161 protein-coding genes, 11 tRNA genes, 1 other RNA gene, 1 pseudogene and 1 riboswitch are annotated in these 194,267 nt (G+C 70.8%); of the genes and pseudogenes, 97 read left to right on the forward strand and 77 right to left on the reverse strand.

The features are described 5' to 3' along the window. The first annotated feature begins 170 nt into the window (after positions 1-170). A complete protein-coding gene (locus ACIQTP_RS33225) occupies positions 171-605 on the forward strand; it encodes a DUF2267 domain-containing protein (RefSeq protein WP_403407024.1) in 435 nt (144 codons plus the stop codon). Positions 606-762: 157 nt separating this feature from the next. Here the strand turns inward: ACIQTP_RS33225 and ACIQTP_RS33230 are convergent, their stop codons facing one another. Both ACIQTP_RS33230 and ACIQTP_RS33235 read right to left on the reverse strand, forming a co-directional pair. After that, positions 763-999 (reverse strand): hypothetical protein, encoded by a 237-nt coding sequence (locus ACIQTP_RS33230; protein WP_403407261.1) that lies wholly within the window; start codon positions 997-999, stop codon positions 763-765. Between the two features lie 349 nt (positions 1,000-1,348). Beyond that, entirely contained in the window at positions 1,349-2,332 is a 984-nt protein-coding gene (locus ACIQTP_RS33235) for a helix-turn-helix domain-containing protein (RefSeq protein ID WP_403407026.1), read from the reverse strand. Between the two features lie 213 nt (positions 2,333-2,545). On the opposite strand from ACIQTP_RS33235, the gene ACIQTP_RS33240 reads away from it, so the two are divergent. Further along, positions 2,546-3,490: an NADP-dependent oxidoreductase gene (locus tag ACIQTP_RS33240; RefSeq protein ID WP_403407028.1), complete on the forward strand. Its 945-nt coding sequence runs from the start codon at positions 2,546-2,548 to the stop codon at positions 3,488-3,490. A gap of 36 nt (positions 3,491-3,526) precedes the next feature. Further along, on the forward strand, positions 3,527-4,027 hold the full coding sequence (locus tag ACIQTP_RS33245) for a cupin domain-containing protein (RefSeq protein ID WP_403407030.1): 501 nt from the start codon (positions 3,527-3,529) through the stop codon (positions 4,025-4,027). A 118-nt stretch (positions 4,028-4,145) separates the two neighbouring features. On the opposite strand, the gene ACIQTP_RS33250 is transcribed toward ACIQTP_RS33245, so the two are convergent. Then, positions 4,146-4,346 (reverse strand): ferredoxin, encoded by a 201-nt coding sequence (locus ACIQTP_RS33250; RefSeq protein ID WP_403407032.1) that lies wholly within the window; start codon positions 4,344-4,346, stop codon positions 4,146-4,148. A gap of 288 nt (positions 4,347-4,634) precedes the next feature. Between ACIQTP_RS33250 and ACIQTP_RS33255 the strand changes: the two genes are divergently transcribed. Then, positions 4,635-5,900, forward strand: a complete 1,266-nt coding sequence (locus ACIQTP_RS33255) for a PP2C family protein-serine/threonine phosphatase (RefSeq protein ID WP_403407034.1) — start codon at positions 4,635-4,637, stop codon at positions 5,898-5,900. Between the two features lie 895 nt (positions 5,901-6,795). Here ACIQTP_RS33255 and ACIQTP_RS33260 read toward each other — a convergent pair. Beyond that, positions 6,796-9,102, reverse strand: a complete 2,307-nt coding sequence (locus ACIQTP_RS33260) for a SpoIIE family protein phosphatase (protein WP_403407036.1) — start codon at positions 9,100-9,102, stop codon at positions 6,796-6,798. A gap of 181 nt (positions 9,103-9,283) precedes the next feature. Between ACIQTP_RS33260 and ACIQTP_RS33265 the strand changes: the two are divergent. Further along, a pseudogene (locus ACIQTP_RS33265) lies at positions 9,284-9,448 on the forward strand (DUF2267 domain-containing protein); the annotation flags it as partial. Positions 9,449-9,706: 258 nt separating this feature from the next. Here the strand turns inward: ACIQTP_RS33265 and ACIQTP_RS33270 are convergent. The 3 genes from ACIQTP_RS33270 to ACIQTP_RS33280 form a co-directional block, all read right to left on the reverse strand. Next, complete coding sequence (locus ACIQTP_RS33270; protein ID WP_403407038.1) at positions 9,707-11,881, reverse strand: FUSC family protein; 2,175 nt, start codon at positions 11,879-11,881, stop codon at positions 9,707-9,709. A gap of 289 nt (positions 11,882-12,170) precedes the next feature. Further along, positions 12,171-13,346 (reverse strand): glutathione-independent formaldehyde dehydrogenase, encoded by a 1,176-nt coding sequence (locus ACIQTP_RS33275; protein ID WP_403407040.1) that lies wholly within the window; start codon positions 13,344-13,346, stop codon positions 12,171-12,173. 348 nt (positions 13,347-13,694) lie between these two features. Next, entirely contained in the window at positions 13,695-14,816 is a 1,122-nt protein-coding gene (locus ACIQTP_RS33280; RefSeq protein WP_403407042.1) for a hypothetical protein, read from the reverse strand. Between the two features lie 232 nt (positions 14,817-15,048). Between ACIQTP_RS33280 and uvrA the strand changes: the two genes are divergently transcribed. Continuing rightward, a complete protein-coding gene (gene uvrA, locus ACIQTP_RS33285) occupies positions 15,049-17,517 on the forward strand; it encodes an excinuclease ABC subunit UvrA (RefSeq protein WP_403407043.1) in 2,469 nt (822 codons plus the stop codon). A gap of 128 nt (positions 17,518-17,645) precedes the next feature. Here uvrA and ACIQTP_RS33290 read toward each other — a convergent pair whose 3' ends face one another. The 4 genes from ACIQTP_RS33290 to ACIQTP_RS33305 form a co-directional block, all read right to left on the reverse strand. Next, complete coding sequence (locus ACIQTP_RS33290; RefSeq protein ID WP_403407045.1) at positions 17,646-18,209, reverse strand: type 1 glutamine amidotransferase domain-containing protein; 564 nt, start codon at positions 18,207-18,209, stop codon at positions 17,646-17,648. 373 nt (positions 18,210-18,582) lie between these two features. Then, positions 18,583-19,032 (reverse strand): DUF1931 family protein, encoded by a 450-nt coding sequence (locus tag ACIQTP_RS33295; RefSeq protein WP_097288756.1) that lies wholly within the window; start codon positions 19,030-19,032, stop codon positions 18,583-18,585. A gap of 624 nt (positions 19,033-19,656) precedes the next feature. Beyond that, positions 19,657-20,502, reverse strand: a complete 846-nt coding sequence (locus ACIQTP_RS33300) for an aldo/keto reductase (RefSeq protein ID WP_403407047.1) — start codon at positions 20,500-20,502, stop codon at positions 19,657-19,659. A gap of 102 nt (positions 20,503-20,604) precedes the next feature. Continuing rightward, on the reverse strand, positions 20,605-21,978 hold the full coding sequence (locus ACIQTP_RS33305) for an MFS transporter (RefSeq protein ID WP_403407049.1): 1,374 nt from the start codon (positions 21,976-21,978) through the stop codon (positions 20,605-20,607). A gap of 80 nt (positions 21,979-22,058) precedes the next feature. On the opposite strand from ACIQTP_RS33305, the gene ACIQTP_RS33310 reads away from it, so the two are divergent. After that, complete coding sequence (locus tag ACIQTP_RS33310) at positions 22,059-22,949, forward strand: LysR family transcriptional regulator (RefSeq protein WP_403407051.1); 891 nt, start codon at positions 22,059-22,061, stop codon at positions 22,947-22,949. A 344-nt stretch (positions 22,950-23,293) separates the two neighbouring features. Here the strand turns inward: ACIQTP_RS33310 and ACIQTP_RS33315 are convergent, their stop codons facing one another. After that, a complete protein-coding gene (locus ACIQTP_RS33315; protein WP_403407053.1) occupies positions 23,294-25,075 on the reverse strand; it encodes a PucR family transcriptional regulator in 1,782 nt (593 codons plus the stop codon). Positions 25,076-25,387: 312 nt separating this feature from the next. On the opposite strand from ACIQTP_RS33315, the gene dnaK reads away from it, so the two are divergent. Genes dnaK through ACIQTP_RS33355 form a run of 8 tightly spaced genes read left to right on the forward strand, consistent with a single transcriptional unit; the run spans position 25,388 to position 34,402 of the window. Continuing rightward, the gene (dnaK, locus tag ACIQTP_RS33320) at positions 25,388-27,289 is read left to right on the forward strand and encodes a molecular chaperone DnaK (protein WP_403407055.1); all 1,902 of its coding nucleotides are present in this window, start codon (positions 25,388-25,390) and stop codon (positions 27,287-27,289) included. Between the two features lie 8 nt (positions 27,290-27,297). Beyond that, entirely contained in the window at positions 27,298-27,909 is a 612-nt protein-coding gene (gene grpE, locus ACIQTP_RS33325) for a nucleotide exchange factor GrpE (protein WP_403407057.1), read from the forward strand. Positions 27,910-27,915: 6 nt separating this feature from the next. Beyond that, complete coding sequence (locus ACIQTP_RS33330; RefSeq protein WP_403407059.1) at positions 27,916-28,869, forward strand: DnaJ C-terminal domain-containing protein; 954 nt, start codon at positions 27,916-27,918, stop codon at positions 28,867-28,869. Further along, on the forward strand, positions 28,866-29,273 hold the full coding sequence (locus ACIQTP_RS33335; RefSeq protein ID WP_403407061.1) for a chaperone modulator CbpM: 408 nt from the start codon (positions 28,866-28,868) through the stop codon (positions 29,271-29,273). The genes ACIQTP_RS33330 and ACIQTP_RS33335 overlap by 4 nt, the downstream gene beginning before the upstream one ends. Continuing rightward, positions 29,264-31,903 carry an ATP-dependent chaperone ClpB gene (gene clpB, locus ACIQTP_RS33340; protein ID WP_403407063.1) on the forward strand — a complete coding sequence of 880 codons (2,640 nt, stop codon included), beginning with the start codon at positions 29,264-29,266 and terminating at the stop codon, positions 31,901-31,903. Before ACIQTP_RS33335 ends, clpB begins: the two co-directional genes overlap by 10 nt. Continuing rightward, the gene (trxA, locus tag ACIQTP_RS33345) at positions 31,900-32,346 is read left to right on the forward strand and encodes a thioredoxin (protein ID WP_403407065.1); all 447 of its coding nucleotides are present in this window, start codon (positions 31,900-31,902) and stop codon (positions 32,344-32,346) included. The genes clpB and trxA overlap by 4 nt, the downstream gene beginning before the upstream one ends. Before the next feature lie 5 nt (positions 32,347-32,351). Beyond that, the gene (locus ACIQTP_RS33350; protein ID WP_067378125.1) at positions 32,352-32,615 is read left to right on the forward strand and encodes a UBP-type zinc finger domain-containing protein; all 264 of its coding nucleotides are present in this window, start codon (positions 32,352-32,354) and stop codon (positions 32,613-32,615) included. Continuing rightward, positions 32,615-34,402, forward strand: a complete 1,788-nt coding sequence (locus tag ACIQTP_RS33355) for an FAD-dependent oxidoreductase (protein WP_403407067.1) — start codon at positions 32,615-32,617, stop codon at positions 34,400-34,402. Before ACIQTP_RS33350 ends, ACIQTP_RS33355 begins: the two co-directional genes overlap by 1 nt. Before the next feature lie 368 nt (positions 34,403-34,770). Here ACIQTP_RS33355 and ACIQTP_RS33360 read toward each other — a convergent pair whose 3' ends face one another. Both ACIQTP_RS33360 and ACIQTP_RS33365 read right to left on the reverse strand, forming a co-directional pair. Further along, a complete protein-coding gene (locus tag ACIQTP_RS33360) occupies positions 34,771-35,127 on the reverse strand; it encodes an STAS domain-containing protein (protein ID WP_403407069.1) in 357 nt (118 codons plus the stop codon). Next, entirely contained in the window at positions 35,124-35,246 is a 123-nt protein-coding gene (locus ACIQTP_RS33365) for a hypothetical protein (protein ID WP_403407071.1), read from the reverse strand. The genes ACIQTP_RS33360 and ACIQTP_RS33365 overlap by 4 nt, the downstream gene beginning before the upstream one ends. Positions 35,247-35,516: 270 nt before the next feature. Between ACIQTP_RS33365 and ACIQTP_RS33370 the strand changes: the two genes are divergently transcribed. From ACIQTP_RS33370 to ACIQTP_RS33385, 4 genes are all read left to right on the forward strand, one after another. Then, positions 35,517-35,879: a helix-turn-helix transcriptional regulator gene (locus tag ACIQTP_RS33370; RefSeq protein ID WP_403407073.1), complete on the forward strand. Its 363-nt coding sequence runs from the start codon at positions 35,517-35,519 to the stop codon at positions 35,877-35,879. A 142-nt stretch (positions 35,880-36,021) separates the two neighbouring features. Further along, entirely contained in the window at positions 36,022-36,357 is a 336-nt protein-coding gene (locus ACIQTP_RS33375; RefSeq protein WP_403407075.1) for an ANTAR domain-containing protein, read from the forward strand. Positions 36,358-37,397: 1,040 nt separating this feature from the next. Continuing rightward, on the forward strand, positions 37,398-39,458 hold the full coding sequence (locus tag ACIQTP_RS33380; protein WP_403407077.1) for a SpoIIE family protein phosphatase: 2,061 nt from the start codon (positions 37,398-37,400) through the stop codon (positions 39,456-39,458). 339 nt (positions 39,459-39,797) lie between these two features. Further along, positions 39,798-40,796, forward strand: coding sequence for a helix-turn-helix domain-containing protein (locus ACIQTP_RS33385; protein ID WP_403407079.1), 999 nt, complete (start codon positions 39,798-39,800; stop codon positions 40,794-40,796). A gap of 93 nt (positions 40,797-40,889) precedes the next feature. On the opposite strand, the gene ACIQTP_RS33390 is transcribed toward ACIQTP_RS33385, so the two are convergent. Beyond that, positions 40,890-44,267, reverse strand: coding sequence for a S8 family peptidase (locus tag ACIQTP_RS33390; RefSeq protein WP_403407081.1), 3,378 nt, complete (start codon positions 44,265-44,267; stop codon positions 40,890-40,892). 632 nt (positions 44,268-44,899) lie between these two features. After that, positions 44,900-45,154 carry a Smr/MutS family protein gene (locus ACIQTP_RS33395; RefSeq protein WP_403407083.1) on the reverse strand — a complete coding sequence of 85 codons (255 nt, stop codon included), beginning with the start codon at positions 45,152-45,154 and terminating at the stop codon, positions 44,900-44,902. A gap of 149 nt (positions 45,155-45,303) precedes the next feature. On the opposite strand from ACIQTP_RS33395, the gene ACIQTP_RS33400 reads away from it, so the two are divergent. The 4 genes from ACIQTP_RS33400 to ACIQTP_RS33415 all read left to right on the forward strand — a co-directional run bounded on the left by ACIQTP_RS33400 (position 45,304) and on the right by ACIQTP_RS33415 (position 49,466). Continuing rightward, positions 45,304-45,543: a hypothetical protein gene (locus ACIQTP_RS33400; RefSeq protein WP_403407085.1), complete on the forward strand. Its 240-nt coding sequence runs from the start codon at positions 45,304-45,306 to the stop codon at positions 45,541-45,543. A gap of 308 nt (positions 45,544-45,851) precedes the next feature. After that, positions 45,852-47,810, forward strand: a complete 1,959-nt coding sequence (locus ACIQTP_RS33405; protein ID WP_403407263.1) for an SMI1/KNR4 family protein — start codon at positions 45,852-45,854, stop codon at positions 47,808-47,810. A gap of 73 nt (positions 47,811-47,883) precedes the next feature. After that, the gene (locus tag ACIQTP_RS33410) at positions 47,884-48,090 is read left to right on the forward strand and encodes a beta-propeller fold lactonase family protein (protein ID WP_403407265.1); all 207 of its coding nucleotides are present in this window, start codon (positions 47,884-47,886) and stop codon (positions 48,088-48,090) included. A gap of 155 nt (positions 48,091-48,245) precedes the next feature. Then, the gene (locus tag ACIQTP_RS33415; RefSeq protein WP_403407087.1) at positions 48,246-49,466 is read left to right on the forward strand and encodes a metallophosphoesterase; all 1,221 of its coding nucleotides are present in this window, start codon (positions 48,246-48,248) and stop codon (positions 49,464-49,466) included. A 335-nt stretch (positions 49,467-49,801) separates the two neighbouring features. Here the strand turns inward: ACIQTP_RS33415 and ACIQTP_RS33420 are convergent, their stop codons facing one another. Both ACIQTP_RS33420 and ACIQTP_RS33425 read right to left on the reverse strand, forming a co-directional pair. Then, entirely contained in the window at positions 49,802-51,859 is a 2,058-nt protein-coding gene (locus ACIQTP_RS33420) for a WD40 repeat domain-containing protein (protein ID WP_403407089.1), read from the reverse strand. 163 nt (positions 51,860-52,022) lie between these two features. Then, the gene (locus tag ACIQTP_RS33425) at positions 52,023-52,670 is read right to left on the reverse strand and encodes a hypothetical protein (RefSeq protein WP_403407091.1); all 648 of its coding nucleotides are present in this window, start codon (positions 52,668-52,670) and stop codon (positions 52,023-52,025) included. Positions 52,671-53,299: 629 nt separating this feature from the next. Here ACIQTP_RS33425 and ACIQTP_RS33430 point away from each other — a divergent pair. The 8 genes from ACIQTP_RS33430 to ACIQTP_RS33465 all read left to right on the forward strand — a co-directional run bounded on the left by ACIQTP_RS33430 (position 53,300) and on the right by ACIQTP_RS33465 (position 62,285). Then, positions 53,300-54,532 carry a Dyp-type peroxidase gene (locus ACIQTP_RS33430; protein ID WP_403407093.1) on the forward strand — a complete coding sequence of 411 codons (1,233 nt, stop codon included), beginning with the start codon at positions 53,300-53,302 and terminating at the stop codon, positions 54,530-54,532. A gap of 88 nt (positions 54,533-54,620) precedes the next feature. Further along, positions 54,621-55,670, forward strand: coding sequence for a cytochrome D1 domain-containing protein (locus ACIQTP_RS33435; RefSeq protein ID WP_403407095.1), 1,050 nt, complete (start codon positions 54,621-54,623; stop codon positions 55,668-55,670). Between the two features lie 618 nt (positions 55,671-56,288). Beyond that, complete coding sequence (locus ACIQTP_RS33440; RefSeq protein ID WP_403407097.1) at positions 56,289-56,897, forward strand: SigE family RNA polymerase sigma factor; 609 nt, start codon at positions 56,289-56,291, stop codon at positions 56,895-56,897. Then, the gene (locus ACIQTP_RS33445) at positions 56,894-57,595 is read left to right on the forward strand and encodes a hypothetical protein (protein ID WP_403407099.1); all 702 of its coding nucleotides are present in this window, start codon (positions 56,894-56,896) and stop codon (positions 57,593-57,595) included. Before ACIQTP_RS33440 ends, ACIQTP_RS33445 begins: the two co-directional genes overlap by 4 nt. Beyond that, on the forward strand, positions 57,592-59,487 hold the full coding sequence (locus ACIQTP_RS33450) for a transglycosylase domain-containing protein (protein ID WP_403407101.1): 1,896 nt from the start codon (positions 57,592-57,594) through the stop codon (positions 59,485-59,487). Before ACIQTP_RS33445 ends, ACIQTP_RS33450 begins: the two co-directional genes overlap by 4 nt. Beyond that, a complete protein-coding gene (locus ACIQTP_RS33455; RefSeq protein WP_101399314.1) occupies positions 59,484-59,705 on the forward strand; it encodes a hypothetical protein in 222 nt (73 codons plus the stop codon). Before ACIQTP_RS33450 ends, ACIQTP_RS33455 begins: the two co-directional genes overlap by 4 nt. A gap of 91 nt (positions 59,706-59,796) precedes the next feature. Continuing rightward, complete coding sequence (locus ACIQTP_RS33460; protein WP_403407103.1) at positions 59,797-61,635, forward strand: alkyl/aryl-sulfatase; 1,839 nt, start codon at positions 59,797-59,799, stop codon at positions 61,633-61,635. A 167-nt stretch (positions 61,636-61,802) separates the two neighbouring features. After that, complete coding sequence (locus ACIQTP_RS33465) at positions 61,803-62,285, forward strand: GNAT family N-acetyltransferase (RefSeq protein WP_403407267.1); 483 nt, start codon at positions 61,803-61,805, stop codon at positions 62,283-62,285. A 114-nt stretch (positions 62,286-62,399) separates the two neighbouring features. Here ACIQTP_RS33465 and ACIQTP_RS33470 read toward each other — a convergent pair whose 3' ends face one another. Next, positions 62,400-63,743: a helix-turn-helix domain-containing protein gene (locus ACIQTP_RS33470; protein WP_402039049.1), complete on the reverse strand. Its 1,344-nt coding sequence runs from the start codon at positions 63,741-63,743 to the stop codon at positions 62,400-62,402. Between the two features lie 152 nt (positions 63,744-63,895). On the opposite strand from ACIQTP_RS33470, the gene ACIQTP_RS33475 reads away from it, so the two are divergent. Beyond that, positions 63,896-64,054 (forward strand): hypothetical protein, encoded by a 159-nt coding sequence (locus tag ACIQTP_RS33475; RefSeq protein ID WP_403407105.1) that lies wholly within the window; start codon positions 63,896-63,898, stop codon positions 64,052-64,054. A 54-nt stretch (positions 64,055-64,108) separates the two neighbouring features. Then, complete coding sequence (locus ACIQTP_RS33480; RefSeq protein ID WP_403407107.1) at positions 64,109-65,362, forward strand: amidohydrolase; 1,254 nt, start codon at positions 64,109-64,111, stop codon at positions 65,360-65,362. Here the strand turns inward: ACIQTP_RS33480 and ACIQTP_RS33485 are convergent. Genes ACIQTP_RS33485 through ACIQTP_RS33495 form a run of 3 tightly spaced genes read right to left on the reverse strand, consistent with a single transcriptional unit; the run spans position 65,340 to position 69,854 of the window. Then, positions 65,340-66,797, reverse strand: coding sequence for an extracellular solute-binding protein (locus ACIQTP_RS33485; RefSeq protein ID WP_403407109.1), 1,458 nt, complete (start codon positions 66,795-66,797; stop codon positions 65,340-65,342). The genes ACIQTP_RS33480 and ACIQTP_RS33485 overlap by 23 nt on opposite strands. Further along, the gene (locus ACIQTP_RS33490; RefSeq protein WP_403407111.1) at positions 66,797-69,484 is read right to left on the reverse strand and encodes a caspase family protein; all 2,688 of its coding nucleotides are present in this window, start codon (positions 69,482-69,484) and stop codon (positions 66,797-66,799) included. Before ACIQTP_RS33490 ends, ACIQTP_RS33485 begins: the two co-directional genes overlap by 1 nt. A 4-nt stretch (positions 69,485-69,488) precedes the next feature. Continuing rightward, on the reverse strand, positions 69,489-69,854 hold the full coding sequence (locus tag ACIQTP_RS33495) for a hypothetical protein (RefSeq protein WP_403407113.1): 366 nt from the start codon (positions 69,852-69,854) through the stop codon (positions 69,489-69,491). A 239-nt stretch (positions 69,855-70,093) separates the two neighbouring features. Between ACIQTP_RS33495 and ACIQTP_RS33500 the strand changes: the two genes are divergently transcribed. Then, positions 70,094-72,061: an Ig-like domain repeat protein gene (locus tag ACIQTP_RS33500; protein WP_403407115.1), complete on the forward strand. Its 1,968-nt coding sequence runs from the start codon at positions 70,094-70,096 to the stop codon at positions 72,059-72,061. Between the two features lie 166 nt (positions 72,062-72,227). On the opposite strand, the gene ACIQTP_RS33505 is transcribed toward ACIQTP_RS33500, so the two are convergent. The 3 genes from ACIQTP_RS33505 to ACIQTP_RS33515 all read right to left on the reverse strand — a co-directional run bounded on the left by ACIQTP_RS33505 (position 72,228) and on the right by ACIQTP_RS33515 (position 75,285). Then, a complete protein-coding gene (locus ACIQTP_RS33505) occupies positions 72,228-73,295 on the reverse strand; it encodes a hypothetical protein (RefSeq protein ID WP_403407117.1) in 1,068 nt (355 codons plus the stop codon). Between the two features lie 86 nt (positions 73,296-73,381). After that, on the reverse strand, positions 73,382-74,536 hold the full coding sequence (locus ACIQTP_RS33510; RefSeq protein ID WP_403407269.1) for a PP2C family protein-serine/threonine phosphatase: 1,155 nt from the start codon (positions 74,534-74,536) through the stop codon (positions 73,382-73,384). Positions 74,537-74,649: 113 nt separating this feature from the next. Continuing rightward, positions 74,650-75,285, reverse strand: coding sequence for an NAD(P)-dependent oxidoreductase (locus tag ACIQTP_RS33515; RefSeq protein ID WP_403407119.1), 636 nt, complete (start codon positions 75,283-75,285; stop codon positions 74,650-74,652). A 154-nt stretch (positions 75,286-75,439) separates the two neighbouring features. On the opposite strand from ACIQTP_RS33515, the gene ACIQTP_RS33520 reads away from it, so the two are divergent. Together ACIQTP_RS33520 and ACIQTP_RS33525 are read left to right on the forward strand one after the other, a co-directional pair. Next, positions 75,440-75,913, forward strand: coding sequence for a hypothetical protein (locus ACIQTP_RS33520; protein ID WP_403407121.1), 474 nt, complete (start codon positions 75,440-75,442; stop codon positions 75,911-75,913). A 225-nt stretch (positions 75,914-76,138) separates the two neighbouring features. Continuing rightward, positions 76,139-77,038 (forward strand): hypothetical protein, encoded by a 900-nt coding sequence (locus ACIQTP_RS33525; protein WP_403407123.1) that lies wholly within the window; start codon positions 76,139-76,141, stop codon positions 77,036-77,038. Here the strand turns inward: ACIQTP_RS33525 and ACIQTP_RS33530 are convergent. The 3 genes from ACIQTP_RS33530 to ACIQTP_RS33540 all read right to left on the reverse strand — a co-directional run bounded on the left by ACIQTP_RS33530 (position 76,953) and on the right by ACIQTP_RS33540 (position 80,353). Beyond that, a complete protein-coding gene (locus ACIQTP_RS33530; protein ID WP_403407271.1) occupies positions 76,953-78,293 on the reverse strand; it encodes a PLP-dependent aminotransferase family protein in 1,341 nt (446 codons plus the stop codon). The two genes, ACIQTP_RS33525 and ACIQTP_RS33530, sit on opposite strands and share 86 nt — an antisense overlap. Before the next feature lie 192 nt (positions 78,294-78,485). After that, a complete protein-coding gene (locus ACIQTP_RS33535) occupies positions 78,486-79,136 on the reverse strand; it encodes a response regulator (RefSeq protein ID WP_403407125.1) in 651 nt (216 codons plus the stop codon). After that, the gene (locus tag ACIQTP_RS33540; RefSeq protein ID WP_403407126.1) at positions 79,124-80,353 is read right to left on the reverse strand and encodes a histidine kinase; all 1,230 of its coding nucleotides are present in this window, start codon (positions 80,351-80,353) and stop codon (positions 79,124-79,126) included. Before ACIQTP_RS33540 ends, ACIQTP_RS33535 begins: the two co-directional genes overlap by 13 nt. A 134-nt stretch (positions 80,354-80,487) precedes the next feature. Here ACIQTP_RS33540 and ACIQTP_RS33545 point away from each other — a divergent pair, with 134 nt between their 5' ends. The 4 genes from ACIQTP_RS33545 (at position 80,488) to ACIQTP_RS33560 (ending at position 83,837) form a co-directional block, all read left to right on the forward strand. After that, a complete protein-coding gene (locus ACIQTP_RS33545) occupies positions 80,488-80,976 on the forward strand; it encodes a hypothetical protein (protein WP_403407128.1) in 489 nt (162 codons plus the stop codon). A gap of 56 nt (positions 80,977-81,032) precedes the next feature. Continuing rightward, a complete protein-coding gene (locus tag ACIQTP_RS33550; RefSeq protein ID WP_403407130.1) occupies positions 81,033-81,695 on the forward strand; it encodes a class I SAM-dependent methyltransferase in 663 nt (220 codons plus the stop codon). 277 nt (positions 81,696-81,972) lie between these two features. After that, the gene (locus ACIQTP_RS33555) at positions 81,973-82,758 is read left to right on the forward strand and encodes an alpha/beta fold hydrolase (RefSeq protein ID WP_403407132.1); all 786 of its coding nucleotides are present in this window, start codon (positions 81,973-81,975) and stop codon (positions 82,756-82,758) included. Positions 82,759-82,829: 71 nt separating this feature from the next. Next, on the forward strand, positions 82,830-83,837 hold the full coding sequence (locus ACIQTP_RS33560) for an endonuclease/exonuclease/phosphatase family protein (protein ID WP_403407134.1): 1,008 nt from the start codon (positions 82,830-82,832) through the stop codon (positions 83,835-83,837). A 152-nt stretch (positions 83,838-83,989) separates the two neighbouring features. Here the strand turns inward: ACIQTP_RS33560 and snpA are convergent, their stop codons facing one another. Then, positions 83,990-84,652: a snapalysin gene (gene snpA / locus ACIQTP_RS33565; RefSeq protein ID WP_403407136.1), complete on the reverse strand. Its 663-nt coding sequence runs from the start codon at positions 84,650-84,652 to the stop codon at positions 83,990-83,992. A gap of 199 nt (positions 84,653-84,851) precedes the next feature. On the opposite strand from snpA, the gene ACIQTP_RS33570 reads away from it, so the two are divergent. Beyond that, positions 84,852-85,793: a LysR family transcriptional regulator gene (locus ACIQTP_RS33570; protein ID WP_403407138.1), complete on the forward strand. Its 942-nt coding sequence runs from the start codon at positions 84,852-84,854 to the stop codon at positions 85,791-85,793. A 132-nt stretch (positions 85,794-85,925) separates the two neighbouring features. Here the strand turns inward: ACIQTP_RS33570 and ACIQTP_RS33575 are convergent, their stop codons facing one another. The 10 genes from ACIQTP_RS33575 to ACIQTP_RS33620 all read right to left on the reverse strand — a co-directional run bounded on the left by ACIQTP_RS33575 (position 85,926) and on the right by ACIQTP_RS33620 (position 94,290). Then, positions 85,926-88,010, reverse strand: a complete 2,085-nt coding sequence (locus ACIQTP_RS33575; RefSeq protein WP_403407140.1) for a PhoX family protein — start codon at positions 88,008-88,010, stop codon at positions 85,926-85,928. A gap of 217 nt (positions 88,011-88,227) precedes the next feature. Beyond that, the gene (locus ACIQTP_RS33580; RefSeq protein WP_403407142.1) at positions 88,228-89,013 is read right to left on the reverse strand and encodes a hypothetical protein; all 786 of its coding nucleotides are present in this window, start codon (positions 89,011-89,013) and stop codon (positions 88,228-88,230) included. Between the two features lie 396 nt (positions 89,014-89,409). Then, the gene (locus tag ACIQTP_RS33585) at positions 89,410-90,318 is read right to left on the reverse strand and encodes an RNA polymerase sigma factor SigF (protein WP_054235068.1); all 909 of its coding nucleotides are present in this window, start codon (positions 90,316-90,318) and stop codon (positions 89,410-89,412) included. 244 nt (positions 90,319-90,562) lie between these two features. Further along, positions 90,563-91,492, reverse strand: coding sequence for an RNA polymerase sigma factor SigF (locus tag ACIQTP_RS33590; protein WP_403407273.1), 930 nt, complete (start codon positions 91,490-91,492; stop codon positions 90,563-90,565). 196 nt (positions 91,493-91,688) lie between these two features. After that, complete coding sequence (locus tag ACIQTP_RS33595; RefSeq protein ID WP_403407144.1) at positions 91,689-91,982, reverse strand: Dabb family protein; 294 nt, start codon at positions 91,980-91,982, stop codon at positions 91,689-91,691. A 40-nt stretch (positions 91,983-92,022) separates the two neighbouring features. Continuing rightward, a complete protein-coding gene (locus ACIQTP_RS33600; RefSeq protein ID WP_402051432.1) occupies positions 92,023-92,202 on the reverse strand; it encodes a hypothetical protein in 180 nt (59 codons plus the stop codon). 152 nt (positions 92,203-92,354) lie between these two features. Beyond that, positions 92,355-92,439: transfer RNA gene (locus tag ACIQTP_RS33605), tRNA-Ser, on the reverse strand. A 73-nt stretch (positions 92,440-92,512) separates the two neighbouring features. Next, positions 92,513-92,944: a tRNA adenosine(34) deaminase TadA gene (tadA, locus tag ACIQTP_RS33610; protein WP_079174395.1), complete on the reverse strand. Its 432-nt coding sequence runs from the start codon at positions 92,942-92,944 to the stop codon at positions 92,513-92,515. 175 nt (positions 92,945-93,119) lie between these two features. Beyond that, positions 93,120-93,665, reverse strand: a complete 546-nt coding sequence (locus ACIQTP_RS33615) for a hypothetical protein (protein WP_403407275.1) — start codon at positions 93,663-93,665, stop codon at positions 93,120-93,122. A 289-nt stretch (positions 93,666-93,954) separates the two neighbouring features. Next, positions 93,955-94,290 (reverse strand): hypothetical protein, encoded by a 336-nt coding sequence (locus tag ACIQTP_RS33620; protein WP_403407146.1) that lies wholly within the window; start codon positions 94,288-94,290, stop codon positions 93,955-93,957. A gap of 96 nt (positions 94,291-94,386) precedes the next feature. Between ACIQTP_RS33620 and upp the strand changes: the two genes are divergently transcribed. After that, a complete protein-coding gene (gene upp, locus ACIQTP_RS33625; protein ID WP_101403573.1) occupies positions 94,387-95,022 on the forward strand; it encodes a uracil phosphoribosyltransferase in 636 nt (211 codons plus the stop codon). Between the two features lie 218 nt (positions 95,023-95,240). Here upp and ACIQTP_RS33630 read toward each other — a convergent pair whose 3' ends face one another. Both ACIQTP_RS33630 and ACIQTP_RS33635 read right to left on the reverse strand, forming a co-directional pair. Then, on the reverse strand, positions 95,241-95,894 hold the full coding sequence (locus ACIQTP_RS33630) for a LytR C-terminal domain-containing protein (protein ID WP_403407277.1): 654 nt from the start codon (positions 95,892-95,894) through the stop codon (positions 95,241-95,243). Between the two features lie 199 nt (positions 95,895-96,093). Beyond that, positions 96,094-96,390 (reverse strand): type II toxin-antitoxin system VapB family antitoxin, encoded by a 297-nt coding sequence (locus ACIQTP_RS33635; RefSeq protein ID WP_003999914.1) that lies wholly within the window; start codon positions 96,388-96,390, stop codon positions 96,094-96,096. Between the two features lie 105 nt (positions 96,391-96,495). Between ACIQTP_RS33635 and ACIQTP_RS33640 the strand changes: the two genes are divergently transcribed. After that, positions 96,496-98,100 carry a helicase HerA-like domain-containing protein gene (locus ACIQTP_RS33640; protein WP_403407148.1) on the forward strand — a complete coding sequence of 535 codons (1,605 nt, stop codon included), beginning with the start codon at positions 96,496-96,498 and terminating at the stop codon, positions 98,098-98,100. A gap of 154 nt (positions 98,101-98,254) precedes the next feature. Here ACIQTP_RS33640 and ACIQTP_RS33645 read toward each other — a convergent pair whose 3' ends face one another. The 4 genes from ACIQTP_RS33645 to ACIQTP_RS33660 all read right to left on the reverse strand — a co-directional run bounded on the left by ACIQTP_RS33645 (position 98,255) and on the right by ACIQTP_RS33660 (position 100,339). After that, complete coding sequence (locus ACIQTP_RS33645; RefSeq protein WP_402051424.1) at positions 98,255-98,401, reverse strand: hypothetical protein; 147 nt, start codon at positions 98,399-98,401, stop codon at positions 98,255-98,257. Between the two features lie 71 nt (positions 98,402-98,472). Further along, positions 98,473-98,763 (reverse strand): hypothetical protein, encoded by a 291-nt coding sequence (locus tag ACIQTP_RS33650; RefSeq protein ID WP_403407151.1) that lies wholly within the window; start codon positions 98,761-98,763, stop codon positions 98,473-98,475. Between the two features lie 165 nt (positions 98,764-98,928). Further along, positions 98,929-99,573: an HdeD family acid-resistance protein gene (locus ACIQTP_RS33655; RefSeq protein ID WP_403407153.1), complete on the reverse strand. Its 645-nt coding sequence runs from the start codon at positions 99,571-99,573 to the stop codon at positions 98,929-98,931. Between the two features lie 181 nt (positions 99,574-99,754). Then, entirely contained in the window at positions 99,755-100,339 is a 585-nt protein-coding gene (locus ACIQTP_RS33660) for an HhH-GPD-type base excision DNA repair protein (RefSeq protein WP_403407155.1), read from the reverse strand. Between the two features lie 169 nt (positions 100,340-100,508). Here ACIQTP_RS33660 and ACIQTP_RS33665 point away from each other — a divergent pair, with 169 nt between their 5' ends. The 3 genes from ACIQTP_RS33665 to ACIQTP_RS33675 all read left to right on the forward strand — a co-directional run bounded on the left by ACIQTP_RS33665 (position 100,509) and on the right by ACIQTP_RS33675 (position 105,378). Then, positions 100,509-102,665: a penicillin acylase family protein gene (locus ACIQTP_RS33665; RefSeq protein WP_403407157.1), complete on the forward strand. Its 2,157-nt coding sequence runs from the start codon at positions 100,509-100,511 to the stop codon at positions 102,663-102,665. Further along, the gene (locus tag ACIQTP_RS33670; protein WP_403407159.1) at positions 102,655-103,284 is read left to right on the forward strand and encodes a GNAT family N-acetyltransferase; all 630 of its coding nucleotides are present in this window, start codon (positions 102,655-102,657) and stop codon (positions 103,282-103,284) included. Before ACIQTP_RS33665 ends, ACIQTP_RS33670 begins: the two co-directional genes overlap by 11 nt. A gap of 99 nt (positions 103,285-103,383) precedes the next feature. Then, positions 103,384-105,378, forward strand: a complete 1,995-nt coding sequence (locus tag ACIQTP_RS33675; RefSeq protein WP_403407161.1) for a copper resistance CopC/CopD family protein — start codon at positions 103,384-103,386, stop codon at positions 105,376-105,378. Positions 105,379-105,396: 18 nt separating this feature from the next. On the opposite strand, the gene ACIQTP_RS33680 is transcribed toward ACIQTP_RS33675, so the two are convergent. Further along, positions 105,397-106,500 (reverse strand): CU044_5270 family protein, encoded by a 1,104-nt coding sequence (locus tag ACIQTP_RS33680; protein WP_403407163.1) that lies wholly within the window; start codon positions 106,498-106,500, stop codon positions 105,397-105,399. After that, on the reverse strand, positions 106,497-107,153 hold the full coding sequence (locus ACIQTP_RS33685) for an RNA polymerase sigma factor (RefSeq protein WP_403407164.1): 657 nt from the start codon (positions 107,151-107,153) through the stop codon (positions 106,497-106,499). The genes ACIQTP_RS33680 and ACIQTP_RS33685 overlap by 4 nt, the downstream gene beginning before the upstream one ends. Positions 107,154-107,845: 692 nt before the next feature. On the opposite strand from ACIQTP_RS33685, the gene ACIQTP_RS33690 reads away from it, so the two are divergent. Continuing rightward, the gene (locus ACIQTP_RS33690; protein WP_403407166.1) at positions 107,846-108,700 is read left to right on the forward strand and encodes a DUF3800 domain-containing protein; all 855 of its coding nucleotides are present in this window, start codon (positions 107,846-107,848) and stop codon (positions 108,698-108,700) included. A 274-nt stretch (positions 108,701-108,974) separates the two neighbouring features. On the opposite strand, the gene ACIQTP_RS33695 is transcribed toward ACIQTP_RS33690, so the two are convergent. Continuing rightward, positions 108,975-110,222: an XRE family transcriptional regulator gene (locus ACIQTP_RS33695; RefSeq protein WP_403407168.1), complete on the reverse strand. Its 1,248-nt coding sequence runs from the start codon at positions 110,220-110,222 to the stop codon at positions 108,975-108,977. 158 nt (positions 110,223-110,380) lie between these two features. Continuing rightward, entirely contained in the window at positions 110,381-110,716 is a 336-nt protein-coding gene (locus ACIQTP_RS33700; RefSeq protein WP_403407170.1) for a winged helix-turn-helix domain-containing protein, read from the reverse strand. 357 nt (positions 110,717-111,073) lie between these two features. Between ACIQTP_RS33700 and ACIQTP_RS33705 the strand changes: the two genes are divergently transcribed. From ACIQTP_RS33705 to ACIQTP_RS33780, 16 genes are all read left to right on the forward strand, one after another. Continuing rightward, the gene (locus ACIQTP_RS33705) at positions 111,074-111,238 is read left to right on the forward strand and encodes a hypothetical protein (protein ID WP_403407172.1); all 165 of its coding nucleotides are present in this window, start codon (positions 111,074-111,076) and stop codon (positions 111,236-111,238) included. Positions 111,239-111,323: 85 nt separating this feature from the next. Then, entirely contained in the window at positions 111,324-111,554 is a 231-nt protein-coding gene (locus ACIQTP_RS33710) for a hypothetical protein (RefSeq protein ID WP_101404181.1), read from the forward strand. A 139-nt stretch (positions 111,555-111,693) separates the two neighbouring features. Continuing rightward, on the forward strand, positions 111,694-111,984 hold the full coding sequence (locus ACIQTP_RS33715) for a hypothetical protein (RefSeq protein ID WP_403407279.1): 291 nt from the start codon (positions 111,694-111,696) through the stop codon (positions 111,982-111,984). Continuing rightward, positions 111,981-112,646, forward strand: coding sequence for a GGDEF domain-containing protein (locus tag ACIQTP_RS33720; protein WP_403407174.1), 666 nt, complete (start codon positions 111,981-111,983; stop codon positions 112,644-112,646). Before ACIQTP_RS33715 ends, ACIQTP_RS33720 begins: the two co-directional genes overlap by 4 nt. Then, the gene (locus ACIQTP_RS33725) at positions 112,646-113,752 is read left to right on the forward strand and encodes a conjugal transfer protein (protein WP_403407176.1); all 1,107 of its coding nucleotides are present in this window, start codon (positions 112,646-112,648) and stop codon (positions 113,750-113,752) included. The genes ACIQTP_RS33720 and ACIQTP_RS33725 overlap by 1 nt, the downstream gene beginning before the upstream one ends. Next, positions 113,749-114,132, forward strand: coding sequence for an RRQRL motif-containing zinc-binding protein (locus tag ACIQTP_RS33730; protein WP_403407178.1), 384 nt, complete (start codon positions 113,749-113,751; stop codon positions 114,130-114,132). The genes ACIQTP_RS33725 and ACIQTP_RS33730 overlap by 4 nt, the downstream gene beginning before the upstream one ends. A 181-nt stretch (positions 114,133-114,313) precedes the next feature. Further along, the gene (locus ACIQTP_RS33735) at positions 114,314-116,539 is read left to right on the forward strand and encodes a cell division protein FtsK (protein ID WP_403407180.1); all 2,226 of its coding nucleotides are present in this window, start codon (positions 114,314-114,316) and stop codon (positions 116,537-116,539) included. A gap of 141 nt (positions 116,540-116,680) precedes the next feature. Further along, on the forward strand, positions 116,681-116,932 hold the full coding sequence (locus ACIQTP_RS33740; RefSeq protein WP_403407182.1) for a hypothetical protein: 252 nt from the start codon (positions 116,681-116,683) through the stop codon (positions 116,930-116,932). 17 nt (positions 116,933-116,949) lie between these two features. Continuing rightward, positions 116,950-117,144 (forward strand): hypothetical protein, encoded by a 195-nt coding sequence (locus ACIQTP_RS33745; RefSeq protein ID WP_358545634.1) that lies wholly within the window; start codon positions 116,950-116,952, stop codon positions 117,142-117,144. A gap of 15 nt (positions 117,145-117,159) precedes the next feature. Continuing rightward, positions 117,160-117,645, forward strand: coding sequence for a hypothetical protein (locus tag ACIQTP_RS33750; protein ID WP_403407184.1), 486 nt, complete (start codon positions 117,160-117,162; stop codon positions 117,643-117,645). A gap of 19 nt (positions 117,646-117,664) precedes the next feature. After that, the gene (locus ACIQTP_RS33755; RefSeq protein WP_403407186.1) at positions 117,665-118,174 is read left to right on the forward strand and encodes a hypothetical protein; all 510 of its coding nucleotides are present in this window, start codon (positions 117,665-117,667) and stop codon (positions 118,172-118,174) included. Between the two features lie 91 nt (positions 118,175-118,265). Next, positions 118,266-119,183, forward strand: a complete 918-nt coding sequence (locus ACIQTP_RS33760; protein ID WP_403407188.1) for a DNA primase — start codon at positions 118,266-118,268, stop codon at positions 119,181-119,183. Next, complete coding sequence (locus ACIQTP_RS33765; protein WP_403407190.1) at positions 119,180-119,503, forward strand: hypothetical protein; 324 nt, start codon at positions 119,180-119,182, stop codon at positions 119,501-119,503. Before ACIQTP_RS33760 ends, ACIQTP_RS33765 begins: the two co-directional genes overlap by 4 nt. Further along, positions 119,500-121,074, forward strand: a complete 1,575-nt coding sequence (locus ACIQTP_RS33770; protein WP_403407192.1) for a YfjI family protein — start codon at positions 119,500-119,502, stop codon at positions 121,072-121,074. The genes ACIQTP_RS33765 and ACIQTP_RS33770 overlap by 4 nt, the downstream gene beginning before the upstream one ends. Positions 121,075-121,413: 339 nt before the next feature. Beyond that, on the forward strand, positions 121,414-121,641 hold the full coding sequence (locus tag ACIQTP_RS33775) for an excisionase family DNA-binding protein (RefSeq protein WP_403407194.1): 228 nt from the start codon (positions 121,414-121,416) through the stop codon (positions 121,639-121,641). A gap of 84 nt (positions 121,642-121,725) precedes the next feature. Further along, positions 121,726-123,006: a site-specific integrase gene (locus tag ACIQTP_RS33780; protein ID WP_316733964.1), complete on the forward strand. Its 1,281-nt coding sequence runs from the start codon at positions 121,726-121,728 to the stop codon at positions 123,004-123,006. 62 nt (positions 123,007-123,068) lie between these two features. Here ACIQTP_RS33780 and ACIQTP_RS33785 read toward each other — a convergent pair. Next, positions 123,069-123,156 (reverse strand) — tRNA-Ser (locus tag ACIQTP_RS33785). Positions 123,157-123,227: 71 nt separating this feature from the next. Here ACIQTP_RS33785 and ffs point away from each other — a divergent pair. The 6 genes from ffs (at position 123,228) to ACIQTP_RS33815 (ending at position 132,091) form a co-directional block, all read left to right on the forward strand. Beyond that, an RNA gene (gene ffs, locus ACIQTP_RS33790) (signal recognition particle sRNA small type) lies at positions 123,228-123,326 on the forward strand. Between the two features lie 96 nt (positions 123,327-123,422). Then, positions 123,423-125,765 carry a DNA polymerase III subunit gamma and tau gene (locus ACIQTP_RS33795; RefSeq protein WP_403407196.1) on the forward strand — a complete coding sequence of 781 codons (2,343 nt, stop codon included), beginning with the start codon at positions 123,423-123,425 and terminating at the stop codon, positions 125,763-125,765. Between the two features lie 94 nt (positions 125,766-125,859). After that, a complete protein-coding gene (gene purD, locus ACIQTP_RS33800) occupies positions 125,860-127,137 on the forward strand; it encodes a phosphoribosylamine--glycine ligase (RefSeq protein ID WP_403407198.1) in 1,278 nt (425 codons plus the stop codon). Between the two features lie 329 nt (positions 127,138-127,466). Continuing rightward, a complete protein-coding gene (locus ACIQTP_RS33805) occupies positions 127,467-129,323 on the forward strand; it encodes a hypothetical protein (protein ID WP_403407281.1) in 1,857 nt (618 codons plus the stop codon). Positions 129,324-129,511: 188 nt separating this feature from the next. Next, positions 129,512-131,065 carry a N,N-dimethylformamidase beta subunit family domain-containing protein gene (locus ACIQTP_RS33810; RefSeq protein WP_403407200.1) on the forward strand — a complete coding sequence of 518 codons (1,554 nt, stop codon included), beginning with the start codon at positions 129,512-129,514 and terminating at the stop codon, positions 131,063-131,065. 126 nt (positions 131,066-131,191) lie between these two features. Then, complete coding sequence (locus ACIQTP_RS33815) at positions 131,192-132,091, forward strand: phosphoribosylaminoimidazolesuccinocarboxamide synthase (protein WP_403407202.1); 900 nt, start codon at positions 131,192-131,194, stop codon at positions 132,089-132,091. A 61-nt stretch (positions 132,092-132,152) separates the two neighbouring features. Here the strand turns inward: ACIQTP_RS33815 and ACIQTP_RS33820 are convergent. From ACIQTP_RS33820 to ACIQTP_RS33855, 8 genes are all read right to left on the reverse strand, one after another. After that, positions 132,153-132,225 (reverse strand) — tRNA-Gly (locus ACIQTP_RS33820). A 22-nt stretch (positions 132,226-132,247) separates the two neighbouring features. Next, positions 132,248-132,904: a response regulator gene (locus ACIQTP_RS33825; RefSeq protein WP_403407204.1), complete on the reverse strand. Its 657-nt coding sequence runs from the start codon at positions 132,902-132,904 to the stop codon at positions 132,248-132,250. Next, complete coding sequence (locus ACIQTP_RS33830; RefSeq protein ID WP_403407283.1) at positions 132,901-134,223, reverse strand: sensor histidine kinase; 1,323 nt, start codon at positions 134,221-134,223, stop codon at positions 132,901-132,903. The genes ACIQTP_RS33825 and ACIQTP_RS33830 overlap by 4 nt, the downstream gene beginning before the upstream one ends. A gap of 20 nt (positions 134,224-134,243) precedes the next feature. Then, complete coding sequence (locus ACIQTP_RS33835) at positions 134,244-135,068, reverse strand: ABC transporter permease (RefSeq protein WP_403407206.1); 825 nt, start codon at positions 135,066-135,068, stop codon at positions 134,244-134,246. Beyond that, complete coding sequence (locus ACIQTP_RS33840; protein WP_403407208.1) at positions 135,065-136,057, reverse strand: ABC transporter ATP-binding protein; 993 nt, start codon at positions 136,055-136,057, stop codon at positions 135,065-135,067. Before ACIQTP_RS33840 ends, ACIQTP_RS33835 begins: the two co-directional genes overlap by 4 nt. 130 nt (positions 136,058-136,187) lie before the next feature. Continuing rightward, a tRNA-Gly gene (locus ACIQTP_RS33845) sits at positions 136,188-136,263 on the reverse strand. A 79-nt stretch (positions 136,264-136,342) separates the two neighbouring features. Next, positions 136,343-136,414: transfer RNA gene (locus ACIQTP_RS33850), tRNA-Gly, on the reverse strand. A 153-nt stretch (positions 136,415-136,567) separates the two neighbouring features. Further along, complete coding sequence (locus tag ACIQTP_RS33855) at positions 136,568-136,885, reverse strand: Lsr2 family protein (protein ID WP_101404193.1); 318 nt, start codon at positions 136,883-136,885, stop codon at positions 136,568-136,570. A gap of 361 nt (positions 136,886-137,246) precedes the next feature. Here ACIQTP_RS33855 and purS point away from each other — a divergent pair, with 361 nt between their 5' ends. The 8 genes from purS to purM all read left to right on the forward strand — a co-directional run bounded on the left by purS (position 137,247) and on the right by purM (position 145,414). Continuing rightward, positions 137,247-137,510, forward strand: a complete 264-nt coding sequence (gene purS / locus ACIQTP_RS33860) for a phosphoribosylformylglycinamidine synthase subunit PurS (RefSeq protein WP_005482678.1) — start codon at positions 137,247-137,249, stop codon at positions 137,508-137,510. Beyond that, a complete protein-coding gene (purQ, locus tag ACIQTP_RS33865) occupies positions 137,507-138,211 on the forward strand; it encodes a phosphoribosylformylglycinamidine synthase subunit PurQ (protein ID WP_403407210.1) in 705 nt (234 codons plus the stop codon). Before purS ends, purQ begins: the two co-directional genes overlap by 4 nt. Next, positions 138,208-140,466, forward strand: a complete 2,259-nt coding sequence (gene purL, locus ACIQTP_RS33870; RefSeq protein WP_403407212.1) for a phosphoribosylformylglycinamidine synthase subunit PurL — start codon at positions 138,208-138,210, stop codon at positions 140,464-140,466. The genes purQ and purL overlap by 4 nt, the downstream gene beginning before the upstream one ends. Before the next feature lie 193 nt (positions 140,467-140,659). Then, on the forward strand, positions 140,660-140,923 hold the full coding sequence (locus tag ACIQTP_RS33875) for a hypothetical protein (protein ID WP_403407214.1): 264 nt from the start codon (positions 140,660-140,662) through the stop codon (positions 140,921-140,923). Positions 140,924-141,018: 95 nt separating this feature from the next. Continuing rightward, positions 141,019-141,813, forward strand: coding sequence for a sterol carrier family protein (locus ACIQTP_RS33880; protein ID WP_403407216.1), 795 nt, complete (start codon positions 141,019-141,021; stop codon positions 141,811-141,813). A gap of 82 nt (positions 141,814-141,895) precedes the next feature. Beyond that, positions 141,896-142,687: an META domain-containing protein gene (locus tag ACIQTP_RS33885; protein ID WP_403407218.1), complete on the forward strand. Its 792-nt coding sequence runs from the start codon at positions 141,896-141,898 to the stop codon at positions 142,685-142,687. Positions 142,688-142,748: 61 nt separating this feature from the next. After that, positions 142,749-144,275, forward strand: coding sequence for an amidophosphoribosyltransferase (gene purF, locus ACIQTP_RS33890; RefSeq protein ID WP_075031373.1), 1,527 nt, complete (start codon positions 142,749-142,751; stop codon positions 144,273-144,275). A 44-nt stretch (positions 144,276-144,319) separates the two neighbouring features. Continuing rightward, entirely contained in the window at positions 144,320-145,414 is a 1,095-nt protein-coding gene (purM, locus tag ACIQTP_RS33895; RefSeq protein WP_403407220.1) for a phosphoribosylformylglycinamidine cyclo-ligase, read from the forward strand. A 144-nt stretch (positions 145,415-145,558) separates the two neighbouring features. On the opposite strand, the gene ACIQTP_RS33900 is transcribed toward purM, so the two are convergent. Together ACIQTP_RS33900 and ACIQTP_RS33905 are read right to left on the reverse strand one after the other, a co-directional pair. After that, positions 145,559-145,813: a DUF3073 domain-containing protein gene (locus tag ACIQTP_RS33900; RefSeq protein ID WP_328450774.1), complete on the reverse strand. Its 255-nt coding sequence runs from the start codon at positions 145,811-145,813 to the stop codon at positions 145,559-145,561. A 321-nt stretch (positions 145,814-146,134) separates the two neighbouring features. Next, positions 146,135-147,223: a Leu/Phe/Val dehydrogenase gene (locus tag ACIQTP_RS33905; protein WP_403407222.1), complete on the reverse strand. Its 1,089-nt coding sequence runs from the start codon at positions 147,221-147,223 to the stop codon at positions 146,135-146,137. Positions 147,224-147,468: 245 nt separating this feature from the next. Here ACIQTP_RS33905 and ACIQTP_RS33910 point away from each other — a divergent pair, with 245 nt between their 5' ends. Further along, a complete protein-coding gene (locus tag ACIQTP_RS33910) occupies positions 147,469-148,317 on the forward strand; it encodes a hypothetical protein (RefSeq protein WP_402051363.1) in 849 nt (282 codons plus the stop codon). 705 nt (positions 148,318-149,022) lie between these two features. Beyond that, entirely contained in the window at positions 149,023-149,229 is a 207-nt protein-coding gene (gene bldC / locus ACIQTP_RS33915) for a developmental transcriptional regulator BldC (protein ID WP_003949541.1), read from the forward strand. A 449-nt stretch (positions 149,230-149,678) separates the two neighbouring features. Here bldC and ACIQTP_RS33920 read toward each other — a convergent pair whose 3' ends face one another. The 8 genes from ACIQTP_RS33920 to ACIQTP_RS33955 all read right to left on the reverse strand — a co-directional run bounded on the left by ACIQTP_RS33920 (position 149,679) and on the right by ACIQTP_RS33955 (position 157,136). Beyond that, positions 149,679-149,867: a DUF6274 family protein gene (locus ACIQTP_RS33920; protein ID WP_402051360.1), complete on the reverse strand. Its 189-nt coding sequence runs from the start codon at positions 149,865-149,867 to the stop codon at positions 149,679-149,681. Between the two features lie 389 nt (positions 149,868-150,256). Further along, a tRNA-Asp gene (locus tag ACIQTP_RS33925) sits at positions 150,257-150,331 on the reverse strand. A 93-nt stretch (positions 150,332-150,424) separates the two neighbouring features. After that, positions 150,425-154,405, reverse strand: a complete 3,981-nt coding sequence (gene hrpA / locus ACIQTP_RS33930; protein WP_403407225.1) for an ATP-dependent RNA helicase HrpA — start codon at positions 154,403-154,405, stop codon at positions 150,425-150,427. A 247-nt stretch (positions 154,406-154,652) separates the two neighbouring features. Beyond that, on the reverse strand, positions 154,653-155,024 hold the full coding sequence (locus tag ACIQTP_RS33935) for a hypothetical protein (protein ID WP_403407227.1): 372 nt from the start codon (positions 155,022-155,024) through the stop codon (positions 154,653-154,655). A gap of 146 nt (positions 155,025-155,170) precedes the next feature. After that, positions 155,171-155,244: transfer RNA gene (locus tag ACIQTP_RS33940), tRNA-Phe, on the reverse strand. Positions 155,245-155,268: 24 nt separating this feature from the next. Next, positions 155,269-155,343, reverse strand: a tRNA-Asp gene (locus ACIQTP_RS33945). A gap of 47 nt (positions 155,344-155,390) precedes the next feature. Then, positions 155,391-155,463, reverse strand: a tRNA-Glu gene (locus ACIQTP_RS33950). Positions 155,464-155,543: 80 nt separating this feature from the next. Beyond that, the gene (locus ACIQTP_RS33955; protein ID WP_403407229.1) at positions 155,544-157,136 is read right to left on the reverse strand and encodes a metallophosphoesterase; all 1,593 of its coding nucleotides are present in this window, start codon (positions 157,134-157,136) and stop codon (positions 155,544-155,546) included. Positions 157,137-157,230: 94 nt separating this feature from the next. Between ACIQTP_RS33955 and ACIQTP_RS33960 the strand changes: the two genes are divergently transcribed. The 7 genes from ACIQTP_RS33960 to ACIQTP_RS33990 all read left to right on the forward strand — a co-directional run bounded on the left by ACIQTP_RS33960 (position 157,231) and on the right by ACIQTP_RS33990 (position 166,011). Further along, positions 157,231-157,581, forward strand: a complete 351-nt coding sequence (locus ACIQTP_RS33960; RefSeq protein WP_067377126.1) for a metallopeptidase family protein — start codon at positions 157,231-157,233, stop codon at positions 157,579-157,581. A gap of 170 nt (positions 157,582-157,751) precedes the next feature. After that, on the forward strand, positions 157,752-158,273 hold the full coding sequence (locus tag ACIQTP_RS33965; protein WP_403407231.1) for a hypothetical protein: 522 nt from the start codon (positions 157,752-157,754) through the stop codon (positions 158,271-158,273). A gap of 357 nt (positions 158,274-158,630) precedes the next feature. Further along, the gene (locus ACIQTP_RS33970; protein WP_403407233.1) at positions 158,631-160,889 is read left to right on the forward strand and encodes a DEAD/DEAH box helicase; all 2,259 of its coding nucleotides are present in this window, start codon (positions 158,631-158,633) and stop codon (positions 160,887-160,889) included. A gap of 232 nt (positions 160,890-161,121) precedes the next feature. After that, the gene (locus ACIQTP_RS33975) at positions 161,122-161,430 is read left to right on the forward strand and encodes a hypothetical protein (protein ID WP_403407235.1); all 309 of its coding nucleotides are present in this window, start codon (positions 161,122-161,124) and stop codon (positions 161,428-161,430) included. A gap of 90 nt (positions 161,431-161,520) precedes the next feature. After that, on the forward strand, positions 161,521-164,235 hold the full coding sequence (locus ACIQTP_RS33980) for an FG-GAP-like repeat-containing protein (RefSeq protein WP_403407237.1): 2,715 nt from the start codon (positions 161,521-161,523) through the stop codon (positions 164,233-164,235). A gap of 58 nt (positions 164,236-164,293) precedes the next feature. Next, a complete protein-coding gene (locus tag ACIQTP_RS33985; protein ID WP_403407239.1) occupies positions 164,294-165,829 on the forward strand; it encodes an amino acid permease in 1,536 nt (511 codons plus the stop codon). Between the two features lie 109 nt (positions 165,830-165,938). Continuing rightward, a tRNA-Lys gene (locus ACIQTP_RS33990) sits at positions 165,939-166,011 on the forward strand. 72 nt (positions 166,012-166,083) lie between these two features. Here ACIQTP_RS33990 and ribA read toward each other — a convergent pair. Both ribA and ACIQTP_RS34000 read right to left on the reverse strand, forming a co-directional pair. Next, positions 166,084-166,710 (reverse strand): GTP cyclohydrolase II, encoded by a 627-nt coding sequence (ribA, locus tag ACIQTP_RS33995; protein ID WP_054230267.1) that lies wholly within the window; start codon positions 166,708-166,710, stop codon positions 166,084-166,086. 234 nt (positions 166,711-166,944) lie between these two features. Continuing rightward, positions 166,945-167,448: a MarR family winged helix-turn-helix transcriptional regulator gene (locus tag ACIQTP_RS34000; protein WP_402051335.1), complete on the reverse strand. Its 504-nt coding sequence runs from the start codon at positions 167,446-167,448 to the stop codon at positions 166,945-166,947. A gap of 73 nt (positions 167,449-167,521) precedes the next feature. Between ACIQTP_RS34000 and ACIQTP_RS34005 the strand changes: the two genes are divergently transcribed. From ACIQTP_RS34005 to ACIQTP_RS34030, 6 genes are all read left to right on the forward strand, one after another. Then, entirely contained in the window at positions 167,522-168,664 is a 1,143-nt protein-coding gene (locus ACIQTP_RS34005) for a dihydrofolate reductase family protein (protein WP_403407240.1), read from the forward strand. Positions 168,665-168,737: 73 nt separating this feature from the next. After that, positions 168,738-168,811, forward strand: a tRNA-Met gene (locus ACIQTP_RS34010). Positions 168,812-168,990: 179 nt separating this feature from the next. Beyond that, the gene (locus ACIQTP_RS34015) at positions 168,991-169,185 is read left to right on the forward strand and encodes a hypothetical protein (protein WP_403407241.1); all 195 of its coding nucleotides are present in this window, start codon (positions 168,991-168,993) and stop codon (positions 169,183-169,185) included. Between the two features lie 194 nt (positions 169,186-169,379). Continuing rightward, complete coding sequence (locus ACIQTP_RS34020; protein ID WP_403407285.1) at positions 169,380-170,477, forward strand: PP2C family protein-serine/threonine phosphatase; 1,098 nt, start codon at positions 169,380-169,382, stop codon at positions 170,475-170,477. A 174-nt stretch (positions 170,478-170,651) separates the two neighbouring features. Next, positions 170,652-170,809: riboswitch (cyclic di-AMP (ydaO/yuaA leader) on the forward strand. An 11-nt stretch (positions 170,810-170,820) separates the two neighbouring features. Next, positions 170,821-171,858 (forward strand): M23 family metallopeptidase, encoded by a 1,038-nt coding sequence (locus ACIQTP_RS34025; RefSeq protein ID WP_382123196.1) that lies wholly within the window; start codon positions 170,821-170,823, stop codon positions 171,856-171,858. A gap of 59 nt (positions 171,859-171,917) precedes the next feature. Next, positions 171,918-172,862, forward strand: coding sequence for an aldo/keto reductase (locus ACIQTP_RS34030; protein WP_403407242.1), 945 nt, complete (start codon positions 171,918-171,920; stop codon positions 172,860-172,862). Positions 172,863-172,865: 3 nt separating this feature from the next. On the opposite strand, the gene ACIQTP_RS34035 is transcribed toward ACIQTP_RS34030, so the two are convergent. The 4 genes from ACIQTP_RS34035 to ACIQTP_RS34050 all read right to left on the reverse strand — a co-directional run bounded on the left by ACIQTP_RS34035 (position 172,866) and on the right by ACIQTP_RS34050 (position 178,220). After that, on the reverse strand, positions 172,866-174,260 hold the full coding sequence (locus ACIQTP_RS34035) for a PrsW family intramembrane metalloprotease (protein WP_403407244.1): 1,395 nt from the start codon (positions 174,258-174,260) through the stop codon (positions 172,866-172,868). Positions 174,261-174,327: 67 nt separating this feature from the next. After that, the gene (gene trmB, locus ACIQTP_RS34040) at positions 174,328-175,167 is read right to left on the reverse strand and encodes a tRNA (guanosine(46)-N7)-methyltransferase TrmB (protein ID WP_403407246.1); all 840 of its coding nucleotides are present in this window, start codon (positions 175,165-175,167) and stop codon (positions 174,328-174,330) included. Positions 175,168-175,398: 231 nt separating this feature from the next. Next, positions 175,399-176,604, reverse strand: coding sequence for an L-2-hydroxyglutarate oxidase (lhgO, locus tag ACIQTP_RS34045; RefSeq protein WP_403407247.1), 1,206 nt, complete (start codon positions 176,602-176,604; stop codon positions 175,399-175,401). A gap of 191 nt (positions 176,605-176,795) precedes the next feature. Further along, positions 176,796-178,220, reverse strand: coding sequence for an MFS transporter (locus ACIQTP_RS34050; protein WP_352053434.1), 1,425 nt, complete (start codon positions 178,218-178,220; stop codon positions 176,796-176,798). Between the two features lie 747 nt (positions 178,221-178,967). On the opposite strand from ACIQTP_RS34050, the gene ACIQTP_RS34055 reads away from it, so the two are divergent. Together ACIQTP_RS34055 and ACIQTP_RS34060 are read left to right on the forward strand one after the other, a co-directional pair. Further along, entirely contained in the window at positions 178,968-181,067 is a 2,100-nt protein-coding gene (locus ACIQTP_RS34055) for an asparagine synthase-related protein (RefSeq protein ID WP_403407249.1), read from the forward strand. A 465-nt stretch (positions 181,068-181,532) separates the two neighbouring features. Continuing rightward, on the forward strand, positions 181,533-185,066 hold the full coding sequence (locus ACIQTP_RS34060) for an AfsR/SARP family transcriptional regulator (RefSeq protein ID WP_403407251.1): 3,534 nt from the start codon (positions 181,533-181,535) through the stop codon (positions 185,064-185,066). Positions 185,067-185,077: 11 nt separating this feature from the next. Here the strand turns inward: ACIQTP_RS34060 and ACIQTP_RS34065 are convergent, their stop codons facing one another. Then, positions 185,078-187,060, reverse strand: coding sequence for a sigma-70 family RNA polymerase sigma factor (locus tag ACIQTP_RS34065; RefSeq protein ID WP_403407253.1), 1,983 nt, complete (start codon positions 187,058-187,060; stop codon positions 185,078-185,080). 241 nt (positions 187,061-187,301) lie between these two features. After that, positions 187,302-188,081, reverse strand: a complete 780-nt coding sequence (locus ACIQTP_RS34070; RefSeq protein ID WP_402051303.1) for a TetR/AcrR family transcriptional regulator — start codon at positions 188,079-188,081, stop codon at positions 187,302-187,304. Between the two features lie 375 nt (positions 188,082-188,456). Between ACIQTP_RS34070 and ACIQTP_RS34075 the strand changes: the two genes are divergently transcribed. Together ACIQTP_RS34075 and ACIQTP_RS34080 are read left to right on the forward strand one after the other, a co-directional pair. Further along, positions 188,457-189,836, forward strand: a complete 1,380-nt coding sequence (locus ACIQTP_RS34075; RefSeq protein WP_403407255.1) for an NAD(P)/FAD-dependent oxidoreductase — start codon at positions 188,457-188,459, stop codon at positions 189,834-189,836. Between the two features lie 240 nt (positions 189,837-190,076). Beyond that, entirely contained in the window at positions 190,077-191,732 is a 1,656-nt protein-coding gene (locus ACIQTP_RS34080; protein ID WP_403407257.1) for a SpoIIE family protein phosphatase, read from the forward strand. A 169-nt stretch (positions 191,733-191,901) separates the two neighbouring features. Here ACIQTP_RS34080 and ACIQTP_RS34085 read toward each other — a convergent pair whose 3' ends face one another. After that, complete coding sequence (locus ACIQTP_RS34085) at positions 191,902-193,179, reverse strand: MFS transporter (protein WP_402051293.1); 1,278 nt, start codon at positions 193,177-193,179, stop codon at positions 191,902-191,904. A gap of 144 nt (positions 193,180-193,323) precedes the next feature. Here ACIQTP_RS34085 and ACIQTP_RS34090 point away from each other — a divergent pair, with 144 nt between their 5' ends. After that, entirely contained in the window at positions 193,324-193,884 is a 561-nt protein-coding gene (locus ACIQTP_RS34090) for a MarR family winged helix-turn-helix transcriptional regulator (RefSeq protein WP_403407259.1), read from the forward strand. The last annotated feature ends 383 nt before the right edge of the window (positions 193,885-194,267 follow it).

Raw genomic sequence — 194,267 nt, forward strand, 5'->3', positions numbered from 1 at the left:
TCACCCGCCGCATCCTGCTCCAGCTCCCCCCGGGCTACGACCTCCTCTTCGGCCGTCCCGAGCACGCCTGAACCCAGGCACGCGTGACCCGCTCATCAATTCGGCAGGGCCGGCCGGCACTCACCCCCACCGGCGCAAACACCCTTGTACGAGAAAGGCAACCACTCCCGATGCTTCCGCTGCGTGAACCGGCGACTGCCCGACCCGGCATGACGTTTCACCAGATGCTGGAAAGAATCCGGTACGAAGGCGCGTATCCGACCCGGGAGCGCGCCGAGGACGTCACACGCGCCGTGCTGGGGGCCCTCGGCCGTCAGCTCACCGGAGACGAACGCGTCGACCTCGCCGCCTGCCTCCCCTCCGAGGCCGCCCTCGTGTTCACCAGCCAGATCCCCGACCTTCAACCGCTCACCGGCTGGGGCTTCGTCAAGGACCTGGCCACCCGCACGGGTGCCACCCCCGCGGTCGCGCGCTGGGACACCGGCGCCGTCCTCGCCGTCGTCGGCCGCCTGACCGGCCCCGGCCTCCTGGACCGCATCCTCACCCAGCTCCCGTCCGGATACGCGCTCCTGTTCGGCCGCGCCGAACTCACCCAGGCCGCCTGACCGTTCCGGGTGGGAACAAGCGGGGACAGCAGCCGTGGCTGAGGGCGTGGCTTACGGCGGAAGGGCTCCGGCGATGTCGCCGCCGGAGCCCTGTGCGGGCGCCAACAGCCGTGTGAAGTCATGGGAAAACCTGCCGCCAGCTGCCATGGCCTGCGGGTCAGGCGTCCGCCGTGCGGCGCGGTTCAACACCGGCCCGGTGTTCTTCGTTGATGCGCCGGGCCTCTTCGAGCTGGTCTTCGAGGATGACGATGCGGCAGGCAGCCTCGACCGGAGTGCCCTGGTCGACGAGCTCCCGGGCGCGAGCGGCGATCTTCAACTGGTAGCGGGAGTAGCGGCGGTGGCCACCCTCCGAGCGCAGGGGCGTGATGAGGCGGGCTTCACCGATCGCCCGCAGGAAGGCGGGTGTGGTGCCGAGTCCGGGGCCCGCGGTACCCGGGCCGACTACGTCCCTGCCCGGGCGATCCTGATGGCGTCTGCCTCCTTCTCCTCTTTCTGATCCATCTCTTGTACCTACGTACTGCCGGCGGCCCCTGTGAGCCGCCCAGCCCGGCAGTCAGCGAGAGGACCCCGCTACCAGTGAGGCGGTGATCCGCTGGTAGATGATCACGCGGATGAGCCGGCGTCTGACACGGCCACGGGCCGCCGGCCGGCACTGATGGATAGCCGCGTGGTCACACCGGGGCACGTGGTGGATAGCATCGTGGCCTTCCCGGCGCTGCACCGCGCGGCGGCCGGGTGAGGCGCTACGTCAGGCGGCGTGCGAATTGCGCTGGTGTCGCATGGTATTGCTTCTTGAAAGCGCGGATGAAGTGGCTGCTGTCGGTGAAATGCCAGAGTGCGGCAGCCTCGGAGACGCTGAGCCGTGATCCGGAGGCGGTGAGCGCCTCGGCCGCTTCCTCCAGGCGTCGGCGGCGGATATAGGCGCTGAACGACTCGTCCAGACTCGCGAAGGCCCGCTGCAAGGTGCGTACGGAGACGTGCAGTTGCGCGGCTATCGCGGCCGGCGATAACTCGGCGTCGGTGAGTCGGGCATCGGCGAGGTCCTTGGCCGCTTGTGCCAGCGCCGGGGTGAAGGTGGGTTCGCGGTCGTCGAAATGGTCGAGGATCAGCCCTTTGGTGAGTTCGAGCAGGGCGTTGCGGGACGCGTGCGCCCCCGCCGGGCTGAGGTCGCTCACGGTCCGCTGCACCATGCTGGTGTGTGCCATGAGGATCTGCGCCGCGGGCGAGGTGGCCTGGCCGGTGCGCGGTTTCCCGGCGACCAGGGGCCGCAGGGCGTCACCGGGAAAGATGAAGATGCGCGTGCCGATCACGGGGGTGGTGTGGAAGTGATTCTCCGTCACGACGTGGTGCATGAAGTAGGTGCCGGCCGAAACGTACGCGTCACCGCCCTGATCGTGCGGATCTTGCAGGGCCACAGCGCCGCGCAGCCCGACGTACAACCTGATCTGATCGTGCTCGTACGTCCCGACTGCCCGGGTGCTCACGGATGAGGATGCCCAGAGCTCGTTGACGGCGGTGTCTTCCAAGGCCACCGAGCGCATCGTTCCCTGGAAGCCGTCGACCGTGGAAGCGCTGAATTCCGGCAGCGGGTACAGATCTCCCATACGGTCGTTCCAGGTGTCGATGAACGGCTCCCACGTTCCCCGACCGGTGCCTGTGGAGTCGGCGTCGACGACGAACGTGCCCACCTTGCTGCCCGGGCCACGGAAACGCGGCCTGCTCTTCATGTGCCCCCCGCCTCGATGAGGATGTCGCCGGAATCCCATTCCGTGTCGCGAAAGTACACCCGTTCTACGTACGCCTGTTCCTACGCTTGGTGGCGCTTCGACCTCCACAACGATCTACCGCCTGCCGGCCGCGCCCGGCGCCGCAGCCACCGTGTCTTGCTGCGCGCGCGGCGCAAGGTGACCGCGACCCCGCGGGCGAAAGTGAGAAGAACTATGAAGGCAGTGCGCTTCCACCAGTACGGCGACCCCGACGTCCTGCGTTACGAGGATGCCGAGCAGCCGGTTCCGAGCGCCGGGCAGGTGCGGGTCCGTGTTGCGGCGACGTCGTTCAACCCGGTCGACGCCAACATCCGCGCCGGTTTCATGCAGGGGCCGATCCCTGTGACGCTGCCGCACACACCCGGCATCGACGTCGCCGGCACGGTCGACGCGCTCGGCGAGGGCGTGACCGGCATCCAGGTCGGGGACCAGGTCATCGGCTTCCTGCCGATGGCGGGACCCGGCGCCGCCGCGGAGTATGTCCTGGCACCGGCCGAGGTCCTGACGCCGGCGCCCAAGAACGTCGCGCTGTCCGACGCGGCCGCGCTGCCGTTGGTGGGCCTGACCGCGTGGCAGGCGCTGTTCGAACACGCCAAGCTGACCGCCGGGCAGCGCGTGCTGATCAACGGCGCGGGCGGAGCGGTCGGCGGCTACGCCGTGCAGTTGGCCAAGCAGGCCGGCGCCCACGTGATCGCCACGGCCGGCCCGCACAGCAACCGGCGCGTCACGGCCGCGGGTGCGGACGAGGTCATCGACCACACGACCGCCGACGTCGTCGCGGCGGTGAGCCGGCCGGTCGACGTCGTACTCAACCTCGCGCCGGTCGAACCGGCACAACTGGATGCGCTCCCCGGTCTGATCCGCCCCGGCGGTGTCCTGGTGAACACCACCGTGTGGATGCCCGCGCCCACCGACGAGGAACGCGGCGTACGCGGCGTCGACCTGTTCGTCCGCAGCGACGCGGAGCAGCTGTCGCACCTGGTGGAGCTGATCGACGGCGGCGAGCTGCGCGTCGAGGTCGCCCGGCGGGTGCCGCTGGCCGAGCTGCCGGCCCTGCACGCCGACGCCGCCGCGGGCGCACTGCCCAGCGGCAAGGTCGTCGTCACACCCGGCGCCTGACGCCCACCCGACTCACCCGTCAAGGAGACGACCACGATGATCCCCGACGACGATCCCTCCCGCTCGCTGACCGTGGCGAACCCCGACGACCCCGGCACGACGTACATCTCACTGGTGGGCAACACCTACGGCATGCTGGTCACCGGCGAGCAGACCAACGGCCGGTACTGCCTGATCGACATGCACGTCCCCGACGGCGGCGGCCCGCCGCCGCACCGGCACGACTTCGAGGAGATGTTCACCATCCTCGAAGGCGAGATCGAGTTCACCTTCCGCGGCGAGAAGCACACCGTACAGGCCGGGTCCACGATCAACATCCCGGCCAACGCACCGCACAACTTCCGCAACGCTTCGGGCGCGCCGGCCCGCATGCTGTGCATGTGCACCCCCGCCGGCCAGGACGAGTACTTCACGCGCATCGGCGATATCGTCGCGGGCAAGGACGCCCCGCCGCCGCAGCTGTCGGAGAACGAGCTCGCGGAACGCCGCCGCCGTGCGGCCGAGTTGGCCTCGACCTACCGAAGCGAGTTCCTGTAGCTCGCAGCCCCGGCAAGCCCGGCACCGGTCCGCCGTGGGCAAACTCGCCCTGGCCTTGGAGATCGTCAAGCGCACCGACGACATGACCGGGTTCGTGGTGCTCCCCAGACGCTGGGTGTCAGCGGACACGGGGCTCAACCCCCTTCTTCGGCTCGTCGGAGTAGTCGACGAGGATGGCCTGGACCGGGCATGCCGCCGCAGCCTGTTCCACCTGGTCACGCTGTGCCTCGTCGAAACGGGAACAGAACATCAGCGCCTCATCGCCGTGCAAGGTGAAGACGTCCGGGGCGAGAAAAGCGCACTGCGCGGACCGCGGCAACCGCGGGCTCTGCGGCCCTGCGCGCTCGGTTCACACGATCGGATCGGCATGCTTCTCCCTCAGAGTCCCGGCTGCTAAGCCGCCCAAAGCGGGAGCAAACCGCGAAGCCGCGCACTCAAGGCCGCCGCTACGGCGAGCGCTCAAGCGGCGGCCGCGGCCGGTGGGGTTACGGAAGCACAGGAGGACAGCCGCGCCGGGCCCCCTGGCCAGGGGCCTGGCCTGGTGTGCACCGATGACGGATGCTGCGCCCGGTGAGCGAGACCCGTATGGCCCTCATACAGTGAAGAGGTGGGCAGTTCGGCGGCTGGAACAGTGCGGGCGGCCACAGCGGAGGTCGACTACGCCGCGCTTTTCGCTGCCACCCCCAGCCCGTGCCTGGTGCTCCTTCCGAATTTGAAGATCACCGCCGTGAACAGGGCGTACTGCCAGGCAACGGGGCGCACCCGCGAGGATCTGATCGGGAAGCCCTTCTTCGACGCCCTCTTGGTGAACCCCGCGGACCCCGAGGCGGATCACGTGCGCGCCCTGGTGGCGGCCTCGCTGGAGCGGGCGCTCTCCACCCGGGAGCCGGACACGACGGCGTTGCTGAGGTACGACATCCCTGTCGCGGACCCACCTGGCGAGTTCGAGGAGCGGTGGTGGTCCCTGATCAACACGCCGGTATTGGGACCAGAGGGGCAGGTGAGCTGGATTCTCCTCCATGTGGAAGACGTAACCGCCTTCACCCGCGAAGGGCGCCTCCCCGACGAGCCCGGGGCCGGGCAGCGGACGGAGGCCGAACTGTACGAGCGCGCCCGGAAAGTGCAGCGTCTCAACGAAGATCTGCGCCGGGCCAACACCCGCGAGCGGCAGGTCGCCATCACCTTGCAGGAGGCGATGCTCCAGTCGCCCGACCTGGCCCGGCACCAGGATGTCGCGGTGCGCTACCTGCCCGCGGTCGGCTCTTTGAATGTGTGCGGCGACTGGTACGACGCTGTGGATCTGCCGGACGGCCGGTTCTGGGTGGCCGTCGGGGACGTGGTCGGTCATGGGCTGCAGGCCGCGACCGTCATGGGCAGGCTGCGCAGCGCACTGTCCGCCGCCAGCCGGGCCGCGGCCGGGCCCGCCCAGGCTCTGGAGCTCCTGGGCGTGTATGCGCGCTCGATCGAAGGGGCCCTGGCAACCACGGTCGTCACCGCGCTGATCGACCCGCGCTCCCGACTGGTCATGTACAGCAGCGCCGGCCATCCCCCTCCGGTCCTACTGCACCCTGATGGGCGCTACGCGCTGCTGGACCGGGCCACAGACCCACCGCTGGGAGCCCGCCCGGAGCATGTCCCCCGCCCTCAGATCGGTATCGAGTACGGCCGGGGCTCGACCCTTGTGCTCTACACCGACGGCCTGACCGAGCGCCGTGACGAGGACATCGACACCGGCATTCACCGACTGACCGACGCTCTCGTGGAAAGGTGTGTCGGGCTCGCCCCGGAAGACATCGCCGACACTCTCCTGACCCACCTCGGCGTCAGCAAGGGAGCCAGTGACGACATTGCCCTCGTCGTCGTCCGTCTCTGAGAAGCGAGTCCGAACATCACTTCGCTGCTCGTAACCCGTCGGCCCTCATCGGCGAACAGGTCACCGTGGCGGTTCCTCCCGTTCCCGGACGGGTTCGACTTCGGCGGGCGCGGGTGGCCAGGCATGCGGTGAGAGCACCCCGACCTGGTGCCCGGCGGCCGGCGCGGAACGACGCGGCGAGCTGACCATCGACGTGATCGGCACCGCGCCCGACGGTCCCCTCCACCTCGACCGGATACCGCGCCCTGCGGCGCAGCCGTAGCGCTTCCGAGAGGGGATCGAGCCGCCGCTCCGGATGGTTCGCAGCTTGGCTCCATGCACCCAGCGATCTCTGTGGCGGGGTCCGCCGTATCTGCGTCGGGGCCGACGAGCTCGCGGCGAGCGGCTGACCGGGCCCCACACCAGATTTTCGCACCGGAGGACGTGCCGGGCGCCTGCACTCCGTCGTGCTTGCGCAGGCGGCGGCGGTTGCAGAAGGTCTCGATGAAGTTGAAAACCTCGGCGCGGGCGGTGGCCCGGTCGAGCCAGGTTCGGGTGCCGATAGGCGGTCGGTGCGGCCATCGACGCCATGACGGCCACCATCGCGGACGACCGCCGCGAGTTCAGCGCCCGGCTCCGCCCGGTCGTTGCCGGCAACAGCGAACTGCGGGAGCGCGCCGGTCTCGCCGGAGCCATGTCAGACACACTCCACCAGCGCGGCGTACAGGAACCGACCGTGAGCCTCGCCACCGAACTCGGCATCCGCGTCTTCTACCGCGCCTTCGACCAGTGGGCCGATCCGACCAACCAGCAGACCTTCACCGAACTCACACGCCACGCGTACCAGGCAGATGTCGGCAATTCGAGAAACCTTGTGGTCACACCAAAGCCGCGCTGGGTTGGCAGCTCGGGTCCTTCAGGACAGTGCCCTCTCGGGCGTCCTCCCTCTTGGCTGCTCTGCCCAGACGGTCTTTCCCTGATCGCAGTATCGGGTACCCCACTGGTCCGCGAGGGTGGCGACGATGAACAGTCCTCGGCCTGTCTCGTCGATGGTGCGGGCGTGTTTCACGTGCGGAGCGCAGGTCGAGGCGTCGCTGACCTCGCTGGTCAGCATCTCGTCAAGGATCAGGCGTAGTTGCAGGGGCGGAGCGCCGTAGCGGACCGCGTTGCCTACGAGTTCGCTGACGATGAGCTCATTGGTGAACGCAATCTCCTCGTCCACACCCCAGGCATCCAGTTGGCACCGGGCAGCCGCACGGGCGATCGGGGCGGCCTCGGGACCCGGCGGCAGGGAGAGGGCCAGTACCTGATCCGAGGGCAGCGCTTTCGTACGGGCGAGCAGCATCAGTGTCTCGTCGGACGGGTGGCCGTGTGTGAGCGCATGCGTGATGTCGTCGCGCAGCTCGGGAAGACTCCGCTTGCTGCCGCGGTCCAGGAGCGGGCGCAGTGGACCTGCCAGGACCTTGTCTGCGAGTGGGGCCGTGGCCATGGCCAGGGTGGTGCCTTCGGGGAGGCTGACCGTGGTCGCGGGAAACGGGGCGCTGCCCGCTCCGGCGAGCAGGGGGCCTGGAGGCACGGCCACGGTGGATGAACTGCCGTCGGGGAAGAGAACGACTGGCTCCGGGAGACCGGCACGGGCGAGGGTGCATGTGAGAGTGACCGGGTCGTAGATCGCGATGGCGCAGCTGGCAGTGAGCGGCTCATGGCGCAGGGGATCCCCAGGGGGCAGTGCGGCACGTTCAGCTGCGAGACGGATCGCGGTGTCGCTCAACCGGGCCAGTAGCTCGTCGGGCCCCAGGTCCAGCGGGGCCAGTGAGTGGAGGGCCGTCCGAAGCTGTCCCATGGTGGCCGCCGCGGCGACGCCTCGTCCGGCGACGTCGCCGACGACCAGCGCGGTCCGTGCGCCGGGCAGCGCGATCGCGTCGAACCATACGCCGCCACCCTCCGGACCGGGAAAGTGCAGTTGGCAGACCTCCACGGAGCTTGGCGTGGCTGGATGCTGGGGCAGAAGCCTGCGCTGGAGAGTCGCTGCGATGGTCCGCTCGCGGGTGTACCGACGGGCGTTGTCGATGCAGAGAGCGGCGTGCGCGCATACGTCGGACGCGAGCTGAAGGTCCTCCTCCTCGAAGGGATCTTCTCGTTGGTGGCGGTAGAAGCTGACTGCGCCCAGGGCATGACCGCGCAATGCCAGCGGTGCCACGATCAGAGAGTGGACATCGGACCGCCTGATGGAGTCCGCTCGGGCTGGGTCGGCGGCGAGCCACGCGCTGTCGGCGTCGATCGGGACGAGCCGCGGGCGGAGGTCGGACAGTACGCGCGAGTAGGGGGTGCCGGACGGCAGCGGGCGCACGTCTCCCACCGGGTATGCCGAGATCCGTCCCCGGAAGGCTGTTCGGCGTAGGGGAACGTCCTGGTGGACGGGGACCGGTGGAGGGTCCTCACCACGGACGACGGCGTCGATGACTTCGACGACGGCGATGCCGGTGAAGGCAGGCACTACTGCGTCCACCAGTTCTCGGCACACAGCCAGCACGTCCAGCCGCCGCCCCACCCGTGCGCGGACCGCGTCCAGGAGGGCCAGGCGTTTCAGCGCGTTCTCCCGCTCGGTGACGTCGACCGCGGACGCCACCAGACCGAGCACGTCCCCGCGGCCGCCCTCCAAGCGGGCGAAGGAGACGGAGTAGATGCGGCGTCTGTGCAGGCCAGACGCCTCGCCAGCCCGGACGAGCAGGTTCAGTACCGGCACTCCGCTCTCCAAGACCCTGCGAGCCACCGCCAGCACTTCGTCAGGGTCTTCGAGTTCGAACGCCTCGGTGAACTGCTTGCCGACCAGGTCTGCCACTGGCGTGTCGCGCAGCCAACGGGTGCCGGTGTTCATGCGGACCACGCGGAGTTGGTTGTCCAGGACGTGCAGTCCCACCGGAGACTGGTTGAACATGGCCTTCAATACCGCCACGTCCTGCTGTGAGACGGCGTCCGCTGCAGCACGTACCTGCCAAACCACGGAAGTGCCGCGCAGCTCCGGCGTGACCAGTACCGGGGCTCCGTCAGAGAGGCTGCCTCGGCGCCCTCCGTCCCCCGCGTTGATCTCACGCATCAGCGCGAGGACGGACTGGCCAACGGCCTCCTCGGCGGACCACCCGAACAGCTCCTCAGCAAGACGCTGCCACTCGATCACCCGCCCATCCTCAGCGATGATCATGAGCACGTCGCGGTCGGGCACTGAAAACACCTCCCGCTCTCATCCCCGGGTCCATGCACCTCCCGATCTGCGCAGTGCACCCCTCCACCAGTTCAAGCGCGTGGCGGTCCCCCGGCAACCCGGCCCGGGTGTTTCAAGCTGTCACGGCAGGCTGATCGAACTCCTGAAGAGGATGCCGCGAAAGCCGCCCTCCCCTGCTCCGACGGCGGCCTGGATCGAGGGGGCCACCGAGCAGACCGCGGCCCGGGACGTCAGCGCCGTCCTCAGCACCGCCGCCGATGCGGCCGGTGACGACCTGCTGGGGCAGATCCTGCTCCAGCTCCCCGCGGGCTACGACCTCCTCTTCGGACACCCCCAGCCCGCCTGATCAACCACCCACCCGGTGACCACCATCCCGCCGGCAGAAAGGCAACCACAGCATGTGTTCCCCGACCCGCGCCGTCCCGCTGCAGCCTGCGCCCGCGACGTCCCACGAACAAATGGTGGAGAAGGTCCGCTACGAAGGCGCCTACCCCACCCGCGAGCGGGCCGAGGAGGCCATACGTCTGACCGGCTGGGTTCTTCGTCAAGGACCTGAGACTACTTCCCGCTCCAGGAGACGCGGCGCTCCCCGTCGCCGGAGCCGTCACCCACCCCGGTGCGCGGGTCCTGATCCGTCGCCTTCCGCCGCCACGGCAGCCCACCGCTGCTCCTCGCGAGCGGAGCCGACGTCCCGTTCCAGGGGGGTGCGGCTCACGGCTGTCGCGAGGTCCTCCAAGGCTTGCTTCTGCAGTTCCGCCCCGCGCCGCACCACCGGGCTCCGGTCCCCGGCGGCGGCGCCCTCCCACGCGTGGAGCGCCTCCTCCACGCGCCCCCAGTCCGGATTCCTGTGCTCGCGCACGTCGACTGCCGCCTGCGCGGTGTCCGCCTCCAGGGCCTCGGCGAACCGCTCCGCCTCGCGGACGAAACGGCTGTCGGCCTGCGGGACGTGGCTCTCCATGAGCATCGCCGCCCGGCCGAACCCCTTGAGCGCCTCCTGCGCCTCCTGCGCCTCGCGCGACGTCAGACCCCTGGGGGGGACCGGTTCCTGCCTTGCCCGGTCGTATGCCTCCTGCCAGGCGGCACGTGCCTCCCTGCTCGCCAGCAGCGCCCTGCGCATGTCGGCGTGATGCTCCCGGGTCGGTTCGGCGTAGTTGCGGAGCACAGCGGCCGCGTAGCGGCCGTTGGCGGCGAGCCAGTCCGCAAGCCGGCCCGGCAGTCGGGGCGTCTCCCATGCGGGGAACACCACGTACGCCAGCATCGCCAGGGCCCCGCCGAGCAGGGTGAGCACCACCCGCTCCGGGACCGTCTGCTGCCATGCCTGGCCGCCCATGCCGAGCAGGAAGACTACGTACGCGGCAGTGAAGCACTGGGAGTAGGCGTAGCCGGTACGGATCAGCGTGTACGACAGACCTGCCGAGACCACCGCCAGCGCGCCGAACACATGGGCGTCCGGGCCCAGGGCCCGCACCATCCCGGTGGCGAGCGCGACCCCGGCCAGGGTCCCGGCGAGACGGGCCACCGCACGCGCGTACGTCCGGTGGAAGTCCGGCCGCATCACCATCACCGAGGCGATGGGCGCCCAGTAGCCGTGGCCCAGAGGCAGCCGGGCAGCGATCAGATAGCCCAGCGTGGCCACCGCCGCAAGGCGGACGGCGTGCCGGAACACGGGCGAGTCCCGCCGGAACTCGCGGCGGACCGCCCGGAGGACGACCGGGACCAGCCGGAACATTGTCGGGCGCACCAGGAACTGGGCGCCCGCCGAGCCGGGCGGCGTGGGCGTCCTCCCGAGCGCGCCGCCGCTCCCGGCGATCTCCAACGCCTCGCCGAGCAGTTCCACGAGCCGCTCGGCGGCCTGCCGCGCGGGGCCCTCCAGCACCTCGTGCTCCTCGTCGACGCGCAGGGCGTCCGTGCTCCCGGGCCGCACCTCGGCGGGAGTGCCGCGGCGGATCGAACGGGCGGCCGCATCCAGGACGTCGGCGGCCGCGTCGAGCAACTCCCGCGCGCGGTCACGCCCGGGGCCCTCCGCCGGGGCGCCGACGTCCGGGTCGGCGAGCGCGGCGACGACCGGCCGAATACGCTCGGCGAGTCCCCGGGGGCCGTGCAGAACGGGGGGACGGGTGCGGGCCTGTGACGGCGTCACGGCGGCCGCGTCCCGGGCCGTCATCAACGGCTCCGGGTCGAACGGGGCGGTCGGGTCGTGCCGCAGCCGGCGGGCGTAGTCCGCCACGGCGGCCAGGGCGTCGGCGAGCGCGTCACGATGCGCCCCCCAACGGCGGATCGGGAACAGCAAGATCAGCACGGCCTGCACCACGCCTCCGAGCGCGATGACCCCGGCGTGCTCCAGGGCTCGCCCGACGCTCGTGGGAAGGGTGATGGTCACCAGCATGCTGCCGACCGTCGTCGCTGCGACGATCCCAGCGGTCGATCCGACGGCCCACGCCATCCCCGCCACAAAGGCCCATACGGCCAGCAGGGGGAGGAACGTCACGAGTCGCCCCGCCGCCAGGTAGCCCACGAAGGTGCTGATCGCCAGACCCGCGCCCGCGCCGAGCGCGATCACCTTGCGTGGACGCCAGGTGCGCTGGAAGGTTGCCCCACCCGCGGAGTAGGCACCGAGGGCGGCGGACGCGGCATACGCAGGAGAGACCAGCCACAGAGTCGGCCCGACGACCATCGCCACCCCAGCGGCCGTGCGCAGCGCGAGCAGGGGCTCCAGCCGCGTCTCCTCGATCGTGAGCCCGGATCGCACGACCTCTCCGAAGGCCCGCAGCCACGTCACGGGTGCGAGCCTAGCCGGAACGCCCTGCCGGGTCGCGTCGGCCTGGTTGGGGTGCGGCAACCGTCGGGCAGGGAACCGTCCGGCAGGGAAGGCTCCCACACGCCCCGCGAACAGGCCGGGGGCCGCAGCCGCTGGACGGGGTGCAGCCACTGCGGACCCTGTTGAGCTCCGCCGTCCGTCCTACCGGGCCGGAGCGCGGGCAATCGCCGTTGGTTCAGCTCCGACCGGAGCGCGGGCAATTGCCCCCGGCCCCGGCCGGAGGACGGGCGGGACGGCGGCCCCGGGTCTCTTACCGCTTGTGGCCGTTCCCGTGTCCGTTCGGATGCAGGACCACCTTGGTCCAGCCCTCGTCACGGGCGTCGAAGTGCTCGTAGGCGGTGGGGGCCTCGTCCAGGCTGAGTTCGTGGGAGACGACGAAGCTCGGCTTCGCCTTCCCGCCGGCGATCAGATCCCGCAGCGCCCGGTTGTACCTCTTCACCGGCGCCTGACCGGTGCCCATGTGCTGGCCCTTGAACCACATCATGCCGAAGTCGATCGGGACCTTGCCCTGAGCCTCCAGCTCCCCCTGGGCCTCCGCGCCGCCGGGGTCCTGGGGCAGGAACACGCCCACCACGCCGATGTCGCCCGTGAACCTGACCGAGTCGATCAGTCCGTTGAGCGTGAGGCTGGCGTCCTCGTGTCCCTCGGGGTCGTGTGCCTGGTAGCCGACGCACTCACAACCGTTGTCGGCGCCCAGACCGAGGGTCGCCTCCTTGACGACCTCCGCCGGCTTCTGTTCGGCGGTGTTGATCGGGATGGCCCCGATCTCCTCCGCCTTGCGCAGCCGGTCGGGCTGGTAGTCGGCCACCCAGACGCGGCCGGCGCCCTTGAGGAGGGCCGAGTAGGCCGCCATCAGCCCGACGGGACCGGCTCCGAAGACGATCGTCTGGTCGCCCGGCTTGACGTGGGCCATCTCGGTGGCGTGATAGCCGGTGGGGAAGATGTCGGAGAGCATCACGTAGTCGGTCTGCCGCTCGGCGGCGTCCTCACCCAGACGCAGCGCGTTGAAGTCGCCGTAGGGCACGCGCAGCAGTTCCGCCTGGCCGCCCCCGTAGGGGCCCATGTCGGCGAATCCGTAGGCGGCTCCGGCGAGGGCCGGTTCTGGCTGCATGGTCAGGCAGTAGTTGGTCAGACCCCGCTCGCACTGCTTGCAGAAGCCGCAGGCGATGTTGAAGGGCAGGACCACATACTGGCCGACCTGGACCTTGCGGACGGCCGAGCCGACCTCCACGACCTGGCCCATGTTCTCGTGTCCCAGGGTGCGGCCAGGCTCGAACGAGGTGCGGCCCTCGTACATGTGCAGGTCCGACCCGCAGATGTTGGTAGTGGTGATCTTGACGATGATGTCGCAGGGATGTTCGATCTTCGCGTCCGGTACGTCCTTCACGGTGACCGTTCGCGGGCCTTCATATACCGCTGCCTTCATGATCGCTTCCTTCGGTGCCGCGGCATGACCGCAGCACGGGTGCGATGGAGACGGCGTACCGAGCCTGACTCCCGGGAGTTGGTGCGACGGGGTCGATGGCTCCGGTATGCCTCTGAGGGCCGTTCACCCGGTTCAGGTGGAACGACGGTGCCGCCGTGGGCCTGCCCGGTGGAGCTTCGGCGCTCCGGCGGTGTGCCTTCCGAGTCCCCGTCGGCCCTTGACGCGAAACAACCACGCACCCATCGATCAGCGGAATCTTCGTACACGGACGACCACCAACCACCAACCACCGACGACCACCAGCCACCAGCCACCAGCCACCAGGGAATCTCCGACTCGGGTCACCAGCTAGTCGCCGTCGTCGTCTTGGAGTATTCGGCGGCGCTCCTGTTCGCGCTTGGAGTAGGCGGCTGCCCGGATCGCCTCGTCGCTCTCCAAGCCTGATCCCAGCGCCCCGCCCACCGTGGCGACCGAAGCGACGAACCAGGACAACGTCCAGTATTCCGCGGCGTGAAGCGGGGTTCGTGTCGTGGAGGCGAACACTTGGTCGTTGAGGATGAACAGGGCCCACACCAAGTTGATGACGATCAAACCCACGTAGCAGACGAGCACCCCGATGCCCACGGTCACGACCGTCGAGGCGTTGTAGAGCCTCGCCCTCTGCCTCGCCTCCCGCGAGACCTCCGCTGATCGATGCCACAGCTGCGCGTCCACGATCAGCCAGCCGATCATGAGCGCGACGGACCCGACCGTGGCGATCACGAGGCGTGGCGCGCTCAGGGACTCGGCCAGGTTCCAGATGGTGGAGTTCACGGTGGCGACTGCTCCCGTGGCGAGCGCGGCCGCCAGGGCTTTCGACAAGCCCGGCACCAAGCGCCACGGCCGGTTGGCGCGGACCATACCGACGAGCACCCTCAGGTAACCGCGCGGTCCGCTGACGACGTACCGAAGATCAGCGGTCTCCTCCTCACCGACCTGGCCCGGGTGAATAGGCGCGAGGCGACTGACGAAGGGCCCCAGAAGCGGCTGACCCCGCGGAGGTCCCTCAGCCCCGGTGGCCCGCGGGCCCGCCAAGCTGAGCACGGCTTCTTCCACGGCCCGCCGGGCTCTCGTCTGCAGACGCAAGCCCCCCAGCGGAGGAAGAGACAGCAGGGCCAAGCCGTGTTCGTGACTCAGATCCACGACGAGCTTGCGCCCGTGTGAGTGCAGCGGAAGGTCGGTGAGGGCCACGACGATGTCCCAACTCTCCGCTCTTCCGCGGTCCATGATCCGGCGCATCAAGGTGGGCGGGTCCTCGGTCCTTGCGGTGAAGGGCTCACTGACCACCTGGACGTCGAACCGTCGTCCCTGGCCTGACTTGTCGGCGAGCCGAGCAGGAAGTATCCGGGCCATGCGGTGCGCGATCTCCGTGGGCGCGTCCGGATCCGCCAGGAGAGCCACGACCGTAACGCCCTGAGACGACACCCGCATGACTCCTTCTCGTCGGCTGCCCCCGCGATCGCCCGTGCCCACAGGATGCCCCCGAGGTATCGCCGACGCCGCGTGACACGCTGGCCCCTGCCAGCAGGTGCGTATGCGCCACCTGGGCTTATATAGGCCGTGTATCGAAAATGGATCCGGGATACCCCGGACGCTCGTGTGAGCGGGACCCGGTGACGGCGCCTGTCGCGCGGTTCCCGGTGCTATCAGGTAATCAGGAACGGTGAACAAGGACGCGACCGACCCCTTCGTGCATGTCCGGGGCGCCAGTGAGAACAACCTGCGGAACATCGATGTCGACGTTCCGCGGGACGCGATGGTCGCCTTCACCGGCGTCTCCGGTTCGGGCAAGTCCTCGCTGGCGTTCGGCACGCTCTACGCGGAGGCCCAGCGGCGCTACTTCGAGTCCGTAGCACCGTACGCCCGAAGGCTGTTGCAACAGGTCGGCGCACCGCACGTGCAGGAAATCACCGGACTGCCACCCGCCGTGGCCCTGCAGCAGCGACGCGGGTCGCCCAGCTCGCGCTCTACGGTCGGCACCATCACCACGCTGTCCAATCTGCTGCGCATGCTGTACTCCCGCGCCGGCACCTATCCGCCCGGGGCCGCCCGGCTGGAAGCCGAGTCGTTCTCACCCAACACCGCGGCCGGCGCCTGCCCGAACTGCCACGGACTGGGTGTCGTGCACGACGTCGCCGAGGACCTGCTCGTCCCGGACCCCTCGCTGAGCATCCGCGAGGGGGCGATCGCCGCCTGGCCGGGCGCCTGGCAGGGCGCCAACCTGCGCAGTGTCGTGAACGGCCTGGGGATCGACATCGACCGGCCGTGGCGCAGGCTCCGGAAGAAGGACCGGGACTGGCTGCTGTACACGGACGAGCAGCCCTCCGTGTACATCGAGCCGGAGGAGGACCGCGTCGACTACGGCTACCAGGGCAAGTTCTGGAGCGCCCGCAAGCACGTCATGCACGTCCTCGCCGACTCCAAGAGCGAGAAGATGCGCGAACGGGCGCTCCGGTTCGTCAGGAGTGTGCCCTGCCCCGAGTGTCACGGCAGCGGACTGCGGCCCGAGGCGCTCGCCGTGACCTTCGCCGGACGTTCCATCGCCGAGATCAACGCGATGCCGCTCACCGAGGTCGTGGCGCTGCTGCGGCCCGTCGCGGGGCGGTCCGAGGCCGACGCCACCACGTCGACCGCCCGATCCGGGGAGACGACCGAGGTCGCGGTCCGGATCTGCGGCGATCTGGTCGCGCGGGTCGACGTACTGCTCGACCTGGGCCTCGGATATCTCAGCCTCGGACGCCGCTCGACGACCCTGTCGCCCGGCGAGGCGCAGCGCCTGCGGATCGCCACCCAGCTGCGCTCGGGGCTGTTCGGCGTCGTCTACGTCCTCGACGAACCCTCCGCGGGCCTGCACCCGGCTGACGCGGAACCGCTGCTGGACGTGCTGGACCGCCTCAAGGCGGCGGGCAACTCGCTGTTCGTCGTGGAGCACGACATGGACGTCGTACGGCGGGCGGACTGGGTGGTCGACATCGGCCCCGGCGCGGGCGAGGGCGGCGGACGCGTGCTGTACAGCGGCCCGGTCGCCGGTCTTGAGCGGATCGGGGAATCGGCCACGAGCCAGTACCTGTTCGGGCGCGCCCAGCCGCTCGATCACCGCCCGCGCACACCGCACGGCTGGCTGCACCTGAGCGGCGTCTCCCGCCACAATCTGCACGACGTGTCCGTCGACGTACCGCTCTGCGTACTGACGGCGGTGACGGGCGTGTCCGGTTCCGGAAAGTCGACGCTGGTGACGCAGGTGCTCGCCGAGGTCGTCCGCGGCCACCTCGGAGTCGTACCCGAGGAGCCCGACGAGGCGCAGCTGGAGGTCGACGTCCAGGACGCGTCGGGGGTCGAGTCGTTCGACCGGCTGGTCCGGGTCGACCAACGGCCCATCGGCCGAACTCCCCGGTCCAACCTGGCCACGTACACGGGGATGTTCGACGCGGTGCGCAAGCTGTACGCGGCGACGGACGAGGCCAGGGCGCGCGGCTACTCGGCCGGACGGTTCTCCTTCAACGTGCCCGAAGGGCGGTGCGAGACCTGCCAGGGCGAAGGATTCGTCGCGGTGGAGCTGCTGTTCCTGCCCGGCACCTACGCGCCGTGCCCGACCTGCCAGGGCGCCCGGTACAACGCCGAAACGCTGGAAGTCACCTACCGCGGCAAGAACATCGCGGAAGTGCTGGCGCTGTCCGTCGACGCCGCCGCCACGTTCCTGTCCGCCGTCCCGGCCGCCTCCCGCAGTCTGGAGACGTTGCGCGAGGTGGGATTGGGGTACCTGCGGCTGGGCCAGCCCGCGACAGAACTCAGCGGTGGTGAGGCGCAACGCATCAAACTGGCCACCGAACTGCAGCGAGCCCGCCGCGGGCACGCGCTCTACCTGCTCGACGAGCCGACGGCGGGGCTGCACCCCTCGGACATCGCGCTGCTGCTGCGACAGCTGCACCGGCTCGTCGACGCCGGCAACACGGTCGTCCTCGTCGAGCACGACCTGGACACTATCGCCACCGCCGACTGGGTCATCGACCTCGGGCCGGGCGGCGGCGACGCGGGCGGGCGGGTGGTCGCGGCGGGCCCGCCGGCCAAGGTGGCGAGGGCCCGCCGCAGCGCCACCGCGCCCTATCTCGCGGCCCGGCTCGCGCGCTCATGACGACGGCGCGAGGGGCTGAGCACCGGTCAGCCGGGTTCGGGGCGCAGGCTCGCGCGCGTCGGATGCCGCGTTCCAGCTTGTGGCGGATATCGCTCGCGAGGTGCCCCGTCTGGGCCCATTCCGCCGGGTCAGCTGGGCATGGGGTGGTACGCCCGGGCGAACTGCTCCACGACGGCGGCGCAGAAGGCGGGCAGGTCGGCCGGGCTGCGGCTGGTGACCAGCTGCCCATCGACGACCACCTCCTGGTCGACGACCTCCGCGCCGGCGTTGCGCAGGTCGGTGCGGATGCTGGGCCAGGACGTCAGGCGACGGCCGCGCACGGCGTCGGCTTCCACCAGCGTCCACGGGCCGTGGCAGATCGATGCGACCGGTTTCCCGCTGGCCATGAAGTCCTTGACGAACTGCACCGCGTCGCGGTCCATGCGCAGCTGGTCAGGGTTCATGGTGCCGCCGGGCAGGAGCAGGGCGTGGTAGTCGTCGACGGAGGCGTCGGCGACCAGGCGGTCCACGGGAAAGGTTCCGGCCGCGTTGAGGTCGAACTGGCGGGCCTGGATCTCGCCGGGGTGGAGCGAGACGATCTCGGTCTTCGCCCCCGCGCCCTGCAACGCACCGCGCGGCTGGTCAAGTTCCACGCGCTCGACGCCGTCGGTGGCCAGAATCCCCACCCGCATCCCCCGGAGTTCCTGTGTCATGGTACGGCTCCCTTCACGAGTCGCTGGTTGTACGACGCGAGCGGTAGGGACATCCAGCAGGGCCTGTCCGCATCTCTTTCCCGGACCGGGGACTGCGAGGCCCGGTCGAAGGTGCCCCGGGCACTGTCTGCGCGCGGTCAGTGAAAGCTGCCGTCCGAGTGGGGACGGCCTTCGTCCAGCCGTCGTCGCGGACGTCATGAGTCTTCCCTCGGCGTGTCAGAGCATCGCGGGACGCCACAGACCCTCGAAGCGACCTTCCGAGTCAGACGCCGTTACGTGAAGGCAAGGGGGTGTGATTTTCTGGCCAGGCGACCAGCCGCGCTGAAACCGCGATCGCGAATCCCCGAGCGCCTGCGGCGCCGGGGCGCGGCTGCTACAGCAGCCGGTCGAACACCGCGGTCACGCCCTCCCAGTGACTGGTCTGCGGGTTCTTCACATCCGGGTACATGATTTTGAACGTCTCGGCGAGGGCGACGCTGAGACCGCCGATGATCTCGGGGTAGCGCTCTTCGGTCTCCTGGGTGGGTGTCCTGTCAAGGGGAGGATGCGCGGCGAGCTGTTCCAGGATCGGCTTCAGCTCGACCTCCTCGTCGAGCCGCCGGAACCGGTGGATGCACTCCTGGAGGCCCTTGGTGATCGGCAGGTCCCACGGTTCGACGGTATCCCTGCCGTTGGCCTTGGCCGACGCCTGGCCGACGACCAGAAGGTCGTAGAGCTTGGCGTCGACGAAGTCGCCGTACCGCTTCAGGTCGTTCTTGTCCACGTCGAGGCTTGCGGCGGCGCGGAAGAACCTCTCGAACTTCGACACACCCATCACGGTCATGCCTCTCGCCTCCTCACCGGGAACGGACGACGTCGTTCGCTCCCGCCCACGCCGCCATCGGCTGTTACCCGGTCGAGATTCGCACAGCCCCCTGCTGAGCGCCTCCGCACCCCAGGCCGAAAAAGGGCACCCCCTCTTCCCCTGGCAGAGCAGCATGAAGCGCGCAGGCATCCCCCGGCCAGCCGTACGGCCGTCCGTCCGTCCGCAAGAAGCTGCACGGCGTTGCAACGCCTCGAACGAGAATTGCTGACCGGACGACACGACCAGCTCGGGGAAGCGGGACTGTACTAGGACACCCCGCCGAGATTGGAACAGGACCGGGCCGGCGCAGGGACCGGGCTGAAGAGTGGGCGGCGGTAGCCGTCCTTCTTCACGATCTACGCGAAGCTGGGTGAACGACCCCATGCATGAACAGACAAGGTATGGCGCCGGCCTCTCGGGGTCCGAAGCCCGAGGATGGCTGGGATGAAGGCCGTGACGACCGTGAGCGAGGCCCTGGTTGCGCACCGCACACCGGGAACGGTCACGGCGCGTCGGCCGGTCCGAAGAGGCGGCCGAACTGGCAGGGCCCTGCGGACGTGAGCCAGCGTGAGCGTGCGGGGGCGCGCCATCCCGTCAGCTTCTTCAGAGCATCTCCAGGGGCGTGGGCCCGCTGGGCGGCGGGAACGCCTCGTCGAGGGCGTCGAGCGCCTCGGTGGGAAGGTGGAGGTCCACTGCGCCGCGGTTCTCCCGAACGTGGTCGGGTGATCCGGAACGCGGGATCGCGGCCACCCCCTGTGCCAGCACCCAGGCGAGTGCCACCTGGGTCGGCGTGGCTCCGAGGGCCCGGGCCACGGCACCCAGTGCCTCGACCTTCAGCAGCCGCCCCTGCTCGATCGGGGAGTAGGCCATGAGCGTCACCCCGGCCTCGCGGCACCAGGGGAGCAGATCCCACTCGATGCCGCGCCGGGAGAGGTTGTACAGCACCTGGTCGACGGCCCCGGCGTCGCCGCCGGGGAGGGTGGTCAGCTCGATCATGTCGGCGACGTCCAGATTGCTCACGCCCCAGTAACGGATCTTCTCCGCCTCCATCAGGTCGGTGAAGCCCGCAAGGGTCTCCTCGAGTGGCCACCGTCCCCGCCAGTGCAGCAGGTAGAGGTCCAGCCGTTCCGTACGGAGCCGCCGCAGGCTGCCCTCGCAGGCGGCGACGGTGCCTTTCCGGTCCGCGTGGCCGGGCAGCACCTTGCTGACGAGGAAGACCTCCTCCCGGCGTCCCCGCAGGGCCTCCCCGACGAGCTCCTCGGCTGCGCCGTCGCCGTACATCTCCGCCGTGTCGACGACGGTCATGCCCAGGTCCACGCCCAGCCGCAGCGCGGCGATCTCCTGTTCACGCCGGGCCGGGTCCTCGCCCAGGTACCAGGTGCCCTGCCCGAGCGCCGAGATCTCCTCACCGGAGGGGAGTGTGACCGTTCTGGCCGATTCCGCAGACATCTCGTGCCTCCCGTCTGCCGCGGAGCCGTGTCACGCGCGCCCGCACCGAGTGCCCAGGTTCGCGCCTCGGCAACCGGTGTCGCATGCGCCGCAGGGATGAGGTCAGGAGGGGCGAGCGGACTGCGCCGAGAGCGCGCCGGGACCGAGTGGGCGGTCGCGCAACGCGACGGCGACCGACACAACGGCGCCGCAGGAGAGGACCGCCGCGAAGCCGATCATCGCGGTCTGCACGGCGAAATGCCGCAGGGCGATGCTGAACAGGACGGAGGGCAGGCCCATTCCCAGGTACGCGACGACGAAGAACACGGCGAGGACCCCCGCGCGTGAGGCGGGCTCGGCCACTGAAACGGCACGTTCGACGCCTCCCTTGAACAGCAGCCCGGAGCCGGCTCCCGACAGGGACACGGCGACCAGGTAGAGCCAGAGCGCCGGGTGGTAGAGGGCGACGGCGCACAGGACCAGGCCGACCGGGAAGACCACTGCCCCCACGGTCAGGACCCGGGGCAGTGGGAGGCGGCCCAGCACCAGCTGGGCGGCCGCCGCGGAACCGAACATGAGGAAGGCGGCCAGGCCGACCACGAGGTGCGAGTCGGTGTGCAGGGTGCCGTGGAGCACGCTCGCCCCGAGGGAGGAGATCAGGCCGAGGATCGCGAAGGCGAAGGCGCCCAGCGCGCCGGCCGCGCCGAACGTCCGCCGGCCGCCGGGGCGCAGGACGAACCTGCTGGGCGGTTCGGCCGCGGGCAGCTCCAGGTCCACGGTCTCCGGGGTGGACAGCACCAGCACCAGGCACACTGCCATGGCGAGCGTGAAGATCGCCTGGGTGGTGATCAGGGGCGCGGGAAGCCACTCGGCGGCGGCTCCGGCGACCAGGGGGCCTGAGGCCAGGCCGCCGAGGTTGGCGGCGGTGGCCACGATGCCGGGCAGCACCGAACCCGTCCGTTCCGGACGGGCCTCGTGGTGGAGGTCGTGCAGGTACGTCGTCGCGGTCGAGGCCATCAGCCCCAGTCCGACGCCGTTCAGGATCCTGCCCGTGATCAGCCCCGGCAGGTCCCGCCACGCGATCAGTACGACCGACGCGACGATGCCGACCAGCAGCGCCGGGACGATGATGCGCCGCCGGCCGAGCCGGTCCGACAGGTGTCCCAGTCCGAGGAAGGCGGCCGCTGCGCCCACGACCATCGAGGCGTACGCCACCGTGACCGTGGTCGCGCCGAAGTGGTCCCGGGCCTCGTACAGCGGCCACAGCGGGGTCGGCGCGGTGCCGAAGGCCATCAGCACGGTGAAGGCCACCGCCACGAACCAAAAGCCGGTCGTGTGCGAGGCACGGCGCCGGGCGGGGGCGCGGAGCGGCAGGTCGGCGGGAGCGGGTGCTGGGATCCGGTGGGTCGGGTCGTAGGGAGCGTCGGCTGTGGGACGGCTCAGCGGCGTCGGAACGGCAGGCAGGGGTACCCCTCCTCGGGCGGATGTGGATGGCACTTTCCATCTTCCTCACCAGCCGGGATCAGTGCCAACGAATGTTTTTGCTGGGCTCGAGCAATGCGAGTGATACTTCTTCTGTGGAGCTACGTCAGCTGGAGCACTTCATCGCGGTCGCCGAGGAGCTGAGTTTCACGCGTGCCGCCCGTCGGCTGCACGTGGTGCAGTCCGGGGTGTCCGCCGCGATCCGCTCCCTGGAACGCGAGCTCGGCTGCGCGCTGTTCGAGCGCACGTCGCAGCAGGTCCGGCTCACCGGGGCGGGCGCGGCGCTGCTGCCGGAGGCTCGGGCCACCCTGCACGCCGCCCAGGCGGCCCAGGACGCCGTGCGTGCCGCACAGGACACGCTGCGCGGCACGGTGAATGTGGGTGCCATGGCCTCGGTCGAGGTGGTGGACCTGCCTGCGCTTCTCGGGCAGCTGCACGCGCGGCATCCGGCGATCGACGTCCGGCTGCGGCTGGCGACGACCGGATCGGCGGGACTGGCGCACGCGCTGCTCAGCGGGGACCTGGACGTGGCCTTCCTGTCGCTGCCCGAGCACAAACCCGCCGGGATCGACGCACGGGAGCTGGCCACCGTGCCGCTCGTCCTGGTGGTGAGCGCCGCCCATCCGCTCGCGCAGCGGGGAAAGGTGGCACTTGCGGACCTCGCGGAGGAGCCCTTCGTGGACTTCCCGCCGGGCTACGGCAACCGCGAGGTGGTCGACCGGGCGTTCGCGGCGGCGGGCGTCGTACGCCGGGTGGCACTGGAAGTGCCCGACATCGACATGGGGGCGGCACTGGTCCGGCACGGTCTGGGCATCGCCTTCCTGCCCGCGTTCGCCGTTGCCCGCACCCCCGGCCTTCACGTCCTGGACGTCCACGGCACCACGCTCCGCTGGAGCATGCATCTGGGCACATCGTCGACCCGGCGGCCCAGCTCGGCCCTGCGGGCGCTGCTCGACCTGGTCGACCTCCACGTCATCGCCCTGTGACGCACGTCATCGCCCTGTGACGCCCGGGCCGCAGCCCGGGCGTCACCCGTCGGTGGTGTCCGGCCCCCTGCGTCCGCCTCGCTCCGGCCGCGACATCCGCCGCAGCATCCGCTGACGCTCACACTGCCGTCATCCACAGGCGGCGCCGGGCACCTTCTCGGCCCCTTCGAGGCTGGTGCCGAAGGCCCCGCCGATCATCGCGATGGCGGTGATGAACCAAGGCCCCCGTCTTCTGGCGCGACGTTGATCAACCGAGGAAGGGCCACCCACCCACTGCAGCTCTGTAACAGGGCAGCCCGCCCGACTGCCGCTGACACCGATCGCACGAAAGTTCTAGCGAGGCATCAGCCGGGGCCGCCCAGCACGATCTTCCACACTCGGGTCGCCACCTGGAGATTCAGCCGGTCCTCGACGTTCGCGAGGTCGTTGCCGCTGATGTCGCGGATGCGCTGGAGCCGATAGCGCAGCGTGCTGCGGTGGATCGCGAGGGAGTCCGCGGTCTCGTCGTAGTTTCCGCCGCAGTCGAAGTACCGGGACAGGGTCTCCACCATGGCCGTGTGGTGCCGGGAGTCGTAGTCGATGAGCTGCCCGAGCCACTCCTGGACGAACGTCTCCAGTTCCCGGTAGTCGTTGCCGGGCCCCAGGATGCGGTAGAGGCCGAGCTCGTCGAAGAACGTCGTGCCGTAGTGCTCGCGGGAGTGGCGGCGCACTTCCAGGGCGCGCTGCGCCTCCTGGTAGTGGTGGGGGATGTCGTCCAGGGAGTCGCAAGGGGCGCTCACCCCGATCGTCCCGGACCGTGTCCCGGTCTCCCGGGCGAGCGCCTCGTACAACGCGCGGGCGTGCGGCCTGTCGTCGGCGACCAGGACCACGTGGTCGGAACGTCGGGTCAGCAGCGAGCGCATGCCCACGGCAGAGGCCGCCCGTCCCACGGTCTGCGCGAAGGAATCGTCCGCAGTCCGGTTCGGCCACTGCACCACGACGATGTAGTGGCTGCGGTGCAGGTCGTGTCCGACTGCCTCGGACCGGGCGTAGGCGCTCCCCTCGTCCGTCCCTGCCAGGAGGTCGTCGACCAGCCCGCGGTGCAGCCTCAGCTCCACTTCGGCCAGATTGCGCAGGTGCGTCAACTCCGGGGCGAGCGACGCGGCGGCGTGTTCCAGCGCGAGCACGGTGTGCTCGTCGGCCTCGCCCCGGGCATCGACCAGGGCCAGCACGCCCAGGATCTCGCCGTGCGGGCGGACCAGGGTGATCAGCCGGTCCTTTATCCGCACCGGCCCGGCCTGACGGGCGACGGCGTGCAGCATTTCGTCCTGGCGCACGGGGTCAGGCTCCGGATAGGGGTCGGGGCGGCTGGGGCCGGTCCAGGACCTCAGCCGACCGAAGCGGTCCTCGACCAGCGCGGGGAGTCCAGTGAGCCTGTGCAGCGCGCGGGTGATGGCTTCCTCGCCGCCGCTCGAGGCAGTGACGTCGGCCATGAGCGCGTGGACGGCCCGCTGGTACCTCAGCTCGGCCACGACGGAGATCAGCTGCCGCTGGAGGGCTGTGCGTTCGTCCCTCAGTCGGAGCAGCTCAAGCGCGTCCTCGCGTTGGCGTCGGTATGCGAAGGCGACTGACAGTGCAGCGGCGGTGTGCCGGACGAGTGTGGCGAGCAGGGAGCGCTCGGCCTCGGTGGGCCGGGAGCGGGACGTCACCACGAGGTAGCCGTGGAGTCTGTCAAGTCCGCGTAGCCCCAGGGCCCGGGCCCAGGGCCTGCCGGGTACGGTCACAGGGCCGTCCTGCCCGGCCAGCTCCCGCACGCTCCGGTTCACGGCCGAGGCATGCGTCCGCCGGTTCCTCGGGCTGGGGACCAGGTCGCCGTCCACCTTGAGGTATCCGGCCTCGGCGCTGTATGGCCCTGCGGCGGCTATGTGGTCCATGGCCAGGCGCAGGATCTCGCCTTCGTCCGGGGTGTCGAACAGGGCGCGGGAGAGCACCATCAGTTCGCGCAGGGCATGATCGGCCGGGGTGGGAGCGGGTGGGCGCGGCCCTCTCCGCGCGGCCGTGGGGTGCCGCCCGGCGCTGCCCCGCAGGGGGCTGCCCTCCCGGTCGGAGCAGCGGCGGTACAGGTTGTGCGCCCGGCTGCTGGCCATGGGATCACTCCGTTCTCCCCGAGCCTACAGGCGAGCGGTGGCACCCGCTCCCGGGCCGGCTCATCCGAGATGTTCGGATTCTTCCTCTCGTACTCGTGGGGCGACCGGACCCGTTCGTACTCGTGGGGCGACCGGACCCGTGCATTCCTGACTCGCCAGGCGCAGGCGTGGAGGCACCCGGTTCGCCACCCTGGGGAGTGCTCGAGACCCTCCGTGCGCACGCGTGGGAAACCTGGTGGAGGTCCCACCCCTACCTGAACGAATGTGATCCGGAGAGTCGACGCGGGGGCGCCGCACCTGGAGGAGTTCCTCATGGCCAAGGCAGTGGGCATCGACCTGGGCACCACCAACTCGGTGATCGCCGTGTGGGAGGGTGGCGAGCCGTCCGTCGTGCCCAACGGCGAGGGCAACCGCACGACACCGTCCGTGGTGGCCTTCACCGACACCGGGGAACGCCTGGTGGGCCAGCTCGCCCGGCGCCAGGCGATCCTCAACCCCAAGGGCACCATCTACTCGGCCAAGCGGTTCATCGGCCGGCACTTCGACGAGATCTCCGACGAGGCCAAGGCGGTGGCGTACGACGTCGTCGAGGGCGACGGCGGGGCGGCCCGCTTCAAGGTGCGCGACAAGCTCTATGCGCCCGAGGAGATCAGCGCACAGGTGCTGCGCAAACTCGCCGACGACGCCGGCAAGCAGCTCGGGGAGCGGGTCACGGAGGCGGTCATCACGGTGCCCGCCTACTTCAACGACGCTCAGCGCACCGCCACCAAGGACGCCGGACGGATCGCGGGACTGGAGGTGCTGCGGATCATCAACGAGCCGACGGCGGCCGCCCTCGCGTACGGCATGGACAAGAAGCAGCACGAGACCGTCCTCGTCTTCGACCTGGGCGGCGGCACCTTCGACGTGAGCATCCTCGACGTCGGCGACGGCGTGGTGGAGGTGCGTTCCACGGCGGGTGACAGTCATCTGGGCGGCGACGACTTCGACCGGCGTCTGGTGGATTACCTCGCGGACGACTTCCAGAAGGAGAACGGCATCGACCTGCGCAAGGACCCGCAGGCGCTGCAACGCCTGTTCGAGGCGGCGGAGAAGGCCAAGACCGAGCTCAGCTCGGTGACGCAGGCGCAGGTCAGCCTGCCGTTCATCACCGCCGACGCCGCCGGACCCAAGCACCTGACCACGACGATCATGCGGTCCACCTTCGAGCAGATCACCGCCGACCTGGTGGAGCGCTGCCTGGGACCGGTCCAGCGAGCCATGGCCGACGCCAAGGCCGGCGAGAGCGACATCGACGAGGTCATCCTCGTAGGCGGATCCACCCGCATCCCCACCGTCCAGGCGCTGGTGCGACGGCTGACCGGCGGCAAGGATCCCAACATGAGCGTCAACCCCGACGAGGTCGTGGCGCTGGGCGCCGCGATCCAGGCCGGGGTCCTCAAGGGCGACGTCAAGGACGTCCTGCTGCTCGACGTCACGCCCTTGTCGCTGGGCGTGGAGACGCGCGGCGGAGTGATGACGAAGATCGTCGAGCGGAACACCACCATCCCCGTGCGCCGCAGCGAGACCTTCTCCACCGCCGAGGACAACCAGCCCGCCGTCGACATCGTCGTCCTCCAGGGCGAGCGCGAGCGGGCTGCCGACAACCGGGTGCTGGGCCGGTTCCAGCTCACCGACATCCGCCCGGCGCCGCGGGGCGAACCACAGGTCGAGGTCACCTTCGACATCGACGCCAACGGCATCCTCAACGTCAGCGCGCGCGACAAGGACACCGGCAAGGAACAGGGCATCACCATCAGCGAGAGCTCCAACCTGGACCGCAGTGAGGTCGAACGCATGGTCCAGGAGGCCGAGCGCAACCAGGGCCAGGACCATGCACTCCGCGAGGCCGTCGACGCCCGCAACGAACTCGACGCCGTCGCGTACCAGGTCGAGAAGCGCCTCGCCGAACTGGGCGACGCGGCGCCGGCGCACGAGAAGGCACGCGCCGAGATGCTCGTGTCCGACGCCCGGGCGGCGGTCAAGGAAGAGGCGGGCGTGGAGCGCGTGCGGCCCCTGACCTCCGAACTCCAGCAGGTGCTCGCCGGGCTGGCGGCCCATCGGGGCGCCGCCACCGCGGATGGCGGTCCCAGCCAGGATGCCGCCACCGGTGGTCCCACGAGCGGTGGCGGCGGTGGCGACGATGTCATCGACGCCGAGTTCGACAAGAGCTGAGGCGCGCCATGCCCACCCACCCCCAGGAAGCCGGCCGGGCCGGGTCGGATCCGGTCGGACCGGTCCCGGAAGGCGCCGTAAGCCCTCCTCGCGGGGATTTGCCGCAACCGGGCCCGCCGACCCGGCCGGAAGCGGCGAACGGCGAACCGGGGCCCGACGCCGCGGGCCCCGCGCCTGCCGAGGACGAGTACACGACCGCGATCCAGGAACTGGAGGACCGCTGGCGGCGCGCGCTCGCCGACCTCGACAACCTTCGCAAGCGTCACGCCAGGGAACTGGAGCGCGAACGGGCGGTCGAGCGGTCCCGCACGGCGGCCGCCTTCCTGCCCGTCCTCGACAACCTGGAACTCGCCCTGACCCACGCCGGCGCCGATCCGGGCGCGATCGTGGAGGGCATCCGGGCCGTACGCGACCAGGCGGTGAACGTCCTGGAACTGCTCGGCTACCCGCGGCACGCGGAGACCGGCGTCGCCTTCGACCCGGCCCGGCACGAGGTGGTCGGCGTCGTCCTGGACCCCGACGCCCCACCGGGCACGGTCGTCGAGGTGCTGCGCCCCGGCTACGGGGACGGCGAGCGGCAGCTCAGACCGGCCGCGGTGACCGTCACGAAGCGGGAGTGACCGGCGATGGCACGGGACTACTACGAGGTGCTGGGCGTGTCGCGGAGCGCGAGCCAGGACGAGATCCAGCAGGCATTTCGCAAACTCGCCCGCAGGTACCACCCCGACGTCAACAAGGACCCCGGGGCGGAGGAGCGTTTCAAGGACCTCAACGAGGCATACAGCGTCCTGTCCGATCCCAAGACCCGGGCCCGCTACGACCGCTTCGGCGAGGACTTCCGCAAGATCCCCGAGGACTTCGACGAACGGGTCGCGGCCGGAGCGGGCGGCGGCTTCCGCGGTCGGAGGACCGCGGGCGGTGGTGGTCCTCGCGTCCGGTACACCACCGGCTTCGGCGACGACTTCGGCGCGGAGGGCGTTGACATCGAGGACCTGCTCGGCTCCATGTTCGGAGCCGGCGCCGCCCGAGGCGGCGTCCCCGGAGCGGACCAGGAGGCCGAACTGCCGCTCACCGTCGAGGAGGCGTACCGAGGCGGCCGTCGCACCGTCACGCTCGCCGGCCCCACCGGGCAGCCGCGGCGGTACGAGGTCGACGTGCCGCCGGGCGTCACCGACGGGCAGCGCATCCGGCTGGCGGGCGAGGGCGGCCGGGGCAGCGGTGACGCCGCCGCGGGCGACCTGTACCTGCGGGTGCGTATCCAGCCCCACCCCCGGTTCCGGCTGGACGGCCGCGACGTGCACATCCAGGTCCCGGTCGCCCCCTGGGAGGCGGCCCTGGGCGCGACCGTGCCGGTGCCCACGCCCGGCGGCGGCACGGCCAAGGTCACGGTGCCCGCGGGTTCGTCCAGCGGCCGGCGGCTGCGGCTGCGTGGCGAGGGCATGCCGAACCCGCGCGGCGCGAACGGCGACCTGTACGCCGAACTCCGCATCGTGGTACCGCCCACCCTCGGCGACCGGGAGCGCGAGCTGTTCGAGGAGCTCGCCGCCACTTCCTCGTTCGACCCCAGGAGGACGCGATGAACGACCGACCCGCGGGAGCGGCAGGCATCGGCTGGGCCGGCGGGGGCGCCCGTCCGGTACGAACGGCCGCCGACATCACCGCCTCGACGGCTGTCCGGTACGCGCTCGTGCCCGCCCCCAGGCTCTCCCTCGACACCGTGGCCCGTCGCTCGGGCCTCCACACCGATCTGATCCGCCGGTTCGTCGCCCTCGGCCTCGTCGACGCCGAACGCGACGCCGCGGGGCACCTGGTGTTCGACCCCACGGCCCCGGCGGTTCTCGCCCGCATCCAGCGGCTGCGCACCGGACTCTGCCTCAACTACGCATCCATCGGCCTGGTGCTCGACCTGCTCGACCGCATCAGCCTGCTCGAAGCCGCCCTGCGCGGCCGCGGCATGAGGAGTGAAACACCCCCATGGACATGAACCGTCTCACCCAGAAGTCCCAGGAAGCCCTCCAGGAGGCCCAGACCGCAGCCGTCGGCATGGGGCACACCGAGGTCGACGGGGAACACCTGCTGCTCGCACTTCTCGATCAGGAGGACGGTCTGATCCCGCGGTTGCTGCAGCAGGCGGGCACCGAGCCGAAGGAACTGCGCGCGGCCGTGCGTGAGGAACTCTCCCGCCGCCCGAAGGTCACCGGCCCCGGCGCGGCACCCGGCCAGGTCTTCGTCACCCAGCGCCTCGGCCGCCTGCTCGACGCCGCCGAACGGGAGGCCAAACGCCTCAAGGACGAGTACGTGTCCGTGGAGCACCTCCTGCTCGCCCTGGCTGAGGAGAGCTCTTCGACCGCCGCCGGGCGACTGCTCAAACAGGCCGGCATCACCAGGGACTCGTTCCTGAGCGCGCTCACCCAGGTCCGCGGCAACCAGCGCGTCACCTCCGCCAACCCCGAAGTGGCCTACGAGGCTCTGGAGAAGTACGGCCGCGACCTGGTCCTCGAGGCTCGGTCCGGGCGGCTGGACCCGGTCATCGGCCGTGACGCGGAGATCCGCCGCGTCACCCAGATCCTCAGCCGCAAGACCAAGAACAACCCCGTCCTCATCGGCGACCCCGGCGTCGGCAAGACCGCCATCGTCGAGGGCCTGGCCCAGCGCATCGTTCGCGGCGACGTCCCCGAGGGCCTGCGCGACAAGACGGTGTTCGCCCTCGACATGGGCTCCCTGGTCGCCGGTGCCAAGTACCGCGGGGAGTTCGAGGAACGCCTCAAGGCCGTGCTGTCCGAGGTGAAGGCCGCCCAGGGGCGCATCCTGCTCTTCGTCGACGAACTCCACACCGTCGTAGGAGCGGGCGCCGCCGAAGGGGCCATGGACGCGGGCAACATGCTCAAGCCGATGCTCGCCCGCGGCGAACTCCACATGATCGGCGCCACCACCCTGGACGAGTACCGCAAGCACATCGAGAAGGACGCCGCCCTCGAACGCCGCTTCCAACAGGTCCTGGTCGACGAGCCGAGCGTGGAGGACACCATCTCCATCCTGCGCGGACTGCGCGAACGCCTGGAGGTGTTCCACGGCGTGAAGATCCAGGACACCGCGCTGGTCTCCGCGGCCACCCTCAGCCACCGCTACATCACCGACCGGTTCCTGCCCGACAAGGCCATCGACCTCGTCGACGAGGCGTGCGCCCGGCTGCGTACCGAGATCGACTCGATGCCCGCCGAACTCGACGAGATCACCCGCCGCGTCACCCGCTTGGAGATCGAGGAAGCGGCCCTGTCCAAGGAGACCGACACCGCCAGCAAAACCCGCCTGGAGGAGCTGCGCAGGGAACTTGCCGACCTGCGCGGCGAGGCCGACGCCAAACACGCCCAGTGGGAGGCCGAACGGCAGGCGATCCGCCGCGTGCAGGAACTGCGCCAGGAACTGGAGCAGGTCCGCCACGAGGCAGAGGAGGCCGAACGCGCCTACGACCTCAACCGCGCCGCCGAACTCCGCTACGGCCGACTCCAGGACCTGGAGCGCCGACTCGCCGCAGAAGAGGAGCAACTGGCCGCCAAACAAGGGCAGAACCGGCTGCTGCGCGAGGTCGTCACCGAGGAGGAGATCGCCGAGATCGTCGCCGCCTGGACCGGCATCCCGGTCGCCCGCCTCCAGGAGGGCGAACGCGAGAAACTGCTGCGCCTCGACGAGATCCTGCGCGAGCGCGTCATCGGCCAGGACGAAGCCGTCAAACTCGTCACCGACGCCATCATCCGCGCCCGCTCCGGCATCCGCGACCCTCGCCGTCCCATCGGCTCGTTCATCTTCCTCGGCCCCACCGGCGTCGGGAAGACCGAGCTGGCCAAGACCCTCGCCCGGACTCTGTTCGACTCCGAGGAGAACATGGTCCGCCTCGACATGAGCGAGTACCAGGAGCGGCACACTGTCAGCCGGCTCATGGGCGCGCCGCCCGGATACGTCGGCTACGAGGAAGGCGGCCAGCTCACCGAGGCCGTACGCCGCAAGCCGTACTCGGTCGTGCTGTTCGACGAAATCGAGAAGGCGCACACCGATGTCTTCAACACCCTGCTGCAGATCCTCGACGACGGCCGCATCACCGATGCGCAGGGCCGCACCGTCGACTTCCGCAACACCGTGATCATCATGACGTCCAACATCGGCTCCGAGCACCTCCTCGACGGCGCCACCGCCGAAGGTGAGATCAAGCCCTACGCCCGCGCCCTGGTGATGGGCGAGCTGCGCGGGCACTTCCGCCCGGAGTTCCTCAACCGCGTCGACGACATCGTGCTGTTCAAACCACTCGGCGAGCGGCAGATCGAGCGGATCGTGGAACTGCAGTTCGACGAACTGCGGCAGCGGCTCGCCGAACGCCGCATCACCGTCGAACTCACCGACGCGGCCCGGCAGGTAATCGCCCACCAGGGTTACGACCCGGTGTACGGGGCCCGGCCACTGCGCCGCTACATCTCCCACGAGGTCGAGACACTGGTCGGACGCGCCCTGCTGCGCGGCGACGTCCAGGACGGCGCGACGGTCCGCGTCGACGCCGAACACGCGGAGCTGGTGGTCACCTACGACCAGCCCGAGGACGTGAAGGGAGCGCGAGCGGCATGAGCACGATGCAGGCGACGACCGTCAGTTGTCCCAACTGCGGGCGCACCAACCGGGTGCCCGTGGCCGCGGAGGGCCGCCCCAAGTGCGGCCACTGCAAGCAGCCCCTACCGTGGATGGTGGACGCGGGCGACGACGACTTCACCGAGGTCGCCGAGCGGGCCGACGTCCCCGTCGTGGTCGACCTGTGGGCCACCTGGTGCGGCCCCTGCCGCATGGTCAGCCCCGCGCTGGAGAAGGTCGCCACCGATCTCGCCGGCCGAATCAAACTCGTCAAGGTCGACATCGACAAGAACCCGCGGCTGTCGCAGCGTTTCGAGGTCCAGGCGGTACCGACACTGCTCGTCCTCGACCAGGGCGAGACGGTCGCCCGGCAGACGGGGGCGGCGCCCGCCCCCGCTCTGCGCCAGTGGGTGAAACAGTCGATCACAGCCCGGGAAGGGTGATCCGGATGACCCTGCACGCAGACCCCCACCTCGCGCTTGTCCGGCCGGTCCAGCCACTGACCCCAGAAGGGTGTCAGGAGTGTCTGCTGCTCGGCTCCCCGTGGGTCCACCTGAGGCTCTGCCTGACCTGCGGGCACGTTGGCTGCTGTGACTCCTCGCCGAACAAGCACGCGCGTAGGCACGCAGCCGCCGACGCCCATCCGATCGTGCAGTCGTTCCAGCCCGGCGAGGAATGGCGCTGGTGCTACGTTCACGAGGCGTTCGTCTGATGTCCGGCGACCAGCCGCTGCCGGGCGAAGAACCGGTGCCGGAGGAAGCGGACGAGGCCGTCTTCTGGGAGACCCCGGACATCTACGGCGCGTATCCGCGCCTTACGGAGGACCAGATAGCACGCCTGGCGGAGCACGGGCAACGCCGGAGCATGGCTCCGAACGACGTGCTGCTCCAGGAGGGGGAGCGCTGCGAGACGTTCTTCGTCGTCCTCAGCGGTACCGTCGCCGTCGTCGAGGACTACGGCACTCCCAAGGAGCACGTGCTGCGCGTGCACGGCCCCGGTCGCTTCATCGGCGAACTCGGGCTGCTGTACGGACAGGTGGCCTTCTACACCGCTGTCGCCAGGGAGCCGGGCGAGGTCCTCGTCGTCTCCTTGGACCAATTGCGCCACCTGGTGTCCCAGGACTCCACCATCGGGGACCTCGTGCTGCGCGCCTGTCTGGGCCGTCGCGCGCTGCTCGTCGGACAGGGCGCCGGCTTCCGCATCATCGGCTCGCGCTACTCGCCCGACACCCGGCGGCTGCGCGAGTTCGCCATCCGCAACCGGCTGCCGCACCGCTGGATCGACCTGGAGACCGACGAGGAGGCCGAGGACCTGCTGCGCCGCTTCGGCGTCGGCCCGGAGGAGACACCGCTCGTCATCTGGCGGGACACCACCCTGTTGCGCAACCCCAGCAACGCGGAACTGGCCCGGCTCATCGGCCTGCCGTCACTGCCCGCCGGAAACCGTCACGGCGACGTCCTCATCGTCGGCTCCGGACCCGCCGGCCTCGCTGCCGCGGTGTACGCCGCCTCCGAGGGCCTGAGCACCACCGTGGTGGAGGCGATGGCCACCGGCGGCCAGGCCGCCACGTCGTCCCGCATCGAGAATCTGCTCGGCTTCCCCGCCGGCATCTCCGGCGCCGAACTCACCGAACGCGCCGTGCTCCAGGCCGACAAGTTCGGCGCCAGGTTCAGCATTCCGGTGGAGGCGACCGGTCTCCATCCCAAGGACGAGGACCACTACGTGGTGGCGTTCGCCGACGGCAGCGAGATCGCCGCCCGCGCCGTCGTCCTGGCCACGGGTGCCCGCTACCGCCGGCTCCAGGTGCCCGGCATCGAACGCCTGGAGGGAACGAGCGTCCACTACTCGGCGACCTTCTACGAGGCCCAGCAGTGCCGCACCGACCCGGTGGCCGTCGTCGGCGGAGGCAACTCGGCGGGCCAGGCGGTGCTGTTCCTCGCCGGGTTCGCGCCGAAGGTGCACCTGCTGGTCCGAGGACCCAGCCTTGAGGCCAGCATGTCCCGCTACCTGGTCGACCAGGTCGAGCGCCATCCGCGGGTGGAGGTCATGTTGCACACCGAGGTCACCGAGGTCATCGGCCAGGAGGTGCTGGAGGAGCTCGACGTGGTCGACAACCGCACGGGCGGGCACCGCCGACTCGCGGTACGGGGCCTGTTCGTCTTCACCGGCGCCGACCCCCACACCGAGTGGCTCGCCGGCATCATCGCCCTCGACTCCCGCGGCTTCGTCCTCACCGGCCCGGAGGCCCAGGAAGCCTGCGCCTACCCCGAGGTGTGGCACGGCCGCGGGCGCTCGTGCATGACCCTGGAGACCAGCCTGCCCGGGGTCTTCGCGGTAGGGGACGTCCGTAGCGGCTCGGTGAAACGGGTGGCCTCCGCGGTCGGCGAAGGCGCGATGAGCATCCACTTCGTGCACCGCTACCTGGGCCGCACGGCCGCGCACGGCGGCACCGACAGCTCACCTCACACCCGTCCGAAGGAGTCCGCTTGGCTCGCATGACGCCCAGAGATGCGGGACCTGCGGGATCTGACGCGGTCAGGGACAGCGATGACGCAGGAACGGGCTCGGATGATCCAGCGGCTGGCGAAGATGCTCCAGGACGCCGGGATCAAGCTGACATCGTGGCCTCCCAGGCGTACTCGAAGTCCGCGCGGGCGATCCTGGACGCACTGGTGGAGGGAGAGCGCGATCCAAAGGTCCTGGCCTCGCTGGTCAAGGGCCGCTTGCGGTCCAAGAGGGAGAGGCTGGAGGAGGCACTCGGGCACCGTTTCCGCCGAGCTTTCCGAGCGACCTCGATGGGACCTCCAGATGTTGAGGGAAAGCGACGGACGCCGGTGGGCTGGGGCCGCCTGAACGGGGACGATGTTCTAGCTGCTCAGGGCCTGTTGGAGCGTGGGATAGCAGGTGATCACAGTGTCGAGGCCGACGAGCTGAAGGACGCGCAGGATGTAGGGGGTGGGGCCGGCCACGCGTACCCAGCCCTGGATGGCGGTGGCGGCCTGGTGAGCTCCGATCAGGGTGTTGACGCCCGTGGAGTCCATGAAGGTCACCTGACTCAGGTCCATCACGGTGTGCCGGGTCGCTTCGCCGTCGGGGTCCAGGAGCGCGCGCTGGATCTCCGCGCCGGTGGTGAGGTCGACTTCGCCACGCAAGGCCAGCACGGCGATGCCCTCGGCGGTGGTGAACCGGGTGACCGACAGCCTTGGAGGCTCCATCGTGGTCATCCCTTCACGCCACAGGGCTCGGCCAGCGGCGTGTCGAGGCCGATGACGACGGCGGTCAGTTGCTGCTGCAGTGGTTGGGGCAGCGGCTCTCCGTGGACCGTGTCCACCAGGTTGTCCATGCGGTCGAGTTCAGTGCGCGGACTCTGCGTGGCCTCGCCGGCCGCGGTGCCCTCCCTCGGGGAGTGATGGCCTGTGGCCGACACAAGCGGGGACCTCTCACCGCTCTCGGGTTGCGCAGAAGGCGCACGCTCTGACATGGCCGCCGCTCCCTAGGCATCCACCCGACTCTGACCCCATAAGCGTCCACGCCCTACCGTTCACCCGTCAAGAGATACCGGAAAAGTTTTTCATACTTTCGTATACGTGAATACTGCGTCTATCCTGAGGTGATGCGTGGAGTACCCGAGTCACATACAGGCTGGACGTTCCTGACCAATCACGCCCGCGTGCTGGCCGCGATCGCCGAGGACCGCACCACCCGCATCCGCGACATCGCCGCGCGATGCCAGCTCACCGAGCGGGCCGTCCAGAAGATCATTTCGGATTTGGAGGAGGACGGCTATCTCACCCACACCCGCCAAGGACGCTCCAACGAGTACCGGATCGAAGAGGGGACCAACCTGCGGCACCCGGCAGACTCCGGGCCGACGGTGGCGGATCTCCTCGCCCTCCTTGCTCAGCACGACACCGAACACGGCAGCCGGAACCAGCAGTTGCAGACGCCACCCCGCACGCACGAACAAGGAAGGTGACCGGTGACGACATCGGCACGACCCCCGGGGACTGACACACCGCAGCGCCGGACCGCCTTTCGCAGCCGGCGTGACGGCGCCGAGTTCCCGGGCATGAGATGAATCGAACTGACGCCGGACTCCCGGTACCCCGGAGGCGACGTTGACGTCCGAAGCGGACACGACACTCCCCCAGCTCCCCGCACCCCCTGAGACCTCCATGGACACCGTGCTGCGACTGGAGGACGAAAACCTCCAGCTCAAGGAGGCAGTGCGCTCGCACGCCGTTGTCGATCAGGCCATCGGGGTCATCCTGGCAGTAGGACAACTGACTCCCGACGAGGGCTGGGACGTGCTGCGGAGCACCTCCCAGAACACCAACATCAAGCTGCGGCACGTGGCCGAACTCATCGTCGACTGGGCGCGAACAGGCCAGCTGCCCACCGAGATTCGCAGCCAGCTGGAGCGACAGCTCGGTCTCGGCGGACGCCGTGAGTGAACGCGAGTAGCTGCTCGTTTGCACCGTGCGGCGGTCCCGCTCGACTCACGCGGCCAGGAGGCGCCAAGCGGTGATCGTGACGCCAGGCGCTTCGGACCATGGACCACTCAAAGATGAGGAGAGCCATGTCCACCCACGCTCACGCCGCCGTAACCATCGGGCGCAGGGTCGGCAGCCCCGGCGATCTCGGCGACCCAGACGGTCCGGGGAACGTGGATGTGCGGGCCGGTGGCCTGCCCGCCCCCCCCCGGGCCGGGGCGGCCGGCCAGACGGCCGGGGAAGCGACCGCCGGGCAGCCTTGGCCGTAGCGGTTCGCCACGATGCTGGACGCCGGGAATCGGGTGGCGGGGCGCTCCAGCACGCTGAGCCTCCCCGCATCACAACCGGTAGGGGCCGAGCCGTCGTAGGCCGGGTTCGTCGGTTCTGTGCCCGCTTGCTCCCTCCGGCTGCCGGCCTTGAGCAACGTCTGCTCCCTCCGGCTGCCGGCCTTCAGCAACGTCGTTGACACCTGCGATCCGACCGCGGCGGCCCGGCGACGCCCGCTCGTTGTGTCCGGCCGCGCCTGGACATCACCGTGGCCGATGTCGCGCTCTTCGAACGAAGGCACGGTACCCGCTGCCGGGTGAGGCCGTCGTCCTCGGCGCCTGGGGCATGGCCCGCGCTGGTGGCGTACGGGGAGAGCCGGTGCGGTGGCGGTGGTCAGCCCACTGGAGGTTGAGGTGTTGCGCTGCTGCGGCCTCCGCCCCGCCGATCGTTCCGTTGTGTGTGGCCTGGTTTGTACCTGACCGCTGAGAACGAGACCCGGACCGGGGGCGGACTGTTTCGCCATCGCCCGCGCCGCCCACCCCTGGGCCCGGCAGGCCGAGCTTTGTGCCCCTCTGCTGGGCCTGGGCCTGAGGCGCGGCGAGCTGCTCGCGTCACCGTGCGGCCGCCCAGATCCGGGGGACCATGGAAGCACTGCGAGGTGCAGGGGACACAGGCCACAGCCTGAAACCGGTGCAGGGCGGCGTGTCACGCCGGCAGGCGGAAGGAGTGGTTGGATGAGGACAGCCACTCCCTTCGGTGCCGAGGGTGACCAGCCAGGTTCCGGGCCGAGACAGCCGCGTGAGTTGCTGGATCTGCTCAGTGTCGCGGCTGTGCTGCTGGATGCCGAGGGGCGGATCGTGTTGTGGAGCCCGCAGGCCGAGGAGCTGTTCGGCTACACCGCGCAGGAGGCGCTGGGCCAGTACGCGGCACGGCTGCTGGTCCATGAGCAGAACTTCGACCTGATGATCAAGCTGTTCGCAGAGGTCATGAGGACGGGCCAGGGATGGGCCGGCGCGTTCCCTGTCCAGCACAAGGACGGCAGAACCCGGCTGGTGGAGTTCCGCAACATGCGGCTGCTGGACGACCGGGGAGACTTCTATGCCCTGGGCATCGCCACCGACGAGGCGGCCCTGCGCCAGGTGGAACGGGACGTGGCCCTGTCCACGCGGCTGGTCTCGCAGTCCCCGATCGGGCTGGCCGTCCTGGACACCCACCTGCGGTACGTGGCCGTCAACCCGGCGCTGGCGCAGATCAACGGCGTCACCGCCGAAGACCACCTCGGGCGGCCCGTTCGCGAGGCCCTGCCCTTCCTGGAGGTCGACGCGATCGAGGCCGCGCTGCGGCATGTCCTCACGTCCGGAGAGCCCCTGATCGACCAGCAGAGCGTGGGGCGCACTCCCGCCGACCCCGAAAACGATCACGCCTGGTCAGTCTCCTACTACCGGCTCGATGGTCCCGGCGGGCGGGTACTCGGGGTGGCCATCGTGTTGGTCGATGTCACCGATCGCCACCGTGCCCGGCAGCGCTTGGCCCTGATCGCCGACGGCTCCGCCCGTATCGGCACCACCTTGGATGTGGAACAGACCGCCCGTGAGCTGGCCGACGTCGCCGTCCCCGAGCTCGCCGACGTGGCGGCGGTGGACGTCCTGGATTCCGTCCTGGACGACCGCCAGCCGACGGCACCCGGCGCCGGCCGGGCACTCTTCCGCGCCCTGGCCGTGAAAGCCGGGTACCCCACCGAGGCCGTCCGCGCCGCCGACCCTCCCGGCCACCTCGCCAGCTACGGCGCGGAGCGCCTGGCCACTCAATGCGTGCGGACCGGCCGCCCCATCCTGATACCCCATGTCGGCGAGCGGGACCTGGCCCGTATCGCCCGTGACGCCGAGGCCGCCGCCATCCTGGCCCGCGCCGGCGTCCACAGCTATCTCTTGACGCCCCTGATCGCGCGTGGCGAGGTGCTCGGCACCCTGGGCCTCACCCGCGCCCGCAACCCGCTGCCCTTCGACAACGACGACCTCACCCTGGCCGGTGAACTGGCCGATCGAACCGCGGTGTGCATCGACAATGCCCGTCTGTACCAAGGCGCACGCAACACCGCGGTCACCCTCCAGCGCAGCCTGCTGCCGGACCTCCCACCGCAGCAGGCGGGCCTGGAGATCGCCTCCCGATATCGGCCCGCCGGGACGACCATTGAAGTCGGTGGCGACTGGTTCGATGTCATACCCCTCGCGGAAGACAAGACCGCGCTGGTCGTCGGCGATGTGATGGGCAGCGGCATAAGCGCCGCCACCACCATGGGGCGCCTGCGCACCGCTACCTCCACCCTGGCCGACCTCGACCTCCCACCCACCGAGCTGCTGCACCACCTCGACAAGATCACCGCGGGCCTGGAGCAGTACGCCACCTGCGCCTACGCCATCTACGACCCGCGCCGCGCGCTGTGCCACATCGCTGTCGCTGGACACCTGCCCCCCGTGCTGATGCGCGCGGGTGAGCCCCCCGAACTGCTCGATCTGCCCACCGGCGCACCTCTCGGGGTCGGCGGTGTCGCCTTCGAGGTCACCACCATCGGCCTGGCCCCCGGCGACCAACTGGTCCTCTACACCGACGGCTTGGTCGAGACCCGCCACCACGCCATAGACGAGCGCCTGGACCTCCTCCTCCAACTGCTGCACAGCCCCGACCGAACCTCGGAAGAAACCTGCGACCGGCTCCTGGACACACTGCGCGATCCGGACGACCACGACGACGTCGCCATACTCATCGCCCGAGCCCGACCCTGGCCCCGGCCTTAGCTTGTCGTGCTGACAGAACCTCGGATATCGCCAGGCACCTGCGGGTGAGTGAGATCAGCGGTGGGGCAGGCTGACGGCGGTGCGTCTGCCCAGTGGCGCCGAACTGCCGCTGTACGAACCTCGCCACCCCGAGGCCCACAGTCTGTGACACTCGAGCGGCCCCGCCCGGGCTCCACCAGATGTGCTCACGGCACCGCCCCGTCACGGTGAACCAGATCTCCGGTGACAACCGTCGTAGGGCCTGGTCGCAGGGGCTGGTGGAATCATCCACCGGGCCGACCGCGTTCCCCCCACGGGAACGGGGGCGGAGGCGGCCCGGATGGTGAGAAAGGTGGCGACATGCTGGAGACGGTGGGCCTGACGGCCGACGAGAGCGAGGTGTACCGCCTTCTGGTCGCCACCGGGACGGCGTCCGCTCAGGACATCTCCGGCCGCTCGGACCTCGATGTCGTGAGCGCGCGGCTGCTGCTGCGCGCGCTGGAGCACAAGGGCCTGGCGTCGGTGGCCGAGGACAGTCCCGAATGGTTCACGGCCGTGCCGCCGCAGGTGGCCCTCATGCCCCGGCTCCAACGCCACTTCGACGCCCTGGAACAGACCCGGGCCGCCGTCCACGAACTGGCGGAGACACACCGCCGCAGCGCATGGGCCCGGAGCACGGGCGAGGCCGTCGAGATCATCACCGGTGCGGCGGCCCTGCGCCAGCATCTGCGCCAGCTCCAGCACGGCGCCGGCCGCGAGATGATGTGGTTCGTGAAGGCCCAGTACGTGGCCATGTCCCCGGAGAGCAATCAGGAGGAGTTCGACGCGCTGGACCGGGGCGTGCTCTACCGGGCCCTGTACGAGCAGGCGTACTTCGACGACCCCGACGCGGTGGACTACGTGGTCAAGGGCGTGTGCGCGGGAGAGGTCGCCCGGGCGGTGCCCCTGCTGCCGCTGCGGATGGCGATCGCCGACCGCTCGGTGGCCATCCTGCCGCTGGCCGCCTCGGGCACGTCCCGCACCCCCCGGGAACTGCAAGCCGCGGTGATCCGTGAGAGCAGCCTGCTGGACGCGCTCATCGCCCTGTTCGAACACCACTGGGAGATCGGTGCCCCGCTCCGGGTGACCGAGGAGGGCCAGATCGGCGGCGCCGGCACCACGGATGCCGCCTCGCCGGTCGGGGAGGACCGGCACCTGCTCTCCCTGATGGTCGCCGGCATGACGGACGAGGCGATAGCCGGACAGCTGCGGGTCAGCAAGCGCACCGTCCAGCGGCGCATCCAGGGCCTGATGAGCCTGGCGGGCGTCGCGACCCGTATGCAGCTGGGCTGGCACGCGGCCCGCCGCGACTGGCTCTGAGCACGGCGGACGCCGCAACGCACACGGACAGGGCCCACCGGAGGTGTCCGGCGGGCCCTGTCCGTATCCCTCCGTATTCACTCGCGGAGCCGGCTACTTGAGCAGGTAGCCCCTGATGACGGTCTCCTTGAAGGAGTTGCCAGCCGCGTCCTCGACGTGGACGCGCAGGCTGACCGAGCCGCCCGCGGCGCGGCGCGGGTGCTCCACGGTCACGGTGCGCTCCATGCCGGAGCCCTTGACCCGCACCGACTGCCAGGTCTTCCCCTCGTCGAAGGAGACCTCGGTGGTGAAGACGCGGATGGGCGACGCCGGGGCGCCGGCCGTCCGCTGGATCAGGACCGGGATGTCCAGCTTGCGGCCGGCCTCGGCCTGGTTCCACTCGTCCAGCTTCGGCGACATACGGACCGCGCACAGCGGGAGCGCCTGCCGGGTCGCCGTGGTCTGCGACCGGAACCGCCATTCCGCCCGCACACGCGTGGAGACGGAGCTGGGGGCCATGTCACGGTTGTGCTCGACCGTCAGACGGTAGTCGGCGGGGGTGGCGTCGGCCGGGACGTCGCTCATGCTCCAGTCCTGGGAGACCAGCTCGCCGTTGCGCCACAGCTTCACCTCGGGCAGGCCGGACGTGGTGTCGGCCACCAGGTCGAGGTTGCCGTTCGCGGCCGACTGGAAGGGCCGGTACATCGTGTCGCCCTCCCGGAAGGCGGCCATCTGGGACGAGAGGCCCACAGCCTGGATTCCGCCGTTCCAGCGCTCCTCGACCTGGGAGCCGGCCTTGTAGCCGTGCAGGTCGCTGAGGTAGCTCTGCCCGTGCGCGTTCGGGTCGAGGAAGCTGTTCTGGTCGAAGGCCGTCTGCCAGCGCAGGCCGGCGGCCGCCGAGAAGTAGTCGATACGCCGGGCCGGGACCGGGATCCCCTCCATCGCCCGTCCGCTGAAGCGGACATTGCCGACGTACGTCCACACGATGCGCGTGGCCGTGGTGCCGGGCGTGGTGGCGGCGAACGTGGTGTTCACCCTGGCCAGCTCCGACTTGCGGGGGTTGTAGGCGGGATCCGCCGGGATGCCGCCGTGCACCGGTCGCGTGAGGTAGTAGACCGAGGCGGGGTTCCCGTCCGCGCCGGCCGGGTCGCCCCAGACACTGGTGACGAGGTAGGTGAACTTCGAGTCCTTGTACTGGGCCGTCGGCACCGCGTACACGCCGTCGATGTGATCCGTGCCGATCGCGTTGTACATGGTGACCGAGAGAAGTTGGTCGGCCATGCTGATCGTGCCGATCTCGGCCGACATGATGCGCGCGGAGCGGCTCGGTGCCGACACCGTGACGGGCTTCGCCTTGCGGGCGTCGATGGTCACCTGCCGGTCGGCGCTCATCACGACCTTCGGCACGCCGACGATGGTGCCCTCGGTGAAGGAGGCGTCGAAGTAGAAGCCGTTCACCGAGTAGGTGTCCTTCGGCAGTCGCACCACCGTGCTGCTCTTGCCGAGCGCCTCGACTTCGTACGCCTTGCCGTCGGCCGAGTTGACCAGCAGGTAGGCGTTGTCGGGGGCGGCGCCCGTGCGGTTCTTCATGCCGATGCGCAGGTCGTAGGACGGCTGCTCGACGTCCATGCCGAACGGGACGCGCACCGACATCTGGTTGTCCGAAGTGCTCGCGGTCACCACACCGCTGTAGGCGGCGTACGTCGTGGTGGCTTCCGGGGTCGCGGTGAGGGTGACGGCCGCGGTTCCGTGCGCGGGCACGGTGACCGTGTCGGCGCTGAGCCGGAACACCCCGGCGGGAGCGGGCACGTCCTTCTTCCCGCTGCTCGGGTTGTCCCTCAGCTGAAGGGTGACCGGCGCGGCGCCCGGGTTGCGGTAGGTGATGGTCTTGGTCACCGGGGGACGCTTGCCGTCCGTCCAGCGGATCAGCCCGAAGTCCAGTGCGGTGGTGTCTGCGGTGACGTCCTGGTCGACCGCCCTGGCGACGTCGACCCGTCCGGCGCCCTGGAAGTAGGCGCCGTGCTCCTTGGCGCCGGTCGCCGACTGCATCAGCTGGCGCTTGACCTGCTCCGCCGTCCAGTCGGGGTGCTGCTGGAACAGGATGGCGGCGGCTCCGGTCACATGGGGCGTGGCCATGGACGTGCCGCTCATCGCGACATAGCCGTCGTCGGCGGTGGTGCCGCCCGCCCTCGCGGCGACGACGTTGACGCCGGGGGCGATGATGTCCGGCTTGAGGCCGGAGTCGCCCACCCGCGGGCCGACCGAGCTGAAGACGGCGAGGTCGTCGTCGTCCTCGGCCGCGCCGACGGCCAGCGCCCGGTCGTCGGAGGCGGGCGAGGAGACCTTGTCGGGACCGCTGTTGCCGGCCGCGGCCACGACCAGCGTGCCGTAGTCACGGGTCACGGTGTCGACCATGGCCTCGAGGGCGTCGGTCTGCGGTGTGTCCGTGTCGCCCAGGCTGAGGTTGATCACCTTGGCGCCGTGCTGGGCGGCCCAGGCCAGGCCCTCGACGATGTCGGAGTTGTCGCAGTTGCCGTCCGCGGTGCACACCTTGCCGGACAGGATCTGCACACCGGGCGCCACACCCTTGTAGCGGCCGTCGGAGGCCGCACCGGAACCGGCCACCGTGGAGGTCACGTGGGTGCCGTGACCGTTCAGGTCGTCGGTGTTCGGCTCGCTGGTGAAGTTCGCGGACTCGGTGACGAGGCCCTTGAGGTCCGGGTGGTTGGGGTCGTAACCGGTGTCGAGCACGGCGACCTTGACGCCGGTGCCGGTGTAGCCCTTCTCCCAGGCGTGCGGGGCCCCGATGCGCGGCACCGTCCTGTCGAGCTGGATCCTGGAGTGGCCGTCCAGCCAGACCCGGCGCACACCGGCTCCGAAGGAGGTGGCGTCCGCGCGGCCGGGGGCGATGCCCTTCCAGAACCCGGCGGCGTCCGCGCGGTGTTCGCCGAGGGTCGCGAAGGGTGTCCCTCCGATGGGGCGGACGGTGTCGGCACCGGCGGCGGTCAGCTGTCGCCGGGCGGTGCCCGCGTCCCCGGCGTACTCGACGATCAGCGGCAGGCTCGACCGCTGCGCGTACTTGCCCCGGACCAGGGCGGAGACGTTGAACAGCCCCTTGTCGAGGCGGCCCGCCGCGAGCAGCGGAAGCGTGTCGGCGGGTATGACCGTCCAGTCGCGACCGGACTGGCGCTTGATGAACGCGACTCGTTCGCGGCCCTTGCCGGGCTCGACCGACACACTCTGCTTGCCCGAGGTGTCCGTCTCCAGCGTGACGCGGTCACCGGTGATCAGGGTGAGCCGCTGCCGGGAGATGATCGGCGACCGGGCCGCGCCGGTCTGCGCGGCGACTTCCGTTCGCCCGGTGTGCGGGCCGAGGTCCTGAGCGGCGCCGGGGGCGGCGGTCAGACCGGCCACGAGCGCCACGAGGGCGGCGGCGGCCGCCGTATGCCGAGGCCGGGGAGGGCGGATCCCGCGGCGCCACCTGTTGTTCATGTCTCTCATGGGAGGACAGCGTGGTGCCGTCAAGTGCCGAGGTCAGCAGTTTGCCCTGTCCACCAGGCGTCAAGTCACCTTTACGCCAACCCCTATACTTCACAAAGAGGGCAAAGTGGCCAGGTTGGCGGCTCATGGACGAACCCAGCGAGCCGCTCCCCGGGTGGTGTCAAGCCGGCCGCCGAAGATCACGCACAATCTTCTCTTCCCGGCTCGACCGGAAGCCATTCGGCTGCCCTCGGCGGCCTGACGTGGGGAGTTCTCGCGGACAGCGGCACCGGCCGTCCTCCATGCTGCGAAGTGTCGAGCAACACTGCACGGAGGAACGGCCGCTGATGACGCGTCTTCCCGATGCCACCGACGGCGTCGAGGCGCTTGGGGTGCTGTCCCGCTTGCGGATGGAGCTCCATGACTGCCTGTACGCCCGCTCCCGACGCGCTCTTCGAGCTGACCGACGCGGGCACGGGGCGTTGTACGCCGCGCTGGACCGCGGCTGATACGAGCCCGCGCGGCCGCGCCGCGTGCAGAGCCGCCAGTGCGGGTGATCAGACTTCCGGGACACCGTACGGCGCCCCCCGGCGCCCCGAGCACCGCGGAGACGCCACAGCGGCGCCTGAAAGGCAGGAGAAGTCTCAGGGGCGTGGCGCGAAGTGGACCAGGATCCGGCCCGTGTTGGCCGTGTCGATCTCCACGCGGTCGTACAGCTTCCTGATGTGATTCTGGCCGAGGAACGCGAGGACGCGCCCCTTGAGCTGCCCAGTACCCTTTCCGTGAATGATCTGCACGACGGGCTCCCCCGTGCGTTTCGCCTGGAAGACGATCTGCCGCAGCGAGAGTTCGATGTCGCGGTTGTTCCGGAAGATCGGGTGCAAATCCAATGTCAGCAAGGTGCTACCTCCCGCTGCCGCCACCTGCGACGACCCGGTCCGAGTGTGTCATGCGACCCCCTGCAAGGACCCCGACCTGGGCAGGTCCGAACGGATCGCACCGAGTTCGGACCGAGTTCGGGGCGCTCGAAGACAACGCAGGCATACCGGTGCAGGACCTGACGCAACGCAACGTGACGTCGACCTGGAGCGCGGGCATGGAGTGCTGGACGGTGGACAACCAACACTTCTTGACCGTCGCGAACACATTGACGGGACGGCACAAGATGATCATGGTGGGCAAAAACCATGGCGGAGGAGGATGGATGACCGGCTGGTCGGTGGCCGGCGAGTTCGGGTCCATGGTCAAGGGCAACCCTTGGCACTGGTTCGTGGCCAGTACGGCTTGAACCGCGCCGGTCGGGCAGGTGGGCACCGTCACGGTGATCGTCTCGCACATGAACAACCGGTTTCTTCTGCCCTGGCGTCCCTGGTACCCACACACTCACATTGACCGCAGGCTCCGTCGTACGCCAGTCCGGCAGGACGCGCGAGAGCTGTTCGCCGCCCGGGACGCCGGACGGGCGAGCAGCAGATGCGCCTTGGGATCGCCTTCACCGACGTGGAGTTCGCCGACTTCTCCATCGACCGAACGAGGGCCCTGTCGGCCGCAGCAAGCAGCGGAGCACTGTCAGTGGTGAGTGGCAGCATCGAGCACATGACGGACACCACGGCATTCGACTGGCGGACCTTCCTCCTCAAGTGGAGCGGGGAGTGGGCGGATTCCCTGCCGGACGGCGAGACGCAGAGCGAGGACGACGAGACCGCGCGGCGGGAGTCGTGGCTGGGGTTCCCAGCCGCGTCGGAGCAGCGGATCGCAGCCTTGGAGGAGCGCCTCGGCCGGCGGATGCCGCCTTCGTACCGGGAGTTCCTCAAGGTCAGCGACGGGTGGCGGCACGCGGGCGGGTTCGTGTGGCTGCTGGCGGGGACCGATGACGCGCACTGGCACAACAATGAGTCAGGGCTCGCGGACATTTTCGAGGAGTACCTGGACGACGACGCCGGGCCCGAGGAGCGGCGGGAGGCGGACATCTGGCGGCGCGGGCTGCAGCTCGACGTCGAGTCCGACATCACCCACATCCTCATGGACCCCAAGGACGTCGATGAGGAAGGCGAGTGGGCCGTCTACTCATGGGCGAGCTGGCGAGCCGCGCCACCCGAGCGGCACGCGAACTTCCTTGAGTTCATGAGGGACATGTACCGGGAGTTCCACAGCCTGCGAGCGCACCGGAGCGAGGGGGAGCCCGTGTTCGCCAACGACACGACACGAAAGCTCGACGCCCAGGTGGAGGAGGCCCGGCTGGAGGCGCTGCGCGGCGACTGGGAGCGGGCCGAGAAGACGCTGGACGAGGCCAAGGAGTACGGCCGACCGCGGGCCGCCGGGCTGGGTGACCAGATACGCCGCCTGCTCGGACGGACCTACATGGTGTACTTCGACGGACTGGTGACGGACCCGCAGTACGCTCCCGAGCTGCTGCCACCTCTGGTCGCCGAGCACGCGGCGCACTCGTACCGGGACGACTCCACGCTGACGTTCCATCTGCGGGGCGCCGACGACGACCTGATGTCACTGGCTTACGCGACGCTGGATCAGGTGAGGAGCGGCACGTACCGGTACACGGCGGCCGGACCGTTCGGGGAAGCGGTCGAGCGGGCGCGGGAGCTGGCGCGGTGGGGAGTCACCGACGAGGCGTGGCGGACACTGGTAAATGCTCTGCCCCTGTGGGAGCCGCTGGGACCGGACCACCTGGCGCCTCTGGGGTGGGTGGCCGACCCCGTGCTCGGGCCGCTGCTGACTCCAGAGCGGGGCCGGGAGCTGCTGTCCACGCCGAGGGGCGGGCAGGCGGGTGAGACACCGAGCCCGACGGCCGGGCTCGACCCGAGCGACCTGGCGTGGCTCGCGGAACCGGACCCGGGCAACAACCGCACGTCCTACCGGTTCGTCCTGGTGGAGGGGGTCGAGCCGGAGGAGTTGCCCGGACGTCTCGCGGACGGGGACGGGGACGGCACCGTGCTGAACGAACCCATGACCCTCTGGGAGGCGCGCCACAGATCGCCGCACAACCAGAGGGAGTTCTCGTCCTACGACGACAGGGCTCTCATGGCGGTCGGCCGGACCGGCAACGGTTGGAGCTTCGCCTTCGACGGCGACCCCGCCCCGTTCGACCAGCGTCGGTTCGTCTCCCCGGCCGCGGCCGCCAGCGCGGGCACCCGTGCGGTGGTGGTGTGGAGCGGCCTGAGGACATGGCACGGGGAACCGTTCTTCCACCTTTCGGTGGCGCAAGACGGAGCCGAGCAGTACGCATTCACGTACGCGGACGGAGAGATCCGGCCAAGCGGGGAGATACCGCGGGCGCTGGACCCGAGCCGGTTCTTCAGTGATCTGGAGGACAGCGCCGGGGCGGAACGGTCGCTGCTGGAAGCGGTGGCCGGGGAGTTCGGTGCCTGTCTGCCGCGTCATGCCCTCGTGAACGGGCGGCTGCACACATTCACCACCCGTTCATGGACACGGCCGCCGAGGGACGGCGAGACGTACATGGTGATCCGCATGCACCGGCCCGCCGCGCGCCCGGCGGACGGCGAACGGGCGGGAGAGGACGGGCCGGGGAGCAGGTAGAGACCGGCCAGGCTGCGCATATTCTCAACACGGTGAGAGTCGAGAGCACGTAGTCCTGGGATGTCGGAGAAAGATCACCGGCTACCGGATCGACCGCCCGACCGGGATGCTCTCCGTCATCGGCCACAGCGGCCAGGGCGTGAGCGGTCCGACCAACTTCGTCATCGACCCCAGTGGACGATGGCTCTACGTCAACAACAGCACAGCCGGCAGCGTCGCCCCGTCCGCCGTCGGGCCCGAGACGGGCGAGCGACGCCCGCCGGCGGGGCCGGGGCCGTAGCAGTCGGCACCCCGGCCGCCGCAGCGGAGTCTTGCCGCCCGGCAAAGACCCCTTCGCTGCATGGGCTGCCCACCGTGAACACCCTGTCCGTCCGGCCCGAAGACGGCCGGATACAGTGCGCGCGACGGCAGCCCGGTTGCTCAAGGAGGGGAAGCGTGACCGACACCAGCGAAACCCGATCCGCCGACAGTGCAGCGCACGAGACCCAGCGGAGCCGACTGCAGCGCCTGATGCGCTACCTCCCTCTGATCGCCCCCGTCCTGCTGTGGACCGTGCCCTGCTGGCTGCTGCTGTACGCCGGCCAGCACTGGCCGCTCCCTGTCACTCTGGCCGGCACCGCCCTGTTCGCCCTCGGCCTGATCGGTATGCCGCTCGCGATGGTGCGCGGCCACGGCCGACGGCAGCAGGACTGGGCGGCGATCGTCGGGGACACCCTGCTGGGCACCATCTGGGTCCTGTTCACCTGGTCCGTTCTGCTGGGCGTCCTGCTGCGGCTCGCCCTGACCGTGAGTGGCGTCGGCGACGGCCAGGACCGGGCCCGGATCGTCACCTGGGCGGTCCTCGGCGCAGCCGCCGTGCTGCTCGCCTGGGGGTACGCCGAGGCCCGCCGGGTACCACGGGTACGCCGCCTGGACGTGCAACTTCCGCGCCTGGGGGCCGGGTTGGACGGCACGCGCGTCGTCCTCATCACCGACACCCACTACGGCCCGCTCGACCGCGCCCGCTGGTCGGCGCGGGTCTGCGAGACGGTGAACACTCTGCAGGCCGACCTGGTCTGCCACACCGGAGACATCGCGGACGGCACGGCCGAACGCCGCCGCGCCCAGGCCGCCCCACTCGGCACCGTGCAGGCCACCCGGGCCCGGGTCTACGTCACGGGCAACCACGAGTACTACAGCGAGGCCCAGGGCTGGGTCGACCTCATGGACGAGTTGGGCTGGGAGCCGCTGCGCAATCGCCATCTGCTGCTCGAACGCGGTGGTGACACCCTCGTGGTCGCCGGCGTGGACGACGTCACCGCCGAGTCCTCCGGCCTCGCCGGCCACCGCGCCCACCTCGCCGGAGCCCTGCACGGCGCCGACCCCGACCACCCCGTCCTGCTCCTGGCCCACCAGCCCAAGTTCGTCGACCGGGCGGCAGCCGACGGCGTCGACCTCCAACTCTCCGGCCACACCCACGGCGGCCAGATCTGGCCCTTCCACCACCTGGTCCGCATCGACCAGCCCGCCCTCGCCGGCCTCAGCCGCCACGGCACCCGCACCCTCCTCTACACCAGCCGCGGCACCGGCTTCTGGGGCCCGCCGTTCCGCGTCTTCGCCCCCAGCGAGATCACCCTGCTGGTGCTCCGCTCCCCGCAGCGGCCCCCCTCGCCGTAGCGCTGGGCGGGCCGGCAGTTCCGCCCGGAGATGCTGCCCCTCGACAGCCTCGCTCCGCTCACGCGACGGAGACCGTGCCGGACGACCGGGTCTCGGAAGTGACCCGGACGAGCACTGACGTGGCCCCCGCCAGCGACTCCTGGCCCGGCGCCGTGGGACGGCATCGTCGAGCCGGTGCGGCGCGGCTTGCCACCCCATGGCCGGACGAACCGCGCGGGCGCGCAATCCGTGAGGTGAGGTTCGGGCCACAGGCCGGCCTGCCGCACACACCGTGCAGGTTCCGTCCCGAGGCTCCGCGCGATGGGACGAGACGGGTTGGTTGCGGCTGCACGCGTTCACTGTCTGGTGAGCGGGAGACTGAGGACTCCGCGGTCGTGGCCGACGATCAGGTCCGGACCCGCGGTGGCCAGACAGGTGAGTGCCACATCCAGGGCGATGTGCCCCACCGCGCCGGTCTCCGGTTCCCATGCCCGCAGTCGGTGACCGTGATGGGTGCCGGTGACCAGGACCGTGCGTCCGCCGTGCAGGGTGGTGGCAGTGATGACCGGCAGGCCGGCGGTGCCTGTGCCGACGGGCAGACCGTCGCCGATCGGCGCACCGGTGGCAAGGTCCCACAGCATGACCACGCCGCGGTTGTCTCCCGTAGCCAGCAGGGTTCGGTCGGGTGTGGGGACAGCCGTCACAGCTGCCACACGGTGGTCGGCATCGGCGAGCGCACGCGCGCTCGGTTGCACGGCCGCGCCTGGTTCCCAGGGGTCGTCGACGGCTGGATCCCACACGTGAAGGCGGCCCGCGGTGTCCGAGGCCGCGATCAGCGTGTGGCCTGCGGAGATCGGGACGGCGGCGATCGACTGGATCGGACTGCCATAGGGGTTGAGGCGCCCGACGCACTGACCGGTGTCCGGATCCCACAGCCGGACCGCGCCTCGGGGGGTGGCGGTGACGAGCAGGGTGCGGCCGTCGGGGAGGGTCGCGGTACACATTCCGGTCACCCCGCCGGGCCAGTCGCCGGCCGGTTCGCGAACCGGCCGCCCGGTGACAGGGTTCCACAGGGCGATCGTCCCGCTGTCGCCTCCGCTCGCCAGAAGGACGCGGCCGTCGGGCAGGGGCAGGGCCGTCATCGAGCGGATACGGTCACGATGTCCTGGCAGCGGATCATGGACGAGTCGGCCGTCGGCCACGTCCCACAGGCACACCACGCCCCTGTCCCCTCCGCCGGCCACGAGCGTTGGCCGACCGGGACGGGACACCACCGTCAGTGAGTTGACACCCCCGAGTGAACCGGGCGCGGAATCCGAGAACACTGATATACGGCCCCAGGGCGTGCCGTCGGCCGCGAGCACCGCGTTCTCGTCCCGCCGGAACCGGGTCGCCGCTTCACCTGTTCGTCCGGCCGCCGCTGACTCCACCATGGCAGCCGACCCGTCAAAGACCACGGCAGCCGACCCGTCGGAGTCCGTCCACGCCTCCGTCGGATGGTGCTGGGGGCTCGCACCGTCCGGGTTCTCCGCCAGGCCGTCGGCGATCGTCCACGTCTGCTCGCAGTCCCAGCAGCGGAAGTATCCGGTGAGCGACATCAGTTGGCGGGCCAATTCCCTCGCGGCCCGTTGCGGGGTGCCCCTGACCGCGACCAGGCCGGCGACCAGGCACAGGACGGCCTGCCCTGGTGTTTCGGGGGGTATCCCTGCCACCGCGACTTCGCGTGCCACCCGAAGGAAGGTCTCCCACCCCTCCCCCAGCGCCTCCTCCGGCAATGCCGCGGCGACCTCGCCCCAGGGATGCCCTCCCTGCCGGACATGGGCGGGATCAGGCAGCCCCGGAGCCTCGAGAGGCGGACGCGCCGGGTCCGCGAAGAACTCGGGGATCTCGGTATCGCTCCCGCACCCGGGACACACCAGCAGGAGGCCACTTTCCTGGGGGTCGAGGAACCTCCCCAGCGCTTCGCCCGTGTGGTGGCCGGCGAAGGCCACACAGGAGAGCGCGAGGAGGGCGCAGACCTGCGCGGGAGTACCGGCGGTAAGGAGGCTTCGGGTGGCCGCCCGCTCGGCCAGACGCAGTGCGGCGCCGAACCCCGCCTCGAGATCGGCCGGGACGGGGGGCCTGTGATCGGCGGTCATGATGAATCCCATGTCCACCCAGAAGTCCACGGTCTGCCCCGGAGGCAAGGCCGCTGCCGCCTCCACGAGATGCGGCAGGGCCGCATAGGCTCCGTCGGAGACGATTCCATCGTCCAGCAGGCCGCCGGTCAGGTACGTCCAGGTCTGCCTCCATTCATCGCCGCTCCCGGTGGCGGCCTCGGAGGCCAACTGCTCCAGGAGTGCTTCCACCTCCTCGGCTTTCACACCGTCGAGGTCACGCCAACGAGGGCTGCGCAAGGGCAGCTTCGGAATCATGGAACGAGTCTCGCAGTCAGCGGTGACAGTCAGGGGCTTGGTGTCCGGCAGCCTTTTGCCCCCGGCAATGCGACCGGTGCGTGTGTCGAGATGCCGTGGCCTGGCAGACGAGGTGCGGACGAGGTGACGTGCGGCTCAGTTGGATGTCGTCCCTCGCCACGGATCAGCTCATCATCCGATCGGCGACCACTACCACTGAACGGGGCACGATCCGCTCCAGGACCGGCAGAACAGGGGCCCAGCCGCCGAGAACCACGGCCTGCGCAGCGAGCCTGCGGGCGTGGGACGGCTCGGACAGCTCCACGAGCGCGGCCAGTGCGCGGGCTCGTGTCGCGCGGCAGGCGATCGAGCGGATGAGGGTCTCGGCCCGGCCCGGATCGCCGCGCCGGGCCGTCTCCCGGGCGACCGCGACCAGCGCCCTGTCCTGTGCCCAGCGGTCGTTGATCGAGTGGGCGAGAGCCTCGGCCCGGCCCGGATCGCCGGAGCGGGCCAGCTCCCCGACGACCTCCGCCTGCCGCGCCACGGACAGATCGGGGTCGAGCCGGTCGGCGAGGGCCACGGCCCGCTCGACCTGCCCATGCCGGGCCAGCAGGAGTGTCACGGACCTCAGCAGAATGTCGTGATCACGGCCGTCGCCGGTCTCAAGCAGTGTCTCGGCCCGGTCGGCCAGGGCCAGGGCCACGTCCCGGTCGGCGGTTTCGGCGACCGCGTCCAGCACACATGCCATGTCCCAGGCGTCGAGCGGCGATCCGGGGGAGAACGGGCGAGCGGCGGCGAACGGTCCGGGGTCCGGGTCTCCCTCCAGGACCATGTCCTGGTCGGCGGCGCGAGAGCCATCCGCCAGTCGGTCAGGTACTGCATGGGAGTCTGGCCGAGGACATCGCGGAAGGTCCGTGCGAAGGCCGCGCGGGACAGGCCGCTGATCGCGGCGAGTTCGGGGACCGACCGGGGGTGGCCGGCGGTCTCGCGCATGCCCTGCAGCGGCGTTCAGCCGGGGATCCGCGGATGCCCGGTACCAACGGGGTGCGGTCGAGCCGCGGTGGAAGTCGTTGCGGATGGCCCGCACCGGGAGAACGCCGGGGAGCCGGTCCAGCGCGGTGGGCCGGCCGGGCTCGGGGTGAGCGATTCGGCCCCCAGCGCTCAAAGGGCCGCCGGCCGAGGCACGACGTCGGCGGTGAAGGTTCGGCAGCGCGACACCCATCCGAGTTGCACCACCACGCGTGTCCGATAAGTTCACTTTTGCGGACAGTCATGCAACTGTCGGTGCTCCAGGCGCCGGTGCGGCTGCCGTATGCGGTCATGCGCCCTTCGGCGCCGAGCCGGCTCAGGGAAACCACTCATGCCAGCGCCGTACGCCACCACCTGGTTCCTTACCCGAGGAGAACCATGACCGGGGAAGCAACTCCGAGATCAAACGCGGGGATCGGCGGAGGATGCCCAATGGGCGCCTTCGCTCGGCGGGCGCTCCTTCAGGGCGCGGCTGCGGGCCTGGCCACAGCCGCGGGCGGGACCGTCCTCGGCGACGGTGTGGCGCTCGCCGCCCCGGTGCGCAACGGTCAGGGGCGTGTGATTCCCCTGTACGGCCCTCACCAGGCCGGCATCCTCACTCCGCCCCAACAGAACGCGATTTTCCTCTCGTGCGACGTGACCGCCTCCGACCGTGCAGGGCTCACGGAGTTGTTCCGCACGCTGACTTCGCGGGCCCGCTTCCTCACGGCGGGCGGCAGGCCCCCGAAGGAGTCCCCGTCCTCTACGCCATCGGACAGCGGCATCCTGGGACCCACGGTCGTCTCGGACGGTCTCACCCTGACCGTCGGAGTGGGCGCATCCCTGTTCGACGACCGCTACGGGCTGAGCGGGCGCAAGCCGGTCCAGCTCGTGCCCATGAAGGCCTTCCTCCACGATGACCTGGATCCCGCCCTGAGTCAGGGGGACCTGCTGATCCAGATCTGTGCCGATCACCGCGACACGACGGTGCACGCACTGATCGACATCCTGACCCACACCAAGTCCGCGATGAAGCTGCGCTGGCGCATCGACGGTCAGCGCAACCCGGAACGCCCCGTGGGTGTCCGGCGTGACTGGTTCGGCTTCAAGGACGGCATCTCCAATCCGGACACCACCGACCCCGCGCAGATGAACCAGTGGGTCTGGGCCCAGCCGAAGTCCGGCGAACCGGACTGGGCCGCAGGCGGCACGTACCACGCGGTGCGTATCGTGCACTTCCACATCGAGGCGTGGCAGAAGGTGTCCGTCGCCGAGCAGGAGCGGATCTTCGGCCGCCGCAAGGCGAGCGGTGCTCCCATGTACGCCGTGGGCGAGAACGCCTCGGACGTCCTCGACCCCATCTACACCAATGACCCGCAGGGCCTGATCACCCCGCTGAACTGTCACATCCGCCGTGCCAATCCCCAGACCCCCGACACCGCGGCGACCAGCACCATCCTGCGCCGCAGTTACGACTACGACCGAAGCCCCAATGTGCCGGAACTCGACATGGGCCATGCGTTCGTCTGCTTCCAGCGAGAACTCGAGACCTACATCGCCATGCAGACCCGGCTGGAGGAAGAGGCGCTGGTGCCCTACATCACGCCGAAGGGCGGGGGCTACTTCTTCGCACTTCCTGGAGTCCGGGACGAGAAGGACTACTACGCCCGCGGGCTGTTGACCTGATCCCGCCCCCGACCCTTGTCACCCGGCGGCCGTCGGCACGATGCCGGCCGGTCCCGGACCAAGCCTTGTGATGCGCACAGGAGGCAAGATGTTCTCTGCCCTGCGGACCCGAGCCGGGAGCGGCCGCCGACGCCCCAGGACACTCCGACCCGCCCTCGCCGCGGCCATCGGCATCCTGTTGACCTCCTGCACCTCCGCCGGGTCGGCCGAAACGCCTGCCGCGGCCAGGATGCCCGCGCCCTCCGACGGCCCCGGCTCCAGCGGCCGCGTGTATGTCACCAACCAGCAGGACAACACGCTCTCGGTCATCGACGCCCACACCTACAAGGTCCTCGCCACCGTAAAGACCGGGACAGCACCCGAAGGTGTCGCGGTCACCCCGGACGGCGGAAACGTCTACATCGCCGAGAACGGTTCGGCCCAGGTAGCCGTGCTCGACACCCGCAACAACAAAATCACCACGACCGTGTCGGTGGAGAAGAGCCCCACGGGTGTCAGCGTCACGCCCGACGGCAGCTCGATTTACGTCGCCAACGGCGGCTCCAACACCGTCTCGGTGATCGACACCGGAACCAACCAGGTCACCGCGCGCATCCCGGTCGGCACATCCCCGGTGAACGTGGCCTTCAGCCATGACGGCAGTACCGCCTACGTCGCGAATTCCGGGTCGGGCACCCTGTCGGTCATCGACACCCGTACACGCCGGGTCACCGGGAACCTCCCTGCGGGGCGTTCTCCTGTGGGCGTCGCCGTCACCCCCGATGGCAAGTCGGCCTACGTCGCCGACGAGGTCGCAGCACGTGTTTTGGCCGTTGATACCCGCACCCGCAAGACGACTGAGGTGCCCGTCGGCGAAGGCCCCTTCGACGTGGCGATCGGGCCGGACGCCAGATCGGTCTACTCCGCCGTTCTCGGCCCGGGCAAGGTGTCCGTGATCGACACCGGCAGCAACCGCGTCTCGTCGGCCATCTCCGTGGGCCCTCCCGGCACGGACCCGTTCAACCTTGAGGTCACCAGCCACGGCATCTACGTCACGGAACAGGCCGCGGGCACCCTCACGGTCATCGACCCCAAGTCCCACAAGGTCCTCGCCACGGTCACCGTCGGCAACAGCCCCTACGGCGTGGCGGTGAGTTGAGCTCGTCCTGCCTGCCAAGCGCGGGTCGTGCGATCCGCAGGCCATGGGCGGTGCCGGTTTCCTCGCGTGGTGCGAGGCGGGCGGCCTGGCCTCGCGCTTTCACGTGGGGCAGCGTCCGAGGTGTGATCGAAAATGAGAGCAGCGCTCCTGACCTGCAACGACAGGGCTTGTCGAAGGTCTCGACCAGCAAGCACACGGCGAGTGGAAGGACGTAGGGCAGTGCCACCTGCTGTGAAGGGAGAGTGCGCAGATCCACCGCACTGAGTTCGCCCAGGGGCGCACGCCGTACCGAGGACCGCCCTGCTTTGCCCACTGCCGATGCGGCATGTGCGCGCACGGTGGGCGGAGCGATGTCGGCGTGGGGGCCGTTGCGGTAACGGCACGACGATGCCGTCGACGATCCCTGTCGATTCCCCGTCCGGGCGGCATCGGTGAGGCGCCCTGTCGAGTCGCGGTGGGGGGGGGGGGGGGGGGGGCCCCCCCCCCCCCCCCCCCCCCCGGGGGGCGGGGGGGGGGGGGGGGGGGGGGGGGGGGGGGGGGGGGGGGCCGCGCCCCCCCCCCCCCCCCCCCCCCCCCGCCCCCACCCCCCACGTACCCGACTCCGAGGGACCGCAGGCCGTGCCTCACACCACCTCCCCCACCTCCTCCGACGCCGCCCATGACGTTTCCCCCGCCAGGAACGGCGAGTTCGCCCCGTACGCCACCGCGGTCTGGCCCCGTCTGGTCCGCACCGCGCACCTGCTCACCGGCGACCTCCACGAGGCCGAGGATCTCGTCCGGACCACGCTGGCCCGGGTCCGTTCCCGCTGGCGGCGCATCCCGCGCGACGACGTCGACTTCTACGTACGGCGCTCGCTGGTCGGAACCCACCTCCGCCGGACGCGCAGGGGACGCGCCGCCCGTCTGCTGACGCCGTTCCTGCCCGAGCGGGCGCGCCGGGCCGTACCCGTTCCCGCGGCGGCCGTCGGCCGGCGGGACGCGCTCGGCCGGGCGCTGGCCGCGCTGCCCGCGCGGCGGCGGGCCGTGGTGGTGCTGCGCCACTGGGAGGGACTGGGCGAGGCCGAGATCGCGCAGCTGCTCGGCTGCTCGGCCGGCACGGTCAAGGCGCATACCCGGCGCGGTCTTGCGGCCCTGCGCGCCCATCCCTCCCTCGCCGTGCGCCTCGCCGCCCCCTGCGCCGCCCCGTCCCCCGCCCGCCGACACCCCGTCTCCGGAGCCCGCTCATGAAACGTCACCGCAAGTTCCCGCGCCCGTCGGCCGAGTCCGGCCGGCTGCGCGAGGTGTTCGCCGAAGCCGCCTACGACGTCACCCCCTCGGCCGTGCCGCTGGCCGCCATCGAGCGCGCGGGCCGGCAGCGCAGGCGGCGCCGCAGGGCCGCGGTGGCGGGGTCCGCGTGCGCGCTGCTCGTGGTCCCGCTGGCCGTGGTCGCCCTGCGCGAGGCCGTGTCCCCGGAATCGGGCGACGAGCGGGTGACGTCCCCCTCCGGTCTGCCCATGGCCACGGTGCGGGTCGTGACCGCCGGCGAACGGGTCGAGGTCGCGCACGGCATCAAGATCTGGCTCACCGAGGACGGCGCGCACTGGTCCTCGCCCGCCGGCTCGGGGCCACGGTTCAGCAGCGTGAAGGACGGCGCCGACGAGCCCGGCGTCAGTGTCCGGCAGGAGGGCGCGGGCGACCTGGGGTACTTCCTCTCCGGCATCTACCGCGGCAGGGGCGAGGCGGCGCGGGTCGAGATAGAAACCACCGCGGGCCAGGTCGCGGGCACGGCCCTCACCCTCGCGGGCGGACCGCACTGGGGAGTCTGGTACGCGATGGTGAGCACACCGAAGTCGGTCGCCCCCGACAGGTCCGTCGATGTGACCAGGAGAGTCACGGTGTACGACTCGGCGGGCGGGGTGACAGCGAGCACGGGGACCGGCCGGTGAACGCCGTGGACGTGGACACGGGCGGAGGCGTCGGCGGCACCGGCGTCGCTGTGACCGCCGAGGACCACGGCAGCGGCGGCAGCCCCGGCCGCGGGTCCGGGAACGGGCGCCACAGCGCCGGTGGGCGCGGCCGGCTCATGGCGGGCCTGCGACGCAGGCTCGTCAAGCGGCGGATCCGTATCCGTCGCACCCGGGGGCGCCGGCTGCGCCGCGCGCTCGTCGTGCTGCTCGCGCTCCTCGCGAACCTCGTCGGCGCGGCCGTGGTGGCGTACCACCTGACGAAGATCCCCGAGCCGCACCCGGAGACGGCCATGCAGAGCACGGTCTTCGTCGACGACCACGGCGACTACCTGGGCCGGCGCGGCCCCGTGGACCGGCAGGAGATCCCGCTCTCGCAGGTCCCCCGCTATGTGCAGGAGGCGGTGATCGCGGCGGAGAACCGGTCCTTCCGCACGGACACCGGGATCTCCCCGAAGGCGATCGCCCGGGCCGCCTGGTCGACGGTGAGCGGCGGCGGCCGGCAGGGCGGCTCCACGATCACCCAGCAGTACGTGAAGAACGCGCTGCTCAGCCCGCAGCAGTCGCTGTCCCGCAAGGCGCGCGAGGCCCTGATCTCGATCAAGCTTGACCGCACCCGTTCGAAGGACGAGATCCTGCGGGGCTACCTCAACACGGTGTACTTCGGCCGGGGCGCGGCCGGCATCCAGTCCGCCGCCCGGAACTACTTCGGCGTCGACGCCAAGGACCTCACGGTGAGCCAGGGCGCGGCGCTCGCGTCCGTCATCAACATTCCCTCGTACTACGAGAAGGCCGGCTCCGACCCGAAGGTGACGGCCAAGCTGGTGGACCGCTGGGAGTGGGTGCTGGACGCGATGGCGCACAGCGGCGCGATCACGTCCGCGCAGCGGGCCGCGGCCCGTTTCCCGGCCTTCCGTTTCTATCCGCCGGGCGACACGGACGGCCAGCGCCAGTACCTCATCGACGCGGCCGCCTCGGAGGCCGCCGACCGGCTCGGCATCACCGAGGACCAGCTCGCCCGCGGTGGCTACACGGTCCGTACGACGTTCGACCTGACGGCGCAGGACGCGACGGCGGAGCTGGCGGCCGACGGCGCCGACAAGAAGACCGGGGAGAAGACCGGAGAGAGGACGGCCGAGGAGAAAGCGGCCGAGGAGAAGGCAGGGGGAGGAAAGAGGGCCGAGGTGAAGACGACCGGGGACGTCCGGGTCCACACGGCCGTGGTCGCGCTGGTCCCCGGCGACGGCGCGGTCCGCGTGCTGTACGGCGGGGCGGACTACGCCGGTCAGCCCTTCAACGACGCGCGGGACGGAGCCGTGGAGGCGGGCACCGCGCTCGAGCCGTTCTCCGGCATGCGGCTGCTCGCCCCCCTCACGGACCTCACCCGCACCGCGGCCCCGACCCCGCTCCGGCTCGCCTCCGCGTACGCCACGGCGGCGGCGCACGGCGTCTACGCCACGCCGTACACGGTTGCGAAGATCACCCGCGCGGGCCGCACCCTCTACGAGGCCCGCCCCCGCACCCGTACGGCCATGACACGCGCCGACGCGGGGATGATCACCAAGCTCCTGTACAGCGGGGCCGACGCTCTCCCGGCCATCCACACCGGCGCCGCGGGCCTGCGCACGCTCTGGCAGACGGCCTACGACGAACACCTCACCCTCACCGTTGCTCTCTTCGCGGAACACCCGGCCAAGGGCAAGAAGGCGGCGCTGCCCGCGCCCCTCCCGTACACGGCGGGGAACCGTTCACTGTCCGTCTCCGAAGGCGTCTGGTCCAAGATCGTCGGCAGCGCCGAAGGCCACGATCCGGCTGCGGAACCAAATCCGGGGCTTCCAACGGGCCAAACAAAGCCCATACTGGCTACACGATGACGAAACCCTCCGCGCCCCGGCGCCACCTGCCCACCAGCCCCTTCGCCGCCCCGGTCGTCCCCGTGGCCAAGGAATTCAGCCTCGGAGACCGGGTCTCCCACGACCAGTTCGGCCTGGGCACGATCATCGGCGTCGAAGAGGGCATCGCCATGCTCGTCGACTTCGGTTCCCGCCAGGCCCGCATCCTCAGCCCCTACACCCGGATGGACCGGCTCTGACGCACGTCACGAGCCCACACCTCGCGACCGCGTACGTCACGAACGGCCCACTCCACTAGCCGCTCACCGCTCGTCGGCAGAGGCTGGACGTATGACCGTCCCGGCGCGTGATGACCTTCCCTTCGACGATCTCACGGACTTCGAGAACGCCGATCGGGGGTTCATCGCGGCGTTGGACCCGCCCGTGATCACCGACAGCGAGGCACAGATCGTCTACGACGGGAACGCGTACGCGTTCCTGGACGAGGAGTGCCCCGACACCGCGCACCCCAGCCTGTGGCGGCAGTCACAGCTGTGCGCGCGCCACGGCCTGTACGAGGTCACCGAGGGTGTGTACCAGGTGCGCGGCCTCGATCTCTCGAACATGACCCTCGTCGAGGGCAAGCACGGTGTGATCGTGATCGACCCGCTGATCTCGGCGGAGTGCGCCGCGGCGGCCCTCGGGCTCTACCACGAGCACCGGGGCGCACGTCCCGTGACCGGGCTCATCTACACCCATTCCCACGTCGACCACTTCGGCGGCGCCCGCGGGGTGGTGGCGCACGGCAGCGAGCGCGGGCTGCCCGTCCTCGCGCCCGAGGGATTCCTGAAGCACGCGGTCAGCGAGAGCGTCTTCGCGGGCAACGCGATGCTGCGCCGGTCGGCGTTCATGTACGGCTCCCGGCTGCCGAGGGCGCCGCGCGGCCAGATCGGTACCGGGCTCGGCACCATCACCTCCACCGGCACCGTCACACTCATCGCCCCGAACGTGGACATCACCCGGACGGGGCAGGAGGAGACCGTCGACGGTGTGCGGTTCGTCTTTCAGCTCACGCCCGGGACCGAGGCGCCCGCCGAGATGAACTTCCTGCTCCCCGAGCAGCGCGCCCTGTGCGTGGCCGAGAACGCCAGCCACACCCTGCACAACGTGCTCACGCTGCGCGGGGCCCCGGTCCGCGACGCGCACGTGTGGGCCCGCTATCTCGACGAGACGATCGACGTGTTCGGTGACACCTACGACGTGGCCTTCGCCTCCCACCACTGGCCGATCTGGGGCCGGGCGAACGTCGTCAGGTTCCTCGGCGAACAGCGGGACCTGTACGCCTACCTGCACGACCAGACCCTGCGCATGCTCAACCGGGGCCTGACCGGCACCGAGATCGCCGAGGAACTGCTGCTGCCGCCCGCTCTGGAGAACGCCTGGCACGCCCGCGGCTACTACGGCTCGGTCAGCCACAACGTCAAGGCCGTCTACCAGCGGTACATGGGCTGGTACGACGGCAACCCCGCCCACCTCTGGGAGCATCCGCCGGTCGAACTCGGGCGGCGGTACGTGGATGTGGCGGGCGGCCAGGCGCAGACCCTGGTCAAGGCACGGGCGTACATCGACGCCGGCGACCTGCGGTTCGCCGCCACCCTCCTCAACCACCTGGTGTTCGCCGACCCGTCGAACAACGCCGCGAAGGACACCCTCGCGGGCGTCTACGAACGGCTCGGGTACGGCGCGGAGAACGGGACCTGGCGCAACGCCTACCTCACGGCCGCCCTGGAGCTGCGCGCGGGCACCGCCGACATCCCCGTCGACACCACGAGCCCCGAACTGACGTCCGCGCTCACCGTGAGCATGCTCCTCGACTCGCTCGCCGTCCGTATCGAGGGCCCCCGCGCCTGGAACGAACACCTCACCCTCGACCTCGTCGTCATCGACGAGCAGCGCCGCCACCGCGTCAACCTCCACAACGGCGCCCTCACCCACCGCGCCATGCCGGTCCACCACACCCCTAAGCCGCACGCGGACCTGACCCTGACCCTCACCCGCCCGGAACTGCTCGGGGTCGTGACGGGCCGGGGCCTCGCGGGCATCGAGTCGGACGGCGACACCACCGTGCTGGACCGGCTGCTGTCGTACGTCTCCGAGCCGGACAAGGCGTTCCCGATCGTGACACCGTAAAGGCCCTCGGAGGGCGTACGGGGGAAAACCGTTCGACAGATCCGGCTCCCCCGATGAGGATCCGCGCTGTGACAGACAACGCAGCAAAAGACAACGTCGAGCGCCCCGCCCCGGTCCTGCCCACCAGCCCGAAGTCGGTGCGGTTCGTCGAGCTGTCGAGCAGGGCCATGACCGCCCTGCTGGACTCCGACCTCGACCGGGCCGGTGCCGAGGTGGGGGCCGAACTCACCGAGTACTTCCTCAGCGACAGCGCGCGCTGGCTCTGGCGCTACCGGCTGAACCAGCTGGCCTCGCACCCCGAGTGCGCGGGCTGGCTCGCCAAGGCCGTGGTCGCCGAACCGGAGGGTACGGTCGTGGGGCACGCCGGGTTTCACGGGCCGCCGGACGAGGCGGGCATGGTGGAGATCGGCTACTCCGTGGACCCCGGCCACCGCCGCCAGGGCTACGCACGGGCGATCCTGGCCGCGCTGATGCGCCGGGCCGCCGCCGATGCGCGGGTCCGGACCGTGCGTGTGACGATCAGCCCCGACAACACCGCGTCCCTGGCGACGATCGCCGGGTTCGGCTTCACGGAGGTCGGCGAGCAGTGGGACGAGGAGGACGGCCTCGAAACCATCTTCGAGATACCCGCCGCCGAGATTTCGGCCTGAACGGCCTCGTCCTCGAACGCCGGACGGGCTGAAAGACGCGTGCCGGAGGCCTTCAGGAGCGCGGGGAACTGCGCGACCAGCCCCCACCGGCCCGCAGGTGAGGGACCGGGGCCGTTACAGCGGGGGCTGGGCCGGGGCCGGGCCCAGGGTGGTGGTGCCGGGGGCCGTACGGTGGCCGAGACCCGTGCGGTAGGCGTCCAGCGCCGCCTCGACCCGTCCCGTACGCCGCAACAGGTCCCCGAGGAGCCGGCACAGGTCGGCGAGATCCCCCGCGGCCCCCGCCCGCTCAAGAAGACTCAGCGCCCGCACGTAGTGCTCCTCGGCGGACTCCGTCTCCCGGGCGTCCTCGGCGATGATGCCGAGCAGTCGGTGCGCGCCGGCCGAGTGCACGGCGCCGCGCTCGGGACTGAGGTCGCCGAGCACCTCGTGGAGGAGTATGGCGGCCTCGGCCGACTTCCCACGCCGGTGCAGCACGTCCGCGAGCTCCACGTTGACCTGGCTCGTGTACAGGGCGGCACGCTTCGCGGAGAGCATCGCCTGCGCCTCCCGCAACTCTCCCTCCGCCCGCTCCAGTTCGCCGTTCTGGGCGTACAAGTAGCCGCGCATCCAGTGGCAGTTGGCGAGCTCGGTACGGATCTGGAGCTGGCGGTAGAGCTCGGAGGCCTTGGCGAGGGAGGCGTCGGCCTCGGCGACCCGGCCCTCGGCGATCATCGTGCGGGCGACGGAGCGGTGCATCCGGGCGACGAGGGCCGGATCACCCACCTGGGGCGCCAGGGCGAGCGCGAACTCCGCCGCCTGGGCGGCCCGCGCATGGGCGCCCATGTCCATGTACGGGGCGATGACGCCCGTGTAGAGGAGCAGCAGCGCGTCCGGGTCGTGCATCCCCGTACGGTTGAGCTCGTCGAGCGTGGACTCGAACAGATAGCAGGCGTAGCGGAGTTCACCGGCGAGGTAGTGGGACACGGCCCGGCCGCGCAGGGCGGGCACCCGGTTCGGGAGGGGCGCGTCGCCGAGGCGCTGTTCCGATGCCTCGAAGCGTTCCCGCGCGGTCTCCAGGTTCCCGGTCTCCAGGGCGCATTCGCCGAGCCCGAGCAGCGCCGCGGCCTGCTCGGCGACGAGCCCGTGCGCGTCCGCCTCCGCGAGGAGCGCGTCGTACTGCTCCGCCGCGACCTCCGCCTCGCCGGTGGCGAGCGTGCGCTGGGCGTCGGTGAGCCGCAGCCGCAGATCGGTGGCGAGGTGGGCGGGGCGCCCGGTCACGATCTCCTCGTACGCCACCCCGAGCCGCTCGGCGATGTGCCGCAGCGCGGGCTCGGAGGCCCGCACCCGCCCGGCCTCCAGGGTGGAGATGTACGCGGGCGTGTACGCCGGTTCCGCCAACTGTTTCTGCGTCAGTCCGCGTTCCGTACGCAACTGCTGAACCCTGCGCCCGATGACCTCCGGGCCGTCACGCTCCGCCATGGATTAAGCATGCCATTAACCCGACTTACACTCGGCCAACTTTTGACTATTATCCAACTCCCCTTGCGCCCCTTGCTCTTTGATGCTTCGAGCCCCTACGTTAAGCGGCGGATTAAGCCTGCTTAATACGCCGCTGTTGTTGCGAGGTCGCCATGCTCCGACGTATTTCCGCGCGCTACTTCAGGGGATTCGGTGCGGCCGTCGTCGCCGTCGCCGCCCTGGTCCTGGCAGCGAACGCCGGCCCCGCCCGGGCGGCCGAGGCAACCACCACGCTCCAGCCCCCCACGGGCCAGACGCAGGCCCTTCGATAGACCGGCCGCCGACGGGAACTCCCCCGTCCCGTCGGCGGCCCCTACGCTGGCCCCGTGATCTCGCCTGCCGCACGCATCGCACTGGACCTCACCGCCGACCTCCCGGTCCCCGGCCTGGAGGACTTCTACCGGGACCTGCACCGGCACCCGGAGCTGTCGATGCGCGAACACCGGACGGCCGCCGCGCTCGCCGACCGGCTGCGCACGTCCGGGTTCGACACGGTCACCGGCGTCGGCGGCACCGGAGTCGTCGGCGTCCTGCGCAACGGGCCCGGGCCGACCGTGCTGCTGCGCGCGGACATGGACGCGCTGCCGGTGCAGGAGGCGACCGGACTGCCGTACGCCTCCCAGGCGCCCGGCGTGATGCACGCCTGCGGGCACGATCTGCACCTCACCTGGCTGGCGGGCGCGGCCTTGGCGCTCGCCGCCGGACGCGACACCTGGTCCGGCACGCTCCTCGTGCTCGGGCAGCCCGCCGAGGAGACCGGTGAGGGCGCGTCGGGGATGGTAGCGGACGGACTGTACGAGAGGTTCCCGCGGCCGGACGTGCTGCTCGCCCAGCACGCCGCCCCCGGGCCCGCCGGGCTCTACGCCCACTCGCCCGGACTGATCATGTCCGCCTCCACCGACGTGGACATCGTCGTGCACGGGCGGGGCGGGCACGGTTCGCGTCCGGAGTCGACGGTCGATCCGGTCGTCACCGCCGCGTACCTCGTGACCCGGCTGCAGACCGTCGTCAGCCGGGAGATCGCGGCGCGCGAGCCGGCCGTGCTGAGCGTGGGACGGATCGAGGCGGGCACCCGGCACAACATCATCCCCGCCGAGGCCCGGATCGCCCTCAACATCCGCACGCAGTCGGACGAGGTCCGTGAGCGGATGATCGCGGCGATCCGGCGGATCGCGGCGGGCGAGTGCCTGGCCGCCGGCTGCCCGCGCGAGCCCGACGTCGTCGTCGGCAACAGCTTCCCGGTCACCGTCAACGACCCGGAGACCGACCGCCGGGTCGCGGCCGTGCACGGCGAGGTCTTCGGCGCCCAGGCGATTCTCGACCCGGGGCCGGCGATGGGCAGCGAGGACTTCCCCCGGCTCGCGGACGGGAAGATCCCGTACTCCTACTGGTTCGTGACCAGCACCCCGGCCGAGGTGTGGGACGCGGCCTCGGGCGACGACCTCATGGAGAAGTTCGCGGCCGTGCCCAGCAACCACAGCCCGCAGTTCGCGCCCGACCTGGCGACGGTCGCGCCGGGCGTGCGGACGCTGGTGTCGGGGGCGCTCGCGTATCTCGTCAGCCCGGAAGAACCTTCCTGAGCTCCTTGTCCAGTTCGGCGGCCAACTCGGCGTCGCCCGGCGGGTCGTCGGTGAACAGCCTGCCCAGCTCGGTGGCGAACGTCTGGGTGAACGCGCCGTACAACGGGGTGCGGGGGCGCTGGACGGCGCGCCGGAGCGCGGGGAGCAGGATCGTCCGGGCGTACGCGGGGCGCCCGTGGTCGTCGCGCGGCATGCGGTCGGCGCTCTCGCGGGAGGGCGAGGCCGAGGGGGAGGCGGCTCCGGGTGTCCTCGCCACACCGCATGTCACGTCGTCGCTCGTGTACGCGGACTCGCGGGTGGCCGCGAACCCCGCGTCCAGCAGGCAGCGTTCGCTCTCCTTGTTGGTGAGGAACCGTATCAACTCCCGTGCCTTGTCGGCTTGTTGGGAGGATCCGGCCAGCGCCAGGTTCTGGCCGCCGAGCACCGCCCGGCCGGGCAGCGGGGCGACGCCGAGCTGTGCGTCGCTCAGGGACTGGTGCAGGGTGCGGTAGGCGTAGGGCCAGTGACGCAGGAAGGCCGTACGCCCGTCAGCGAAGTCGGTGAGCGACTCGCCCTCGTCCGAGCGGACCGCGTCCCCGAGCGTGTACGCGCCCTGGGTGCGGGCGCGCAGCTCCGCGAGGCCGTCCGTCAGCTGCTGGACGGTGGCGGTGTAGCGGCCGTCCTCGTCGGTGAGGCCGGCGCCGTCCATGGCGGACAGGAACGCCTCGATCCCGTTGACCGTGCGGCCCTCGTACGGGCCGAGCTGGGTGGTCCAGCCCTTCTCGTACCCCTTCGGCCGCGACCGGCCCGGCGCCTCGACGGCATCGATGAGGTCCCGCAGCTGCCGCCAGGCGGTCACCTTGCTCAGGTCGGTGTCCTGGACGTGCGCCTGCTTGAGGTAGTCCCGGCGGTAGTAGAGCAGGCCGACGTCGCTGTTGAAGGGGACGGCGTAGAGCTTTCCGCCCCAACGGGCCGTGCTCGCCACCGACTTGATGACGTCCGCGTCGACCAGGGTGTCCGGCAGCGGGCGGATGAGGTGCGCGGCGGCGAACTCCGGCACCCAGGTGACGTCCAGGTTGACGACGTCGTACTGGGCACTGCCGGACTGGAGCGCGCCGAGCAGCTGGCTGCGCTGCTGGTCGGCGGAGCCCGGGAGTTCGACCAGGCGGGCGTGGACGTCGCTGTGTTCCCTGTCCTGCTGGGCGTTCCACGCGTCGATGAGCTGCTGGCGGATGCCGCCCTTGCCGGTCACGTCCCGCCCGCTGGCCACGACGATGTCCCCGGAGGCGCCGGGGGAGACCGTGGCGCCGGGTCCGGCCGGCCCGCCGCCGGTGCAGGCGGTCAGCAGCAGGGCGAGGGCCAGCCCGTATCCGTGGACCCGCCCGTGGACCCGCCCGTGGACCCGCCCGTGGCCCGGCCCGTGGCCCGGCCCGTGTGCCCGCCGCCGTCGCCGCATCACTCGTCCCCCGTTCCGGTACGCGCGACCTCGTCCCGCAGGCCCGCCACGAGGTCGCCCTTGGTGTCCAGGCAGCGCCCGCCACTCGCGTCGGAGATCCGCTGGTCGGGCCTGCCCTTGGCGCAGCCGCCGCTGTCGAGGGCCGCCATGACCACCGGGACGCCCTTGGTCCGAGCCGAGGTGAGCAGCTCGTCCAAGTGGCCTTTCGCCGTGAGGTGGTTGTCGTCCTCGTCGTCCGTGAGGAAGACGATCAGCTCGGGGCGGTCGTCGTCCTTGCCCTTCTGGGCCATGGTGTCCAGCGCCGCCTTCAACGCGCCGTACGGATCCGCCTCCGCGTCCTTGACCGCCGCCCGGTCGAGGGCCCGCTCGGCGTCGCGGCGCTTGTGGGGTCCGAAGGGCAGCAGTTCGGCGTACGGGCTCCGGCCAGGAGAGGCCACGGACCAGACGCCGTACTCGTCCTGTGTGCCGAGTCCGCCGAGGGACTGCTTGAGGATGCCGGGGGCGCCGCCCGGCCCCTGCCACAGACCGGCCATCGAACCGGAGCTGTCCAGCAGGAAGAGCACCCGCCCCGGGCCCTTGGCGTTGCGGTACTGGTTCAGGGCCGTGTCCATCGCCTCGGCGCCCGCGGCCCCGGCGGGCCGGCCGGGGTCGGCGATCAGACCGGTGGCCGAGTCGTGGGCCGCGAGGAAGGCACGGGCGCCGGAAGGGGCGCGGAAGCCGTCCTGCCCGAAGACCGGGAGACCGGTGCTCGTGAGCCAGTCGTGGAAGCGCCGTACCGCGTCGTCCCGGGCCGCCTCGTCGCTGTCGCCGCCCGCCCACCGGACGCGGACGAAGGTGGGGGTCAGGCCCGGCACGTCGTCGGGGTACTCGGCCATCCGCGGGGTGCGCGTCGTCCGGTCGCAGCCGACCCCGCTCACCATCAGGAACTCCGGTACGAGGGCCGCGGTGCTCCGGTCGGTGTCCGCGTCGTCGGGCAGAGCGCACAGCAGGTCACCGGCGGTGGGCGCGGGCGGTCCGGTCTGGGCCACGCTCTTCTCCGCCCCGCCCACGTCGGCCTTGGCCGCGCCGTAGAGGCCGACCGTGGCCAGCAGCGCGGAGTCGGTGTACTCCGGGTCCGGGCGCCGCATGGAGGCGGCCTTGTCCCGTCGTGCCAGCTTCGCCCGCAGGCCCACGAGCGAGTCGCCGGTCCGCTCGCGCACCGAGTCCTCGGCGATGCCCTGCGGCAGCGACAGCACCATCGGGGAGTACGCGAACGGCGACGCGTCCGGCTCCAGCGTCACGTAGGTCCGCGCCACCCCGGAGGGGCGCGCCCTGGCCGCGGTCGCGAGCGTGGCCGGGATCCAGATGTCCGGCTGGGGCCCGATGTCGCGCTGCGGGTCGGTGTCGTCGCTCACCGGCCGTTGCCAGGGGTCCGACTGGTCGCGCAGGCCCGCCACCACGGCCGCCGAGCCCGCGCCGTACACCGTGATCCCACTGCGCCGGCAGCCGCCGCCCGTGGTGTTCGCCGACGACGTGAGATAGGTGTCGGCCGCCTTGCGCACGGTGGATTCGAGATCGGGGTCCGTGAGCAGCCGCAGCTCCACGGGCGGGCCGCAGGCGGACCGGTCGGAGGCCGCGTTGTCGACGACGAAGTGGCCGACGAGACCGAGGGCGGCGGCGAGGACGAGGAGGACGACGGCGAGGCGGCGGAGCGAGGGCCCGCCGGGGGCCTGGCCGGGCGGCCGGTTCGAGGTGGGGGCCGAGGGCCGGAGCGCGCGCGGGCCCACGACCCCGGGCCGCAACCGGGCCGCCGCCGCACGCGCCCGTTCCACGAACGCGCGCGGCCGGCGGCGACCGGACGTGGGGCGGCTCGCCGCCCCCGCTCCGACGGCCGCGGCCCTGGAGCCGACGGGCCTCCCGGCCCCCGCCCGGATCCCCAGCACCACGTCCACCGGAGGGTTCTCCGTGCGGCTCTGCGGTTCCCAGGGCTCTCCGCGTTCGGTCCGGTGGTGGGTGGACATGTAGGCCCTGAGCGCCTCCGCGAGGGCCAGGAAGTGAACCTCGTCGCCCTGCCCCTCGCCCTCCTGATCCTCGATGCCCGACGTCAGCAGCTCCACCAGCCGGGCGGTGAACGGGGTGGGGGTGTCGGCGTCGCCCGCGTCGATGCGGTTGTTGGCCTGCACGCTCATCAGTACCGAGACGCGCCGTCGGACGTCGGGGCGCTCCACGGCCTCCCACACCCGGGCGGCGTTGCCGGCGTTGCAGCAGTCGAGGACGACCACGATCCGCTCCGCGTGGCTGTTGGCGAGGATGCGCAGCACGTTGGTGAACCGGGCCGCGCCCTCGAACCCCGCCGTCTCGCCCCGGACGATCTCCGCGTCGCGCATCTGCAGCCACAGTTCGTCGCCCGCGCTGGGCACGGCGCCGTGTCCGGCGAAGTAGAGCAGGAGCAGCCCCTCGGCGGAGTCGGCGGCCGCGCGCAGCGAGTGGCGGAAGTCGGCCAGCCGCGGCGAGCGCGCGACGGTGATCTCCAGGGGCTGGAGGACTCCGCCCCTCTCCAGGGCCCGTACGAGCACGGCGAGGTTGTGGGCGACGGCGGGCAGCTGGCCCGGGACGCCGTCGCGGTGCTTCGGCCGCGTGAACTCGTACTCGGACACACCGACCAGCAGCGCCCGGTTCACCTTTCCCCGCGGGTCGAAGCGGTCCACCCGGCTACCTCTCGTCGGAGCCCAGGGGATCGACACGGGCGTCCGGCGGATCGCCGTTCTCCACGGAGCCGCGGTTGTCGCTCCAGGCCCGCACCGCGCTCTTGACCTGCGCGAGCAGTTCCTTGAAGACCGTCTCCGCGCCCGCCCCGATCAGCACCAGCACGATGTCCATGCCGACGCCCATGGGCGTGCCCTGTTCATCGGTCCCGGCGCGCTCCTCGATCCGGAGATCACCCCTCTTGACCAGCTGCTCCAGCGGCCTCTCCCGCTCCAGCCACTTCTTCAGGGCGCCGACATCGCTGTCGCTCGCCGTCCCGTCCAGACGCACGCGGATGGCCCGGGCTGCCACACCCTCCCCCTCAGCAGTCATGACTCACCATCATGGCACCGGAGTTGACGCCGGGGGAGGCTCTCGACAGGGGCAGAACAGCACACCCACGCGTTCCAGTGACCCCTGCGGCTCCCGTTGTCAGTGGCATGACTTAACCTTTGCCCACTCGCCACACACGGCTCACAGGTTCTGCACGGCTCGCAGGCCGGACAGGGCCAGGACATCACTCGACCCGTGCCGGTGGCGCCCACACTTCGCACCGGGGGGTTCGAATCAGCGTGCGTATGCGCACTCTTCCCGCCGCCACAGCGCTGGCGGTCCTCTTCAGCTCGGCCGCGCTCGCCCTGGGCGGTGCCGGGGTCGCGGCGGCCGACTCCAGCAGGTCCCTGGACGTCCAGGACCCGCGTGACACGGTGGTGGACAGCGTTCACCAGCGGCTGTTCATCAGCGACTCCGCGTCCAGCCAGATCGCCGTCACCGACTACTCGGGCAAGGTCGTCGGCAAGCTCTCCGGGCTGCCCCAGGTCACCGACCTCGAACTCAGCCCGGACTCCGGCACGTTGTACGCGGCCGTCGAAGGAGCCGACAAGATCGTGGCCTTCGACACGGCGCAGCTCACCCAGAAGGCCGAGTACGCGACCGGGGCGAAGACCGAACCCTCCCGGCTCGCGCTCGCGGACGGCAAACTGTGGTTCGCCTACGGCGACCAGTGGGACTCCGGGCTTGGCGCCGTCGATCTGACCGCCGAGACGCCCACAGTCACGCTCGACCTCGCGGCGGGCCACGACTACGCCAGCCCGCCCATGCTGTACGCCGACCCGGACAACCCGGGCATGCTGGTCGCCCTCGACGCGGGTATCAGCTCCGGCCCGGTCATCGTCTACGACATCTCCTCCGGTACGCCGGTGATCCGCGTCTCCGCCGACAAGGGCGGCTTCCCCAAGGACGCGGCCCTCACCCCGGACGGCCAGAACCTCGTCGTGGCCGGACCCGGGAACCGGGCGCTCACCGAGTACCGCCTCTCCGACCTGGAACAGGTGCGCACCTACCCCGTGGCCGACACGCCGTACGGCGTCAGCATCGCCCCGGACGGCACGGTCGCCGCGACCGTCGACGACTTCGAGGAGACCGGCGACACCTACGTCTTCACGAACGGCCCGGACCAGCCCGCGAGCGTCCGCAACCTGCAGTACAACGGGGTGTGGAACCGGCACGGCGCGGTCTGGGCACCCGACGGGAACAAGCTGTTCGTGCTGACCGAGATCTCCTACCGCACCACGTTCCACGTCATCGACGAACCCCGGAAGTACGCCGGCACTCTGACGGTCGACGCACCCGCCACCGCCACCCGGGCCAAGTCCCTCACCGTCAGCGGCAAGCTCACCTCCGGTCTGCCGCCGGCCGCCGGGACGCCGGTCACCGTCACCCGCACCGACATGGAGTCGCCGAACGGCAAGTCGCTGGGTACCAAGACCCTGGGCGCCGGCGGCAAGTTCTCCTTCAAGGACACCCCGCCGGCCGGCGGCAAGGTGAAGTACACGGTGAAGTACGCGGGCGACGCCACCCACACCCCGGCGTCCGCCTCGGACACGGTGGAGGTCTCGCGCGCCACCCCGACGCTCACCCTGAACAACAACCGCAAGGTGTACGCCTACGACACCGACGTGAAGTTCACGGCGCACCTGGGTTCGACGTACAAGAACCGCACGGTCGAGATCTGGGCCGACCCGTTCGGCTCCGACAAGCCCAACAAGCTGGTGAGGTCCGGCAAGGTGAACTCCTCGGGCAACCTCACCGTGACGCTCGACCTCAAGCGCGACGCGAAGGTCACCGCGAAGTTCGCGGGCGACTCGCGCTACAAGTCGAAGTCCGTGAGCAGCACCGTCGGCGCCAAGGTGAAGGTGTCCACGGCGATCAGCGGCCAGTACAAGAAGAAGTCGGTGTACGGCCACACGTACTACTACTTCCACAAGTCCAAGGACCCGCTGTTCACCACGACGATGACGGCGTACCCGCAGCGTCAGCAGCGGCTGGAGATGGAGCTCTACTACCAGGGCACCTGGTACGACGCGGGCACCCAGTACTTCAAGCTGAGCTCCACGGGCGTGTCCAGGGTGCAGCTCGGCGGCACCCACGAGACGGGCTACCGGATGCGCGTGCGCTCCTCGTACTACAACGGCACGTCGGGCGACAACGTGAACTCGACGACGCACGGTGACTGGAAGTACTTCATCTTCACCGGCTGATTCACCGGTTGGTTCGTCGGCTGATTCACCGGCGCCGCGACCCGGAAGCCCGCCTTCCCCGGGGAAGGCGGGCTTCCGCATGTCTCACCACGGCCATGGAGTTCCTGGGATCCGAGACGACCGGCGCGGCCGCCGGCGACTGCCCGCCGGGCCCCGACCCCGAGCGTCACACCTGCGCCTGGAGTCTGCTGAGGTGCCGCTGTACGTGGTCCAGGGCGCCCTGCCGGCGTCCGGGCACACGCAGCCTCAACCCGGCGAGCGCGGAGCCGAGTTCGACGGCCCGTGCGGAGTCCCCGATCCGCCCCCACTGGTGGTGGGCCCGGTCCACGGCCGACTCGACGGCGGGGGCGTCGGCGGCCTGGCCCGCGTCCAGCCGGTGCCCGGCGATCGCCAGCCAGATGCGGCAGCTGCCGACCGGGTCGCCCGCGAGCATCGCCAGGTCCGCGCGGACCTCCGCCCAGTGCAGGGCCTGTTCGGAGGTGACGCCCCAGGTGCGGGCCGCCTCCTGTTCCCAGCGCGCGGCCAGTGCCGCGGCCTCGTCGTGCCGGCCCGCCTGCGCGGCGGTGGTGATCGCGGCGTGCGGGTCCGGGACCACGGGTATCCGCGCGGGAGCCGCCAGCACGATCCCCGGCGGCCCGCTCTCGGCCTCGATCCGGGCCAGCGACTGCTGGTGCAGCAGCGGGAGTTCGGGCCGCCGGCCGCTGCGCAGGATCGTGGCGAGGGCCTTCATGTACGCCGGTGACGCGACCGTGCGCCGGGGCGGCGGCGGGGCGACGCGCCCGTACAGGCCGACCCCCGTGCCCGCGGTGAGGGGGCTCGACGCGAGGTACTCCCAGGTCTCCGCGTCGGCGTGCAGGTCGACCAGGAGCTCGGTGGTGCCCGGCGCGCGCAGCCGGAGCTCCTCGGTGATCCAGTGCCAGGGGAAGGCCGTGTAGCGGACCGTCGACGGGGTGGTGCGGGCCAGTGCGAGGTGCGGCAGGCGCTGGCGGCGGTCCAGTTGGAGCTGGCCCGTCACGAACATCGTCAGCGGGCCGGGGGCGGTGGCGGCCGCGCGCAGCCGGGTCAGCACGGCCTGCGGCTCCAACGGGTCGGCCAGTTCCACCACGTTCGCGGTGTCCGTGCCGGACAGCACCGCGGGGGACACCGCCGCGAGCACGGGGAGTACGGACGCCGCGTCCACCAGACACCCCTTGCCCACCGGTGAGGCCGCGAGGAGCAGCACGGTTCCGGGCATGGTTCCCTCCCTCCCCATCGATCACGTACGCCAGCACCGTAACCGCTGCGCCTGCAAAGGGGGACGTCAGCCGGGCAAACGCCCGCCTATGGCTGGCTTGTGCCCCCGCCCGTACCCTCCGGGACCACGTTCGGCGACACCACCGGCTTGGAGTCCCCCCGTCGTCGTACCGCGAAGATCGTGGTGTCGTCGGCCAGACGCCCACCGCAGTGCCGCAGGGTGCCGTCGCGGACGAGTTCGACGAGGCGCTGCGGCTCGACCGTGCGGGGGTCCTCGGTCAGGGCGCGGGTCACCCGGTCGAGGAGCGGGAAGAACACTCCGTCGGCGTCGCGGGCCTCGGTCACCCCGTCCGTGACGAGGAGCAGGGTCTCGCCGGGGACCAGTACGGCGGTCAGGACGAGCGGCTGGTCGGAGGTCAGCTCGGCGAGACCCAGCGGGAGTCCGTGGCCCGGCGGCAGGGTACGTACGCCGTCGGGCGCGACCACGAGGGGCGGCTCGTGGCCGAAGTTGACGAACTCGACGGTCTCCCGGGTGTCGTCGGGGAAGCCCACCAGGACGGCGGTGGCGAAGCGGTCGCGGTCGTCGCGGCCGACCGCCGTGCCGTAGCCGACGTGCCGGAGCATCCGCACCTCCAGACGGTCGGCGACCGTCCGCAGGAGGCATTCGTGGTAAGCCGCCTCACGGAACGTGCCGAGCAGCGCGGCCGCCGACTCCACCGCGCCCAGCCCCTTGCCCTGCACGTCGCCGAGGAGCAGCCGGGTGCCGCGGGGGCCCGGCTGGATGTCGTAGAAGTCCCCGCCGACCCTGGCCTCGCTGTCGGCGGGGAGGTACACGGCCGCGTGGTCGAGGCCTCCCCAGCCGGGCGGCAGCGGACGCAGCACGGCGCGCCGGGTGGTCTCGGCGACGTCCATCATGTGCAGCATGCGCCGCTCGCCGCGGACCCGGACCGCACAGGCCAGGACCGCGAGGACGCTGCCCATGCTGACGAGGATGAAGTCGGGAAGGCCGGTCTGGTACTGGTGCTCCCAGGACGCGTCCACCTCGGCGTAGGTGACGACCGCCAGGCAGGCGAAGACCGCCGTGGTCCACACCCCGCAGATCGCCGCCGCGATGCCGGGGACGAGGACGATCCAGGAGATGATCCGGAACTGGTCGGAGGTGTTCCAGTCGGCCAGCCCGATGCCGATGAGCAGGACCAGCGGCGCCACCCAGGCGACGCTGTGGCCGTGCAGCCGCAGCATCTTCTGCCGCTGGACGGAGTCCTCGCGCTGCTCCGGGGGCACCGGGCCGAGCAGCGGCGACAGGTCCCGGATGCGTCGCAGGGCGCCCACGTCGCCGTACCACCCGTTCCTCGTCAGTACGCCACCGACATACGGGCGCGCGGGTGGGCGGGCGTCTCCAGCTCGTCGACGACGGCGACGGCGTAGTCCTCGGCGCTGATCCGGCTGTTTCCGTGGTCGTCGGTGAGCATCCGGTCACCGCCGAGGCGGAAGACGCCGGTACGGGCGCCCGGGGCGATTTCGGCGGCGGGCGAGATGTATGTCCAGTCGAGGTCGTCGACCGTGCGGTAGAAGTCGAGGACGTCGCTGTGGGCGCGCGCCTCCGGCAGAACGGCCTCCGGGAAGCCGGGCTGGTCCGCGACCGCCTGTCCGGGCGCGACCTCCAGACTGCCCGCCCCGCCCACGACCACCAGCCGCCGCACCCCGGCCGCCCGGGCGGCGTCCACCAGCGCCGTGTTCAGCGCCAGGAACGGCCCTCGGGGTTCCGTCCCGTCCCGCGGCGGTACGCAGGCCGAAACCACCACGTCCGCGCCCGACACCAGCTCGGTCACCTTCGGCGTGTCCGAGGCGTCCGCGGCGGTCGCCGTGACCCCTGGAACCGGCGACTGCCCGGAGCGGCTCACCGCCAGGACCTGGTGCCCGCGCGCCGATGCCTCCGTTGCGATACGGCTGCCGATCATTCCGGTGGCGCCGAAGAGTACGACCTTCATGGGATTCAGCGAAACACGAGGCCAAAACCCCCGCATCCCGACTTGCCAGCCGCCCGGCCGGGGTGTGCCCTGGAAGGCGGGGCGAGGAGAGAGGAGTGCTCCCATGACTCACGCGGCACCAGTCTCGAAGGCGTCAGGGGCACGACACGCAGCGGTGACAGGACGTACGGCGGGAACGGCGGGAATCACGGGTTCGACATGGGCGGCGCGGACGCACCGCGCACCCGATGTCTTCGACGCGCGCACCCACGCCGTCGCGAAGTGGGCGGTGCCCGTCGTCGGCGGGCTTCTCTACGGTTACTGGGCGGCGGCCAACGTGCGCGACGCCGGCCTGCGCGACGGCGGACCGATCACGGGCTGGAACGTCCTGTTCGGGTTCGTGTGCGCGATCGTGTTCGCGGCCGCCTACATCGGCGTCCGCATGCTGGCGCCGGTGCTGAGGCGTGAACTGCACGCGCTGGTGTGGACCGCGTTCGCGGGCATCGCGTTCGGGTTCCTCTACAGCCTGACCGGCGCTTCCGTGCTGCGCTCCACGTTCATGGCGCTGGGGGTCTCGGTGTTCGTGCTCGCGGGGAGTTTCTACCACTACTACACGCACGAGGACGCGGCGGGCCATCCGGTGAGCTGACGCGGCGACACGACATGGTGCACGAGGCCCCGGCAGGCTGCCGGGGCCTCGTGCGCCTCCCTCACTCACCTACCCCCTGGGACCAAGTCCCAGGAGTTCTGGGAAGAGCCGCTACAACCAGGTAACACCCGTTCGGGTGAGCTCTCCACCGGAGCGGCTCGTCGTTTGCACCCATATGCAGTCACACCGCTCGCGTCCGCCGCCCACGGGGCCTTGCCTGGTGGGGTGTCCCCTCGTGTGCGCAGCACCCTGTCGGCCGTCCTGATCGCCCTCGCCTGCCTGTTCGCGCCGCTCGGCGCGCTGTCGACCTGGGCGGCGTACGGGATCGGCGACGACGAGCGCTACGCGGCCGCGATGGAGCCGCTCGCCGCCGACACGGACGTACGGGAGGCGATCGCCGCGGCCGTCACCACCGGGATCCTGCGCGAAGTCCATGTGCGGGCACCGCTCCAGGGGCCGGTGAACCACTTCGTACGGGACGCGGTGCGCTCGTTCACGCTGACACCGGCGTTCCACACGGCGTGGCAGGCGGCGAACCGGGCCGCGCACGAGGCGGTGATGCGCGCGCTGCGCAGTGACCGGGAGGAGGCCGTGACGATCGACCTCGCCCCGGTCGCCGAACAGGTCAGGAGTCAACTCGCCGACGCTCACGTGCCGTTGGCGAACCGCATCCCCCTCGAGCACACCGAGATCACGGTGTTGCCCTCGAAGGATCTGGCCGAGCTCCGGAAGGGGTTCCACGTGCTTGAAGTCGCCGGATTCTGGCTGCCCGTCACAGCGGCCGTCCTCGCCGTGACAGGCATCCTCGTCGCGGTGTGCCGCAGACAGGCGGTGCTGGCCACCGGGCTCGGCACGGCGCTGGGCGCCGCGCTGCTCGGCGTCGCGGTCGCCGTCGGCCGCCGGCTCACCCTCGCCGACCTGCCGCCCGACGTGTCCCCCACGGCGGTGGGCGCGGTCTACGACGCCCTCACCGACACCCTGCGCCTGGTCTCCTGGGCGCTGCTAGTGCTAGGCATCACGGTGGCGCTGACCGCCCTGCTCACGGCCGCGTACGCGCGACGTCGGCGAGCGTCCCGAGCGCCCGGGCCAGCTCCGACGGAGCCACCGACGCGAGTCCGAGCCTGACGGCGTCCGAAGCGCCCGCCGGGGCGGCCGGGGCGGCGGCGAAGGCCGGACCCGGGGTCACCGCGATCCCGTGCGCCGCTGCCGCCGCCGTGAACGTGTCCGCCCGCCACGGCGCCGGCAGCTCCCACCAGGCGTGGTACGCCCGCGGATCGGCCCGCACGCGGAACCCGGCGAGGTGCTCGGCGACCAGCGCCTGCCGCAGCGCCGCGTCCGCCCGCTTGGCGGTGACCAGCCGGGCGACCGTGCCGTCCCCCGTCCAGCGCACCGCGGCCTCCAGCGCGAACCGTCCCGCGCTCCAGGCACCGGAGCGCAGCGCCGCCGCCACGTCCTCGACCCGGTCCTCGGGCACGACGAGAAAGCCGACGGTCAGGCCGGGCGCGACCCGCTTGGAGAGGCCGTCGACGAGGTGGGTGCGCTCGGGGGCATGGGCGGCGAGGGGGTCGTGGCCGGTGTGGAGGAAGGACCAGATGCGGTCCTCGACGAGCGGGAGGTCCAGGTCGCGTGCGGTGTCGGCCAGTTGCCGGCGACGCGCGTCCCCCATCGTCACGCCGGTCGGATTGTGCAGGGTGGGCTGGACGTACACGGCGGACAGGGGCGCCGAGCGGTGGGCCGCGGTGACCGCCTCGGGCCGCAGCCCTTCGTCGTCCATGGCCAGCGGTACGAGGGTGACGCCGAGCCGCGTGGCGATCTCCTTGACCAGCGGGTACGTCAGTGCCTCGACGCCGACGCGGCCGCCCGGCCGGACGAGGGAGGCGAACGCGGCGGCGATGGCCTGGCGGGCGTTGCCCGCGAAGGCCAGCCGGGACGGGGCCGGGCGCCAGCCCGGGGTGGCGAGGAGGGCGGCGGCGGCCTCGCGGGCGGCGGGCGTACCGGTGGCGGGAGCGGTGCGCAGGGACTCGGTGAGGACGTCGGGGCGCAGCAGCGGGGCGAGGGCGGGGGTGAGCAGCTCCGACTGGCCCGGTATGGACGGGTAGTTGAGTTCCAGATTGACGAGCGGGGCCGGGGACTTGGGGGACGGCTCGGCGAGGGCGCGGCCCGAGGGGACCGGGGCGGTCCGGACGAAGGTGCCGCGGCCCACCTCGCCGACCACCAGTCCGCGCCGCACCAGTTCGGCGTAGACACGTCCGGCCGTCGATCCGGCGATCCCGCGCCTCCGGGCGAACGCCCGCTGCGGGGGCAGTCGTTCACCGGGTCTGAGCCGCCCGGCGGCGATGTCGTCGGCGAGCCGGTCGGCGATGCGCCGGTAGTCGTCCACCATAGGAACGTTCCCCCTTGTTCGGATCGCACGTGCGCGGTGCGCGGTGCGCGTTTCGGATCGCACATGAGCCGAAGCATGAGAGCCACCCGCGGGACCGCTTTCCACGTGGCTCGGTGTCCGCGAGACGTCGTTTGTTGGCTTGCCGGTCTGTTGGGCCGAACGGCGGTAGGGGTGCGGGCGGCGGGTCGGTTAGGTCGGGGAAGCGCCGAGGAATCTCAGGACGGCGAGAACGCGCCGGTGGTCGGCGTCGGCTGCGGGCAGGTCGAGTTTGGCGAGGATGTTGTTGATGTGCTTGGCCACTGCGCTGTCGCTGACGACCAGGGCCTCGGCGATCCTGGTGTTGGAGCGTCCCTCGGCCATCAGGGCGAGTACCTCCCGTTCGCGTGGCGTCAGCCGATCGAGCGGGTCACTGCGGCGGCGCACGAGCAGCTGGGCGACCACCTGTGGATCCAGTGCCGTGCCCCCGGCTGCAACCCGCCGAACGCAAGCCACGAACTCCTCCACGTCGGCGACGCGTTGCTTGAGCAGGTAGCCGACGCCGCTGGTGTTGGCCGTCAGCAGGTCGGCCGCATACCGCTCCTCGACGTACTGCGAGAGCAGTACCACCGCGGTCTGCGGCCACTGCTTACGGATCACCAGCGCGGCGCGTACGCCTTCGTCGGTGAAGCCGGGTGGCATGCGGACATCGACCAGGGCCAGCCCGGGCCGGTGTTCCTCGACGGCCGCAAGCAGGGCTTCGGCGTCGCCGACTTCGGCCGCGATGTCGAAGCCGGCCATTTCCAGGACCTTGACGAGCCCGACGCGCAGCAGCAGTGAGTCCTCGGCGATCACGGCTCGCATGGCAGCTCCACGGCGACGGTGGTCGGGCCCCCGACCGGGCTGCTGAGGTGGAAGGTGCCGTCGACGGAACCGACCCGTTTGGCCAGCCCGCTCAGTCCGCTGCCGGTGGAGGTGTCGGCGCCGCCGGTCCCGTCGTCGGTGATGTTCACACGCAGCATTCTCCCGATCTGTTTGACAGTGACGTCCACGCGGGTGGCGCGGGCGTGCTTGGTGACGTTGGTGAGCGCCTCGGAGACCACGAAGTAGGCGACCGACTCCACGGTGGGCGCCGCTCGCTCCTCGAGGTCGACTCGCAGCCGTACCGGGATCGGTACCCGGGCGGCCAGCCCGGACAGCGCCGCGTCCAGCCCGCGGTCTTCGAGGACGGCCGGGTGCAGGCCGCGCACCAGGTCGTTGAGTTCGGCGATGGCCTCCTTCGCCTCGCGGTGCGCCTCGTCGATCACGGTGCGGGCCTCGTCCGGCAGGTTGGTGAGGGTGGCCTTGGCCAGGCCCAGGTTGACCGCGAGGGAGACTAGGCGCTGCTGGGTGCCGTCGTGCAGGTCGCGTTCGATGCGGCGGCGTTCGGTATCGACGGCGTCGATCAGGTCGGTGCGGCTCTCGGACAGGTGCTCGACACGCTGCTGAAGCTGCTGGGAGCGGCTGGTCCCGAGCAGCGCGAGCGCGATCCGGGTCTCGGCGCGGGTCACCGGCCCGGTCAGCCAGGGTGCGGCGCACAACAGCAGCACGCCGGCCGCGGTGTAGTACACCGCTTGGGTCTCGTAGTCGACATGGTCCAGGCGAACCTGGACCGGCAACATCCAGGCCCACCCGTTGACGGTGACGCCAGCAAGGCCCGCGACCCACACAGCGAGCACCCCCAGCTCCACCACAGCCAGGAGCGGACCGACAAGCAGGTGGTATCCGGCCTGCCGCGCCACGGACAGCCACCGCAGAGCGCGCCTCAGCCACCCCTGCTCGCGCGCGGCCGGCAGCCGGAGGATCTCCACTCCCAGCAGCACCCGGTAACGGCGTCGCTGCACAGCGGTGAGCACAAGCACACCGAGCAAGATCAGCACAAACGGGAGCGGGAGCACCGGCCACGCCCTCGACTTCGCGACACTCGCCATCCAGCTCCACAACGGCACCAGCGCAAGGTGCAGCGGAATCCCGGCCGCCAAGAAACCGGTGTCCCGCCGGACCCGAACAACTCTGCGCCGCAGCGCCCGGGGAATCGTCATGGCTCGACGGTAAAACGGCAGGTGAGGGCTATGCCATGCACCGTGCATCCGGATCGATGGTGAAGCTGGCACCACCCTGAGAACGGCACCCGGCATTACTGACTGTGATCGCTGTGCGGCTCAGGCTGAAGGGCGTGCAGGAAATCATCGAACTGTTCCCGGAGCCGGACGCCGAGCGCGGCATACGCAGGCCGCACGGCCCGCGCAGGGGATCGCTCCCCAGCCCGCAGCGCCGTCGTCCGGACCGCCTTCCAGGCCGACGGCGGGGTCTTGTCCTGGCCGGCTGCGGGGTGGCGCTGCTGCCGTGGCTCGTCGTGTTGGCCACCAGCCTGCCGACCACCTTCCGTGCCTCGCACTGGTCCGCCGCCTGGGTGGGTCTGGACGCGCTGGAGGCGGTCGGCCTGATCACCACAGGTCTGCTGGCCACCCGCGGGGATCGGCGACTGGCACTGGCCGCCGCCGCGACGGCCGCCCTGCTCACCGTCGACGCATGGTTCGACACGATGACCGCGGCCAGCGGGAGCGAACTGCGCGCGGCGCTGGTCATGGCGTTGTTCGCAGAACTTCCGCTCGCAGCGGTATGCGTCCGCCTGGCGGTTCGAGCGCTGCCCCGCACCCCATGAAACCCGCCACACCGACCCGGGCTGCAACCACGGATACCACAGAACTGGAGAACACCATGGGCTCTGCTGTCCTGACCGCACCGCGCCTGCGCTGGGCCTGCGCCCTCAGTGCCGCTGCCGCCGCAGGCGCCTGGTGGTTCGGCGACAAGGCGCCGTACCCCTACGCCCAACGCGGCCTGCTGGACCTGCCGTTGCCGTTCCTCACATCCGCCCGGCTCGACGCGGTGCTCACCCCGAGCCCGGGCGAGCGGATCCTCGAAGTGGGGCCCGGCACCGGACTGCAGTCGCTGCACATCGCACCGCAACTCGGGCCCCACGGGCAGCTCGACATCCTCGACATCCAACCCGAGATGCTCCGCCACGTGATGCACCGCGCGGGACAGCGCGCAGTACCCAACATCGTGCCCACCCATGCGGATGCCCGCGAGCTGCCCTTCGACGACGACACCTTCGACGCCATGTATCTGGTGACCGCACTGGGCGAGATCCCGGAACCACAACGGGTGCTCGATGAGGCAGTACGGGTGCTCACCCCCGCAGGACGGCTGGTCGTGGGCGAGTTCTTCGACCGGCACTGGATCCCCTTCGGCCCTCTGCACCGTCTCGCCGACGCGTCCGGCCTGCATCTGAGCACCAGGAGCGGCTCGACCTTCGCCTATCTGGCACGGTTTCGACCCTGCGCCCGATCGCAGCGCTCACTTCGAGGATCTGAGAGCTGATCGGTTGCCCAGCCCAGGTGTTCCGCCTCGACGGAATCATCCCGTGCCCGGCAGCGGCAGCCGATGCGAACCCACAGCCGGCAAGCCTTCCAGGACGCGGCGAGACTGTCTCTGGGATTCTCCGACCAGTCGGGTACCGGGCTACTGGTGACAACACCCCTGCCTAGGTGACAGCTACCGTGCTTCGGCTCAGCACACAGGCGGCGCGCGTTTCGGATTGCACCGAGGGCAAAGATCTTATTGCACCGAGCAGTTGGCCGGACCTAGGGTCGCGACCATGGCACCCTTCCTCGCGTACGAGGACAAAGGGGGCGCCGCCGATGCCGCGGCGCTCCCTCTCGTCCTGATCCACGGACACCCTTTCGACCACACGATGTGGGCCCCTCAGATCGCCGCGTTCTCGTCGCGGCGGCGAGTGATCGCCCCGGACCTGCGCGGCTACGGCGCGTCTCCGGTGGTTCCCGGCGTCACCCCGCTCGCCACCTTCGCCGAGGACATCGCGGCGCTGCTGGACGACCTCGGGGTGGACCGGTTCATCCTCGCCGGACTCTCCATGGGCGGCCAGATCGCGATGGAGTGCTACCGGCTCTTCCCGGAGCGGATCCGGGCGCTGGTGCTGGCCGACACGTTCCCGTCGGCCGAGACCCCGGAGGGCAGGAAGGCGCGCGCCGCGATGGCGGACCGCCTGCTGCGCGAGGGCATGGCCGGCTACGCCGACGAGGTGCTGTACAGGATGGTCGCGCCGTACGCGGACGCCGAGGTCGCGGCGCACGTGCACCGCATGATGACCGCCACGCCGCCCGAGGGCGCGGCGGCGGCCCTGCGGGGACGGGCCGAGCGACCCGACTACCGCGACCTGCTGACCCGCGTCACCGTCCCGGCCCTCGTCGTCGTGGGCGCCGACGACGAGTACACCCCGGTCCCGGACGCGGAGGCGATGCACGCGGCGCTGCCGCACTCGATGCTCGGCGTGATCGCCTCGGCGGCCCATCTGCCGAACCTGGAGCGGCCGGAGGAGTTCAACGGGGCACTGGCGGCCTTCCTGGACGGACTCGACGCCTGAGCAGACGCCCAGCCCGTCGATGAGGGAGGATTCGGGCACTCCACGCGAACGAGCGGAAGGCAGGCCCCCACTTGGAGACTGCGGTGACTGCCCCGGCGGGGTCCGAGGACCGGCCGAAGCGGTCCAGGCCCCGGCGGGCCGGGGCCTGGGCGGCCGGCCTGCTGCTGGCCGGGGTGAGCGTGGTGGTCGGATGCCGGGCCGCGGACAGCGACGGCATCACCCCCGTGCCCCAGCTGCTCGCCTTCCTGCCGTGGCTCCTCGCGCCCACCGGCCTCGGACTCCTGCTCGCCCTGTTCGCCCGCCGGCGGGTCGCGATGGTGTGGGGTGTGCTGGTGCTGGGCGCCCTCGCCTGGTACATCGAGCCCTACGGCAAGACCGGTGAGCCGACCGGAAGTCCGGTCGCCGAGTTGCGGGTGATGACGTCGAACGTGCAGTTCGGACAGGGCGCCCGCGCACTCGTCGCCGCCGTCGAACGGCACCGGCCCGACATCGTGTTCGTGGAGGAGTGCGAGTACACGTGCTCCGCCACGCTCAAGAAAGCCTTCCAGGGCCCGGGGGGCGTCTATCCGTACCGCGTCTCCGTCGAGGGCGCCGGGTCCGACGGATCCGTGATCATCAGCCGGTTCCCGCTCGCGGTGGCGGACGGCGTACGCGGGACGATGGGGATGCCGGGGGCCGTGGCCGACGTACAGGGACACGCCGTACGGCTCCAGCTCGCGCATCCCATGCCGCCGCTGCCGGGGCAGGTCGGACTGTGGCGGCACGAACTCGGCGAACTGCGCGACTACGCCGCCGGGGGCAAGGACAGTTCCACCATCCTCGCCGGGGACTTCAACGCCTCCCAGGACCACGCCGCGTTCCGCCGCGTCCTCGACACCGGGCTGCGCGACAGCGCCCGCCTGGCCGGCTCCCCGCGCACCCCGAGCTGGCCCGCCCGCACCGCCCCTGCCCTCGGCGCCCAGATCGACCACGTCCTCGTCTCCAGGGACTTCTCCGCGAACGCGGCCACCTTCCTCGGTATCGCCGGCAGCGACCATCGCGCACTCATCGTCCATATCACCCTTCACCAGCACAAATGAGCCCGGGAGCGGTGAGGAAACAGGGGGTGCGGGCCGCCCGTGCAGGGGACGGCCCGCACCTGTGGGGGGTGGGGAACGGCGGTATACGGGTTCGGCGGCCGTGCGGCGCCCGGGCCCTGTCGGTCCAGCGGGCGCTGTCCAGCGGGCGCTGTCTAGCGGGCGTCGGTCTTGCTCAGCGCCTTGTCCAGCGCCTGCGCGAGACCGTTGGCCCAGAGCTGGTTGACACGCGAGCGCTCGGTCGCGTTGGGGATCGCGTTGGTGCAGGAAGGACCGGGGCCGCCACCCGACATCAGCTCACTGCACGGACCGGAGTAGTGGTCGGGCAGACCGAGCACATGGCCGGTCTCGTGCGCGGTGATGCGGATCGGGTCGTACTGGTCGCTCTGCGCGTAGTCGAGGAAGACGTACCCGCTGCCGTGGCCGTCCGTGGAGGCATAGGAGCCACGCGAGTCGTTGCCCTCGCGGTAGGTGAAGTCGGCGCTCGACGCCGAACCCGACTGGAGCTTGACGTTCGAGACCGCGCTGTTCCATATCTGGGTGCTGCGGGCTATCTCCGCGCTGAAGGACGGTGCGCTGGAGGCGTTGTAGACGACCGTGACGGCGGCGGCGCTGCTCGGGTTCGCGGCGCGCTTCTCGGCGACGGACCTGATGACCGCCTGGAAGAACGCCTGGTCGGCCTTGGCCTCCGCGGCCGATCCGGAATAGCCGGCGTACGGGGCGGGGGCGGGGGCCGCCGTGGCCGGGACCGCTCCGAACGTGGCGGCCGTGAGGCCCAACCCGACCGCGGCCGAGAGCATGGGCAGGGAGAGTCTCATGATGACTCCTTGTGTGGGGGGGGAAGTCGTCATCGGTGAGTGTCGATGCCTGTGCGTCCGCTGTGATGATGGCAATCGGCGATAGGACAGCCCTATCGGGGCGAGCTGCCCGCACCGTCCCGGAGCGCCCAACTCGCCTGCGTTGCAAGGGGTTTATGCGTCTGGTGCAACCCACGCTTCCGACTTAGGCTCCGACGGCATGGAGCTTGAGGTCCGGCATCTCCGCGCGCTGTGCGCCATCGCCGACACCGGCAGCCTGCACCGCGCCGCGCGCCTGCTCGGCGTTGCCCAGCCCTCGCTGAGCACCCAGCTGCGGCGGATCGAACAGGAGCTGGGAGGGGAGCTGTTCACCCGCGAACGTACCGGCTGCCGACCCACCCCCCTCGGCCGGGTCGTGCTCGGCCGGGCCCGCCCGCTGGTGGCCGAAATGCGGTCCCTGGTCGCGGAGGCCCGCGCCGCCGCCGCGGACGGCCCCCAGCTGCGCATCGGATCCACCGCGAGCCGTGCCCTCGCGGGCTGGCTGCGCCGGCTGCGCGAACGCCGCCAGGAACCGCTCCTCCAGATGGACGTGTCCGCGAACGCCCTGCTCAACCTGGTCGCCGAGGGCCGGCTCGACGTGGCCTTCGTGCACGAGGTCGAGGGCTGCCCGCTGCGCATCCCCAGCGGGCTGCGGCTGCGCGTCCTGGTCGAGCGCGAACCCCAGTTCGTGTCCCTGCCGAACGGCCACCCGGCCGCCGCACGCTCCGTCGTACGCCTCTCCGACCTGGCCGAGGACCGCTGGATGATCGACCCGACGGTCGACGGCGAGTGGGACGCGGTGCACCGGATGCTGCGCGCGGCCGGGCTCAACCCCCGTGTCCTGCACGGCGATTACCACACGACGGCGTCCCTGGTGGCGACCGGTGAGGTCGTCACGGTCTGCCAGCCGACCCGCCAGTCGGACCCCGAGACGGTGGTCCGCAGGCTGTACGGCGACCCCCTCGGCGTACGTCTGCTGCTCGCCGCCCGCACCGAGGCCGAGCTGGACGGCGTCTATCCAGACCTGGCGGAGGCGTACCGGGAGACGGCACAGCAGTCCCCGGCGTACCGGGAGTGGCTGGAACGCAGCGGCGTGGACAACCCCGTCCCAGCCCTCCCCTAGGCCCTGTCGTCACCTTCCCGTCGTCCGCCCGGGTCGCGGGGCTGGGGGCACCTCCCGGCCGAAGGCTGGGGGAGGGAATGTGACAACAGGGCCCAAGCCCCGTACGCGGCTTTCGCGACGACTCCCGCGACCTCAGACCCCGATGTCGCAGCCGTCCGTGCGCCACACCGAGACGACCGCCGGGCGCACGATCTTCCCGGGTCCGTCGGGCCAGTCGCTCGCCGGTTTCTCCACCGACGCGCCGTCGATCTCGCCCGGGTGCTGGACCGCGACGAGTACCCGCCGGTCCTGGATGATCGGCCCGCAGGTCTCCGCGCCGGTCGGCACCGTCAGGAACTGCTTCAGCTCACCGCGCCGCTCGCCCTTCGTCGCCACGCCCAGCAGGCCGTCGTGCGAGCCGAGCTGGTTGCCGTCCGTGGAGATCCACAGGTTGCCGTGCGGGTCGAACGCCACGTTGTCCGGGCAGGAGATCGGGCTGACCTTGTCCTTCGGGAAGCCCGCGAAGTAGGTGGAGGGGTCGGCCGGGTCGCCCGCGACGAGGAACAGCGACCAGCCGAAGGTGGTCGCCTCGGCGTGGCCCCGGCGCTCGGTGAGCTCCAGGATGTGCCCGTGCTTGTTGGCGTTGCGCGGATTGGCCTCGTCGGCGCCCGCGGACCCTGCCTTCCCACGGTTGGTGTTGTTGGTCAGAACCACGTAGACCTTGCCGGTGTGCGGGGAGGGCTGGATGTCCTCGGGCCGGTCCATCTTGGTCGCGCCGACCTTGTCACCGGCGAGCCGCGTGAAGACGAAGACCTCCTCGGCCGTCATCCCGTCCACGTGCGAGACGGCCCCGCGGGCGGTCGCGGTGGCCAGCGGAATCCACTCACCACCGCCGTCGAACTCACCGTCGGCCGGAAGCTTCCCGCTCCCGTCGATGTCGGCGGCGGGGGAGTCGCCGGTCAGCCGGGCCACGTAGAGCGTCCCCTCGTCGAGGAGGGAGAGATTGTGCTCCCGGACGGAGCGCGAGGAACCGTGCCGCATCCGCTTGCTGCCGACGAACTTGTAGAAGTAGTCGAAACGCTCGTCGTCGCCGGTGTAGACGACGGGCCGCCCGTCGTCCGTCAGCCGCACGGTCGCGGCCTCGTGCTTGAAGCGCCCCAGCGCGGTGTGCTTGCGGGGCGTGGAGGCCGGATCGTACGGGTCGAACTCGACGACGTATCCGAAGCGGTGCGACTCGTTGGGCTCCCGCGCCACGTCGAACCGCTTGTCGAACCGCTCCCACTTGCGCTCGGTCGCGCCCGTACCGAGCCCGTACCGCTTGTCGGTGTCACGGCTCGCGTTGGCGAAGTACTGGTTGAAGTTCTCCTCGCCGTGCAGCGTGGTGCCCCAGGGGGTGGTGCCGCCGGAGCAGTTGTTGAGCGTACCGAGCACCTTGCGGCCGGTCGGGTCCGCGGAGGTCCTGAGCAGGTCGGACCCGGCGGCGGGGCCGGTGAGCCGGAACTCGGTGGTGGCGGTGACGCGACGGTTGAGGGCGTGCCGGGTGACGGCGGTGAGCCTGCCGGTCCTGTGGTCCTCCTCGACCACGACGGCGGACAGACCGTGGGCGGCCCACGCCACCTCGACCTGCTCACGGGTGGGGTTCGCGGGGTCGTACCCGCGGAACATCAGCACCTCGTCGGTGTACTCGTGGTTCGCCACGAGCAGCTGCCGCCCGCGCTCACCGGGCAGCGGGAGGAGAGCGAGGAAGTCGTTGTTGTAACCGAACTGGCCGGCCTGGGCCTTGGCCGTCTGGTGCTCCGGGTCGAAGACGGGAGCGCCGCGCAGGATGGGCTCACCCCAACGGATGACGACATTCTGGCCATATCCGCCGGGGACGGTGACGGCGTCGGCGGTGTTCGGAGCGACGGGGCTGAACCGCAGCCCGCGCGCGGCCTTGCCGACCGTACGTCCGGTACGGGCCGCGGCACCCCCTTCCACCGCCTGAGCGGCCTGCGCGTCCTGGGCGCCGGTACCGACGACCGCCGCACCCGTCGCCGTGGCGACCGTGACGACGGCCGCGGCCCGCATCATCGAACGGCGGCTGAGCGCACCGGCGATGACATCACCGACGTACGCGTTGTCGCTGATGTTGGGCACCTCATGGAAGCAGGCGTCACCACAGCGGAACCGACAGGTCAGGGCGGATCGCCCGCCGGGATGTGAACCGGGCATTCCAATCAACGGCAGCAGTCTGCGCACTTTACTCTCCCCTTGCGAACCCTTGGTGTGAGCGTGACGCTAGGGGGGTGCGGGTGCAAGCACCCTGCGGCCGGGTGAACAGAGTGTGAACCTCCCGCTCTCGCAGGGGTCTTGATAACGCTCTTGACACCGCTACCTGTCGGTACCCGACCCTGCCCAAGATCGCCGGAGACGGCCGCTAACCTTACGTGTCCGTCCTGGCCAGGGATTGACGGCTTCAACTCATGCGAAGGGTTGCGCACATGGGCATTCTCACTCTCCTGCGGAACGCGTTCGGCCGCTCACGCCAGGGGCGTGACGCCGACGCGGAGACCTCGCCGACGGAGGCTACGGCCCCCACGGTCCCGGCCCCGGCCACCGAGCCGGAGCCCACGCCGGCTCCTGCCCAGGAGGCCGCGCCGAAGATCCCCGCACCTTCGTCGGAGCCGGAGCCGGAGCCGAAGCCGGAGCCCAAGTCGTCCGTGGTGGACGAGCTGGTGTCGGCGGCCTTCGACAACGTCACGGTCCCCAAGCCGGCGGAGCCGGCACTGGAGGAGCAGGCGACCGAGGTCGCGGCGGAGCCGGTGGCCGAGGCTGAGGTCGCGGCGGAGCCGGTGGCCGAGGCTGAGACCGAGGTCGAGGCCGAAATTCCGGCCGCGGTTCCGGCCGAGCCTGAGGTCGTGGCCGAGGCTGAGGCCGTGGTGGAGGCGCCCGCGCCCGAGCCGGAGCCCGTGGTCGAATCGGAGCCGGTCGCCGAGACCCCCGAGGTGTCCGCCGCGGAGCCCGAGCCCACGGCCGAAGAGGCCCCCGAGCCCGCGGCCGAGGAGGCCTCCGGGCCCGCCGCCGAAGAGACCCCGGAACCGGTCGCCGAGGAAGCCCCCGCGCCCGCCGTCGAAGAGACCCCGGAGCCGGTCGCCGAGGAGGCCTCCGAGCCCGCGGCCGAAGAGGCCCCCGCGCCCGCCGCCGAGGAGCCCTCGGAGCCGGTCGTCGAGGAAACCCCCGCCCCGGTCACCGCTGAGGTCACCCCCGCCGGACCCACCACGGAACCGGTCACCGAACCGGTCGCGGCCTCGGCGCCCGAGCCGAGGGACGATTCGGCGGCCGACTCCGCGCACGAGCCCGCGGCCGCCGACGGCGATCAGCCCCCGGCAGGGGCACCCGCACCCGACGACGAGAGCGTCACGGGTGGTGCGGGCGGGGAAGAGAACCCGGCCGAAGGCGAAGCCGAGGCCGGAACGACCGGCCCCCCCCCCCCCCCCCCCCCCCCCCCCCCCCCCCCCCCAACCCCCCCCCCCCCCACCCCCCCCCCGCCCCCCCCCCCCCCCGGCCCCCCCCCACGGCCATGGAGCCATGTCGCTCGACGCATCGCGCCAGTGTGGCTGACGATCCGTCAATTATGAAGAGTCGGGCAGGGGAGGTCTCAGTCGGAGATCAGGCCCTCGCGGAGCTGAGCCAGGGTGCGGGTGAGGAGGCGGGAGACGTGCATCTGTGAGATGCCGACCTCCTCGCCGATCTGCGACTGGGTCATGTTGGCGAAGAAGCGCAGCATGATGATCCGGCGTTCGCGAGGCGGGAGTTTGGCGAGCAGCGGCTTCAGCGACTCGCGGTACTCGACGCCCTCCAGCGCCGTGTCCTCGTAGCCGAGGCGGTCCGCGAGGGAGCCCTCGCCGCCGTCGTCCTCGGGGGCCGGGGAGTCGAGGGAGGAGGCCGTGTAGGCGTTGCCGACCGCGAGGCCGTCGACGACGTCCTCCTCCGACACGCCCAGCACCGCGGCGAGTTCGGCGACGGTCGGGGAGCGGTCGAGCTTCTGGGAGAGCTCGTCGCTGGCCTTGGTGAGGGCCAGGCGCAGCTCCTGGAGGCGCCGCGGGACGCGGACGGACCACGAGGTGTCACGGAAGAACCGCTTGATCTCGCCCACGACCGTCGGCATCGCGAACGTCGGGAACTCCACGCCGCGTTCGCAGTCGAAGCGGTCGATCGCCTTGATCAGGCCGATGGTGCCGACCTGGACGATGTCCTCCATCGGCTCGTTGCGGGAGCGGAAGCGGGCCGCCGCGTACCGCACGAGCGGGAGGTTGAGCTCGATGAGGGTGTCCCGGACGTAGGCACGCTCGGGGCTGTTCTCGCCGAGTGCGGCGAGCCGCAGGAACAGGGAGCGGGACAGGGTGCGGGTGTCGATGGCTCCCGAGGTCTCGGGGGCCGCCGGGACGGCTTCGAGGGCCGGAGCGGCATCGGGGGCCGGAAGGGCCGGGACATCGTGAAGCGCGTCGGGCGCGGATTCGCTCTTCGTGAGCGTGAGCACCTTCGAGCTGCCCTGGTCTGCGGACATGCCACCCCCTTTGGGTCGCGGACGGTCGCGGCGGACGCTCCCGTCGGAGGAACGCAGCCTCCACCTGAATACCGGAGGCGGGGCTGCGCCAAACGCTCTTCCGGCAGAATGTCACATGTCGGCAACACGCTGTAGTGACATGTCGACATGGAGGGGGTGAATAGGCCCTGGAAAAGGGGTGTCTGACGGTTTTTCAACGCTGAACTGTCGGAAAAGGAGACGTTGAGCGATTCGCTCTTGCCGGTTACGCCTCGATCCTGTTTGCGGATCGCAGCCGTGCGAAGCTCCGGGCGAGCAGCCTTGACACATGCATCTGGGAGACTCCCAGCTCGGCACTGATCTGTGACTGCGTCAGATTGCTGTAATAGCGAAGGAGAAGGATCCGCTGCTCGCGCTCGGGCAGTTGTACGAGGAGATGGCGGACGAGGTCGCGGTGTTCGACCCCGTCGAGGGCCGGGTCCTCGTAGCCGAGCCGGTCGAGCAGTCCCGGCAGCCCGTCACCCTCCTGGGCGGCTTCGAGGGAGGTCGCGTGGTACGAGCGTCCGGCCTCGATGCACGACAGCACCTCCTCCTCGGTGATGCGCAGCCGCTCGGCGATCTCGGCGGTCGAGGGGGAGCGCCCGAAGGCCGTCGTCAGGTCCTCCGTGGCGCTGTTCACCTGCACCCACAGCTCGTGCAGCCGGCGGGGCACGTGGACGGTGCGGACGTTGTCACGGAAGTACCGCTTGATCTCGCCGACGACGGTCGGCATCGCGAAGGTCGGGAACTGCACGCCCCGGTCGGGGTCGAAGCGGTCGATCGCGTTGATCAGGCCGATGGTGCCGACCTGGACCACGTCCTCCATCGGCTCGTTGCGGGAGCGGAAGCGGGCGGCCGCGTACCGCACGAGCGGCAGGTTCGCCTCGATGAGCGCCCCGCGTACGCGGTCGTGCTCCGTGGTGCCAGGCTCCAGCGCCTTGAGCTGGCCGAAGAGCAGTTGGGTGAGGGCCCGGGTGTCGGCGCCACGGCGTCGCTCAGGGGTGGCCTGCTCAGGGGTGACGCGTTCGTGGACGATGTTCTCCGGGGCGACGGGTTCCGTGGCGACGCGTTCCTGGGCGATGGGTTCCGTGGTGATGTGTTCCTTGGGGACTTCCTGTGGCGGTGCTTGAGGCGCAGTACTGGCCGGCACGGTCAACTCCACCTCTATGATCCGTCAGATCCATCAACTCATCCGTCAAAAGCGGTCATAGCATCACAAGACATGTGCACTGTGTGCAAGCACCGGATAACCCCGTGTTGAACAGGATTTAGGGAGAGTTGGGGCATAAGAAACGGAAATGCCCCCCGCCGGTTTCCGGCGAGGGGCCCAGAGCGCGTCGGCTCGGATCGGTTCAGAACGGATAGTCGGCGATCACCCATGTCGCGAACTCGCGCCACAGCGCGACGCCCGCCTGGTGCGCGGGATGCTCCAAGTACCGCTGCAGGGCGTCCGTGTCGTCGACCGCGGAGTTGATCGCGAAGTCGTACGCGACGGGCCGGTCGGTGATGTTCCAGCCGCACTCCCAGAACCGCAGCTCGGGGATCTGATCGCCGAGCGGGCGGAAGGCTGCCACGCCCTCGACGACGCGGGGGTCCTCACGCTCGACGCCTTCGTTGAGCTTGAAGAGGACCAGATGGCGGATCACGGGTACTCCCTGGTGGTACGGGCCGTGCGGGGGCGGCCGATCAGTTCTTGGCCCCGTCGGCGACCCACGTCATGAAGTCGCCGATGGACCGGGCGGCGGTCGAAATGCCCTCGAACCCTATCTGGACGTAGTCGGCCGCCTTCGCCGGATCCGTGATGATCACGTACAGCGCGAAGACCACGAGTATGTAGACGGCGATCTTCTTCGAATTCACCGCCATCGCGGCCTCCCTGTGACTGCTGCGCCCACTGGGCCCCCTGTGCCGGCGGCGAGTGTAACCTTCACCCCACTTTTTTGGACCAACGGCCCGCTGGCCGAGGTCCCTTGCCGTACGCACGAAGGGCCCCGTCTTGCGACGGGGCCCTTCTCAAGCGGTAGCGGAGGGATTTGAACCCTCGGTGACTTGCGCCACACTCGCTTTCGAGGCGAGCTCCTTCGGCCGCTCGGACACGCTACCGAGGGAGACCCTACCCCAAGGTGGGCCGTGGTCTGAAATCCGTTTCCCGTCGCCGGTCCGGCCGCCCGTGGAGTCAGCGGTCGCGGAAGAAACGGGTGAGCAGACTCGCGCACTCGTCCTCGAGTACGCCCCCGATCACCTCGGGGCGGTGGTTGAGCCGGCGGTCGCGTACGAGGTCCCAGACGGAACCGACCGCGCCCGCCTTCTCGTCCCGGGCGCCGTAGACGACCCGGTCCACCCGGGACTGGACGAGCGCGCCCGCGCACATCGTGCAGGGCTCCAGGGTGACGACGAGCGTGCAGCCGGCCAGCCGCCACTCGCCGAGCCGCTGGGCGGCCCCGCGGATCGCGAGCACCTCGGCGTGCGCCGTCGGATCGCCCGTGGCCTCGCGTTCGTTGTGTCCGGTCGCGAGCACCGTCGTACCGTCCGTGGACAGCACGACGGCGCCGACGGGAACATCCCCGCCCTGGACGGCCCGGTGGGCCTCGTCCAGGGCGAGCCGCATCGCGGCCCGCCAGCGGTCGCGTACCGGATCTGCCGGATCTGCTGGAAAGGTCTCTTTTGTCGGGCTCACCCGGGAAATCTATCGGGCTCGCCCGGAAAACCGCCTCCCCCGGAACCAGGGGAGCCGGGGCCTGCCTTCCGGATCAGGCCCTGGGACCTGTCCGGCGGATCAGGCCCTAGCGGACGGTCTCCAGGACCTCTGCCGCTCCCAGGGCTTCGGCGATCGTGCTGAGCGCGTCGCCTTCGTCCAGGGCGAGCAGTTCCTTCTCGCTCACCCCGAGGTCGGCCAGGATCTCGCGGTCCCCGACGGGGCTGTGCGAGACGATCTCGCCGGAGACGCTCTCCTCCTCCTCGTCGTCCTCGGAGTCGTTTGCGTCGTCGGGTTCACCGTCCTCGGTGCCGTCCAGGTCGAGGGAGTCCAGGTCGGTGTCGTCGTCGCCGGGCTCCCGTCCTAGTAGTTCGTCCGTGAGCAGGATCTCGCCGTACGAGCTGCGGGCAGCGGCTGCGGCGTCCGAGACGTAGATGCGAGGGTCCTCCTCACCGTCCACGCGGACGACGCCGAACCACGCGTCCTCCTGCTCGATGAGTACGAGCACCGTGTCCTCCTCCGAGGCTTCACGGGCCAGATCGGTCAGATCCGACAGGGTCTCCACATCGTCGAGCTCTGTGTCGCTCGCTTCCCACCCGTCTTCGGTGCGCGCGAGCAGTGCGGCGAAGTACACCGTGACTCTCCCACTGGTCATAGGCGTGCCGGTTGGGGGTCCCCCCGGCGGAGGTCGATTGGGCGGGGAGTGCTTCTCCGAGACCCCACCCACTCGGAATCGTGGCAGAAACAGAGCGTTCAGGGGATGTCTTCGGCCTGCTGTGTCTGCCTCTTTTGATCGCTAACAGCGGATCGTACGCGGCCCTCGGCGTCGTGTGTGCATGTCCCCGCCCTCACGGCGTGGGCCGACCACCAAGGAGCTACCAAAGCCGCCACCAATGCAGCTGTCAAAGGAGCTGTCGACGGAGCTACCAACGGAAGGTGCGCATGCGCATGGCGTGACGGAGGCGGGCGACCTTGGCGCGGCGGGGCTGGACGCGGTCGCGCAGCTCGCGCGCCTCGGTCAGGTCCCGGAGGAACTGTGCTCGGCGCCGCCGGCGCTCGGCGTCCGTCTCGGGCTGCCCGGTCCGCGCGGCCTGCTCGGCCCGTTCGGCCTGCTCGATCCGTCCGGTCCGTCCCGACCGTTCGTATTGTTCGGATTCTTCGACGCGGCGAAGTCGTCCGGGCCGTTGGGCCGGTTCGGCCCCCTCGGCTCGTCCGAGTCGCTCCAGCTGCTCCGGGGACTCCTTTTCCCGGTCCGGCATAGGCCCACCACCCCAGGTCCGTCCCTACCGCCTTCCCTCTGACGGGCGGTTTGATGCCAGCGCGAGGGACACGAGGGCACGGCTACTGTTATGGGCATGCGTCTCCACGTCGTCGACCACCCCCTGGTCGCCCATAAGCTCACCACCCTGCGCGACCGGCGCACCGACTCCGCGACCTTCCGGCGGCTCGCCGACGAGCTGGTCACCCTGCTCGCCTACGAGGCCACCAGGGACGTGCGCACCGAGCAGGTCGACATCGTGACCCCGGTCGCCTCCACCACGGGCGTCAAGCTGTCCTACCCGCGCCCGCTGGTCGTGCCGATCCTGCGTGCGGGCCTCGGCATGCTCGACGGCATGGTGCGGCTGCTGCCGACCGCCGAGGTGGGCTTCCTGGGCATGGTGCGCGACGAGGAGACGCTCCAGGCGTCCACGTACGCGACCCGCATGCCGGACGACCTCTCCGGGCGCCAGGTGTACGTCCTCGACCCGATGCTGGCCACCGGCGGCACGCTCGTCGCGGCGATCCAGGAGCTGATCAAGCGCGGCGCCGACGACGTCACCGCCGTGGTGCTGCTCGCCGCCCCGGAGGGCGTCGAGGTCATGGAGCGCGAGCTCGCGGGCACGCCGGTGACGGTCGTGACCGCGTCGGTCGACGAACGGCTCAACGAGCACGGTTACATCGTGCCGGGGCTGGGCGACGCGGGGGACCGGATGTACGGGGCGGCCGAGTAGGTTCCCGCACCTCCGCGGTACCTGCCACGGCCCTACGGGACCGCCGTGGCCCCTACGGGCCCCAGTCGTCCCTTGAGCCCCTCAGCGGCCTTGTCGGGCCGGTCCAGGGGTCCAGTGGCCGAGTAGTGGTCCAGTCGGTTCCGGACGATCAGCGGTCTCACGGGGGCTGTCGGCGGTCCTACGGGGCTGCCGACAGCCTTCGCTGTTCAGCCAGCCGTTCAGCAGCTCTTCGGAGAGGCGGAGGCGGCCGGCCGGGGCCCGGACAGGGTGGCCAGGGCCTTGTCGGCGTCCTCCTTCTTCGTGAGGCTCTTGAAGCTGGTGCCGATGATCAGGTCGACCCGGTCGGCCTGGGCGCGGCCGTCCGTCTTCACCTCGGCGCCGGACAGCTGCGTGCCCAGTACCGGCAGCGCGGCCTGTGCGGCCCCCTTGGCGCCGAGCAGTATCCCGGCGCCGTTGACCTTCTTGTCGTACGTGGCCGTCGCGTTGCCCACGTCGCCGATGCGGAACCCGCGCTTCTTCAGCTCGTCCGCGGTCTGCTTGGCGAGCCCGCTGCGCGGCGTGGCGTTGAGGACGTTGACGGTGATCTGTCCGGGCCTGGGCAGCGCCCCGGAGGCGGTGGACGTCGTGGCCGTCGTGGCCGTCGTGGTCGCCTTGGCCGACGGGCCGGCCTTGGACGTGCAGTCGTCCTTCGCGCCGGCCGCCGTGGCCTTGTCGCCCTTGCCCGTGAAGACGTCGATGAGCTGCAGGGTTCCCCACCCGATCAGCCCGAGCGCGGTGACAGAGGCGACGACCAGGAACACGAGCCTGCGACGCCCCCGGGGTCGGCGCATCCGTGGGTATTTGTCCCCCGTGATCCGGTACTGGCCGCCCATGCCAGGGGGAGTGAGCATGCTCATGGGCGCAGCGTAGTGCGCCGCGGCGGTGATTCCTACTAAATGATCATCGGTCGAGGCTCAGTCCAACCCAAAAGGGTCAACGAGCGGGGATCCCGGGCCTCGAAGAGGCTCTCGCGTCCCCGGCGCCCGGTCCCGGCCGAGTTCATCCGGAGTCGACTCGGCCGACTCGGCCAGGTCAGTCGAGTTCGAGCACGCGCGCGTGGAGCACCTGACGCTGTTGCAGCGCGGCGCGTACGGCGCGGTGCAGGCCGTCCTCGAGGTACAGGTCGCCCTGCCACTTCACTACGTGCGCGAACAGGTCGCCGTAGAACGTGGAGTCCTCGGCGAGGAGGGTCTCCAGGTCCAGCTGGCCCTTGGTCGTCACGAGCTGATCGAGGCGGACCGGGCGCGGCGCGACGTCCGCCCACTGCCGGGTGCTTTCCCGGCCGTGGTCGGGGTACGGCCGTCCGTTTCCGATGCGCTTGAAGATCACACGGAAAGCCTACCGGCCCAGACCTTCCGGGCGCAGCCATGGCGACGTAGTGCGACGCTGGAAAAGACGCCGCAAATCAGCGCAAACCGGGAACAGGGGCCTGATATGAGCGACAGCGAAGCACCTCCCGCGGTGGCACCCGAAGGTGTGAGCGGCGCCCCCGCGCTCCCCCAGGAGGCCCTGGAGATCGCCTCCGGTTACGCGTTCGCCGGACCCGCGCTCGACCTGGGCGCCCTGCTCTGGGACGGGCGGTGTCTGCCGGACGCCCGGATCCGCATTCCGCTGCCCGTGCTCAACCGGCACGGGCTGGTCGCCGGAGCCACCGGCACCGGCAAGACCAAGACGCTCCAGCTGATCGCCGAACAACTGTCCGTGCAGGGCGTGCCGGTGTTCCTCGCCGACATCAAGGGTGATGTCTCCGGGATCTCGGCGCCGGGCGTGTCGAACGACAAGGTGCTGGCGCGTGCCCAGGAGGTCCACCAGGAGTGGACGCCGACCGCCTTCCCGGCCGAGTTCTACGCGCTCGGCGGCATGGGCAGGGGCATCCCCCTACGGGCGACGGTCACCAGCTTCGGCCCGGTGCTGCTGTCCAAGGTGCTCCAGCTCAACCAGACCCAGGAACAGTCGCTCGGCCTGATCTTCCATTACGCCGACCAGAAGGGTCTGGAACTCTTCGACCTCAAGGACCTGCGGGCCGTCGTCACCTTCCTGACCTCGGACGAGGGCAAGGCGGAGCTGAAGGGCATCGGTGGTCTGTCGCCCGCGACGGCGGGCGTGATCCTGCGCTCCCTGACCGCCTTCGAGGCGCAGGGCATGAGCCCGTTCTTCGGGGAGCCGGAGTTCGACACGAGCGAGCTGCTGCGGACGGCGCCGGACGGGCGCGGGACGGTGTCCGTCCTCGAACTCCCCGAGGTCCAGGACAAACCGCAGCTCTTCTCGACCTTCCTGATGTGGATGCTCGCCGATCTCTTCCACGACCTCCCGGAGGTCGGCGACATCGACAAGCCGAAGCTCGTCTTCTTCTTCGACGAGGCGCACCTGCTCTTCACGGACGCCTCGAAGGCCTTCCTGGAGTCGATCACCCAGACCGTGCGGCTCATTCGTTCGAAGGGGGTCGGCGTCTTCTTCGTGACGCAGACCCCGAAGGACGTGCCGTCCGACGTCCTCGCCCAGCTCGGCAACCGCGTCCAGCACGCGTTGCGCGCCTTCACACCGGACGACCAGAAGGCGCTGAAGGCCACGGTGAAGACCTTCCCCAACTCCGCGTACGACCTGGAGGAGATCCTCACCGGCATCGGCACCGGCGAGGCCGTGGTGACCGTGCTGAGCGAGAAGGGCGCGCCGACGCCGGTCGCGGCGACCCGGCTGCGGGCCCCGCAGTCCCTGATGGGCCCCGTCGATCCGGCCGCGCTGGACCGCGCGGTGCGGGCGTCCCCGCTGTACGGGCGTTACGCGCAGGCGGTCGACCGCGAGTCCGCGTACGAGAAGCTCGCGGCGCGGGACGCGGCCGCCGCGCAGGCCGCCGCCCAGGCGGCTCCGGAGGCGGGGCGGGCGCCCGCGAAGAGCGGCGGTCGGGCGAAGGAGGAACCCTCGGTCGTCGAACAGGTCGTCGGCAGCGGCATCTTCAAGTCCCTGGCACGGTCGATGGGCACGCAGATCGGCAGGGAGATCACCCGCTCCCTCTTCGGAACGGCTCGACGCAGGCGGTAGCCGGTAACCGGTAGGCGGTAGTCGGTGTTTGTCAGCTGTCAGCTGTCAGCTGTCAGCTGTCAGCTGTCAGCTGTCAGCTGTCAGCTGTCAGGGGGCGAGGAGACCGCCCCGCCCGCGGTCGGGGCGATCTCCTCGGTGCTTCCCTCGGTTGTGCCTAGCTGTTTCCGTGCTCCTTGGGCGGGGGCGTCTGCACCTGCCGGGCGTCCGGCGCGGGCCCGGGCTCGGGCTGCGGTTTGGGCGTGTTGCGGACGGCTTCCGCGCGCAGGAGGGCGCGCAGGACCGCGTACGGGTCGGTGGGCATGGCTGTGTCCTTGCGTTCGCTGGTTCGCTGACTGGCTGGTGGGGACGGTCCGGAGGCCGGGTCCGGGCCTGTCAGCAGCGCAGGACCACTGAGCGCAGGGCGTGCGGCGTGCGTGAGTGCGACGGCGGTACGTGACGGGGGCGGGGCGCCGGCTCCGGGCCGTCGGGAGCGGTCGGTGCGGGGCGCAGCGGGTTGAGGGCGCGGTGGTCCTGCCGGGCGGGCGGGCGAAGGGCCGTGTCGAGTACGTCGTGTTCGGCGCCGCAGTCCGTTTCGGCGGAGGCCATGACGGAGGTCGGGGCGAGGGCGTCGATGTGGGCGCCTGCCGCGAGGATCGTGACGACGAGGAGCGTCAGAACCCGCATCCACGCGTGCCGGTGCGGCGGACGCGGCCGGCGGTGCGGAGAGGGGCTCATAAGAGGTCGTGTCCCCATCCGGAGTGGGTGGTTCATCGCGTCGGCGGCGAGATCCGCCCTCATGGGCTACGGGTGAGGCGCGGAGTTGACGTAAGGCGTGGACCCGCCGTGCGGTCAGACGACGGCCGGGATGTGTTTGGCGCGGCCGCGGATCACGAACGCCGTGATGATTTCCGTGACGCCGACCGCGATGAGCCAGCAGCCGCCGACGAGGGTGAGGACGGCGACCGAGGTGAACGGGGACACGATCAGGACGATCCCCGCGAGGAAACTGACGATCCCGAGGAAGATCTGCCAGCCCCGGGCCGGCACGGTCGGGTCGGACGCGGCGGCCAGGGTCTGGGTGATGCCTCGGAACAGCCAGCCGATGCCGATCCACAGGGCGAGCAGGAGGATCGACTGCATCGGGCCGCGGAAGCAGAACAGGCCGAGCAGGATCGAGAGGGCGCCGCTGATGAAGGCCATGACGCGCAGCGAGGTCGCGACGTGGGTGCCGAACGCGGCGACGAGCTGGAGTACGCCGCTGAAGAGCAGGTAGAGGCCGAAGAGCACGCCTGCGGCGAGCAGGGAGGCGCCCGGCCAGACCAGCACCAGCGCGCCCAGGACGAAGGCCGCGATGCCGGCGAGCAGGACGGCTTGCCAGGCGCTGCGGGCGATGAGGTGCAGGGGGCCTTCGGGGGTGATGTGCGGCTCGCGGTCGTGGATGTGGCGGTCGTCGTACTGCGGGCCGTGGTGGGGAGCGTTCGGTACCTCACTCATGCTCCATGCTCTGGCCGGGCGGGGCCGCCCCGCCACCGCGGTGACCCATCCGATGGACCTGCGGTCCGCATCCCCGCCGTGGTGAGTTCAGTCGGGCGCGGGTGGGTGGGGGCTGGTCGCGCGGTTCCCCGCGCTCCTCGAGCCTCGGCCTGTCCGGTGATCGAGGGGTGAGGGAATGGGGCTACTTGCCGGAGGCCTTCGCCTGGGCCTTCATTTCCTGTTTGTGGGCGCGGACCTTCGCCAGGGACTCCGGGCCGGTGATGTCGGCGACGGAGCGGAAGGAGTTCGGCTCGCCGTACGCCCCGGCCGCCTCGCGCCAGCCCTTGGGCCGCACACCGAACTGCTTGCCGAGGAGGGCCAGGAAGATCTGGGCCTTCTGGGCGCCGAAACCGGGCAGTTCCTTGAGCCGCCGCAGCAGCTCATCGCCGGTCTTGACGCCCTCCCAGACCTTGGCCGCGTCCCCGTCGTAGTGCTCCACGAGGTACTGGCACAGCTGCTGGATCCGCTTGGCCATGGACCCGGGATAGCGATGCACGGCCGGCTTCGCGGTGAGCAGCGCGGCGAACTTCTCCGGGTCGTACGCGGCGATCTCGTGCGCGTCCAACCCGTCCGCGCCCATGCGTTCGGCGATCGTGCGCGGTCCCTTGAACGCCCACTCCATCGGCACCTGCTGGTCCAGCAGCATCCCGGTCAGGGCGGCGAGGGGACTGCGGCTGAGCAGCGCGTCCGCTTCGGGATCCTGGGCGATGTGAAGGCTGACGTCCATGCCCCGATGATCCCGCGTGAGGGTGTGAAACGCCTCTCATGCCGCCGTTCGCCAGTCGGCGACGGCGAAGAACCTGTTCCGCCGGGCCCATCGGCGCTCCGCCCCTCGCGTACCATTTCGCCCCAATGGAAGTTAGGTTAGCCTAACCTGGCAAAAGTGGGGATGGATTGTGACCGCCGAGCTCTACCGTGACCCCTGGGGGATCCCCCACCTGCGCGCCGCCGACGCCCGCGCCCTCGTCCGCGCCCAGGGCCGTGTCACCGCCCTCGACCGTGCCTGGCAGCTGGAGGTCGAACGCCACCGCTCGCAGGGCACCTCCGCCGCGTTCCTCGGCGCCGAGGCCGTCGACTGGGACAGGTTCGCACGCCGGGCCCGGCTCGACGACACCGCGAGACGTTGCTTCGCGGCGCTGGAAAGCCGGGATCCGGAGACCGCCGACTGGGTCGTCGCGTACGTCGACGGGGTCAACGAGGGACTGGCCGAAGGCGCCCGGCGCACACCGGAGTTCGCGGAGACCGGGCTCGCCCCGGGGCGCTGGGAGCCCTGGACCCCGCTCGGCGTCTGGCTCGGCGTGCACATCCTCTTCGCCGGTTTCCCCGCCAAGCTGTGGAGGGAGGAGGTCGTCCGCCGGATCGGACCGGAGGCCGTGGACCTCTTCGTCGCCGACGGTCCGGGCACCTCCGGCAGCAACGGCTGGCTCGTCACGGGCGAGCGGACCGGCACCGGGCAGCCGGTCATCGCGGGCGACCCCCACCGCTTCATCGAGGACCCCGGCGTCTACCAGCAGATCCATCTCTCCTGCCCCGAGTTCGACGTCGTCGGCCTCGCCGTCCCCGGCGTCCCGGGCATCGCCCACTTCGCCCACACGGGCACGGTCGCCTGGGCCATCACCAACGCGATGGCCGACTACCAGGACCTGTACCGGGAACGACTGCGACGCGTCGGACCCCAGGGATCGGAGGCATCGGAAGGGCCGGAAGGGCCGGAAGGGCCGGAAGGGCTGGAAGGGCCGGAAAGATGGGAGGCGCTAGACCCCGACGGGGAGTGGCGGGCCGTCGCCCGGCACGTGGAGACGGTCGAGGTGGCGGGAGGTGAACCCATCGAGGTCGAGGTCGTCGAGACCCCCCGCGGGCCGGTCGTCATCGGGGGAGCGGAGACGACCGAGGGCGTCGAACCCATCAGCCTCCGCTACCCGCCCCGTGTCACCGAAGACCTCGGCTTCAGCGCGCTCCTCCCCCTCCTCAGGGCCCGTGAAGTCGCCGACGTCGACCGGGCCTTCGACCACTGGGCCGAGCCCGTGAACGTCGTCCAGGCCGCCGACACCGAGGGCCGCGTACTGCACCGGGTCGCCGGCCGGGTCCCGCTCCGCGGCGCGGACAACCGCACCCGGATCGTCGCCGCCTGGGAGCCAGGGCACGAATGGCGGGGCTGGCACGAGATGCCGTACGGGACGGTCGAGGACGGCGTCGCCGTGATGGCGAACCAGCGCGGCCCCGCCGGCCCGCTCGGTGTCGAGTTCGCCCCGTTCCACCGTGCCGCCCGGATCCGACAGCTCCTCGACGAGCGGCCGAAGTGGTCGGCCCGGGACATGGCGGACATCCACATGGACACCCATCTCGCCTCCGCCGCGCCTCTGATGGACCACGTCGCCGCCCTCGACGGACTCGGCGTCGAGGCGACCGCCCTGCGCGACCGGCTGCTCGGCTGGGACCGCCGGATGACGGCCGACAGCATGGCGGCGGCCGCCTACTCCGCGGTGCGCGGCGCGGTCGTACGGCGGCTGGCCGCGCACCCCGCCTTCGCCGCGCTGGCCGACCCGCCCGCGTACCCCGAGGTCTTCCGCCCCTGGCTGGCCCTCCTCCCCCGCGTCGGCATCGCCCTCGAACACCTGCTGAAGGCCGAGGAGTTGTACGGCATCGACCGCGCCGCCCTCGTCCGTGAGGCCGTCGAGGAGGCGGCCGCGCAACCGCACGGCGTCTGGGGCGACACCCACCGCCTCGCGCCCTGGCGCGCGCTCACGACCACCTCGTACGACGAACCGGGGCTCTCGGGGGACCACGACTGCGTGCTGTGCACCTCGGCGGTCCCCGGCCTGACCGACCTGAGCGCGCGCGGCCCGGCGGCCCGTTACGTCTGGGACCTCGCCGACCGCGACCGGAGCCTCTGGGTGGTTCCCTTCGGCGCCTCGGGCGTCCCGGGCTCGGCCCACCACCGCGACCAACTCCCCTTGTGGCTCAAGGGAGAACTGGCCCCCGTCAGCACCGACTGGAGCCGGCTGACACAGGAGCAGGAGACAGAGAAGGTTGAGGACGACCATGAGCAGTGAGCCGTACGCCGTCGACCGCGAGGCCGTGCACGAGCAGAAGGTCGACGGCTTCGGGACCGTGCGCGTCCTGCCCGTCGACCCGCACGCCGACCTGGACGTCATCCATCGCTGGGTGAGCGAGGAGCGTGCCGTGTTCTGGGGCATGAACGGGCTCACGAAGCAGCAGGTGCTGGAGACGTACGTCCACCTGGGCTCCCTCGACACCCACCACGCCTTCCTCGCGGTCAAGGACGGCGAGCCCGCCGCGCTCTTCCAGACGTACGAGCCCGAGGCCGACCGGGTCAGCGAGTGCTACGCCGTCGAGCCCGGCGACATCGGGGTCCACCTGCTGATCGGCCCCTCGGGGCCCGGCGGTGGCCGGCCGGGCTGGTCGTCCGTGCTGCTGACCGCGTTCACCACGTACGTGCTGATCGGCCTCGACCGGCAGCGGGTCGTGGTCGAACCCGACGCGCGCAACGAGAAGGCGATCGCGCTCCTGGTCCGGCAGGGCTTCGTACCCGGCCCGGAGATCGTGCTTCCCGAAATCGACCTTCCCGAGGTCTACTTGCCCGAGAAGCGGGCCCGGCTGGCCTTTCTGACGCGGGAGGCGGCCCTTTCAGGGGATTCCTCGGTGGGCTGATCGGTGGGTTCCTCGCCGGGGGAGTGAGCACGGCGCCGGATTCGTCCGTACGTATCCGTGACTCTGGAAATACGGACCGGTCGGGAAATACGGACCGGAATGCGGACCGGAACGCGGACACCGCAGGGACGACGGAGACGACGGAGACGGCGTGTGAGCGGACGTGGAGGCGGACAGCGGGAGCGACGGCGGATCGCCCAAGGGCTCGCGCTGCTGGGCACGGTGCTGGTCCTGGTGCTGTTCGGCGGTGTCGGCGGCGCGTCCGCCCACGCCGCGCTGACCGGCACCGATCCGCAGGACGGCAGCGTGCTGAAGACGGCGCCCACCGAGGTGACGCTGTCCTTCAGCGAGTCCATCGGGCTCCTCGACGACTCCTTCCGCGTGCTCGACCCGGACAACCGGCGCGTGCACACCGGCGATCCGGGGCACGCGGGCGACCGTTCCGACACCGCCCGTGTGACCCTGCCGAAGGGCCTGGGCACCGGCACCTTCACGGTGGCCTGGCGGGTCGTCTCGGCCGACAGTCACCCGGTCTCCGGAGCCTTCACCTTCTCCATCGGCAAACCCTCCGCGACCGCCCCGCCCGTCCCCGTCGACCCCCCCGGGAACACCGTCGCGGGCACGCTCTACGACGCCGCCCGCTACTTCGCGTACGGCGGTCTCGCCCTCCTCATCGGTGCGGCCACCTTCGTCCTGGTCTGCGGGTTCCCGGGCCCGGTGCGGCGACTGCTCCTCACCGGCTGGTGGATCCTGGCCGGGTCCACCGTCGCGCTGCTCCTGCTGCGCGGACCCTACGAGCGCGGCAGCGGCCCGGCGGACGCCCTCGACCCGTCCGTCCTCAACGAGACCCTGACCAGCAGGCCGGGACTGGCCCTGCTGGCGCGGCTGGTGCTGCTCGGGGCGGCGGTGTTCTATCCGGTACGCGAGCAGGCGCGGGGGCGCGTCGTCCTCGCGCTCGGCGGGCTCCTCACCGTCTCCCTCGCCGTCACCTGGGCCGTCGCCGAGCACGCGTCCGCCGGGATCCAGGTCCCCGTGGCGATGGTCTCCTCCGTACTGCACCTGCTGTCGATGGCGGTCTGGCTGGGCGGCCTCGCGGCCCTGCTCACCGCGCTGTACCGGTCGGCCGAGCCGCTCCCCGCGGCCGTCGTCAACCGCTTCTCCCGCCTCGCCCTCGCCTCGGTCACCGTCCTGGTCGTCACCGGCGTCTACCAGTCCTGGCGCGGCCTCGGCTCCTGGGACGCGCTGACCTCCACCTCGTACGGCCGGCTCCTCGTCGCCAAACTGGTGGCGGTGCTGGTGCTGCTGGCGGGGGCGGGGGCCTCGCGGCGCTGGACCGGGCGGCTGATGCTCGCGGCGGAGGAGGCACGGACAGCGGCGGTGCCGGTGGAGGAGCGGGTCCCGCAGACGGTGGGGGCCGCGGCCGCCCCCGCCGGCGTACGGAGCGAGGGGGCGCACGGCCCGTCGGACGGCGGTGCCTCGGACGACGGCGTACCGGACGACGGCGTACCGGATCCGGATCACGAGCCCTCGGACCAGACCTCCGACAAGAGCTCGGACAAGAGCTCGGACAAGGCCTCCGACAAGGCCTCCGACGAGGCCGACCGGTACCGGCGGGCGTTGCGGCGTTCGGTGCTGGTCGAGGTCGTCGTCGGCATCGTCGTGCTGGTGATCACCACCCTGCTCACCGGTACCCAGCCGGGCCGCGCGGCCACCGAGGCCGCGGCGGCCTCCGCCACCGCGGCCGCCGGGGAGGCCACGACCTCGACGACCACGATCCCGTTCGACGTGGGCACGCAGGGCGGACACGGCAAGGTGCAGATCGAACTGACACCGAGCCGGGTGGGCGAGAACTCCGTGCAGGCCGTGATCTACGGCCCCGACGGCGGCTTCGCCACCGTGCCCGAGCTGCGCCTCACCTTCACCCTGGAGTCGCAGCGGATCGGCCCGATCGACGCGGAACTGACGGACCGGGGCGGCTACTGGGGCGCGGACGGCGTCACCCTCCCGGTGGCCGGCACCTGGACCATGAAGGTCACCGTCCGCACCACCGACATCGACCAGGTCACCGTGTCGAAGACCGTGAAGATCGGCTGACCGGTCCACCGCGTCGGCTCACGGGGTCCGCTTCATGCCGTCGACGACGGCCCGCTTGAGGATCGCGCTGGTGAAGGTCACGGTGCCGGGCTTCATCAGGGCGTCCTCGCCGGTGCCCTGCTTCACCTGGACCGAGCGCTCGCCCAGGAAGACATGGGTCTTCTTGTCGAAGATCCACTCCTCGCGCTGACCGCTGGTCTCGTCCAGCCGGGCCACCGCGACCCCGTTCCTTCCCACCGCGTCCACCGCGTCGTCGACGACGACGACACCGGGGATCTTCGCGGCGGCCTTGAACAGCGCCGGGTAGAGGTTCGCCGGGGGATAGCTCTCTCCGAGCAGGTCGCCGATGGTGGTGAACGCCTCCTGGTCGGGTGAGTTGCCGTGGCCCTTGGTCTCCTTGTAGATCGTGGCCAGGAGCTGATCGGGGTCGGTGGTCAGCTTGGCCAGGTAGTCGTACGTGGGGTGGTTCAGGCCGCCGACCGGGGTGTTCCCCTGCTCGTCGGGCAGGCTCAGGGTCTCCCCCGCGGGGTCGTCGCTGGAGGCGGGGTCGATCAGCCAGCCCTTGGTGCCGTCGGGGGACTGCCAGATCCGGCGGGTGTGCAGCGCGTGGCTGGCGAGGCTGCTCTTGTCGTCGACGGTCTTCACGAAGGTGTCGGCCGTCTTGGACTCCACGTAGATGTACTGGCCGGGCTTGACGGCCGGGTGGCTCCCCCCGGTCTCGGCCGCCGCCAGGGAGATCTGGCCCAGCAGCTGGGGGACGCCCTTGGTGGTCGCGGCACCGATGTGGGTGGTGAGGGCGGGGCCGGTGGCGACACCGCCGTCCCTGACCCCGCTGCCGTCGTTCAGCGCCACGCCGGCGACGACCGTCCCGGCCAGGGCGGCGGCCAGCACGGGCAGCGTGATCGCCGGACGCGGCAGCCGCAACCGCCGGGTCCGCGCCGGGGCCACCGCCTCCGCGGCCGCCGTGCGCTCTTCCTGCTGGGTCTGGTGAATCTGGGCCATCAGGCGCTCCTTGTGGAACTGGTGACGGCCCGCCGGGAGATCGCGCGCCGTGCGGGACAGGAGCTGCTGGGCGCTCTCGTCCTGCGCGGCCGGACTCTGCCGGGGCGTGTTCGCGTTCATCGGTTTCCTTCCTGTGCGGGCCGGATCACTTGGGTGCGATCGCCTGTTATCTGTCGGGCGCGGCGGCTGCCTTCCCGTCTTCCGCGAACTTCTTTCAGCGGCGGTCCGGGTTCTTGGCGCGCCGGACCGGGGTCGGTGAGGGTGCGCAGCTTCTTGCGGGCGCGGGAGAGCCGGGAGGCGACCGTGCCGACCGGAATCCCCAGCGCCTCCGCCGCGGCCTCGTAGTCCAGGCCCTCCCCCAGACAGAGCGCGATGACCTCGCGCTCCGGGGGCCGCAGCTTCGCGAGGGCGGCGAGGGCGGTCGCGAGACGGCGCCGGTCGTCGACCTGCCCGGCCACGTCCTCGGCGTGGTCGGGCACCGACAGCTCGGCCGCGGCGGCGGCCTGGGCCGCCTGCCGGTAACGGCGGTTGCTCCGGTACTGGTTGCGCGCGGTGTTGGTGGCGATGCCCAGCAGCCAGGGCCGCAGCGAGCCGCCCTCGGGGTCGACCCGGTCGCGCAGCCGCCATGCCTCCAGGAAGGTCGCGGCCATCACGTCCTCGGCCGTCGACCAGTCGGCGGTCAGCCGGAAGGCATGGTTGTAGACCGCGCGCGCATAACTGTCGAAGAGCTCCGCGAAGGCGCTCGATTCCCCGGCCCGTACCCGGGTACGCATATCAATGCTCACCCCTATGAGCTGTCCGGCACCCCACACCGACTTCCCGTGACCCGCGTCACACCCCGCCGTGTGCCGTTCGGACCGGCACGGCGAGGCGGGCCGCCGGGCTCCGTCCGACGAAGCGCCGCGGCACCAGGATGCGGTGCCCGTCCCCGAACCCAACGTCGAAGGGCCCCACCGCGAACGGTGGGGCCCTTCGACATCGTGCCCGGTGAGGCACTGGCGGAGGATACGAGATTCGAACTCGTGAGGGGTTGCCCCCAACACGCTTTCCAACTGTCCGCATGGCCGTCCGGGGGCGTTCGCAGGGGTTCGCGGGGCAGGTCAGAGGGGGTGCGCGTACGGCGGTGAACGGTGGCGGCCGTGGGCGTACTGGACAAGGACCAGGACAACGAACGGTGCTGAACGGTACGGGGATGTCACGTGCCCTAGAGCGGTCTGCGGCCACCCGTGTGGAAAAACTTCTTGCGCACAGGCGGTGTACAGAGAATCCGCAGATCAGGCCCGGCGTCGCTGCTGGATGATCAGCCCGTGCACAGGGTTGCACACAATCCTATCCACAGAAAATGACCTCTTATCAACAGATCTGCGGGCGTTATCCCCAGAGGGTGTGGATAACGCCCTTGGTTAACATCTCGTCACGTGCCACGATTTCCTCACGGTGCGCAACGAACCTCCCGTCCCCCGCGATGACGGCCTCGCTGCACAACGGTGTCGTCGTCAAAAGCGGGAACGGAGGAAGTCGGGTGTCAACAACGTCGGGCCATGCGCAGGCCGCGACCGTCGGAGGGGTGGCGCTGCCGAAGCTGCACGCATTCGTCGACGAGGCTGGCCAGCGGTCGCGATCTGAGAAGTCGAGTGATCACTTCGTCATGTCGGCCGTCGTAGTGGCGGATGGTGACCTGCCTCAGGCCGCCGCATTCCTTGCCGCACTCCGGATAGACCTGCGGCGGCGGCCGGGGGACGTCCTGCACTGGCAAAACTTCAAGTCTCATACGGACCGGCTTCACGCAGCGAAGTTCCTTGCCGCGCAGAACTGGGCGACCGTATCTAGTGTTGTGGTCTGCAAGAGGCACCTGCCAGCGGGTGGGGCTCGCCTCGACGACGATCAGGCTTACCTCTACACCTTCCGTTACCTTTTGGAGCGCCTGTCGTGGCTGGCTCGCGACTCGGGATCGATCCTGGAGTACACCCTCGCCCATGTGGTGCGATTCAAGATGGCGAAGCTTCGTCAGTATGAATCGATCCTGCAAGCGCAGGATCCGATGGAGTGCCGGGTGGCTTGGAAGGCTCTTGATCCGAGGGGCGGACGGATCGATCAACCTTCGCGAGTTGAGATGTTGCAGTGTGCTGATCTTGCGGCATCGGCAACTTTCGCGGCTTTCAATGATGACCGGTTCGGCAACACGGAACCGCGTTACCTGCAAGAACTGAGTCCGCGACTCTACAGACGCGGCGCCGCGCCGCTGACCTCGTACGGTCTGAAGATGCATCCGGCGAACCCCAGCACAAAGGCCGCCTACCCGTGGGTAGCGGCCCTGTGAGCACGTCGGCCGGCTTAAGCCGCGCTTGGCGGGTGCTGACGTTTCCGACCAGCAGACGACCGTCCGTGCATCTCTCACTGTAGACGCTGAGGTCGCCAAGTCAACGGGCAATGTGGGGCAAAGTATATGTGAGTTCCTATGAACTAGAACGCTTGATCGATATGTAGGGATCGTGAGCACCTCTCGGTGCTCAGTCGACTCGTGAAGCCCCTCGCTTCGCAAAGCGATGACTGGCACGGCCTCCGGGCGAGGCGGCCGTGCCAGTCTTTCGGGGTCAAGAGGGGAGGAACCCCGGCTTCTCCCTGCCCAGGTCTTGCAGGTGGTTCAGGTAGTCCTGCGCCGCCGGTTCGGTGCTGTAGCGCTGCCTCATGACGGCCGCGAGTTCTCGACTGGTCATGATCAGGGACGGGACAGACTGACGCTCGCCCTGTAGGGCGCGTTCGCCATGGATGAGGGCTTGTTCGAGGTCGCCCTCTCGCGCTGCGGTGACCCCCAGGGTTACCCGCGCTTCGGCGTTCCGCATGGGTGACCGCTCTGTGCCGTCGAAGTCGGTTCCCGCACGCAGCACCTCTTGCGCGAGTGTCCGCGCAAGTCGGTCTTCCCCAACCAGCCGGTAGCAGTCCATCGCGTAGAAGTCGAACTTTGCGGGGTCGACGACAAAATGGTTGTCCAGGTTCTCGGGGTACGGCATCCCCTCAAGAAGCCGGCGCCCCTTGTCGAGGGCGACCTCAACCTGCCGTCGGTCCCCGAGTCGCGCCCATGCCTTGGCTTCCTGGCCCGCGAGCTGCACGGCGACGCCATGGTGTGCTGCGGTCTCTGCCCCGGCTTGCGCTGCCGCGATGACCCCGCGGTAGTCGCCGGTCGTGAGGGCGAACCACGCCCGCATCTCGTGTGCCCACCCCGCCACCTCGGGGTGGTCGGACTCGGTCGCGAGCGAGAGAGCGGCACGCCGCGTTGACTCGGCCGCGTGCCGGTCGCCCGTGTCGTACTCGACACAGCCGACCAGCAAGGCGAGCCAACCCGACAGCGCGAGCACCTCGCGATGCTGGGCAAGAGTGAGGCTCTTTGAGTGCAGCTCAACGACGCGGCGAAGCCACTGCCGCCCCTCGACAAGGAGCTGAGCACTCGGCATGAACGGGTACTCAGAGCAGAGGCGGTCTGTGGTGATCCGGAGAGCATCGAGCGTCGCGCTGTCGACGTCGGACCGGTTCAGGCGACTCACGATCTCCAGAGTCTCCATACCGCTCGCTGCCAAGATTTCCTTGTCGCCGTCCCTGCGGGACGGAGCAGGGAAGAGCGCGTGTGTCACCGTGCCGAACACGGCCGCGATGATCGGTTGATAGAAGTCGTTCGGTGCCTGGCCGGACTCCCAGCGCTTCCACTGGCGAATCATGCTGTCCTCTGCCGGCAGCTCCGTGGGGGCGTGCGCACGCAGGGCCCTGACCGCGTCACGCTGCGACCAGTCGCGCGCCTGTCGTTCGGCAGCGATGCGTCGCGCCCAAGCGGGCCTGTCGTCAGTCATGCGCCCTCCTCCGAGTGCCTACTCCGAGTCTCGCGCGCGAGCAGGGGGGACAGGGAAGGGGACAAGGGGGTGTCACCGGACATGTCCCCACCACCCTGTCGCCGTCCCCTGGCTGTCACTTACCTCACACACTCCGTTACTCCCATGCTGGTTGCACATCAAGCGCCACCCGGTACGGAGCGGCTTTCCAGCGCTTCGAGCCGTTCGGTCAACGCTTTGAGTTGGGAGCGGATTTCTTTGATGTCATCGCGTACGTCGTCACCCCGGGCAGACCCGTCGCTGACGAAGTTGCCCAGGTTCCCCGCAGACACGATCAACCCCTCGGTCCGGAGTGCGGCTAGCCCGTTCTGGATGGTCTGGCTGGCGTACCCGAAGCGGTCCATCAGCTCTCGCTGAGAGGGGAGTTTCTCCCCCGGCTTCATCTTCTTGATGTCGTCGCGGAGCGCGTCTGCGACCTGCACCGCCTTCGGCTTGGGCCCTCCTGTGACAGTCATGCCTTGAGGGTACCCACCACAGCGAACTAGTGCGCATCACCCCACGGGGCTTGTGCACCACAGCAGACTAGTGCAAGCTAGTTAGCAAGAGGTCGCCCCGACTCAAAGGGGAAACCGCTTGACCTGCACAGACAGCGTCCGGAGGAAAGCCCGAGGGGGTGAGTACGAAGGAAGCGCCGGTTCCTTGAGAACTCAACAGAGTGCTTCGAACTTGACGGGGCTTGACCTCGTCCCCGCGACGGCCGGGTGACGACCGTCGGCCCCGGCATTCAGCCGCGAGGGCGCGGGACCGGATCCCGCCCGGGGCACTGCGGTCGAACGACCGCCGCACGTCCGGAACGCACAGAGGAGAAGCACATGAGCGACAGCAAGGGCGGCGCCGTCTTCAACTTCGGCGACGGCAACATCACGTTCGGTGGCTCCGTGGTCCTGGGTGACCAGGTGGCCGTGTCCGGCGGGGTCGTCCACGGCGACGTGGTCATGGGCGCCGGCGCCAGCACCGAGGACACCGACGATGAGTAGAGCGCTCGGTGCGGCGGCACTCCCGGACAAGGACAGCCCGCCGCTTCCGGTCTCCATCCCGACACAGTCAAGGAGTGGAAGCGCAGTGAACCAGAACGACATCGAGGACCTCGCACACCGCGTCGCGTCGGCCGCAATGGAGTTCGCTCCGAGTCACCGTCCGACGCCCCGGCAGGTGGCCGACGCCGCCTCGGTCCTTCGCGACATGATCCGGGCGGCCGAGCTGCACGGTGTGAAGTTCGCGCACTTCGACGGCATCGGGGACTTCCCCCGCATGGCCATTCAGCTCGTTCAGCACCGCGACGAGAGCCGGTGACCGGCGTGGATGCTGCCGCGCTCATCATCGCCACCGTCTGACCCCCGTTCTTAGCGGGGCGGTCGCACTCCCGGACAAGGACAGCCGGCCGCCCCGCGCCAATCCCGACGTACCTGAAATGGAGAGATCCACCATGCGTATGCGCACTTTCGTCGCAGGTCACGAAGCGCACGGCGACCTTGAGTTCGCGGAACTGGCGCTCGGCATCGACGTCGACCTGTTCCGGGGCCCGCTGGAGTCCGAGACGGACGACGAGCGCGCCGCCCGCGAGGACGCGGCCCGTGACATCCTCGCCGACCTGCGGCAGGAAGCGGAGGCCGGTGACGAGATCGCCGGTTGGGACGCCCTGTACGCCGACGCGCTCACCCGCACCGTGCCGTTCCTGCGTGCCGTTCGCGGCTTCCGGTCGGGGACGGGGGAAGCGGCATGAGTGAGCTGATATTCACCGCCGCCGCGGGTGCGCCGTTACTGGCCGGGTGGTCGGTGCACGCGCTTCGGCTGACGCGCCGGATCGAGGCCGCTCGCCGCGATCCGCTGACCGGGCTGTGGACGCGGGACGCGTTCGAGGACCGCGCCCGCAAGAGCCTGTCCCAGGGGCAGCAACGGGCAGTTCTCGTGCTGGACCTGAACTGGTTCAAGCAGATCAACGACACGCACGGCCATGCGGCCGGTGACGCGGTGATCCGCGCGACCGGCATGCGGCTGGGGGCGTGGGCGGCCGGACACCACGGGGTGGCCGGACGGCTGGGCGGGGATGAGTTCGCCGCCGTCACCGACGTCTTCGGCGAGGCCGACACCGTCACCGGCAACCTGAGCGCCAAGGTGCTGGACCTGGTCCGCAGCCTTGAGCGGCCGGTGCCGTTCGAGGGCCAGGACATCGACGTGTACGTCTCGGTCGGGGTGGCCCGCTACTGGCGTGGGACCGCTGATCTGTCTGCGCTGCTGCGGCAGGCGGATGAGCACATGTACCGGGCCAAGCGCGAGGGCGGGGGCGCCAGCATCGCCCCGAAGCACGAGACGGGCCCCTCGCTTCCTACCGTCCACGGCCGTCGCTACGGCCGGCCGGGCACCACCGGCAAGGAGGTGGCGTGATGACCGCACGCAAGCCACTGACGAAGGTTCAGATCAGTGTCCTGACGGCCGCGTTCGTGCCCATGCTGGCCACGGGCGTGGTCGGCGGTATCGGCACCTACAGCAACATCGGGCACGCCTACGGCAAGGGCACCGCGCTCGGTGCGCTCGCCGCCGGCGAGGGCGCAACCGCCGTTCTCGCCCTGGTGCTGCTCGGGCTGACCATGCTGGGACAGTCCTCCCCGCGCGTCGTCCGGGTCGGACTGTGGGCCCTGCCGGCCGCCGCCGCCGTCATGGGCGCGATGGCCGCGCCGGACCCGGGGCGGACCGTCATCTTCGCGCTGACCCCGATGGGCATGTCGGTGTCGGCCGAGGGAATGGCATTCCTCGCCCGGCGGATCGTCGTCCACACCGACGGCCGCGACGCGGAAAACGAACGGCGCACCGCGGACATCGTTCAGGCCCTCGCCTACCACCGGGCGCGTGCCGCTCAGCATCCGACCGCCCGGGTCAGGAAGCGGTCCGATCGGGTGTCGTGGCGTCTGGCCCGCAAGGTCGGGGTCGGGGACGTGGCGCTCGGATCGAGGCTGCTGGACGTCCAGCGCGACCGGATCACCGCCGGTGCGGATGCCGCACTCGCCTCGATGTTCGGCGGCACCGACCCGGCACCCGCCCTGATTGCGAATGCGGAGGAATCTGCTGACACCGTGAGGAATCGGTCTATGGCTGACCTGTCGGAATCGACCCCGGCGCCGTCCGTGGTGCTGACTCGATTCCCGGTTCCCGATCCGGTGGCGGTCGACCTGGGGAAGTCGACTCTGCCGCTCAAGCCCGTACGGGCGCTCCCGGCGCCGATCGTGGCACCGGTCGCACGGACGGTCCCGGCGGTGTCGAGCCGGCCGCGCCGGGCGACGGGTCGGGTGCCGCAGGTCGCCCGATCGAGTCGGCCCAAGCGGACACCGGATCAACTGCTCACCGAAGCACGGTCGGTCACGGCCGGGTGGGCGGATGCGCAGATCACTGCTGAGGGGATCCGCCGCGAGGTCCACACCTCGCCGGCGAACGCGCGGATGCTGCGGGACACGATCCTCGCTGAACGTGCCGCCGTCGGCGGCACGGCCCCGTGAAGCGTCTGACCCTCGCCGACTGCTTTGACCCCGCCGGTGAGCGGTTCGGGATCCCCACCTTCCCCTGGCGCTGCGCTCCCGACGAATACGCCACCCGCCGCCAACTGAGGGGGCGGGGGCTGCGGCCGGGCGGGCAGGAAGTCGCCGCGCAGATCCTCCGGCCGCGCCGTCGGCGCGAACCGCTGACCGCGTACCTGTACCGGGTCGACCTCGCCCGGTCGGTGCGGCCGATGACTCCGGCGAGGTGGGCGGCGCTCGATAAGGCCAATGCCGCCCGACGCCGTTGCCCCGAGTGCGGCCGGGATGCCGGATACGTGATCCCGTCCTCGCTCGGAGCCTGTGTGACCTGTGCTTATCCCGAGGAACAGCGCGCTGCGTGACCTGGGTGGGGAAGGTTCCTACCCGCCGCAGGGGTACAAACCGTACCCCTCAGCAAGGGGGTAGGAACTCTGCCCGTTACCGCCGAGTACGGCGCCCATCATCTCTGCACGGGTCCGGCCGCCCGACCTTCCACAGCAAGCCGGCCGGACCCTTCGACTCCCGTGAAGGAGCAGATACATCATGACCGAGAGCACCGTGTTCCCGTCCCCGGCCGAGCCGGAGGGCGCCGACGAGCGGACGGCCGCCGTGCTGCCGTTCCCGCTGAAGAAGGATCCCGTCCCGGCCGCCGTACCCGGCGAGGGTGAGGTGAAGCCGGGGGAGTGGGAGGCCGAACTCCCCGACACCGACGACCCGGAGGCCGAGGGACTGGCTGAGGGCGTCCCGGTTGACCCGCCGCGCGAGGTCTACCCGCCCTCGGTGGCTGAGTGGATGGAGGCCAAGGACAAGGCCCGCTTGGCTGTCCTGCCGGACTGGGTCAAGCTCCCTGACCAGCGAAAGGCCGTCCGTAAGTGGGCTGTCCGCCACTACTCCACCGTGGTCGGCTACCACGCGGTTCGTCTGCCGTGCATCTACACGCCCAAGGTGCTGTGGTACTCGCCGCGGGGGGCGTGGCGCTGGTCGGCCGCGATCGGCCGGTGGGTGTTCGACTCAGAGGGCAAGACCCTGCGTCTCGCCGCCGTGGCCGCTGAGGACGCGGCCGAGTATCTGAAGCTGTCGCGGCAGCGCAACGACCGTGTGAGGCTGCGCGGGATCGTCGCCACGATCGCCGGGTTCGTCGGCCTCGCCGCTACCCTGACGCTGTTCGTCATGGCGCCGTCGTGGCTGCTCTTGCTGGCCGTGGCCACGCTGACCACCACGTTGGGCGCGGTGGGGGCGCCGGCCGACCGGCCGCTGATCGACATGGCCAAGGTGACGTTCCGCAAGCGCAAGTTGTCTTCGGACATCGTCATCCGCGCTCACGAGGCGTCCGGACTGACGACCAAGGATCAGTCGATTGCCTTCCCGCGGCCGATCGGCCGGGACGGCGACGGCTGGCGCGTCGTGGTGGATCTGCCGTACGGCAAGACGTTCGAGGATGCCCTCAAGGCCCATGCCCGGCTCGCGTCTGGCATGGACATCGCGCCGACTCAGCTCTTCCTGGACAAGGACGAGACGAGCGGCCGGCGGGTGTCGTACTGGATCGCCGACCGTGACCCGCTCGCGGTCCCGTCCGGCAAGTCGCCGCTGTTGGGGGCGACGCGGGTGGACTTCTGGAAGCCGTTCCCGTGGGGTGTGGATGAGCGGGGCAACCCGGTCATGGCCACGATGCTGTGGCTGTCTCTGCTGGTCGGCGCTGTGCCGAGGCAGGGCAAGACGTTCTCTGCCCGCACGATCGCGCTTGCTGCCGCGCTGGACCCGTACGTCAGGTTGTACGTGTTCGACGGGAAGGCGTCACCGGACTGGCGCAAGTTCGCCCTGGTCGCGCACCGCATCGCGTTCGGCATCGTGCCCAAGAACGGGTTCGACCCGGTGGGGCATCTGCTGACCTCGCTGCGCGAGTTGAAGGCGGATGTCGAGGACCGGTACCACCGGCTTTCCGAACTGCCGCTGCACATCTGCCCGGAGGGCAAACTCACCCCGGAGATCAGCCGGGACAAGAAGCTGAACATGCCGCTGACCCTGTTCGTGATCGATGAGGTGCAGGAGTACTTGCAGCACCCCGAACACGGCAAGGAGATCCTGTCCTTGCTCGTTTACCTCGCCCGGGTCGCCCCGGCGGTCGGCGTGAGCGTCATGACGTCCACGCAGAAGCCGGACGACAAGGCCTGTCCCTCGGAGCTGCGCGACCAGCACCAAGCGCGGTTCGCGCTGCGCGTCGGCGCCTACCAGGTCTCCGACACGATCCTCGGTGCGGGCTCGTACTCCGAGGGTCTGGACGCGTCCAAGCTGCTCAAGTCACACAAGGGCGTGGGCCTGCTCAAGGGCATGTCCGACGACGCGGGGATCGTGCGGACCTACCTCGCCGACGGCCGCGACGCCGAACGCATCCTCACCCGCGCTGCGGCGCTGCGCGAGGCCGAGGGCACGCTCACCGGCGACGCGGCCGGCGAGGCCCCGGCCCCGGAGGTGTCCGCCACGATCCTGGACGACGTCGCCGCCGTCCTCGGCAAGGGCGAGGCCAAGGTGTGGTCGGAGACCATCGTGGACCGGCTCGCCGACCTGCGCCCCGACGTCTACGGACCGTGGGCGGAACTGGAGCCCAAGCCCAAGGCGGAAGCGCTCACCGCAGCCCTCAAGCCGTTCGGCATCGGCACGGGACAGATCAGCCGCCGCATCGACGGCGAACAGGTCAACAAGCGCGGCATCAAGCGCGACGACATCGCCACCGCGATTACACAGCGCAACAAGAAGCGGGACGCCGGATAGGTGCCGCAGCCTGCTACCGGTAGCGGCAGACGTCGCTACCGGTAGCAACCCTGCTAGCGACCCAAACCGCCCCTGATCAGGTCGCTAGCACATAGCGGCCGACCTGCGGAAACCCCTCGAACCCCCTCTGAGAGGCCCCTGATGAGCCTTGCAGTGCTCGCTACCGCATTCCTGCTGACCGTCACACTCTGTTACGTCGTCAAGTGCTGGCTGAGCCCGTTCGGAGACTGCCGCAAGTGCGACGGCATGGGCCACGCCTTCAAGACCGATCGCAAGGGCAAGACCAAGCGCGGCAAGGACTGCCGCCGCTGCGACGCCACCGGCAAGCGCATACGCGTCGGCCGCTGGATCTACAACCGCGCCGCGCGCACCTACCGCGCCGGCACCCGCTGACCCGCCGGGAGACGCCTGTGGTCCTCACCATCCCCCTCGTCCTGCTGCTCGCCGCCGTCCTCGCCCTGCTGCTGCGCTTCCGGGCGCTCGGTGCGGGCGCGGCCGTCGCCGCCGTGCTCTTCGGCTTCTACCTCGCCGGCACCGGCGCGGCCGACACCGTCAACCAACTCGTCACCGCCGTCACCGGCGCCCTCGCCGGAACCGGCCGCTAGAGAAGAGACCAGGACGTGAACGAACCCACCGCGTACCGCCGCCCGGCCGGATACGAGCCGGCGGCCGTGGAAGTCCACCACCCCACCCCCCTCGCCCCCTACGACCTCGCCGCGCCGGTGGCCATGGACCCGTACGCCGAGCGTCAGCCGGTGGTGTGGGTGCCCGACGCCTACGGCCGCATGGTCCCCATGCCCAAGCACCTCGCCCCGCCCGCCGTCGTCGCCCCCGCGCCCCGCGACCTGACCCCGCTCCCGCTCCTTGACCCCATCGCGCAGCGCCTCATGGGCGCCGGCATCGGGGGCGGCGCCCTGTCCGCCGGGGCCGGATACGGCATCGGCGAAGTCATCAACGCCGCCGCCGGCTTCAGCGGCGGGGCACTGATCTGGATCGCCCTCGTCGTCCTCGCCCTGCGCACCCCCGCCCGCGCCATCACTAGCGGCAAGGGCAGCACGGTCAACATCCGCAAGGCCGTCATCAAGCGCAGCCACTTCCACGGCTGAACCCCCCCAGAGGAGAACCGTGTTCGACATCCGCATCATCTGCGACCCGGCCGACACTGACCGCATCGTCGCCGCGCTGGACAAGACCTTCACGACCGGCACCGTCACCGTCTGCCCCACCCGCGACGGCAAGCAGCATCGCTTCTACGTCAGGGCCGACCACCGCGCCGACCCGGGCCCGTGGCCCACCCCGGAGGCGGCGTACGCGTTCGCCCCGAGCGTCGTCCGCGAGATCGGATGGACCGTCGGCACGGCCGTCGACAAGCCGCACGGTGAGGCTCCGGGCCGTGAGTACTGGCTGCGCAAGGCCGCGTTGCTGGACCGCATCGCGCTGCGCGACGAACTGGACGGCATCACGGGCGACGCCGGTGATGCGGCCACGGAAGCGGCTCGCCGGTTCGTCGACTACGACCGCGACGGCAACGGCGGTCACGACGACGGGCCGATCCGGGCGGTGCAGCCGAGGGCCGCCGCCGAACCGCGCGGCTACGTCCGCCAGGAATACGCCCACTGGGCCAAGACCAACTAGCTACGCCCGAGGGCGGCGGCACTCCCGGACAAGGACAGCCCGCCGCCCTCGGTCTCCGTATCCCGACGTAGCAGAACAGGAGACCTCCAGCATGACACCTGACTGCAAGACCCCGCGCCCCCGCATTGCGAATCATCCGGACGGGAGTCACCTGCGGACCGCGCTGGACCTCGCGGCGGCCGGCGTGCCGCCGCTGCCCCTGCGGCAGGGCAAGGTGCCGTTCGGGAACTGTCGCCGGTGCGCGGACGGCGCGTGCGGCGGACGGCCGAACATGAAACGGGCGGGTACGTGCCAGTGCCCCGCCCCGTGCCACGCATGGGCCGCTGCCACCACCGACACCCGGATCATTAACTCCCCGGCGTGGGCCCCGGCATGGCGCGAGTCTCAAGCGGTTGCCTACCACCCCGGCGGGGCCGGGGTGACCGTGGTGGACCTCGACACCGCGGCGGCCGTCGCATGGGCCCGCGAGACCCTGCCCGCTACCCGCACCGTGCCGACGACGCGGGGTGAGCACTGGATCTACCGGGGCGTCATGCGGTCGTCCAACGCTGTCCGGCCGGGCGTGGACGTCAAGTCGCTGATGCAGTACGCCCGGTGGCTGGGTCCCGGCACCGGCCGCATGGCCGACCTGTCGGCGGCCGTGCGCGCCCTGGTGGCGAAGGAAGAGACCACCCCCGCCCGGGGGGAGGTGGTGTCTTCTGTCCCCGAGCGGGTCACCTGGGACCGGGCGGTTGCGACCGGGTGCCGCCACACCGAGCGCTACGTCCGCACCGGCCTCGAACGCGGCCTCGCCCTCGTGCGGGCCCGCACCGAATCCGGCGCCGCTTCCCAGGCGTTCGGGGTCGCCCGGTTCCTCGCCGTCCAGCACGCCCGGTGCCCGGGACCGTGCGGACTGGCGCTCCTGGGGCAAGAGATCGTGGCCGCCGCCGTCTCCGTCGGCGTCCCCGAGCCCTACGCCCGCCGCGCGGTCGCCAACGGCCTTGAGACGGCCGTGGAGCGCGCGGCATGAATAAAGCATCCCGAACCCCCGCGAACGGCCCTCAGGTCGCCGTGCAGCGCCCGCCACGGCCGGCCGTGGGCGCACCGAAGGGCGCCGCCCGTGAGGGCGTCCTTTCTGCTGTTGGTTCTGACCCGCAGACGGTCACCGTCACCGGCATCCAGCCGGGGCTTCAGATCCAGTGCGAGGGCGTACCGGTGGCGGACTGGCTGTGTGCCTGTGGGCATCACGAGCGTGCCCGTGGCCGCGCTGCCGTCATCGCGCTCAGCGCCCGCGTCATCGTCGGCGTCTGCCCGCACACCACCGCGTCCGAAGGGAGGGCGGCCTCATGACTCCACAGCCTGTGGACAGTTCTGACCTGTGGGCCGGACTGCCCACCCTGGAAGACCTGCCCGGCGAGGACGACAAGGCGCCGGACGTACCGGATGTGTGGGAGGACCCCATTCCTCTCACCGGCCGGCGCGAGCGCCCCGCCTTCCCCGCCCACGTCCTGCCCGCGTGGCTGCGCGACTTCGTGGCGGCCGTCGCGGAGGAGACACAGACCCCGGTGGACCTCGCCGGGTCCATCGCCCTCGCCGTCCTCGCCACGGCGGCCGGCGGCCGGTCGGTCGTCCACGTACGCGGCAACTGGCGTGAGCCCACCAACCTCTACACCGTGGTGGCCCTGCCTCCCGGCAACCGCAAGTCCGCCGTCTTCACCCTGCTCACCGACCCCCTGTTCGAGGCAGAGAAGCAGCTCAAGGCCGCGATGAAACCGGTCATCGTGGAAGCGGAGGTGACCGCCCGACTGGCCAAGGAAGCCGCGGAGAAGGCCGCCGCAAAGGCCGCGTCCGCTGAGGCGGACAAGCGGGATCAGGCGGTGGCCACCGCCGTCGGATTGGCGCAGACCGCTGACACGCTCGCCGTGCCGGCCGAACCGGTCCTGTTGGCGGACGACTCGACACCCGAGACGGTCACCTCCCTCATGGCCGAACAGGGAGGCCGGCTGTCCGTGATGAGCGATGAGGGCGGCATCTTCGACATCATCGCCGGGCGCTACTCCAGTGGCGCCCCGAACATGGAGGTGTTCCTCAAGGGGCATGCTGGCGGCCGTCTTCGGGTCACCCGGCAGACCCGACGCGAGTACATCGACGCCCCCGCCCTGACCATGGGACTGGCCGTGCAGCCCGAGGTGCTACAGGCCATCGGACAGATCAAGGGAGCCAAAGGCCGCGGACTCTTGGGCCGCTTCCTGTACTCGCTGCCGGTGTCGACCGTCGGAGACCGCAAGGTCATCACGGATCCGGTCCCTGAGCAGACGGCCGCCACCTACACCGCGAACGTCATCACCCTGACGCTCTCGCTCGCGGGGTGGACCGACCCGGCCCTCATCCAACTCAGCCCGGAAGCCGACGCGGCCCTGATCAGGTATCAGGAACGAGTCGAACCCCAGCTCAAGGCCCGCGGCGGGAAACTGGGCCACATCACCGACTGGGCCGCGAAACTGGCCGGGGCGGTGGCACGCATGGCCGCGCTGCTGCACCTCGCCGAACACGGCGGCAACGGCTACGCCCACCCGGTCACCGAAACCACCCTGAGCGCGGCTATCGAACTGGGGGAGTACTACACCGCTCACGCCCTCGCCGTGTTCGACGCCATGGGCGCCGATCCCGTCCTTGGCCGGGCCCGCAGCGTGCTGGACGCGCTCAGGGACAACGGATGGGAAGACGTCAGCCGACGGGACGTCTTCACTGTCCTGTCCCGGTCCGAGGTCCCCACCGTCGCCGATCTGGAACCGGCCCTCGCGCTGCTGGAAGAACACGGATACCTGCGGAGCTACCAGCCGGAGCGATCCGGCAAGCGCGGTCGTCCGCCGGCCCCCCGTGTGTCAGTGCACCCCAACCTGCGGGGCGCCGGGCGGTAGCCCAGAACCAGCCCGACCCCCGCCGCACAAACCGCAAAATCCGCAATAACCCCCGGCATGCCCGCTGACCTGCGGCGGGACCTCGCGCCACCTCTCGGCGAGGGCCCGCCGCACAATCCCGCGATATTCCGCAAAAATCCGAGCCGCGCCGCCCGGGTCGGAGCCAAGCCGCCCGGTGCCGCTGATTTTTGCGGAATATCGCGGATTTTTGCGGAGCGCCGTCCACCATCACCCGCACACCGCATCGCCGCAGGTCAGTGGCCATCCCCGCTATTTCTGCGGATTTTGCGGTTTGTGCGGCGGCATCTGCTCAGGAACGCAGCCACACAGGAGTGAGCCTTGGACGAACACGGCACCCTCACGACCCCCGTCGACGACGACCCGACGCTTGTTCTTCTCACCGTCGAAGAGGCCGCCCGCCGACTCCGCATCGGCCGGACCACATGCTTCGCGCTCATCCGCGCTGGAGAGCTGGAGTCCATCGACGTCGGCCGCCTCCGTCGGGTCCCCGCAGACGCGCCCGCCGAATACGTAGCCCGCCGACGCGCGGCCCAACGAGCCGCTTGACCACGCCCGGGGCGGCGGCACTCCCGGACAGGACAGCCCGCCGCCCCGGTCTCCATCCCGACACCGAGAAACAGGAGTCTGCCTGTGGCAGAAGAACAGAAGCGCACCCGTCGGGCCAACGGCGAATCGGCCATCTACTACGGGAAGGATGAGCGTTGGCACGCCCGGGTGCCGATGGGTTACAAGGACGACGGGACGCCCTACCGCCGGCACTTGACGCGCCCGACGCGCAAGGAACTGGTGGATGAGGTCCGGAAGCTGGAGAAGCAGCGCGACGAGGGTTCGGCGCAACAGCCCGGCAAGCCGTGGACGGTCGAGAAGTGGCTGTGGCACTGGGTCGAGAACATCGCCAAGCCGGTGGTCAGCGAGAACACCTACGACGGCTACGAGGTCGCGGTGCGCGTTCACCTCGTGCCCGGTGTCGGCAAGCACCGCATCGACCGCTTGGAGCCGGAACACCTGGAGAGTCTGTACCGCCGGATGCAGAAGAGCGGCAGCAAGCCCGGCACGGCTCATCAGGCTCACCGCACCATCCGAACCGCCCTCGGAGAGGCAGCACGGCGCGGCCATGCGGCGAAGAACGCCGCCGCGCTGGCGAAGCCGCCACGGATGGAAGAAGCGGAAGACGAGGTAGAGCCCTACTCGCTGGAAGAGGTGCAGAGCCTGCTGATCGAGGTCAACAAGCGCCGCAACAGCGCCCGCTGGATGCTGGCACTCGCGCTCGGTCTGCGGCAGGGCGAGACACTCGGACTGCGCTGGTCTGACGTCGACCTGGACAACGAGTACCTGAAGCTACGCCGGAACCGTCTGCGCCCCAGGTACAAGCACGGGTGCCCGGAAGCCTCGCCGTGCGGCCGAAAGGCCGGGTACTGCCCGAACCGGGAACAGGTCCGGCGCGAGACCAAGAACACCAAGTCTCGGGCGGGCCGCCGCGCGGTGCCCCTGCCGGGTCCGCTGGTCGCCATGCTTCGGTCGCATGCCGAGGTGCAGGCGCGCGAGCGCAAGACCGCTGGTGATCTGTGGGTCGAGTCGGACTACGTGTTCACCAGGGCACTGGGGGGCCCGCTGAGCCCGAACACGGATTACCACGACTGGAAGCGGTTGCTGGTGGACGCGCGGGTTCGGGACGCCCGGCTTCACGACGCCCGGCATACCGCCGCCACCGTGCTCATGCTGCTCGGGGTCCCGGACCGGGTCATTGATCAGATCATGGGATGGGAACCGGGCACCTCCGCGCGCATGCGGGCGAGGTACCTCCACGTGCCCGACGCCATGCTCAAGGACGTTGCCCGGAAGATCGCCGATGCCATCTGGGGAACCCCGCGAACACCCGCTGTGGACAAAAACCAGGACAACGAGGTCTGAGGACAACGTCGAAGGGCCCCACCGTGAGGTGGGGCCCTTCGACATCGTGCCCGGTGAGGCACTGGCGGAGGATACGAGATTCGAACTCGTGAGGGGTTGCCCCCAACACGCTTTCCAAGCGTGCGCCCTAGGCCTCTAGGCGAATCCTCCGCGGCAAACAATACAAGACGTTGAGGAGTGCTCGCGAACTCGTTCCCCCCTCCCGGATCAGGTACTCTGTGCGGAGCCCCTCACGTGGCGCTATCTGACTGAACTCCCCCAGGGCCGGAAGGCAGCAAGGGTAGGTTGGCTCTGGCGGGTGCGTGGGGGGCGCTTGCGTTCGCGGGGCGGGATGCGGCACGGGGGTCCGGCCGCAGGGAGCCCGGGGCCCCGGTGAGCGGTCCTTGTTGTCAGTGGGCGCCTATAACCTCGTATGTGTGTCGTCTCTCGCGCTGTACCGCCGTTATCGCCCGGAGTCGTTCGCCGAGGTCATCGGGCAGGAGCATGTCACCGACCCGTTGCAGCAGGCGCTGCGGAACAACCGGGTCAATCACGCGTACCTGTTCAGCGGTCCGCGCGGATGCGGGAAGACGACCAGTGCGCGGATTCTGGCCCGGTGTCTGAACTGCGAGCAGGGGCCGACGCCGACTCCTTGCGGGGAGTGCCAGTCCTGCCGGGACCTCGCGCGGAACGGGCCGGGGTCGATCGACGTCATCGAGATCGACGCCGCCTCGCACGGTGGTGTCGACGACGCTCGTGACCTGCGGGAAAAGGCCTTCTTCGGGCCTGCGAGCAGTCGGTACAAGATCTACATCATCGACGAGGCCCACATGGTCACCCCGGCGGGCTTCAACGCCCTGCTGAAGGTGGTCGAGGAGCCGCCCGAGCACCTCAAGTTCATCTTCGCCACGACCGAGCCCGAGAAGGTCATCGGGACGATTCGGTCGCGGACCCACCACTATCCGTTCCGGCTCGTACCGCCGGGGACCCTGCGGGGGTACCTGGGCGAGGTGTGCGGGCGTGAGGGCATTCCCGTCGAGGACGGCGTGCTGCCGCTGGTCGTGCGGGCCGGCGCCGGCTCCGTGCGTGACTCCATGTCCGTCATGGATCAGCTCCTCGCGGGGGCGAGCACCGACGGTGTGACGTACGCCATGGCCACCTCGCTGCTGGGGTACACGGACGGGTCGTTGCTCGACTCCGTGGTCGAGGCGTTCGCCGCGGGCGACGGCGCCGCGGCCTTCGAGATCGTGGACCGCGTCATCGAGGGGGGCAACGATCCCCGTAGGTTCGTCGCGGACCTGCTGGAGCGGCTGCGCGATCTGGTGATCCTGGCCGCCGTTCCCGACGCCGCCGAGAAGGGACTCATCGACGCCCCGTCGGACGTCGTCGAGCGCATGCAGGCCCAGGCCGGAGTCTTCGGCGCCGCCGAGCTGAGCCGCGCCGCCGATCTCGTCAACGAGGGGCTGACGGAGATGCGCGGCGCCACCTCGCCGCGACTCCAGCTCGAGCTCATCTGCGCGCGCGTGCTCCTGCCCGCGGCGTACGGGGACGAGCGATCCGTCATGGCCCGCCTGGACCGTATCGAGCGCGGGGTGAACTTCTCCGGTGCCGGCGCGGGCGTCCCCGCCATGGGGTACGTACCCGGCCCCGAAGTGCATGGAGGGGCGCCGGCGGGCGCTCCGATGGTTGCGCCGGGCGGCGGAGTCGCCGCGGCCCGGGCCGCGGTGCGGGCCACTGGGCCCGGCGGGCAGGGAGCGGCGAACGAGGCGTACGGGGCCGGTGGCACGGGGGGTGCCGGCGGAGTTGCTCCGCCTCCGCCTCCGGCTCCGGCTGCGGGGGCGGGGGCTGCCCCCGCCTCGGCCCCGGCACCCGCTCCGGATCCCGCCGCTGCTGCTGCCGCTGCCGCGGCTCCTCCGGTTGCCGCCCCGGCTCCGCCCGCGCCCCAATCGGGAGCCGCGCCCGGCGCCTGGCCCACCGCGACGGCCGTGGGCAGCGGACGGCGGCCGGGCGGCTGGCCGACCGCGACACCCGCGGGCGGAGGGCAGACCCCCGCCGCGCCCGGCGCACCCGCGCCTGCGCCGACGGCGTCCGCTCCCGCCCCCGCATCAGGCCCGGGCCCCGGCCCCGCCTCCGCGCCGGCCCCCGCCGCCGGTGGCATCGACCCCCGCATGCTCTGGCCGAACATCCTGGAGGCCGTGAAGAACCGCCGCCGCTTCACCTGGATCCTGCTCAGCCAGAACGCGCAGGTCACCGGCTACGACGGCACGACTCTGCAGATCGGCTTCGTCAACGCGGGCGCGCGCGACAACTTCGCGAGCAGCGGCAGCGAGGAAGTCCTGAAGCAGGCGCTGGCCGAACAGTTCAACGTGCAGTGGAAGATCGAGGCGATCGTCGACACCTCCGGCGGCTCGGCACCGCCACCGATGTCGGCCTCCGGCCCTGGCCCCGGGTTCGGCGGCGGCGCCGGCAGCGGCGGCTACGGCGCCGGTGGTGGTGGCGGTTACGGCGGAGCCCCGGCCGGCTCGCGCCCCGCCCCCCAGCAGCCGCCGGCCCCGCGCCCCGCCACGCCCCAGGGCCCGCCCGCCGGCCAGGCCTCGGCCGCGCCCGCCTCGACGCCCGCCCCACCACCCCCCGCCGCCTACGAGCCGCCTCCGGTGGCCCCCGAGGACGACATCCCCGAGGACGACGACCCCGACCTCGACGAGTCCGCCCTCTCGGGCCACGACCTGATCGTCCGCGAACTGGGTGCGACGGTGGTGGAGGAGTTCTCCAACGAGTGACCGGGCCCCTCTCGGAGGATCGCACCAACTCTCCCCACCCCCCGCTTCGGAAGCCCCCACAAAGGCACCCGGCCTCGACGGTTAGGCTGACCCCGTGAAGGTCCTCGTCATCGGTAGCGGCGCCCGCGAACACGCCCTGTGCCGTTCCCTGTCCCTCGACCCCGACGTCACCGCCCTGCACTGCGCCCCCGGGAACGCAGGCATCGCGGAGACGGCCGAGCTGCACCCGGTCGACGCCCTCGACGGCGCCGCCGTGGCCGCGCTGGCCACAAAGCTCGGCGCCGAGCTGGTGATCGTGGGCCCGGAGGCGCCGCTCGTCGCCGGGGTCGCCGACGCCGTGCGCGCGGCGGGCATCCCCTGCTTCGGCCCCTCCGAGGAGGCCGCGCAGCTGGAAGGCTCCAAGGCCTTCGCCAAGGATGTGATGGCGGGGGCGGGCGTCCCCACGGCACGTTCGTATGTCTGCACGACGCCCGAGGAGGTCGACGAGGCGCTCGACGCCTTCGGCGCCCCGTACGTCGTGAAGGACGACGGACTCGCGGCCGGCAAGGGTGTCGTCGTGACCGACGACCTCGGGAAGGCCCGCGCGCACGCCATCGCCTGCGACCGCGTCGTCATCGAGGAGTTCCTCGACGGCCCCGAGGTCTCCCTCTTCGCGATCACCGACGGCGAGACGGTCGTCCCGCTCCAGCCCGCCCAGGACTTCAAGCGCGCCCTGGACGGCGACGAGGGCCCGAACACCGGCGGCATGGGCGCGTACTCGCCCCTCCCGTGGGCGGACCCGAAGCTCGTCGAGGAGGTCATGGAGACCGTCCTCCAGCCGACCGTCGACGAGCTGCGCCGCCGCGGCACCCCGTTCTCCGGCCTTCTCTACGCGGGTCTGGCCATCACGAGCCGCGGTGTACGGGTGATCGAGTTCAACGCCCGTTTCGGCGACCCGGAGACCCAGGTGGTCCTGGCCCGGCTGAAGACCCCGCTCGCGGGCGTCCTGCTCGCCGCGGCCGAGGGCACCCTCGCCGATCTGGCGCCGCTGCGCTGGAGCGACGACGCGGCGGTCACCGTGGTCGTGGCCTCCCACAACTACCCCGACACCCCGCGCACCGGCGACCCGATCACCGGGCTCGACGAGGTGGCGGCGCTGGACGCCCCGCACGCGTACGTCCTGCACGCCGGGACGAAGCACGACGGCGACGCGGTCGTCAGCGCGGGCGGCCGGGTGCTCTCCGTCACGGCGACCGGCACCGACCTCACCGAGGCCCGCGCCCGCGCGTACGCGGCGGTCTCCCGCATCGGTCTCGACGGTTCGCAGCACCGTACGGACATCGCGGCGAAGGCGGCGGCGGACGCCGCGACCGACGCCACGACCGAGGCGTAGAGCCCCTGACCGAGGCGTAGCCCCCACCCCCGCACGCACCACCGGGCCCTGGATTCTGTACGGAATCCGGGGCCTGATCCTTGCCCACGGTCATCCACCTTTCCCCAAAGCCATTCCATCGAGTGAGCGATGCCCCATCCGGCTGACGGGGGCCGAGGCCCCAACTAGGGTGCGGCGAAAGCGTTCCGGCACTTGGCCCACCGGCATTGCGATGTCGGTGGTGGGTGCCACAGTGGGGGAGTGAGCAACACCAGGGCATCCTTCGGCGCGGGCTGCGAGACAGCCCGGGCCGGGCCGACAGCAGGGGGTGACATCCGGTCGTGACCGGTATGGGTGTGGAGGTGGGCGCGCAGGCCGCGCGCTCCCGGGCGCTCGCCGTGCTGCGTATCCGCAGCAGGGCGCTGGCCGTCGCCCTGCTGCCCGCGGCCGTCGCCGTCGTGCTGCTCGTCGGCGGCTCGACCGGGCACATCACCGGCGGAAGCTGGCCCGTCACTCGCTGGATCGTGACGGTCCTCGCCGCCCTCGTGCTGCTCGCCGCCGCGGGCATCGCGCTCGTCGTCGCCCGCGCACGGCCCGCCGTGAGCCCCACGGTCCCGATCGCGGAGGCGTCCGCTCCCGATCTCTACCGCCTGGTCCGGGACCTGGCCGACCGTCTCGACGTCCCGCCGCCCTCGGCGATAGCGCTGACCCCGGACTGCGACAGCTGGCTGGAGGACCGCACCCACCCGGCGCACGGCCCCCCGCCGCCCGAGCACCGCGACGAAATAGCGGGCGCGCGAGGCGTACGAGGCGGAGCCGGGCGTCCCCGCCGAGCCCCCGCGGCTCCCGTCCTCGTCATCGGCTCGCCCTTCCTGTGGTGGATGCGGGTAGGGGAGCTGCGCGCGGTCCTCGCCCCGGTCGTCGCCGGTACGGGACCTTCGGCGCACCCCGACATAGCGGCGGCCCGCCGTTTCGTACGGGGTCTGGACGCGGCCGTGGCCGTGACCTCCGAGCCCGCCCGCGGCCCCCTGGCCCGCACGGTCCTCGCCGGTGTCGGCTGGGTGACCCGCCTGCTGCTGCGCAGCTGCCGGGGTCATGCGGCCGAGATGGAACGGGGAGTGGCCGCCGCGGCGGCCGAGCGCGCACAGGCTGTGGACTACGGTCTGCGGATCGTCGCTCAGGAACAGGTCGGCCTGGCGTACGCGGGCTGGGACCGGCTGCTGACCCGGGTCGCGCTGCCCGCCTGGCGGATGGGCCGCTGGCCGTCCCGGCTGGACGCGGGTGTCGTCGCGGCCCTCACCGAGCTGTCGCGCCGTGACCGGCTGGCCGAGGGCTTCGCCTCGCGCCTCGGCGAGCGTCCCGCCTGCGACCTGCTCGAAGAGCCCGGCTCGGTGGACGAGGCGGCCTCGCTCCTCGCCGCGCGCCTCTTCCACGGCGGGCCCGCGGAGTCCGGACCCGACTGGGCGCCGGTGGGCTGGCAGGAGTATCCGGACGAGGTCGTCGACCGCACCTGGCGCACCGAGGCGGCCCGGCTGCACCGGGTGCTGGACGCACTGGGCGTCCGCCACCCCACGGATCCGGCCAAGCCCCACCAGGGCGGTCCGACGCTGGCACGCGTACTCGACCATCTGACCGCGCCGGCCACGCCGGCCACGGACGAAGCCGACCTCTCCGTCGATCGGTGCGAGATGTACGAGGAGAGGGGCACGGGCGTGAGCCTGGACGAGGTCGCGGTCGAGGTCGGGGCGCAGGCCGAGGAGGAGGTCGGGGAGGACGGCGAGCCCGTGCTCGGGAGCGAGCGGACGGCGGCGCTCGCGGCCGGGCTCAGCGCGGAGCTGGCCCGTGAGGAGGCGGCGGCGCCGGCCGTCGCGTCCGGGCCGAGCGGGGGCGCGGAGCAGCCGGGCCCCGACTGGTCGTTCTGGGACGACGGGATGCTGCCGCTCTTTCCGCTCCAGCCGCCGCGCAGTGGGCGTGAGCTGTTGGCCGACCATGTCACCGCGATGGTCTGTTGCGCGGCGATGGACACCGCCGGGGCGGCGCCGGGGCTCGACTGGCTCGACGGACCCGCCCTTCTCGTCGACGGGGTGCGGGCCGCCGATCTGGGGCCACGGGTCCTGACCCTCGTCGAGGACGGTGACCCGGAACCTCTCCGGGACTGGCTCCGCCACCTGGGCGTCCGCCCCGAGAAACCGGTCCGCCTGGTCTGACGCCGCCACCACCACCGTCCCTGCTTCCAGCTCCCGTATCCGCCTCTCCGACCGGAGGACCGCGTTCCGTTCACGTCAATTCGCGACGAACGGTGACGGAGTGCGTGCGTAATGTGATGTGCTGGGACCGATCGCGTGCAGGGCAGAGGCTTACAGAACCGACGGGGGCACGAGGGAGGGGAGCAGGCATGGGGTCGGAGCAGATCCGCCGCTGGGAGTCGGGCGCACTCGCGCACGCCGTGACGGACCCCTTCGGTCAGGGCCCCGTTCCCTGGCTCAGGGGCGACGAGCAGTACTTCGACGACACCGGCCATGTCGTCCCGTGGTACATCGATCACATTGATCACGTCGATCAGACAGGTCGGACCGGTCAGGCCGGCCGGTCCGGGGGCCCCGGTGGATCCGCCACCCTCCAGGGCTCCCGCAAGCCCCCCATCCCGCACCCCCGCGCCGGCGGCCCCCGCTCGGCCGACGACGTGCACCGCCAGATCAAGGGCTTCGCCTCCAACGGAGCGGCCGCGCCGGGCGAGGCCATCGACTTCCACGTCACCGTCGACCCGCCCCAGGAATTCAGCGTCGACATCTACCGCATCGGGCACTACGGAGGCGACGGGGCCAGCAAGATCACCACCAGCCCCCGCCTGTCCGGCATCGTCCAGCCGCCGCCCCTCACCGCCGACAGAACCGTCTCCTGCCATCACTGGTGGCTCTCCTGGCGGCTGCAGATCCCGAGCTACTGGAACATCGGCGCGTACGTGGCCGTACTCACCACCGCCGACGGCTACCGCTCCCACGTCCCCTTCACCGTCCGCGACAACCACCCCGCGGACCTTCTCCTGCTGCTCCCGGACATCACCTGGCAGGCGTACAACCTCTACCCGGAGGACGGGCACACCGGTGCCAGCCTCTACCACGCCTGGGACGAGAACGGCCGTCTGCTCGGCGAGTCCGAGGCCGCCACGACGGTCTCCTTCGACCGTCCGTACGCCGGCGCGGGCCTTCCCCTCCATGTCGGCCACGCCTACGACTTCATCCGCTGGGCCGAGCGCTACGGCTACGACATCGCCTACGCCGACGCCCGCGACCTGCACGCCGGCCGCGTCGACCCCACCCGCTACCGCGGCCTGGTCTTCCCGGGGCACGACGAGTACTGGTCGCTGGCCATGCGCCGCACCGTGGAACTAGCCCGCGAAAGCGGCACCTCCCTGGTCTTCCTCTCCGCCAACACCATGTACTGGCAGGTGGAGTTGGCCCCGTCCCCGTCCGGCGTCGCCGACCGCCTGCTGACCTGCCGCAAACGCAGAGGCCCGGGAAGGCCGACGCTGTGGCGCGAGATCGACCGTCCCGAGCAGCAGCTCATCGGCATCCAGTACGCGGGCAGGGTCCCGGAACCCCACCCCCTGGTCGTGCGCAACGCCGACCACTGGCTGTGGGAGGCGACCGGCGCACACGAGGGCGACGAACTCGACGGCATGGTCGCGGGCGAGGCCGACCGTTACTTCCCGCGCACCCCGCTGCCCGAGCACCAGGGCCGCATCCTCCTCGCCCACTCCCCGTACCAGGACAGTGAGGGCGCCACCCGCCACCAGGAGACCTCCCTCTACCGAGCCCCCTCCGGCGCCCTGGTCTTCGCGGCCGGGACGTTCGCCTGGTCCCCGGCCCTCGACCGGCCCGGCCACGTCGACGCCCGTATCCAGCGAGCCACCGCGAACCTCCTCGACCGCATCTGCAAACGCGACTGAGGAACCCCCTGGCCGAAGCCACTCCCCGAATACGGGAGAATCGAGCCACTTGGCCCACCCGTCGCCCACCACCACCCTATTCGGGCCCTACGGGCGTCCCTTTTTCTTCAACCACGGGGAGGAACCGTGTCCGGATTCGTCGAAAAGCCCGAGCCCCTCCAGGTCCCGGGTCTGGTGCATCTGCACACCGGCAAGGTGCGCGACCTGTACCAGAACGAGGCGGGCGACCTCGTGATGATCGCCAGTGACCGCATCTCCGCCTACGACTGGGTGTTGCCCACCGAGATCCCCGACAAGGGCCGGGTCCTCACCCAGCTCTCGCTGTGGTGGTTCGACAAGCTCGCCGACCTGGTCCCCAACCATGTGCTGAGCACCGAGCTCCCGCCGGGCGCCCCCGCCGACTGGGAGGGCCGCACCCTCATCTGCAAGTCCCTGCGGATGACGCCGGTCGAGTGCGTCGCGCGCGGCTATCTCACCGGCTCGGGCCTCGCCGAGTACGTCGAGTCCCGCACGGTCTGCGGCCTCGCCCTCCCCGAGGGCCTCGTCGACGGCTCGGAACTCCCCGCGCCGATCTTCACCCCCGCCACCAAGGCCGCGGTCGGCGAACACGACGAGAACGTGTCGTACGAGGAGGTCGCCCGCCAGGTCGGCGCCGAGACGGCGGCCCAGCTGCGCCAGACGACCCTCGCCGTCTACGGCCGCGCCCGTGACATCGCCCGCGAGCGCGGGATCATCCTCGCGGACACCAAGTTCGAGTTCGGCTACGAGGGCGAGACGCTCGTCCTCGCCGACGAGGTGCTGACCCCGGACTCCTCCCGCTTCTGGCCCGCCGACGTGTGGGAGCCTGGCCACGCCCAGCCGTCCTTCGACAAGCAGTTCGTCCGCGACTGGCTGACGTCTCCCGAGTCCGGCTGGAACCGCAAGAGCGAGCAGCCCCCGCCGCCGCTGCCGCAGCACATCGTGGAGGCGACCAGCGCCAAGTACATCGAGGCGTACGAGCGCCTGACCGGCACCAGCTGGAGCTGAGGACGCGAGGAAGCACACGAAGAAGCCCCCGGCCCTGAAGGGCCGGGGGCTTTTTTCTCTGAGCGGACGACCAGGTTCGAACTGGCGACCTCAACCTTGGCAAGGTTGCGCTCTACCAACTGAGCTACGTCCGCATGCGTTGTGGTGCGAGGACAACTATACCCAACCTCGCTCTCGTGCGAGACGCACCGCCGCGTGACGGTTCTCCGCCCCCAGCTTCGAGACGGCCGATGAAAGATAGTTGCGTACCGTCCCCTGGGACAGCGCGGCCCGCTCCGCGATCTCCGCGACGGGCGCCCCGTCGGCGGCGAACTCGAGCACCTCGGCCTCGCGCGCGGTCAGCGGCGAGTTCCCGGCGGAGATCGCGTCCGCGGCCAATTCCGGGTCCACATAACGGTTTCCCGCATGCACGGTACGAATGATCTCCGCGAGCCGCTGTGCGCTGACCGTCTTCGGGACGAACCCGCGCACACCTGCCGCGAGCGCTCGCTTCAGATGCCCCGGCCGCCCATGGCTCGTCACGATCAGCACCTGGCAGCCGGGCAGTTCGGCCCGCAGCGATGTGGCCACCCTCACACCGTCCGCCCCCGGCATCTGCAGATCCAGGACGGCGACATCGGGTTCGTGCGCCAGTGCCATCGCCAGCGCCTCGGGCCCGGTCGCGGCCTCGGCGACCACCACGAGGTCGTCCTCCAGTCCCAGCAGCGCGGCGAGCGCACCCCTGATCAGATGCTCGTCGTCGGCGAGCAACAGCCGCACGGGCGGTGCGGATGGGACAGATGGGGCGGATGAGGTAGGTGGGGTGGACGTCATGGGGTGACCTCACTCACAGGGCGGGGGACGGGCGGGGGCGACCCAGCCATTTCCGGGGCCGGAACCGGAGCCGGTTCCGGGGCCGAGGCAGGGGGCAGCGGCACCTCGGCGGTCAGGCGGAACAGGTCATCCCCGGCAGGCCCGGCCCGCAGCACCCCGTCCACCTCCCTGAGCCGCTCCCGCAGCCCGGCGAGCCCGGACCCCCTTCCCGGCTCGGCGGCACCGGGTCCGGTACCGGACCCAGTACCGGTACCGGGCGCCCCGTCGTTCTCGACGGTGAGGGTCACCCGGCCCTCGGCCACCCGCAGGGACACCGAGCACCTTCCGGCGTCCCCGTGCCGCAGCACGTTCGTCGTCGCCTCCCGTACGACCCAGCCGAGCGCGGACTGGATCTCCGCGGGCAGTCCGGTCACCGGGCCGCTGACCTCGCAGTCGATGCCGGCGGCTCTCAACACGCCCTGCGCGCCCGCGAGTTCGGTCCGCAGATCGGCCTCGCGGTAGCCGCGTACGACCTCGCGGACCTCCCGCTGCGTCTCCCGCGCTATCCGCTGGACCTCGATCATCTGCTCCACGGCCTCCGGCCGTCCGCGCCGCGCCAGTTGCACGGCGAGTTCGCTCTTCAGCGCGACCACCGCCAGGTTGCGGCCCATCACGTCGTGCAGATCGCGCCCGAAGCGCAGCCGTTCCTCGGCGACGGCGAGCCGGGCCCGGGTCTCGCGGGCCTCGTCGAGTTCGTAGACGGCGTTCAGCAGCCAGACGGAGAAGGCGGAGGTGAAGGTGAAGAAACCGGCGGCGAGGACGACCGCCGCGGCGGCGACGGCGGCGCCGGGCGCCGGGACACCCGCGGGGACGGCCACGGCGCCGGCGCCCAGGGCGGCGCCGAGCACGCCGTACACCATGCGTCGTGTCTCGCGCACCGCGAGCGCCAGGGTGCCGATCCCGAACGACAGGACACCGACGAACACCGTGCCGGCCGCCGCCCCGTTGTCCGCGCCGCGCGGGCCGTGCAGCGCGACCACCAGGCTCACGACGGCGATCACCACGGTGGCGGTGCCCAGCGCCCAGAGCAGCCGTACCGGCAGGGCGCGGCGGCCGCGGGTCCAGTCCAGGGTCAGCGAGGCGGTCACCGCGCCGAGCGCGGCGTGCGCGCTCACCAGCAGGAACAGGATCCAGTTCACCGGGGCGGGCACATATCCGAAGGCGGGCAGCGCGAAGGTGGCGACCTCGATGAACGGGAAGGTGTGGAACGACCACCGCGTGTACGTCTCGATCTTCGCCGGCGTGCTCTTGCCGCGCCACCAGCCATCGCGCCCGCCCATGCCCACCACCAAGTCCCTGGTCAACGCCGCGGCTCCCAGCGGAACCACCGCCGTACAGCAAACACCGCGAACACCATCCAGGCCACCGCCGTCCCGAGCGCGCCCAGGGTGTCGTGCGCGGAGAGGCCGCCGGTCCAGCCGCCGCGTATCAGCGTGATCACCGGGGTCAGGGGCAGCAGTTCGCAGGCCGAGGCCAGCTGGTCCGGCATGACCTGGAGGGGGAAGAAGGTGCCGGAACCGAACAGCGACACCAGCATCAAGGGCATGGCGGCGACCTGGGCGCCTTCCACGCTCTTGCTGAAGTTCGCCGTGATCGCCGCCAGCGCGGGCCACATCGCCAGGCCCAGGAGCAGCCCCAGGACGGCGAGATGGGGTGCCCGGGGCGCGCCGACGTCCAGCAGCACGGCGCACGCGACCGTCAGGACCAGGCACTGCACCAGCCCGATCGCGACCGAGGGCAGGGCCGCACCACCGAGGATCTCCGCGTCCCGCAGCTCCCCGGTGCGCAGCCGTTTGAGGACGAGCTCCTCGCGGCGGGCCGCGTACACGCTCACCAGCGAGCTGTAGACCGCGAAGAGGAGTGAGAAGCCGACGGAGGAGGGCAGGACGACCGAGCCGACCGAGAGCCCGGTGCCCTTCAGATCCATCTGGCCGACCGTCGAGCGGAGGCTGAACGGCAAGAGCAGCGGCATGAACACGGCGGCGGCGAGGGTCGCCTTCGAGCGGCCCAGCAGGGTCAGTTCGGCGCGCGCCAGGGCGGCCATCCGCCCCGCGGCCGTCGTCGTACCCGCACCCCCACCCGTATCCGTACCGGGTTCCCCGGTCGCCGGGACTGTCGCGCTCATGCCGCCGCCCCCTTCTCCTGCTCGCTCACACCCGCGCCCCGGTCCGAAGCGTCCCGCGCTATCCGCAGGAACGCCTCCTCCAGTGAAGCCGACCGCACATCGAGCCCCCGCAGCTCGACCTGCTTCTGGTGGGCCCACAGCAGCAGCGCGGTGGCGGTGCGCTGGAGCTCGTCGGTGCGCAGCCTGACGGCACGGCCCGCCGTCTCGTGACCGGTCACGCCGAGTCCGGCGAGCGGGGGCAGGTCTCCGAGGAAGTAGCCGTCGGGCAGTTCGAAGGAGATGCGGGACGGTGAGGAGGCGGTCACCTCGGCGGGGGTGCCCGAGGCCGCGATGTGCCCTTCGTGGAGGACCGCGAGCCGGTCGGCCAGCTCCTCCGCCTCCTGCAGGTAGTGCGTGGTCAGCACCACGGTCGTACCGCCGTCGCGCAGTTCGCGCACCAAGTCCCAGGTGTCCCGGCGTCCTTCGGCGTCCAGGCCGGTCGTCGGCTCGTCGAGGAAGAGGACCTCGGGGCGGCCGAGGAGCGCGAGGGTCAGGTCCAGACGCCGTTTCTCGCCCCCGGACAGCTGCTTCACCCGTACCCCGGACCGCCGGGTGAGCCCGACCATCTCCAGGGCCTGAGCGGTCGGCCGGGCTCCGCTCGTGCAGCCCGCCCACATCCGTACGGTCTCCGCGACCGTCAGCTCGGAGGGGAAGCCGCCCTCCTGCAGCATCACGCCGATCCGGGGCCGGACGGCCGCGCGCTCCTCGTAGGGATCGTGCCCGAGGACCCGCACCCGGCCGCCTGCCGGAGGGGCGAGGCCCTCCAGCAGCTCGACGGTGGAGGTCTTGCCCGCGCCGTTGGTCCCCAGCAGCGCGAAGAGCTCACCGCGGCCCACGGAGAAGGTGATTCCGCGCACGGCCTCGAAATCTCCGCCGGCTCCCCGGTCTCCTCCGTACACGCGCCGCAGATCAGTGACCTCGATCACGTCATCTTGCTCGTTCGTGTTCATGAAATCAGCGTCCCCGCGGACGGGACCCGACAGCAGTGCGCGGTGTCATCACTCCGCATGACAAATGTCAGGGGGCGCTCGTGCGCGCACACGAGAAAGACCCCGGTCGATGACCGGGGTCTTTGCTTGCTGGAGCGGACGACGAGGCTCGAACTCGCGACCTCAACCTTGGCAAGGTTGCGCTCTACCAACTGAGCTACGTCCGCATTGCCTCCGACCAGCTTTCACCGGTCGGTGCGAGCACCACCCTACCTGATCCACAAGAGTGGTCGGTAAGGGCTGCAGAGCGGGTGACAGGAATTGCACACTGCGCCTTCCCCCTGGAAGGGGGATGTTCTGCTACTGAACTACACCCGCGTGACTCCTCGGGGTCCGGCTTTTCGGCCTTGCCCCTCGGCGTGCTCCAGACTCTAGCTGATCAGCGGGGGGTCAGCGCAAGTCGGTTGCGCGCGGGGGCGGATGGCCGGCCGGGAGCGGGACCCTGGCGAGCCATCCGGCGGCCCCTCGGGCTCAGTGCGCCTCGGCGAACGCCTCGTAGACCTTCTTGGGGATGCGGCCGCGCGGGGGGACGTCCAGCTTGTTGGAGCGGGCCCAGGCGCGGACGGCGGCCGGGTCGGGGGTCAACGCGGTGTGCGTGTACGCCTTCCCGGACTTCGACTGCTTGCGGCCGGCCTCGAGGTAGGGCGCGAGGGCCTTACGCAGTTTCTTGGCATTGGTGGGATTGAGGTCGATCTCGTACGACTTGCCGTCGAGTCCGAAGGCGATCGTTTCCGCCGCTTCCGAGCCGTCGATGTCGTCAAAGAGAGTGACCACGACACGCTGCGCCACGAATATCGGTCCCTTCGTGCGGCACCTCTGCGATCGCACCCCATGACGTGCGTGGACGTCACGGAGTTGTCGGGGAGATGTCGACTGTCCGGCTGTTATTGGGCAAAGTATCGGCTATTGCCAATTCATTTGTACAGTGCCGGGCATTGCATTGTGAAGCCCGACTAAAACCTTCCGCGTGTCCGAAGGTAATGGGCCCCTGCCGCTCTTCTGCGATTTTTCCCAGGATTTTCCGTCCAGGTCCCCGCGTCGATGCGGGATCGTGATCGGGCTCACGTAGGATTCTACGAATCTACGCGAGTAGAAATTTTGTGCGGGTAGTCTGAAGCGACCTGCTCAGCACCACACACCGGGAGTGCCAGTGGCACGCGTCGTAGTCGACGTCATGCTCAAGCCGGAGATCCTCGACCCCCAGGGCCAGGCGGTGCAGCGTGCACTGCCGCGCCTCGGTTTCGAAGGTGTCTCCGACGTACGTCAGGGAAAGCGATTCGAACTGGAAGTGGACGGACCGGTGGACGACGCCGCGCTCGCCCGCATCCATGAACTGGCGGAATCCTTCCTCGCCAACACCGTGATCGAGGACTTCACCGTCAAGGTCGAGGAAGTCGCGGAGGCAGGAAAGTGACCGCTCGTATTGGAGTCGTCACCTTTCCCGGCAGCCTCGACGACCGGGACACGCAGCGTGCGATCAAGCTCGCCGGTGCCGAACCCGTCGCGCTCTGGCACAAGGACAAGGACCTCAAGCAGGTCGACGCCGTGGTGCTGCCCGGCGGTTTCTCGTACGGCGACTATCTCCGGGCCGGTGCCATCTCGCGCTTCTCGCCGGTGATGGAGACCGTGATCGAGCAGGCGAAGTCCGGAATGCCCGTCCTCGGCATCTGCAACGGCTTCCAGGTCCTCACCGAGGCGCACCTCCTCCCCGGCGCGATGCTCGGCAACAACCACCTCCACTTCATCTGCCGCGACCAGAAGCTGCGGGTGGAGAACGCGGAGACGTCCTGGACGGCCGACTACGAGTCCGGCCAGGAGATCCACATCCCGCTGAAGAACATGGACGGGCGGTACGTCGCCGACGAGCGCACCCTGGACATGCTGGAGGCGGAGGGCCGGGTCGCCTTCCGTTACGTGGCCCGCGGCGCAGCCGCTGATGGATACGGCAATCCCAACGGCAGCCTTCGGGACATCGCCGGGATCACGAACGAGGCCGGCAACATCGTCGGCCTGATGCCGCACCCCGAGCACGCGGTCGACCCCCTCGTCGGCACCGGCCGCACCGACGGCCTCCCCTTCTTCACCTCGATCCTCAAGAAGCTGGTCACCGCATGAGCCGCACGCCTCTGGACACGGTCGAGAACGCGGCCGCGACCCCCGACGTCGAGCTGCCCTGGGCCGAACTGGGCCTGAAGAAGGACGAGTACGAGCGGGTCGTCGAGATCCTCGGCCGCCGCCCGACCGGCGCCGAGCTCGCCATGTACTCCGTCATGTGGTCCGAGCACTGCTCGTACAAGTCCTCGAAGGTGCACCTGCGCCAGTTCGGCGAGAAGGCCCCGCAGTCCGACGCCCTCCTCGTCGGCATCGGCGAGAACGCCGGTGTCGTCGACGTCGGCCAGGGCTACGCCGTCACCTTCAAGGTCGAGTCGCACAACCACCCGTCGTACGTCGAGCCCTACCAGGGCGCGGCCACCGGCGTCGGCGGCATCGTGCGCGACATCATCGCGATGGGCGCCCGCCCGGTCGCCGTCGTCGACCCGCTGCGCTTCGGCGCCGCCGACCACCCCGACACCAAGCGCGTCCTGCCGGGCGTCGTCGCGGGCATCGGCGGCTACGGCAACTGCCTGGGTCTGCCCAACATCGGCGGCGAGGTCGTCTTCGACGCCTGCTACCAGGGCAACCCCCTCGTCAACGCCGGTGCCATCGGCGTCATGAAGCACGAGGACATCCACCTCGCGAAGGCGTCCGGCGCCGGCAACAAGGTCATCCTCTACGGGGCCCGCACGGGCGGCGACGGCATCGGCGGCGCCTCCATCCTGGCGAGTGAGACCTTCGACGACGCCAAGCCGTCGAAGCGCCCCGCCGTCCAGGTCGGCGACCCCTTCCAGGAGAAGCTGCTCATCGAGTGCACGCTCGAGGCCTTCGCCGAGAAGCTGGTCGTCGGCATCCAGGACCTCGGTGCGGCCGGTCTGTCGTGTGCCACCTCCGAGCTGGCCTCCAACGGCTCCGGCGGCATGCGCGTGACGCTGGACGACGTACCCCTGCGCGACTCCACGCTCTCGCCCGAGGAAATCCTCATGAGCGAGTCGCAGGAACGCATGTGCGCGGTCGTCGAGCCGGAGAAGGTCGACCGGTTCCTGGAGATCTGCGACAAGTGGGACGTGATCGCCACCGTCATCGGTGAGGTCACCGACGGCGACCGCCTGGAGATCTACTGGCACGGCGGCAAGATCGTCGACGTCGACCCGCGTACGGTCGCGCACGACGGCCCGGTCTACGAGCGCCCCTACGCCCGCCCCGAGTGGCAGGACGCCCTCCAGGCCGACGACGCGAACAAGCTGCCGCGCCCGGCGACGAGCGGGGAGCTCAAGGACCAGGTCCTCAAGCTCGTGAGCTCGCCGAACCAGGCCTCCAAGTCCTGGATCACCTCCCAGTACGACCACTTCGTGCAGGGCAACACGGTGCTGGCGCAGCCCGAGGACTCGGGCATGATCCGCATCGACGAGGAGACCGGACTCGGCGTCGCCATCGCCACGGACGGCAACGGCCGCTACGCCAAGCTCGACCCGTACACGGGTGCGCAGCTCGCGCTCGCCGAGGCCTACCGCAATGTCGCGACGACCGGCGCCAAGCCGCTCGCCGTCTCCGACTGCCTGAACTTCGGCTCGCCCGAGGACCCGGCCGTCATGTGGCAGTTCGCCGAGGCCATCCGCGGTCTCGCCGACGCCTGCCAGCAGCTGGGCACCCCGGTGACCGGCGGCAACGTCTCGCTCTACAACCAGACGGGCGAGGTCGCCATCCACCCGACCCCGGTCGTGGCCGTGCTGGGCGTCATCGACGACGTCGCCCGCCGCACGCCGGTCGCCTTCCAGGAAGAGGGCCAGCTCCTCTACCTGCTCGGTGACACCCACGAGGAGTTCGGCGGTTCGGCCTGGTCGCAGGTCGTCCACGACCACCTCGGAGGTCTCCCCCCGAAGGTCGACCTGGAGCGTGAGCGGCTGCTCGGCGAGATCCTCATCTCCGCCTCCCGCGACGGCATGATCGACTCGGCGCACGACCTGTCCGACGGCGGTCTGATCCAGGCCGTGGTCGAGTCGGCGCTGCTCGGCGGCAAGGGCGCGCGGCTGGTCGTGCCCGACGGTCTGGACGCGTTCACCTTCCTGTTCTCGGAGTCGGCGGGCCGCGCGGTCGTCGCCGTCCCGCGCTCGGAGGAGCTCCGCTTCAACGACATGTGCGGTGCGCGGGGTCTTCCCGTCACCCGGATCGGTGTCGTGGACTCGGACGCGGTCGAGGTCCAGGGCGAGTTCGCGCTCCCGCTGGACGAGCTCCGCACGGCCCACGAGGGCACGATCCCGGCGCTGCTCGCGTAAGCGGTCGTACGACGCCGACGGCCCCGCCCGTTTCGACGGCCCCGTGCGTTTCGACGGCCCCGCCCGTTCGACGGGCGGGGCCGTCGTCATGCCGGGACGGGCTCGGTCTCCCGGGGCCGGGTCGCGCTGCCCTTCGTGTCACCGGCCTTGGGCAGCCTCAGCGCGAGGAGCGCGGGGCCGGCAGCTCCTTGAGATGGTCGAGGCGCGTGACCCCGCGGTCGGTCTGAACGGCGACCCGATCGCCCGGCAGCTACGCGAACTCGTCATGCGGACCCCGGTCCTGATGGAGCGCGCCTTCCTCGCCGCCCAGAAGGGCACGCGCGACCTGGCCGCACTCCTCGCCGAGGAGACCGGCGACACCATGGCCGCCACGGTCGCCGCCGACGCCCCCGGGCGCGCCGAGCGGGCCTTCGCACTGGTGGAACACGGACTCGGGGACTACGCGCGCAAAGCGTGACGCTCCCGTACGGACATCAAGCCTGTACGGACATCAAGCCTGTCCGGACATCAAATTCTCCACGTCCCCGGCCGGACAGGCCCTAGGCTCGCCACATGCCGCCGGCCAGGAAACGCACCCGTACCTACGACTCCGCCAAGATCCGCGCGGCGGTGCTCGCGCAGTTCGGGAACGTGCGGCAGGGCGTCCGCACTCTGACCGAGGAGCAGTTGGCGCGGCCCACGCACCTCGGGGACTGGAGCGTGCGGGAGCTGGCCGCGCACCTCACCATGGCCGTCGAGACCGTCAGCCGGAACCTCGACCGGCCCGAGCCCGCGGCGAAGGAACTCGCGCTGCTCGACTGGCCGTTCGCGACGTCGGCACGCGCCGGGGACATCGCCGACGGCACCCGCGAACTCGCCCGCGACAACCCCGGCCTCGACGCGCTCTACGCCCGCGCCGAACAGCGGATCACCGAGCGCCTGGCCACGGTCCCCGACGACCGGCTGCTCGCGGCTCGCATCGGCGCGATGACCCTCGCCGACTACCTCGTCACCCGCACCGTCGAACTCGTCGTGCACACCGACGACCTGAACCGCGCCGCCGGCGCCGACATCCCCCTCGACCGCCAGGCCCTCGCCGCCTGCACCCGGCTGCTCGCCGACGCGCTCGCGGTGAAGGCACCCGGCGCGTCGACGGAGGTGCGGATCCCGCCGTACGCCGTCGTGCAGTGCGTGGAGGGCCCCCGGCACACCCGTGGCACACCGCCGAACGTCGTGGAGACCGACCCGCTGACCTGGATCCGGCTGGCGACGGGACGTACGGAGTGGACGACCGCGCTGGACGAGGCGAAGGTCAGCGCGAGCGGCGAGCGGGCCGACCTCGGCGGGCTGCTGCCCCTGATGGGCTGAGCCCACCCGCCGAGCACCCGCTGACCCCACCCGCACCGCCTCGGAGGGGAACCGGCCACCCCACCCCTCCCGTCACACCGTCATGGACAAGCAGCGACTGACCCTCAGCGTCCTGACCCTGCTTCCGCTCGCCGTGGCCTGCGGCACCGAGACGGGGGGCGGCGGTTCCGTGGGGACCGGATCGTCGCCGGTCACCGGCGTCCACTGGAGTGTCGACACCCTCACCACGCATGGCCGGACCCGGCAGGCGCCGGACAGCGCGTATCTGCGGATCGGCGAAGACGGTCGCGTCAGCGGCAACCTCGGCTGCAACACTTTCGGCTCGACCGTCACCCTCAAGGGTGACCGTGTCGACTTCGGGACGATCGAGGCCACCGACATGGGCTGCCAGAAGGACCCCATGAGCTTCGAGCAGAGCCTCAGCCGCGCCTACGTCGACCACACGTTCACCAGCGAGGTCAAGGGCGACAAGCTGACGCTCACCACCGACGGCGGCGACCGCGTCGATCTCACCAAGGAGCCGGACGCGCCCCTGTACGGCACGAAATGGACGGTCACCTCCCTCGGGGACGGTGACGTGGCCCAGTCCCTCCCCCAGGGGGCCGACGCCCACTTCACCCTCGACAAGGCGAACGGCACCCTTTCCGGCCGCCTCGGCTGCAATCAGGTCACCGCCAAGGCCACCGTCCGCGACGGACTTATCACCCTCGGCACCGCCAAGACCACCCGGATGATGTGCGACGGCTCACTCATGGGTACCGAGAGGACCCTGCTGGGCTTCTTCGACAGCACCGTCGCATACGAGTTGAACCACCGAGCCATCGCGCTGACCAGCACAAACGGAAAGACCATACAAGCCGTCGCCGACGAGTGATCCGTCAAAGGTCCGTATCCCCAATTCGGACCAGTGGTCGATCTCGCCTACACTCGGTGGCGTGCCACGTGGTGACGGTCGACTCAATCATGATCTGCTCCCCGGCGAGAAAGGCCCCCAGGACGCTTGCGGCGTCTTCGGAGTCTGGGCCCCCGGTGAAGAGGTCGCCAAGCTCACTTACTTCGGGCTCTATGCCCTCCAGCATCGGGGCCAGGAATCCGCGGGTATCGCGGTAAGCAACGGCTCCCAGATCCTCGTCTTCAAGGACATGGGCCTCGTGTCCCAGGTCTTCGACGAGACCTCGCTCGGTTCGCTCCAGGGTCACATCGCGGTCGGTCACGCCCGCTACTCGACCACCGGCGCCTCCGTGTGGGAGAACGCCCAGCCGACGTTCCGTGCCACCGCGCACGGCTCCATCGCGCTCGGCCACAACGGCAACCTCGTCAATACGGCGCAGCTCGCCGAGATGGTCGCCGACCTCCCCAAGCAGGACGGCCGCACCACCCGCGTGGCCGCCACCAACGACACCGACCTGCTCACCGCGCTCCTCGCGGCCCAGGTCGACGACGACGGCAAGCCGCTGACCGTCGAAGAGGCCTCCGCGAAGGTCCTCCCGCAGGTCAAGGGCGCCTTCAGCCTCGTCTTCATGAACGAGCACACCCTGTACGCGGCCCGCGACCCGCAGGGCATCCGCCCGCTGGTCCTCGGCCGCCTGGAGCGCGGCTGGGTCGTCGCCTCCGAGTCCGCCGCCCTCGACATCTGCGGCGCGGCCTACGTCCGTGAGATCGAGCCGGGCGAGTTCGTCGCCATCGACGAGAACGGCCTGCGTACGTCCCGATTCGCGGAAGCGAAGCCCAAGGGCTGTGTCTTCGAGTACGTGTACCTGGCCCGCCCGGACACGGACATCGCCGGCCGGAACGTGTACCTCTCGCGTGTCGAGATGGGCCGCAAGCTCGCCAAGGAAGCCCCTGTCGAGGCCGATCTGGTGATAGCGACCCCGGAGTCCGGGACGCCCGCCGCGATCGGATACGCGGAGGCCAGCGGCATCCCGTTCGGCGCCGGCCTGGTCAAGAACGCGTACGTCGGCCGGACCTTCATCCAGCCTTCGCAGACCATCCGCCAGCTGGGCATCCGTCTGAAGCTGAACCCCTTGAAGGAAGTCATCAAGGGCAAGCGCCTGGTCGTCGTCGACGACTCGATCGTGCGCGGCAACACCCAGCGGGCCCTGGTGCGCATGCTCCGCGAGGCAGGTGCGGCGGAAGTCCACATCCGGATCTCCTCTCCCCCCGTGAAGTGGCCCTGCTTCTTCGGCATCGACTTCGCGACCCGCGCCGAGCTGATCGCCAACGGCATGACCATCGAGGAGATCGGCACCTCGCTCGGCGCCGACTCCCTCTCGTACATCTCCATCGACGGCATGATCGAGGCGACCACCATCGCCAAGCCGAACCTGTGCCGCGCCTGCTTCGACGGCGAGTACCCGATGGAGCTCCCGGACCCGGAACTGCTGGGCAAGCAGCTTCTGGAGACCGAGCTGGCCGCGGGCCCCGCCGCCACGGCCGCGGCCGACGCGATCCGTCGCCCGTAAGCGCCGCAGAGCCCCCGTATCACCAACCCGAAAGATCCCAGGCAATGTCTGCTGAATCTGTTCAGCGTGCTCCGCACGCGGGCACTGGTGCCAGCTACGCAAGCGCAGGCGTCGACATCGAAGCGGGCGACCGCGCCGTAGAGCTGATGAAGGAGTGGGTGAAGAAGACGCAGCGCCCCGAGGTCCTCGGCGGCCTCGGCGGCTTCGCCGGCCTCTTCGACGCCTCCGCCCTCAAGCGCTACGAGCGCCCGCTGCTCGCCTCCGCCACGGACGGCGTGGGCACCAAGGTCGACCTCGCCCGGCAGCTCGGCGTGTACGACACCATCGGCCACGACCTGGTCGCGATGGTCATGGACGACATCGTGGTGTGCGGCGCCGAGCCGCTCTTCATGACCGACTACATCTGCGTGGGCAAGGTCCACCCGGAGCGCGTGGCCGCCATCGTGAAGGGCATCGCCGAGGGCTGTGTGCTCGCGGGCTGCGCCCTGGTGGGCGGCGAGACGGCCGAACACCCGGGCCTGCTCGGTCCGGACGACTTCGACGTCGCGGGCGCCGGTACGGGCGTGGTGGAGGCCGACCGGCTGCTCGGCCCGGATCGTATCCGTACGGGTGACGCGGTGATCGCCATGGCGGCCTCCGGTCTTCACTCGAACGGGTACTCGCTCGTCCGGCACGTCCTCTTCGACCGGGCGAACCTCAGCCTGGACCAGCACGTCGAGGAGTTCGGCCGCTCGCTCGGCGAGGAGCTTCTGGAGCCCACCAAGATCTACTCGCTGGACTGCCTGGCGCTGACGAGGACCACCGACGTGCACGCCTTCAGCCACATCACCGGCGGCGGGCTCGCGGCCAACCTGGCCCGGGTGATCCCGGACGGGCTGCACGCGATCGTGGACCGCGAGACCTGGACCCCGGCCCCGGTCTTCGACCTCGTCGGCAAGACCGGCGATGTCGAGCGTCTGGAGCTGGAGAAGACGCTGAACATGGGCGTGGGCATGATCGCGATCGTCCCCGAGGAATCGGCGGACGTGGCGGTGGCCACCCTCGCGGACCGCGGCGTGGACGCCTGGATCGCCGGTGAGATCACCGAGCGTGGCGAGCACGCGACGGGCGCGGCCCTGATCGGCGACTACGCGAACTGAGGCCCGCGGGGCAGCACGAAACCCGGTCCGGCGTTGAGGCCCCGGACCGGGTGAAGTGCGGTTGCTACGAGAAATCCGCCAACAGAGATCTACTCACCGCTACTGCTACGAGAGATCGCGGAAACCGCGAGGGACGCTGGTGCGTCAAGCGCCGCGACGTTGAGACTGTGGACCGGACTGGTCGTCCTCATCCTCATCGTCGTCGTTGTAGAGATCCGCGTACTGGGCGTACGGGTCGTCTTCCTCGTCGTCGTCCTCGAACGGCTCGCCATTCGGCGGCTGATTCGAAGTCGAAGCGCCCAGCTCATTGGCCAGACGCGAGAGGTCAGTCCCGCCGCTGCTGTACTTCAGCTGGCGGGCGACCTTCGTCTGCTTGGCCTTTGCCCGGCCGCGCCCCATGGCTCGACCCCCTCGGATACGGGGCTCGGTGGCCCCAGAGTCTTGACACGCGTTCATGATCTGGAACGGGCTCTCCATGGAGAGACCGGTCCGTAGGGCTTCCACGGTACCTGAGCCCGCGCCCATACGGTACGTCGCCCGCAGGACGCGCCTAGGCCCAGAACCTGCGAGGTGCCCTGTCCCCGCTGGTCAACCGCGATTTTAACCTCTTCTTGGCGGACGACCCGCCGACGGGAGTGAGAGTTCTCTCGAAGTGTCCCCTCGGCGGGTCCCTGACAAGCATCGAGACGCGCGCGGAATGCGACGGAATGGAAGGTTCCGTTATCCGCGGCGGCGCGCCTCCGCCATCCGCTGCTCGGCGATCCGGTCGGCCGCGGCAGCCGGCGGAATCCCGTCTTCCTTCGCACGTGCGAATATGGCCAGCGTGGTGTCGAAGATCTTCGTGGCCTTCGCCTTGCACCGGTCGAAGTCGAAGCCGTGCAGCTCGTCGGCGACCTGGATGACACCGCCCGCGTTCACCACGTAGTCCGGCGCGTAGAGGATCCCGCGATCCGCGAGGTCCTTCTCGACACCCGGGTGCGCGAGCTGGTTGTTGGCGGCGCCGCACACGATCCGCGCGGTGAGCACCGGCACGGACGCGTCGTTCAGCGCCCCGCCCAGCGCGCAGGGGGCGTAGATGTCCAGGCCCTCGGTGCGGATCAGCGCCTCGGTGTCCGTGGCGGCCGTGACACCCGTCGGGTGCTTGTCCAGGATCTGCCGTACGGACTCGTCGCGTACGTCCGTGATCACGACCTCGGCGCCGTCCTCGCGCAGATGGTCCACCAGGTGGCGGCCCACCTTGCCGACGCCCGCGATGCCGACCTTGCGGCCGCGCAGCGTCGGGTCTCCCCACAGGTGCTGGGCACTGGCCCGCATGCCCTGGAAGACCCCGTAGGCGGTCAGGACCGAGGAGTCGCCGGCGCCGCCGTTCTCGGGCGAGCGGCCCGTCGTCCAGCGGGACTCGCGCGCCACGACGTCCATGTCGGCGACATACGTACCGACGTCGCACGCGGTGACGTAGCGCCCGCCGAGCGAGGCCACGAACCGGCCGTAGGCGAGGAGCAGGGCCTCGCTCTTGATCTGCTCGGGGTCCCCGATGATCACGGCCTTGCCGCCGCCGTGGTCGAGACCGGCCATGGCGTTCTTGTACGACATCCCGCGCGAGAGGTTCAGCGCGTCGGCGACGGCCTCCTCCTCGCTCGCGTACGGGTAGAAACGCGTACCGCCCAGGGCGGGGCCCAGAGCGGTGGAGTGGATGGCGATGACGGCCTTGAGGCCGCTGGCCCGGTCCTGGCAGAGCACGACTTGCTCATGACCCCCCTGGTCCGAATGGAACAGGGTGTGCAGGACGCCGTCGGTTACGTCGGTCACTGTGGTGACTCCCAGGTAAGTAGCGGCGGTTGTGGACGGTGCCCGTGCGGATGGCGGGCTTCCGTGGGCATGAGATTAGAGCCTGTGCCCGGTCACCATCCGCGCAGTGTTCAGGATCACCTCCTCCCGGAGTACGTTTCCGCACGGTCGTGGGACGATTTGGAGTGATTTCCCGGTCGCCCGCGCGCCGCTCGCCCGGGATCCCGCCCGGGTTTCGTGTCCGGTCCGTTGGGGAGGGAGCAGGGGTGCCCAAGGTGTCCTCGGTGATCGTCCCGTACGCGTCCTATCTGCGCGTGTACGAACCGCTGGCCGCCTTCCCGGAGCCTGAGCGAACCCACTGGGCGCGTTACGCACGGCGCGCCGAGCGCCCGTCGTACCAGGACGAGTTGCGCCGCTCCCTGGCCGACCTGCTGCCCACCCCGCCGATCCCCGTGCCGGTGCACGAGAGCGCGGACGCGTTCGTGCTGAGCGTCGACGGAGTGCTCTGCGTCTGTCCCTGGCGCACCCGGCTGCGCGGCTGGCAGGCGCTGGAGGACCTGGCCGACGAACTGCCCGCGTCCGTCCTGGACGCGGTCCTGCCGCCGCTGGTACGCCGCCAGGCGGGCCTTGACTACGAGCGCTGGCTGGCCCGCAACCCCGACGCCCGCCCGTGGATCCGCACCTCTACCTGGCAGGTGCCGCTGAACTGGTTCGTGCTCGTCACCGACGAGGAGCGGCGGTACGAGAAGGGGGCGGGCGGCGACGGAGCGCCGCCGATGCTGCGCTACCGGACGCCGATGGTGCAGGCGCGGCGGCGGACGGCACGCGCCCTGAAGACCCTGCGGGACACCCTGGACGAGGGGCCCCTCATCGACGGCCTGGTGGACGTGGGGCGCTGGCTGGAGGAGTTCCATCCGCGCTCGCTGGTCGAGCTGGACTACGGCGGGCTCGTGCACGCCCTGCCGGCCGGGCACCTCGAGGACGACCACTCGGCGGCCGACGTCGCCGAGGGCATCGAGGCGCTGCGTCACGGGGACGGGGCGGCGGCGGGCGAGGCGTACGGGCGGCTCGTGGAGCGCTGGCGCTCGGTCCGGGACCGGCGCTCGGCGAACTGAGGGGCGGCCAGGGTCTTTGGGCCCATGGGGCGTGCGAGTCCTGTGTGTCGCGTGGGTTCTGTGTGCCCTTTGGGGCCTGTGTGCCCTGTGAGCTGTCTGAGTGCCTCGGGGCGTCTGAGTGCCTCGGGCCGACTGGGGCGGGTTTGCCGCTCGAGAAGTGTGATGTGCTTCTCACTGGTGTTCGTCCGAACTGACGTATGGTCCTCGCACGCTGAAGAACCCTCACTGCGGGAGAAGAACCCGCAGGGCGGGACCTAGGTCCCGATCCGGTCTTTTGTGTCGACGGTGTGCCAAGCGTGACGGATGGCACTTACCTGGCTCTTGCATCGCTTGCCCCTCCTCGTGCCAAAATAGGACAAGGAGCCCGGGGGAGGGCTCCATCCGTCCATGTTTGGGCGGGAATCTCGGCATTGCGCGCTATGGGGGGTCTGATGACTCCTGATCGCCCTGTGACTGATCGTCACAGTGGCGTGACTGTCCGCTATGGCATGGTCCATCGGCTTCCGTCGCTGATGAACACCTGGGAGGGCAATTCCATCGGTTTGGCCGACGCGGCTGGACGGATGGTGTAGTTGTAGTGCCGAGGACAAGCCGTTCGTCCTATAACCGACTCGACTCGCGTCCGCCATTTCGGGCAACGCGGGTCAAGGTGCAGAATTTAGAGGAAAGAACCGAGAAGGTTCGGTTCTCCCGAGGAGGCCGCTCATGACCGCTCGCACCCCTGATGCCGAGCCGCTGCTGACCCCGGCTGAGGTCGCCACGATGTTCCGCGTCGACCCCAAGACGGTCACGCGGTGGGCGAAGGCCGGCAAGCTCACATCCATCCGCACGCTCGGCGGGCACCGCCGCTATCGCGAGGCTGAGGTCCGCGCACTACTCGCGGGTATCCCGCAGCAGCGCAGCGAGGCCTGAACAACTGCATAACCGGGCAATTCGGTAGGTCCCCCAACCTGTCAGGACGCCCGAACCACAGCTCCAAGCGACGCGGGTCCTGCCCCAACAGGGCTCACGCCCGACCCAGTTACACATGCGACAAGGGTGCGTCGTCGATCGCGCTGGACTCCGCCGGGTCCAGCGCGATTTTTTTGTGCCCTGCTCAGGTGCCGGAGGAGCACGGGTGTGCGCCGTGCGGTGGGCCTGTGAGCGGCCTTGTCGGAGTCTGGGGAGGGGTGTCGGATGTCCTGTGGGGGCCGTCGGAGAGTAGTGCAATTGCACATATTAAATTGACCAGTTGTAGGTGGGGTGTAAGTTCCGCCCTTCTGAAAACTTATGCGGTGACACCCGTCACATGCCAGAGTCCTTGTTGCCCGTGGCGCGTCTGCGCTAAGGGAGTTGGGCGGTTGTGCCCTCCCGCGCGAGGGTCACGCCTTCGCTGGCGTTTCGTCCTCGGCCGCCGTCTCGTCCTCCTCGCCATGCGCGGAGGGCTCCATGGCCAGTCGCAGGAGTTGGTGACAGATCGGGCAGTGCCGCGTCAGATGGCGGTACCCGGAGGCGGCCGACAGATGGGCGCGGAGCAGCGCGCGCGTCTCGTGCCGAGCGGACGCCGCCATGGACCACCTCCAGGAGGTCGAGTGCCCTGGATTCCGGGGTACCCGCCGAATGTGACGGCGTCAAGGTGCGGGGGGCTCCGCCGGCTGGGCGGAGCCCGCGTCCGACGTTCGGTGGGAGGGCCCCGGGGAGCGGCCGCGTGGGGGTGGGGGCGCGTGAGCCGCGTGAAGGGGCGTACGGGCGCCCGGACTCTGCGAATGTGCGCCAGGGGCTCGGACGCGCGCTGCCGGGGTTCGGCGCGCGCGGGCGGTCTGCGCGGGTGGTCTGAGAGTCCGGATGTGCGGGCGGTCTGTGAGTCCGGAGGCGCGAGTGATCCGTGAGTTCGTGTGGCTGTGCGGAGTGCGTACGCGCGAGAGCCCGGGTCCGAAGACCCGGGCTCTCGTATCTACTGCGGTCCTGACGGGATTTGAACCCGCGGCCTCCACCTTGACAGGGTGGCGAGCACTCCAAACTGCTCCACAGGACCAGGTTTCGCAGCCACTTTCTTGCGCTGTGCTGCGAGAAGAGACTGTACAGGAGGGTGAGCCCGGGGTCGAACTCACCCACCGTGCAGGTCCCGTTACGGCACCGCCGCGTCGATCGCCTTCACGATGCGCTTGTCGGAAACCGGGTACGCCGTGCCGAGCGCGTGGGCGAAATAGCTGACCCGGAGCTCCTCGATCATCCAGCGGATGTCCAGGACCTGCCGCGGGACCGGCCGGCCCTGTGGCAGCTGCTCCAGGAGCCACGCGTACTCGTCCTGCATCTCGTGGACCTTCTCCATGCGGGTGGTGTCCCGCTGGACGCCGGTCGGCATCTGCTGCAGGCGGCGGTCGGCGGCGACCAGATAGCGCATCAGGTCCGGGAGCCGGCGCAGGCCGGTCGCCGTGACGAAGCCGGGCTTCACCAGGGCGTTCAGCTGCGTCCGTACGTCCGTGAGGTTCGCCAGCAGGGTGGGGCTGCTGGTGGCCTTCAGACGGCGCTCACAGGCCTGCCAGGCGGCGAGGACCTGCTGTACCTGACCCACCGTCCGGACCGTCGTGTCGACGATCTCGGCGCGCACCTTGTCATACAGCTTCCGGTACGACTCCTCGTCCCACGCCGGGCCCCCGAAGTCGCCGATCAGCTTGTCCGCCGCCGCCGTCGCACAGTCGTCGAACAGGGCCTGCACGGAGCCGTGCGGGTTGGCGGACAGGGCGAGCTTCTGGGCGTTGGTGAGCTTGTCCGAGGCGAACTTGGCCGGGTTCACCGGGATGTTGCGCAGGATCAGCCGCCGGGTGCCCTTCCACATGGCCTGCGCCTGCTCGGCCTCCGTGTCGAAGAGACGTACGGAGACGGTGTTCGCCGTCGGGCCGTCGTCGACCAGGGCCGGGTACGCCTTCACCGGCTGGCCGGCCCGGCGTGTCTCGAAGACGCGCGTCAGCGTGCCGATCGTCCAGTCCGTGAGGCCCGTACGTTCCAGGGACTCGCCGCCCTCGCGCTCCGCCGTCGCCGCCGCGGCCTGCGAGATCGCCTTGCGCGCCTTCGGCTTCAGCTGGAGCTGGAGGGTCTCGAGGTCCTTGTCCTCGGCCAGCTTGCGGCGCCGCTCGTCGACGATCCGGAAGGTGACCTTCAGGTGGTCGGGGACGCGGGACCAGTCGAAGTCGTCGGCCGTGACCGGTACGCCGACCATCCGCTTGAGCTCGCGGGCCAGGGTCGTCGGCAGGGGCTCCTGAAGGGGCACGGCCTGGTCGAGGAACCGCTTCGCGAAGTTCGGAGCGGGGACGTAGTTGCGGCGGATGGGCTTGGGGAGGGAACGGATGAGTTCGGTGACCACTTCCTCGCGCAGGCCCGGGATCTGCCAGTCGAAGCCGTCGTCCGTCACCTGGTTCAGGACCTGGAGCGGGATGTGCACCGTGACGCCGTCGGCGTCCGCGCCCGGCTCGAACTGGTAGGTCACCCGGAACTTCAGGCGGTCCTGGCGCCACGAGTCGGGGTAGTCGTCCTTGCTGACGTCACCGGCTCGTTCGTTGATGAGCATCGAGCGCTCGAAGTCGAGGAGCTCGGGCTCGTCATGGCGCTTGTGCTTCCACCAGGAGTCGAAGTGCGCGCCGGACACGACGTGGGCCGGCACCCGCTGGTCGTAGAAGTCGAACAGCGTCTCGTCGTCGACCAGGATGTCCCGGCGGCGGGCACGGTGCTCCAGCTCCTCGACCTCGGTCAGGAGCTTGCGGTTGTCGGCGAAGAACTTGTGGTGCGTGCGCCAGTCGCCCTCCACCAGGGCGTTGCGGATGAAGAGGTCACGGCTCGTCTCGGGGTCGATACGACCGTAGTTGACCTTGCGTTGGGCGACGATCGGGACGCCGTAGAGGGTGACCTTCTCGTACGCCATCACGGCCGCCTGGTCCTTCTCCCAGTGCGGCTCGCTGTAGGTGCGCTTGAGGAGGTGTTCCGCCAGGGGTTCGACCCACTCGGGCTCGATCCTGGCGTTCACCCGGGCCCAGAGACGGGAGGTCTCCACCAGCTCGGCCGACATCACGAAACGCGGGGGCTTCTTGAAGAGGGCCGAGCCCGGGAAGATCGCGAACTTGGCGTTGCGGGCACCGAGGTACTCGTTCTTGCCCGTGCCGCGCCCGCCGCTCTCGCCCCCGGTCTCCTTCACGTCCTTCATGCCGACGTGCGAGAGCAGACCGGCGAGGAGGGAGACATGGACGCTCTGTTCCGCCGCGTCGTCCTCGTTGAGGTGGATGCCCATCTGCTTGGCGACCGTGCGCAGCTGGGTGTAGATGTCCTGCCACTCGCGGATGCGCAGGAAGTTCAGGTACTCCTGCTTGCACATGCGGCGGAAGGCCGACGAGCCTCGCTCCTTCTGTTGTTCGCGGACGTAACGCCAGAGGTTGAGGAAGGCGAGGAAGTCACTCGTCTCGTCCCTGAAGCGGGCGTGCTGCTGGTCCGCCTGCGTCTGCTTGTCGGCGGGGCGCTCGCGCGGGTCCTGGATGGAGAGCGCCGCGGCGATCACCATGACCTCGCGCGCACAGCCGTTCTTGTCGGCCTCCAGGACCATGCGGGCCAGCCGGGGGTCGACGGGGAGCTGGGCGAGCTTGCGGCCGGTGTCCGTGAGGCGCTTGCGTACGTCCTTTTCGGACGGGTCGAGTGCGTTCAGTTCCTGGAGGAGCTGGACGCCGTCTCGGATGTTGCGGTGGTCCGGCGGGTCGATGAAGGGGAACTTCTCGATGTCGCCGAGGCCGGCCGCCGTCATCTGGAGGATGACGCTCGCCAGGTTCGTACGGAGGATCTCCGCGTCCGTGAACTCCGGGCGGGTGTTGAAGTCGTCCTCGGAGTACAGACGGATGCAGATGCCGTCCGACGTACGGCCGCAGCGGCCCTTGCGCTGGTTGGCGCTGGCCTGCGAGACCGGCTCGATGGGCAGGCGCTGGACCTTGGTGCGGTGGCTGTATCTGGAGATACGGGCGTTGCCCGGGTCGATGACGTACTTGATGCCCGGGACGGTGAGCGAGGTCTCGGCGACGTTGGTCGCCAGAACGATCCTGCGGCCGGTGTGGGGCTGGAAGACGCGGTGCTGCTCCGCGTGGGAGAGGCGGGCGTAGAGGGGGAGGACCTCGGTGAAGCGGTACTGCTTCTTGGTGAGGGCGTCCGCCGTGTCGCGGATCTCGCGTTCGCCGGAGAGGAAGACGAGGATGTCGCCCTTGCCTTCGGCCTGCAGTTCCTCGACCGCGTCCGTGATCGCGGTGATCTGGTCGCGGTCGGCGTCGTCGCCGTCCTCTTCGAGGAGCGGGCGGTAGCGGACCTCCACGGGGTACGTACGGCCGCTGACCTCGACGATCGGGGCGTCGCCGAAGTGGCGGGAGAAGCGCTCCGGGTCGATCGTGGCCGACGTGATGACGATCTTCAGGTCCGGGCGCTTGGGGAGCAGCTGGGCGAGGTAGCCGAGCAGGAAGTCGATGTTGAGGGAGCGCTCGTGGGCCTCGTCGATGATGATCGTGTCGTACGCGCGCAGCTCGCGGTCCGTCTGGATCTCGGCGAGCAGGATGCCGTCCGTCATGAGCTTGACGAAGGTGCCGTCCGGGTTCACCTGGTCGGTGAAGCGGACCTTCCAGCCGACGGCCTCGCCGAGGGGGGAGTCCAGCTCCTCGGCTACGCGCTCGGCGACCGTGCGGGCGGCGATGCGGCGGGGCTGGGTGTGGCCGATCATGCCGCGGACGCCGCGGCCCAGTTCGAGACAGATCTTGGGGATCTGCGTGGTCTTTCCGGAGCCGGTCTCACCTGCGACGATGACGACCTGGTGGTCGCGTATGGCGTCGGCGATGTCGGACTTCTTCTGGCTGACCGGGAGCTGCTCGGGGTAGGTGACGGCGGGCACGCGGGTGCGGCGCTCGGCCATGCGGGCCTCGGCCTTGGTGACCTCAGCGTCGATCTCGGCGAGCACGGCGGCGCGGGCTTCGGGCTTGCGGATCCGGCGCGCGCCCTCGAGCCTGCGGCCGAGCCGGTGCGCGTCGCGCAGGGACAGCTCGGCAAGGCGGGGGGCGAGGTCGCCGAGGACGGGGGCAGGATGCGTAGACATACGCCGTCCAGGATCTCACCTCGCCGAAATTACTGGCGAGTGCTTTATCTCGGGCCCTGGTGCGCCTGCGGTTCGGTGGTGGGGCGCCTGGTGCCGGTGGTGGGGCGGGGCCGTGCCGGTACGTCGAGCCCGTCGCCGCTGGATGAGGCGTGGGCCGGGCAAGGGAGCCGCTGCTCGATCCGAACGTAAGCGACGGGCTTGCGACGTACCGGCACGGCCCCTCGCGTCGCATGGCGGCCGCGGGTGGTCAGGGGGTGCGGGGGGCCGGAGGTGTGGGGGGCGGCGTCTCGCTCAGGGGTGTGGGGGTCGGCGTCCCGGTCGGTGGTGTTGGTGTCTCGGAGGGTGTCGGGGTGCGGTGGGGGGCGCCCTGGGCCATCGCCTGGGCGGTGTTGGAGACGGCCTTGATGCCCAAGTAGGCCGTGGTCATGGTGCTGACCGAGGTGAAGGCCGCGGTCAGCACGCCGATGATCACCGACTTGTCGCTGCCCAGGCGCCATACGCCGGCGATCGCGACGGCGACGATCGCGAAGTTGCTCAGGACGACCGCCGTCAGCCCGTACAGGGCCCGGTACCGCTCCAGGTCGAGCTCCCGTATCGGCTTCGCCCTGTCCTTGCCCACCACCACTGGTCCCCCTTGCCTCACCACACGACGTCGGTCAGCCAGAACGTAGTGTCCTGCCCGGGGCATGCCAAGTTCGGCTCGCCGGGGCATCGGGGGAGGTACGGCGAAGGCCCCGTCCGTATTGGACGGGGCCTTCGTTGTTGTGGCTGGGGCCGGGGTCGAACCGGCGACCTATCGCTTTTCAGGCGATCGCTCGTACCAACTGAGCTACCCAGCCACGAGGTTTCATGTGAAACCTCAGCGGTCCTGACGGGATTTGAACCCGCGGCCTCCACCTTGACAGGGTGGCGAGCACTCCAAACTGCTCCACAGGACCAAGCTGTTGCGTGCGACGCGTAAAACAGTGTCGCACACGGTGTTGCGTGCCCCCAACGGGATTCGAACCCGTGCTACCGCCTTGAAAGGGCGGCGTCCTAGGCCGCTAGACGATGAGGGCTATCGGCCCGCCTGGGCGCTTCTCAGCGCGTCGGGGACGTGAGAAGCATATGGGATGGCGGGAGGTATCGCCAAAACGGTTTACGGGGTGGTCGTGGGGGTGGTCGGGGAGGGGGAGGAGGACTGGGGCGCGCCGGGTTGGTTCTCCTTCGGGAGGTGGCGGCTGACCTCCGCCGTCGTCAGGCCCAGGCCGCCCAGTTTGATCTCGTCCCAGGCCTGGAGGCGGCGGGTGTCGCGGTCGACGTAGAGGACCGACGCCTCGATGGGGTCCGGGTACTTGCCCTCGATCGCGCGCAGGCCGCTGCCGCCCGTCGAGCCCTCGACGCGCAGGCGGGTTCCGTACTTCATGACCTCCGTCTGTTCGTGGTGGATGTGACCGGCCAGGACGAGGGGCACCTCGCCGTCCGTCCCGCGGGCCGCCGACGGCTCGTGGGCGATGGCGATGTCGACGGGGGTGCCTGCCGTGCGCTGGTCGCGCAGGGCGGAGGCCAGGCGGGCGCCGGCCAGATCCTCCGCCGCGTCGCCGCCCGGGACGACCGAGCGGTCGGGGGTGAACTGGGGGTCGCCGATGCCGGCGAAGCGCAGGCCCGCGACCGTGATCGCGCGGCCGTCGTCCAGGACGTGCACGTTCTTCAGGCGTTCCAGGTAGCGCTGGGTGACGAGGCTGTCGTGGTTGCCGCGCACCCAGACGTAGGGCGCGCCCAGGTCGGGGATGGGGTCCAGGAAGCCGTTCTCGGCCGACGTTCCGTGGTCCATGGTGTCGCCGGAGTCGACGATCACGTTGATCGCGTACTGCTTCACCAGTGACGCGATGATCTTCCAGCTCGCGGGGTTGAGATGGATGTCGGAGACGTGCAGGACCCGGATCGTGGACGGGTCCGGTTCGTACGTCGGGAGCGTGGAGGTGACGTCGTACAGCTTCGTCACGTTCGTCACCAGACGGGCCAACTCCTCCTGGTAGACGTTGAATTCACTGACGATGCTGCGGGCGTTGCCGACGAGGGAGGGGGCGGAGGAGAGCAGTCCGGAGAACCTCGGTTCCAGCACCGAATTCGGGTTCCAGGTGGCGAAGGCCGTGGCGCCGGAGGCGGTGAGCAGGGTCAGGGCCAGGCCGCCGGCGGCCAGGGCGCGGCGCGGGCGGCGGTAGACCGCGAGGCCGAGGGCCGTGGCGCCCGACACGACCGCGACGCAGGACCGTACGGCCAGGTCGAGCGTGCCGTGCTCGACGTCGTGCGCCACCTCGTCCTGCAGGCCCGAGAGCCGCTCGGGGTGGTCGACCAGGGCCTGCGCGCGGACCGGGTCCAGCTGGTCGACGTTCACGTCGAGGCGGACCGGGGCGATGTGGCTGTTCAGCTCCAGGGCACCGAGCGGGGAGACGTTGATCTTGGTGCCGCCGGTGACCGAGGGGCGCAGGGTCATCGTGGTGTTCATGGGGCCGACCGGGACGCGCACATTGCCCACGATCAGCAGGCCCAGCCAGGCGCCGAGGAGGACGACCGCCATCAGGCCGAGCGCCCGCGTGTACGGGTTCGGCTGCTGGACGAGTTCCTCGGTGACGGGGCGGAAGCGGCGGGTGCGGCGGAAGTGGCGCGAGCGGAGGGTGTGGCGCTTGCGGGTCAGGGCGGTGGTGACGGCGGATATGGCGGTGGTGACGGCAGCGGGGGCGCGGACCATTGGTCCCGTATGCCCAAGTGCGGGGGTGGGTATGCGGGGCGTACGGGGTTGTCGTCGACTCTCCTGCGAGGCGGTCGTACCGGACAATGGCCCTGTGCTGGAGATGACGCGCGAGGAGTTCGAGGAACTGGTCGCCGAGGCGCTGGACCGGATTCCGCCGGAGCTGACGCGGTTGATGGACAACGTGGCGGTGTTCGTCGAGGACGAGCCCGACCCCGCCGATCCCGAGCTGCTCGGGCTCTACGAGGGAACTCCCCTGACCGATCGCGGGGAGTGGTACGCGGGGGTGCTGCCGGATCGGATCACGATCTACCGGGGGCCGACCCTGCGGATGTGCGAGACACGGGAGGACGTGGTCGCGGAGACCGAGGTCACCGTGGTGCACGAGATCGCGCATCACTTCGGGATCGATGACGAACGGCTGCATGCGCTCGGCTACGGATGAGTGAGCGGGGAGTGGGTGACGGGGGCTGACGCTCCCTGGGGCTCGGGACGTGTGTCATGTTCCCGCGTGTCCTCTTGTGGGCGGCGGGAGTTGGGCAGGGGGACTCCCCGATCCATCCCCAGGCTCTCGGCCCGCCGAGCAGGGGAGACCCCCTCCGGAGGTGGCTGCCCGTGCGCGCCTTGTACGTACCCGTCCGTCTGGCCGCCACGGTCATCGTCGTCGCGTCCGCCGCCGGCTGTATGAGCGTGGGTGACGACGCGGGCCGGCCCGGGCCCGCGCACTCGGCGGGGCGGCACGGCGGCCAGGGGCCCGACGGGGGGTCCGCGGAGGGCGGGGGCGGTGGCGGGTTCCACGGGGGGACGGGGGTGAGGGGCGGCGCCTCCGCCAAGCCCGGTGAGTCGGCCTCCGGGTCGGCGTCCCCGTCCGCGTCGGTCTCCGGCGGTGCGAAGCCGTCCACCAGGGCGACGGGCAAGGGGGACGGCAAGGGGCAGCCGGAGCAGCCCCCGCCGTCGAACGGGGCGCCGAGTCCCACGCACGCCACGTCCGATCCGACACCGCCGCCCCCTCCCCCGCCACCGCCCGTGTCGCCGACGCCCGATCCGACCACGGCGGAGCCCTCGTCCTCGGCGCATGAGCAGACCACGCAGCTGGTGGATCGGGAGCCGGCACCGCGAGCGGGCCAACCGGCGTAAGCGGGGTGTTGGAGGGGCTGCGGGGCGGGGGAAGGGCCGACAAGTGGAGGGGTGGCGGAAAAGTCGGAGGAGGGGGCGGGAATACGCTCGGCCACCGCTGGTGTTGGAACCCCTGCCAGCAGACGTAAGACCTCCCGTACGTGCCTGACCTGCTCCTTTGGGGGTCAGTTTGCCTTTAGGGGTAGGGGGTGCGTATGGTGGTAGATCGTTTGATCCCATTTGCCCGGCGCCAACGCAGAGAGCGCCGCGTGTGGCGCGTACTCTCCCTTGCCGTGGCCGGACCGCATAGAGGCGGTCGATTGCGACTTCACGGAGTTTGGGCGCGTGCCGAAGAACTCCGGAAGGTTCGCATTTCGCATGTCTGTTTCCAGTACTGATCACGTCGTCGTGCCCGAGAACAACGAGAACGACAACAACGAGGGCATCCAGGCCGCCGTCGAGACCGTGGAGACGGTCGAGACCGTCGAGGCCGCCCCCGAGATCACCTTCGCCTCCCTCGGCCTCCCCGAGGGCGTCGTCCGCAAGCTCGCCCAGAACGGTGTGACCACCCCGTTCCCGATCCAGGCCGCGACCATCCCGGACGCCCTGGCCGGCAAGGACATCCTCGGCCGTGGCCGCACCGGCTCCGGCAAGACCCTCTCCTTCGGTCTGCCGACCCTGGCGCAGCTCGCCGGCGGTCACACCGACAAGAAGAAGCCGCGCGCCGTCATCCTCACGCCGACCCGTGAGCTGGCCATGCAGGTCGCCGACGCGCTGCAGCCCTACGGCGACGTCCTCGGCCTGAAGATGAAGGTCGTCTGCGGCGGTACGTCGATGGGCAACCAGATCTACGCCCTGGAGCGCGGCGTCGACGTCCTCGTCGCCACCCCGGGCCGCCTGCGCGACATCATCAACCGTGGCGCCTGCTCGCTGGAGAACGTCCAGGTGGCCGTTCTCGACGAGGCCGACCAGATGTCCGACCTGGGCTTCCTGCCCGAGGTCACCGAGCTGTTCGACCAGATCCCGGCCGGCGGCCAGCGGATGCTGTTCTCGGCCACCATGGAGAACGAGATCTCCACGCTGGTCAAGCGCTACCTGACCAACCCGGTCACGCACGAGGTCGACAGCGCCCAGGGCAACGTCACGACGATGTCCCACCACATCCTCATCGTGAAGCCCAAGGACAAGGCGCCGGTCACCGCCGCGATCGCCTCCCGCAAGGGCCGCACGATCATCTTCGTCCGCACCCAGCTGGGCGCCGACCGTATCGCCGAGCAGCTGCGTGACGCCGGTGTGAAGGCCGACGCGCTGCACGGCGGCATGACCCAGGGCGCCCGTACGCGGACGCTGGCCGACTTCAAGGACGGTTACGTCAACGCGCTCGTCGCGACCGACGTCGCCGCCCGCGGTATCCACGTCGACGGCATCGACCTCGTCCTGAACGTGGACCCGGCCGGTGACCACAAGGACTACCTGCACCGCTCCGGCCGTACGGCCCGCGCGGGCCGCAGCGGCACCGTGGTGTCCCTCTCCCTGCCGCACCAGCGTCGTCAGATCTTCCGGCTGATGGAGGACGCGGGCGTCGACGCCGCGCGTCACATCATCAACTCCGGTACGGCCTTCGAGCCCGAGGTCGCCGAGATCACCGGCGCCCGGTCGATGACCGAGGTCCAGGCTCAGTCGGCCGGCGACGCCGCGCAGCAGGCCGAGCGTGAGGTCTCGCAGCTCACCAAGGAGCTGGAGCGCGCGCAGCGTCGTGCGGTCGAGCTGCGTGGGGAGGCCGACCGTCTGGTGGCCCGTGCCGCGCGCGAGCGGGGCGAGGACCCGGAGGCGGCGGTCGTCGCGGCCGCGGAGGCCCTGGCGGAGCAGGCGGTGGCCGAGGCCCCGGCCGAGACGCCGGCCGTGTCCGAGCAGCCCGCCGCCGAGCGTTCGTCCTACGAGCCGCGTCAGCGCCGTGACGAGCGGGGCAACTACGAGCGCCGCGACAACGACCGCGGTGACCGTGGTGGTTCCGGCTTCCGTCGGGACAACGACCGTCGTGACGACCGTGGTGGTCGTTCCTTCGAGCGTCGTGACGACCGCGGTGGCTCTGGCTTCCGTCGGGACAACGACCGTCGTGACGACCGTGGTGGTCGTTCCTTCGAGCGTCGTGACGACCGAGGTGGCTCTGGCTTCCGTCGGGACAACGACCGTCGTGACGACCGTGGTGGTCGTTCCTTCGAGCGTCGTGACGACCGAGGTGGTTCCGGCTTCCGCCGTGACAACGACCGTCGTGACGACCGTGGCGGCTTCGACCGTGACCGTCGGGACGGCGACCGTGGTGGTCGTTCCTTCGAGCGTCGTGACGACCGCGGTGGCTCCGGCTTCCGCCGTGACAACGACCGTGGCACCGGCACCGGCACCGGCGCCGGCGCCGGCCGTTCCTTCGAGCGTCGCGACGACCGTGGCGGCCACCGTGGCAGCGACCGTCCCTTCAACCGCGACCGCCAGGACAACCGTCCCTCCAGCGGCTTCCGCTCCGGCAGCCACGACCGCCCGTACGGCCGTCGCGACGACCACCGCGGCACCGGCACGGGCACCGGCACCGGTTCCTTCGGCCGCCGCGACGAGAAGCCCCGCTGGAAGCGCAACGGCTGACGTCCGCTGACGTCCGCGAGTGCTGACTGAACGCCGTGGCCCCCACCGATCCGGTGGGGGCCACGGCGTTTTCCATGCCCGCGACTGTGTCCCGAGCCGTTCGAAAAGACGTTCCCGGAGGCTGTGAACTCGCTGTAGGATCAGCCGACTTCTGAGGCGGACGCGACGGCCGGGGGGCCGGGGGCATCGAGAAGAGGTGCGCGTCCCGTCTCGTTCTTCGGGGAGGGTCTTCTTGACTCGTCATGCCTTCGTGCGCCTGCGCCTCGTCGCCGCCTCCGCGGTGCTGGCGGCCGGACTGAGCCCGTTGCTGCCGTCGCCGACGGCGGTCGCGGACGTGCCGCAGGAGACGGTGGTGCCGGCGACGCTGCGCTCCACCTACCCCGCCGCCGAGCTCTACAGCGGGTCGTCGTCCAGCGGCCACGACGGCGCGGGGCAGCAGGGCGTCTTCCACACGCTGGAGGGGTCCGGGCTGGTCTGGACGCGGTACGCGGACGGGACGTCCGTGCCCGTGACGCGGCCGACGGACATCATGGGCGCCTGAGGGACCGGCGGCGATGTCCTCGCGTACCGTTATCCGGGAGACCGGGTCGACCTGTGGAACGCGGTCGACGGGACCACCCGCACCCTCCATGTGCCCTCGGGCCTGGGGCTGCTCACCGTGTTCAGCGACCTGGCGGTCGCCTACCGGGGCGTGACGGACGAGAAGGGCCTGACCTGGCGGGAGATGCACCTGTTGCTCCCGGAGGCCGACGGCACCACGCGTGACGTGCCGGTCAGCGGAGTGCCCGCGGGAGTGAACCTCGGGGCGCCCGTGGGCGGGGACGCCGACGGGCTGCTGTTCCAGGGCTCGAAGGACGGGCATTACCTGTCGCTCATGGTCGACCGGCACACGGGGCAGGTGCGGGACTGGACTCCGCTGCGCTCCAAGGTCTACCTCAGGGCTCAGGTCACCGCCGAGCACGTGGTCCTGTTCAACACCGGCCAGACCGCCGTGCAGGTGTTCTCCCGCTCCGATCTGTCGGCGGCCCCGACCGAGGTCCCGCTGTCGGGCAGCGGCGTGAACCCCGTGCAGGACCTCGCCGTGGTCGGCGACTGGCTGGTCCGCCGCTCCGGCGGCAGTACGGTGGTGACCGCCCAACCCATAACGGGCGGTCCCACGGTCACCCTGATGCCCTCGTCGGGTGCCTACTTCTCCGCCGTCTCCGACGGCACCGCCGTCCTGATGGGCCGCACCACTGCCGACGACTGGGGCGTCCAGCGCATCCAGCAGGGCCCCGACGGCAGCCCGGTCGTCCGTCGGATCAAGGCGCTGTCCAAGCCGCCGTTGCCGATTCAGGGGCTGTCGCTGAACCAGGGACGGCTCGTCGTCGCCGACTACGGCAGCGGCGACGGCACCCAGGGCGACCGCACCAGCCGCATCCGGACCGTCACCGCGGCCGGGAGCCCCACGTTCGGCGCCGCCTCCCGGTTCCTCAGTACGGACTACCTCATCGGCAACTGCCCGGCCGACGACGCCGGTTGCGCCGCCTTCCACGGCCTGGGCGACGGGCAGGTCGCCTGGGTGAACCGCGACAGCGCGGGAGGATCCGCGTCCGACCGGATCAAGGTCGGCGGGCAGGGGCCGTACGACGGCGACACCATCGACGTGCCCGCCGGCGGGCGGATCACCGACGCCTCGGGCCACTACATCCTCTACACCACGGCCGGCCGGCAGTACGTGTACCGGCTGCGCTCCGCCCCGAGCCCGTACCTCACCCGCACCCCTGGCGCCGCCGCCCTCTCCGGCGACACCCTGTGGACCGCCGGGACGACCCCCGGCAGCGTCGTGCCGTACAACCTGACCACGAACAAGAGCGCCGCCCCGGTCACCACCGACGCCGGCTGCACCCCCACCGAACTCCAGGCGCTGGGCCGCTGGCTGTACTGGGCGTGCGACGGCCGGGCGGGCGTCTACGACCGTACGGCGGGCAGGTCCGTGCCCGTGCCGGCGGACGAGGCGAAGCTCGGCGACGGGTACGTCGTCACACACGACAAGCAGGACGGGAAGCTGGTCCTCACGACGGTCGCGGCCGGCACGCCCGCGAGCCGGGTGATCGGCGAACTGCCGGACACCGGGGTCTCGCAGCGGGACGTGCGCTGGACCGTCGACCAGTCCGGCGCGAACGCCGCCTACGTCGATGCCCAGGAGCGCGTGCACCTCGTCCCGTCCGGTGTGCCGCAGCAGCCGCTGCGCCCGCTGGAGGGGGCGCGGGCCGCGCGGGAGGTCTACGCGGACGAGAAGCATCCGGATCTGGTCTCCCTCACGAGCGTGCTGCTGTCGAAGCCCGCCGCGAGCTGGAGGCTGACCGTGCGCGACAAGGCGACCGGCAAGGTCGTCGACACCCGGGACGGCGGCGCGGTGCGCGGCGAGCTGAAGGTCGGCTGGCACGGCGCCACCAGCACCGGGAAGTACCTGCCCAACGGCTGGTACGACTGGACGCTCTCGGTCGTGCCCGCGGACGGCGTCGGCGCGCCGCTGGAGGTGCGCGGCACGGTCCAGCTCCTGCGCGGCAGCGCGGTGCGCCACGACTACGTGGGCGGCCCCGTGGTGGAGTACCCGGACGGCACCGGCGACCTGCTCACCCTCACCTCCTCGGGCACGCTGACGTTCCAGCAGGGCACGGGCAAGGGCACGTTCTCCAAGAAGGTCAGCGGCAGCGGCTGGCCGGCCGGTATCACGGCGGTGCCCTTCGGCGACCTGAACAAGGACCGCTGCAACGATGTCCTGGTACGCCTCGCGAGCGGGGCCCTGCGCCTGTACAAGCCGGCCTGCCACACCGCGCTGAAGCCGTCGACGCCGTACACGACACTCGAGTCCGGCGGCTGGAACCAGTACGACGTCCTGACCTCGCCCGGCGACGTGACGAAGGACGGTCTGCCGGACCTGATCGCCCGCGACGCCGCGACCGGCACGGTGTACCTCTACAAGGGCACGAGCACGGGCAAGCTGTCCGCGCGCGTGAAGCTGTACGCCGACTGGAAGACGTACAAGAAGGTCATCGGCGTCGGTGACCTGAACGGCGACGGCATCGGTGACCTGCTCGCCCAGGACAGGACCAACACCCTGTACCGCTACTACGGCACCGGCAAGGGGTCGTTCGGCGGCCGGACGAAGGTGTTCGCGGGCTGGGGCGGGTCGTACAACGTCGTCGTCGGCGCCGGGGACATCACGGGCGACGGCAAGGCGGATCTGGTCGCGCGGGACACCGCGGGCAATCTGTACCGTCAGAACGGCACCGGCAAGGGGTCGTTCGCGGCGCGGGTGAGGATCGGGAGCGGCTGGCAGGGCTACAAGGGCCTTTTCTAGCCAACCCGACGTCTTGATCGGTGCATGTCGATCCCCCGGCGAGGGAATCGCTGGGGGCATGACAAATGACGCCAAGGCGAGCGGGCTGTCGGACGAAGAACGGCTTGCCCAGCTCGGCTACACGCAGGTTCTCGCCCGCCGCATGTCGGCGTTCTCCAACTACGCGGTCTCGTTCACGATCATCTCGGTTCTTTCGGGGTGTCTGACGCTGTATCTGTTCGGCATGAACACCGGCGGCCCCGCCGTGATCACCTGGGGGTGGGTCGCGGTCGGACTGATGACGCTGTTCGTCGGGCTGTCGATGGCCGAGATCTGTTCGGCCTATCCGACCTCGGCGGGGCTGTACTTCTGGGCCCATCGGCTGGCGCCGGCGAGGTCGGCCGCCGCCTGGGCCTGGTTCACGGGGTGGTTCAACGTCCTCGGGCAGGTCGCGGTGACCGCCGGGATCGACTTCGGCGCGGCGTCCTTCCTGGGCGCGTACCTGAACCTGCAGTTCGACTTCACGATCACGCCGGGCCGTACGATCCTGCTCTTCGCCGGGATCCTCGTCCTGCACGGGCTGCTGAACACCTTCGGGGTCCGGATCGTCGCCCTCCTCAACGACATCAGCGTGTGGTGGCACGTGCTGGGCGTCGGGGTGATCGTGGGCGCGCTGGCCTTCGTGCCGGACCGCCATCAGTCGGCGTCCTTCGTGTTCACGCACTTCGTGAACAACACGGGCTGGGGCAGCGGCGTGTACGTCGTCCTCGTCGGCCTGCTGATGGCGCAGTACACCTTCACCGGGTACGACGCCTCCGCCCATATGACCGAGGAGACGCACGACGCGTCGACGGCGGGCCCGAAGGGCATCGTGCAGTCGATCTGGACCTCGTGGATAGCCGGATTCGTGCTGCTGCTCGGCTTCACCTTCGCCATCCAGTCGTACGACAAGGAGCTGGGCTCGGCGACGGGCGCGCCGCCGGCGCAGATCCTGCTCGACGCGCTGGGGGCGACGGCGGGCAAGCTCCTGCTCCTGGTCGTGATCGGCGCGCAGCTCTTCTGCGGGATGGCGTCCGTCACCGCCAACAGCCGCATGATCTACGCGTTTTCGCGCGACGGGGCGTTGCCGTTCTCCCGGGTCTGGCACACCGTGAGCCCCCGCACGCGCACGCCGGTCGCGGCGGTGTGGCTGGCGGCACTGGGTGCGCTCGTGCTGGGGCTGCCGTACCTGATCAATGTGACGGCGTACGCGGCCGTGACGTCGATCGCCGTGATCGGGCTCTACATCGCGTACGTCATCCCGACGCTGCTGCGGCTGCGCAAGGGGGAGGCGTTCGAGCGGGGTCCGTGGCACCTGGGCCGCTGGTCGCGCGCGATCGGCGTGGTCTCGGTCGCCTGGGTCGTCGTGATCACGGTCCTGTTCATGCTGCCGCAGGTCTCGCCGGTCACCTGGGAGACCTTCAACTACGCCCCGGTCGCGGTCCTCGTCGTCCTCGGCTTCGCCGCGACCTGGTGGCTGGCGTCGGCCCGCCACTGGTTCCTCAACCCCGACCACGCCCGCACGCTCGCCCGTGTGGCGGCGCGCAAGGACGCGCCCGAACCGGTTGATCCGTAGGGCTGTTCGCTGTTGGCGTGGCCGGGACACCGATACCCGATCGGAGTCCCGGCCACGTCCGGCTATGCTCGGGGATGCATCGGCACGGGATCGATACGGGCCGGCGTGTGGACCCTTAGCTCAATTGGCAGAGCAGTGGACTTTTAATCCATTGGTTGTGGGTTCGAGTCCCACAGGGTCTACCGAAAAGCCCCAGGTCAGGGGAAATCTGACCTGGGGCTTCGGTGTGTCCGGGGAGCGTTCCGTCCGACGGCTCAGCCCGCCGTGAGTTCCGGCAGGGGGAGTGTGTGCTGGGTCTGGAGGACCTTGGCGCGCAGGTAGCGCACGTTGTGGGCGGTGGTGAAGACGCCCGTCGGGACGCGGTGGGAGACCGTGACGCCGAGGTCGCGCAGCTGCTCGGCCTTGTCCGGGTTGTTGGAGAGCAGGTCCAGGTCGTCGATGCCGAGGGCCTGGAGCATCTGGGCCGCCGCGGTGTAGTCGCGGCCGTCCTCGGGCAGGCCGAGCGCGGCGTTGGCGGCGTAGGTGTCGAGGCCCTGGTCCTGGAGGGCGTACGCGTCCAGCTTGTTGTAGAGGCCGATGCCGCGGCCCTCCTGACGGAGGTACAGGAGCACTCCGCCGCGCTCCGCGATCTGCTCCACCGCCTCGCGCAGCTGCGGGCCGCAGTCGCAGCGGGCCGAGCCGAAGACGTCACCGGTCAGGCATTCGGAGTGGAGCCGCACCAGCGGGGTCGCGCCGGGCTTGCCGAGCACGACGGCGAGGTGTTCCTTGTCGTCGGCGAGGCCGTGGAAGGTGACCAACTCCGCGTCGACCGAGTAGCCGTCGCCGAAGCGCAGGGGCACAGTGACGCGGGTGCGCACCGTGGCGGTGGGGAAATCGCGCATGTTGTCTCTCCGGTCCAGCGGGTGTCGTGCGAGTTGTGCCGGTGGTGCTTCAGTTTTGAAGCACTGCCTCGGAGACAGACAGTACACGGTGCTTTAAAGTTCAAGCAACGGGTTTGGTCGATTCCGTGTCGTACGGCTCACGAAGAGTGGCGTCGTGTGGCTCCCGAAGAGCGTCGTCGTGCGGCTCGCGAGGAAGGTCGTCGCCGACTTACCAGGCACGCCGTCGCCACTGACCTAAGAGGAACGTCGTCGCCACGGCAGATCTTCCCCGCAGGCCCCGGGGTTCTCCCCCTGGATGCCGCGGGTGATGGCCCCGCAGATCTCCTCCAGTTGCCCCACCTGCTCCGGGGTCAGCCGGTCGAAGACCGCCGTCATGACCTGCTCCGCGTGACCCGGCGCCGCCCGCTCCAGAACGGTCATCCCCTCGTCCGTGAGCACCGCGACCTGAGTGCGCTTGTCGCTGTGGCAGCCCTCCCGGCGCACCAGACCGTCGTTCGCCAGCCGGGTGACGCCGTACGTCAGCCGGCTGCGGGTGATCTTCAGTGTCTCGGCGAGGTCGGTCATCCGCAGCCGCCGGTCCGGCGCCTCGGACAGCATGGCCAGGATGGAGTAGTAAAGGTGGGGCATGCCGGTCTCGGCCTGGAGCTGCCGGTCGATCGTGTCCTCCAGGAGCGAGGCGGCGGCGATGTACGCGCGCCAGGCGCGCTGCTCGGCGGGGGAGAGCCAGCGGGTCGTCATGCCGCCAGTCTAGGTATTGTTTAAAACTTGAACCACTAAGAGCCCCTGCGCTCGGAGCTGGAGAGTGCGCCCCATGCCCCACCCCTATGTCCTGTTGTCCGCCGCCGTCTCCCTGGACGGCTTCCTGGACGACACGGGCCCCGGGCGCCTGCTGCTCTCGGGCCCGGCCGACTTCGACCGGGTCGACGAGGTGCGGGCGTCCAGCGACGCGATCCTGATCGGCGCCGGCACCATCCGCGCGGACAACCCCCGGCTGCTGGTCAACTCCGCCGAGCGCCGGGCGGCGCGGATCGCCGCCGGCCGCCCGGAGTACCCGCTGAAGGTCACCGTCAGCGGCTCCGGCGACCTCGACCCGGACGCCCAGTTCTGGCACACGGGCGGCGAGAAGGCCGTCTATACGACGGACAAGGGCGCCGAACGCGCCATCGACGCCCTGCGCGGACTGGACGTCGACGTGGTCCCGACCGGGGCCGAGCTGGACTGGCCCTTCGTGCTCGAACACCTCCACGACGTACGCGGGGTGCGGCGGCTCATGGTCGAGGGCGGGGGGCGCGTGCACACCCAGCTGATGACCCAGGGGCTGGCGGACGAGCTGCAGCTCGCCGTCGCGCCGCTCTTCGTGGGGCAGCCGGACGCGCCACGGCTGTTCGGACCCGGGGGATATCCGCCGGGCCGGATGCGGCTGGCGGAGACACGGCCGGTCGGGGACGTCGTCCTCATCCGTTACGTCCCCACCGCACCCGGGGCGGGCGCTGTCGCCTCCGCCGCGGACCGGCACTGGCTGGGCGTCGCCTGCGAGCTGGCGGCGCTGTGCCCGCCCTCGGAGACCGCGTTCAGCGTGGGGGCGGTGGTGGTGGCGGCCGACGGCACCGAGCTGGCGCGCGGGCACTCGCGGGAGAGTGACGATCCCGTCGTGCACGCCGAGGAGGCGGCGCTCGCGAAGATCGATGCCGCGGATCCGCGGCTGCGCTCCGCCACCGTGTACAGCAGCCTGGAGCCGTGCGCGCGGCGGGCGTCCCGGCCCGCGCCCTGTGCGCGGCTGATCCTCGACGCGGGGGTACGGCGGGTGGTCACCGCGTGGCGCGAGCCCGACACGTTCGTGACGGGGGCCGACGGAAACGGTCTGCTCGTGGCCGCGGGGGCGGATGTCGTCGTACTGCCGGAGTTCGAGGAGCGGGCCGTGGCGCCCAATCGGCACCTTCTCGCGGCCGGGTAGGGGCGGCCTCGCGGGCGTCCGCGAAAAGCCTGGTGAATCGGGCCCCGCGGATGGCGTACACTAATTTCAACGACGCGGGGTGGAGCAGCTCGGTAGCTCGCTGGGCTCATAACCCAGAGGTCGCAGGTTCAAATCCTGTCCCCGCTACTGAAGGCCAAGGGCCGGAACTCGGAAACGAGTTCCGGCCCTTGGTTTTTTTCCCGTTCACCGCCCCGGCTTTCCCGCGTTCACCGCCCGGCTTTCCCGTTTGCCGTCCCGGTTTTCCCGTTCACCGTCCCGCCCCGGCTTTCCCTGCCGACCCGACGTTCTGTAGTCTTCCGCTCACTATGAGTCGTCCTCGGTGGCTGGTCCGGCGCGCGCCGGCACTCTCGCTGCTGCTCGCCGTGTGCGCGCTGTTCCTCGGGGTCTGTCACGGCGGTCATGACTTCGTGCCGGACGGCGGGACCGTCGTCGCCCCGGCCGGGCACCACCACGGGCGCGGCGGAGCGGGCGGCGGCGTCCGGTGGTCGGGCTCGGACTGACGCATCCCCCGGTCGGCCCCTCACCACTCGCCCCCCGCCCCCGTGCCGGGAAGCCTGGACGGGTGGGGCAGCAGCAAGGAGGCGCGCAGCGGGCCGAGGAGCCGTACGGCGAGCCGTACGAGGAGCCGTACGACCGCTCCGGTGGGCGGTTGCCCGAGGACCCCGTGCCCGATCCGGGGCTGGGGGACGAGCCGATGCTCCGCCCGGCCGAGCCGGACCGGAGCCGGATCTCCTTGGCGCGAAGCCTCGTCCGGGTGCTGCCCGCACTGCTCATCCTGGTCGGCGCGTTCTACGACTACTTCACCCCGATGGCCTTCACCGCGGGCCCCCTCTTCACGGCCGCGCCGCTCGTGGCCGCGCCGCTCTTCTCCCTGCGTGGCACCGTGCTCACTGGCGTCACGGCGCTCGTCGCGGTGCTCACGATCCACATCCGGCTCGGCATCGTCCTCAAGGTGGACGCGCTCACGGAGGTCGCCACCGTGGCGACCGTCGGCGTGCTGGCCGTGCTCATCAACATCCTCGTCCGCCGCACCGACGAACAACTCGCCTCGGCCCACCAGATCGCCGAGGCGGCCCAGCGTGCCGTCCTGCCGGAACCCGACCAGCGGATCGGCGGCCTCGACGTCGCGGCGCGTTACGAGGCCGCGCAGGCGGGCGCGTTCATCGGCGGCGACCTGTACGCGGTGCAGGACTCCCCGCACGGCGTACGGCTGGCGGTGGGTGACGTGCGCGGGAAGGGCATGGACGCGGTGGCCGCCGTCGCGGTGGTCATCGGGGCGTTCCGGGAGGCGGCCGAGCAGGAGGCCACGCCGGAGGCGGTCGCGCAGCGGCTGGAGCGGGCGCTGGCCCGCGAGGGCACCCGGCGCGAGGGGCTCGACGCCTTCGAGGGGTTCACCACCGCCGTCCTCGCGGAGATCACGCACGAGGGCGACCTCGTACGGATCGTCAACCGCGGCCACCCGCCGCCGCTGCTCCTGCACGCGGACGGAACGCTGGTCACGCTCGCCGCCGCGAACCCCGCACTGCCGCTCGGCATGGGCGAGTTGGGCAGCTGGCCGGACCGTGCCGAGGAGGCGGAGTTCCCGCACGGGGCCACGCTCCTCTTCCATACGGACGGACTGTCCGAGGCCCGCGACGCGCAGGGGCGCTTCTACGATCCGGCCGCGCGCCTGGCCGGACGGACCTTCCCCGGCCCCGACGCCCTGCTGGCCACGCTCGCGGAGGAGGTCCGGCGCCACACGGGCGGCGCCCTGACGGACGACATGGCGCTGCTCGCCGTGCGGCGGCCGTAGCCAACCGCCAGGTAGGCAGGTGCGGCCAACTCGCCCGATTTCCGTCGGTCGTGGGTGGTAAGTCCTGGCCAAAAGTGGTTAATGATCAGTACGAACGGCTTGGAATCCGGTACCCGCGTCTATTAACGTTCGATAACGCAGCGCGGTCGTCCCAGCCGTCACAAGAGTCGGCTCCGTGCGCACGCGCCGAATCCCGTGAGGGAACCGGGGAACCACCAACTTGGGGTGAATCGAGCGTCTTTCACGGTGGAGACACCGTGGGTTGACGCGCGTAGGAGACCTTCCTGCTCCGAACCCGTCAGCTAACCCGGTAGGCGAGAAGGAAGGAAAGGAGCACGCCCACGTGGCGTCCAACCGGCCCGCCCAGCCCACTTCGTTCCCGCCGAACGACACCCAGACATTTGGCTACGCCTACGGCAAGGACGAGGGCCCCTGGGAGGAGTGGAACCCCACCGAGGATTCCATCCGTCCCCTCCGCGGCCGGCACCGCGTCTCCAAGCAGCGTGGCGGGGGACTCGCCCGCAGCTCCACGGTCCTGGGCGTCGGCGTCATCGCCGCCGTCGGCGCGGGCGGCATGGCCACCGCGGCGCCCGGCAAGCCGCCGGTCTCCATCTCGCTGCCCGACCTCTCCTCGGTCACCGAATCGGCCAAGGCGCTGATATCCGACGGTGGTTCCAGCACGCCGAAGGGCTCCGCCACCCCGCTCACCAGCGCCGGCGTGACCAGCGCCGACGCCGCGCAGGGCAACAAGGACGCGGGCGAGGCGCTGCGCGCCCGCATCATCCAGCAGGCCGAGTCGCAGCAGGACCAGATCGACAAGGCGGCCCAGGACGCCGCCGAGTCCGCCGCCGCGAAGAAGGCGGTCGCGCTGGCCGCCAAGCAGAAGGACGACGCCGAGGCCAAGGTCGCCGCCGCGAAGAAGAAGGCGGACGAGGACGCCAAGCAGAAGGCCGAGGCCGCGCGCCTCGCCGAGCTCGCCAAGAGCTACTCGCTGCCGACCTCCTCGTACACCCTGACCTCCCGCTTCGGTGACGCCGGTTCCATGTGGTCCTCCGGGTACCACACCGGCCTCGACTTCGCGGCCCCCACCGGCACTCTGATCAAGGCCATCCACAGCGGCACGATCACGGAGGCGGGCTGGGCCGGCTCGTACGGCTACCGCACCATCCTCACCCTCGACGACGGCACGGAGCTGTGGTTCTGCCACCAGTCGTCCATCAGCGTCAGCGTGGGCCAGAAGGTGGCCACCGGCGACGTCATCGGGCGCGTGGGCGCGACCGGCAACGTGACCGGGCCGCATCTGCACCTGGAGGTTCACCCGGGCGGCGGCAGCGCGATCGACCCGATGGCGTGGCTGCAGAGCAAGGGCATCAACCCCTGATCGTTCCCAGGGGCCGTGTAGCGGAATACGGCAATCCGGTACGGCTGTTGAAATAAGGCATGACTTCTCTCCGCAAGCTCGGCTCCTCCGACCTCGAAGTTTTCCCGCTCTCCCTAGGCGGCAACGTCTTCGGCTGGACCGCCGACGAGGCGCAGTCCTTCGCCGTGCTCGACGCGTACACGGCCGGGGGCGGCAACTTCGTCGACACCGCCGACGGCTACTCCGCCTGGGTCCCCGGCCACAAGGGCGGTGAGTCGGAGACGATCATCGGCAAGTGGTTCGCCGCGCGCGGCAACCGCTCCGACGTCGTCCTCGCCACCAAGGTCAGTACCCACCCCGAGTACAAGGGCCTGTCCGCGGCGAACATCAGGGCCGCCGCCGACGCCTCGCTGCGCCGCCTCGGCACGGACTACATCGACCTCTACTACACCCACTTCGACGACACCTCGGTGCCGGTCGAGGAGATCATCGGCGCGCTGGACGAACTGGTCCGGGCCGGCAAGGTCCGGGAGATCGCCGCCTCCAACATCTCCGCCGAGCGGCTCACGGAGTCCGTGGAGTTCTCCGACCGCGAGGGCCTCGCGCGGTACGTCGCCCTCCAGCCCCACTACAACCTCGTCTCGCGCGACACCTACGAGGGCCCGCTCCAGGAGGTCGCCTCCCGGACCGGCCTGGCCGCCGTCCCGTACTTCGCGCTCGCGTCCGGCTTCCTCACCGGCAAGTACCGCCCGGGCACGACGGTCGACTCCGCGCGGGCCGAGGGCGCGGGCAAGCACCTCGACACCGAGCGCGGCATCCGCGTCCTGGCCGCCCTCGACGAGGTCGCCGGGGCCCATGACGCCGAGGTCGCCACGGTCGCCCTCGCGTGGCTCGCCGCCCGGCCGACGGTCGCGGCGCCCATCGCCTCCGCGCGGACGGTCGAGCAGCTGCCGGCCCTGCTGGCGGTCGCGGACCTGACCCTGACGGACGCGGAGGTGGCCAGGCTGACGGAAGCGTCCGCCTGAGGCCTACGACCGGTAGGGGTTGTACGCGGGGTAGGGCGTCGCCGGGGCGGGATACGGCGTCGTCGCACCGGCGGAGTACGGGGACGCGGCGGGGTTCGCCTGGCCGGGCACCGACGGGTAGCCGTACCCGGGCCACGGCGGCGGTACCTGCGGCGGCACCGTTACGGCCGGGGCCGCCCTGTGCGCCGCGTACGCGAGGGAGGGGCGGGCGACCTCCCGTCGACGCCACAGCTCGTGCAGCAACTCCCGCTCCCGTACGACGAAGTCGGCGTTGGCGCGGCCACTGCGCCCCCGGTGGCGCAGAAACGCCAGCGAGGTCGCGTACGCCTCGTACTGCGCGACCGAGCGCGCCGCCGTCCTGCCGAAGTGGTGGGCGGCGTAATCGCGGGCCAGCCGCCGCGCCCGCATCGAGCCGAGCACGTACGGCTCGGGCGGGGTGAGCCACCCGGCCGCCGCGTACGCCGGAAGTTCGGTCCGTACGGTCTTCAGCTCCCGCTGCCGCGTCCAGATGACGAGGAAGGTGAGCAGACCGAACGCGGGCACCATGAACGCCCCGTACACCGCGTAGAAGCCGTACTCCCCGAAGTTCGACGAGCCGTTCCACATGGAGTGCATGCCCATGGCGAGCAGCAGTCCGGTCAGGGGCAGCAGGACGCGGCGCACATGCTGGCGCTCGGCGGACAGTGCCGCGACGCCGAAGCCGATGCCGGTGAGCACGGTGAACAGGGGGTGCGCGAAGGGCGACATCACGACGCGGACGAAGAAGGTCGCGGCGGTGACGGAGGCCAGGCCGTGGTCGCCGTTGAGCTGGTCCGTGCCGAAGGCGGTGCCGAGATAGAGGATGTTCTCGGTGAAGGCGAAGCCGGTGGCGGTGACTCCGGCTATGACGACCCCGTCGACGATCCCCGTGAAGTCCCGGCGGCGGAAGAGGAAGACCAGGAGCACGGCGGCGGCCTTCGCGGACTCCTCCACGATCGGCGCTATGACGGTCGCGCCGAGGGTGTCGGCGCTGGTCGGGTCAGCGGTGGCGGTCGCTATCCATCTGGTCGCGAAACTGTTGGCGACGATCGCTATCAGCGCCGCCGCGCAGGCGCCCCACGCGAAGGCGAAGAGCAGGTTGCGCCAGGGGCCGGGCTCCACCCGGTCCAGCCAGCGGAACGCGGCGACGAGCAGCGGCACGGGCAGCACGGCGAGGCCGAGCCCGACCAGGAAGCCCTCGGTGCCGGTCTGTTGGCGGACCAGCGCCAGGATGACGAGGCCGGAGAGCGCGAGCAGGGTGATCAGCGCGCCGTAACGCACCCACTTCCGCTGCCACCAGTGCGCGTGCCGCAGCGCACCGTCGGCCGGCCCACCGGTGGGACCGCCGGGATACGTCGGGTACGGGGGAAAGGTGGCCACGGCATTGACCCTAACGAGGGAGGGGCGCTGCCCGCGACGGCGCCTGCCGGTGTTCGTCCGCGGGTCTTCAGTCGCCGGATGTGTCCTGGTCTTGGTGCTGTACGCGCCGGAACAGGAGGTCGTTCACCACATGACCCTTCTCCAGTCCCTGACCCTCGAAACGGGTCAGCGGCCGGAAGTCCGGACGAGGCGCGTAACCGCCGTCCGGCCGGGTGTTCTCGAAGTCCGGGTGAGCGCTCAGCACTTCCAGCATCTGCTCGGCGTACGGCTCCCAGTCGGTCGCGCAGTGCACGAGGGCGCCGGGCCTGAGGCGGGTCGCGGCGAGGCTGAGGAACTCCGGCTGGATCAGCCGGCGCTTGTGGTGCCGCTTCTTGGGCCAGGGATCGGGAAAGTACACGCGCAGCCCGCTCAGGGAATCTGGCGTGAGCATCTCCCTGAGCAGAATGATCGCGTCACCGTTGGCGACCCGGACATTGGTGAGCCCGTTCTGGTCCGCGAGATTGAGCAGGTTGCCCTGACCCGGCGTGTGCACGTCGACGGCCAGGATCCCCGTCTTCGGGTCCTCCGCCGCCATCCGCGCGGTGGCCTCGCCCATCCCGAACCCGATCTCCAGCACGACGGGCCGCTCGCCCCCGAACAACTCGGCGAGATCGATCACCCGCTGCCCGTCGATATCGAGCCCCCACTTGGGCCACAGCCGCTGCAAGGCGTCCGCCTGGCCCGTGGTGACCCGGCTGCGCCGCGGCTGGAAACTCCGGATGCGCCGCTCGAAGTGCGATCCGGCGGGGTCGGCCTTCGGACCATCGGGGAACCGGGGTTCCCCCTTGGCACGGGCATGCCGATAGGGCTCACCTCCGGCGACGGAGCTGGACCGGGGCTCTTCGGGGGAGTCAATGGAGTCAGACACAGTGAAGCCGATTTTACGGCGCCCCCGAGAACACTCTCCCGCCCTCCTCCTCGAACGTCGGACGGGCTGAAAGATGTGCGCCGGCGCCTTGAGGGGCGCGGGGAACCGCGCGACCAGCCCCCACTCGCGCGCGGACAAGGAACAAACCCGGGGGGCTGGGGGCGGAGCCCCCGGGTTCGGGAGGGGACGGGTAGGGGCGGCGGGGGCGGGAAACTCAGACCGGTCACCCCGTCACGCCCCCGCCAGCACCCCGAGCGCCCTGCGCGCGATCTCCCGCCCGATAGGGAGCGAAGCCGTGGCGGCGGGCGACGGTGCGTTCAGCACGTGCACGGTCCGCGGGCCCTCCTCGATGAGGAAGTCGTCCGCCAGGGTGCCGTCCCTCAGGACGGCCTGGGCCCGGACACCGGCCGAGGCCGGGATCAGGTCGTCCGGCGTCACCGCCGGCAGCAGCCGCCGCACGGCCCCGGTGAACGCCGCCTTGGACACCGACCGCCGCAGCTCCCCCGCCCCGTACCGCCAGTGCCGCCGCGCCATCCGCCAGGAACCGGGCCACGCCACGGCCACGCCCACCTCACGGGGCCGGACGACCCCCCACCCGTACCCCTCCCGGGCGAGCGCGGGCACCGCGTTGGGCCCGATGTGGACGTCTCCGTCGATCCCCCGGGTGAGGTGCACGCCGAGGAAGGGGAAGGCGGGGTCGGGGACCGGGTAGACCAGGCCGTGGACCAGCTCGGGACGCGCCAGGGAGTAGTACTCGCCGCGGAAGGGGATGATCCGCATGCCGGGTTCGTCCCCGGCCAGGCGCGCGATCTCGTCGCAGTGCAGCCCGGCGCAGTTGACCAGCACCCGTCCCCGCACGACCGCCCCGTCCGCCGTGCGGACGGCGACACCGAGCGCGGGCCGGCGGTCGATGCGGACGACCTGCGCCCCGTACCGGATCTCCGCCCCGGAGGACTCGGCGAGCTGCCGGGCCACGGCGACGAAGTCGCACACCCCCGTCGTGCCGACGTGGATCGCGGCGAGGCCGCGCACCTGTGGCTCGTACTCCGCTATTTGGGTGGGGCCCAGCTCCCGCACCGGAATCCCGTTCTCCCGGCCGCGCTGCACGAGCCCGTGCAGACGGGGCAGCTCCGCCTTCTCCGTGGCGACGATCAGCTTTCCGGTGACGGCGTGCGCGATGTCGTACTCCGCGCAGAACTTCACCATCTCGGCGGCGCCCCGCACGGCGTACCGCGCCTTCAGCGAGCCGGGCCGGTAGTAGATCCCGCTGTGGATCACCCCGCTGTTGCGCCCCGTCTGATGACGGGCGGGGCCCCGCTCCTTCTCCAGCACCGTCACCCGCGTGCCCGGCGCGGCGCGCGTGATCGCATACGCCGTCGCCAGGCCGACGATCCCGCCGCCGATCACCAGCACATCGCAGTCGTAAGCGACCCGCACCTGTTCCACCTCCCGGCTTCAAGAGTGCACTGCGCCACTGACAACGCCTTCAAACCCAGGAAGTGGGCCGCGCCCCCGAAGGGGCGCGGGGCTGCGTCATTGTGCGGCTCCGCCGCGTGGGGCGCGACCGGCCCCGGACAACCCGCGGCCCCAAGACCACGACAACCCGGCGGACGCGAAGGCACCCGCACCTAGGCCGGGGCCATCAGCAGCGGCCGTGCCCGCTCCCTCAGCTCCACCACACGCGGTTCGTCGCCATAGGGCTCCAGACGGTGCAGAAGGTCCTTCACGTACTCCGTCGTGCGCGCGGAGGAAATCCGCCCGGCGACCTCCACCGCCCGTACGCCCTGCTCGCATGCCGCGTCGAGATTGCCCGACTCGAGCTCGGCGACCGCCGACACCACCAGTCGCAGACCGTGGGAGCGTACGAACTCCTCCGTCGGCTTCGACAGTGCCTGCTCGGTGAAGCGGCGGACCTGGCGCGGCGCCTTCAGGTCGCGGTAGCACTCGGCCGCGTCGGCCGCGAAACGGTCGTACGAGTAGAAGCCGAGCCAGCTCGGGTCGTGGTCGCCGTCCCGGGCCCGCTCCAGCCAGCCCTCCGCGGACTTCAGGGCCCCGCCGGCCGCCTGGGCGTCACCCGCGCGCGCGTGGGCGCGTGCCTCGACGAGGCGGAAGAAGCTCATGGTGCGGGCGGTGGCGAGTCCCCGGTTGCGCTCCAGGGCGGCCTGGGCGAGGTCGACGCCCTCGTCGCCGAAGCCGCGGTAGGTCGCCTGGAGGGACATGGAGGCCAGTACGTAGCCGCCCAGCGGGACGTCGGCGGCGGCTCGGGCCAGGCGCAGGGCCTGGATGTAGTAGCGCTGGGCGGCCTCCTGCTGGCCCGTGTCGAAGGCCATCCAGCCCGCCAGGCGGGTCAGCTCGGCACTCGCCCCGAAGAGGGCTCTGCCCACTTCGTCGGAGTAGGCGCCGAGCAGCAGCGGCGCCGCCTCGACCCGCAGACATTCCGGCACCATCGACGAACGCCAGTCGCCACCTCCGTACTTGGAGTCCCAGCGCCTGGCGTCCTCTGCTGCCTCGCGGAGCTTCTGCACATCGCTGTGGCCGACTTTCAGTGGTGCTCCGGAGCCCTCGGAAGGGTTCACGTCCCGCGCCACCGAACTGTCGGCCGGGGTTATCAGCCACCGTGAGGCGGGAGTCGCGTAAGCGCTCACTGCGAAGGATCCCGCCAGGGACTGCCAGATGCCGCCGCTGCCGGCCCGGCGGCCGGCCAGGTCGAGGCGGTACAGCTCGGTGGCCGACCGCACCGCCTGCCCGACGTCACGGGGGAAGGCGAGGCCCACTTCGGGCGCGGGATCCGCGTCCGCCAGACCGATCTCGTGGAGCGGCACCGGGCGGCCGAGCTTCTGGCCGATGGCGGCCGCGATGAGATGCGGCGCCGCACCCTGCGGCACCATTCCCTTCGACACCCAGCGCGCCACCGACGTCTTGTCGTAGCGAAGAGTCAACCCGCGTTGAGCGCCAAGATCGTTGACGCGCCGCGCGAGTCCTGCGTTGCTGATTCCCGCGAGGGCGAGAACGGCGCCGAGTTTTTCGTTCGGCCCGCGTTGCTCCCTGGACATGCGCCACCCCTCGACACAGACGGCTGCCGCGCTGGCATAACCATGCGGCATTCGTAAACCCAGCGTAGTTCGCCGCATCCCAAGCGTTAAGGGGCGTTGTTCCGGATGGCGGGATTGTGGTCCGTACGGAAGTACGGACGGTTGCATCGTGCTCCCGCTGTGTGGCTGTGCGCCCGTCCGTGCGCTCTTCTCCGGCCACCGGGGGAGCGCTTCCATGGACCGTGCGTGGGTCGGCCCGCTGTACTGGATCCAGTGGGCTGGGGGACACCGCCGCCTACATCCCCGCGGGCGGCGGACCGGTCCGGGAGGCGAACTCCGCCTCCCGGACTGTGCGTTGCCGGAGCGGTGCGCAGGGCCTGTACGGAGCGTGTGCGCGGCTGTCCGCCCGCAGCCGATTTGGCCGAAAATCGACGGTGGCCTTTGCGGGCAAATAGCGCTCCTACCACGTCACTTGAGGGCGCATGAGGTGCTTTCGGGGAGCGTATCGGGGGCGCATTCGCGTCGCCGATCCACCCCCGCCCACTCGTCGTTCCCAGTGAATCTCTCGTGATCGCCTTGCCTCGGGCGGGTGTTCGCATCTGCTTCGGATCGGCTTTGCAGCGGCCTCCCAACGGCGCGAACGTATTCGCGGGGGCGCATTCCAGGGGGCGCAAGCCGCCGCAGGGGCCCTCCCGTACGCGGTCTTCGTGGCAGCATGGAGCCGAGTTCGTACGGTGCACTGGTTGTCCACAGCCTGTGGAGGCGTCGATGCGGTGGTTGGTGGGGTGGAGCAGTACCGCCGCCAGAGCGCCCGAGATCGGCAGGGCGGGCGCGACCGGAAGCGACGGCGAGACCGTGCACCCGGTGGGTTCCCAACTCCTGTGGGGCGACCCCGATCCGCTCTGGGCGGTCGGCGACTGGCGCCCCGACGAGGTCCGCGTCATCAAGGCCGACGCGCAGAACCGGATCGCCGTCCTCGGCACCTGCGGAGCGAGCGACGAGGAACTCAAGGTCGGCCTCTTCGCCGCGCGCGGCGGGGCACTGCGCCACCTCACCGCCTGGTCCGGCAGCTACACCGCCGTCGTCCAGGTCGGCCGCCGCACCACCGTCGCGGGCGACCTCGCGGGCGCGCGGCCCGTCTTCCACACCCCCTGGGCGGGCGGTACGGCCTACGCGACCGCCGCCCTGCCGCTGGCCGACCTCATCGAGGCCAACCTCGACTTCGGGCACCTGGCGGCCCTGCTCGCCGCCCCCGACGTACCGGCCGCGGTCCACGACTCGACCCCGTACGACGGCGTACGACGCATTCCGCCGGGGCACGCGCTGATCATGCGCGCGGGTGCCCGCGAGGTCGCCGGCTACGAGCCCGTCGCCTCCCTCGCCGTCGCCGCGCCCACCGCGGACCCCGACAGCGCGGTGGACGGCGTCCGGGACGCCCTCGTGGAGGCCGTACGCGCGCGCCTCGCCGCTCCCCGGCACGTACCCGGGACCGACATCGACCCCGGGCCCGTACCCGGGATGGGGCCCGCGGAGCGGCGCGCGGCGCGCGGGATGCCCGTGCCGGGAATCGGGGCCGACCTCTCCGGAGGGCCCGCCTCCGGGACGCTGGCCCTGCTCGCGGCGGGGCTGCCGGGAGCGCCCGGCACCGTCCTCGGGCACGGCACGGGCGCCGGTGAGCGGCTCCTCGCCGTCACCTTCAACGACCTTGCCGTCCGCGGACGGGAGGCCGAGGTGGAGCGGGCCGGGACGCTCGCCGCGAATCCCCGGCTGCACCACGTGGTCGTCGCCGGCGGCGAAGAGACGCTTCCGTACGCCGACCTGGACGGGCCGCTGACGGATGAGCCGGGGCCGTCGCTGGTGACGGCCGCACGACACCGTGCGCGGCTGTCCTCCGGCAGCGCGGACCACTTCACGGGATACGGGGCCCGGCAGGTCCTGGACGCGCACCCCGCGCGCCTGGCCGACCTGCTGATGGACCGCAAGAGACGCCATCTGGTCCGGCCCGTCGCCGCGTTGGCGAAGGCGGACGGGTCCGTCATGGTTCCCGCGCGCGTGTACGGGGCCGCGCGCAAGCTCGCCCGTACGCCGTACCGGACCGGCGTCGACGTTCTCGCCGACCGGCTGCTGCACCGGCGCTTCGACGAACCGGGAGGCGCGGTGGGTGCGTCACTCGCTGCGCTCACCTGGGCCAGGCCTGGTCCCGCGGCGCGTTGGCTGACCGGTGAGGCGCTGGCTGAAGTATCGGTTCGCCTACAAGGAGCCGCAGGTCGGACGGGGGCGGTCGGTCCCGGGCAGCGGCCCGGTGACTTCCGCGCCCGGGCGGCGCTCGCGCGCCACGCCGCCGATCTTCGCGTCCTGGAGCAGGCCGCCGAGATCCGCTTCCAGCGGCTGCACGCGCCGTTCCTGGACAACCAGGTCGTCCGCGCGTGCCGTGAGTTGCCGGAGGCGCTGCGGGTGCAGCCCGGGGCACGCGCGGCGATCCTCCGGACCGTTCTGGAGGGCGCCGGGGTGGCCGATCTGCCGCCCGGCTGGGGCGCGCCGTCGCACGCGTCCTCGGCGGCGGCCGCGCGGACGGGGTTGCGGGTGGCCGCGGATTCCCTGATCGCCTTGTTCGACACTCCTCTGCTGGCGCAGGCGGGGCTCGTCGAGGCACGGGTCGTCCGCAAGGCCCTGCGGGCGGCCGCGGCGGGGGAGCCGCTGCCGCTGGACGGGCTGGCGGATCTTGTCTCCCTGGAACTGTGGCTGCGCCGCCTGCTGGCCCGCCGCGGCACCTGCTGGACGGGCACACCCGCCCGCCAACGGGCCGTACCCGCGGGGATCGTGCCGCAGGGGCGGGCGTTGGGGGCGGGGGCCGGGGGGCGGGGCTAGCGGTACAGGTGGATTGTCGTCGGGTCGGGGCCGTGCCGGTACGTCGAGCCCGTCGCCGCCGGATCAGACCTGCCCTACAGGGAGCCGCGTCCAGCCCCGAACGTAAGCGACGGGCTTACGACGCACCGCCACGGCCCCTTCGGCGCGCGACCGCCTGCGGGCCGGTACCCCGTCCACCGTGAGCCGTTCGTCTGCGGGGTCGGTGGGGGTTGTTCGCGCAGTTCCTCGCGCCCCTAAAAGCCTTGGGGTGTCCGGCGTTTGAAGGGGCGGCCCACTCGCCCAGGCGTGCATGTTTCAGCCTGTCCGGCGTTCGAGGACGAGGCCGTTCAGGCCGATCGGGGGGCTGGGGGCGGAGCCCCCAGGTTGAGGACGGGACGGGTAGGGGCGGCGGGGGCGAAGAACCTGGGCTCAGGCCCGCCGGGGAAAGCCTCGGCCCCGCGCACGGGGCGAGGTGAGAATGGGCGGGTGCGGTACAGAATCCTGGGGGTCGCCCAGGCGGAGGATGATCAGGGGGCCCCGGTCGCGCTGGGCGGCCCCCGGGTACGCGCCTTGCTCACGGCGCTCGCCCGACGAACGGACCGCACGACCACCCCCCAGACCCTGATCGACGAGGTATGGGCGGACGACCCCCCACTGGACGCCCCGGCGGCGTTGCAGGCCCTGGTCGGCCGCCTGCGCCGGGCGATCGGCAAGGACGCGGTCGCCTCGGAGACGGGCGGCTACCGGTTGCGGGCCGCCAAGGACGACGTCGACCTGTTCGTCTTCGAACGGCGGGTACGAGAGGGCAGGGCCGCCCTCGATCGCGGCGACGCGTCCACCGCCGCCCGCACCCTGCGCGACGCCCTCGCCCTGTGGCACGGCCCGGCTCTCGCAGACCTCCCCGACCGAGACGCCGCCACCCGCCCGGACGCGCTCCGCCTGGAGGCCACGCGCGCCCGCATCGAGGCGGACCTGCGACTGGGCCGCGCCCCCGATGTCGTACCGGAGTTGAAGGAGCTGACAACCGCCCACCCGTACGACGAGGCCCTGCACGCCCTGCTCATCCGCGCCCTGCGCGACGCGGGCCGGGGAGCGGACGCGCTCGCCGCGTACGAAGGGGTGCGCCGCGCCCTCCAGGAGGGCCTGGGTGCGGATCCCGGCGGGGAACTGCGGAGGCTGCACGCGGAGTTGCTCGCCCCGGCGGAAGCGGGCGGGCAGGCAGCCGCCCCCGTAAGCGCCGACAATCGCGTACGGCGGGAAGGGGACGTGGCGGAGGCGCCCACCCGTAGTGGCCGCCGCGTCGACACCGGCTCCTTCGAAGAGCGACCGGCTCCGGATCCGAGCGAGGACGGACACCTCCGACCCGGCGACCCCCGCCTCGACCCCGAACGCACCGGCAACCTCCGCCCCCGTCTGAACTCCTTCGTCGGCCGGGAACCCGAACTCGACGCGATCCGTTCGGATGTGCAGAGGGCACGCCTGGTCACGCTGACCGGACCGGGCGGTTCGGGAAAGACCCGCCTCGCCGAGGAAGCCGCCGCCGGGCTCCCGCAGGCGTGGCTGGTCGAGCTGGCCCCGCTCGACCGGCCCGAGGCGGTCCCGGGCGCGGTGGTCAGCGCCCTCGGTCTGCGCGAGACCGTGCTGATGACCCACGAGATGGCGATGGTCGGCCAGGACGACCCGCTCGGCCTGCTTGTCGAGTACTGCGCCCCGCGCAGCCAGCTCCTGATCCTTGACAACTGCGAGCACGTCATCGGCGCGGCCGCCGAACTCGCCGAGACCCTGCTCACCCGCTGTCCGGGGCTCACCATCCTCGCCACCAGCCGTGAACCCCTCGGCGTCCCCGGCGAGTTGGTGCGCCCGGTCGAGCCCCTGCCGCCCGACCCCGCGCGCCGGCTCTTCATGGAGCGCGCGGCGGCCGTACGTCCCGACGCCGACGCCGCGCTCCACGACTTCGATGCGGTGGACGAGATCTGCAGGCGGCTCGACGGCCTGCCCCTGGCCATCGAGCTGGCCGCCGCGCGCCTGCGGCTGCTGGCACCCCGCCAGATCGCCGACCGGCTCGACGACCGCTTCCGGCTGCTCACCTCCGGAAGCCGCACGGTGCTGCCCCGCCAGCAGACCCTGCGCGCGGTCGTCGACTGGTCCTGGGACCTGCTCGACGAACGGGAGCGGGCCGTGCTGTGCGAGGCGTCCGTCTTCGCGGGCGGCTGGGACCTCACGGCCGCCGAAGCCGTCTGTACGGGTTCCCTCACCGGTCCGGTCGCCGATGGCGTGGCCGGTGTCGTCGGGGCGCTCGTCGACAAGTCGCTGATCGTCGCGACCCCGTTCACCGCCCCTTACGACGAGGACAGCGGCAGTGGCGGCATGCGGTACCGCATGCTGGAGACAATCCACGAGTACGCCACCGAGCGCGCCGCCGAAGTCCCCGAGCTGCGCGCCGCGGCCGAGCGGCGCCACCGCGCGTGGGCGCGGGACCTCGTCGAGGAGGCCGAGCCACTGCTGCGCTCCGCCGCGCAGCTGCCCTGGATCCACCGCTTGGAGACCGAGCTCGACAACATCCGGGCGGCCCTGCACCGCGCGATCGCCGCCGGCGCGGAGGAGGACGCCGGCGCGATCGTCCTCGCCATGGGCTGGTTCTGGTGGCTGCGCAACTTCCGCCGCGAAGGCGGGGAATGGACGGACCGCCTGCTGCGGCTGGGCGTGGCGCTCGACGCGAGGGGCGTCGTGTCCGAGGCGAACCGGTCGCACGGCGGGGAGGGTGGCGACGGTGGCGACGGGTGCGAGGGCCGCGACGGTGGCGACCTCTTCGCCGACCTGGACCGTTTCGACCCGCTGGCCGCCTTCCTCGACGCCCCGGACCACGAGGAGTCCCATCCGCTGCACGGCATGCGGATGCGGGCGCGCATGCTGCACCTGTTCATGCTCGTGGAGACCGATCCGTTGGACGCGGGGGCGTATCCGTGGATACCGGAGTACATCCTGCGGGTGCGGGACTTCTTCGAGAAGGGCGGCCCGCACGCGGCGACCATGCCGGGCATCGTCTGGCCGTTGACCGCCTTCTTCCTGAGCGGTTGGCACGACGTGCGTCCGTCGATGGACACGGCGCTCGCCAACTGCCGTGTGTACGGCGGGGAGTGGGAGATCGGCGTCACCCTGATGTTCCGTACGCACATGGTCGTCGACGCCCCGGGCGGCATGCCGGGCGTGGACGACGACCTCGCGGAGCTGCGGGTGCTCAGCCGGCGGGTGGGCGACCGCTGGGTGCGCGCCCAGGTGTGCAGCGCCGCGGGGGAGACGGCCATGGCGCGCGGTTTCTACGACGAGGCCAAGGGTGAGTACGAGGAGGCACTGCGGCTGGCCTTCGAGGTCGGCGCGTACGCCGAGACACCCTTCCTCATGGCGCGGCTGGCCGAGCTCGCCTACCGCGCGGGCGAGCGCTCGCAGGCGCTGACCGCCCTGGACGAGGCGAACGCCGCGGCCGAGCGGTACAGCGTGACGGACTCCCGCGCCTTCGTCCGCCTGCTCCGCGCCCAGCTGGCCCTGGACGACGGCGAGGTCGCCTTCGCGCGCGAACAGTGGGAGCAGGCGTGCGAGATGACCGTCCGCGGCACCCCGCCGCCACAGTTCATGGCGGCGCTGAACTGGGTCGAGGCGCTCGTGACGGCCGCCGAGTCCGGCCCGGAGCCCGGCCTGCGCAAGATGGTCGACGCGTTGGCCGCGGCGGTGACGGGACGGTGCGCCGACGTGGTGACGGCGAGCTTCGTCGAGAGCACGGCGGGCCTGCTGGCCGAGCTCGGCGACCATCCTCGAGCGGCCCGTCTGCTCGCCGCCGGTACTTCCTGGCGCGGCGGTCACCCCCGTCCCACCCAGGAACGCACCGGCGCCGAGCGCACGGAGACCGCCGCGCGTGCCGCTCTCGGTCCCGTCCGCCATGAGTCCGAGCGGACGACGGGGGCGGCCTTCACCCAGGCCGACGCCCTGCGGGAGCTCGCGGAGGCGCTGAAGGACTACGAGTAAGGACTACGACCTCACTGGCACTGGAACGTGGATTCCGCCCAGTCCGCCAGGGCCACCGCGTCGAATCTCGTGTGCGGTTCGACGGCCAGCCGAATCGTTGTGCGGCCGGTGAGGTTCACATGCACGGGGATCGCGGGGTCGCCGCCCTTGACCGGTGGCGACTGCCACAGGCGCGCTCCGTCGGCGTACACGGAGAAGCTCACCTGGCCGAGGCCCAGCGTCAGGTCGTCCACGCCGACCAGCGCGTCGTACGCCGAGCAGCCGCGGTTGAGGTCGATGGTGACCGAGGACTCGCCGTGCACGGTCACGCCGTGGGTGTACTGCTGACCCGCGATCGACACCCCCCACCGCTGCCACACCCAGCTGCTCTCGCCGAGTCGCATCTCGGGCCTGGTGTGGTCGCCGGTGACGCCGTACTTCAACTCGTTCCACTGGTAGACGACCGGTGCGGGAGGCGGCGGCGGGGTGGGTGCGGGCGTCGGAGCGGGGGGCGGCGTGGGGGTGGGCCTCGGCTGCGCCCGCGTCGGGGTGGGGGACGGCTCGGTCGTGGGCTTCGGGGTGGTCCGGGGAGTGGGAGTCGGGGTCGGGCTGGGCGTCGGCGCGAGGGCCACCACCGGGGGCTGTGGCGCGGGCTTCCTCGACGGACTCGGCGTCGGCGTCGGCTGCGGCTGCGGCGCTTCGACCACCGGCGAGGCGGCCGGCGCCTTGGCCTCGGGCTGCTTGACCGGGCTGGCGTTGCCGACGAGGGTGAGTGCCACCGCCGCCGCGGCCACCGCGACGACTCCCGCCGCGATACCGGCCTTGACCGGCGCGCCGAGCCCCTCCGAGGCGGCCGCGCCGCCCCCGGCCCCCGCCCCGCCCGAGCCGCCGCCCGCCGCCGCGGCGCCCGCCGCCCCGGCCGCGCCCGCCCCGGCGCCCCCGGCGATGAGCGCGACGGCCTTCGCGTACCCGGCGGCCCCGAACCAACCGATGACCGCGACCGGCACGACCGCGGGGATCCCGCCGGCGACTTCCTTGATCTGGCCCGCGGCCAGCCGGCACTTGGCGCACCCCTCCAGGTGCTTGCGCAGTCCGCGCTCGGCCCGGGTGCGCAGGCCGCCGCGGGCGTAGGCGCCGAGCCGGTCGGCGTAGCGCGCGCACTCCTCGTCCATGGTGAGCGTGGTGCTGACGTGTGCCTGGAGGTAGGCCTGCTTGAGGCCCTCGCGGGCGCGGCTGGCCAGGACGCGGGTGCCGTTGGCGTCGAGCCCGAAAAGCGTGGCGACCGCGCTCGGGGACTCGTCCTCGACCTCCGTGTGCCACAGCACGGCCTGCCACCGCTCCGGCAGCGACCGGAACGCCTGCATGGCCATCGACTGCTCGGCCTCGTGCATCGCCCGTACGTCGGCGCCCAGGTCCAGCGTGTCGTCGTCGGACACCTCGGACGTGCGGGAGGACTGCGCGGCGAACGCCGCGAAGTCGTCGACCAGTTGCTCCCGTTTCGCGGACTTCGTCCAGCTCGCGGCGACGCGGCGGACCGTGGTCAGCAGATACGCGCGTACGGCGTGCTCGGGGCCGTGGCCGCGGCGGACCGCCTGGAGCATGCGGGCGAACACCTCGGCGGTGAGGTCGTCCGCGGTGTGCGCGTCCCGGCAGCAGGTGCGGGCGTAGCGACGGACGGCTTCGGCGTGACGGCGGTACAACTCCTCGTACGCCGTGTCGTCGCCCGCGCGCATCCGCCCGATCAGATCGGCGTCGGAGGGCGGCAGCCCGATCGGGGGCGGCATGACGTTCCCGCCGTCACGCCGGTCGAACCGGTCGCGCTGTGCCGGAACGCTGCGGTCCCTCGGAACGCCCGAAGCGCCCGAAGTATCCGAAGCGTCTGAAGCGCCCGGCGTGCCCGAGGGTTCCGAGGTGATGCCCGACGGACCGCCCTGGCTCGGTACCTGCCGTGAGGGCGACCCGCCGGCCTCCGCGCCACCGTCACCGAGTGACTCGTCCCGACCGTCAACGCTCATCGCGGAAAGCCCCCGCCTGCACACTCGGACCCGAATACCGGGACAGAGTGCCACACGCTTCAGGGGCGGGACCCCACCGCACGGACCAACCACTCGTCCGTGGGGACTTGCCACACGACAGCACTAGCGGTCACTCGTTTGGGGAATAGTCAATAAACGCTCCCCATAAGGCAGTTGCGCTGTGGCCGGAATGTGCGGACCCCGGACTGCGCCACCTCGGACTCCGTCACCCCGACCACCATCACGCCGGCCGCGAGCGCAGCCCCTCCAGCAGGATGTCCAGCAGCCGGGCCGAGGCCGCGGCCTGCTGAGCGGCATCCGGCAGCGAGGGCGCCGCCGTGGCTATGACCAGCAGTACGTCCGCCACGGTCACGTCCGCCCGCAGCTCGCCCGCCGCGCGCGCCCGATCCACCAGCCGGCCCACCACGTCGAGCAGCGCGGCCGCACCGGCGTCGTCGGCCACCGCGGCCATGGCTTCTTCCTCGGGCGCCGACCGCTGCTCGACGAGCCGGAGCTCGGGGGCGAGCTGGGACCGCTGCTGCGGCACCCGCGCCTCGTCCGCCGAGGGCCCGTCCTCCGCGACGCCGACCCGCAGCACCTGCGGCGGCAGCAGCCGCCCGGCACCCGAGGCCACCGACGTACGCAGGAAGCGCGAGAGCGCCGACCACGGCTCGTCCTCCTGACCGAGCGCCGCGCGCGCCTGGTCGGTCAGCCGGGAGGTCTCCTCCTCGGCTATCCGACGGACCAGGACGTCCTTGCTCGGGAAGCGGCGGTACACCGTGCCGACGCCGACCCGGGCGCGCCGCGCCACGTCCTCCATCGGCGCGCCGTACCCCAGCTCGCCGAAGACCTCGCGCGCCGCGCGCAGTACGTGCTCCAGATTGCGCTGTGCGTCCACCCGTAGCGGCGTCGTCCGCGATCCGTCCACCGGACCGCGGCCATTGCCGCCAACCGCCGCGCCGACCGTGCCACCGGATGCGATGGCAGACGCGGAAGACCAACGAGAATCCTGAATGTGCATAAGCGTTCCCCCGGTAATGACGTCTCCCCCCGGAGACTCTCCCCGCCATTGGAAGCCGGAGCGTGCGGGAACAAGCGTGATTCACGAACCCGCCGTGCGGACTCGTCGAGCGCATCCCCCTACACCCCGTCGACACACGAACATAGTTGAGTGGGGGTCAATTCAGAAGGGGCAGGTTCCGCACGGAGCGCCCCCCGATCGGAGTACGGGTCGGGTACCTCCCGATTACGCCCCCTCCGAACCTCTCGATCACCCCCGCTGACCTGCGCACTCTTCCCGCACTCAGGCAAACCGGCCAACCCCTCGGGCCCCCGGCGGTCGGTCACACAAATTGTCGAGCCTGTGGACAAACTCAAGAGCGGGGTGCGTCATGGGATGGTGAAGGAACCTGTGCGCATTCTCATCGTCGGCGGCGGCTACGTCGGGATGTACACCGCCCTGCGCCTCCAGCGAAAGTTGAAGCCGGAACTGAACCGGGGCGAGGTCGAGATCACCGTCGTCTCCCCCGACCCCTATATGACTTATCAGCCGTTCCTTCCCGAGGCCGCCGCGGGCCTGATCTCGCCGCGCCACGTGGTGGTTCCGCTGCGCAGGGTCCTCGACCGGTGCCGGATCGTGGTCGGCGAGGCCCACAGCATCGACCACGCCAAGCGCACCGCGACGCTCAGCACGCTCGCCACCGCCGAGGAGGGCGCGGGCACGGAACAGATCACGTACGACGAACTCGTCCTCGCCCCCGGCTCGGTCGCCCGCACCCTCCCGATCCCCGGCCTCCTCGACTACGCCATCGGCTTCAAGACCATCGAGGAAGCCATCGGGCTGCGCAACCACGTCATCGAGCAGATGGACATCGCCTCCTCCACCCGGGACCCCGCGATCCGCGACGCCGCCCTGACCTTCGTCTTCGTGGGGGGCGGCTACGCGGGTGTGGAGGCGCTCGGCGAACTCGAGGACATGGCCCGCTACGCCGCCCGCTACTACCACAACGTCAACGCCGACGACATGAAGTGGATCCTCGTCGAGGCCTCGAACCGCATCCTCCCCGAGGTCGGCGAGGAGATGGGCAAGTACACGGTCACCCAGCTGCGCCGCCGCAACATCGACGTGCGCCTCGAGACCCGCCTCGACTCCTGCGCGGACCGGATCGCCGTCCTCAGCGACGGCGCCCGCTTCCCCACGCGGACGGTCGTGTGGACCGCCGGTGTGAAACCGCACCCGATCCTGGCCGCCACCGACCTCCCCCTCAACGAGCGCGGGCGCCTCAAGTGCACCGCCGAGCTGACCGTCGACGGCGCCCCACACGCGTGGGCAGCGGGAGACGCCGCCGCCGTCCCCGATGTCACCGTCGAGGAGCCCGGCAAGGAGACCGCGCCCAACGCCCAGCACGCGGTGCGCCAGGCCAGGGTCCTCGGCGACAACATCGCGCACGCCCTGCGCGAGGAGCCCCTGGAGACGTACTCCCACAAGTACGTCGGCTCGGTCGCGTCCCTCGGGCTGCACAAGGGTGTCGCGCACGTCTACGGGCGCAAGCTGAAGGGCTATCCTGCCTGGTTCATGCACCGCGTCTACCACCTGAGCAGGGTCCCGACCTTCAACCGCAAGGCCCGCGTGCTCGCCGAATGGACCTTGGCGGGGCTCTTCAAAAGGGAGATCGTGTCCCTCGGATCGCTCGAACATCCTCGAGCGGAGTTCGAACTCGCGGCCGGTGGAAAGCATCCGATCGACCCGAAGCTCGACCCGAAGGGGTCGTCCTGACCGGACCCAGGAACTCCACCGATCAGGCAGGCGTCTGACGGATGTCGGTCCGGTCGGCCAGACTGGTCCCGACCTTGGGCGGGCCGACGGTTCGCTCTTCGCACCCACAGGCTTCTTCCCCAGCGCCGCATTTCCCGGGTTCCGATCAGGGAGGCAGCGCTCCAGTGGCTCCGGCCGCGGGCCGGACCCCCGGCCGGATCCGGAGCTGACCGGAGACGACAATCACGAGGCAAGGATTCGGTGAACTTCACCCGCTGGAGCGCCCGGCTCCCCGGAACGCAGCGCCGCGCCGCGGCGCGAACCGAACACACGGCCTCCCCGGACCGTCGAGGCGAGGGCTCCGTGCCCGCGGCCCGCGCCGAGCACCTGACCGACGACGCGCCACCCGTGCCCGCCGTCGACGACCTGCCCGTGCGCGAGGTACTCGACCGCGTCCCGGCCCTCGTCGCCCTCGTGCACGGCCACGACCACCGCGTGGCGTACGTCAACGACGCCTACGTGGCGGCCTTCGGCGCCCGGCCCGTCGGCGAACCCGCCCGCGAGGCGCTGCCCGAGCTCGCGCAGATCGGCCTGCTCCCGCTCCTCGACCAGGTGCTGCGCAGCGCCAAGCCGCGCACGGTCAAGTCCCGCAAAGCACCCGGCGGCCGCTCGTACACCTTCACCTGCACGCCCGTCGACGCCACCCCGGACGGCCAGGACGGCGGCGTACTCGTCTTCGCCACCGACGTCACCGACCACGCCGAGGCCGCCGAGCGACTGCGCGCCAGCGAGCGCCGCCAGCGCGAGACCGCCGTCACCCTCCAGCGCTCCCTGCTCCCCCAGGAGCTGGAAGAACCCGACGACCTGCGCGTCGCCGCCACCTACCAGCCCGGCGGCACCGAGGCCGCGGTCGGCGGCGACTGGTACGACGTGATCACCCTCGGCGGCGGCCGCACCGCGCTCGTCATCGGCGACGTGATGGGCCGCGGAGTGCGCGCCGCGGCCGTCATGGGGCAACTGCGCACCGCCGTACGCGCGTACGCCCGACTCGACCTGCCCCCGCACGAGGTCCTGCAACTCCTCGACGGACTCGCCACGGAGATCGACGCCAACCAGATCGCCACCTGCGCGTACGCCGTCCACGACCCCAACGAGGGGCGACTCGTGTACGCCTCCGCGGGCCACCTCCCGATCCTCGTCCGCGACGAGCACGGCACCGTGATCCGCGCCGATGAACCCACCGGACCACCGCTCGGCACCGGCGGCTGGATGCACGCCTCGGGCTCGGTCCCGCTGGGGCCCGGCTCCACGGCCGTCCTCTACACCGACGGCCTGGTCGAGCGCCGTAACGAGGACCTCGACGAGGGGATCGCGTCCCTGGAACGCGCCCTCGCGGGGGCGACGGGCACGCCCCAGGTCGTCTGCGACCGCCTCGTCCGCTCCGCGGGCGTCACCGCCGACCACGACGACGACGTGGCCGTCCTCGTCCTCCAGCACCCCTCCCGTACGGGCCCCGACGGCGAGCTCTTCCGCAACGCGGCCCTGGAGCTGCTGGGCGGCGTGGAAGCGGCTCCACGCGCGCGTGCCTTCGCCTCCGGCGTGCTGACGAGTTGGCGTTTCCCGTCCGACCTTCATGATCTGGGCGTCCTCGCCACCAGCGAACTGGTCGCCAACTCCCTCCAGCACGGCACCCCGCCGATGCGCCTTCGGCTGCGCCGTACCGACCGCCGCCTCATCATCGAGGTCACCGACGGCGACGACCATCTGCCGCGTCGGCGTCGCGCCGAGCCCGCCGACGAGGCAGGCCGCGGTATCGCGATCGTCGCGACGATCGCTTCCGGTTGGGGGTCGCGGCGTACACCCGGGGGAGGGAAGGCGGTCTGGTGCGAGTTCGCCCTACCCCGTACCACCGGCTGACCCGCGGCTGCGGGGGTGTTCCTCGTCTGCGGGCGGGTGGGGGCCGGCCGCGCAGTTCCCCGCGCCCCCAAAGCCTTGGGGCGTCCGGCGTTCGAGGGCTCGCGCCCTGTCCACCCCGGCGCGCACGTCCTTCAGCCGGTCCGGCGTTCGAGGCCGAGGCCAACCTCCGTCAGGCGCTTGCCGGCACCGGCTCCGCGGGTGCCGCCCCACCCTGAGCCACCACCCGGCTCTTCGCCAGCCACGGCTGGTTCTGTACAGGGCTGAGCTGCCGCCCGAGCCGCAGCGCCAGGAACGTGATGCCAAGGGAGAAGAGCAGGAACGTCACGACGTACGGACCGTGCAGCGAGGCCCCCATCGGACCGCCCACCGCCGGACCGACGGCCAGCGCGAGCTGCTTAACCAGCGCGAAGGCGGAGTTGTACTGGCCGGCCAGTCCCGTCGGCGCGAGATCCGCGACCAGCGGCGCGACCGTCGGCGACAGCATCGCCTCGCCGAGTCCGAACAGCGCGTACGTGGAGACGAACGCCGCCGTGGCCATCGTCTGGCTGCCGTGTCCGAGCCCCGCGTATCCGGCGGTCAGCCACGCCACGGCCCAGATGAGGCCCACCGCCGCGATCACCCGAGACCGCTTCCGGCGCTCGACGAACTTCAGCACCGCGAACTGCGCCACCACGATCATCGCCGTGTTCGCCGCCATCGCCGTACCGAGCGCGGAGGTCGAGATCCCGGCGGCCTCGACGCCGTACGCGGACAGCCCCGACTCGAACTGCCCGTAGCAGGCGAAGAACAGCACGAAGCCCAGCACGGACAGCTGGACCATGGCCCGGTCGCCGAGCAGCCGCTTCCAGCTGCCGCCCTCGGCCTGCGGCGCGTCCCCCTTGATCCGCGGCGCGTGCGGCACCCGTACGGTCGCCATGATCACGACCAGTACCAGGAACATCGCCGCTTCGATCGCGAACAGCAGCGTGAACGAACTCGCGCGGGTCGTGTCGACGATGTGGCCGCCGATCAGGCCACCCACGCCGAGCCCGAGGTTCTGCAGGAAGAACTGCGTCGCGAAGGCGCGCGACCGCGTGTCGGCCGTCGAGCAGTCCACGATCATCGTCGCCAGCGCCGGCTGCATGACGGCTTGCCCCGCACCGAGCGCCGCCGCCGACAGCAGTACGGCCGTGGCGTTGCTCGCGAGCCCCAGGCTCAGCGCCCCGAAGGCGGCGGTGACCAGGGCGGTGAGCAGGACCGGCAGCGGGCCGCGCAGGACGATGGCCCGCCCGGCGAACGGCAGCACCACGAGAGCGGCCACGGCGAAGACGGCGAGCACGAGGCCCGCCGTCATGGAGCCGAGTCCCCGAACCTGCGCCACATAGACGTAGAGGAAGGGGACGGTAAAGCCGAGCCCGAACGCTCCGAGTGCGTTGCCCACGTGGATCCGGCGCATCGCCGCGCCCATCGCCCTGGTCACTTTCACCTGCCTTGGTCGTGAAGCTTCGGCGCGCATGGATGCAGGCCTGAAGACTTCGAAGCTAAAGTTAGATGTTGAACTGTACAGCTTGAAGGACTTCAATGCCAAGCGAGCTCGTGCGATACTTCGGACATGGGCGACACCCCCGGCGTCACCGCGCCGACAACCGAGCCGACACTCGACGAACAGATCGCCGCCTACCAGCGCGAGTTCCGGGATCTCGACCCCCAGGTCGAGAAGATCGTGTCGGCCCTCGGCCGCCTCAACCGCCGTATGCACGTCGCCTACGGCCGCCAGACCGCCACCCTGGGCATCAGCAACGCCGAGTGGGAGGTCCTCAAGGCCCTCGTCCTGTCCGGCGAGCCCTACCGGATGGGTCCCAGCGACCTCGCCAAGCGGCTGGGCCTGACCCCGGCCGCGATGACCCACCGGATCGACCGGATGGTCGCGGAGGGTCTGGTCACCCGGGAGCGCGACGAGTCGAACCGTGTCCGCGTGATCGTGGAGCTCACGGACGAGGGGCGCGAGAAGTGGCTGGAGGCCATGCGCCTCGCCACGGTCTTCGAGGAGGACCTCCTCCAGGACCTGTCCGCCGACGAGCGCGGTGTCCTCGGTGAGGTTCTGACGCGTCTTCTACGACGCGTGGAGCACGCCCAGCCGGACGCGGGCGGCCGGCTCAGCGACCTCGATTAAAAGATCTTGACAGGGGCGGTTGACATCACCCTGCTGGATCCGTAGGGTTCTTCGAGTTGCCACGGGGCCGTAACGGTTCTGCGGTAGCACCTCCGCCGCAGTAGCGGCACCCCAAACCACCAGCACGATCTCCCAAACGGGTGAATTCGGTGTGCCCGAATTCAATTTGATTGGGACACGGCGGTCCGATTAGGAACTGCCGAGAGGATCCGCTAAAGTTTGGGACGTCGGAACGGCCCAAGGGCTGGGAAGACAAGCCCCGCTGACTGGGAATCAGGCCCGAAAGGATCTGATAGAGTCGGAACCGCCGGAAAGGGAAACGCGAAAGCGGGAACCTGGAAAGCACCGAGGAAATCGGATCGCGAAACGGTCTGATAGAGTCG

The sequence above is a fragment of the Streptomyces sp. NPDC090798 genome (genome assembly GCF_044768965.1).
Taxonomy (GTDB): domain Bacteria; phylum Actinomycetota; class Actinomycetes; order Streptomycetales; family Streptomycetaceae; genus Streptomyces.

Bases quoted from the DNA above. Each gene is read 5' to 3' on its own strand.
- ACIQTP_RS33225 (WP_403407024.1), top strand. From the start codon at position 171: ATGCTTCCGCTGCGTGAACCGGCGACTGCCCGACCCGGCATGACGTTT.
- ACIQTP_RS33235 (WP_403407026.1), bottom strand. From the start codon at position 2,332: ATGAAGAGCAGGCCGCGTTTCCGTGGCCCGGGCAGCAAGGTGGGCACG.
- ACIQTP_RS33240 (WP_403407028.1), top strand. From the start codon at position 2,546: ATGAAGGCAGTGCGCTTCCACCAGTACGGCGACCCCGACGTCCTGCGT.
- ACIQTP_RS33245 (WP_403407030.1), top strand. From the start codon at position 3,527: ATGATCCCCGACGACGATCCCTCCCGCTCGCTGACCGTGGCGAACCCC.
- ACIQTP_RS33275 (WP_403407040.1), bottom strand. From the start codon at position 13,346: ATGAAGGCAGCGGTATATGAAGGCCCGCGAACGGTCACCGTGAAGGAC.
- ACIQTP_RS33280 (WP_403407042.1), bottom strand. From the start codon at position 14,816: ATGCGGGTGTCGTCTCAGGGCGTTACGGTCGTGGCTCTCCTGGCGGAT.
- ACIQTP_RS33290 (WP_403407045.1), bottom strand. From the start codon at position 18,209: ATGACACAGGAACTCCGGGGGATGCGGGTGGGGATTCTGGCCACCGAC.
- ACIQTP_RS33295 (WP_097288756.1), bottom strand. From the start codon at position 19,032: ATGACCGTGATGGGTGTGTCGAAGTTCGAGAGGTTCTTCCGCGCCGCC.
- ACIQTP_RS33300 (WP_403407047.1), bottom strand. From the start codon at position 20,502: ATGTCTGCGGAATCGGCCAGAACGGTCACACTCCCCTCCGGTGAGGAG.
- ACIQTP_RS33315 (WP_403407053.1), bottom strand. From the start codon at position 25,075: ATGGCCAGCAGCCGGGCGCACAACCTGTACCGCCGCTGCTCCGACCGG.
- dnaK (WP_403407055.1), top strand. From the start codon at position 25,388: ATGGCCAAGGCAGTGGGCATCGACCTGGGCACCACCAACTCGGTGATC.
- grpE (WP_403407057.1), top strand. From the start codon at position 27,298: ATGCCCACCCACCCCCAGGAAGCCGGCCGGGCCGGGTCGGATCCGGTC.
- ACIQTP_RS33330 (WP_403407059.1), top strand. From the start codon at position 27,916: ATGGCACGGGACTACTACGAGGTGCTGGGCGTGTCGCGGAGCGCGAGC.
- ACIQTP_RS33335 (WP_403407061.1), top strand. From the start codon at position 28,866: ATGAACGACCGACCCGCGGGAGCGGCAGGCATCGGCTGGGCCGGCGGG.
- clpB (WP_403407063.1), top strand. From the start codon at position 29,264: ATGGACATGAACCGTCTCACCCAGAAGTCCCAGGAAGCCCTCCAGGAG.
- trxA (WP_403407065.1), top strand. From the start codon at position 31,900: ATGAGCACGATGCAGGCGACGACCGTCAGTTGTCCCAACTGCGGGCGC.
- ACIQTP_RS33350 (WP_067378125.1), top strand. From the start codon at position 32,352: ATGACCCTGCACGCAGACCCCCACCTCGCGCTTGTCCGGCCGGTCCAG.
- ACIQTP_RS33355 (WP_403407067.1), top strand. From the start codon at position 32,615: ATGTCCGGCGACCAGCCGCTGCCGGGCGAAGAACCGGTGCCGGAGGAA.
- ACIQTP_RS33360 (WP_403407069.1), bottom strand. From the start codon at position 35,127: ATGACCACGATGGAGCCTCCAAGGCTGTCGGTCACCCGGTTCACCACC.
- ACIQTP_RS33365 (WP_403407071.1), bottom strand. From the start codon at position 35,246: ATGGACAACCTGGTGGACACGGTCCACGGAGAGCCGCTGCCCCAACCA.
- ACIQTP_RS33370 (WP_403407073.1), top strand. From the start codon at position 35,517: ATGCGTGGAGTACCCGAGTCACATACAGGCTGGACGTTCCTGACCAAT.
- ACIQTP_RS33380 (WP_403407077.1), top strand. From the start codon at position 37,398: ATGAGGACAGCCACTCCCTTCGGTGCCGAGGGTGACCAGCCAGGTTCC.
- ACIQTP_RS33385 (WP_403407079.1), top strand. From the start codon at position 39,798: ATGCTGGAGACGGTGGGCCTGACGGCCGACGAGAGCGAGGTGTACCGC.
- ACIQTP_RS33390 (WP_403407081.1), bottom strand. From the start codon at position 44,267: ATGAACAACAGGTGGCGCCGCGGGATCCGCCCTCCCCGGCCTCGGCAT.
- ACIQTP_RS33405 (WP_403407263.1), top strand. From the start codon at position 45,852: ATGACGGACACCACGGCATTCGACTGGCGGACCTTCCTCCTCAAGTGG.
- ACIQTP_RS33420 (WP_403407089.1), bottom strand. From the start codon at position 51,859: ATGATTCCGAAGCTGCCCTTGCGCAGCCCTCGTTGGCGTGACCTCGAC.
- ACIQTP_RS33425 (WP_403407091.1), bottom strand. From the start codon at position 52,670: ATGGTCCTGGAGGGAGACCCGGACCCCGGACCGTTCGCCGCCGCTCGC.
- ACIQTP_RS33430 (WP_403407093.1), top strand. From the start codon at position 53,300: ATGGGCGCCTTCGCTCGGCGGGCGCTCCTTCAGGGCGCGGCTGCGGGC.
- ACIQTP_RS33435 (WP_403407095.1), top strand. From the start codon at position 54,621: ATGTTCTCTGCCCTGCGGACCCGAGCCGGGAGCGGCCGCCGACGCCCC.
- ACIQTP_RS33445 (WP_403407099.1), top strand. From the start codon at position 56,894: ATGAAACGTCACCGCAAGTTCCCGCGCCCGTCGGCCGAGTCCGGCCGG.
- ACIQTP_RS33455 (WP_101399314.1), top strand. From the start codon at position 59,484: ATGACGAAACCCTCCGCGCCCCGGCGCCACCTGCCCACCAGCCCCTTC.
- ACIQTP_RS33460 (WP_403407103.1), top strand. From the start codon at position 59,797: ATGACCGTCCCGGCGCGTGATGACCTTCCCTTCGACGATCTCACGGAC.
- ACIQTP_RS33465 (WP_403407267.1), top strand. From the start codon at position 61,803: ATGACCGCCCTGCTGGACTCCGACCTCGACCGGGCCGGTGCCGAGGTG.
- ACIQTP_RS33470 (WP_402039049.1), bottom strand. From the start codon at position 63,743: ATGGCGGAGCGTGACGGCCCGGAGGTCATCGGGCGCAGGGTTCAGCAG.
- ACIQTP_RS33475 (WP_403407105.1), top strand. From the start codon at position 63,896: ATGCTCCGACGTATTTCCGCGCGCTACTTCAGGGGATTCGGTGCGGCC.
- ACIQTP_RS33485 (WP_403407109.1), bottom strand. From the start codon at position 66,797: ATGCGGCGACGGCGGCGGGCACACGGGCCGGGCCACGGGCCGGGCCAC.
- ACIQTP_RS33495 (WP_403407113.1), bottom strand. From the start codon at position 69,854: ATGACTGCTGAGGGGGAGGGTGTGGCAGCCCGGGCCATCCGCGTGCGT.
- ACIQTP_RS33505 (WP_403407117.1), bottom strand. From the start codon at position 73,295: ATGCCCGGAACCGTGCTGCTCCTCGCGGCCTCACCGGTGGGCAAGGGG.
- ACIQTP_RS33510 (WP_403407269.1), bottom strand. From the start codon at position 74,536: ATGCTGCGGCTGCACGGCCACAGCGTCGCCTGGGTGGCGCCGCTGGTC.
- ACIQTP_RS33515 (WP_403407119.1), bottom strand. From the start codon at position 75,285: ATGAAGGTCGTACTCTTCGGCGCCACCGGAATGATCGGCAGCCGTATC.
- ACIQTP_RS33535 (WP_403407125.1), bottom strand. From the start codon at position 79,136: ATGCGAGCCGTGATCGCCGAGGACTCACTGCTGCTGCGCGTCGGGCTC.
- ACIQTP_RS33540 (WP_403407126.1), bottom strand. From the start codon at position 80,353: ATGACGATTCCCCGGGCGCTGCGGCGCAGAGTTGTTCGGGTCCGGCGG.
- ACIQTP_RS33550 (WP_403407130.1), top strand. From the start codon at position 81,033: ATGGGCTCTGCTGTCCTGACCGCACCGCGCCTGCGCTGGGCCTGCGCC.
- ACIQTP_RS33555 (WP_403407132.1), top strand. From the start codon at position 81,973: ATGGCACCCTTCCTCGCGTACGAGGACAAAGGGGGCGCCGCCGATGCC.
- snpA (WP_403407136.1), bottom strand. From the start codon at position 84,652: ATGAGACTCTCCCTGCCCATGCTCTCGGCCGCGGTCGGGTTGGGCCTC.
- ACIQTP_RS33570 (WP_403407138.1), top strand. From the start codon at position 84,852: ATGGAGCTTGAGGTCCGGCATCTCCGCGCGCTGTGCGCCATCGCCGAC.
- ACIQTP_RS33585 (WP_054235068.1), bottom strand. From the start codon at position 90,318: ATGTCCGCAGACCAGGGCAGCTCGAAGGTGCTCACGCTCACGAAGAGC.
- ACIQTP_RS33600 (WP_402051432.1), bottom strand. From the start codon at position 92,202: ATGGCGGTGAATTCGAAGAAGATCGCCGTCTACATACTCGTGGTCTTC.
- tadA (WP_079174395.1), bottom strand. From the start codon at position 92,944: ATGCGGCTCGCCCTGGACGAGGCCCACCGGGCCGTCCAGGGCGGGGAT.
- ACIQTP_RS33620 (WP_403407146.1), bottom strand. From the start codon at position 94,290: ATGCCGGACCGGGAAAAGGAGTCCCCGGAGCAGCTGGAGCGACTCGGA.
- upp (WP_101403573.1), top strand. From the start codon at position 94,387: ATGCGTCTCCACGTCGTCGACCACCCCCTGGTCGCCCATAAGCTCACC.
- ACIQTP_RS33630 (WP_403407277.1), bottom strand. From the start codon at position 95,894: ATGGGCGGCCAGTACCGGATCACGGGGGACAAATACCCACGGATGCGC.
- ACIQTP_RS33640 (WP_403407148.1), top strand. From the start codon at position 96,496: ATGAGCGACAGCGAAGCACCTCCCGCGGTGGCACCCGAAGGTGTGAGC.
- ACIQTP_RS33645 (WP_402051424.1), bottom strand. From the start codon at position 98,401: ATGCCCACCGACCCGTACGCGGTCCTGCGCGCCCTCCTGCGCGCGGAA.
- ACIQTP_RS33650 (WP_403407151.1), bottom strand. From the start codon at position 98,763: ATGCGGGTTCTGACGCTCCTCGTCGTCACGATCCTCGCGGCAGGCGCC.
- ACIQTP_RS33655 (WP_403407153.1), bottom strand. From the start codon at position 99,573: ATGAGTGAGGTACCGAACGCTCCCCACCACGGCCCGCAGTACGACGAC.
- ACIQTP_RS33660 (WP_403407155.1), bottom strand. From the start codon at position 100,339: ATGGACGTCAGCCTTCACATCGCCCAGGATCCCGAAGCGGACGCGCTG.
- ACIQTP_RS33670 (WP_403407159.1), top strand. From the start codon at position 102,655: ATGAGCAGTGAGCCGTACGCCGTCGACCGCGAGGCCGTGCACGAGCAG.
- ACIQTP_RS33675 (WP_403407161.1), top strand. From the start codon at position 103,384: ATGCGGACCGGAACGCGGACACCGCAGGGACGACGGAGACGACGGAGA.
- ACIQTP_RS33680 (WP_403407163.1), bottom strand. From the start codon at position 106,500: ATGAACGCGAACACGCCCCGGCAGAGTCCGGCCGCGCAGGACGAGAGC.
- ACIQTP_RS33685 (WP_403407164.1), bottom strand. From the start codon at position 107,153: ATGCGTACCCGGGTACGGGCCGGGGAATCGAGCGCCTTCGCGGAGCTC.
- ACIQTP_RS33690 (WP_403407166.1), top strand. From the start codon at position 107,846: ATGACGGCCTCGCTGCACAACGGTGTCGTCGTCAAAAGCGGGAACGGA.
- ACIQTP_RS33695 (WP_403407168.1), bottom strand. From the start codon at position 110,222: ATGACTGACGACAGGCCCGCTTGGGCGCGACGCATCGCTGCCGAACGA.
- ACIQTP_RS33700 (WP_403407170.1), bottom strand. From the start codon at position 110,716: ATGACTGTCACAGGAGGGCCCAAGCCGAAGGCGGTGCAGGTCGCAGAC.
- ACIQTP_RS33705 (WP_403407172.1), top strand. From the start codon at position 111,074: ATGAGCGACAGCAAGGGCGGCGCCGTCTTCAACTTCGGCGACGGCAAC.
- ACIQTP_RS33715 (WP_403407279.1), top strand. From the start codon at position 111,694: ATGCGCACTTTCGTCGCAGGTCACGAAGCGCACGGCGACCTTGAGTTC.
- ACIQTP_RS33720 (WP_403407174.1), top strand. From the start codon at position 111,981: ATGAGTGAGCTGATATTCACCGCCGCCGCGGGTGCGCCGTTACTGGCC.
- ACIQTP_RS33725 (WP_403407176.1), top strand. From the start codon at position 112,646: ATGACCGCACGCAAGCCACTGACGAAGGTTCAGATCAGTGTCCTGACG.
- ACIQTP_RS33735 (WP_403407180.1), top strand. From the start codon at position 114,314: ATGACCGAGAGCACCGTGTTCCCGTCCCCGGCCGAGCCGGAGGGCGCC.
- ACIQTP_RS33740 (WP_403407182.1), top strand. From the start codon at position 116,681: ATGAGCCTTGCAGTGCTCGCTACCGCATTCCTGCTGACCGTCACACTC.
- ACIQTP_RS33760 (WP_403407188.1), top strand. From the start codon at position 118,266: ATGACACCTGACTGCAAGACCCCGCGCCCCCGCATTGCGAATCATCCG.
- ACIQTP_RS33765 (WP_403407190.1), top strand. From the start codon at position 119,180: ATGAATAAAGCATCCCGAACCCCCGCGAACGGCCCTCAGGTCGCCGTG.
- ACIQTP_RS33770 (WP_403407192.1), top strand. From the start codon at position 119,500: ATGACTCCACAGCCTGTGGACAGTTCTGACCTGTGGGCCGGACTGCCC.
- ACIQTP_RS33805 (WP_403407281.1), top strand. From the start codon at position 127,467: ATGGGTGTGGAGGTGGGCGCGCAGGCCGCGCGCTCCCGGGCGCTCGCC.
- ACIQTP_RS33810 (WP_403407200.1), top strand. From the start codon at position 129,512: ATGGGGTCGGAGCAGATCCGCCGCTGGGAGTCGGGCGCACTCGCGCAC.
- ACIQTP_RS33825 (WP_403407204.1), bottom strand. From the start codon at position 132,904: ATGACGTCCACCCCACCTACCTCATCCGCCCCATCTGTCCCATCCGCA.
- ACIQTP_RS33830 (WP_403407283.1), bottom strand. From the start codon at position 134,223: ATGGGCGGGCGCGATGGCTGGTGGCGCGGCAAGAGCACGCCGGCGAAG.
- ACIQTP_RS33835 (WP_403407206.1), bottom strand. From the start codon at position 135,068: ATGAGCGCGACAGTCCCGGCGACCGGGGAACCCGGTACGGATACGGGT.
- ACIQTP_RS33840 (WP_403407208.1), bottom strand. From the start codon at position 136,057: ATGAACACGAACGAGCAAGATGACGTGATCGAGGTCACTGATCTGCGG.
- purL (WP_403407212.1), top strand. From the start codon at position 138,208: ATGAGCCGCACGCCTCTGGACACGGTCGAGAACGCGGCCGCGACCCCC.
- ACIQTP_RS33875 (WP_403407214.1), top strand. From the start codon at position 140,660: ATGGTCGAGGCGCGTGACCCCGCGGTCGGTCTGAACGGCGACCCGATC.
- ACIQTP_RS33880 (WP_403407216.1), top strand. From the start codon at position 141,019: ATGCCGCCGGCCAGGAAACGCACCCGTACCTACGACTCCGCCAAGATC.
- ACIQTP_RS33885 (WP_403407218.1), top strand. From the start codon at position 141,896: ATGGACAAGCAGCGACTGACCCTCAGCGTCCTGACCCTGCTTCCGCTC.
- purM (WP_403407220.1), top strand. From the start codon at position 144,320: ATGTCTGCTGAATCTGTTCAGCGTGCTCCGCACGCGGGCACTGGTGCC.
- ACIQTP_RS33900 (WP_328450774.1), bottom strand. From the start codon at position 145,813: ATGGGGCGCGGCCGGGCAAAGGCCAAGCAGACGAAGGTCGCCCGCCAG.
- bldC (WP_003949541.1), top strand. From the start codon at position 149,023: ATGACCGCTCGCACCCCTGATGCCGAGCCGCTGCTGACCCCGGCTGAG.
- ACIQTP_RS33920 (WP_402051360.1), bottom strand. From the start codon at position 149,867: ATGGCGGCGTCCGCTCGGCACGAGACGCGCGCGCTGCTCCGCGCCCAT.
- hrpA (WP_403407225.1), bottom strand. From the start codon at position 154,405: ATGTCTACGCATCCTGCCCCCGTCCTCGGCGACCTCGCCCCCCGCCTT.
- ACIQTP_RS33955 (WP_403407229.1), bottom strand. From the start codon at position 157,136: ATGGTCCGCGCCCCCGCTGCCGTCACCACCGCCATATCCGCCGTCACC.
- ACIQTP_RS33970 (WP_403407233.1), top strand. From the start codon at position 158,631: ATGTCTGTTTCCAGTACTGATCACGTCGTCGTGCCCGAGAACAACGAG.
- ACIQTP_RS33985 (WP_403407239.1), top strand. From the start codon at position 164,294: ATGACAAATGACGCCAAGGCGAGCGGGCTGTCGGACGAAGAACGGCTT.
- ribA (WP_054230267.1), bottom strand. From the start codon at position 166,710: ATGCGCGATTTCCCCACCGCCACGGTGCGCACCCGCGTCACTGTGCCC.
- ACIQTP_RS34000 (WP_402051335.1), bottom strand. From the start codon at position 167,448: ATGACGACCCGCTGGCTCTCCCCCGCCGAGCAGCGCGCCTGGCGCGCG.
- ACIQTP_RS34005 (WP_403407240.1), top strand. From the start codon at position 167,522: ATGCCCCACCCCTATGTCCTGTTGTCCGCCGCCGTCTCCCTGGACGGC.
- ACIQTP_RS34015 (WP_403407241.1), top strand. From the start codon at position 168,991: ATGAGTCGTCCTCGGTGGCTGGTCCGGCGCGCGCCGGCACTCTCGCTG.
- ACIQTP_RS34020 (WP_403407285.1), top strand. From the start codon at position 169,380: ATGCTCCGCCCGGCCGAGCCGGACCGGAGCCGGATCTCCTTGGCGCGA.
- ACIQTP_RS34030 (WP_403407242.1), top strand. From the start codon at position 171,918: ATGACTTCTCTCCGCAAGCTCGGCTCCTCCGACCTCGAAGTTTTCCCG.
- ACIQTP_RS34050 (WP_352053434.1), bottom strand. From the start codon at position 178,220: ATGTCCAGGGAGCAACGCGGGCCGAACGAAAAACTCGGCGCCGTTCTC.
- ACIQTP_RS34055 (WP_403407249.1), top strand. From the start codon at position 178,968: ATGCGGTGGTTGGTGGGGTGGAGCAGTACCGCCGCCAGAGCGCCCGAG.
- ACIQTP_RS34065 (WP_403407253.1), bottom strand. From the start codon at position 187,060: ATGAGCGTTGACGGTCGGGACGAGTCACTCGGTGACGGTGGCGCGGAG.
- ACIQTP_RS34070 (WP_402051303.1), bottom strand. From the start codon at position 188,081: ATGCACATTCAGGATTCTCGTTGGTCTTCCGCGTCTGCCATCGCATCC.
- ACIQTP_RS34075 (WP_403407255.1), top strand. From the start codon at position 188,457: ATGGTGAAGGAACCTGTGCGCATTCTCATCGTCGGCGGCGGCTACGTC.
- ACIQTP_RS34085 (WP_402051293.1), bottom strand. From the start codon at position 193,179: ATGGGCGCGGCGATGCGCCGGATCCACGTGGGCAACGCACTCGGAGCG.
- ACIQTP_RS34090 (WP_403407259.1), top strand. From the start codon at position 193,324: ATGGGCGACACCCCCGGCGTCACCGCGCCGACAACCGAGCCGACACTC.